Origin of the sequence: Methylobacterium mesophilicum SR1.6/6 (assembly GCF_000364445.2) — a bacterium.
In the GTDB taxonomy this organism is placed as follows: domain Bacteria; phylum Pseudomonadota; class Alphaproteobacteria; order Rhizobiales; family Beijerinckiaceae; genus Methylobacterium; species Methylobacterium mesophilicum_A.
This window is the reverse complement of sequence record NZ_CP043538.1, coordinates 6,005,628-6,221,305: the sequence shown is the minus strand read 5'-3', so window position 1 is coordinate 6,221,305 and position 215,678 is coordinate 6,005,628. Positions and strand designations below refer to the sequence as shown.

Here is a 215,678-nt window from a genome sequence, read left to right as displayed (position 1 = left end):
ATGTTAGAATTTCGACCTTGCCGGTCGTTGGCGGCCGTTGAGAAGGGTCGCAGGGAAGGCGGCAGAGAACGTTGCCGGATCGGTTCGAACAAAGCCGCATTGACGCTGAGATCGGCCGTCGCGAAGCCAGCCATGATCCGTTCGCCGCCGCTGTGCGGGCGACACGGATGCCGATGCTGATCACAGACCCTCACAAGCCCGACAATCCCATCGTCTTCGTCAACGATGCCTTCTTCAAGCTGACCGGATACGCCCGCGCAGAAGTGATCGGGCGGAACTGCCGTTTCCTGCAGGGGCCCGAGACGCAACGCGCGGATGTCGACAAGCTGCGGGATGCCATCGAACGTCGGACGACGATCGAGCTCGAACTTCTGAATTACAAGAAGTGTGGTGAAACCTTCTGGAACCGGCTGCTGATCTCGCCGGTGTTCGATCAGGACGGACAGCTCACCTTCTTCTTTGCCTCCCAGTACGATGTGACCCTTGAACGCGAGAAGCTGGCCCGCGTCCAGCGCGACCGGGATGCCCTGGAGCAGGAGGTCGAGCGCCGCACCCTCGCTCTGACGCGCAGCCAGGATCGCATGCGTTTCATCATGAAGGCGGGCCGATTCGGCTCGTGGACGCTGGATCTGGCCGATATGCGCTTGGTCGCCTCCGACGTCTGCAAGGAGAATTTCGGTCGGGATGTCCACGACCCGTTCGGCTACGAGGATCTGATCGCGAGCATTGTGCCGGAGGACCAGGGGCGCATGCGGGCGGCCGTGCAGGACTCGATCAGCCAGCACACCGACTACGACATCGAGTACCGTATCCAGACCCCCAAGGGCGAAGTCCGGTGGCTGCAGATCCGCGGGCAGACGTTCTACGACGTGGACGGCCAACCGTTGAGCATGGCGGGCGTGTCGATCGACATCACGGAACGCAAGCGCGGCGAGGAGCATCGGGCCCTGTTGGCGGCCGAGCTGAATCACCGGGTCAAGAACTCGATGGCGACGATGCAATCCATCGCCCACCAGACCCTCAGCAATGCCGCATCGCTGGCCGATGCGCGGACGACACTGGACGCCCGGCTGCTCTCCCTGGCGACCGCCCACGACGTGCTGACGCGCGAGAGCTGGGAAGGGGCGACACTGGCGGAGATCGCCGAGGGCGCTCTGCAACCGTTCCGCCAGAGAAATGGCAAGCGCTTCAAGATCGGCGGCCCGCACGTGAGGCTGTCGCCCCGGCAGGCCCTGGCCTTCGTGATGGCGCTGCACGAACTGGCGACCAACGCGGTCAAGTACGGCGCCCTGTCCAGCCGCGCGGGCCGGATCGATCTCAGCTGGGACGTCGTCGGCGATGCGCAACCGGAGCGGCTGCTGGTGCGCTGGGAGGAACTCGGCGGCCCACCGGTCGCGCTGCCGCAGCGCAAGGGGTTCGGCTCTCGGATGATCGAGCGGGCACTCGCCGCCGAACTCGGCGGAACGGCGGACATCGACTACCGGCCGCGCGGCTTGGTCTGCACGGTCGAAGCCCCCCTGCCGGACATGACCGGATCCATTCCGGCCTGAACGACGCCGGGTCCCGGTGGCGCAACCCGCGATCGGAACATCGCAAGCACAAAGCGGAACCCTGCGCGTCATATGTTAAGGTGGCGCTCGCCAACACGAGAACATCGCGGCGGGACAGTCCGGTTCGCGTCGCTCCCGCGCCTCGACGAGATCACCGGCCTGCAAGGGCCGGAACATGACCACGCTCGCCGCCATCGTCAGGATCAGCACCAGCAGGACGATGCACAAGCCGGCGCACTGGTCCGGGCTGTGCCAAGTTCGCAGGACCCCAAGGGCGCCCGCGGCGAAGACCAACGTGACGGCGAGCGTCAAGGCTGAGCCTTGAACGGCGAGGTCGTCGAGCATCGAGGCCACTTCCTCACCGAGCCCGTCGGGGCTTGTCGGCAAGCGTCGCCGCTCATCCATGTTCCTGCGCGACGGAGGTTCGTCCGAACCGAGACAGATGGCCGGCGGCGCGTCGGCGCTGGGTATCGATCGGCTGGGCAACCTCCGCTTCGATGGGGCGCCATCCCGGAGGCGGTCCGGCTCAAGATCCGTCACGCCAGCCGAAGGCCGCCGGCTTGACTGAGGATCGCAGGCGGACGTTGTGCGCCTCTGCAACCGGTCGAGCCCAAACGGTTCCGGATCCCGGATCGCCACCGCGATCGTCGGCCTCGCACCGTCCACGGAGGCGAAGCCGGCGGACGCGCCGCCGTCACCCCCGCCACAGGCGCAGGCGCCCGCTATCCGGCCCGGTCGCCTCACGCTCCAGGCCGTAATGCTCGGCCAGCCGTCCCAGGGCGATGCGCGCCACGACCTTCGCCGAACGGGCCGGCCAGCGCCGTTCGGTCTCGATCCGCTCCAGTCCCTTGAGGAAGCCGCAGAGGTCGATCAGCAGGCCCGACAGGTCGCTCCCGACCGCGTCGAGCGCACCGCGCACCCGCTGCCGGGCCGCGATCACGTGGTCCGCCGCCGAGGCCGGGTCGCGCGGTCCGCCGCCATCGACCCGGACGGCGCCGAACTCAGACCCCATCCGCGGCAGCAGCGCGGCGGCGTTCATGTCCCGGCGCAGCCGCTCCCCCGCCTCGAAGGAGGCCGTGTCGATCAGCGGCGCGCCGTCCCGGTCGCGCCGCCGCACCATCCAGGCCAGCGGATTCTCCGCCGCGTTGCGCAGGACCGGTCCCGCCTCCCCCCTCCCCTCCACGATGGTCAGATCGCGGTGCTGCCCTGCGAAGGCCATGTCGCCCCCGACCGCGTCCCGGCGCAGTCGCGCCCGCCCGGCGGCGGTGATCGTCAGCCGCGTTCCCGCGCAGTCCCAGGTTGCCAGGTCGGCCGCCGCGAGGTTGCGGCCGGAGGCCATGGCGAAGCGGCCGCCGCCCACCGAGATCCCGTCTCCGCCGCGCCGGATCACCAGGGCCTCCTCCACCAGGGGATCGGGCCGCGCATACGCCTCCACCTCCCCCAGCCGCGCCAGCAGGCGTCGCGCCTCCGCCGGAAGGGCGTCCGGCCGCGCCCGCTCCCGCTTCGGCCGCCCAGCCTTCGCGGACTTGTTCCTGACCAATTTGTTCATGTTTTGTTCCGGACCCAGCGCGCGAGATGCGCACGCGCTCCATAGTCTCAGGAAATCTTATCGGGTAAAGGCTTATTTACCTACAACCCACAGCTAGGTCGCGCTCCGGCGAAGGAATGCCGGCCCGGCGTCGGAGCGCGCATCACGCCGAAGGCTTGGAGCCGGATGCGCCGCGCGTTCCGCGGGTCGGCGGGTGGTGCAGGACGTCGGCGATCTCCTCCTCCGACTTGCCGCGGACCTCGTAGCCCATCGCCTCGAACCGGTCGATGAGCGCGGCGCTCGTCACCGCGGAGCGGGCTGCCCAGGCCGCGAGCCTGTGGTTCACCTGTTCCAGATCCGCTTCGGAATGCGTGTCCTGCGGATCCGGCTGCGGATCGTGGATCGCAACCATGTCGGCACCTCGGAGTCGAGCCGGCGACCGCCGCGCGGTCGCGCCGCGGCCCGCGGTTCAACGTCCGACTCCCGTTCGGGCTCCCGGGCGGGCGGCACGCGCGTTCCGGGCCGCCGCCAAGGACACTTCGCCGCTGCCGCGGACCGGCAGGAACAGCGGTGCCGGTCCGCGGATTCGCCGTCCATGCCCGTCGCCACCAGAGCCCCTGCCACGCCGCGCAAGCGCAAGACGGCGCTCCTGCCCACCGACCCCGCCCTCACCGAGAAGGCGCTCGCGATCCATGCCCGGCTCTGCCCGGTCTACGGCTGCCCGATCCCGTACTTCCACAGCCTCGATCCGGTCAGCGAACTCGTCTCCTCGCTCCTGTCGCACCGGACCCGCAACGCCGAGTCCGGCCGCGCCTTCAAGGCGCTGCGGGCGCGCTTCCCGGACTGGGAGGCGGTGATCGCGGCCGAGGTGCCGGAGATCGAGGCCGCCATCGCGGGGGTGACGTGGCCGGAGTTGAAGGCGCCGCGCATCCGCGACGTGCTCCGCGCGCTCCGAGACCGGTGCGGCAGCCTCGACCTCGCCTTCCTGGCCGACATGGAGGTTGAGGCCGCGCGGGCATGGCTGCAGGCGATTCCGGGCGTCGGGCCGAAGACGAGCGCCGCGGTGCTGTCGTTCTCGACCCTGCGGATGCCGGCCCTGCCGGTGGACAGCCACCATCACCGGGTCGCCCAGCGCCTCGGGCTGATCGGCGCGCGGGTCGATGTCGGGCCGGCGCACGCGATCCTGCGGGCGCAGCTCCCGGCCGACTGGAGCGCGCAGGACATCTACGACAATCACGAGATCCTGATGCTGCACGGCCAGCAGGTCTGCCACCATCGGAAACCCGCCTGCGGGCGCTGCGTCCTGGTCGACCTCTGCCCCAGCGCGCGACGGCCGATGCGGGAGCCGTGAGGCGTCCTTGACCGGTCCGGCCTACGGGTGCGAGTAACCCCGCGCCCGGACGGCGCGGAGCCCCGGCTTTTACGTATCAGGATCGGCGCCGATGGCCGCGTTCACCGAATTGGTCTTCTCGGGCGTCCAGCCCACCGGCAACCTGCATCTCGGAAACTATCTCGGGGCGGTGAAGCGCTTCGTCGAGATGCAGGACCGCGACGCGCAGTGCCTGTACTGCGTGGTCGACCTGCACGCGATCACCGTCTGGCAGGATCCGGAGGCCCTGCGCGGCCAGATCCGCGAGGTCACGGCCGCCTTCCTCGCCGCCGGCATCGATCCCAAGCGCGCGATCGTGTTCAACCAGAGCCAAGTGCCGCAGCACGCCGAGCTCGCCTGGGTGTTCAACTGCGTCGCCCGCCTCGGCTGGCTGAACCGCATGACCCAGTTCAAGGAGAAGGCCGGCAAGGACCGGGAGAACGCCTCGATCGGCCTCTACGACTACCCGGTGCTGATGGCCGCCGACATTCTGGCCTACCGGGCGACGCACGTGCCCGTCGGCGAGGACCAGAAGCAGCACCTGGAGCTGACCCGGGACATCGCCCAGAAGTTCAACACCGATTTCTCGGGATCGATCACCGCGCACGGCCACGGCGACGCGTTCTTCCCGATCACCGAGCCGCTGATCGGCGGCCCGGCCGCCCGGGTCATGTCGCTGCGCGACGGCACCAAGAAGATGTCGAAGTCGGACCCGTCCGACAACGCCCGCATCAACCTCACGGACGACGCGGACGCCATCGCGCAGAAGATCCGCCGGGCGAAGACCGATCCGGAGCCCCTCCCCTCCGAGGTGGCGGGCCTGAAGGAGCGGCCGGAGGCCGACAACCTCGTGGGGATCTACGCGGCGCTCGCCGGCATCAGCCGCGAGGACGTGCTGCGCGATTTCGGGGGGGCGCAGTTCTCGACCTTCAAGCCGGCTTTGGCCGACCTCGCGGTGACGAGCCTCGCGCCGATCGCCGAGGAGATGCGCCGCCTCACCGCCGATCCGGGCCACATCGACGCCGTGCTGGCCGACGGCTCTGCCCGGGCCGAGGCCATCGCGGCGCAGACCCTGGACGCCGTCAAGGACATCGTCGGCTTCGTCCGGCGGGGTCCCAGCCTGCAGGCGGTGCGGTGACCGTCCGGGCGCTGGTCTTCGACGTCTTCGGGACGCTGGTCGACTGGCGATCCGGAATCGCCCGCGAGGCCGGGCGTCTGCTGGCGCCCGTCGCGCCGAACCTCGATGCCGGCGCCTTCGCGGATGCGTGGCGCGCCCGCTACCAGCCCTCCATGGAGCCGGTGCGCTCCGGCGCCCGTCCCTTCGTCGACCTCGACACGCTCCAGGCCGAGTCCCTGCCGGACGTCCTGGCGCAGTTCGGCATCGCGGGCGTGGCGCAGGACGTGCGGCGGGAGCTGGTCCAGGCCTGGCACACGCTCGATGCGTGGTCCGAGGTGCCGGAGGCGCTGCGGCGCTTACGGGAAAAGCACCTCCTGGCGCCGAACTCGAACGGGCATGTCCGGCTGATGGCCGACCTCGCCCGCCGCAACGGCCTGATCTTCGACGCGGTGCTCGGCGCCGGCTATTCCCGCGACTACAAGCCGAAGGCGGCGCTCTACCGCGACGCCGTGGCGGCGTTCGGCTTCGCCGCCGGCGAGACCATGATGGTCGCCGCCCATTCCAGCGATCTCGCGGCGGCTGCGAGCCACGGGCTCGCCACCGCCCACATCGCCCGGCCCCACGAGCACGGCCCCGCCGGCGGCGAGGCGGCGCCGACGGTGCCGGTCACCCACGCGGCGCGGGACCTGGCGGATCTCGCCGACCAGCTCGGTTGCTGAACGGGATCAACGGAGGGGTGCGATGGCCGATTGGAACCCCGCCCTCTACAGCCGCTTCGAGGATGAGCGGACGCGCCCGGCCGCCGAGCTCCTCGCGCGCGTGCCCCTCGACGCGCCGCTCCTGGCCTACGACCTCGGCTGCGGGCCCGGCAACTCCACCGCGCTGATCGCGGCGCGCTTTCCCGGCACGGAGGTGATCGGCCTCGACACTTCCCCGGCGATGCTGGAAAGCGCCCGCGTGCGCCTCCCGGGCCTCGCCTTCGCGCAGGCCGATGCCGGGACGTGGACCCCTGATCGGGCGCCGGACCTGATCTATGCCAACGCGGTTCTCCAGTGGCTGCCGGACCACGCGACCCTGCTGCCGCGGCTCTTCGGGCTCCTCGCCCCGGGCGGCGTGCTCGCCGTGCAGATGCCCGACAATCTCGCCGAGCCGACACACCGCCTGATGCGCGAGGTGGCCGGCGCGGGGCCCTGGTCGGCGGCGATCGGGGATCCGGCCGTGGCCGGCCGCCTCGGGCGCATGCTGGAGCCGGCCGCCTATCACGACCTGCTGGCGCCGCACGCCGCCGCCGTCGATGTCTGGCGCACCGCCTATCACCACCGGATGGCGGATGCCGCCGCCATCGTGGAGTGGGTGAGCGCCACCGGGCTCCGGCCGTTCCTCGATCCGCTCGATCCCGAGGAACGGGCCGGCTTCCTGGCGGCCTACACGCGCGCGATTGACGCCGCCTACCCGCCGCGCAGCGACGGGCGGCGCCTGCTCGCGTTTCCGCGGGTGTTCGTCGTGGCGCGGGCGCGGTAGCGGCTCAGGCTTCGCCGCGGGCCATCAGCGCCTCGTACTCGGAGACCTCGAGCCTGCCCTCCTGGGCGACACGCGCCTTGTCGGCGTCGCTGATCACGTCGCCCGCGAGATCGAGGCGCTTCCAGGCGGCGAGCGGCGTCTCGCGGCCGGGCTGCGGCACGTACTTGTTCTGCTCGAGCTTCTTGTACTTGTGGATGTAGCGCGGGCAGTTGACCCAGATCTTCGTCACCGCGACCTTCACGAGGTACTTGGCCTCGGTGTATTCGGCCATCAGCGCGTCGTCGCGCAGCAGCGTCGCGTGGCCCTGAACGCGGATGCGGTGCGGCGTCTCGAAATCGATGAACAGCAGGCCGACCTTGGCCTGCCCCTCGATGTTGCCCATCGAGTAGAACATGCCGTTGCCGTCGAAGCCCGGGAACACGAGCGTGCCGGGGTCGGGCACCTTCACGAAGCCCGTGGGGCCGCCCTTGTAGGAGACGGTCGGCATGCCGTCAGGGTCGACGGTCGAGAGGAAGAACATGTCGCGGGAGCCGATGAAGGCGGCCTCGTCCGGCTGAACAGTCTCGTGGACCCAGTCCTCGTCGAGGCGCACGGCGAGTCTGGTCGTGCCGAACTCCTCCTGCAGCGCCCGGTGCGCGTCGGAATAGAGCGATGCCATGGGTGTCCTCTCCGCTTGCCGGTCCTCGTACGCGCGGGACCGCTGCCGGGCTTATGGCCGGGATGTCCGGTGCCGGACAACCCGGAACGCGAAGGGCCGGCCACGCCTTCGCGCGACCGGCCCCAGCGCGGCCGGGCAGAGCCCGGCCGCGTCGTTCGAGAAAGGATCAGTTGCGGGTCTTGTCGACCAGCGCCTTCTCGGAGATCCACGGCATCATGCCGCGGAGCTTGGCGCCGACCTCCTCGATCGGGTGAGCGGCGAGCTTGGCGCGGGTCGCCTTGAACGAGGTCTGGTTGACCTTGTTCTCCAGCATCCAGTTGCGGGTGAAGGTGCCCGACTGGATGTCGTTCAGCACGCGCTTCATCTCGGCCTTGGTCTCGGGCGTCACGATGCGCGGGCCGGTGACGTACTCGCCGTACTCGGCCGTGTTGGAGATCGAGTAGTTCATGTTGGCGATGCCGCCCTCGTAGATGAGGTCGACGATCAGCTTCACCTCGTGGAGGCACTCGAAATAGGCCATCTCGGGGGCGTAGCCCGCCTCGACCAGGGTCTCGAAGCCGGCCTTGATCAGCTCGACGAGGCCGCCGCAGAGCACGGCCTGCTCGCCGAACAGATCGGTCTCGCACTCCTCCTTGAAGGTGGTCTCGATGATGCCGGCGCGGCCGCCGCCATTGGCCGAGGCGTACGACAGGCCGAGGTCGTGGGCGTTGCCGGAGGCGTCCTGCGCGATGGCGATCAGGGTCGGCACGCCGCCGCCGCGGAGGTACTCGGAACGCACGGTGTGGCCGGGGCCCTTCGGGGCGACCATCAGGACGTCGAGGTCCTTGCGCGGCTCGATCAGGTTGAAGTGGACGTTGAGGCCGTGGGCGAACAGGAGCGCGGCGCCCTGCTTCATGTTGCCCTCGAGGGACTCGCGGTAGATGTCGCCCTGCAGCTCGTCGGGGGTGAGCATCATGACCACGTCGGCTTGACGGGCGGCCTCGGCGACCGACAGGACCTTGAAGCCCTCGTGCTCGGCCTTCTTGGCGGTGGCGGAGCCCTCGCGCAGCGCGATGACGATGTCCTTCACGCCGGAATCGCGCAGGTTGAGCGCGTGGGCGTGGCCCTGGCTGCCGTAGCCGACGATGGCGACCTTCTTGCCCTTGATCAGGTTCAGGTCGGCGTCGCGATCGTAATACACCCGCATGTCTGTCTCCTCTTAGACTTGGTGTTTCGGGTCGGGTTTGGCCCGGCCGTAGAGGGCCAGGAACTGCTCGACGGCGCGGCCCGCGTCGCGCCGGATCTCGGCCCCGTCGAGGTCGAGTGTCTCGCCGAGCAGAAGGCGAATCTGGATATCCCGGCCGACGAGGCCGAAGAAGGTGCGGAAGGCGGCCTCGCTGTCGGCGAAGGTCAGCAGGCCGGCGGCGCGCCCCGCCTCCAGCACGGGCTTCACCCGCTCGCCGATGGCGAAGCGCCCGTTCGCCAGGACGATGCCGCCGAGGTTGCTCTTGCGCGAGCCCGCATGCGCGATGGCGATGCGGTTCAGCGCCACCGAGGTCGGGCCGGTGATGACCTCCAGCCACGTCGCGGCGAAATCCTGCAGGCGCTCCCGCAGGGTCGCGCCGTCGAGCACCTGAGCGCTGTCAGTCCCGGCATGGACCCGGGAGGCCTGCCAGCGCACCGTCGCGGTCAGCAACCCGTCCCGGTCGCCGAACCACTTGTAGAGCGTCTCCTTCGAGCAGCTCGCCCGGCGCGCGACGGCGTCCATGGTGACCTGCTCGCCGTCCTCGACCATCAGGCCGAGCACGGCGTCCAGCACCGCCTGCTGGCGGGCCGACGGGGCTTCCTGCTCTGCTGTGGCGCTGGCCTGCATCATCTCGAGTGGCGTACCGTACCGTACGGTACGCGCTGTAGGCCGATTCGACCGCCGCGGCAAGAGGGTCTGGGGTCCTCGAATCCCGCCAACCCCATTCGATCCCACCCTCGACCTCATCCTGAGGTGCTGCGCAGCAGCTTCGAAGGAGGGTTCCAGAAGGCGCCACCTGCCCTGGAAGGCTCCTTCGAGGCCTCCGCTGCGCTCCGGCGCCTCAGGATGAGGTCGAGCGTGGGATCACTGTCGTAAGGCGGAACGCCGGATTACAGCTTTGTGGCCGATCCGGCGATCACGGGCTTCAGCGCGGGAGCGGCAGCCCCTCGCGGGCGAAGACGGCATGCACGGCCGGTCGCTCGGCGACGCGGCGGGCATGGGCGGTCCAGGCCGGGAAGCGGCCGGCCATGTCGAACCGGAGCGTCGGTCCGTTGGCCCAGAACCAAAAGACCATCAGGTAGGCGTCCACCACGCTGAACCGGTCGCCCACGGCCCAGCCGCCGTGCGAGAGGCGCACCTCGGTCATGGTGGCGAGATCCGCGTAGGTGTTGGCGGCCTTGGCCTTGATGCCCTCGAAGGCACTCTCGTCCTCGGTGTAGCGCTCAGGGCGGCGGACATGGGCGTAGGTGATGTGATGGTTGCAGGCGAGCCAGCCGAGCCATTCGTCGGCGGCCGCCTGCTCGCGGAGATCCGTGGGCCACAGCCCCTTCTCCGGCACCTGACGGGCGACGTGGCGCAGGATGGCCGCGCATTCGGTGAGCACCCAGCCATCCTCGGTCAGGGCCGGCACGCGGCCCCGATCGTTGATCGCAAGGTATTCCGGCCGGCGCTGGTCGCCCGCCGCGAGGTCGAGCTTGACGCCCTCGTATGGAAGCCCGGATTCCTCCAGGACGATGTGGGCGGCGAGCGAGCAGGCGCCGGGGGCGTAGTAGAGGGTGCGGGCGGTCATGCGGGGTCCTTGATCGACGAACGCGGGCGCGGCGTTTTCGGCAACAACGGCCAACCGACTGCCGCCAGGAGATCCGATGATAGGCTTCGGCTCCCCCGAGCACCGACTGGCCGCGCGTCGAGACCTCAGAGCGGCTCCGCCCCGCGCCCCATCGCGGAGATGCCGGTCCGGCAGATCTCCACGAGCCCGATCACGCTCATCAGGCGCACGAACCGGTCGATCTCCTCGGTGGCGCCGGTCAGCTCGAACACGAAGGAGTTGAGTGTGGCATCCAGCGTCTTGGCGCCGAAGGCGGCGGCCAGCCGCAGGGCCTCGCTGCGGTGCTCGCCCTCGCCCTTCACCTTCACGAGGCAGATCTCGCGCTCGATGGCGTTGCCCTGGAGCGTCAGGTCCACGACCCGGTGCACCGGCACCAGCCGGTCGAGCTGCGCCTTGATCTGCTCGATCACGGCGTTGGTGCCCGCGGTCACGATGGTGATGCGCGAGATGTGGCGCGCCTCCTCGGTCTCGGAGACGGTCAGGCTCTCGATGTTGTAGCCGCGGCCGGAGAACATCCCCGAGATGCGGGCGAGCACGCCGGGCTCGTTGTCGACGATCACCGCGAGCGTGTGCCGATTGATCGGCTCGACGCGGACGGGCTCGGGGTAGTGGGTGTTCATCGCGTTCATCGCGGGGCAAGTCCTCGTCGTTCGACCCAACGCCGCCGCAGCGGCGGATCGCGGCCCGGCGACGAGCCGGGCCGCCCTCCCTCACACCAGCATCTTGCCTTCCTCGGAGATCACGTCGCCGAGCTCGACGCCGGTCTCGCCGAGGTAATCGGACAGGAGCATCTCGTTGTGCGCCTTGCCCGACGGGATCATCGGGAAGCAGTTCTCGGTTTTGTCGACGATGCAGTCGAAGATCACCGGGCCGTCATGGCTGAGCATCTCCGCGATGGCGCCGTCGAGGTCGCCCGGCTTCTCGCAGCGCATACCCTTCGCGCCGTAGGCCTCCGCGAGCTTCACGAAATCCGGCAGGCTCTCCGAGTAGCTCTGGGAGTAGCGCGAGCCGTGCAGCAGCTCCTGCCACTGGCGGACCATGCCCATGTACTCGTTGTTCAGGATGAACACCTTGATCGGCAGGCGGTACTGCACCGCCGTCGACATCTCCTGCATGTTCATCAGGATCGAGGCCTCGCCGGCGATGTCGATCACGAGCCCCTCCGGGTGCGCGAGCTGCGTGCCGATCGCCGCCGGCAGGCCGTAGCCCATCGTGCCGAGGCCGCCCGACGTCATCCAGCGGTTCGGCTCGTCGTACTTGAAGTACTGGGCGGCCCACATCTGGTGCTGGCCGACTTCCGTCGTGATGTAGGTCTCGCGGCTCTTGCAGGCCTCGTAGAGGCGCTGGACCGCGTATTGCGGCTTGATGATCGTGCCCGACGGCCAGTAGGCGAGGCAGTCCCGCGCCTTCCAGGCGTTGATCTTCTGGAACCACGGATCGAGGTTCGATTTGTCGGGCCGCGACGGCAGGGCGCGCCACGCCTCCAGCATGTCGCCGAGCACCGAGGCGCAGTCGCCGACGATCCCGACATCGACCTTGACGACCTTGTTGATCGAGGAGGCGTCGACGTCGATGTGGATCTTCTTGGAGAAGGGCGAGAACGCGTCGAGCCGGCCGGTGATCCGGTCGTCGAACCGGGCGCCGACGCAGATCATCACGTCGCACTCGTGCATCGCGAGGTTGGCCTCGTAGGTCCCGTGCATGCCGAGCATGCCCAGGAACTTCTCGTCCGTGCCCGGATAGGCGCCGAGTCCCATCAGCGTCGAGGTGATCGGGAAGCCGGTCTCGCGGACGAGCTCGCGCAGCAGGCGCGACGCCTCCGGGCCCGAGTTGATCACGCCGCCGCCGGTGTAGAAGACCGGCCGGCGGGCGGTCGCCATCAGGTCGACGGCCGCGCGGATCCGGTCGGCATCGCCCTTGACGGCCGGGCGGTAGGTCTTGTGGCTCGCGATCTCCGGGCGCTCGTAGAGGCCGGAGGCGAACTGGATGTCCTTGGGCAGATCGACCACGACCGGGCCCGGCCGGCCGTTCGCCGCGACGTAGAACGCCTCGTGCAGGATGCGCGGCAGGTCGTCGATCGATTTGACCAGGTAATTGTGCTTCGTGCAGTGGCGCGTGATGCCGACCGTGTCGCATTCCTGGAACGCGTCGGTGCCGATCAGGTGCGTCGGAACCTGGCCAGTGATGCAGACCAGCGGGATCGAATCCAGCATCGCGTCGGTGAGCCCGGTGACGATGTTGGTGGCGCCGGGGCCCGAGGTGACGAGGACGCAGCCGACCTTCCCGGATGAGCGGGCATAGCCCTCCGCAGCGTGGACGGCGCCCTGCTCGTGGCGGACGAGGATGTGCTTGACGGCGTTCTGGTGGAAGAGCGCGTCGTAGATCGGCAGTACGGCGCCGCCCGGATACCCGAACAGCGTGTCGACACCCTGATCCTGGAAGGCCCGGATGACCATCTCGGCCCCGGTCATGACCTCGCCGCCCATGCTCGTCTCCTCGCGCTCTCCGGGGCCACCGCGATCCTCGAATCGCCGCCCTACCCCGTCCTCTCTCCCGGCACCCCCGTCTGGTGAAGCGGTGTCCGCCTCGCCCGAAGGTGTCTCTCGCCTCGGATAACCGTCCGTCTCAGACCCATCCGCCCGGACGCGGGCAACAAAAAAGGGCCCCGAGGGACCCTGCATGCGCCACCGCCCGGATCGCGGCCCTAGCTCAGGGCCGCCCCGTCGGTGACGCTACCGCTACAATAAGGACCGTGGTCATCGGATATCCGAACCTGCCCCGCGGCGGCCTCATGATCCGGAACTCGGTCATGGTGGGCGCGCGAAGTGTCGGGCCTCTTAGCGGAGTGTGCGGGGCTGGTCAACGCGTCCGCGCGTGCAATCGCGCCGGTTCCGCGCCGGTTCGGTGCCGGAGCCCAAGTCTCACTGGAGCGGCGGCGGGTAGCGGCGAACCCAGCTGCTCGCCGCGTCGTAAGCCGCGCCGAGCTGCAGGCAAGCGAGCTCGCCGTGATTCGGGCCGACGATCTGGATGCCGGTGGGCAGCCCGGCCTCGCCGAAGCCGGCCGGCACGGCCAGCGCCGGCAGGCCCGACATCGTCGCGGGGATCGTGATCTGCATCCAGCGGTGATAGGTGTCCATCGCCCGTCCGCCCACCGTCTCGGGCCAGCGCAGGTTCTTGTCGAACGGGAAGACCTGGGCGCTCGGCATGATCACGTAGTCGTAGCTCTCCATGAAGCGGCGCAGGGTCTCGTACCAGCGGGTGCGCCCCTCCAGCGCTGCGATGATCCGGTCGGCGCCGAGCGCCAGCCCCCGCTCGACCTCCCAGGCCGCCTCCGGTTTGAGCAGGGCCCGGTGGCGGGGCTCGTCGTAGAACGGGCGGAGGTTCGCCGCGACGGTCAGTGCCCGCAGCACCAGCCAGTCCTGCCAAAGCCGCTCCATGTCGTAGCGCGGCATCGCCTCCTCGACGGTGCAGCCGATCTCCGCGAAGGTCGCCAGGGCGGCGCGCCCGACGTCGAGCACGCCAGGATCGAACGGGATCTGGCCGCCGCAATCGCCGAGCCACGCGATCCGGGTCCCGCGGAAGTCGCGAGCGAGCGGGCTCGCGAAGGCGGACGGGTCCTGCCGGATGGCGTTCGGGCAGCGCGGGTCGTAGCCCGCCAGCACCGAGAGCATCAGGCCGATATCGCCGGGCGTGCGCCCGATCGCCCCGAGCACGCCGAGGCTCGGGCTGAACACGTCCTTGGCCTCGGCGGGGATCCGGCCCCAGCTCGGGCGCAGGCCGTAGCAGTTGTTGAAGGCCGGCGGGTTGCGCAGGGAGCCGGCATGGTCGCTGCCGTCGGCCACCGGCTGCATCCGCAGGGCCACCGCCACGGCGGCGCCGCCGCTCGACCCGCCCCCGGTCTTGTCCGGATCGTAGGCGTTGCCGGTGGCGCCGTAGACCGGGTTGAAGCTGTGCGAGCCGAGGCCGAACTCCGGGATGTTGGTCTTGCCGATGAAGATCGCCCCGGCGGCGCGCAGGCGGGTGACCATGATCGAGTCGGTGTCGGCGACCCGGTCGGCGAAGATCGGCGATCCTTGCGTGAACCGCAGCCCGCGGACCGGGTCGAGATCCTTCACGGCCAGCGGGAAGCCGTGCAGCGGCCCGACGGCCTCGCCGCGCGCCAGGACGGCATCGGCGGCCTCGGCCTCCCGCAGGAGCGCGGCGTCGTCCGCCAAGCCCACGAGGGCGTTCACCTGCGGGTTGATCCGGTGGATCCGCTCCAGATAGGCACGCATCACCTCGGCGCAGGAGACGACCCGACCGCGAATGGCGGCGGCGAGATCCACGGCGCCCATGGCGGTGATGCCGTCCTGTCGCGCGTCCTGCATCGTACCCTCCTCCGGATCAACCGAAGATCGGTAACCGGAGGTTGGATCCAGGCAAAGATGGCTCTGGCTGATTGGATGGATCGCCGATCATCGTCTTTGCGCGCGCAGCGAAGCGATCCAGTGTCGCGCGACGATCACCGATGTCGCGCTGCCCCGCGTCGCTTCGCTGCGCTCGCGATGCCGGAGCGCAGCCATCGCCCTGGTCCGTCACGCCACCGACCAGGGCAGCGCCTCCTCGCCCCGGAACACCACCACCGCCGTGTCGTCCACCGCGACCGCCTCGGCGATGCGGCTCTCCCGACGCTCCAGGGTCACGGTCCCGGCATTCGGCTCCAGCCCGTGGAAGCGGGCGCCGTTGAGCGACGCGAAGGCCTCGAACTTGTCCAGCGCCCCCTCCTCGTCGAAGACCTGCACGTAGGTCTGGAGCGCGGAAGGCCCGCAGAACACGCCGGCGCAGCCGCAGGACGCCTCCTTGGCGCCGCGGACATGCGGGGCGGTGTCGGTGCCGAGGTAGAAGCAGGCCTCGCCCGATGTCGCGGCCTTGCGCAGGGCGAGCCGGTGCCGCTCGCGCTTGGCCACCGGCAGGCAGTAGAGGTGCGGCCGCAGGCCCCCCTGGAAGATGTGCGTCCGGTTGATGACGAGGTGGTGCGGCGTGATCGTCGCCGCGCACCGGCTCCGGTGTTCCCGGACCATGTCGAGGATCTCCGCCGTGGTGGCGTGCTCCACGGTGACCTTCAGCCCCTGATGGCGGCCGAGCAGCGGAATCAGGCTGCCCTCCATGAAGGCGGCCTCCCGGTCGAAGATGTCGATCTCCGAGTCGGTCGCCTCGCCGTGGATCAGGAGCGGCATGCCGATCCGCTCCATGCGCTCCAGCACCGGCGCGACCCCGAGAAGGTCGGTGACGCCCGCGTGCGAGTTCGTGGTCGCGCCGGCCGGATACAACTTGGCGGCGACCCAGACCTTGTCCCGGAAGCCGCGCTCGATCTCGTCCGGATCGGTGTCGTCCCGCAGGTAGCAGGTCATCAGCGGCGTGAAATCCTGGCCTTCCGGCAGCGCGGCGAGGATGCGCTCGCGGTAGGCGCTGGCGGCCGCCACCGTGGTCACCGGCGGCACGAGGTTCGGCATGATGATGCCCCGGGCGAACTGCGCCGCCGTGTAGGGCAGCACCGCCTTCAGCATGGCCCCGTCGCGCAGGTGGATGTGCCAGTCGTCCGGCCGGCGGATCGTGATCCGCTCGACCGGCTTCGCCTCCTGGCGCTCGGCGGAAAACAGTTCGGCGACGCCCATCGCGATCCTCCCCTCAGGCCTGGCCGAAGGCGGAGATGCCGCCGTGGGCGGCCGACCATTCGGCCGGCGCGTCGAGGAAGCTCTCGACCTCGGCCAGCGTCTTCGGGTCGAAGGTGCCCATCTCCTTCGCCACCGCCAGCACGTCCCGCCACGTGGTGAGGTAGTGGAGCTTGATGCCGATCTCCTGCATCAGCGCGGCGCTGTCGGGGAAGATGTCGTAGTAGAACAGCACGAAGCAGTGCTCGACCTGGGCGCCCGAATCGCGCAGGGCTTTGCAGAAATTGACCTTGCTGCGCCCGTCGGTGGCGAGGTCCTCGACCAGCAGGGTCCGGGCGCCCTCGACGATCTCGCCCTCGATCTGGGCGTTGCGGCCGAAGCCCTTGGGCTTCTTCCGGATGTACTGCATCGGCAGCATCATCCGGTCGGCGATCCAGGCCGCGAAGGGGATGCCGGCGGTCTCGCCGCCCGCGATGTGGGTCAGCTGCTCGTAGCCGATCTCGCGCACGATCGTGGCGGTGGCGAAGTCCATCAGCGTCGCGCGCAGGCGGGGGAACGAGATGATCTTCCGGCTGTCGGTGTAGACCGGGCTCGCCCAGCCGGAGGTGAACTTGAACGGCTCGTCCTTGTAGAACAGGACGGCCCCGATCTCGAGGAACATCTTGGCCGCCTCGCGGGCGATCACCGCTCGGTCGAGGGGCAGGAAGGGGCTGGTCATGCGGCGTGCGCGCTCCGCTTGAGGCGCTCTCCGGGACGGTGGGGACCGGTCGGGCCGGGGAGCGTGCGTGGAAATGAGGCCTGATCGCCCTCCTCCGCCCTGTCTCCGCCAGCGTCAACCCTGATCGCGGCGCTATCCGCGGTTCACGCAGTCCTGCCCGACCGCAGATGCGCGAGGTGCCGGATCGCCAGGGCGTAGCCGTGCGTCCCGAAGCCCGCCAGCACGGCCGTGGCGGCGAGGGAGATGTAAGAGTGGTGGCGGAAGGCCTCGCGCCGGTGGACGTTCGAGATGTGGCACTCGATCACCGGCACCTCGCAGGTGTTCAGCGCATCGAGGAGCGCCACCGAGGTGTGGGTGTAGGCGCCCGCGTTGATGACGATGCCGGCCGAGCCCACGCGGAATTCGTGGATCGCGTCGATCAGCACGTGCTCGGCGTTGCTCTGGCGGCACACGACCGCGAGGCCGAAGCCTGCCGCGGTCTCGCGGCACAGGGCCTCGACGTCGGCCAGCGTCTCGCGGCCGTAGATCTCCGGCTGGCGCTTGCCGAGCAGGTTCAGGTTGGGCCCGTTCAGGACCAGGACGGTGTCATGCATCGTGCGCCTCGCGGCCCGAGAGGTGCGGCAAGCGCCGCCAAGACACAAGTCCGGACTGTCATCCGGCCGGAGATGTCCCGCGTACGGGCCTACCGCCCGCGCCGGGCGGTTCAGATCCTGGATCCGCGACGCTATCCCGGTCGCCGAGACCCGTTGAGGCACGGAGGACAGGCGGATGGCAGAATCCCGGAGCGCGGCGCCCGTGGTGATCGCGGTGGCGATCACCGGCTCCGTGCCGCGCAAGGCCGACAACCCGGCGGTGCCGGTGACCGTGCCCGAGCAGATCGAGTCGACGCATCAGGCCTTCGAGGCCGGCGCCACGCTCTGCCACATCCACGTGCGCAACGACGACGAGTCGCCCTCCTCCGACCCAGAGAGATTCGCCGCCGTGCAGGAGGGGCTGCGCAAGCACTGCCCCGGGATGATCGTGCAGTTCTCCACCGGCGGGCGCGGGCGCGACCCGGCCGCCCGGGGCCTGTCGCTGAAGCACCGGCCCGACATGGCCTCGCTGTCCACCGGTTCGGTGAACTTCCCGACGATCGTCTACGAGAACGCCGCGAGCCTCGTGACCGACCTCGCCGGCCAGATGAAGCAGCACGGCATCCGGCCCGAGATCGAGATCTTCGACCTCTCGCACCTGCACGGCGCCAAGCGGCTGGTGGAGGCGGGCCTGATCGACGCGCGCCCGCATGTGCAGTTCGTGATGGGCGTCCAGAACGCGATGCCGGCCGAGGAGCACCTCCTCGACATCCTGCTCGCCGAGACCCGGCGGATCCTGCCCGAGGCGACCTGGACGGCGGCCGGCATCGGCCGCAACCAGGCGGTGGTCATGGAGTGGGCGCTGAGCCGCGGCGCGGATGCGGTGCGCACCGGCCTGGAGGACAACATCCGGGTGACGAAGGATCGCTTGGCCGCCAGCAACGCCGAGCTGGTCGGCCTCGCGGCCGAGGCGGTCCGCCGCCACGATCGCCGCGTAGCCTCGCCTGCCGAGGCCCGCGTCGCGCTGGGCATCGGCTGAGGCCACCTTCTCATGGGCCGTACGGCGTGCTAACGATCCGCCCGCGCGGGTGTAGCTCAATGGTAGAGCAGCAGCCTTCCAAGCTGAATACCCGGGTTCGATTCCCGGTACCCGCTCCATTCAAAATTCTTCGATCGTCACGGCACCGTGAGCGCTCTCGAAGTGGCGGCATCGCGGTGTGCTGCCACGCCGCGTCCTACAGCGCCACTCCATGACCGCCGCCCGGATGCCGCTCTGCGCCGGCCCACAGCCTCTGAGGCGACAGGATTGGGCAGGCGCCAGGTCGCCGGCCGTCAATGACTGAGGCGGGAGGGAACCTGCACGGCCCGGTGAGTCTCGACCAACAGCGCGAGGGGCAGCCACGGCTTCGGGAGCGCGGTGACTGCAGGAGGCAGGCGGGATGGTGGACCGCCCGCGGTCGCCAGGATGACCGGGATCCCGGGCCATGATCGGTGCAGCACCTGAACGAGGCCGAACCCGTCGAGGGTGCCGGTGAGCTGCTGATCGGCGACCACGAGCGCGACCTCGCCACTCCGCCGCTGCAGGGCCTGCAAAGCCTCCTCGCCTGTGTCACAGCACTCGACGTTCAGCTCACTTGCGCGCAGCAGCGTGGCAGCCTGTTCCGCCATACTCGGGCACCGTCCGACCACCACGACGAGCGGGGTGGGGGTCGGCTCCTCGATATCCGGCAGTTCCAGGCGCGCCAGCAGTTCCAGCAACGGCTGGGGCCAGTCCTCGCACTCCTCGATCGGCAGCAATTGGGCGAGGCCGTAGGCGACGGCATTCAGAAGTGGGTTGTCGACGCCGTCACAGCCGCCTTCGTAGACGTAATCGATCTGCTCCATCCAACTCCCGTACCGGACGACGCCCTTCCTGCACCGGTCCGGCCCAACTGATTTGCATCAAGATCTGCAGGGTGAATGGCGCGAGACGTCCAGAGTTGCACGACGGGCGCGGAAAAATCATCCCTCGGGTGTGCAAGGTCGTTCGCGGTCGTTCATGCGGCGCCGAGCGTTCCAGCCCCGCTCGCAGCGACGTGGACACACGTCGAACCTCGGCCGGGCAGAACGATGCGTTCGCGGGCTCTAAGGTCTGGATGCCTTGATCTCGGAGACCGTCAATTCAAGCCAGACGTTGATCTGGCCGATGCCGTGTTCTTCGGCCGACCGCTCATCCTCACTTCCGACACCGTCGCCGGTGAACAAGCATGCTTTCGGGAACCGGGAGCAAGGCGACCGCTTGGTTTAAGGCTTCGAAGTGTTTCGAGGAGGAGAGGTCATGCTCGTCTTCGCTCTTCTGTTCGCCGCCCTGGCCGTGGTCGGGGCGCTCGTCGGCCTCGGTCAGCTCGGTCACCCGATCTACGCTCAATCGCTGCACAGTTACGGCTGGGGCCTGACCGTGAACGCCGTCGCGCTCGCTGTTTTCTTTGTGCTGATCGGTCGAGGCCGGCTGCGCCACTGAAGGGGCGTCGAGACCCCACACGATGGGCCGGCCGCATCGCCCGACATGCCTTCCCCGTCGGACCGCGCTCGCTCAGTGACGGACATCGGGTGCGGCGGCGATCGATGATGCCGTTCGCCTCGAACACCGCGAGGAAGGCCGCAGATGCGGCCTGCGCGGCCGCGACGCGCTCGTGCCAGGCGGTGCAGCCTCCGTTCTGGTCGACCGCCTCCAGCCGCCAAGGTTCGGTCGTGCCCAGGGCCCGGTCGATCTCGACTTCAACGGTGATGCAACGGTGAATCCGTCACGGGTGAACCGGCCGGACAGCGGCGAATGCTCAAAGTCGTGATCCGCGTCCATCACCGGAGCCGGTCCGTTCTCACCCTCCTCCGGAGCCTGATGGCCACGGTCGTAGCCAGGTCGAAGGGCGATCAGGAGGTCAGGTGCTCGCGCGCCCGTCGCAGCGCCCGAAGACGTTTCGTCCGCTCATCCTGTGCCTGTCGCTCGGCTTCGATCTCCGCCCAGACCTCGCTCGAAGATGACTCGCGGATCTCGGCTTTGAGCTGAAGGCTCGTGCGGTCGGCGTAGCGGGACGTCGGAAAGTGAGACATGCACCCTCTTCGTTGGCCAGCGTCGGGTCGAGATAGGGCGCTAATCCGCGGCGTCGCATCGCTACGACCACAGAGGCCACGATACCGGGGCCGGTTGAAGACGAGCACGATGAGTCATCCGCGGCGTCAGGATGGATGACAGGTCCGTCGTAGCACCCCGCCGGTCGCGTCAGGCTCGACGTCGTGCGGCGGCCTGCCTCGGCGCCTGTGCCGCCCTGCCCCGCCGATTGCCGCGTCCACCGGGCACCTTGGCCTGCGCTGCGCCAGGGGCCGACGGTTCCGCTCCACGCTGCGGCCGCGCGGCGTGCGCGTCGAGGAAGCGCCGACAGGCGTCAAAGTCCGTCTCGCACTCCGATGGGCATGGAATGCCTCGCTGCTCGGCCAGACTGCGTGCGTAACCGCGCATCGCCGCGCTCGGGGTCCGGCGGTCGCCGGATTGGCCGGTATTCCCCTCCCGAGGCGTGCGCGGCCCGGCATGAGTGTCGAGAAAAGCCCGGCAGACGCTGATGCTGCTCTTGCAGCCGCGCGGCAGCGTCACGCCCCTCCGCTCGGCCAAGCTCACCGCGAACGACACCATGGCCGGCGTCGGCGGCCGATCGTCCGCCCGACTTGGCGGGATCAGGCTCGGATCGAGGCTGACGACGGGCGAGCTTGAGATCGCGGCGATCAGCTCGTCGAGGCGCGCGCGCGTGCGCTGCCGGAAGGCGTCGGCGCGCTCGATGGCCTCGGCCCGCGTGGTCGCGCGACCGATCTCGGCCAGCTCCGCCTCGAACAGGGCGCGCCCGACCGGGTCGCCATAGGCCGGGAACACGCGTCGCACCGCCGCCATGAAGGCCAGCCCGACCTCGGTCACTTCGATGGCCGGATCCTTGCCGTTGGCCAGCGTGATGTAACGGCTCTTCAGGAGCTTGGGTAGGATCGTGTCGCGGGTGGCGGCCGTGCCGAGGCCCTTGGGTTCGTTCGGGTTGACCGGGTTCTCCAGGGCGCGCTTGACCGCCGGATCATCGATCTGGTCGATCAGCCGGCCCATCACCACCGGCAACTCGCCGCGGGTGATCCGCCGCGGCGGCTCGGTCATCGCGGTGGCGACATCCGCGCCCGCGGCCGATGCACCCTCCCCGTCGTTCACAAGTGGCAGGCGTGCGGACGTGGCCTCGGCCTCGCGCTTGGCCTTGCCGGGCACGACGTCCGCTTCGAGTTCGGCCTCGCTGCCGTAGATCGCACGCCAGCCCGGGGCGCGGATGACGCTGCCTGAAACGGCAAACCGCTTCGCGCCCAGCGGCGTCCCGACCTCGGCCGTGACGGTCGTTCGGGCGTCGATGCCGTCGGGCAGGTGGGCGGCGAGAAAGGCCTTCGCGACGAGTTCCCACAACCGGAACTGGTCGGCCGAAAGCCGGCTGCGCTCCGGCACCTTGCGCAGGGGCACGATGGCATGGTGCTCGCCCGGGTCCTTGACGTAGTGCCCCTTCGCCCCGCGTCGGATCAGGGGCACCTCGCCTCCCGGACTGACGTCGCGCATGTCGGTCAGCACGGTCGCGATGGCGGCGACGATCGCGGCGGCATCACCCGCCTGCCCGTCCGGCAGGTACTCGGACTCCGTGCGCGGGTAGCTGAGGTAACCCTGGTCGTACAGCTCCTGAGCGAGCCCTGCCGTGTGCTGCGGGTCCCAGCCGAACCGCTTGGCGCAGCGCCGCGCCAGGGTGTCCTTGGAGAACAGACGAGGGGGCGCGCGGCGCACGTCCTTGTGCGCGACCGCCAGGGGGCCCGACCAGGTCGTGGCCGCCTGCCGGATCGTCTCGGCGATGGCCGCGTCGAAGATCCGATCCTTGGGGGCGTGCCACAGCGTCAGTTCGGCACCGGATTGCGTGCTCAGGTGCAGGGCGACCTTGAAGAAGTCCTGCGGCACGAAGGAGCGGATGCGCGCCTCCAGGTCGGCCAGAATGGCGAGGGTGGGCGTCTGCACGCCACCGAAGCGCCAGGGTTCCCGGAACTCGGGCGGGCGCAGGCGCAGCGAGATGGCCCGGGTGCCGTTCAGCCCGAGGTGGTAGTCCTCGTACTGCCTGCACAGCGCTTCGAGGTAGGCGGCGTAGTCGCGCTCGCCCGAGCCGACTTCCTTGGCCAGGGCCGCGAAGGCGCGCCGGATCGAGACATCGTCGAGCGCGCCGAGCTTGATCCGGTCGACGCGGCCACGCCAGCCGAGGTGCTCCAGCACCTCCCAGGCGATCATGGAACCCTCGCGCCCGGGATCGGTCGCGATGATCACGCGCTCGACGCCGCTCAGCGCCTGCCGGATGGCGGCGATCTTCGGCTCGTGCGATTGCCCGGACCGGTTCGTGCCGCAACTGACCGGGATCGTGGCGAGCGTGATGGGCAGCGCATCGAAGCGCCAGGGCTTCCACTCGGGTCGGATACTGCCCGGCTCTTCGGCGGACAGCAGGTGCCCCTCGGCGGCCACGCAGACGGTGTTCGGTGAGCGGAAGAAGCGCTGCAGCTGCCGCATCGCCGAGGGTTTCTCGAAGAAGAACAGCGTGCGGCCGGAACGTGAAGGTGACATGTCGCTGCCCACGGTAGCGCCCGCCGCGCCCGACCACGAGTTCACATTTTGTTCCATAGCGGCCTCGCATGCAACCGGCTCGGCTCAAGAACGTCGCGGCGCGATCTCGGTCAGCGCACCGCGTGCAAGGAAAGACAGGTGGCTGTCCGGTTTGCGGCCGCAAGCGGCCCGTCCGTTTCCAGACTCAGCTGGTGGAGAAGCGGACGGTCGCCACTCTCAATCTCATCGCCCGGGGTGGCGGCGACAGAGCCTTCGTGCGGTCTTGAGCGCTCACACTGCTCAAGAGCATGGGTTCCGCGGCTGGCTGCGCGGTTGCCGCCCGCTCGAACCGGCCGGGCGGCAATGACCGAAGACGACGACGGTGATCGCCCTAGCGCGTCCGGGCCCGCGCATGTCGACGACCTGTCTGGCAGGGAAGCCGCGCAGGCCGCGCGCCGCGTTCGGCCATTCGTCGCACCGGGCGACCTCACCGAACTGTGGCGGCTGTGGGCCGTTGCCGCGTGACCAGCACAGATGAGGTCACGATGTCGAATCCCGCGAAGGGTCAGTCCGGTGACGGCCAGCACCATGCGACGCGGAGCGCACAGGAGCAGAAGACGGCCGAGGTCCAAGCGGCCGGAAGCGCCAAGGCCGATGCCGGCCATCCTGTGGTGATGGAGGGTGGGAAAGCCGAGACGCCGACGGAGGGCAGAGGCCATCCGAAATCGGCCGCGTCCAACGCACCGTCCGGCGCAACCAGCGACGCCGCCACGAGCACGGCGACGGCGGGCAAGGCCGAGAAGGAAGCCGCGGCGGCGGCAGGTGCCGACAAGGATCAGCACGGTCGCGGGCATCGCAAGGCTGAATAGCGGGACTGCACGCAGCGGGAGCGGCCGGCCACTCCCACAAGGCGCGCTCCCGAACGCAGCCAAAAGGGCACACGTCACAGGAACGCGCTTCGTCGCGTTGACGAAGCTTTGGCCGATCACCTAGCCTGACTGTGACGGTTCCCCTCGGGGATCAAAAGGGAACGCGGTGAGGAGCCTGCTCCAAGGCCGCGGCTGCCCCCGCAACTGTAAGCGGCGAGCCCAGCACCACCGCGTCACTGGATGAGACCCATCCGGGAAGACGGTGCGAGGGCGGCGACCCGCGAGCCAGGAGACCTGCCGTCAGCCGTGGTCACACGCGAAACGCGCCGGGCGGGGTGTCCTGGTGGGTGTCGAGACAGCCGCGCTGACGCGGTTGTCTCGGACTTGTTCGCGGTGACGTGCCACTGCCGTTGCCGAGGCTCCCGTGTTCCACCGTCAAACCGGCCGACGGCTCTCGACCTTGTCGGGCCTCGGCCTCGCCGCACTCGCATCAGCGGCTGTAGCCCAGGACCGATCCACGTCGCGTGCGGCGACCACCGAGGCGACGCTGGAGGAGATCTCGGTCACGGCGGAGACCGCCGCGGCCATGGCTCCGCAAGCCGGTCCGTCCGCGAGCGCAGGCTATGTCGGAGGCACGACCGGCATCGGCGGGATCAGCACACCGGTGGACTCCGCCAGTTCCGGCGTCATCACGGGTGCGCAGGTCAACAGCCGCCCCGTGACCCGCCCCGGCGAGGTGCTGGAGGCGGTGCCGGGGCTGATCGTCACACAGCACTCGGGCGAGGGCAAAGCCAATCAGTTTTTCCTGCGCGGCTTCAACCTCGACCACGGCACCGACATCGCGCTGTTCCTCGACGGCATGCCGCTCAACATGCGCACCCACGCCCACGGCCAGGGCTACGCCGACATCAACTTCCTCATCCCCGAGCTTGTCGGTGCCGTGGAATTCCACAAGGGGCCGTATTTCGTGCGCGACGGCGATTTCGCCTCCGCGGGCTCGGTGCGGATCGACTACCTCGACGCGACACCCAGGAACGTCGCCCTCACATCGATCGGCAGCTTCGGCTACAAGCGCGCCCTGTCGATCACCACCGTGCCGCTGGGCGAGGGCAACCTGCTCCTGGCTGGCGAGGCGCAGGTCTATGACGGCCCGTGGGTCGTCCCGGACGCGCTGCGCAAGATCAACGGGGTGGCCCGCTACAGCCAGGGCACACCGCTCGACGGCTTCTCGATCACCGGCATGGCCTACGCAGCCCGGTGGACGGCGACCAACCAGATCCCCGAGCGCGCCGTCGTCTCTGGCCTCATCAGCCGCTACGGCACGATCAATCCCGCGGATGGCGGAGACACCTCGCGCTTCTCGCTCTCGGGCAAGTTCAGTGCGACGGACGATACGGGCGTGACGCGGGCCTCGGCCTACATCATCCGGTCCCAGCTGAACCTGTTCAACGATTTCACCTACTTCCTCAACGACCCGGTCAATGGCGACCAGTTCCACCAGCTCGATCAACGCATTATCGGCGGCGGCGAGGCCCTGCACATCTTCCAGGGCGACCTGTTCGGGCGCCCGATGGAGAACGAGATCGGCGTGCAGACGCGGACCGACTCGATCCGTGTCGGTCTGTTCAACACCACGAACCGGCAGTACCGTTCCGGGGTGCTCGACGATCGCGTGCTGGAGACGAGCGGGGCCTTCTACTTCGACAACCGGGTCCGCTGGACCGACTGGCTGCGCACCTCGATCGGCTTCCGCGCGGACGGCTACTCCGCCAGCGTCGTCTCGGACACGCCGGCCAATTCCGGCCAAGCGCGGGACGGCATCGTCAACCCGAAGCTCGGCCTGACGCTCGGGCCGTGGTTCGACACCGAACTCTACGTGAATTACGGCGGCGGCTTCCACTCGAACGACGTGCGCGGCGTGACCGCCACCGTCGACCCGACGTCGTCGCTGTTCAACACCACCCGCTCGCCGTTCCTGGTGCCGTCCACGGGCTACGAGGTCGGGCTGCGCAACCGCTCCATCGCCGGTCTGGAGACGAGCCTCGCCCTGTTCCGGCTCGACTTCGCCTCGGAGAACCTGTTCCAGGGCGACACCGGCACGACGGAGCCGAGTCGCCCGACCCGGCGCTTCGGTGTCGAGTGGACGAACCGCTACGCCGTAACGCCCTGGCTGTCGCTGGAGGGGGACCTGACGATCACCAACGCCCGGTTCTCGGACTACGATCCGGTCGGCAACCGCGTGCCCGAGGCGCCCACCACCATCGCCTCGGCGGGCGTCACCTTCGGCGAGCCGCTCGGCTGGTTCGGCTCCCTGAGATTCCGCTACTTCGGCCCGCGACCCCTGATTGAGGACAACTCGATCCGCTCGCGACCGACCGCGCTGTTCAACGGCCGGGTTGGCTACAATTTCGAGACCGGCATCAGCGTCTCGCTGGACGTGCTGAACCTGACCAACAGCAAGTCCGACCAGATCACTTACGCGTACGTGTCCCGCCTGCCCGGCGAGGCGGCGGAGGGGCTGATCGACCGGGTCTTCCATCCGGTGGAGCCCACGGCCGTGCGCCTGACCATCGCGGGTCGCTTCTGAGCCCACCCGCGTGCGTCCGGACGCTCGGCGGGCCTTTTCTGGGCCAGAGGCGGGCGCGGAGACGACGGTCCGCGTCCATGCTTTGCTGCTCGAAGGCGGGCCGGCGCAGATCCACACCGAGCGGCCCGTCCGCTTGCGACCCAACCCAGCCGCCCCGACCGCTGCCGACTCTTCTCAGAAGCGGCCGCTCGTCAGCCGTCCGGCAACTTCGGCTCGGGGTGGATGTCAGTCTGTTGGCTTTTGGTCGAGAAGTCGTCAGAGCGCACGAAATCCTAGGGCTTCCGCAGGGGCATTCGTTCCTCGGAGGGCGATACAAGCCCAGCCCCGATCGCGATCCAGACGAGATGGGCATCGGTGCGCGCCCCGAGAGTGGCGCGGATCACCGAGAGGTTGTTGTGCACCGTCTTGAGGCTCAGACACAGCGCCTCGGCTACGCTCTGGGCGGTCATCCCGCCCGCGGTCAGGCTCAGGATTTCGAGTTCCCGCGGGCTGAGGTCGTCGAGCGCCGTGCGCCCCCCGGCCACCTCGTCCTGGGCGATCGCGCGCGCGATGTCGGCGCTCATCGCTCGCTCGCCGCGGAGCACGGCGGCCACCGCCGCCAGCAGCTCACGGGGTGAGCTCGCCTTGCTGACATACCCGCTCGCCCCTGCGGCGAAGGCTTGGCGCGCGATCAACGCTCCGGTGCGCATGCTGAACACGACGATGCGGGCGGCCCCGTCCCATTGGCGGATGTGACGGATGGCCTCGATGCCGCTCGGGCCGGGCAGCGACAGGTCGAGGATCACGAGATCGGGCTCGTGAGCCTTGTATTGGCAATAGGCCGCTGCCGCGCTCTCGGCTTCCGCGACCACGACCAAGCCTGGCTGTCGCTCGATCAGGCGGCGATAGCCCTCCCGCACGACGGGATGGTCATCGACGAGGAGGATGGACGTGGCCATGCGGCGACCTCAGCCGACGGTTGGCACGGATGCGCAGGCCCGGATCCCGGTGCCGGTGCCGGTGAGCGAGAACGCTCCGCCGAGGGCGGCGAGCCGTGCGCGGATGCCGACGAGCCCCCGGCCGGTATGGGACGCGGCTCGGGACGCATCGCCGCCGCCGTCGTCGTCCAGCGTCAGCGTCACCGTCCGTGGCCCGGCCTCCGACCGGTCGAGCCGCAGGAAGACCCGGCTCGGCCTGCCGTGGCGCAAGGCGTTCGTCAGGAGTTCCTGCGCGATCCGGTAGAGGCTCGCCGCGACGTTCTCGGGCATGTCGGTGAGATCGCCCGTCACATCGAGATGCAGGGCCGGGCCGGACCTGAGTTGTCCTCGCCAGTCCGCGACGAGGCTACGCAGCGCCTCCTCCAGACCGGCTTCGGCGAGATCCGGCAGTTCGAGGCGGGCCAGCGCTCCACGCAGGCTCTCCCGCATGGTGGCGATGATGGCCTCGATGCCCTGGGCGTCATCGCGAAGATCCGCGCGCTCCGGGGGCGCCGCCAGTTCGATCGCTGCGGCACGGGCACCCACGGCGGCAAGGCACTGGCCGAAGGCATCGTGCAGGTCGCGCGCGAGGGCCTGCCGCTCGTCTTCCTGAACCGTGACGAGCCGCTGCATCAGGCCCGCGCGCTCGGCTTCGGTGTGGGCGAGCCGGTCAGCGAGTGCGTTGCAGGCGCGGGCAACGCGGTCGAACTCGGTGGCGGCGAAGCGTGGCAGCGACGGTCGGGGGCCGGCCGTGTCGAGGTTCTCCAGCCCCTGCACGATCCGCCCGGCCGGAGCGACGAGGCGCATCACGGCGAGCCAGTTCAGCAGCACCGTCGCCGCAGCCAGACCGAGGGCGAGGCCCGCTGCAAGGCACGTCCGCCGCCAGAGACGCGCCGCCGATGCCATCGGATCGGGCCATGTCGTGACGCTGCCGATCGTGCGCTCGCGAAACACGACCGCCCGGATCGTTGGCGCGGTATCGGTTCCCCGGACGAGCGCCGTGCGGAACCACGCGGGGGCGGCATCGAGGCCGTCCCAGTCACCGCAGAAGCGGCGGGGCAATTCCACGCCGAGATGGATGTCGGCGCAGATGCCCGGCAGGAGCGTGAGGACCGCCGGTGCGGCCTGCGGCGCGCTGACCGGCATCGCGGCCGGCCCGGCGCTTCCGAGGCCCGGCTGCCGCGCCAGCTGCGCGGCGATCCGATCCGCCGACATGGCGGCTTCCGCACGGAGGCTCGCATGGGCGTCCCAGGCGGCCCATGCGATCGCCCCCGCCAAGCAGAGCACGGCGACCACGAGAAGGCGAAGACCGAGATGCGTGGGCAGGCTCATGGATCAAACGGCCGCGCTCGGAGCGAGGGCGTGATTTGGCACCGGGATCGTCGGGGTGCGCAAGCCATCGCTCAAGCAGACGGGAAGAATGCCCGGATCTCCGCGGGCGGACTTCCCTGGTCTGATCCCGGCACGATCCGGAGGATGGCGCTGTCCCCTCTCCGAGGAGCCGGCCATGTCGCCTCAACTCTCCCGCCGCACCCTGCTGGCCGCGTCCGCCCTGGTCCCGCTCGGGCTGCACCGCCCTGCGGCAGCCGCGCCCGTGAGGGGTCCGTACCGGGTCGGCGCGTTCACGGTGACACCGTTGCGCGACGGGCTCTTTCCGCTGGAGCCGAGCATGATCCCGGCCGCCGAGAGCCAAGCCGGACAGGCCTTGTTGAAGGATGCCGGCCTTCCCGCGACGGGCCCGTCGCCGGAGCCGGTCAACGCGTTCCTGATCCGACGCGGGGAACGGCACTGGCTGCTCGATGCGGGCTGCGGCACCGTGCTCGGGCCGGGATTCAACCGTGTGACCGCGGCACTGGCGGCGGAGGGCGTGCGGCCGGATCAGGTCGAGACCATCTGGCTGAGCCATCTGCATGCCGACCACGCGGGTGGTCTCCTGACGCCGAACCGCCTCGCGCGGTTCGCGAACGCGGAACTCGTGTTGCAGGAGCGTGAGGTGACCTACTGGTCGGATGCGGCGGCCAGAGCCTCTGCTCCGGCCGCGTTGAGCCCGATGTTCGATACGGCGCAGGCGGTGCTGGCGGCCTATCCCGACCGGATCCGGCGTGTCTCCGGCGAAGCGGAACTCGCGCCGGGCATCCATGCGCTGCCGCTGCCCGGCCATACACCGGGGCATATGGGCGTGTTGATCGCGGACGGATCCGATCGGCTGCTGATCTGGGGCGATATCGTCCACTCGCGGGTGCTGCAGATGCCGCACCCGGATTGGACGGTGATCTGGGATGCCGATCCGGCGGAGGCGATCACGACGCGACGGCGCATTCTCGACCGCGCGGCGGCGGAGGGCTTGAGGGTGACCGGGATGCACCTCGCCACGAGCGGACGGATCGAGCGCGCCGATGCGGGATACGCGTTGATCTAGGCATATGCTCCCGGGATTGGATGTGCCGGGTCGATCCTGAAGCGGTGGGACTTCGTCGTAAGGGCGCCGAGGCTGACCCGCCGGGTATCAGGCTGCGCAGGGTCTTGAGCCTACGAGCGTGATGCATGCGCGCCGCCCGGCACGGTCACGTCCGCGACCGCGACCGCCCCCGGCTGGCTGCCCGGGTGGCTCGCCGCCACCCCCAGGAACCGCCGGTTCAAGGTCGGGTCGGGGTGCCCGGTGAGTTCGAGCCGGTGCCCCGGCACGGGCCGCGCGCCGGCCCGTGCCCTTGCCATGGCGCGCCTCATGATGCCGGAGGCGTACCTCCCCCGAGCGCGTCCCGGCACCGTGTCCCCGTCAGGCCGCTCCGAGATAGGACGCTTCCAGCCCCTTGTCCGCCGACAGCTCCGCGGCCGTCCCGCGCGCGACGACCCGGCCCTGCTCCAGCACGTAGCCGCGATCGGCGACCGTGAGGGCCAAAGCCGCCATCTGGTCCACGATCAGGATGGTGACACCCTCGTCGCGCAGCTCGGCCACGGTGGCGTAGAGAGCGTTGATCATCGCCGGGGCGAGGCCGAGGGACGGCTCGTCGAGCAGCAGGATGCGCGGATGCGCCATCAACCCGCGGGCGATCGCCAGCATCTGCTGCTCGCCGCCGGAGAGCAGGCCCGCCCGGCTTGCCGCCCGCTCGCGCAGCCGCGGGAACCGGTCGAGCAGGCGCTCCACCTCGGCCGGGTCGATCGGCGTCCCGCGCCCGAAGGCGCCGAGGCGGATGTTCTCGACGACGCTCAGCTCCGGGAAGACCTGCCGGCCCTCCGGCACCAGGACGAGGCCGCTCCGGGCGATCCGGTGGGCGGGCAGCGCGTCGATGCGCCGATCGCCGAACACGACCGATCCCGCGACCGGGCGGAGAAGCCCCGCGAGCGCCCGCATGGCCGTGGACTTGCCGGCGCCGTTCGCGCCCAGCAGGGCGACGGTCTCGCCCGGCCGCACGTCGAGATGGACGCCGTCGAGGACCGGCGCGGCGCCGTAGCCGGCGGTCAGGTCGAGGACGGCGAGGACGGCATCCGCCGGCCCCTGCCACGGCGCGCTCCGCGGCCGGGCCGGCGTGTCGGCGCCGCCGAGATAGGCGCGCAGCACCGCCGGGTCGCGCCGGATCTCGGCGGGCGTGCCCCGCGCGATCGGGCGTCCGGCATCAATGACGAGGATGTGGTCGGAGATGCCCATCACCAGGGGCATGTCGTGCTCGACCAGGACCACCGCGACGCCGCTGTCGGCGATCCGGCGGATCAGCCGGGCCAGCCGGTCGGTGTCGGCCCGTGACAGGCCGGCGGCGGGCTCGTCGAGGAGCAGGACCGCAGGGCTGCCGGCGAGGGCCCGGGCGATCTCCACGAGCCGCCTGTCGACATGGGGCAGCTCGGCGGCCGGGCGGTCGAGGGCGCCGCGGTAGCCCACGAAGGCGAGGAGCGCGGCGGCCGTCTCGCGATCCCGCACCCGCGCGCGGCGCCAGAGCCGGCCCGGCGCGAGGCCGAGGGCCACGTTGTCGACCACCGGGAGCGAGCCGAACAGGCGCGTGGTCTGGTAGGTGCGCGCGATGCCGGCGCGGGCGACGACGTAAGCCGGCCGCCCGGCGAGGTCGCGTCCACCCAGCCGGATCGCCCCGGCGCTCGGGCGGTAGAAGCCCGAGACCATGTTGAGCAATGTGGTCTTGCCGGCGCCGTTCGGCCCGATCACGCTGGTGACGGCCGCTGCCTGAGCGGTGAGATCGACCCCCTCCGCCGCCGTGATGCCGCCGAAGCGGATGCCGATGCCGTCGAGGACGAGGGCCTCGCGCGCCGCCGTGCCGGGCAGCGGCGCCGCCCCGCCATCCCCGGCGGCCGGCGCCTCGCGGCCGCGGGGCAGCAGCCGGGCGAGGCTGCCGACCAGCCCCGAGGGCACCAGCCACAGCACCGCCAGGGTCGCGACGCCGAAGAACAGCAGGCGGTACTCGGCGAGGCCGGACAGCGCCTCCGGCAGCAGCACGGTGACGAGGGCCCCGAAGAGCGGACCGAGCACCGTGCCGGCGCCGCCGACGATCACCGACAGGACGAACAGGATCGACTGCGAGAACGGGAACGAGCTCGGCGCGATGAACAGCATCAGCGGCGGCAGGACCGCCCCCGCGAGGCCGGTCAGGGCGGCGGAGATCGCGAAGGCCAGGGTCTTCACCCGGACCGGGTCGAAGCCCAGAGCCGCCGCGGCGACGTCGGCGTCGCGCACGGCGCGCATCGCCCGGCCGAGGCGGCTGCGGGCGAGGACATCGAACCCGGCGAGGCTCGCGCCGGCCGCGAGCACCGCCAGCACCGCGAGCCCGGCCGCGGTCACGGGTTCGCCGAACAGCGTCGGCGCGTCCGTGACGACGAGGCCGTTCTGGCCGCCGGTCAGCTCGCCGCCCTCGATCAGGCCGTGCTCGACGATGAAGCCGAAGGCGATCGTCAGCATGGCGAGGTAGGGGCCCTTCACCCGCATCGCCGGCACCGCCACGAGGCCGCCGACGAGCGCGGCGATCAGCGCCGCGGCCGGGAGCGCCAGCCAGAAGCTGACGCCGTGAAGCGTCAGGATCGCGCTCGCGTAGGCGCCGATCGCGTAGAAGCCGGCCTGGCCGAAGGAGATCAGCCCGGTCAGGCCCAGGAGCACGTTGAGGCCGACGCCGGCCACCGTGGTCAGCGCCACGAGGGCGATCACGAAGTGGCTGTAGCCGGTGGTCAGCGCGACGAGGCCGAGCGCGGCGGCGGTGAGGCCGGCGATGCCGAGCCGCATCGCCGGGCCTGAGCGCAGACGGTGCATCGCGTCAGACCTTGTTGACCGCGGCGCGGCCGAGCAGGCCGTCGGGGCGCAGGGTGAGGGCCAGGATGATCACCGAGAACACCACGAGCTGCGTGTAGGTCGAGCCCAGGGTCGCGGTGACGCCGGCCTCGACGAGGCCGTAGAGGAGCCCCGCCAGGATCACCCCGGTGGCGGAGCCGATGCCGCCGAGGATCGCCACCGCGAAGGCCTTGATGCCGAACAGCGTGCCGAGCTCGGCCGAGACCGAGAAGAGCGGTGCGATCAGCAGCCCCGCGATGCCGGCCAGCACCGCCGAGAGCGCGAAGGCGCAGGCCACGGTGCGGCGCACGTCGATCCCCATCAGCCGGGCGGCGTCGGCGTTCTGCGCCACGGCGAGCAGGACGCGGCCGAGATCGGTCTTCCGGAACACCGTGCGGATCGCGAAGGCGAGCGCGATCCCGACGACCGGGATCACGAGCTGCAGCGGGTAGATGCCGGTCCCGAGGATCTCCACCGGCTTCGTGGCCAGCGGCGAGGGCAGGCTGCGCGGCTCCTTGCCGAAGGTGAACAGCACGGTGTTGTCGAGGACGATGCCGCCCGCCACGGTCGCCAGGAGCCACGCGTCCGAGCCGCGCGCCACGAACGGGCGGACCAGCGCCCGCTCGACCACGAGGCCGAACAGGGCGCAGCCCACGAGCGCCAGGACGATCGCGGCCGGCATCGGCCAGCCGAGGGTGACGCCGAGCGCGTAGGCCAGGACCGCGCCCAGGGTGACGACGCTCCCCTGCGCGAAGTTCACGGTCCCCGACACCGCGTAGGTCACGTGGAAGCCGAGCGCCACGAGGCCGTACATGCTGCCGAGGCCGAGGCCGCTGACGAGGATGGAGGTCAGCATCGCCGGGCTCAGTTGGTCACCGCGACGATCTCACCGTCCTTGAAGCGGGTGAACACGTAGTCCTCCGGGCCCAGCGCGTCGTGCCGGCCGGGGGCGAAGGGCTTGTCGTAGGTTTTGATCAGGCCCGGATAGGTGCCGATCTTGTAGAAGCCGTCACGGACCTTCGGGCCCTCGGTGGAGCCGGCGGCCTGGATGGCCAGAGCCAGCAGGTGTGTCGCGTCGTAGGCGTTGGCGATGCCGACCGCGGGGGTGACGTCGGCCATCGACTTGATCGCCGGGTACTTGGCCTTGAGCGCGTCGAGCACCGCGGTCGCCTTCGGCGATGCGTTGCCCGCGAAGGTGAAAGTCTGGATGAAGTGCACCTTGCCGGCGCTCGGGCCGGCGAGCTCGTCGAAGCGGCCGCCCGCCGGACCCCAGTGTGAGACGACCGGCACCGACCAGCCCATCCGGTCCAGCGACTTCACCACCTGGGCCGAGGGGCCGACATTGCCGACGAGGAACAGCGCGTCGGCGCCGGCCTCCTTCAGCCGCGACAGCTGGGGCACCATGTCGACGTCGTTGGCCTCGTACTTCTCGATGCCGGCCGCCGGGAGGTTGGCGGCCTGCAGGGCGTCCTTGAGGCCCTTCTGGTTCGACTCGCCCCAGGCATTGTTGATGAGGATCATGCCGGGCTTCTTCGCCCCGTAGGTCTTCACCGCGTAGGCGACCAGCGCCTCGTCGACGAGGGCGTCGACCGCCGAGACGCGGAAAGCGTAGTTGTCGGCCGCACCGTTGCGGGTGATGCCGGTGCCGGCCGCCCAGGGGCCGATGAACGGCACCTTCATCTGGTTGGCGATCGGCACGATCGCCATCGAGACCGGCGTGTCGAGGCCGCCGACCACCGCGACGACGCCGACCCGCTGGATCAGCTCGCGGGTCGCCAGCACGCCCTTGGACGGGTTGGCCTCGTCGTCGCGGGCCACGAGCTCGAGGGGTCGCCCGAGGACGCCGCCCTTGGCGTTGATCTCGTCGATGGCGAGCCCGATCCCGCGGGAGATCGCCTCGCCGGATTTCGCGGACTGGCCGCTCAGGGCCGTCACGAGGCCGATCTTGACGGTGTCGGCACCGTGCGCGGTCGTGACCGCGAGGCCGAGCAGCGCGCTCGTCGTCACCGCGATGCGGCGCAGGGTCGGGGGCAGGAAGGAGGCCATGGCGTGTCTCCGAGGGCGGGGCGCCCCAACCGTCCGCAACCTCCATGCCACCCGGAATTGGCAGATTCGGCCGCTGCACGGACAACTGACTGTAGGCCCGTAGGCATCCTGTGCTCAATCCAGCGTCAAAGTGCATACACTTCCTGCATGCACTGTCGCGGATTTTGCGGCACTCTGGACCGACAGGAGGCCTGCCATGACCGACGTGACCCACGATGCGGCAACCGCCCGCGACGCCGCCAACGTCACCGCCTACCTCGAGGCCTCGATGGTCCCGGATCCCGAGACGGCCGCCCGCTACATGGCGCCGGGCACCCGGATCGTGTTCACCGGCGCCCGGGTCTTCAACCATCCGTCCGAGGTCACGGCCTTCAATGCCGGCCGCTACGCCTGGGTGAAGAAGCGGATGGAACGGCTCGACGTGGTCCCGGGCGACGGCGTCACCACGGTCTACAGCCTCGGGACGCTGTACGGCGCGTGGCCGGACGGCACGCCTTTCGAGGGCAACCGCTACGTCGACCGCTTCACCGTGCGGGACGGGCTGATCGTCGGCATGGAGGTCTGGAACGACAGCGCCGAGCGCCTGCTGTCAAAGCACGGGCTCACGGCCTGACGGCTCAGGCTCCGCCGCCCGCCACGTAGGGGGCCAGCAGGCGGCCGAGATCGCGCTCCCGCGGGGCCGGGGGCACGATGCGCGCCCGCTCCGCCACCGCGTCGAGGTGGTGGTCCATGAGCGCGGCGGCGCGGTCGGCATCGCCCGCGACCAGGGCGGCGACGATATCGCGGTGCTCGCTCACGGCGCAGTCCGAGGAATGCGGCCGGCTGTAGAGGGACAGGATAAGGGCGCAGCGGTAGCCGAGCTCCGCGACGTAGCGGGTCAGCACGGCGCTGCCGGTCATCTCGGCGAGCATCAGGTGGAATTCCGTCGCGAGCCGGATCAACAGCGCCTCGGGCCCGCCCCGGGCGGCCTCCTCGCGGGCGATCTGGTCCAGCAGCGCCTGACGCTGCGCCGGGCTGAGCTGCCCGGCGAGGCGGCGCACCACCAGCCGCTCCAGTCCGAGGCGCACGTCGAAGGTGTCGCGCGCCTCCTCCCAGCTCGGCGTCGCCACGACGGCGATGCGATTGCGGCGCAGGTCGACCAGACCTTCCCCGGCCAGCCGCAGCAGGGCCTGCCGGGCGATGGTGCGGCTCACCCCGAACCGCTCGCCGAGGGCGTCCTCCGGCAGGCGGTCGCCGGGGGTGAGCGCCCGTTCCACGATGGCCCGGCGCAGGGTCTGGCAGATCGCGCCCACGCGATCCCCCTCGTCCGCCGCCTTCATCGACGTCGCGGCCTTCGCGCCGTCGCCCCTGCGGACTGGTCGATCATGATCCTCTCCGGGGCCGCACTCCGCTCCGGCGACCCGGGCGGACGTCCGGTGCGCTGTCTGCCGAAACGGACCTCCCGGTGCAACGGTCACGCCACGGGTTTCAGGCCCGCGCGAGGCCCGACGGCCTCTCCGGCGGACCGGTCCGAAGCAAGGCATCAGAGTTCAGGTCTCGCTGGCCTCCGTCATCGCTCGATGATGGATCACTATTTCAAAGCGTGTTTTTCAGCGCGGACAGGGGTCGCCAAGTCCGTTGGGACACAACAGGTCCGTTGGCATACAATTTGCCGAAAATACTGCTTCACGAGGTTTGCCATGCCGCGCTCATCGCATGCCCGCTCCAACCGCCGCGCCTTCGCGACCCTGCCGGTGCGTCCACGTCTCGGCGGAGCTGCGCGGCCGGGTGAGCCGGCGAAATCCGATGCGGCCAGGCATGGCGCGCGCGAACCCTCCTATCTCGGCGGCGACCGGACCGATGCGGGTTCACCCCTGATGCCCTCGAAGGTGCACGCATGAACTTCGATCTCGTCCTTCGGAATGGGCGCTTGCCGGAGGCGGACGCCGAGCCGATTGACATTGCGATCCGGGACGGCCGCATCGCCGCGCTCGGCCGCGCCCTCGTCTGCGACGCGCCGGAGGAGGATCTCGGCGGCAGGCTCGTCGTGCCGGGCTTCGTCGAGACCCACGTGCACCTCGACAAGTCCTGCCTGCTCGGCCGCTGCGCGTGCCGCGAGGGCACGCTGGCGGAGGCGGTGGCCGCGGTCGCGCAGGCCAAGCGCGCATTCACCGAAGACGACGTCTACGCGCGGGCGGAGCGGACGCTGCGCAGGGCCGTCACGCAGGGCACGATGCGCGTGCGGACCCACGTCGAGGCCGATCCGCGCGTCGGGCTGACGAGCGTGCGTGCGCTGACGCGCCTGAAGCGGGATTATGCCTGGGCTGTCGCGCTGCAGCTCTGCATCTTCCCGCAGGAAGGCCTGCTCGACGATCCGGGCTGCGAGGAGGTTTTGGTCGAAGGTCTGGAGAGCGGCGCCGATGTCATCGGCGGCGCCCCCTACATGGATCGGGATTCGCATGGGCAGATCGCCCGCATCTTCGCGCTCGCGCGGCGCTACGACGTCGACATCGACCTCCACCTCGACTTCGGCCTCGATCCCGCGCATCTCGACGCCGTCGAGGTGTGCCGGCTGACCGACCAGTACGGGTGGGGCGGGCGCGTCGCCGTGGGCCACGTGACGAAGTTCTCTTCCGTCCCGCCCGACCAGCTCGAGCGGATCGGGCGGATGCTCGCCGCCTCTGGGGTCGCGGCCACCGTCCTGCCCGCCACGGACCTCTTCCTGACCGGTCGCGACCACGACAGGGACGTGCCCCGCGGCGTCACGCCGGCCCACCGCCTACGCGAATTCGGCGTCACCTGCTCGCTGTCGACCAACAACGTGCTGAACCCGTTCACGCCCTTCGGCGACTGCTCGCTCGTCCGGATGGCCAACCTCTACGCCAACATCTGCCAGATCGGCACGCCCGCCGGCCTCGCCGGGTGCCTGGAGATGGTGACATCGCAATCGGCGCGCCTCCTGAACCTCGCCGACTACGGGATCGCGGAAGGGAACCCCGCCGACCTCGTCGTGCTCGACACGGACACGCCCGCGAACGCAGTCTCCGAACTGGCGCAGCCGCTCTTCGGACTGAAGGCCGGTGCGCGTACCTTCACCCGTCCCGCTCCCACCCTCCACGAGCCGCGATGAGCATCACCGACACGATCGGCGCCTTCTGCGCCCACGGCCTCGTCGAGCGGCAGGACCGGACGGACGGGCCTCTGGCCGGCCTCACCTTCGCGGTGAAAGACTTCTTCGATCTGGCCGGCGTGCCGACCGGGGCGGGCTCGCCCGAATGGCTCGCGACCCATCCGGTGCCGACGCGGACGGCCCCCGCCGTCGAGCGCCTGTTCGAGGCCGGCGCACGACTCGTCGGCAAGACGCACACCGACGAGCTCGCCTGGAGCCTCAACGGCGAGAACGCCCATTACGGGACGCCGATCAACGTCGCCGCACCGGGCCGCATCCCCGGCGGCTCGTCCTCGGGGTCCGCGGCGGCCACGGCGGCGGGCCTCGTCGATTTCGCGATCGGGTCCGACACGGGCGGCTCCGTCCGGCTTCCCGCGTCCTATTGCGGGCTCTACGGTATCCGCACGACCCACGGCCGGATCACGCTCGAAGGCGCCGTGCCGCTCGCCCCGAGCTACGACACGCTCGGCTGGTTCACCCGCGATCCCGAGCTGCTCCGCCGCGTCGGCCACGTCCTGCTCGCGCCGGTCGCGGAGCGGCCCCGTCCGCGCCGTCTGATCGTCGCGCGCGACCTGTTCCACAGGGCGGGTCCCGACGTCGAGGCCGCCCTCGCCCCGGCGCTGGAGCGCCTCGCCGGGCTGTTCGCCGTGGTGGACGAGGCGACTGTCGCGGGCGAGGACCTGGACGCCTGGCGCAACGCATTCCGCCTCATCCAGTCGGCCGAAGCCTGGGCCTGCCACGGCGCCTGGATCACGGCGACGCGGCCAAGTCTCGGACCCGGCGTACGCGAACGGTTTGCGGCTGCCGCGGTGCTGGATCGCGGCGCGGTCGCGGCGGCGGAGCGGCTTCGCGCGACGATCCGCGAACGGATCCTCGGCCTGGTTTCCGATGCCGTTCTGGTCCTGCCGAGCGCGCCGGGTATCGCGCCGCTGCTGAACACGCCCGAGCCCGTGCTCGACGTCTTCCGGGCCCGGGCGCTCGATCTCCTGTGCTCCGCCGGCCACGCCGGCTTGCCGCAGATCTCCATCCCGGCCGCGCAGATCTCGGGTTGTCCGATCGGCCTCTCGATCGCGGCCGAGCCGGGCCACGATGAAGCTCTCCTCGCACTCGCGTCGGAACTCGGGTCGCTCACAACCGCCTCGCAGCGGCAATAACCCGCCGGCCGTCCCCTTCGTCTGATGCCTTCGACGGACGCCCGTCGCAGGGCCGCAGGATCTGGCATACAGTTTCCGTGAGGATGCTTCGGTCGGCGGGGCTCGGCCGTCATCACGAGCGAAGCGAAGTGACCCAGGGCAGCGGGCCGTCTGCCGGCGTGGCGCAACTGGGTTGCTTCGCTTCGCTCGCAAAGACGGCAGAGCCGAAGCGATCTACCGGAAACGGTATCGGGCGAGATCTGTCCGTTCGGCCGGCGCCGACATCCCGACCGAACACGGCCGGCCGAGCCCGCCGCATTCCCGGATCTGGTTTTCCGGCTACCCATGGCTGCGGCCATGCCGTGGCCTGCGACTCGGCCCAAATACCACTCAGATCACATCCCGGTCCGCGGATGGGCTGCAGCCGAAATGCGCGCGGTAGCGGCGCGAAAAATGCGCCGCGCTCGAGAACCCGCAGGCGGACGCGATCTCCCCCACTGTCAGGGGGCTCTGGCGCAACAGGCGCCGCGCGTGGGCCAGGCGGATGGCCCGGTACTGCGCCGAGAAACGCAGGCCCCGCTTGTCGAGGAAGAGCCGGTCGAGGTGACGGGCGCTGACGGCGGCGAGGCGGGCCATGGCCTGACGGCTCAGCGGCGCCTCGACCGTCTTCTCCATCGTTTCGAGAACCGTGAGCAGGCCCGGATGGTGAACACCGTACCGCTCCGCCGCGGACGCGCGCTGCGGGTCGTCCGCGGCCCCCACCGCCGTGTGCAGGAACCAGTCCGAGACGCGGCGCGCGAAGGCCGCGCCCATGCGTTCGGCGATCAGCCGGTGGGCCATGTCGAGGGGGGCGACCCCGCCGCCGCAGGTCAGGCGGTCGGCATCGGCGACGTAGCGCGCCCGCGTGAGCCGTGCCTCCGGAAACGCCTCGACCGTGGCGCCGGCATATTCCCAGTGCAGGGTGAAGGCGCGCTCCTCCAGCAGCCCCGCCGCGGCCATCAGGTAGGGGCCGCCCGATATGCCGCCGACGCGGACGCCGAACCGGGCCATGCGCCGCAAGGCCGCGTGGATCGCCGGCCTGTCCCACCCGGTCGGCTCGCCGCCCGCGCAGATGAAGAGGGTGTGGAGATGCCCGCGCTCCCGCGGCAGCCCCTCGGTCGGGACCTCCACGCCGGAGGAGGACGCGACCCGTCCCGCGGCCTCGCCGAAGTAGCGCAGGCGATAGAGGGCGCGCCCCGCCAGGTCGTTGGCCGCCCGGAACGGCTCGCAGGCCGAGGCGAACGACAACAGCGCGAAACCCGGGACGAGGAGGAAGCCGATCTCCTGCGGCCGGTCCCCCGATTCCGGGGGGCTTGCGTCCGCCGTCTGCGTTCCGGGTTGGCTCATCCGTGCAAGAAACCGTCTGCTGCGGACAAGCGCAACCGGCACGGGACGCCATTCTGGCTGCTCCCCCTTCGATCCGGGACGCCATCCGCATGCCCAACGCCCTGTGCCCACCCGCGTTCGTCGCCAGCGCCCGCGGGCAGGCCCGATGAAACGCCGGGTCGACGTCGCGGTCCTCGGGCTCGGCGCCATGGGCAGCGCCGTCCTGTATCAGCTGGCCAGGCGCGGGGCCGCGGTCGTCGGGATCGACCGCTTCGCCCCGCCGCACGCGTTCGGATCGAGCCACGGCGAGACGCGGATCACCCGTCAGGCCGTCGGCGAGGGGCGCGACTACGTCCCGTTCGTCACCGCCTCGCACCGGATCTGGCGCGCGCTGGAAGCGGAGACAGGCGAGACCCTGCTGAACGCCTGCGGCGCCCTCGTCATGGCGCTCGGTCACGGGATCTCGTCCCATCACGGCAAACCGGATTTCGTCGGCCGCTCGATCAGCGCCGCGCAGGGGGCCGGGATCGCCCACGAGGTGCTCGACGGCGCCGAGGTCGCCCGCCGCTTCCCGCAATTCCTCAACCTCAAGGGCGACGAGAAGGCCTATTACGAGCCGGGCGGCGGCTACGTGTTCCCGGAGCGCTGCCTCGCGGCGCAGCTTACCTGCGCGGCCGCGTCGGGCGCCGAGATCCGGACCGGCTGCACGGTGCGGGCGCTCGGCCAGGACGGGGCCGGGATCCGCATCGAGACCGAGGACGGCGCGATCCTGGCCGACCGCGCCGTGGTCGCCGCCGGCGCCTGGACGGCGCCGCTGCTCGGACGCCCGTTCGACCGGCTGCTCACGGTCCGGCGCCAGCTGCTGCACTGGTACAAACTGGCGGACGACTCGGCCTATGGCCCGCAGGCTCCGGTCTTCATCTGGATGTACGGTACCACCGACACCGAGTACCTCTACGGCTTCCCGCCGCTGCCGGGAGAGGGCGCAATCAAGGTCGCCACCGAGCAGTACGACACCGCCACCACCGCCGACGGGGTGGAGCGCCGCGTCGATCCGTCGGAATCCGACGCGATGTACCGGCTGCGCGTCGCGGACCGACTGGCCGGCACCACACCGGAGGTCGTCCGGGCGGCGGCCTGCGTCTACACGGTGACCCCCGACCGCGGCTTCATCATCGACCGGCATCCCGGCATGGACCGGGTCCTCGTGGTCTCCGCCTGCTCGGGGCACGGCTTCAAGCACTCGGCCGGCATCGGCGAGGCCGTCGCCGCGGAACTGGCCGGCGGGCCGGGCCAAGTCGATCTCGCCCCTTTCACCCTCGCTCGCTTCGGTTGATACGCTGGCCGATGGCTCGTGGATTGCTTGAAACCATGCCAAGATCGGCACCGCGATCAGTACAGGCCCGCAGGACAGCTCCGATGCGACACACGATCCGCACCCTCCTGACGACCGGAGCGCTGGCGCTCGCCGCGCTCTCGGCCGTCGCGCTGCCCGGCCGGGCCGGGGCCGCCGACGGCGTCGAGGCGATCAAGAAGCGCGGGACGCTGATCGTCGGCGTGAAGGCGGATTACAGGCCGTTCGGCTTCCGCGATCCGAGCGGCACGATCATCGGGCTCGAGCCCGACCTCGCCGCCGACCTCGCCAAGCGGCTCGGCGTGAAGCTCGAGCTGGTGCCGGTGGTCTCGGCCAACCGGATCGAGTTCCTGCAGCAGGGCAAGGTCGATCTGCTGATCGCCACGCTCTCCGACAAGCCGGAGCGCCGCCGCGTCGTGCAGGCGATCGACCCGCAATACTATTCCGACTTCGTGAACGTGCTGCTGCCCAAGGCGTCCGGCATCACCGACTGGGCGCAGCTGAAGGGCAAGCCGCTCTGCGCGACCTCGGGCGCGTGGTACAACAAGGACGTGGCGCGCACCTACGGGGCGGAGATCATCGCGTTCGACGGCTCGGAGAAGCCGCTCTTCGCGCTCAAGCAGGGCAACTGCCTCGGCTACGTCTACGACCAGAGCATGCTGCAGGGTAAGCTGCTCGACGACGACTGGAAGGCCAACTACGCCCTGCCGCTCAAGGGCATCCTCGACGCGCCGTGGATGATGGCGGTGGCGCAGGGCAACACCACGCTCCAGGCCGCCGTCGAGGACGCCACCAAGGACTGGATGAAGACCGGCTTCATCGTCGACGAGGAGAAGAAGTGGGGCATCGAGCCGACCGCTTACTCGAAGGCGATGCACGAGAAGTACAAGAACGCGACCAACTGATGCGGTCCTGCACGACGGCTCGCGCGCGCTCCGCCGAAATGGACACCGGTTCGGCGCACGAGCGCGCGTCGGGACAGGGCCGGGGAGCCGCGCGCGATTGCGACGCGATCGGGCGCGGCTCCAAGAGCGTTCGCCCGCGATGATCGCCACGATCCAGGCGTGGTTCCAGCAGCTCTACGAGACCACGGGCTTCAACTTCACGGTCTTCTACGACCCCTACGACTGGGACCGCTACGTCGCCGGCCTGCGGATGACGCTGCTGCTCGGGATCAGCACGATCCTGTTGAGCCTCGTCATCGGCGCCGTCGGGGCGCTCCTGCAGAGCGGGCCGTCGCGCGTGCTGCGGGCGCTGGTCAACGGCTTCGTCGTGGTGTTCCGCAACACGCCGCCGCTCGTGCAGATCTTCTTCTTCTACTTCGGCCTCGGGACGCTGCTCCCGGACATCCGCTCGGCGGACGGCCTGCGCGCGCCGATCCTCAACAACGTCCAATGGGCGATCATCTCGCTGTCGCTGTTCGCGGGCGCGTTCAACGTCGAGATCTTCCGCTCCGGGATCGAGGCCGTGCCGCGGACCACGGTCGAGGCCGCCGAGGCCCTGGGCTACACCCGCTTCAAGGCCTACCGCCACGTCGTCCTGCCGCTGGCCCTGCGCGTCTGCCTGCCGGCCCTGAACAACAACCTGATCAACCTCCTGAAGACCACGACGCTCGCCTACGCCATCGCGGTCCCCGAGACGCTCTACGCGGTCAAGCAGATCTGGTCCGAGTCGCAGAACGTCCTTGAGATGATGCTCGTCCTGCTCGCGACCTACGCGATCTTCGTCGGCGTGCTCGTCTGGATCATGCATCGCTGGGAGCGGGCCCTGCGCATCCCGGGCTACGGCCGATGAGCGCCCCGGACCCGGACCGCCCGGGCGACCTGCCGGTCCTCCTGCCGTTCGCACTCGCCGATCACCGCCCGGCGGCGCGCCTGCGGCCGGCCCATCTCTGGCTGCTCGCCGGCCTCGCCCTCGTGGCGGTGCCGGCCTGGGCGCAGGGCGGGGCCGCCGCGCTGTCGCCGCTGGAGGTCGTGATCAAGTGGGCGCCCCTGCTGCTCACGGGCTTCGCCTTCAACGTCGCGATCTCGCTGATGGCGATGGCGATCGGCACCGTCGCGGGGATCGGGCTCGGGCTGGCCATGATGGCCGAGGGCCGCGTGCTGCCCCGCCTCGCGTGGTGTGCCACGCAGGTCTTCCGCAACGTGCCCTGGCTGGTGCTGCTGTTCTTCGTGATGTTTCTGGTGCCGTTCCAGGTCACGGTGTTCGGCATCCGGGTGCCGCTCCCCGACTGGGTCAAGGCAACCTTCGGATTCAGCCTGCCGGTCATGGCCAACGTCGCCGAGATCGTCCGCGGCGCGGTGCGCTCGGTGCCCAACACCCAGTGGGAGGCGGCCGAATCCCTGGCCTTCACCCGGCGGCAGACGCTGTGGCGCATCATCCTGCCCCAGTGCGTGAAGCGGATGCTGCCGCCCTGGATGAACGTCTATTCGCTGATCGCCATGGCGACCGTGCAGGCCTCGATCGTCGGGGTCACCGAGATGCTGACGCTGACCGCGCAGGTCCACGCGGCCGAGGGCGGCCGCCCCGAGCTGTTCGCCCCGCTCTACGGCTTCGCGCTGCTCTGCTTCTTCGTCTACTGCTACCCGATCGACCGGCTGACCGCCCGCCTGGAACGCCGCTTCGAGACCCGTTGAGCCCGATGCCCGCACCTGCCGCCAGCAGCCCGTCCCCGGGCTGGACGCCCGATCAGCCGATCGTCCGCCTCGCCGACGTGCACAAATCCTTCGGGACCTTCGAGGTCCTGAAAGGCATCAGCTTCGACGTGCGCAAGGGCGAGGTCGTCTGCATCATCGGTCCCTCGGGCTCGGGCAAGTCGACGCTGATCCGCTGCGTCAACGCGCTGGTGCCGGTCACGGCGGGCTCGATCGAGGTCGAGGGGATCGACGTCACCGATCCGCGGCTCGACAAGCTGGCGCTGCGCCGCAAGGTCGGCATGGTGTTCCAGCAGTACAACCTGTTCCCGCACAAGACCGCGCTGCAGAACGTGATGATGGCCCCCATCCACGTCCTCGGTCAGGACCGGCGCGAGGTCGAGGCCCGCGCCCGGGCGCTCCTCGCCAAGGTCCGGCTGGCCGGCAAGGAGGACGCCTACCCGGGTGAATTGTCCGGCGGCCAGCAGCAGCGCGTGGCCATCGCCCGCTCGCTGGCGATGCGGCCGGACGTGATGCTGTTCGACGAGGTCACCGCCGCCCTGGACCCGGAGACGGTCAAGGAGGTGCTGGTCACGATCCGCGAACTCGCCGAGGAGGGCATGACCTGCATGCTCGTCACCCACGAGATGAACTTCGCCCGCGACGTCGCCGACCACATCTATTTCACCGACCGCGGCGTGATCGTCGAGCACGGGCCGCCCGCGACCTTCTTCGCCTCGGCCCAGGACCCGCGCACCCGCCGCTTCCTCTCGCAGGTGCTCTGACCTTCGGCCGACGCGCCGGACGCCCGATCAGACGTCGAGCGTGGTCTCGCGCTCCCAGGCGGTGAAATGGGCGCAGTAGCTGTCCCACTCGCCCTGCTTGAGCTTGAGGTAGGCGGACGAGAAGGCACCGCCCAGATTCACCCGCAGGGCCTCGTCGGCCTCGAAGGCCCGCAGGGCGTCGAGCAGGTTGAGCGGCAGGCGCGGGGCGCCGGAAACCGTGTGGCCGTCCCGGTACATGTCGACGTCGCTGTGCGGCCCGGGATCGGCCGCGTGCGCCAGACCGTCGAGGCCGGCGGCCAGGATCGCCGCCTGGAGCAGGTAGGGGTTGGCGGCGCCGTCGGGCAGGCGCAGCTCGAACCGGCCCGGCCCGGGCACCCGGACCATGTGGGTGCGGTTGTTGCCGGTCCAGGTCACGGCGTTCGGCGCCCAGGTCGCCCCCGAGATCGTGCGCGGCGCGTTGATGCGCTTGTAGGAATTGACCGTCGGGTTGGTGATCGCGGCAAGCGCGGGCGCGTGCCGCATGATCCCGCCCAGGAAGTGCCGGCCCCGGGCCGACAGGCCGAACGGCATCTCGGGATCCGCGAAGGCGTTCACGGTGCCGGCGCTGTTCCACACCGAGACGTGGCAGTGGCAGCCGTTGCCGGTGAGGCCGGGGAACGGCTTCGGCATGAAGGTCGCCCGCAGGCCGTGCCGCTCGGCCACTGACCGGACCATGAACTTGAAGAAGGCGTGCTTGTCGGCGGTGGCCAGCGCGTCGTCGTATTCCCAGTTCATCTCGAACTGCCCGTTCGCGTCCTCATGGTCGTTCTGGTAGGGCCCCCAGCCCAGAGCCAGCATGTGGTCGCAGATCTCGGCGATCACGTCGTAGCGGCGCATCAGCGCCTGCTGGTCGTAGCAGGATTTTTCTGCCCGATCCTGGTGGTCGGAGATCGCCGCCCCGTCCGCGGTCAGCAGGAAGAACTCGGCCTCGACGCCGGTCTTGACCCGCAGTCCCTCGGCGGCGGCCCGCGCCACGAGCTGCTTCAGCACCACCCGCGGCGCCTGGTCGACGGGCGCGTCCGCCATGGTGCAGTCGGCCGCCACCCAGGCGACGTCCGGCTTCCAGGGCAGGCGGATCACCGAGGCGGCATCCGGCATCGCGAACAGGTCGGGATGGGCCGGGGTGAGGTCGAGCCAGGTGGCGAAGCCCGCGAAGCCCGCGCCGTCGCGCTGCATGGCGCCGATCGCCTGCGCGGGCACCAGCTTGGCGCGCTGGCAGCCGAACAGGTCCGTGTAGGAGATCATGAAGTACTTCACGCCGTGCTCGGCGGCGTAAGTCGAAAGGTCGGTCTTCACGGCAGCCCCCTGAGCGGATCGGGTGGGGGCCGGCCGCGCCCCGTTCCGGCGCGACCGGCGGGGTTGAAGGGCCCTAGAAGCCCGCTTTGCCCGGGTACCAGTCGGTGCCGGCCAGCGGCACGCGGGCCATGGCGGCGGCCTCGAGCGTCAGCGCGACGAGGTCCTCGGGCTCCAGATTGTGCAGGTGGTTGTGGCCGCAGGCGCGGGCGATGGTCTGCGCCTCCAGGGTCATGACCTTCAGGTAATTGGCGAGCTTCCGGCCGGCGCGGACCGGGTCGAGGCGGGCCGCCAGCTCGGGGTCCTGCGTGGTGATGCCCGCGGGGTCGCGGCCCTCGTGCCAGTCGTCGTAGGCGCCCGCGGTGGTGCCGAGCTTGCGGTACTCCTCCTCGTAGGCCGGGTCGTTGTCGCCGATGGCGACGAGCGCCGCGGTGCCGATCGAGACCGCGTCCGCCCCCAGCGCGATGGCCTTGGCGACGTCGGCGCCCGAGCGGATGCCGCCGGAGATCACGAGCTGCACCTCCCGGTGCAGGCCGAGATCCTGCAGCGCCTGCACGGCGGGCCGGATGCAGGCGAGCGTCGGCTGGCCGACATGCTCGATGAACACGTCCTGGGTCGCCGCCGTGCCGCCCTGCATGCCGTCGAGGACGACGACGTCGGCCCCGGCCTTCGCGGCGAGCGCGGTGTCGTAATAGGGCCGCGCGCCGCCGACCTTCACGTAGATCGGCTTCTCCCAGTCGGTGATCTCGCGCAATTCGCCGATCTTGATCTCGAGATCGTCGGGGCCGGTCCAGTCCGGGTGCCGGCAGGCGGAGCGCTGGTCGATGCCCTTGGGCAGGTCGCGCATCGCGGCGACCCGGTCGGAGATCTTCTGGCCGAGCAGCATGCCGCCGCCGCCGGGCTTCGCGCCCTGGCCGACCACCACCTCGATGGCGTCGGCGCGCCGGAGGTCGCGCGGGCTCATGCCGTAGCGGGAGGGCAGGTACTGGTAGACGAGGATGTCGGAATGGCCGCGCTCCTCGTCGGTCATGCCGCCGTCACCGGTGGTGGTGGACGTGCCGGCGAGGCTCGCGCCGCGGCCCAGCGCCTCCTTGGCGTTGGCGGACAGGGATCCGAAGCTCATACCGGCGATGGTGATCGGGATCTTCAGCGTGATCGGCTGCTTTGCAAACCGCGTGCCGAGGGTGACGCCGGTCCCGCAGGTCTCCCGGTAACCCTCCAGGGGGTAGCGCGACATTGAGGCACCGAGGAACAGCAGGTCGTCGAGATGCGGGAGCTTGCGCTTCGTGCCGCCGCCGCGGATGTCGTAGAGGCCGGTGGCCGCGGCCCGGCGGATCTCCGCCATCGTGTGGTCGTCGAAGGTCGCCGACTTGCGCGGCGGCATCGGCGGGTTCTGGTAAGTCATGACCGGTCTCCCGCTCAGTAGGCGTTGTCGAAGTTGAAGCTGTAGAGTTTGCGGGCCGAGCCGTAGCGCCGGAATTCTTCCGGCCGGACGTCCGTGACCCCCGCCCGGTCCAGCAGGGCGGCGAGATGCTCCACGTGCTCGGGGCGCATCGGCTTCTCGATGCAGTCGGCCCCGAGGCTCTTCACGCTGCCGCGCACGAACAGCTTCGCCTCGTAGAGCGAGTCGCCCAGCGCCTCGCCGGCATCGCCCAGCACCACCAGCGAGCCGGACTGGCCCATGAAGGCCGACATGTGCCCGATCGAGCCGTGCACGACGATGTCGATCCCCTTCATGGAGATGCCGCAGCGCGAGGCCGCGTTGCCCTTGATGACGAGGAGGCCGCCGCGCCCGGTGGCGCCGGCATATTGCGAGGCGTCGCCCTCGATCACGACGGTGCCGGACATCATGTTCTCGGCGACGCCGGGACCCGCCGAGCCCTGCACCGTGACGGTGCCGCCGTCGTTCATGCCGGCGCAGTAATAGCCGACCGAGCCCCGCACCGTGACGGTGACGGGCCCGTCGATCCCGACCGCCACCGCGTGCTGGCCGCGCGGGTTCAGCACCTCGAAGGCGGTGTCGTTGGCGCCCGGGGCGACGCCGTGGAGGGCCTGATTCAGGGCGCGCAGGGGCGTCGCCGCCAGATCGAAGACGGGCATGGGCGAGATCCGTGACGTAAAAGGCTGCGGGGCGGCTCAGGCGGCCTGCCGCTGATCCCAGAAGTAGACGGTCGCCGGCTCGGGCTCCCAGACCCGGGCGGTCTCGATCCCCGGCAGGCCGACGAGCGCCCGGTATTCCGAGCCGAAGGCGACGTAGCGGTCGGTCTCGGCCATGATCGCGGGCTTGCAGGCGATCGGGTCGCGCAGCACCCCGAAGCCGGACTTGGTGCCGACCACGAAGGTGAAGAACCCGTCGAGATCCGTGAGCGCCCCCGCGAGCGCCGCGCCGAGATCCCGGCCCCGCGCCATCGCGGTGGTGAGGTAGGCCGCCGCGACCTCGGAATCGTTCTGGGTCTCGAATTCCATGCCGTCGCGGGCGAGGCTCCGGCGCAGGTTGTTGTGGTTCGACAGCGAGCCGTTATGGACGAGGCACTGGTCGGCGCCCGTGGAGAACGGGTGCGCGCCCATCGTGGTCACGGCCGATTCCGTCGCCATCCGGGTGTGGCCGATGCCGTGGGTGCCCGACATCCCGGCGATCCCGAAGCGTGCGACCACGTCCTTCGGCAGGCCGACCTCCTTGTAGATCTCGACGCTCTCGCCGGCGCCCATCACGCGCAGGTCCGGCGAGAGGCCCTTCAGGGCGCTCCGCGTCGCGTCGAGGCGGTCGGTCGCCACGGTGATCACCGCGTGCGAGCTCTTCACCGCCACCTGCGCCGAGCCGCCGGAGGCCTCCGCGAGGCGCTGCTCCAGGGCGGGGAAATCCGCCTCCGGGCGTGCCGATTGCACGGTGATCTTCGACAGCCCAGGCGTCGGTGGCCCGTAGATCGCGAGGCCGGCAGAGTCCGGTCCCCGATCCGTCATGGTGACGAGCATGTCGGCCAGCAGGGCGCCGAGCTGCGGCTCCAGGGCGGGGTCCTTCAGGAACAATCCGACGATGCCACACATGGCACCACCTCCGTCGCGGGTTCGCCCAGAGCATAGGCGGCCTCACACGCGGAAATCAACTGGCAGGAAATAAAATTTCTTCCTGAGAACTTTGAGCCGATCAGTCCGCCCCGCCGGGTTGCGGATAGGCGATCACCGAGAGGTAGCGGGCCGGCAGCACCAGGAGTTCCGCCGGCCCGTGCGGGGCGTCGGCGTCGAAGAACAGGCTGTCGCCCGGCTGCATGTGGAAGTGCCGGTCCCCGTGCCGGTACAGCACCTCGCCCTCCAGCATGTAGAGGAACTCCAGGCCGGCGTGCTGGAAGGTCGGGAACACGTCCGAATCGGTCGTGAGCGTGATCAGGTACGGCTCGACCGTGACCCCGCTGGTGTTCTCGTGGATGTGCCCGAGCAGGTTGTACTGGTGCCCGGCGCGCGTGCCGCGCCGCTCCAGCTCGACGCCCTCGCCGGCCTTGACGAAGACCGCGTTGCGGACCTCCTCGTAGCGCCGGAAGAAGCCGGTGATTGGCATGCCGAGCGCCTGGGCGAGCAGCTGCAGCGTCGTCAGGGACGGCGAGATGTTGCCGTTCTCGATCTTCGAGAGCATGCCGGGCGACAGGCCGGTGGCCGCGGCGAGGTCCGCGGAGGTGAGGCCCAGACGCTTCCGGCGCTCGCGCACTTCGTGGCCGATCGCCCGTTCGAGGTTGTTCTCGCGCGGCTCGCGGACGGCGTGCGGATCCTGCGACAGGACCGGCTCGCGCGCCGGCTCCGGCCCATCCCCCACCGCCCGGTTCGACGCGCCTGACGGCATGGCGGCTCCTCCTCCTCGGCGGTCGCGGGCTGCGGCCGCACGGATCCTCGGCCGCCCTGCCGCGGCGCCGGACGCCTGTCAACGGATCGGCACCCGCCGGCCCGCAAACGTCAGCCGGTCCGCTTCTTGCTCGCTCCTCCGCCACGGATTGGACTCAAGGCTGGCGGACCGGGAGATCCTGCATGCGTCGATCCCTGCACACGGATGAGGAGATCGCCTTCCTGCTCGACGAGGCCGCGCGCGGCATCCCCATCGCCGAGATCTGCGCGAGTGCTGGGATCTCGCTCGGCACCTTCTATCGCTGGCGGCGACGGCTCGGCGGCCTGAAGCCCGGGGGTGTGGCCCGGCTCGATCGGGTCGAGCGGGAGAATGCCGATCTCCGGGCGGAGGTGCTGCGGCTGCGGGCCGCCCTGCTCGTCCAGCCGCCGCGCGGGGCACCGGCCACGACGGAGCGCGCGAGCCTGCGCCAGCCGCCGCAGCATCGCGGCGCCTATGCCTGCGTCGGCCGATTCGCCTTCGGGCGCAGCGCGAACTGAGGCGGTCTCCGGCTGGATGCGTCGGGTGCGGCGTCCCGCTCCGTCATCGCGAGCACAGCGAAGCGACCCAGGGCCGCGGGACATCGGTAAGCGTGGCGCTGCTGGATTGCTTCGGTGCGCTCGCAATGACGGGATCGGCCTCGGCCGAGACTGCGCTCAGGCGGCCCCGGACGACGCGAGGGCTGTCTTGGGCATCAGCATGTGCACGCCCTTGTTGCCGTCGACCGTCTGGGTGATCCGCAGGTTCCCGGCGAGCGAGCACAGCATGTAGGCCTGGTTGCGGGTCAGCCGGGTCCGTGCGCAGACGAGGCGCACCATCTCGCGCACGGCCTGGCGCATCGCCTCGTCGAGGCTCTCGTGCAGGCCGATCGACATCAGGTCGGTGGGCGTCTCGGCAAAGGGCCACGCGCCCGGGATGTCCTTGCGCACGGTGAGCCGGAAGGTGCCGGTCAGCCCGGTCTCCAGGGCGGTGATGCAGACCTCGCCGTCGCCCTGCACGCCGTGTCCGTCGCCCGCGTAGAAGCCGCCGCCCGGGTTGAACACCGGCAGGTAGAGGGTGGTGCCGACGCGCAGCTCCTTGTTGTCCATGTTGCCGCCGAAGGCGCGGGGCACCGGGCTGCCGACCCGGCCCCAGGCGGCGGGCGGGGCAGTGCCCATGATGCCGAAGAACGGGTCGAGGGGCAGCTCCGTGTCCCAGGGCAGGCGGCAGAGGCCGCGGGCGGTGTCGATGTCGGCGTGGACGGTCTCGTACTCGGTGAACTCGTCCGGCAGGGTGCCCAGCAGCGGCAGGATCGCCACGAAGCCCCAGTCGAGGCGGAATTTCAGGTCGAGGATGTCGACCTGCAGCATGTCGCCGGGCTCGGCGCCCGCCACGTGGACCGGGCCGGTGACGAAGTGCGGGCCGGGACCGCGCTCCAGGGTGTCGAGGGCGTGGAGCAGGTCGGCGGGAACGCGGGCCGGATCGGGGTGGAGCGACTCGCGCCCGCCCGCCGGGTGCGAGTGCAGGGTGACGGTGTCGCCGGACGCGACGGTGAGGACGGGCGGCAGCGCGGCGTCGAAATAGCCGAGCACCATGGTCTCGGGCGTCGCGGGGATCTCGTGATGGGTCGGCACGGCGGCTCCTGGTTTGTCCGTCAGACGGCGATGTGACGGGTGAGGGCTTCGGGGTTCAACGCCTTCGGATCGCCGCGCTCGACGACGCTGCCGCGGGACAGAACCACCACGGAATCGGCGACCCGGAGGGCGAAATCGAGGTACTGCTCCACGAGCAGAACGGTGATCCGGCCCTTGAGCCCGGCGATCACCGCTTCGATCGCGGCGACGATCGAGGGCTGGATGCCCTCGGTCGGCTCGTCGAGCAGGAGCGCGCGGGGCCGCGTGGCGAGCGCCCGGGCGATGGCGAGCTGCTGCTGCTGGCCGCCCGAGAGGTTGCCGCCCGGGCGGTGCCAGAGGCCGCGCAGCGCCGGGAACAGGGTGACCGCCTCGTCCACCGCGTCGGTCCGCTCCAGCCCGTGGGCCCGGGCCGCCACCCTCAAATTCTCCGCGACGGTCAGATCCGAAAAGATCTCGCGTCCCTGTGGCACGTAGGCGAGGCCCGCGCGGGCGCGCCGGTCGGGCGACAGGCGCGTCAGCTCGGTCCGGTCGAGGGCGATCCGGCCGCGGCTTTCCGGGATCAGGCCGGTGAGGCAGCGCAGCAGCGTGGTCTTGCCGGCGCCGTTGCGGCCGAGCACGGCGAGGCAGGTCCCCGGCTCGACCGCGAGGCCGATCCCGCGCAGCACCTGGGCGCTGCCGTAATGCTGGTCGAGCCCTTCGACGGCGAGGCGTGCGGGCACGTCGGTCATCGGCCGAGGAACACCTCGATCACTTGGGGCTCGACCCGCGCGCCCGCCATGCTGCCCTCGTAGAGGGTGCGGCCCTCGTGCAGCACCGTCACCCGGTCGGCGATGGCCTCGACGAAGGCCATGTCGTGCTCGATCACCAGGATCGCCCGGTCCGGCCGGCGCAAGCTCCGGATCAGCGCGGCGGTCTGCGCGGTCTCGGCATCGGAGAGCCCGGCCACCGGCTCGTCGAGGAGGAGCAGCGCCGGCTCGGCGGCGAGCACCATGCCGATCTCCAGCCACTGCTTCTCGCCGTGGGCGAGGCTGCCGGCCGGCACCGCGGCGCGGGAGCCGAGGCCGATCTCGCCGAGGAGTGCGGCGATACGGGCCGGGCGGTCGCGTGCGGGGAGGTCGGGCCCGCAGCCGATCTCCAGGTTCTCGCGCACGGTGAGCGCCGGGAAGACGCTGGGCTTCTGGAACTTCCGCCGCACGCCGGCCTTCGCGATCTCGGCCTCGGAGCGCTTGGTCAGGTCGATATGATCGCCGAGCATCACCCGGCCGGAGACCGGCTTAGTGATTCCTGAGATCACGTCGAGGAGCGTGGTCTTGCCGGCGCCGTTCGGGCCGATCACGGCCCGCACCTCGCCGGGATCGACGGCGAGCGAGACGGCATCCAGCGCCGTGAACCGGCCGAAGGCAACGGTGAGGGCGTCGACCACGAGGGCGGTCATCGCATGCTCCGCAGCCAGGTCGGGCGCGGGCGCCAGCCCACGAGGTCGAGGAGCCCGTTCGGCAGGACCAGCACCACGAGCAGCACGAGCCCGGACAGGACGAACGGCCACGCCTCCGGCATCGCGGCGCTGAGCCAGAACTTCAAGCCGTTGACGAGGATCGCGCCGATCACCGCCCCGCCGAGCCGCCCCAGACCGCCGATGGCCACCCAGACGGCGATCTCGATGGACAGGTCGGGCGCCAGCACCCGCGGGTTGATGATGCCGACCTGCGGCACGTACAGGATGCCGGCCAGCGCCGCGATCATGGCCGAGAGGCACCAGATCCCGAGCTTCAGCCGGGTGGTGCTGTAGCCGAGCGTGCGCAGGCGGGTCTCGTCGTCGCGGCAGGCGAGCATCCGCCGCCCGACGGCGCTGCCGACGAGGAGCCGCGCGCCGGCGAGCACCCCCGCCAGCGTCAGGAGGGCGGCGACGGCGAGCCCGGTGACCACGCCGGGGGAGCCCATCGGCCAGCCGAACAGCAGGGGGAAGCCGGTCATGCCGTTGTTGCCGCCGAGCCCGGTATCGTTGCGGTACATCAGCAGCATCGCGACGTAGACGAGCGCCTGGCTGATGATCGAGAAGTAGACGCCGTTGACCCGCGAGCGGAACGAGGCGAGCCCGAACACGAAGGCGACCAGGCCGGCCAGCGCCAGGGCCAGGACGAACGCGTACGGCGCGTGGTCGAGGCCCGCCCAGTAGGCCGGCAGGCTCTTCCAGCCCATGAACTGCACGAAGTCCGGCAGCACCCCGGTCACCGCGGCGCCGTGGGCCAGCAGGTGCATCGCGCAGACATAGCCGCCGATGGCGAAGAACAGCCCGTGCCCGAGGCTGAGAATCCCGAGATAGCCCCAGACCAGATCGAGCGACACGGCGAGGATCGCGAAGGCGGCGAGCTGGCCGAGCGCGTTGACGAGATACGGGGCGGGCGGTGCCGCGAGGAGGGCCGCCGCGGCGGCGAGGCAGAGCCCGACGAGCCCGGCGACCAGGGGATCGCGCGCGGCGCGCCGCGCCGGTCCGGTTGCCGGAGCGAGGGCGGCCTGCACGGCGCCGCTCATCGCCGCCGCCGCACGGCGAACAACCCCTCGGGCCGGCGCTGCAGGAACAGGATGATGCCGACCAGCACGATCACCTTGGCGGCGACCGCGCCGGAGACCGGCTCGATCAGCACGTTGGCGCCCCCGACCCCGAGGGCCGCCACCAGGGTCCCGACGAGGCTGCCGACGCCGCCCAGCACCACCACCATGAAGCTGTCGACGATGAAGCCCGACCCCATGCCGGGATTGACGCTGTAGATCGGGCAGAGCGCCACCCCGGCGAGCCCGGCCAGGCCCGATCCCAAGCCGAAGGCCAGGCGGTCGACCCGCCGGGTCGGCAGCCCGAGGCAGGCGGCCATGTCGCGGTTCTGGGTCACGGCGCGGATGTCGAGCCCGAGCGGGGTGCGGCGCAGGATCAGGAGCGTCAGGACGAGGGTCGCCGCCGCGAAGCCGATGGCGAACAACCGGTTCCAGGTCATGACGAAATCGGCATAGAGGGGCACGCCGCCGCTGACATAGGCCGGCATGACGAATTGCAGGTTCTGGGTGCCGACCGTCACGCGGACGAGGTTCACCAGGAACAGGCTCACCGCCCAGGTGGCGAGCAGGCTCATCAACGGCCGCCGGTAGAGGTGGCGCAGGATCAGCGCCTCGACCACGATCCCCACCAGGGCGACCGCCCCGAACGCCACCGGGATGGCGGCGAGCAGGTACAGGTCGATCAGACCGGGGGCGAGGCGGCGGAAGGCCTCCTGCACGCCGTAGGTGGCGTAGGCGCCGAGCATGATGAACTCGCCCTGGGCGAGGTTGATCACGCCCATCAGCCCGAAGATGATTGCGAGCCCGGCCGCCGCCATGAACAGGATGCTGGCGAAGCTCAGGCCGTTGTAGACGACCGCGAGGCCATTCCCGATCGCGACCGCCCGGGAGACCTGCGCGAGCCCCGCATCGAGGGCTGTTCGGAAGGCCGGATCGGTCGCGTAGGCGGGATCGGTCTTGAGGGCCGCCAGCCGCGCCTGCGCGGTCCCCGACGGACTGGCCGCCACGGCCGCGATGGCCGCCCGGCGCCGGGCCGGATCGGGCGACGACAGGGCGGCCGCCTGGGCGAGGCCGGCGATCGTCCCCTTCAGCGCGGGATCCGCCTCCGCGTCGCGAGCCCGGTCGAGCACGGCCGCCGGGACGGTGGCGATGCGCCGCTCCAGAACCGCGAGGCCGGCGGCGCGGGCGGCCGGATCCGGGCCGGCCAGCAGCGCGACGGCGCCCCGCGCGGTCTCGACGGCCGCGCGCTGGCGCAGGCCGAGGACCGGCGCGCGCGCCTCGGCAGCCGGCCGCGTCGCGCCGGTGAGCGCGTCACGGCCCTCCGGCGCGCCCGGTCGGTCGAGCAGGAGCGCGCCGTCCGCCGGGCAGGACAGGCGGCGCTCGGCCAGCGCGCCGAGGAGCCGGCCGGCGAAGGTGAGATCCTCCGCCGGCAGATCGCCGCCGGCCTGGACGAGGCCCTCGGCCCCGCGAACCTGCGCGGTGCCGTCCCCGCACAGATCCGCCGCGAAAGCCGCACGATCGAGCGGCGCCGCGCAGGCCGGAACCGCCAGCAGCGCCAGGCAGCAGAGGGCCAAGAGCGCGCGGAACGGATCAGCCATAGGGGCTGAACGGGACCGGCTTCGGGGCGTCCGGGGATTGCCAGAGGACGTCGAAGCCGCGCTTCTCGTTGACCGAGCCGATGAACACGCCGCGGGAGACGTAGTTGTTCTCGCCCGTCATGGTCAGCGTGTAGCCCGACGGGTCGTCGAAGCTGAGGCCCGCGAAGGCCTTGCGCACCTCCGGAACCGCGAAGGACCCGGCCTTGGCGGCGGCGAGCGCCCAGAGATGGACGCTGTCATAGGCCGAGACCATCGGGTCGATCACCGTGTCGGCGCTGAACGGGACGTTCTTCGCCTTCACGTAGGCGGCCCAATCGGCGAGGAATTTCTGGTTGCGCTCGCCCTTGGCGGCCTGGAGATAGGCCCAGCAGTTCAGGTGGCCGACGAGCTTGGCCGTATCGAGCCCCTCGAGATCGGCTTCCACCATGTCGAGGCCGAGGATCGGCACGTCGGTGGCGCTGATGCCCTGGTTGGCGAACTCGCGCAGGAAGTCGGGGATCGAGGAGCCGACGACGGTGAGCACCACGATCGCCTGGCCGCCCGGTTGGCTGGCGAAGCTGCGGACCTGGTTCACCAGCGTCTGGAAGTTCGAGAAGCCGAACGGCACGTATTCCTCGCGCCACGCGCTCTCGGGGATGCCCTTGCTCGTCCAGTAGCCCTTGAGCTGCTTGTTGATCGTGCGCGGCCAGACGTAGTCCGAGCCGATCATGAAGAAGCGCTTCGCCCCGACCCCGTCCGAGCCCATCAGGTAATCGACCGCCGGCAGCACGGAACTCGCGGGCGGCGAGTTCACGTAGACGACGTTCTTCGAGTTCTCGTCGCCCTCGAAGTGCAGCGGGTAGAACAGGAGGCCGTCATTCTGCTCGACGACCGGCAGCACCGACTTGCGCGACACGGAGGTCCAGCAGCTGAACAGGGCGGCGACCTTGTCCTGCTGGAGCATCTGCCGGCCGACCTGGGCGTAGAGCGGCCAGTCCGAGGCGGGATCGGAGGTCAGCACCTCGATCTGGCGGCCGTTGACGCCGCCGCGCCCGTTGATCGCGTCGGCGGCCATGCGGACCACGTGGTTCAGCCGGCCCTCGAGATTGGCCATCGTGCCCGACGACGAGAACAGGCAGCCGAGCTTGACGGTGTCGGCGGCGAAGGCCGGCCGGATGAGGGCTGGGGCCGCGAGCAGCGCCGCCGTGCCCGAGAGGCCTGTGCCCAAGACGCCGCGTCGCGTGAGATGCGTCATCGACCCCGAAGCTCCCCTGGATGGACCGCCCGATTGTCGGCCGGGGGCGGGGAGACGGGAAGGTCAAAGAGGCTGCAGGTCGGCGCGGGGCTTGCGCATATTGGCGGCACTTGTGCGCGCGGCGGGCGGTCTTCCGCCGGGAACGTCAAAATTGTCGTCTCGGGTCTCGAACCGGTGTCGCCCGGCGCCCCAGGACGGGAGGCCCGCCTGTCACCCCGTCCGGCCGGTATCAGGCCGCCATCGTCGCCGCGGCCTCGGCCTCCGCGCGCATCCACACGGCCGTGTCGTGGAAGACCGCGCCCCCGGACGGGAGTGCGGCCTCGTCCGAGGTCAGCGCATTGATGCCGTGCCCCGGGCCGCCGAATTCGGCGGCCGGCCAGATGCTCTCCACCACCACGGTGCCCGGCCGCTGGCCCGGCACGTACCGCGCATGCAGAACCACCTCGCCCTGCGCGCTGCCCAGGCGGGCGAGCGCGCCGTCCACGACGCCGAAGCGGAGGCCGTCCTCCGGGGCGATCAGCACCTGCGGGCGGCCCTCGCGCTTGCGGGCGTTCGGCGTCTCCGTGAAGGTGGAGTTCAGGAACTGTCGGGCCGGAGCGGTGACGAGACGCAGCGGTCGCTCGTCGGTGGCGCCGTCGATCAGCGGCAGCCAGTCGGGCAGCGGGGACAGCCGGCCCTCCGTATCCCCCAGGGCCCGCCAATCGGCCCGGAAGCGGAACCGGCCGTCCGGATGCGCGAACCCGTCGAGGAAGTGGGCGGATCGGAACGGCAGCTGGACATCCAGCCAGCGCCGCTCCGCCAGCGCCGCGGCGGACGGGTAGCCGGAGGCGCGCAGCGTCGCGTCCGCCAGCTCCAGCGCGGTCATCCGGAAGGTCGGGTGGTCGAGGCCGAAGCGACGGGCCAGGGCGCAGACGAGTTCGTGGTTGGAGATCGCCTCGCCGGGCGGGTCGATCGCCGCGAGCCCGATCTGGATGTGGCTGTGGCCCATCGCCTGGTAGATGTCGTCGTGCTCCAGGAACATCGTCGCCGGCAGCACGATGTCGGCGTAGCGCGCCGTCTCGGTCATGAACTGCTCGTGCACGACCGTGAACAGGTCGTCGCGCATCAATCCCTGCCGTACGCGGTTGCTGTCCGGGCAGACCGAGGCGGGGTTGCCGCTCTGCACGAGCAGGGCGTGGACGCCGGGGCCGCCGTGCAGCGCCGCCGCGTCGCCGGTCAGCACGCTGGCGATGCGGCTCATGTCGAGCTCCCGGATCGCCGGGTCGCGCAGGGCCGTGCCCTCGATCAGCGATTTGTCCCAGCCGAAGATGCCCTTGTTGGTGAACAGGGCGCCGCCGCCCTCGTGCCGCCACTTGCCGGTGACGGTGGGCAGACAGGTCACGGCGTGCATCGCCGCGGCGCCGCCGCGCCCGCGGGTGAAGCCGTAGCCGCAGCGGATGTAGGCCCGCGGCGTGGCGTTGTAGAGCGCCGCGAAATCCTCGATCTCCGCGATGGTCAGGCCGGTGATCTCGGACGCCCAGGCCGGTCCGCGCGGCGCCAGATGCGCCTCGAGCGCCTCCGGCGCGTCGGCGTAGGCCGCCATGTAAGCCCGGTCGGCATGGCCGTCGCGGAAGGCGCAGTGCATCACCGCGCAGGCGAGCGCCGCATCCGTGCCGGGCCGGACGGCGAGGTGCAGGTCGGCCGCCGCCGCGGTGCCGGTGCGGTACGGGTCGATGACCACGAGCTTCGCCCCGCGCTCCTTCCGGGCGCGCGTGACATGGGACATGACGTTGACCTGGGTGGAGACCGGGTTGGTGCCCCACAGCACGTTCAGGTCGGCGACCGCCATCTCCCGGCTGTCCGAGCCCGAGATCCGGCCGCAGCCGGCGGTCCAGCCGGCCCCCGCGATCGTGGAGCAGATCGTGCCCTTGCGGCCGGACCAGCGCAGGGCATGGCGCAGCCGGAAGATGCCGTCGCGCTGCACGAGGCCCATCGTGCCGCCGGAGCTGTAGGCCCAGGCGGCTTCGCTGCCGTGGCGCCCGGTCGCCGCGTCGAAGCCGGCGACGACGCGGTCGAGCGCCTCGTCCCAGCCGATCCGGCGGAACGCGCCGCTGCCCTTCTCACCCGTGCGCAGGAGCGGGTGGAGCACACGGTCCGGATGGTGGATCCGCTCGGCGTAGCGGGTCACCTTGTTGCAGATCACGCCGCCCGTGTACGGGTTGTCCGCGCCGCGCACGGTTCCGATCCTCGCCCCGTCCAGCACCTCGACGTCTAGCGCGCAGGTGCTGGGGCAATCGTGCGGGCAGACGGAAGATCGGATCTCGGGCATCGGCGCGCCTCTGGCTCAGTCAGCGCGGGCGACCGTAGCCGCGCCGCACCGGGATGGCGAGTGAGAGCAGCGTCCATGCCGGCCCGTCGTCAGGCGTCTGGCGACGGATTCCGTGTCCGCTGTCCGAGCTGGCCTTCTTCGAGACGGGCCAGGCGCTTTCGGCCAGACGTCGTCACGCCTGATCGCCCTCGCGCGCAAGACCGGACGGTCTGCAGAGCGCCCATCGCGGCCGTCCATCCGCCCTCGGCTGAAGCCCAAAAGCACGCGTCGGTGCGGTGTGGGGATTCGGTCTGCGGCGCACCGCAGGTCGACGTCGAGCCCGCAACGCGCGAAGCCAGACTGCGACCGACGGTAGAGGTCGCCAGATCGGATCTGTTGGTAACAGGTGACCTCGGTCGACTCACCCGATCAGCGCAGTCGGACGTCGGCCATCCAGGCCGCGTCACCCCTCCGTGATGATCCGCTCCAGCGGAATGTCGTGCGATTGCGGGCAGATCGTCTTCAGGCGTCCGAGTTCGAAGCCGACACCAATGGAGCGCGGCCGCTGCGGCATTGCGGCGATCGTCCGATCATAGAAGCCGCCGCCATAGCCGAGCCGGTAGCCCTGACTGTCAAACCCGACCAGCGGCACCACGAGGAGGTCGGGGAAGACCGTCTCGCCCGACTCAGGCATCGGGATCTTCCAAGTTCCCTGCACCATCAGGCTGCCAGGGGACCACTCACGGAAGACGAGCGGCTGCCCGCGCTCGATGATCACCGGCAGGGCAAGGCGTGAGCCGCGCTCCTGCATCGCGGTAAGAACGGCTCGTGGATCATACTCGCCGCGGAAGGGCCAGTAGAAGCCGATCAATCGGCCGGCATACGGCGCGAGCGCCGCTTCCAGGGCCCGGCTGATCCTCTCGCTCCAGGCGGACCGATCCTCAGCCGAAATGCTGCGACGCTGCGCGATCAGTCTGTCCCGGGTTTCCTTTCGCCAGTCACGGATCGTCGGCCAATCCGCATTGGCGGCTGGCCATTCCGGACCGGAGCCGGTGACCTCACACACCTCATTCACGGAACTCATGGTCTCGCTCCCGCCGCTCCCGCCTTGCTGTCTCTAAAAACGCCACTGGTCAGTACAGGCGCATCCCGTGTCGCGTCGGCTATTGCCCGCCGAAGGCGCGCAAGGGGCGTCCGGCTTCCGACCGGTGCATCATCACGGCGGTTCCCGCGGCATCATCGATCGCGGCAAGCCGAGGCCCCACGGCTGCATGAAGGGACATCTCGCTGCGATCCAGGACGAGGTTGACGCGCTCGCACCATTCGCTGTCCGGGCTGTCAGCTGCTTCCGCTTCCCGAAGCGCCTCGGCGATCACTTGATGAACCTCGCTCACGAGCTGGCGTGTCAGGGGTGGCCGTGTTCTCGCAGCATATGCCTCACTGATGATGCCGGCCCACTCGTCCGCCGTTCGACCAGAGTGCGTGCCCATATGCCCTCCCCTGCGCCCCGAAATGTACTCAATATTCAGTTCAAGCCCGAGTGATTACACTTACATTGAGCATCAGATACATTCATCAAGCACTGAACCCAACGCTTGGCGACAACGGCGTTTCCACGACGGGAACAGGCCGATTGAACAACCGCGCAACGCCGCGCAGTCCTCGGGAGGGGACATACACAAGGTGGCTGCCGAACCGGGCCGGTCCTCGGTTCGGTTACGGCGAGCGACAGGATCGCGCGCCGGGGCCACTGCAGGTGACGGCCGCCGTCATGAGCACGTCGGGCGGTGGATCATTCGCTTCGGATCGCATGCAGCCGGCCGCTTCACGCCTATCCCGGCCATCCAGCGAGCTTTGAAGACGTCGCGCAAGCGGTTGCCATCGGCTGTTCGCGGACCGGGGTTCGACGATGACAGGATGGAGGATGAACCGAACAGCCGATCTGTGTCGGCAATTGATGCCCCGGCCGCCCGTCGCTTCGATCTCGCCTCGCGTTCACGGGAAAGGATCGAGCCTGGACGAGGCTCCGCCTTCAGGTGTTCTCGACCTTCGAGAAGATGGTCGTCTCGAGCGCGATGTGGCCCTCCGCGGCCTTCGGCTGCGAACACCGTTCGACGGCGTGAAACACCGCGTGGATCGCCGCGGCCGTTTTCTCGTCGGCGCGGACGAGGCGCCCGGTCCAGGCCGTGATTTCCTGTGGCGACGACGTGCTGGTCACGAAGCCGATGATGTCACCCTCGGCCGTGCCGACCAGGATGCGGCTTCGATGCGTCTGCGCGAGGCCGGGATCGGCGGCGGTGTAGGTCCCGGACACGGCCTCGCCCATCTGGAGGAGGCGAAGTTCCGCGCCTGCTTGGCTCCGCCAGACACCATCGAACATCGTTGCCCAAGCCCGCCGATCGAGCGGCCGTTCGCACGGCCAATCACAAGCGATATAGCAGGTTTGATATAACGGATGCGTGGGCCCGGCAATGCTGGCGCGGTCCGCGTCTGGTGGGGTTCCGGGTGCGGCCTCGCTACCAGAGGGCTCCATGCGGATGGAACCGAACGACGTCGCCCGGCACGACCTCGGTCCGGCCATCCTCCAGCTCCACGAGGCCGTCGGTTTCGGTGAGCGATGACAGCATGCCTGCGCCGTCGCGCTGGAACTTCCAGGCTTCCCAGGTGCCGTCGGCGTCCCGGGCGAGGCTGACCCTGACGAACTCCCTGCGGCCCGCGCGCTTCCGATAGGAGAAGGCCGCCCTGACGGTGAATCCGGGCGGCGGCGCGTAGGCCTCGCCGGCGAGCCGGGCGAGGAGCGGCCGCACGACGAACAACAGGGTGACGTAGACGGCGACCGGGTTGCCCGGCAGGCCCAGGAACGGCTTGCCGTCGATCATGCCCATCGCGACCGGCCGTCCCGGCTTGATCCCCAGCCTCCAGAACACGAGGCGCCCGATGGTCTCGACGGCGGTCTTCACGTGGTCCTCGTCGCCGGTCGAGACGCCGCCCGAGGTGAGGATCACGTCATGCTCGGCAGCCGCCGCCGAGAGCCTCGCGGCGACCGCCGCCGGGTCGTCACGGATGACGCCGAGGTCACGCACCGCGACGCCCATCCGCCGGAGAAGAGCGAGCAGCAGGATGCGGTTCGAGTCGTAGATCGCGCCCGGTCTCAGGGGCGTCCCCGGCTCGACGAGCTCGTTGCCCGTCGAGAACACGCCGACCCGCAGGGGGCGGCGGACCTTCACCGTGCGCAGGCCGACCGCGGTCGCCAGAGCCAGGTCCTGCGGCCGGAGACGCCGGCCGGCCGGGACGATCGACGAGCCCTTCGCCACGTCCTCGCCGGCGTCACGGCTGTTGGCGCCCCGCTTCAGCCCGAGCGGCAGGGACACCCGGCCGTCGGGCAGGACCTGGACGTCCTCCTGCATGAAGACGGTGTCGGCCTCCGACGGCATCGGGGCCCCGGTGAAGATCCGGGCGGCCGAGCCCGCCACCGACACCCCTTCGGACGAGCCGCCGGCCGTGACGACCGCCCCGACCGTCAGCACCGTGGCGTCGGAGGCGCGCAGGTCCGCGAAACGGACCGCGTATCCGTCGACGGCCGAGTTGGGGAATGGCGGGACGTCGATGGGCGCGACGCAATCCTCGGCCAGGATGCGTCCGTCGGCGTCCGAGACGGGAACGTCCTCGGTACCGACGACCGCTACCAGCCGCTCGCCGAACAGGGCGTGCGCGTCCTCGATGGTCATCAGAGGACCGCCGAACGCGAAGCAGTCGTCGCTGAGCTGGGCCATCCGGCTAGAGCCTCCCGAGGACGTCTTCGAAGGAAACGGCCACGTCGAGCATCAGCCCCGTCACCGCCTCCGCGTCGTTCAGATCTACGACGGGAATGCCCGAGGCCGGAAATGCGACGTCGCTCGCGATGCCCACGACGGTGGCGTCCAGAGGATGGATGGGCGGGCGGCCGTTGTCGGCGCGGTGGACCTCGATCTTGGGGATCGGCTCCCGCTTGTACCCTTCCACGACGACGAGGTCGCAGGGGCTGATCCGCCGCAGGAGCTGACTGAGGGTCGCCTCCCGCTCGTCGCGCAGCTCGTGGACCTGGGCCCAACGCCGGCCCGACGAGACCAGGACCTCGCTCGCCCCCGCCCTGCGGTGCTCGTAGGAGTCCTTCCCGGGCCAGTCCGTGTCGAAGTCGTGGTGGGCGTGCTTGAGGGTCGCCACCTTCACCCCGCGGGCGACGAGCAGGGGGATGGCCCGGACCAGCAGGCTGGTCTTGCCGGCCCCGCTCCACCCGGCAAGTCCGATTACGCGCATGCCGGACACCGCTGACAGCCTCCCTCGTGCCGTTTCCACTGCCCCGCGGAATGGCTCAGGGCAAGCGTCGGCCACGCCGCCGGGACGCGCGGCCGCGACCCCGCGCAAATTGAAACGCCTTCAAAAACGATATAACACCTCCGCTATAACGGCTGCCATTTGGTATGCCACGAGCGAGCGCCACGCCAACGGACCCGAACGGGCACGCCATGCACGACTTCAACCGTCCCTCGATCGCGCAGGCCTGAGCATGGGCGACGCATCCCCCACGGCGGACTGGGCCGACATCGTGACGGACGCCTACTGCGCCGACGCGAAACCGCCGCTCACGCAGGAGCTCGCCGACCGAGTCCGCGAGGCGCTCGCGAAAGCGGTCGCTGCCCCGGCCGGAGACGCGCTGGGCTCCCTGATGGACCGCCTGAACGAAGGCCTGGACGCGTTCGAGACCGAGCTGCGCTCCGTCGTCGGCCCCAGGGTCACGTCCCTGGACGAGGCGACGGGAGCCGTCGCGATGAAACACCGGTCCGAAGCCGGCCAGCCGCTCCGGGCCTTCGGCGGCCAGTAGCCCCGACCGGACCGCAGGACGCCGCGACCACCCGCCCCAGCAGTTGAGAACCAGATACCGCAATGAGTGAGGCACCGGGGACAGTCAGGACCTTCTCGCATCCCGGCCGGGGGCGGAACAAGGCGCGCAGCGTCCCCAAGGGGCGCCAGGTCGAGCCGCGGGCGAAGGTCGAGATCGAGGAGCTTCTCGGCTCGCGCCCGCGCCAGCGCGACCTGCTCATCGAGCACCTCCACCTGATCCAGGACACCTACGGCCAGATCAGCGCCGAGCACCTGGCGGCGCTGGCCGACGAGATGGCGCTGGCCTTCGCCGAGGTGTTCGAGACCGCGACCTTCTACGCGCATTTCGACGTCGTGAAGGAGGGCGACGCCTCCATCCCGCGGCTGACCGTCCGGGTCTGCGACAGCATCACCTGCGCGATGTTCGGCGCCGACGAGCTGCTGGAGACGCTCCAGCGGGAGCTCGCCTCCGACGCCGTCCGCGTCGTGCGCGCGCCCTGCGTCGGCCTGTGCGACCACGCGCCCGCCGTCGAGGTCGGGCACAACTTCCTGCACAAGGCCGACCTCGCCTCCGTGCGGGCCGCGGTCGAGGCCGGCGACACGCACGCCCACATCCCGGACTACGTCGACTACGAGGCGTATCGGGCCGCCGGCGGGTACGCGACCCTCGACCGGCTCCGCAGCGGCGACCTCCCGGTCGACGACGTCCTGACGGTGCTCGACGACGGCGGCCTGCGCGGCCTCGGCGGCGCGGGCTTCCCGACGGGGCGCAAGTGGCGCTCGGTGCGCGGCGAGCCCGGGCCCCGGCTGATGGCGGTCAACGGGGACGAGGGCGAGCCCGGCACCTTCAAGGACCAGCTCTACCTCAACACCGACCCGCACCGCTTCCTCGAAGGCATGCTGATCGGCGCCCACGTCGTCGAGGCGCCCGAGGTCTACATCTACCTGCGCGACGAGTATCCCATCTCCCGCGAGATCCTGACGCGCGAGATCGCGAAGCTCCCCGCGGGCGGCCCGCGCATCCATCTGCGCCGCGGCGCCGGCGCCTATATCTGCGGCGAGGAATCCTCGCTGATCGAGTCCCTTGAGGGCAAGCGCGGGCTGCCGCGGCACAAGCCGCCGTTCCCGTTCCAGGTCGGCCTGTTCAACCGTCCGACGCTGATCAACAACATTGAGACGCTGTTCTGGGTCCGCGACCTGATCGAGCGGGGCGGCGCGTGGTGGAAGAGCCACGGCCGCAACGACCGCGTCGGCCTGCGCTCGTACTCGGTCTCGGGACGCGTGAAGGAGCCGGGCGTGAAGCTCGCCCCGTCCGGCCTCACCATCCAGGAACTGATCGACGAGTATTGCGGCGGCATGGCGGAGGGCCACACCTTCGCGGCCTACCTGCCGGGCGGCGCGTCGGGCGGCATCCTGCCGGCGTCGATGAACGACATCCCGCTCGATTTCGGGACGCTGGAGAAGTACGGCTGCTTCATCGGCTCCGCCGCCGTGGTGGTCCTGTCGCACCGGGACGATGTGCGCGGCGCCGCGTTGAACCTGATGAAGTTCTTCGAGGACGAGAGCTGCGGGCAGTGCACCCCCTGCCGTTCGGGGACCCAGAAGGCCCGTATCCTGATGGAGCAGGGCGTCTGGGACACCGAGCTCCTTGGCGAGTTGTCCCAGTGCATGCGGGACGCCTCGATCTGCGGCCTCGGCCAGGCCGCCTCGAACCCCCTCAGCAGCGTCATCAAGTACTTCCCGGACCTGTTCCCCGCGCCACACGCCGCGGCGGCCGAGTGAGGGAACCGATGGCGCCCGCGAACCCTATCCCGATGTCCGAGCCAGGAGCGGCCGCATGAGCAACGCCCCCGAACAGCGCGGCGACAAGACCGAGAAGCCCGAGATCCGGGCCAACGGGCTGCAGGATGCCGGCGGCCCCGCGCAGGGCCCGAAGCCGGGGGCCGGCGGCTCCTACTCGGAAGGCGCGAAGGCGGGCGGCCAGGCGGCCCCGGAGCCGTCGGGCCTGCACGACCTGAAGGAGCGGCCGACCGCCCCCCGACCATCGCGTTCGAGCTCGACGGACAGCAGGTCGAGGCCGCCCCCGGCGAGACGATCTGGGCCGTCGCCAAGCGCCTCGGCACCCACATCCCGCACCTCTGCCACAAGCCCGAGCCCGGCTACCGCCCGGACGGCAATTGCCGCGCCTGCATGGTCGAGATTGAGGGCGAGCGCGTGCTGGCCGCCTCGTGCAAGCGCACGCCGGCCGTGGGCATGAAGGTCAAGTCCGCGACCGAGCGCGCCACCAAGGCCCGCGCCATGGTGCTCGAACTGCTCGTGGCCGACCAGCCCGAGCGCGAGACCTCGCACGACCCGACCTCGCATTTCTGGGTGCAGGCCGACTTCCTCGACGTGTCCGAGAGCCGCTTCCCAGCGGCCGAGCGCTGGACCGGCGACTTCAGCCACCCGGCCATGAGCGTCAATCTCGACGCCTGCATCCAGTGCAACCTCTGCGTCCGCGCCTGCCGCGAGGTCCAGGTCAACGACGTGATCGGCATGGCCTACCGCTCGGCCGACGCCAAGATCGTGTTCGACTTCGACGATCCGATGGGCGGCTCGACCTGCGTGGCCTGCGGCGAGTGCGTCCAGGCCTGTCCGACCGGCGCGCTGATGCCGTCCGCTTATCTCGACGCCGAGCACAACACCCGGACGGTCTATCCCGACCGCGAGGTGACCTCGCTGTGCCCCTATTGCGGCGTTGGCTGCCAAGTCTCCTACAAGGTGAAGGACGAGAAGATCGTCTACGCCGAGGGCGTGGACGGCCCGGCCAACCACAACCGGCTCTGCGTGAAGGGCCGCTTCGGCTTCGACTACGTCCATCACCCCCACCGCCTGACCGCGCCGCTGATCCGCCTGGACAACGTCCCGAAGGACGCCAACGACCAGGTCGATCCGGCCAACCCGTGGACGCACTTCCGCGAGGCGACCTGGGAGGAGGCGCTCGACCGCGCCGCCGGCGGCCTCAAGACGGTCCGCGACACGCACGGCCGCAAGGCGCTGGCCGGCTTCGGCTCCGCGAAGGGCTCGAACGAGGAGGCCTACCTCTTCCAGAAGCTCGTCCGGCTCGGGTTCGGCTCGAACAACGTCGACCACTGCACCCGGCTGTGCCACGCCTCGTCGGTCGCCGCCCTCATGGAGGGGCTGAACTCGGGCGCCGTGTCGGCGCCGTTCTCGGCGGCGCTCGATGCCGAGGTCATCATCGTGATCGGCGCCAACCCGACCGTGAACCACCCGGTGGCGGCGACGTTCCTCAAGAATGCCGTGAAGCAGCGCGGCGCCAAGCTGATCGTCATGGATCCGCGCCGGCAGGTGCTGTCGCGGCACGCCTACAAGCACCTCGCGTTCAAGCCCGGCTCGGACGTGGCGATGCTCAACGCGATGCTCAACGTGATCATCGAGGAGCGGCTCTACGACGAGCAGTACATCGCCGGCTACACCGAGAATTTCGAGGCGCTCAAGGAGAAGATCGTCGAGTTCACGCCGGAGAAGATGGCTTCGGTCTGCGGCATCGACGCGGAGACCCTGCGCGAGGTCGCCCGGCTCTACGCCCGCGCCAAGTCGTCGATCATCTTCTGGGGCATGGGCATCAGCCAGCACGTCCACGGCACGGACAACTCGCGCTGCCTGATCGCCCTCGCCCTCGTCACGGGGCAGATCGGGCGGCCGGGCACCGGCCTGCACCCGCTGCGCGGCCAGAACAACGTCCAGGGCGCGTCCGACGCCGGCCTGATCCCGATGGTCTATCCGGACTACCAGTCGGTCGAGAAGGCCGTGGTGCGGGAGATGTTCGAGGAGTTCTGGGGTCAGAAGCTCGACCCGCAAAGGGGCCTCACCGTCGTCGAGATCATGCGGGCGATCCACGCCGGCGAGATCAGGGGCATGTTCGTCGAGGGCGAGAACCCCGCGATGTCCGACCCGGACCTCAACCACGCCCGGCACGCCCTGGCGATGCTCGACCACCTCGTCGTGCAGGACCTGTTCCTGACGGAGACCGCCTTCCACGCCGACGTGGTGCTGCCGGCCTCGGCCTTCGCCGAGAAGGCCGGCACCTTCACCAACACCGACCGTCGCGTGCAGATCTCGCAGCCGGTGGTGTCCCCGCCGGGCGACGCGCGGCAGGATTGGTGGATCATCCAGGAACTGGGAAAGCGCCTCGGCCTGCCCTGGAACTACGGCGGCCCGGCCGACATCTTCCGCGAGATGGCCATGGTGATGCCGTCGTTCAACAACATCACCTGGGAGCGCCTGGAGCGCGAGGGCGCCGTGACCTACCCGGTCGACGCGCCGGACAAGCCCGGCAACGAGATCATCTTCTACGCCGGCTTCCCCACGGAGAGCGGGCGCGCGAAGATCGTCCCGGCCGCGGTGGTGCCCCCGGACGAGTTGCCGGACGACGACTACCCGATGGTCCTGTCGACCGGCCGCGTGCTGGAACACTGGCACACCGGATCGATGACCCGGCGCGCCGGCGTCCTCGACGCGCTGGAACCCGAGGCGGTCGCCTTCATGGCCCCGAAGGAGCTCTACCGGCTCGGACTGGAGCCCGGCGATACGATGAAGCTGGAGACGCGCCGCGGCGCGGTCCACCTGAAGGTGCGCTCCGACCGCGACGTGCCGGTCGGCATGATCTTCATGCCGTTCTGCTACGCCGAGGCCGCGGCCAACCTGCTGACGAACCCGGCGCTCGACCCGATGGGCAAGATCCCGGAGTTCAAGTTCTGCGCGGCCCGGGTCTCCACCGTCCACGCGACGCCCATGGCCGCCGAGTAGGCGGCGTGACCTCCGGCGGCGCGCCCGGGCGTGCCGCCGGACTGTGACGACGGACATCGGGTGGATGCGGCTGGCCTACCGGCACCGAGCCGCGGGCAGAGACCGTTTCCGGTCGATCGAGTCGGTGCCGTCTTTGCGAGCGCAGCGAAGCATTCCAGTCGGCGCCCCGCTGACAGATGTCGCGCAGCCCTGGGTCGCTTCGCTGCGCTCGCGATGACGGAGCGGGCTGCGCAGACCGAAGCCGACGCCCCACCTCGAGAGACCGCTCCCGACGGATGCGCGCCTCCGCGCGGCGATCCTTAGGAATCGGGCTTCATCAGGGAGGCGAGGAGGTCGAGCTCGCCCGCCACGGCCTCCGAGGCGAGCCGCTCCATGCGCAGGTAACTGTCGAGGATGGCGTCGCCCGTGCTCGTCAGGACCGCCCCGCCACCCCGGCGTCCCCCCTTGCTGGCGGAGACGAGCGGCTCCTGGAACGCCTTGTTCAACGTATCGATGAGGTACCAGGCTCGCTTGTAGCTCATGCCCATCCGGCGCCCCGCGGCGGCGATGGAGCCGGTGTCGCGGATGCCGCTCAGGAGGGCGGCCTTGCCCGGTCCCAGCAGGGTGTCCGAGCCGAGCTCGATCCGCAAACTGATGCTCGTGTCCTCGCCCAACGCACACCGCCGCTTCGATGAAGGCCCCAGCGCCTCGCAGGCGTCCCTACGCGAAACGGCCGCGCCGATCATCCCGGCGGGCGACAGGATCGTCCGTCCCGTTCCGTCGTTGCGGGTCCACCGCATCGCGGCTCCGGGGCACGCCGCCCGCGACGAGGCCGGCCAACCGCGCGCGTCACGCGGATTCTGCAGCCGGCGAGAAGCCCAGAGCGCGCAGTGCCGCGGCCGTCTCGGGCTCGCCCAGCAGTCCCAGGAAGGCTGCGAGCGCGGGCATCCCCTTGGCCTGCTCGCAATACGCGAGGTCGTAAGCCTCCTCCGTCAGCGGACGGAAGCCCAGCCCGTAGGCATCCGCGACGCTCGCAATGGCCACGCCCCAGTCCGCCCTGCCCTGGGACACCGCCGCGGCGACGGCGTTGTGCGAGCGCGGCTGGTTCCAGAACCCCGCCGGCCGGGCACCGTTCAGCAGCCCGTCCACGAGCAGCCGCGTGCCCGATCCGGCATTGCGGTTGACCATCACGGCGTCGGAGTCGGCGAGCGCGGCGGCGACCGCGTCCGCGGCGTCGCGACCTTCGAACCGGGCGTCGCCGCGGCGAAACACGACGCCCTGGAGGCGGCGCCAACCGGGCGCGAGGGACATCCCCTCAGCGAGGAGCGGGGTGTTGTACCGGCCCGTCTCGGGATCGAAGAGGTGCATGGCGGCGACATCGCATTCGCCGCGCCGCAGGGCGGCGAGGCCTCCGGCCGACCCGACCCAGATGGTGCGGGCCCGGTAGCCGCGCTCGGCGAACAGGCCGACCACCCGGTCCAGGCCGATGCAATGGCTGCCGACGATCGTCAGGTCGGGCGCCCGGACGCCGGCGCCCAGGCGGACCACGGCGACGCCCTCTCCGGCCTCGACGCCCGCGCGCGCGGCCGGAACCGCGAAGAACCCGTCCGCCTGCGAAAAGGCGGTGACCGAACCCGAGCCCTTCGGCAGCGGCAGGGCGATCGTCCCCTCGGTGCCGTGGGCGAGGGAGGTCATCACGAACTCGGTGCGGCCGAGCTCGGAGGGCACCCGTTGCGACACGCGCGCCGCGATCGTCTCGTCCTCCCGCGGCGGCAGCCCGGCAAGCGCCCGCACGAGGGGAACGACGAAGTCGTGGAAGGTGAACATCGCGGAGGTGGGGAAGCCCGGCAGGACGATGACCGGCTTTCCCTGCGCCACCGCCACGCAGAGCGGCTTCCCGGGCTTCAGCGCCACGCCGTGGAACAGGATTCCCGGCTCGCCGAGGCGGGACAGCACCCGGTGCGAGACGTCGCCGGCGCCTTTCGACGTGCCCCCCGAGAGCACGACGAGGTCGCTGTCCTCCAGGGCGGACCGGAGGGCTGCCTCGAGGACGGCAGCCTCGTCGCGCACGATCCCGAGCCGGACCGGTTCCCCGCCGTTCTCGGTCACCGCGGCCGCGATGATCGCGCCGTTGGAATCGTAGATCGCGCCTTCGGGCAGAGGCTCGCCCGGTGCGACCAGCTCGTCCCCGGTGGACAGGATTGCGACGCGCGGGCGTCCGGTGACGTCGACGGCCGCCAGGCCGCACGCCGCCAGCATGCCGATCTCGCGGGCGGTGATCCGCGTTCCCGTGCGCAGCACCGTCTCGCCGCGGGCCATGTCGGCCCCGGCATAGCCCACGAACTGCGCGGGCCGCACCGCGGTCAGGACATCGACGGCGAGACTCCGGGCGTCGAATTCCGAGTGCTCGATCATCACCACGGCGTCGGCCCCGCGGGGGATCATGCCGCCGGTGGCGATCGGCGTCGCCGTTCCCGGCCGGACGACGACGGTCGGCGCGACCCCGCAGGCGAGGATCTCGCGGTTCAGCGTGAAACGCCGCGGGCTCGCCGGCCCGGCGCCTTCCGTGTCGGTCGCGCGCAGGGCGAAACCGTCGACCAGGGACCGGTCGAAGGGCGGGACGTCCATCGGCGAGGCGACGTCGCGGGCCAGAACGCGCCCGAGCGCGTCGTCCAACGACACCGTCTCGGACGGCAGGCGCGCGTGCGGGACCGCCGCCCGGAACCGCGCGAGCGCCTCGTCCCGGCTCATCACCTTGAGAAACTGCTCCTGGCTCGAGGCCGCGGCGAGGCGCGCGGCGAAATCCGCCGCCTCGTCACGATCCGCGTCGGCGCTCACAGGGCCCAAACCTCTGCCTCCTCGCCCGCCTGGAAACCTTCGCTCTCCGGCTCGACCACGACGATGCCGTCCGCCTGCACCAACCGACCGAGCGGAAGGCCGGCTCCGCCGAGCGGCTCGACGCCATCCGGCCCGCTTCGGACGAAGACGACCTCGGACAGACCGATCGACGAGACGATCTTCCGGAGGAGGACGTGCCGCCGAGGCGAGCTTTCCCGCGCGCCGGCGAGCCGCGCGATGAGGGGACGGCCGAGGGCCAGGAACGCGGCGAGCGCCGCCTCGGGACGCCCGGGCACCACAAGAACCGGCCTGCCGGCCGCGGAGCCGACCGCGGTGGTTTCCCCGGGCCGCATCGCGATGCCGTGCGCGCGGATTTCCCCGGCGAGGGCGAGGGCCGCCGCGCTGTGGTCCGAGCGGCCGAAACCGCTGCCCCCGACCACCAGCACCGCGTCCGCCGTACCGCCGCGGAGGGCCTCGGCGATCTCCTCGACTCCCCGGGCGCGAACCGCCTCGGTCGCCCCGCCCGCCCGCGCGATCAGACGCCGGAGCAGGGGCGACACGGTATCGAGGCTGGACGTCCCCGCGGCGACGACGCGCAGGAGCGGCTGACGGACCTCCACCGCCGTCAGGCCGACCGCCTCCAGGACGAGCAGGTGAAGCGGCTGGATCCGGATGCCCGCCTCGATCAGCCGCGCGTTGCCGGCAACGTCGTCGCCCACCCCAAACACGCCTTCCCGCGGGGCGATGTCCGCGACGACCATGCCGTCCGCGAATCCCTCCGGGGGCAGGACGGCATCGGTGCCGGAGGGCAGCGGCTGTCCCGCCTCGACCCAGGGCGGTGGCCGCGCCAGGAAGATCGGCGCGTAGGCCGACGCGCCGCCCACCGCAGCGGCCTCGACCGCGAAGCCGTCGCGCATCGCCGTCAGGCCCGCGGGCACGGCGGCGTGCGCGACGACCGCCGCCGCGGCGACGCGTCCGAGCGCCTCTGCGAGCGGGACCGTTGCGGGGGCGACGGGAGCAGCCGCGCCGCCGAGCAGGTTCGCCGCCTCCCGGAGCGGGATCAGCGCCGAGGACGCATTCCGGATCATCGTGGCGGCGATGCGCCATCCGGGACCGATGTTCAAGGGCCGGCGTGGCGGTCGACCCGGCGTGCACCGCGCTCACGTCCCGACGGACGCCGCGTCGGCGCGTCCGCGTGCGGCCCTGCCTGGAACTGCGCCGCCGACGAGCCCCCGCGGCGAGCAAGGTCATCCGCGAACGGGGCCGTGCGCACATCCCCGGCGGGGACGATGGCCGCGTCGGGCGTCCCGACGACACGACAACGGTCGCCCCGGGCGGTATGCTCGCCGACGATCCGCGCGCGCTTTTCTGGTCGCCATGACAGGTCCCTTCCGCCGAACCCGCATCCTGAGGTCGGCCTCATCGGCCGGTCTCGTCACCTGCCTCGTCCCAGTCCCGAGGACCGCCCCGGGCGCATGATGCAGACGCTCCAGGACGTCCTGTCCCGCCTGTTCAGCCTGGATCGCGACGTGCTGGCGATCGCGTGGCTGTCGCTGCGGGTCAGCCTCACCGCCGTCGGTATCGGTCTCGTGCTCGGCATACCGCTGGGCGCGTTCCTGGCTGTCGCCCGCTTCCCCGGACGCGCCGCCGCGGTCGGCCTGCTGAACGCCTTCATGGGGCTGCCGCCGGTGCTCGTCGGCCTCACGCTCTACCTCGTCCTCTCCCGCTCCGGACCGCTCGGACCGCTCGGCCTGCTGTTCACCCCCGGCGCGATGATCGCCGCGCAGGCGACGCTCGCGACCCCGCTCGTCGCCGCCCTGACGCAGCAGGTCGTCGCCGACGCCCGGGTGCATCTCGGGGAGCAGCTGCGCTCCCTCGGGCTCTCGGCGCCGCGTCAGGCCGGGGCGATGATCTACGACGTGCGCTTCTCCCTGGTGACCGCGGCGCTCGCCGCGTTCGGCCGGGCGATCTCGGAGATCGGAGCGGTCCTCGTCGTCGGCGGGAACATCGACGGGTATACCCGCACGATGACGACGGCGATCTCGCTGGAGACCCAGAAGGGCGATCTCAGCCTCGCCCTGGCGCTCGGCCTCGTGCTGATCGGCCTCGTTCTGGTGGTCAATCTCGCCGTGGCCCTGCTCCGCCGGCATGCCGCGCAGGTGTATGGATGAGCGCGACGCCGGCCGTCCGCCTCGAAGACGTGACGCTGTCCCTCGACGGGCGAACGGTGCTCGACCGCCTCTGCCTGGAGGTCGCGCGGGGCAGCGTCACGGCCGTCATCGGCCCGAACGGCGCGGGCAAGAGCGTCACCCTCAGGGTCGTCGACGGGCTCCTGCGACCTGACGGCGGAACGGTACGGGTCGGCCCGCAGCGCCGGGCCTTCGTGTTCCAGCGGCCGGGGCTGATCCGCGCGACCGCGGCCGCGAACGTCGCGCTGGCTCTCGGAGGCCTGCCCCGTCCTGCGCGCACCGCGCGGGTGGAGGAAGCGCTCGCCCGCGTCCGCCTCTCGGAGCGCGCCCGCGATGCCGCGACGCGGTTCTCCGGCGGCGAGCAGCAGCGGCTGGCGCTGGCCCGCGCCTGGGCGGTCGGACCGGACCTGCTGCTCCTCGACGAGCCGACCGCAAACCTCGACCCCGCCTCGACCGAGATCGTCGAGGACCTGGTGTCCGCGATGGCGCGGGCGGGCACCACGGTGGTGCTCGTCTCGCACAATCTCGGGCAGGTGGCGCGCCTCGCCGACACGGCGATCGTGCTGGCCTCCGGCCGCGCCATCGAGCATGGTCCCGCCCGCCAGATCCTGTTCTCGCCCCGCACGTCCGAGGCGCGGGCCTACCTCGCTGGGGAATTGCCGTGGACCCCTTCCGTCGTCGCCTCCTGACCTTCGCGTTGGCCGCGCTCCTGAGCGCGGCCGGCCTGCTGCCGTCGGCCGACGCCGAACCGACCTCGATCGTCGTCGCCTCGACGACCTCGACCGAGCAGTCCGGCCTGTTCAAGCACATCCTCCCGCTCTTCCGGGAGACGTCCGGGATCGACGTGAAGGTGGTCGCCCTGGGCACGGGCCAGGCGCTCGACGCCGCGCGCCGCGGCGATGCCGACGTGGTGCTGGTCCACGACCGTCCGGCCGAGGACAAGTTCCTCGCCGAGGGCTTCGCGAAGCGGCGGTACGACGTGATGTACAACGATTTCGTGCTGATCGGCCCGGCCTCCGATCCTGCCGGCGTGCGCGGCCTGAGCGTGAATGCGGCCTTCGCCAAGCTCGCGGCCAGCCAGGCGGCGTTCGTCTCGCGCGGCGACCGCTCGGGCACCCACAGCGCCGAATTGCGCAGCTGGAAGGAGGCGGGCGTCGATCTCGCATCCGTGCGCGGCCCCTGGTACCGGGATGTCGGCCAGGGCATGGGCCCCGCGCTCAACACGGCCTCGGCCCTCGGCGCCTACATCCTCGCCGACCGGGGGACATGGCTCGCGTTCAAGAATCGCGCCGATCTGGTCATCCTGGTTCAGGGGGACCCGAACCTCTTCAATCCCTACGGCGTGATGCTGGTGAACCCCGATCGGCATCCTGGCGTGAAGGCGAAGGAGGGACAGGCCTTCATCGACTGGCTCGTCTCACCGGAGGGGCAGCAGGCGATTGCGGGCTACAAGGTCGGCGGCGAACAGCTGTTCTTCCCGAGCGTCGGCGCGCGCGTGACGCGCTGACCCGGTATCCGCGAGCCGGGGGCCGGACTGGCGTCGACGCGCTGAGGCCGCGTGCGACATCGGACGAAGCTCATCGTGGCGCCTTTGCGGAAGACCTCGGCCGTGAACAGCCCGCCGCACCAAACTCCGGTCGGCTGCGCTGATGTTCGAGTGTCGCGTCGGCGAGCCTGATCAAGCCAGGATACGGAGCGCTCGTACGGACCGACCCCGACGAAGCCATCGCATGAACGGCCGCCTTCGCGGCGCTCCCGTGTGGGTATCGCGGGCAATCCCGGGTCTTTAGGAGGCCGTCCGCTTTCCCTGCGCGCTCGCTCCGAAGCGGATCAGCGGCTTGCGGCCATTCCGAGAAGCGCAACCATCGGTTCTGAACGGCCGGGTCGGGTGGATTTCTGCCCGTCCCCTTCCGGGCGATTATATGGAAAAGCAGACACCGCGGCCGCGCCGTTCACGGCACGGGGCGATCTTCCGCAACGCCTGATGTGCTCGATAATGGACCCAGCTCCGAAGCCTCGGCCTGACCATCGGCAGACACGAAGGGGGCGCGGAGCGTGCTGGGTGCCTGCTCCCAGAACATTTCCCGGTTGCCGATCAACACGCCCGCCATGTCGTCTATGCGCCGCATGAGGGCCGTGGCGGCCTCGTACTCCGGGCCGCCGATCTTGGCCTGGCCGCTCAACGCAGTGGCGGCCGTGCGGCATGTGCATACTATGTCGATCATGCGGGCACTGGTTTCGTGAGAAATGATGCGTGCTGATCGTCCAGGCATGCAAGTATATTAGAACGTAATAGGAGCATTTGCCAGCTATCAGCGTGAGTCTCGTACCGCTATAGCTCGGTGCTGCTGAGCGGGAGGTGCGCGGTCATGCCAACACTCGCGGGAATAACCGTCTTCATGGCGGGCCGACATTCGATCGGTCTAACGACCCTGGCCGATGACGATGACGAAACTCGCATCGTCGCGCTGCGGGTCCGTGTGGATGAAGAGCTGGTCGGCACCGTCGATGGCGACTGGCGGGACGACGATCACGATGGGATCGAGGCGGCTGCCCTCGCCTACATCAAGGCGCAGGGCATCCCGTTACAGGACGCCTAGCGGTTCAAAAGGGAAGGTTTTTTTCACTCTGACCGGCATCGCGACTCGGGTAACTCAGTAAATGCCTATGGCCTTGCGCCCGGCTAAGTCGCCCGGCCGCCTATGGGCATACGAAGGGGCGAAGGTAGAGCTTTCGCCCCAACATAAGAGGCGGTGATGCAGACCTACACGGCGTCGATCGACCTTGACCCGGAACAGGCGGCGGCGGTGCGGGCGGCGGCACGGTTCTTCGGCCTGTCGATGCCCGCGTTTCTGGACCTGTGCCTGCAACACGGGGTCGAGTGGGCGCAGGGTATGGCCGGGACGGCCGAGATGGACGACGATCCAAAAGACTAGGCCGCTTCGCGCTCAGTCAATTCGACGGTGAAGGTGCGGCGCACGGCTCGTCCTCGGTGAGCATGTCGGCGTAGCGAAGCAGCTTGGCATGCTGCTTCGCAGGATCGGTGCGCCACACTCCGGTTTCACCGTCGAGCCAGTCCCATTCGCCGGTCGCCAGCCGGACAGCGGCGGCGAAGATGGCTTCATGGCGCGGCGTCCGGCTGGCGGCGCGGCATACCTGCCGGATAGAGCGCCCGGTGAGCCGGGCGAGCTGCCGGACGGTTTCGGCCTCGTCGGCCGTCATGCGCTCGCGCGTCATCGGGTGGGCTTGGCCTCCGCTGCGGGCCGATCGACTATAGACAAGTCGAGAGCGGGAAGAATCCCCTGTGCCAGGCGGAGAGATGCGGACCTGTAGAACGGCCCATGAACGTCCGCTTTTGAAAAGTGCCGATGGCCCTCGGAACGGCGGACACGGGTCGTCCGAGGTCCGTCCGCTTTTCAGGCCGAACTTCGCCGAAGCGGACCGACGACGTCCGGCCAGCATCTGGCGGTGCCGATCGCTCGCCGCAGGGTCTCAGATCGGCGGAACGACGACCGTCGGCCACGGGGCGGAAGCGGGCGAAGCGGCGCGCGCGCATTGGCTATGGGATCTGAGGATCTCGGTGGTCGCTCATCAACGACGGTGCGTCGGTGATATCGTCCATGACGAGTTGGTTCAAAGCACAGATGAACGACGACAGCCGGTAGCCGTCGTGGCGCGAGAGCGCATTGTCGAAAGCTCGGACGTTCCAGAACGGGTCGTTCGGGCGGGTGATCGGAGCAAGGCCCGTCAACTGGAGGCCGTGGAGGAAGCGTGCGGCCGGCCCGTTCTCGCCCGATCCACCGGGCGCCAAGTCGGCGCTGTCCCAGAAGGTGCCGCGCCGGGCCGCGCGCGCGGTCCGGGCTCGCGTCAGCCAGTGATCTGAGCGCGGGCAGTCGATGTCGGCATCGGCGAGGGTGGCATAGGGGTGGTGCCGCTCGAGGCCCGGCGCGTCGAGGCCGAGCAACTCGTGGGTTGTGCCGAAGGGCGCAGCCGAAGGCTGAGCATCGGCGAGCACGCCCGCCGCGGGCCGGGGCGGATCGAGGTTGCCGATGGTGTGCGAATCCTCGCGCGTGGTGTTCTGGAACGGGAACGTGGCCGCCAGCAGCGACAGGGTGCGCAGCGGCAGCGTCAGCAACGCGGCTCCGAGATCGATGGGCGGCGGCGGGCTGCAGCTTTCGCCGCGGGGCTGACGGCCTTCGAACCGAGCCGCCACACGGTCGAGATAGCCTGCGGCCGGGCGGAAATCGAACTTGAAGGTGGGGAACAGGTCGTGCGTGGCCCAGTCGTAATCGACGCCCGCATCGAACATGCTGTCGGTCGCCGCGAGCCGGCCCCGGATCTTGCGGCGTTCGGCGGCGAAGGCATCGTCGACATCGAGGCCGATCCACGCGCAGTCTCCAGGCCGAAGGCCGCCCGCCGGGAAGGCGAGAGCCGCGGTCACCGACATCAGGACTGGCCGCTGGTCGGACGGAAAGTACCCGTCATCGCGCTCAACCTCTGAAGCCGGCGTGTGTGCGTCGGCATGGTCGGCCAATTTCATCCAGACCTCGCGCTGGATTGCCGTCCACTTGCTCGCCTCGGACGCGGGGTTGATCAGGACGACGAGGTTGCCGAGGACCGGCGGCAGCGTTTCGCCGAATCGGTGCCGGCGCACCGCCTTGACCATGTCATCCTTGAGTCCGCTCGCCAGCATGTTGCCGCCGAGGCTGTGCCCGGCGACGATCAGCTTGTTGTGCGTGCCCGGCGCGCTGAGCGTCGTCTCCAGCGTGCGGAGGGCTGAGATCGCCGCGGGCGCGATGGCCTCGCTCACCGGCTTTCGATCGAACAGGGTGGCGCCAGCCGACAGGTTTCCGAAGAAGCCACCGATCGTGTCGCCTAACCAGAGCCGCAGGCCGCGCTCGTCGACCCGCGCTCCGCGCCAGCCGACATAGATCGCCGTGACATCCATGTCGCAGACGCCGGGGTCGCTCCGACAGCGCTGTGCAAGGAAACGGGCGGCGTGGGCCGCATAGAGGCGCAGGTCTGCCACGTTGCCGTCGCCGATCCGCGCATCGTGCCGCCAGCCGTGGACGAATGCGATCACGTAGTGGGACCCGGTCGAGAGATGTTTCTTCAGGGCGTCCAGCTGCGTGATGACGGGCTTGATCGTCGTGGCCGACACGCCCTTGGCGCGCATCTCGGTGTCCATGGCGTGGCGAAGCATCGCGCTGTCGATGGCCGTGTCGCTCGCCCCCTCGCGAGAGACCAGCGCGTAGGGTTCGCCATCCTCCTGGAACTCGATGAAGCCGAGGTGGTATGAGAGGTCCTGTCGGCCGGCCTCGCGGGCCGGGACAACATGGCGCTGAAGCACGCAGCGCAGCCGCGTCGCCCAACGCGCATCCGTCGCGATGACCGCGTCTTCATCGTTGCTAGCGTCGACCCAGCCGTCGCCGTCGGACACCATCGCGGCCCGCAACGTGTCGCGACCCGTATCGGCCAGGATCGTCCAACCCGTCGCGAGCCCATCGCGGCATTCGGCAAGGCTCGGGTCGAGGTTGCGATAGGCTTGCGCCTGATCGGTCGAGAGCACGACGTAGTTCAGGAACAGGATGCCAAACGCACCGAGGACGAGCGCGCCAGCAATCTTGGCGGCGGCCCGCAACGCGTACAGGACGCCACGATTGAGGCCGAGGGCTCCCCGGTAGACGGCGTGCCGCCGCTTGCCCTGCCACGTCCTGCGGCGGACGGTCATCACGCCCGCCTCCGGATCGGGGGCACCGACGCGTGCCGCATCAGTCGGGTCGCATACGCCGTCATCGCACGTCCTTCCCGCCCTACCGCCCTTCGGTCGCTGTCGCTTCATTGTTACGGGACGGACGATGATGATCCAGTCCCGGTAACTGCATCGCCGAGGCCGGCGAAATCCCGTCGATCGAACCGGGAGGGATTCATCATGATGCGTGCGATTCTGCCGGCCGTCGCTCTCCTCGCCGGCACGGGCGTGGCCGCGTCCTCCTTGTCGAGTCTCATCGGCGCCTGGGGGCACGATTTCGTCGTCACGCCGTTCGAGCCGATGCAGCTCATGGTCGCGATGGCGACTGACAAGACCACCGGCAAGCACGTCAACGTCATCAAGATGCCGGCCGGTCAGGTGATGGCGCTGGTGCCCCTCGATCAGATGGCGAAAATGCCGGAGATCGACCGTGAGAGCCTGATGTCCGTAAAGGGGGGCGAGTGAGCGATCGGCCGCACGCTCGAGTCTCGGCTGCGGTGACGCCCTCAGCTCCGGCGGTCGGCTGCACACGTGCCTCCGCAACCCCGTCGGCCCCGGATGCCGCGCATCCGCGAACAGCCGCACGCAATCTGCGGCGCTATGGGGCCAGGCCGCGCCCGGGATGGCCAGTCGCGGTGGGAGGCGTAGGGTTCCGGAGGGGGCGTGACGAGGCCGCTGTGACCGAGCGGTCGCGTCGGTAGTGGACGGCGACCGCGCCGCAGCGGAGCGGCGTGGCCGAGATCAGTTCGAGCCGTCGCGTGCTCAGCAGCCCATCCTGGTAGAGGGTCGGTCCATGACCGGCGATCCTCGGGTGGACGAGGAATCTGTACTCGTCGATGAGATCCAGTTGGTCCAGCGCGGTCGCGAGCTTGCCGCTACCGAGGAGCAGGCCCCCTGGGGTCGCGTCCTTGAGCGTCTGCACGCTCGTGCGCAGGTTGCCGGCGACACGGTGGCTGTTGGTCCACGGGAAGGCCGTTCGCGTCGCGGACACGACGTATTTCGTCTTGGTCTCCAGCTTGACCGCCCACGCGCGTATCGACGGCGGCGCCTCCACGTCGCCGCGGGCGACCCCGGGCCAGTAGCGCTCCATCATCTCGTAGGTGACGCGACCCCAAAGCATTGCCCCGCTCGCGTCCATCAGGCGGGTGAAGAAGGCGAGCGTCTCGTCGTCGGATGTCCCCTCTCGGTGATCGACGCAGCCGTCCAGGGTGACGTTGATGCTGAAGGTCAATCGTCCCATGCGGGGATGCTAACCCACGCGCGGGACAACGCGTAGGCCCATCGGATGCGGTTGATGGGAGACGTCCGCCCCGGGGCGGCTTCCTGCGTATACACGTCCGGGCGAAAGACGCATCAAGGCCGCCATCGCCGGTCAGGCTGCTCTCGGCCGAGCGCGGATCCGAGAATCCTCCGGTCCGGAGACCATCGAGAATCAGCAAGCCTCCGCTGTATCCTGGCCGAGCGCGGAAGCGGCGACCTGCGCCGAGGAACGCCGTCTCAGACGACGTGACGCGGAAGTGTGTCCAGGGCTTGCCGGAGCAGGCCATACTTCGCCTGGGTCACGCGCAACTCGCGGAACCAGTCGACCAGTCGCTTCCAAGGGTCGTTCAGCTGCTTCAGGCCCGCGGCGAAGGCCACGACTGTACCGAGCTCGGTCCGGCCGTTCACGACGAGATAGCCGCCCACGCCCAAGGACAGCGCCACCCCGGAATGGTGCAACAGGTTCATCAGGAAGTTCATCGAGAACTTCAGCTTGAAGATGCCCATGTTAAGCCGGAACACGTGGTCGATACGCGCCTTTTGCAAGTTCGATGGTTTGTGTCGTCCCTGGCCGATGATGCCGCCGCTGATACGGCGCAACGTACCCGTCCGCTTGACGACACGCCGATTGATGGCCCGCTGCATCAACGGCACGAACACCATTTGCGGCGAGAAGATCGCCAGCGCCAGGGCCGCCATCAGCTGGTCGAGGTACAGCATGTACCCGAACGTCCCGGCCACGATCCCGCCCTGAAGGATCGGTTCCGATACGCTCACCCCGACGAAGGCGCCGACCGGCTCTGCCTCCGCCAGGACGAGCGAGACCTCCACGCCCTCGACCTCGGCAGTGTCTGCCGGAGCAAAGGTGCCGAGGTCCTGCAGCAGCGTCTCGCGGAGGCTGCGAACGGCGCTCTCGCCGACGTAGCTGCGGTACACGTTAAGCCCGAGCTTCAGCACGCCCATCACGGTGGCCGCCGCGATGTACAGCAGTGCGAGCAGGACGATGGTCCGGGCGTTCCCGCCGGGAAGAGCCGCGTTGATGATGCGTCGCTGAAGCTCGAGGGGCGCCAGATCCGCGACGAACAGAACGATCGCCATCAGCACCAGGCCAAGCTGATGGACACCGCTCGCCTTCTTGATGAACGCCGGGAGCGTCCGCGGCGTCCCGAGCCGGCAGTCCTCCGGCCCGACGCGGGGCGCACTCGAAGCCAGGATCGCGATCGCGGGCGGCATAGGACCTCCGTGCCGAACCTCATGTCCTCCTTCGGCAAGGGTGGGCATTGCGCTCGATCAACCGTGTCGGACACGGCCCCGATCGCGTTGCAGGAAGGCCGCCCCGTTCGCCTGCCGGGGATCCTGTCTCGTTGAGTTGGATCAAGGTCCCAGCCGGACGCGTGATCGAGTGTGCCACCCCTGAACCGGCCAGCCCGGATCCCGGAGGTGGTCATGCGCATCGCCAACATCATGGTCTCGATCGACCTCGGCGCCGCGTCCGCGCACCGCGTACGCTCAGCGGCCAGCCTCGCGGAGCGGTTCGGGGCCAAGCTGACCGGCGTCGCGGCACGGCCCGTCTTCGGTCCCATGCCGGTCGGCAACATGCGTGACGTCGAGCGCGTCTGGGCGATCGAGGAACGTCTGACGGAGGAGCAACTCGCGGAGGCCAAGGCGCTCTTCGAGCGCATGGCCGGGCAGGCGCTCAGGACGGACTGGCACTTCGCGCCCACCGATCCGTTGACGTACCTCAGTGCCCGGGCGCGCACCGCCGACCTTGTCGTCGTCGGCCGGCAGGGTCCTGCGGACGGTGACCCTGGTCCGATGAGGGTGCCCGCCGGGGCACTCCTGATGGAGGTCGGACGACCCGTACTCGTTGTCCCGCCGGGCATCGAGCACCTCGCCGCCGAGCGGGTCGTGGTGGCCTGGAAGGATGCGCCCGAAGCACGCCGCGCCCTTCATGACGCCTTGCCGTTCTTGGGACAGGCCGATCAGGTCTGCGTGGTGGCCGTGGGACCGGACGCGGACAACGTCGGTGCCGAGGGCGCAGCCGAGTACCTGTCCGGGCACGGGATCAGAGCCACGACCCACCTGATCCGCAAGCCAGGGATCGACACCGCGGACGAGATCCTCCGGTTCGCACGGCGGGAGGACGCGGACCTCATTGTCATGGGCGCCTACGGCCACTCCAGGCTGCGTGAGTGGGTCTTCGGCGATGTCACGCGCGACGTCCTGCAAACGACCCCCGTCTGCTGCCTGATGAGCCACTGATGTAGCCGCGCCCCCTCCTCGCCGTCGTCCTGGCAGCCACGCCGTTCCGTCCCGCCGCACCCGCGACGGCGGGGGACCGGCAGGTGCGCCAGGGCGAGAGCCTCACTCGGACGGACTGCGCTGGGGCCGCGCGGTCGGGCGCAACGGGATCGCCCGCTTCATGCCGCGCCGCCCGTCCGCGAGTTGCAGGCGCGCGCGCCGTCGAGCCGCTCGGCGAGGCGCTCACCGGGGGCATCCGCGCCGGCCAGCCTGACGCAGCCGAAGCGACGATCATCCAAGCGAATGGGCGCCGTCCCTTAAGCGGACGCTGCCGTGTGCGATCGGGCCTACACAAAACGTCGGCTTACGGAGCGTAGCGCCGTCGCGAGCGGCTGTTCTCGCCGCGATCCGGTCACGCAGCCGGATGTGACGCCAACCCACGAACGGACGCGACCAGCCGATCGCGGTGCGCCGGCGATATGGACACCTCGTTTGAAGATTGTATACGATTGCTAGACATTTCGACTGAGGTGTCGTCGCCGCGACACGGCGACCGCGACGTCGCTCAAGGTCATGCGCTTCCGCGGGCGGCGGGCACGAGACCCACTATGCATCTTCTGTACTCGACAGACACGCTGCCGTCCGCGAACAGGTTCAAGGTCTGGCGCGATCTGCTCTCAGAGCGGTACGGAGAGTTCGAGTTTACCCGCATCGATGACCGGGCGTTCACGAGCAAGATCGAGGCGACGAAGATCGGGTCCCTGCCGCTCGCGCGCATCACGCAAAGTGCAGCGGAGCAGACAAGCAGGAGGCGGCCGCGCAGCTATGATCCCGACACGGCGCTGGCGATCTTCAAGCTGGCTGGCGCGACGTCGGGAACCATCCAAGACGACCGCGCGGCCGTTCAGCGGCCCGGAGAACTGGTCGTTCTCACGCGGCGGCCCAGCGTGTTGGGAACACCTGACGATGGTCAGTCGCTGTTGATCGAGTTGCCGCGCGCCCGACTGGAGAGCGTGCTCGGCCCCTCCAACCTCTACACGTCGTTGACCATCGGGGCGGAACTGGCCTCTACGACGCTGGCCCTGACGTATTTCCGAGAGCTGATCCAGGTCGAGGGACAGCTCAGCGCCGACGCGGCGGAGCGCATGTCGTCGATCGGGACCGACCTGATCGTGGCCAGCATTGCCGAGCGCATGGCCAAGGACGTGCCCCGGCCGCTGCACAGCAGCCTTGTGGTCCAGCGTGCCAAGGCTCACGTCGAGGCCAATCTGCACGATCGGACGCTTGATCCGCCCCGGCTCGCGGCCGCCATGGGCGTCTCGCTGCGCCGGCTCCAAGAGTTGTTCCACGAGCGTGGCCAGCACATCTCCGACTGGATCTGGGAGCGCCGGCTGACGATGGCAGCCAAGCGCCTGGCCGATCCAGCCTGCCTGCACCTGCCGATCGGCACGCTGGCCTATGAGTGCGGGTTCACCAGCCAAGCGCACTTCTCCCGGCGCTTCAAGCACAGGTACGGCTACTCGCCCGGTGAACATCGCCGCATGGCCCAGCGGCCAATGTGATGATCTGTCCGAGGTGCGGACAGCGGCTCGACAGTGCTGGCCGCTGCCGTGTGTTGCGCCCTCCAAGCCGGGCGCACAATTCTGGGCCACCTTCAACCCGATCTTCCGACAGAGCCTTCGCGCGCCTGCTGCTGTCGTCCGGACAACGTTGGTGTTCCCGACGGTCGCTCACCGTGCAGGTCAGGACAGCCAAAAGGGCTGCAAACCTGTCGGGAAATCGTGGACGTTATTCAAATGTCGGCACAATGAAGGGTGCCGACATGGCGCGAGACTGCTGCGGCGTCCGGTCTGCCGCATTGCGCATCCCGAAACAGATCATCCGCTGAGAGCGAGCTTCAGTCGCGTCCGTGTTCGCCGATGCACGGCCGCGTTGAGCGGATTTGAGACCGTCTGCCTTCAGGCGTCGAGATAGACGAGCGGACGGCTTGCCTCCGTCCCGGCCGCCTGGATATCTGGGCCTCGTCGCGTCCTGAGATCAACCATCCGTCAGCCGCCAGGGAACCGCGGTTCCGAGTCGAAACAAATCTTGGCCTCTCGGAAGCGGGCACGCGCAGCATATGCAAGTGCGAGCCCCGCCCTTGGATAGCTTACGCCAAGTCGCCGGCCGTTCTTGATGAGCATTCGACGCCGGTGACTTTATTTAATCTGGCGGGCGCGCCAAATCCGATGCGCCCAGGGCAAGTCGCCGCTCGGATGCGTGTGTTGCCGTTTCGCAACAGGAAACTCAATAGATTTCTGGATTATAACTCGTCTAAATTAAATTGCAGTCCGGACAACCAGATCTCTCTGTGAGATGCGTGACAGACCGGAATCGCTCTTAGATCAATTATAGATTTATTGTGTCCGTCGCGCCGGAATAAATCTTGATGCGCATCGTGCCGCGAAAGTATCTCCGCATCCGAAGGCAAACAGCTTTTCGATACGTATCGGCTTCCGTGCGGAGCCGCGGAGTGAGTGATGCGCAGGACCTTCCCGTTTCAGCTTGTCGGGCTTCTCTTGACGACCACCTTCACTGCGACGACAGCGCCGGCGCAACAGGGCGCTGCTCCCGCCGAACTGGGTGAAGTCGTTACGCTGGACCAGCTCACGGTCGAAGGTGCAGGCGAGCGCCTGGAACCGCAGGGGGGCGTCACCATCGGCTATCTGACCAAGCAGACGCGGAGCGCCACGAAGACGAGCACGCCGGTCATCGACATCCCGCAATCCATCACCGTCGTTCCGCGTGAGCAGTTTCTCGATCAGAACTACCAAAACCTGACCGAGCAGCTGCGCTTCGTGCCGGGCCTGATCCCCGCGCAGGGCGAGAGCAATCGCGATCAAGTTCTGATCCGCGGCCAGAACACCAGCGCGGACTTTTACATCGACGGTATCCGCGATGACGTCCAATATTTCCGCGATCTGTACAATATACAGCGGATCGAGGTTCTGAAGGGGCCGGACTCGCTCATCTTCGGCCGCGGCGGCGGCGGCGGCGTCATCAACCGCGTTCTCAAGGAGGCGGACGGCTACCGAGTCCGGGAGGTCGTGGCCGGCGGCGGCCAGTTCGGCGACAAGCGCGTCGCCGTCGATGTCGGCGACCGGATCAGCGACAGCGTCTTCTTCCGCCTGAACGGCGTGTTCGAGGATTCGGGGACCTACCGCCAGTTCGGCGACCTGACCCGCTACGGCGTCAATCCGACCGCCACCGTCCTCATCGGCCCGCAGACGACGCTGAAGCTCTCGTACGAATACTTCCACGACCAGCGCTTCCCCGACCGGGGTATCCCCTCGCAGTTCGGTCGCCCCTACCGGTACCGCGACAATATCCGGACCTTCTTCGGCAACCCGAACGTGAATGCCACGAAGGTCGATGCCAATATCGCGACCGTGCAGCTCGATCATCAGTTCGACTCGGGAGTCGAGATGCACAGCCAGCTGCGCTTCGCCGATTATGACCGGTACTACGTCAACACGCTTCCGGGCGGCGCCGTGAACGCGGCCGGGACCGCCGTGACCATCACCGGGTACCGCAACGACACGCCGCGGACCAACTACTTCAGCCAGAACGATTTCACGTACAGATTCCTGACCGGGGACATCAAGCACACGCTCCTCGGGGGCTTCGAACTGGGCTACCAGGAGGGGTTGGCCTACCGGCAATCCCTGTTCTTCGGAAATGGCCTCGCGAGCAGCGTCGTGGTCAACCCGCTCCGCCCGCTGACCTTCTCGCCGACCTTCCTGCGCAACAACGGCACGACGGATTCCAACGCGCGCTACAGCCTCGGCCTCGCCGCCGTCTACGCGCAGGACCAGATCGACGTCACGGACTGGCTGCAGCTCGTCGGCGGCCTGCGGTACGACCATTTCGACTTCGCATCCACGGACCGGCGCACGCTGCTGACCAACACCCGCGTGGACGATCCGATCTCGCCGCGCGCCGGTCTCGTGCTGAAGCCGCTGCCGAACCTCGCCCTCTACACGAGCTACAGCGTCTCCTATCTCCCTTCGTCGGGAGACCAGATCGGCAACTTCACCCCAGGCTTGGTCATCGCGAAGCCGGAGCAGTTCGAGAACACCGAAGTCGGCATCAAATACGACGTCAACCCGCGCTTCCAACTCACCGCGGCGGCCTACAACCTGGATCGTTACAACCAGCGCCTGGCCGATCCCAACAACCCCGGCTTCTTCATCCTGTCGGGAAAGACCAATACCCGAGGCTTCGAGATCGGCGCCAACGGGTACGTCACCGACTGGTGGCAGATCGCGGGCGGCTATGCCTTCACCGATGCACGCATCGCCAGCGCGACCTCGGCCATCATCGTGGCCGGGAACACGGTGGGCCTCGTACCTTTCAACGCCTTCACGCTGTGGAACAAATTCGATGTGAGCCAGGCCTTTTCCATCGGCGTCGGCCTCCTGAACTACGCACATACCTTCGCAGCCTCGGACAACACCGTTCGCCTGCCGGGCTACACCCGGATCGATCTCGGATTGTTCTACAACATCAGCGAGTCCGTCCGCGCTCAGGTCAATATCGAGAACTTGTTCGACCGACGCTACATCGCTACGGCTGACAACAACAACAACATCACGCCGGGCGCTCCCCGGACGATCAGGGCGCAGATCATTGCCCGGTTCTGATCGCGGCCGTTCTCGAGTCGCGACGGCGGCAGGCGTGTCCGCGCTTGCGAAAAGCGGACGCACAAGCGTCCGCCCGCCCGCCCGCCGGGGCGGCTGAGTCGGTATTGATCTACCGCAACCCTCGCTTTGGCTCTTCGGCCCAGAATTGCCACGCTGTCGCTAGGGGTGACAGCCGCTACCGCTGGCGTCTCGGTCGACTTTTCCTCCCCCGAGATGCCGGCGGTGGCGTCACCCGCCGAGGCCGGCGCCATGTCAGACGACGAGGGCGACGCATCCGGGCCACCGCCGTCGTTCGTCCGGACGCGGTACACGTTCGTCTTGCTCAACGAACGCGCCGAGTGGTGCGATCTTCGCTCACTCTACGCCGTCGACGATGCCGAGGCCTTGGCGGTATCCAAGGCTCTGGCGAAGGGTCGACCCTTTGAGATGTGGCATGGCTTCCGCTGTGTCGGCGTCTTCTCGGGCACGGAGCATTGAACGCGCGCCCACCCGAGCCGATCATGCGCGGAGGGCCCTTGCCACGCCTCAACCTGCCCGCCGGACGGTGATCGTCCCGCTCGGCTCCCTCGGGCTCGGGCTCGTCGGGGCGGGCGCTGCGCGACCTCCGCAGGTGCCGCACGGTCTCGGCATTCCGCGTTGCGATCCCCAAACAAGGACCGTACGATTGCCGTCTCGAACTCCGGTCAGTCCGGGAAGGTGCGCGTCCGGAACCGTCGCAATGTCGCGGCGCCCTCGGCGCGGCATCGCATGTTGAACCGCGCGATGGAGCGTCGGATGCTCCCGCCTTCCAAGCTGACGACGTGGGCTCTATTCCCGTCACCTGCTCCATCCCGCACCGGGGTGAGCCTTTTCCGGATCAGGCCAGCATCATGAAGGTTTCGGCGGACCTGTGTATCGTCCCGATGGGCGTCGGCCCGTCGGTCTCGCCGTACGTGCGCGCGATCAAAGGGATCATCGAGGCGAGCGGCCTGACCGCCACGATGCACCCCAACGGCACCAACATTGAGGGCGAACTCTCGGAGATCTGCGCCCTCGCCGAGCGATGTGAGGCCAAGCTCGCGGAAATGGGGGTGCAGCGCACCTTCTTCACGCTGATCTTCTCGACGCGACGGGACAAGGACCAATCCATGGCCGACAAGCTGACCGCCGTCTCCTGAGGCGGCGCGCGGCGCGATTGCCGCGCGGATCTGGTTCCGAGGCTGCCTCAGCCGTGGCAGGTGCAGCCGGCATTCTCGCAGCCGGCGTGATCCTTGTGCCCGTCGGCGCATTCGTCACAGCAATACGCCTTGCCGTCCCGGGACACCGCCTTGCTCACCGGAATCACGCAGACGCAGTCCTGGCAGGCACATTTCACCATGTCGACATCGACGCTGGCCATGGTCTCCTCCTCGCTTCTTGTGTCTAGCGGTCGACGTTAGATCCGCCGCCTCGGGAAAGGAAGCCGGGCGGGGCCGCAGTGACGCGCCCGTGATCCCATTCCGCGCCTCGCGCGTTCCCCCGGTCCGGTCGCTGGCGTGCCGGATGGGAGGACGGCATGGCCGAGCAAGAGACCGGTGCAGTGCGGATCGAGCCCTATGACGGCCCGGCAGGCGGCTGGGGCTCCGCGCGCTCCCTGGTCGAGATCCTGACGCGTGAGGGCGTGCCGGTCACCGGCTCGGCGATGCTGCTGAAGCAGAACAAGCCGGACGGGTACATGTGTGTGTCCTGCGCCTGGGCGAAGCCCGCCAAGCCGCTCGCCTTCGAGTATTGCGAGAACGGCGCCAAGGCGACCGCCTGGGAGCAGACGCGACGGCGCGCGACCCCGGATTTCTTCGCCGAGCACACCGTGACCGAGCTGCTCGGCTGGAGCGACTATGCCCTGGAGGAGCAGGGCCGCCTCACGCATCCCATGCGGTACGATCCGGCGACCGACCGCTACCGGCCCGTCTCCTGGGGCGAGGCGATGGGCGAGATCGGCCGGGAGCTGGCGGCGCTCCGCGCGGAGGATCCGCGCGCGGTGGTGTTCTACGCCTCGGGCCGCGCCTCCCTCGAGACCAGCTACATGTGGGCGCTCCTGGCCCGGCTCTACGGCAACAACAACCTGCCGGACTCCTCCAACATGTGCCACGAGCCGACCTCCGTGGCGCTGCCGCAATCGATCGGCGCGCCGGTGGGCACGGTGCTGCTGGAGGATTTCGAGACCACCGATCTGATCTTCTTCTTCGGCCAGAACGTCGGCTCGAACGCGCCGCGGATGCTGCACCCGCTCCAGGAGGCGCGGCGCCGGGGGGCGCAGATCATTACCTTCAACCCGCTGCGCGAGCGCGGCCTGGAGCGCTTCACCGATCCGCAATCGCCGGTGGAGATGCTGACCCGCTCTTCCACCCGAATCTCGACCCAGTATCATCCGGTGAAGGCGGGCGGCGACCTCGCGGCGATCACCGGCCTGTGCAAGGCCCTCCTCGCCATGGACCGCGAGGCCGTGGCCGCCGGCCGGCCCGGCGTGCTCGACCACGCCTTCATCGCCGAGCACACCCACGGCTTCGATGACTTCGTCCGGTTCTGCGAGGGTCAGGACTGGGCGGCGCTGGAGCGGCGCTCCGGCCTGTCGCGCGCGGCCCTGGAAGCCGCCGCCGCCGCCTATGCCCGCGCCAAGGCGGTGATCGGGGTCTACGGCATGGGCCTGACGCAGCACCGCAAGGGCACCGAAACCGTCCGGATGCTGGTCAACCTGCTGCTGCTGCGCGGCAATATCGGCAAGCCCGGGGCCGGAATCTGCCCGGTGCGGGGCCACTCGAACGTCCAGGGCCAGCGCACGGTCGGGATCACCGAGAAGCCGGAACTGGCGCCCCTGGACAAGCTCAAGGAGCTGTACGGCTTCGAGCCTCCGCGGGAGAAGGGGCTGAACACGGTCGAGGCCTGCGAGGGGATCCTCGACGGGCGGGTGAGAGGCTTCGTGAGCCTCGGCGGTAATTTTGTCCGCGCGATCCCCGATACCGGGCGGATGGAGCCGGCGTGGCGCCGACAGCGCCTGACCGTTCAGATCTCCACCAAGCTCAACCGATCCCACCTCTTGACCGGGGCGGTCGCCTACATCCTGCCCTGCCTGGGCCGGATCGAGATCGATCGGCAGGCGAGCGGGCCGCAGGCCGTGTCGATGGAGAGCTCCACCGCGCAGTTCCACGGCTCACGGGGCACGGCCGACCCGGTGGGGCCGCAGGTGCGCTCCGAACCCTGGATCGTGGCGGAGATCGCCAAGGCGACCCTGCCCCCGAACCCGCGCGTCCCGTGGGATTCCTGGGTCGCCGACTACGCCCGCGTGCGCGACGCCATCGAGGCGACCTACCCGACGGTGTTCCACGACCTGAACGGCCGGATGTTCCAGCCGGGGGGGCTGATCAAGCCCCTCGGGGCGCGGGACCGGAAGTGGGAAACCGAGACCGGCAAGGCGAACTTCGCGGTGCCGGAGGGTCTGGAGGCCGACCCCGACCTGCCGCCCCGCAGCCCGGACGTGCTCGACCTCATCACGCTCCGGTCGAACGACCAGTTCAACACGACGGTCTACGGCTACGACGACCGCTTCCGCGGCGTGAAGGGCACCCGCGACGTGCTGTTCATGAACCGGCGCGACATCGCCCGGCTCGGGCTCGCGGACGGCGGCGGTGTCGACGTGGAAACGGAGGCCGGCGATCGGGTGAAGCGGCGCGTCGGCGGCCTTCGCGTAGTCGCCTACGACATCCCGGAGGGCAATTGCGGCGGCTACTATCCGGAGCTGAACGTCCTTCTGCCCCTGTGGCACCATGACGAGCAGTCCAAGACACCGGCCGCAAAGGCCATCACCGTGCGGGTGACGCCGGTGGCCCGTCCCGGCTGAGGGAACCGTCTGGCGCATCGGCGCGCGCTCCGGCAAGGATCCGCGATGGATCAGGCGACCCCACCCGACGCGCGGCCGGACACGCGCCTCTCCGATCTCCTCGACCGGATCGCCGCCGGGGCGCCGCTGCGGGAGCCGGGAGCCGACCTCTCGCACCTGAGCGCCTCCCGCGACGCTCTGGCCACGCTGCCCGGCCTCGGGGTGGCTCCGGCCGCGGATCCCGAATCCGGCGGCCTGCCGCTCGCGGGGGCCGACCTGTCTCGCGCCCGGATGGAGGAGGCCGATCTCACCGGCGCGAACCTGCGCCGGGCCAACCTCGCCGGCGCTGTCGGGCGCTCCACCCGCTTCGCCGGCGCGATCCTGGAGGCGGCCGACCTCTCCGACGCCGATCTTTCCGGCGCGGACTTCACCGACATCGTCGCCGGACAGGTGAAGTTCACCGGCGCCATGCTGGAGGACGCGCGGTTCGGCCAAGCCGCGATGCGCTTCGCCGACCTGTCCGGTGCTCTCCTGGACGGGACAGACTTCGCGGGCGCCGACCTCTGGGGGGCGGATTTCTCCGGGGCGGACGCGGACGACACCGTGTTCCGCGCCGCGCGTCTCGACGAGGCCAAGCTCGCCGATACCAACCTCACCCACGCCGATTTCGCCGGCGCGAGCCTGACGAAGGCGACACTGGCGGGCTCGCGGCTGCGTGGGGCCAACTTCGCCGGTGCGAAGCTCGACGGCGCCGACCTCTCCGGCGCCGACCTGTCGGACACCGACCTCGTGCGGCTGAACCTTGCCACCTGCCGGTTGAAGCACGCCCGCTTCGCCGGCGCGTGGCTCAACGGCACGCGGATGAGCGTCGAGCAGCTCGGGGGCGCCGTGGGCGAGGAGGTGGCCGGCGCCTACGAGGCCGCGCAGGCGAGCTATCTCGCCCTGGAGCAGAACTGGAAGAGCATCGGCAGCCACGATGCGGCGAGCTGGGCCTACAAGCGCGGCCGCCGGATGGGACGCTTCCACGCCGGGCGGCAGGCCCGCGATGCCTGGACCGACCGGGACTGGACCGGATTGGTGCGTCACGGCTACCGCTGGACGGCCGACCGCTTCGTCGAGTGGCTGTGCGACTACGGCGAAAGCCTGTCGCGCATCGCCCGGGCCTTCGCGCTGCTGATCGTCGTGTTCGCGGGCCTGTTCGGGCTGACCGGCGGCCTGTTCATCGTGGAGGGGCCGGAGGCGGGCCCGACCTACAATCCCCTCGATCTCCTGAGCTACAGCGCCCTCAACATGATGACGGCGAACCCGCCGGAGATCGGCCTCAAGCCCACCGGCCGCGTCACCAACCTGCTGGTCGGTATCGAGGGCGGCGTCGGCATCATCCTGATGGGGCTCTACGGCTTCGTCCTGGGCAACCGGTTGCGGCGATGATCGTCTGCGGAGCCGCGTCAGCGGCGCCCTCCAGGAACGCGCCGCCCTATTCCCCCTCGCTGAGCCGCTCGATGACGAGGCTCAGATCCTTGCGCAGGGCGCGGATCTCCGGCTCGCTGAGTTCGAGCTGGCACATCACGCTCTCCCGGACCGAGACCGCCTCGGAGCGCAGAGCGGCGCCCTGCGGGGTCAGCGCGATCTCCACCTCACGCTCGTCGGACTGGCGGCGGGTGCGGCGCAGGAAGCCGGCGGTCTCCAGGCGCTTGAGAACCGGCGTCAGCGTGCCGGAATCGAGGCGCAGGCGTCGGCCGATCTCGGAGACCGTCACGCCGTCCTGCTCCCAGAGGACCAGAAGAACGAGGTACTGCGGGTAGGTCAGACCGAGCCGTTCGAGGAACGGCCGGTACGACTTGGTCATCCGGTGCGCGGCCGCGTAGAGCGCGTAGCACAGCTGATTGTCCAAGAGGAGCGGATCCACCTCGCGCTCCACCTCCATCGTCTCGACAGTGGGCACCATATCGTTCGCCTATCGCGGTCCGGGCACCGCTACTCTCGACCGCGACCGCGGATGGATCCGTATAGCACAACACGCGAGGCCAGCGCACAAGGTCCGGCCCGGCAACAGGATTTCGCACAGCGGGGTGCGGTTCACGATTCGTTAGCCCGGCCGTGGGAGCGCCGCCAACGTGTCGAGGAAGCCGGCCTCGTCCTCCAGGGTCCGGAGATCCAGGAGGATCGCGTCGCCGCTGATGCGGCCGATGACCGGCACTGGCAGGGCGCGCAGGCGCTCGGTCAAGCGCTTGCAGCGCCCGCCGGCGCCGCGGCGCGGGTCCGCGCCGCCGACGGCCGGGGTGAGGACGAGGGCGGCGCTCGGCAGCGTCTCCACCGGCAGGGCCCCGGAGCCGATCTGGCTGATGCACGCCGCCACCGAGACCGTCGCCCATCCCGAGACCCGCTCCGCCACGGCGGGGGCGAGATCCTTCGCCCGCGCGGCGATGTCCGCACGGTCGCGCGTCAGCAGGCGGAGCGTCGGCAGTTCCTCGGCCAGCCGCTCCGGGTGGAGGTACAGCCGCAGCACCGCCTCGAGCGCCGCGTAGGTCATCTTGTCGACGCGCAGCGCCCGCTTCAGCGGGTTCTTACGGATGCGGGCGACGAGATCCTTCCGGCCGGCAACGATGCCGCACTGGACCGCCCCCAGCAGCTTGTCGCCGCTGAACGTCACCAGATCCGCCCGCTCCAGGGCCGCGCGGATGGTGGGCTCGGGCGGCAGCCCGTAGGCCGCGAGATCCGCGAGGCTGCCGCTGCCAAGGTCGTCCGCCAACGGCACACCGCGTTCCCGGCAGAGGGCGTACAGGGCCTCCGGATCCGCGGCGGCCGTGAAACCCGCGATGGCGTAGTTGCTCGGATGCACCTTCATGACGAGGCCGGTGCGCGGCCCGATCGCCTCCGCGTAGTCGCGCAGATGCGTGCGGTTGGTGGTGCCGACCTCGCGCAGGCGGCAGCCGGCCCGCACCATCACGTCCGGGATCCGGAAGGAGCCGCCAATCTCCACCAGCTCGCCCCGCGAGACGATGACCTCGCGGCGCATGGCCAGCGCGTTGAGCACCAGCAGGACTGCGGCCGCGTTGTTGTTGACCACCACCGCCGCCTCGGCGCCCGTGAGCCGGCGGATCAGGCCCTCCACGTGGTCGTCCCGCTCGCCGCGGGCACCGGTGGCGAGGTCGAATTCGAGGTTGCTCGCCTGCGTCATGACGGCGGCCACCGCCTCGGCGGCCGACCGGGGCAGCAGGGCGCGACCGAGATTGGTGTGCAGCACCGTGCCGGTGAGGTTGAAGACCGGGCGCAGGCACGGGCGGCGCTCGGCGGCGAGGCGCGCGGCCGCGGCGTCGCGGAGGGCCGCCGCATCCGGCACGCGGCCGCCCGCGGCCCGCAGATCGGCGAGCACGGCCCGGACCGCGCCCGTGAAGGCGCTCCGCCCGTAGGCGGCGAGAACCTCAGCGTCGGCACCGCCCACGAGATGCTCGACCGAGGGAGGCCGGAGCGAACCGGGCGCCACGCTGTCTGGCATCGGCCTTGTCTCTGCGGACGAACTCATACGGGATCAGACATAACAATACTCCTGTACAGGGCCAGCCTAATCCAGCGCGCGTAATCCGCGCAGGTTGTTCTGTCCCCAGCACGCCGTTAAGGCCAGATCCGGAAAACAGTGGTCGGCGGCATCCCGCCCCTTGCGGGAATGCTCCGGCCGCGCGACCACGAAGACCCGCCGAGCCCTCTCGGGAGACGCCGCCATGTCCCGATCGACCACCCTGATCCACCCGATGATCCTGTGCGGCGGGACGGGGACGCGCCTGTGGCCCGCTTCGCGGGAGAGCATGCCCAAGCAATTCGCCCGGCTGGTGGATGCGGACCGCTCGACCTTCCAGGCGACGCTGGCGCGGGTGTCGGACGCCACGGTCTTCGCCACGCCCACGGTGATCGCCTCGGCCGAGGCCCGCTTCATCGTCGCCGAGCAGCGCGACCAGCTCGGGCTCTCCGCCGCCATCCTGCTCGAGCCGCAGGGCCGGGACTCCGCCGCCGCCGTGGCGGTGGCGGCGCTCCACGCCGCGGCCATCGACCCGCAGGCCGTGGTGCTGATCATGGCCGCCGACCACGTCGTGCCCGACACAGCGGCCTACGTCGACGCCGTGCAGCGGGCCGCCGCCGGTGCGCGGGCCGGCTACACCATGACGCTCGGCATCGAGCCGCACCGGCCGGCCACCGATTACGGCTACATCCGCCGCGGCGAGCCGATCGCCGAGGCGCCGGGCGCGGCGCGCGTCGCCCGCTTCGTCGAGAAGCCCGACCGTGAAGGCGCCGAGGCACTGATCGCCGAGGGCGCGGTGTGGAATTCGGGCTACTTCCTGTTCCGCGCCGACCTGATGCTGGCCGAGCTCGAGACCTTCGTGCCCGAGGTGCTGGCGGCCGCGCGCGCGGCGCTGGAGGCGGCGGTGACCGACCTCGACTTCGTGCGCCTGGACGCAGCCGCCTTCGCCAAGGCGCCCAAAATCTCGATCGACTACGCGGTGATGGAGCGGACCGAGCGGGCCGGCGTGCTGCCGGTGTCGTTCGCGTGGTCGGATGTCGGCACCTGGGACGCGGTCTGGCAGGTGCTGGACCACGACGCGGCCGGCAATGCCGTGCGGGGCCGGGTATCACTGATCGGCACCAAGAACAGCCTCGTCCACAGCCAGGGCGAGGGCCTGACCGCCGTGGTCGGCCTGGAGGACGTGGTGGTGGTCTCCACGCCCGACGCCGTGCTGGTCGCCTCCAAGGCCCATTCGGGGCAGGTGAAGGAGTTGGTCAACGCCCTGCGGGCGGACGGCGTGCCGGAGGCGGACTCGCACCTGCGGATGTACCGCCCCTGGGGCTGGTACCAGCGGATCGACATCGGCGAGCGCTTCCAGGTGAAGCGCATCCAGGTGGTGCCGGGCGGTCGGCTGTCGCTGCAGAAGCACTACCACCGGGCCGAGCACTGGGTGGTGGTGCGCGGCACCGCCGAGGTGACGGTGGACGAGCGGGTGGTGCTGGTCCACGAGAACGAGGCCATCTACCTGCCGATCGGCTCGATGCACCGCCTCTCGAACCCCGGCAAGATCCCGCTGGAGCTGATCGAGGTTCAGGTCGGCTCCTATACCGGCGAGGACGACATCATCCGCGTCGAGGATATCTACGGGCGCTGAGGCCGAAACCGGCCGGCACGGTCCGGTGTGGGTTCGACTGTTGTGACCGGTGCGGCGGCCGGAACGCCCCTTGCGATGGGCGGGCCCTGTGGCTTCGGGATGAGCCTCAGGGCCCGCGATCGTCACGGCACGTTGGTTACGGCTTGTTGGCGGGAGCCGGATTAGTCGTCGTCGGCGGAGGCGCAGGGTTTGCCGGCGCCGTGCTGGCCGGGGGCGGAGGCGGCGCGGGAGCGTCGGCCTTCTTCTCGTCCTTGCAGGCCGTGAGGGCGAGCAGGCCGACGAGCGGCAGCAGATAGCGAATGCGCATGAGCGTTCCTCTTTGGCCAATGTGGGTGAGAGGAACGTAACGCGGCCGCTGTTTGATCCAGTCCGGATCGATCCGGGCCACGCGCCCGACGCCAGCCCGGTAGATCATGCCGCCAAGGATGCGTGCCGCCGGTTCGTCGCGGATGCACCGCCCGCAGACTGTCATTCGCGGCCGCTCGCGACCCGGCGAGGTCATGCCCGGCATCCTGCATCGCGCGGGAAGGCGGACGCTGCCTCAGATCACCGCCAGGGCTGGACTTCATACCCACCGAAGATGCGCTCGCGCGGCAAGTCGAAGATGAAGTAGGGGTTGAGCGGCGGCGGCGCGCCCACCGCGTCCAGCCTCTTGCGCTGTTCGGCGGAGAGCACGATGTCGAGCGCGGCGACGTTCTGTTGGAGCTGTTTCGGGCGGCTCGCCCCGACCAGCACCGAGGACACGCCGGTTCGCCCTGCCACCCAAGCCAGCGCCACCTCCGCCATGGACCGGCCGATCTCGCCGGCCACCGCGCGCAGCGCGTCGACGACCCGGAAGTTCTGTTCGGTGAACAGCATTCCGCCGAAGGGGTTGTCGCCGTTAAGCCGGCCGTCGCTGCCGCCCTCGATGGTCTGGCCCGAGCGGTTCGGCAGGCTGCCAGCTGGACCGGCCTCCGCGATCTTCTCGCGACCGTACTTGCCCGTGAGAAGGCCGGCGGCGAGCGGGCTCCAGGCCACCAGACCCATGCCCATCGCCGCGCCTGCCGGCAGGATGTCGAGTTCGACCCCGCGATCTGCGAGCGAGTAGCAATATTGCAGCCCGATCGGCTCCGGCAGGCCGTGCGCGCGGGCGAGCGTCACGATCTGCGCAGCATACCAGCCAGGCGCGTTCGAGAAGCCGTAGTGAAGGATATCGCCGCGTCGGACCGCATCCGTGAGAGCGCGCAAGACCTCCTCGGGTGGCGTGGTGCGGTCCCAGACGTGGGTCCAGTAGAGATCGATGAAGTCCGTGCCGAGCCGTCGCAGAGAGCCTTCCAACCCGTCGCGGATGTTGCGCGCCGAGTTGCCACCGGCCAGCGGCGTGTCGGTACGGCGGGGAAAGCCGGACTTGGTGGCGATCACCATCCGGTCGCGCAGCTTCCGCTCAGCCAGGAAGCGGCCGAGCATCCGCTCGCTCTCACCCCCTGAATAGACGTCCGCGGTATCGACGAAGTTGCCGCCCGCCTCGACATAGCCATCGAAGATCTCGCGAGAGCTTGCCTCGTCCGCACCCCAACGGCCTGCGCCGAAGGTCATGGTGCCGAGCGCCAGCGGGCTGACGAGCACACCGGAGCGGCCGAGTGTACGATAAGTCGAAAGCGTCATTGATGCCCCTCCTTCAGGATTGCAGCGGAGATAGCACCGGCATCGCTGTCGAATTACCGTTCTCATCCGGCAATGGCTTTTGAGTTCGGTGCAGCAATGGCTCGAGGCGACCTGGACGATCTGGCAGCGTTCGCGGCAATCGCGCAGGCGCGTAGCTTCACGCGGGCCGCCGCCCGGCTCGGTCTGTCGCCCTCCGCCCTCAGCCACACGTTGCGGGATCTGGAACGGCGGCTCGGCGTGCGTCTCCTCGCTCGCACGACGCGCAGCGTCGCGCCGACGGCGGCGGGCCGGCACCTTCTCAAGTCGCTCCAGCCCGCGCTGGACGAGATCGGCCAGGGGCTCGCAGCGTTAGCGGACTGGCGCGACGCACCGTCCGGCACGTTGCGCCTGACCACCTACAGTCACGGTGCCCGCACGGTGCTGGAACCACGGCTGCCACGCTTCCTGCTCGACCATCCCGACATCGCAGTGGAGGTCGTCGTGGACGACCGTTTGGTGGATATCGTCGCCGACGGGTTCGATGCCGGCATCCGGCTCGGCGACACCGTCGAGCGCGACATGGTGACCGCGCGCGTTGGCCCCGACCTCAAGACCGTCGTGGTCGGGACGCCGGACTACTTCGCCGTCCATCCTCGACCCGAGAGCCCGGCCGACCTGCGAGAGCACCGCTGCATCAACTACCGCTTGATCGGCGCTGGTGGACTTCTTCCCTGGGAGTTTGAGCGGGACGGTCGGGAGGTGAAGGTGCAGGTTGGCGGGCAACTCATTGTCAACAACGAGACGTTGGCTGCGGCTGCCGTACGGGCAGGGGCAGGGCTCGGCTACATGATGGCGCACGACGTCGCTGGAGAGATCGCCGACGGCCGGCTCCTCCAAGTGCTGAGCGATTGGTGCGCGCCCTTTCCCGGATGCCGTCTCTACTACCCGAGCCGTCAAGTCTCCCCTGCATTGCGAGCGCTAATCGACGCGCTCCGCTGGGCGGACAATGAGGTGGTTCCCTGAGTCCGAGATGTCGGCATTGCGCTCTCACGGCTCCAAAGCTGACCGTCCGGAATCCACCTTTGCCGACACTGCCGCGATGAATCCGCAGGGTTCCGCCCCTTGTGCGGAGACCGGCCAGCCTTCCGCGACGCAGAGACCGGGCCCCATCCAGGAACAATGACCCGGCCCGGTAGATAGCCAGACGTGTGACCGCCGCGCCGGCGCACGATGCTGGCGCACGATGGGATCCAGGGTTTACCGCATGAAGCACAAGCCGCTCCGCGAGCAGGTCATCGTGATCACCGGCGCCTCGTCGGGCATCGGCCTCGCCACTGCCAAGATGGCGGCGGAGCGCGGCGCCCGCGTCGTCTTGGCGGCTCGCAGCGGCGATGCCCTGGCGCGGATCCGCGCCGAGATCGAGGGCGTCGGCGGCAAGGCCATCGACGTGGTCGCGGATGTCGGCCGCCGCGCCGACGTGCAGGCCGTCGCCGACCGGGCCGAGGCGACTTTCGGCGGTTTCGACACCTGGGTGAACGTGGCCGGCGGCTCCATCTATGGCCGGCTGCGCGAGATCAGCGACGCGGACCACGAGCGCCTGATCCAGACCAACTTCTGGGGCACGGTGTACGGCTCCCTGGTGGCGACCGAGCACCTGCGCCGGCACGGCGGCGCCCTCATCAACGTCGGCAGCATCGCCTCTGATCTGGCCTTCCCGTTCCAGGGCATGTACGCGGCCTCGAAGCACGCGGTGAAGGGCTTCACCGACGCCCTGCGGATGGAGTTGCTCGCCGAGAAGGCGCCGGTCTCGGTGACGCTGATCAAGCCGGCTTCGATCGACACGCCCCTACCCCAGCGGGCGCGCAACTACATGGACCGCGAGCCCAGCCTGCCTCCGCCGATCTACCCGCCCGAGGAGGTGGCGAACGCCATCCTGCACGCGGCCGTGCATCCGCAGCGCGACATCTTCGTCGGCGGTGCCGGCAAGGCCTTCACGGCCAGCAAGGAATTCGCGCCCGGCGCCTACGATTACCTCGCCCCGGCGATCATCGCCCTGCAGAAGCGCGCGAGCGCTCCCCGCAACCCGGAGGGCGCCCTGCACGCGCCGGTGCCGGCCGGCGAGATGCGGGGCGACCCGCCGCTGCCGGTCATGCGGACCAGCGCGTACACGCGGGCGAGCCTGCACCCGGCCGCGGCCGCGGCCGGCCTGCTCGGCATCGGCGCGGCCACGGCGCTGGCGGTTATCGGGACCGGCTCCCGACGCGGGCAGCGTCGATAGGTGAACGCCGTGGCGAGAATCCTGCCCGGCCCGGACCGACCGGTGCGGGACGCGCAGCGCGACCCGCGCATCGTCCCGCGCCGGATGGTCCAGCTGTCAGGTGACCGGACGATCGCCTGGGCGGAGGCCGGGAGCGGTCCCGACCTCGTGGCGATCCACGGGACACTGATGTGCCTGGAGGATCTCTGGCTCGGGCCCGTGCCGGCGCTCGCCGAGCATTTCCGCGTGGTGGCGGTCGACCGTCCGGGCCACGGCTTCAGCCTCCGGCCCCGCGGGCGCGCCGCTGATCTCTGGGATCAGGCCGCGCGGATCCGGGAAGCGGTGCAGGGTCTCGGCCTGCGGCGGCCCGTCATCCTCGGACACTCGTTCGGCGCGGCCGTGGCCCTCGCCTACGGGATGCTGCACCCGGACGAGATCGCGGGCGTCGTCGCAGTCGCGCCGATCTGCTTTCCGGAGCCGCGCCTGGAGCAGGTGCTGTTCGGTCCCCGGGCCCTGCCGCTCGGCGGCGATCTCCTGTCCGGGATGCTGAGCGCGGGGAGTGACAAGGCGCTCCTCCCGCTGCTCTGGAACGCCATGTTCTTCCCCCGCACCATGCCGGACCGCTTCGCCCGGACCTTCCCGTTCGATCTGGCCGCCCGCCCCGCCCAGATCACCGCCGAGGGAGAGGATGCCGGCTGGCTCTGGCCCGGTCTCGCGCGCAGCGTCCTCGGCTACGGCTCCCTGCGGGCGCCCGTGCGCCTCCTCGGCGGCGGCGCCGACCTCGTGGTGAACACGTTCGTGCACGGCCAGCGCGCTGCCCGCATGATCCCGGGGGCGGAGATCGAGATCCTGCCCGAGGCCGGGCACATGCTGCATCATTCCCATGCCGGCGCGGTTGTGCGGGCGGCCCTGTCCCTGCGGCAGATCCCGTAGCAGCGGCCTCCGCCGCGCAGCAGCGGCCGAGTCCCATGAACCTCGCGATGCCGGGCTCCCGATGCCGGGCCCACGGCGCCGCCGAACGTCTGAGGCGACGGCAGCGCCCCGCGGGACGTGTACGCGCGCACGCCGTCAGGTCACAGGCCGCCATACCTCCGGTCACGACCCGATCGCGCGAGGAGGCTTCGTCATGACCGCACCGCAAGTCATCGCGACGGTGTTCTTTCTCGTCTCCCTCGGTTCCGTGCTGATGTTGGCCCTCCTGACGGTCCTGTCGGCGGCGCTCGAAGCCGTGGGGACGGCTTGCCGGGCCGGACACGCTATCCGATCACATCCACTCAAAGCGGCGGCCTGTCGCGCGCACCGGACTGCCCGCGCCCGGTTCGATCTGCACTCGGCAAGGCGGCAGCACAGCATCACCGTTCCGGAGGTGTTCCAGGACACGTCGACCCTGAAAGCTTGAGCATACATCGAGCCTACAGCGCGAACACAGTCGCGAACGTGATGGAGACCATGATGACCTGGACCAACCGCATCACCCTTGCCGCCACCCTGATCGGCGGCGCGATCGCCCTGATGGCGTACGCGCAGGCACTGAGCCTGCCCACGCACTTCGTCTGAGCCGGACGCAGACAGTATCTGGCCGGGCGGCGGCCGAGAGGTGGCGCTGCGCGGCTCTCCCGGCCGCCGCCAGGGTTCCGGCCCGGCCGCCCTGGATCGTCCGTCAGGTCATCCGGGCGATCACGTCGTCCTTCCAGATCACGCGGTGGAGCACCGCCATCGCCACGTGACCGATCAGCACCGCCAGCAGGAGGAAGGCCAGCCATAGGTGAAGCAGGTCGCCCGGGATCACCATCCATTCGATCTTGCTGTCCCGTCCCGGCATCAGCGGGATGCCGTAGGGCGTGAATGGCTTTCCCGAGCCGTACTGGCGCAGGAGCGCGAGGGCCGGCACCACGATCATCAGGCCGTAGATCAGCCCGTGCCCGATGACCGCGGCACGGCCCAGGCGGCCCGTATGGGCCGGCCGCCGCGGGAGGTTCGCGAGCCCCCAGGCGCCGCGGAGCAGGACGAGGGCAAACAGGGTGGCACCCAGGGTGAAGTGGCTGCCGCCGACGAAGCGCGTGAGCGCCGTGTCGCCGATGGCGACGTAGAGCAGCGCCCCGGTGAACTGCCACGCGAAGAGCGCCGCCATCAGCCAGTGAAAGCCGCGGCTGACGCGGCCATAGCGCTGCGGCGAGTCCCGCCAAGTTGCGGTCCGGTCGCCCGCGGCATTTCGGGACGCGCGCACCTCGGAAGGCCGGATCACGCCGCGACTCCGTCTCTCTGATCGCCCGTCCACAGGTCGCCCGCAATGTCCCGCGTCGTCAGGATCTCCGCCGCCGCGCCCGTGAGTGCCCGGTCGGGCCCCGGCTGCCGCAGGTAGGTGGCGAGGTCGCGCGAGAGTCGTTCCAGCGGGTGCGTCCGAAGGAAGCCCTGAAGGCCAACGGAGCGCTGGGCGAGTTGGAGCAGGTCGAGGCCGGCCTTCTCCACCGCGAGGCGGCTCAGATTGACGAAGGCCACGACCCGATCGGTCGACAGCGTCCGGTCGGCGACCAGGGCGGCCGCCCGGGTCACCCATTGGCGTGCGCCCTCGACCGCAATCAGCCCCTCGCCGAGGCGCGACAGCTGGTGCGGATCCGTTCCGCGACCGAGCTGGACGAGGTGCGTCCGCCAGGCATCCAGCACAGCCTCGATCCCACCGAGCTGCACCGCTGCGAAGCGCCACGCCCCGCCCGAGAAATCCGGCTGGCGGAAATAGTCGTCGCGGTCTCCCAGGACGGTGTCGGCCGAGACCTCGAGGCCGTCGAAGTCGAGGGTCCCGGTGGCCGAGGCGCGCATGCCCTGCGCCTGCCACGGCGAGAGGTCGGCCCGGTCTCCGGGGACCAGCGGGACGACCAGCATGACGACCCCGCCGCTTGGGGACCGACCCGTGACAAGGGCGCGGGTGACGAAGCCGGCCCCCGACGCGAAGGTCTTCACGCCCTCCAGGCGGTAACCGGCTCCGGCCTCCGCGAGGACGAGGCCGCCTCCGGACGGCTCGGTGTTCCAGACGCCGAACAGGTGGCCGGCCCGGGCGTCGGCGAACCAGCGCGCGTGCTGCTCCGGGTCGCCGTAGCGGGCGATGAGTTGCAGGGCGTTGACGTGGCCCTCGTAGAGCCGCCCCAGGGCGAGGCTCCCATAGCCGACGAGGCGGAGCACATCGACCAGCGTTCGAGCCGCCGGCTCCTCACCCAGCCCGGCCCCGCCCAGCGCGGACGGGACGGGCGCGGCGAGCAGGCCGAGTCGGGCGAGGTCGGCGACATCGTCCGCCGGAAAGCCGTCGTCGCGATCCTGGGCCCGCGCGCGCCGCGCCGCCGACAGGGACACCGCGCGTGCGGCTGTGAGGAGGTCGCAGGTCAGGTCGGCCGGCGTCCGCTGGTCCATGATATCTCCGTCAGGCCGCCGCCGCAGTCCCGTCGACCGCGCGTCCGGTTGCCATCGCCTTTGATTTCAACCGAGGATAGCCGGAACGGGGGGCAAAGGGTCGCGACAGCGTGCGACCAAATCGGCACGGGCCGGCCCGATGCGCTCTTTTGCGGGTGCGGCGGCGAGCCCGCGGGATGTCACCGGGCGAAATCTTATCCTAGGTTGTGTCCCGGACGCGCAGGTTCGCAACCGAGGCGAGAAGCTCCGCACGACGCATCGTCGCGTTCGACGGCGGGCCGCCGCTCCAAGCGGGCCTGTGGCCGGCGCGGGTCACGGCTCCATCATCGGCTCGACCGCATCGACGAGGCGGGCGCAGAAGCGTGCCATCTCGTCGTTGCGGGCGGCCAAGTCCTGCGCCCGGTGTTCCGCCAGGGCCGCGCGATGCTCGGCCGCCGCGAGATCCCGGCACGTCTGACGCAGCAGGGCCCGCGTCTCACTCAGATCGTCGCGCAGGTGCGAGATCTCATCGAGCAGGCGTGCCCGCTCGGCCTTCACGGATGCCAGGAGGTTCTGGGCGTGCGCGAAGATCCGCTCGCCCTCGTCCTCGATCACGTGCTGCCGTTGGATCGCAGCCTCGATCATCTGCAGCGTCAGGGCCGGCTCCGGCAGGCGCTGCGGCAGTCCGTGATCGCCCTCCGGCCCGCGCGGATCCGGGAAGCGTTCGCCGACCGGACCAGCCCGGCTCAGGATCGGCGCGTCCATGATCGGCTGACGGTCAACGCATCAGCCCTCCGCGACCTGCGCCTCGATGAGGTCCTGGCTCTCGACCGCCGCGGGCGAGAACACCGACGCGGTCTTGCGACGGAAGCCGTTCAGCACCGCGTCGTGGATGCGGACAAGCCATGTCTCGGCCTCATTGGCCCGCGCCTCGGCCGCGCGTGCGCGCTCCTCGGCCTTCTGCGCGCGGCGCTCGGCGGCCGCGATCTTGACGTTGAGTTCCCGCATCTCCTCGCTGGCGTTCGTCGTCACCTGCAGCAGTTGCGTCTCCAAGTCGGCGACCCGCTCCTCGCTGATGCTGATCGCCTCGGTCGCCTCGCGGATCAGATCGAGCGCCGAGGACCAGTCGCGCGATACGCCCGGCATCTTGTGGACCTCGGACGTCTCGCGGGGCAGCGGTTCCGGCCGGCCGTTGGCCATATGCTCCTGCGGCACGGATACCGGCCCGTCGGGCTTGATGCCGCGCATCAGCCATGTCGCCGTCATGGAGGAGTTCGAGTCCTTGAACGCCTGATCTGCCAATGCCGCCTCCACACGTAGCATGATGAGAATCTCCGGCTCTGAAGCTAGCTGACGCGATCGGAGGGCACGAACGGTCGGACATTGCTCTTCGACTCCGCGCCCGCCGCCCGTCCGGCCGCGGACTCGGTGTTCGCCTGTGAGTCACCCTCGTCGAAGCTGCGGAAACGCCGCGCCTCGCGCTTGAGCATCTCGTACTGCTTCTGGAGGGCGATGCGGCTCTCCCGGGCGATGTCGAGGGCGCCCTGCGTCATCGCCCGCTCGGAGCGCTCGGATTGCAGATCCTCGACGAGGCGCCGGTTGGCCACCTCGAGTTCCTGGATCTCGGAATCGTGGCGACGGCTTAGCTGGTCGATGCGTTCCGACAGCAGGGTGGCTCGGGAGGTTGCCTGTTCGACCGCGACGTCCTTCGCGGCCAAGGCCTTGGCCAGCATGTCGCAGCGGCCGTCCAGCTCCGAGCGGAGCCGCTGTGCGTCGAGCAGGCGCTCGGTCTGGCGGGCGAGATCCGCCTGCATCGCCTCGACCCGGCGATCGGCCGTCGTCCGCTCGATGACAGCTTCCTTCACCGTGCGCTCCGCCGTGCGGAGCGCCTCGTCGTTCTCCCGAAGCTGGGCGCGGAGCTGGACGAGCAGCTGCTCCGTGGCGGCACCGCGGTTGGTGGCGGCCTCGAGCTTCATGGTCAGGCTGGCCCGCTCCGTCCGCAGTCCGCCGATCTCGGTTTCGTGCTGGTTATCGGCCTTCTGCCGGGCGGCGGCCTCGGCGGCCAGATCGGCCTCCAGCGCGAGCAGGCGCTGCCGCTCGGCCTCGGCCTCCTCACGCAGGGCCTCGTACCGCGCCGCCGTATCGGCCAGCCGCGCCTCCTGCTCCTCGCACAGCAGTTGCAGGCGGCGATTGTCCTGATCGAGGATGGCGAAGCGCTCGCGCGTCTCGGCGAGGTCGCGCTCCGACCGCGACAGGGCTTGGTCGGCCGCCTGGGCTTCGAGGCGCAGGGCCTTGTTCTCGCCAGAAAGGGCCTTGGTCTGCTCCACCTCGGCTGCGAGCTGCCGCTCGTAGTTCTCACTCGCGAGACTCCTGTCGCGCACGCTGACGCGCAGCTGCTCCAGCTCGATCTCGCGGCCGTGAAGCCCGCTCTCCAGGCGCGTGACCTCGGCGGTCATCGCCGCGCACTCGTTGGTCAGGGTGGCGGTCTTCACGGCGAGCGCACTCACCTCTCGCCGGGCGGATGCGGCGGCGTGCTGCTCCTTGGCGAACAGCGCCTCGACCTCGGCCAGGCGCATGGTGGCGCGCGGCAGCTCTTCCGAGATGGCGATGAGAGGTGTCAAGACGGAGGAGAAGTCTTCCTGCAGCGACTTCAGGTCTTCGAGCCGTCCGCTCATCTCGCTGACGCGCATGCGGATCACTTCGTCGCGCTGCCCGATGGCATCCAGCGGATCTCGCGGGGGCGGCTGGGGAGCGGCCGCCTGGAGGCTGGCCGGGCGGGCGGATTGCAATTCTTCCTGTGGCCGGACCTGAATCGCCGATTGCGCGCTGCTAACGCCCGAAGTCTCGACCGCCCGATCCGCCGAGAACAAGCCACTCCGAAACGGCGACCAAGCCATCAGACGTCTCCGAGCCGCCAAATTCCGCAAGGGTTAATTTCATGCTACTGCTATCCGACAGGGATTTGTCAATCTCCAGAGTTTGTCACCCCGCCGAGGATTAGCTTGGCGTGGCAGAGGAGCCACGTGGCGATGCGCCCGGACGGACCTGCCTGCGGCGGATTGCAACGTACCCGTCAGTGGCCGCGCCTGCCGAGACCGACCAATCTAGCCGCTACGCAAGTGGGCTTATAGTAGTATCCGACCGGCGATTTTTGCGCCGCGACAGGCCGAGAACGCCACATGCCTGAGCTTACAGCGTCGCAGCTGGAGAGACTGCGCAAGACCAAGATTTCGTTCAGCTGGTATGATGATGCGCCGTTGTGGATCGAGGAGGGGATCAACGCCCTGCCGAGGCCCGGCGTCTTCGCGGAAGACTATGCGTGCTATTTCCTGCGCACTGATTTTCACACGATCGGCGCGTTCAGTTATTCCTGGAGCCCGTTTCCGGATTTTGTTTCGATCGGCCGGTATTGCTCGATCGCCGACGGAATCGAGCTCATACCGTTCACGCATCCGACGGATCTGTTCACCACGTCGTCGATGACCTACGACCCCAATCTGGCGCCCCGCCGGAAGTATTACGCGGATCGGTCATTTGACAATAACGACGCCGTTTCACGATCGCATCCGAGCAACGACAAGGATCTGTTAATCGGGCACGATGTCTACATTTCGCGGGGCGCGAAGCTCAGACGCGGCATCAGGATCGGCACCGGGGCGATCGTCGGCGCGTTCAGCGTCGTCACGAAGGATGTCGCCCCCTATTCGGTCGTCGCCGGAAACCCCGCGCGCGTCGTACGGATGCGCTATTCAGACAAGCAGATCGAGGCTCTTCAGACGATCGAATGGTGGAACTACGATTTTCACTCGGTTCTCAACAAGACGCATATCGCCGATATCGACCTGTTCGTCGATCGTCTGCAGCATCTGATCTCAACCGAGACGATCGAACCGTTTCGTCCGCAGCGGAACTATCTCCATGAGCTCCTGACGCGATCGGACGACTTGTGACCCCTCGATTCAGCGGTGCTCTGGTGGGCGGTGAGGGACTCGAACCCCCGACCCTCTCCGTGTAAATCAGATGTCGGGTCGAAATTGCCCCGTGCTGCGCGCTTACCGGCCACCTCTCCCCCTTGGAACCGCTCGGAATTTCGCTGATACCTTCTCCGTGACGCGCGCGGAGCCCGGCGAGGCGCGCCCCTGCTGCTTACTATGTGCTTACCAGATCATGCGCCTCACGAACCAGTCGGCCGCGGCACTGAAGGTCCCCGACGGCAAGGCATACATCCTGGTCTTCGACGACGATCTGGCAGGCTTCGGCTTGCGCGCGAGTGCCGGCGGCTCGCGGGTTTGGGTCGTGCAGTATCGCAATGCGCTCGGCCAGACGAAGCGGGAGACACTCGGTAGAGTTGGTGTGCTTTCGGCCACAGAGGCGCGACGTGCGGCAAATGAGCGCCTGGCTCGCGTTCGCCTCGGTGGGGACCCAGCCTCAGAGCGTGAGGCCGAGAAGAAGCGGGCCGCCATCACCGTGGCCTCCCAGATCGAACCTTATCTGGACGGGCTCGCGGCACGCGTGCGGGAGACCGGCGTGCGCGAGTCGACGCGCTACCTGCAGAAGGCTTGGGCGCCCTTGCACCGTACTCCGGTCTCCCGGGTGACCAGGGCGCAGGTCGCGGAGCAGCTGGGCGCGATCGCGCGGATCTCGGGCCTCTATGCGGCGAACCGAGCCCGCAACACGCTGTCGGCCTTCTACACCTGGCTGATCGAGGAAGGGATCGCGGAGGCGAACCCTGTCGTCGGCACCCGCAAGCCCACGCCGGACGAGAAGCGCCAGCGGGTGCTCAAGCCCGCGGAGATCCAGGCCGTCCTGCGCGCGCTGCCGGAAGGCGACTTCGGCCGCATCGTGCGCCTGCTCCTGCTCACCGCACAGCGCCGCGATGAGGTGGCGGCGATGCCGTGGGAAGAGGTCGACCTCGCGGCGGGCCTCTGGAGCATGCCGGGCGCGCGAACCAAGAACGGCCTGCCGCACGACGTACCCCTCTCCCGGCCGTCGCTGGCAATCCTCGCCGATACGCCCCGCATCGAGGGCCGAGATCTCGTATTCGGCAGCGGCGTCGGGGGCTTTCAGGGCTTCACCCGGGCGAAGGCCGCGCTCGACAAGGCCTCGGGTGTGACGGGGTGGCGGCTGCACGATCTGCGCCGGACGGTGGCCACCGGCATGGGCGACCTCGGCGTGTTCCCCCACGTGGTCGAGGCGGTGCTCAACCACGTCTCAGGGTCGAAGGCGGGCGTCGCCGGCGTCTACAACTACGCCCTCTACAATCCGGAGAAGCGGGCGGCGCTCGACCTATGGGCACGCCACCTTGCGACTCTCGATCCACGCATCGAGCTCGCCGCGCCGGACGCCGTAGCAGCGCTCGCTCAGGCGTAGCAGCGGCGGCCCCTCCCCCTGGCGGCAGATCTGGCGGAGCGTCGTCGGCGACACGCCGAGCTCGCGCGCCACGTCCGGAAACCGGACCACGAAGCGCGTCGGGTCAGCCTGCGGCATTGCTCGTCTCCCTCTCCCCTCCCCTGCCGCGTGCCCGGGCCACTCGCGCCCGCACGTCCGGCCAGTTTCGTCGATCGGCCCACTTCGCCCAGCGCGTACCGGCATCCCGGTGCAGCTGGCGGATGGCGGTGAGCAGGTCCCCCGCCGGCGTTGACAGCAGTCGCGCAGCTCGCTCGGCCGTCCAGGCGCCGGCGTCGCGCACACCGTCGGCGTAGCCGGCCGCGTAGTCGTCGCTCTCAGGGCGGGCCGTCACGATCCCGACCTCCCGAAGCGATAGCTCTCCACACGCGCCAGGTCGGCCCGCCCGAACTCCAGGTAGGCGACTTGCTTCTGCCGGGCGAAGTTCTCGGCCGCCCACTTCGTGCGATGCCAGTTCGTGCCCTCGCCCGCGAGGTAGCGGTGAGCCTCCCGATCGCGGATGCAGACGCAGTCGCCGTCGACCACGGCCCAGGCGGCCTCGATCTCGCCGGTCTGCAGCGCGCTCGTGGTGATGTAGACGCGGACGAGGGGTGGACTCTCCTCAGCCATGACCACCCTCCGCCGGCTTCGGGAAGGTGCGCATCGTGCCGTCGCCGGCGGCCGCGCGCAGGCCATCCGAGAGCGACCGGGCGCCCGGGCGATCCATGGCGAACCGCGCGGTGACGGGCTGGCCCTGGAGCGTGAAGGCGATCGCGAGCTCGACGCCATCGGGCGTGGGGATCGCGTCGATCGTCCAGTCGGTGCCGTCGGGCGGGATGAGACGGAAGGGGCTCATGCGCCGACCCGCGAATGCCGTGTAGGATAGTAGACGACAGGACCCTGGGAGATGACGAGCGGCATGACGCGCGCTGCCGCTACATCAGTCCGGAGGATCTGCCGCCGCGCCCGGACCCGCCGATTGCCGCCGACGTCGAACGCGTCGAACAGGATCACCTCGACACGCTCCGGATCGTCCTGCGGGTCGCCCCGGCGCCGGTGATCGCTCGGCTCGACCATCCAGCCTTCGGAGAAGAACACCCAGCGGCGGAAGCCTTCGCGCTCGAACTTGAGCGCCATGGCCTTGCGCATATGGTCGAGGTCGGCGCCGCCCATGTCGAGGACGGCAACCGTGAGGCTGCCGTCGGCCGCCTCAGCGACGAAGTGGGATCGGATCACGTCGTCCGGGTCGAACAACGCTTCGGCGTAGCTGGACGCCTGGTCCAGGAGAGAGCGGAGCGAACCCATCACGCCATTCCCATCGCTTGCAGGTAGAGTTCGAGGATCGCCTCCTGCTCCTGGCGCTCGCTGTGATCCTGTTTGCGGATCCGCAGGATCGTGCGCACTGCCTTGGCGTCGAAGCCGCGGCCTTTGAGTTCGGCGAACACCTCCTTGATGTCGCCCATGATGCCGGCCTTCTCCTCTTCCAGCCGCTCCAGGCGCTCGATGAACTGCTTCAGCTCGTCGGCGGCGACACCTTCGGCCGAGGAGACATCGGATGACGTAGCTAGGCCCGCGGTCATGCCGCCACCTGGCCGTGCGAGCCGCCGGCGTCGCCATCGGCTTCCGTGAACGCGTACGCCGTCCCGCAGAACGGGCAGTAGCTCGGGAGTGGGACAGACGCCTTCGGACCCCGCGGCTTGATCTTCTCTGTGACGATCGTCACGCAGGTGAAGCCCGGGCGCTCGGCCGTGCCGAAGATGATGGTCGGCTGGATCTCGGTGTTCCGCTCCGCCAGGGCGGCGTTCATCTCACTGATGCAGTCACAGGCCATTGCGCGTCAGCTCCACACGGTACGGCCGAAGACGACGGCGGGGCCGGCGATCCAGGGCAGGGTTTCGGGAGGGTCGGCCGGGTGTCGCTCCAGCCACGAGGCGCGGTAGATCGCTGTGGCCGCCTCGTTGCGGGGCAGACCTTCGCCATGGCCGTCCTCGTGGACGAACATGTCGGCGCGCCGCCCCTCGTGGAGCACGGCCACGTGCTCCAGGCGGCCGCCGAGGATCGGCTCCAAGACGTCGCGCAGCTCGGCGAGGCCCGGATCGCCGGTCATGTCTACGACGCGGTCATCGCGCGAGCCGTCGCACCTCAGGATGAGGAGGCCGGTCTTCACGACGCCGCCTCGGTTGGCTCGCTTTCCCGGATGACCGGCGTCGTCCAGGCCGGCCGATCAGCCACCTGGCGCTCGGCGATCGCTGCGCGGATCTCCGGCACGCGCCGCAGGGCGAGCTTCGCGGCCAGGCGCCCGGGCGGGTTGTGCCGCAGTCCGGTCGGCAGCCCCTGCATCATCGCACGGGCCGGATCGCGGTAGGCGTGAACCTGGACCTCGGTGAAGCCCGCCTGAAAGAGGTGGACGACGGTGCAGGCCTCCTCGGGCCCGGTCGCCCGCTCCTGCATCACCCGCACCATGCGGATGACGTGATCGAGCGCGTCGGGCGCGCGGCGGGCGGCGTGAACGAGAGACGGCGACGGCATGACTGGGCCTCCTCAGACACTACAGGGGATGGTCGGCGGGTGATGCGGGGAAGCCGTTGTGCTCCACGCCATCCAAGAGGCGGCCGGAGGCCTTCTTGCCCACGCGGGTGGCGCAGGCGTCGATACCGAACCGATCGAACATCCGCGGCGCGTAATCGAAGTAGGCCCACCTGCCCGGATCGTGGGGCCAGTGCAGCGCGAACTGGCCGGCCTCGCTGCGGACCGCCGTGATCCCGCCCTGCCATTCCCCGTTTTGCTTGTGGTGGTAGGGCACGCCGGCGGCCGCGCAGGCGTCACGGATCTGCCGGAGCCAGGTCGTGGCCGTCGGGCGCGCCCGGTGCTTGCCCTGGTCGGTCTCTCCGCCCGTGATGACCCAGCCGATCCGCTCGATGTCGGAGGCCTTCAGGGCGTCGCGCACCACCAGGTAATCGCCGGCCGTCCCATAGATGATCTTGGTGAAGTCGATCGGGCCGAGTAGGGGCTCGGCCGAGACGAAGGTGAAGACTGGGTAGAGGTCGCGTGCCGCATCGAGCAGGTGCCGGACGTTCCGGTTGGCGATCTCTTGGTTCTCGCACGTCGCGCCGAGCGCCGCATTCTCCGGTAAGCCGCCGGCGGCCTCGCACATGGCGACGATGTTCTGCGGGCGCTTGGTCAGCAGCAGCCACACGAGGTGCGGCGTCTCTCGCATCAGCGCGAACCACTCCGCGCGGATCGCCGGATCGGCGCGGTTGTCGAACGGATCGCAGAGCGACGGAAAGACGGTGAACCGCCGGCCCGCCGCGGCCGCCTCGCGGTCCCACTTGCGCGGGTTGCGCCAGTAGGCGGCGCTGGAGCGGACGCGCTCGCCGTGCGGGCCCCACGTGACCTTGCCGTAGCGCAGGTCCATGAGGTTCTCGGCGTAGCAGCCGTCGCACGCGATGCTGACCTTGGTGCAGCCGAACCACGGGCTCCACGTCCGGTCGCACCAGGAGATGCCGGTGGTCTCAGCCATCTCAGTCCACCATCCTCAGGTCGAACGACGCGAGCTGGCGCCGATAGGGCATCTCGCGGAGCGCCTGCTCAAAAGCGGCGAGCTCGTCCGGATCGTGGGTCTGCGGCTGGACGGTCGGGATCCAGGCCAGGACCGGGGTCCCGACATCCGTCGTCCCGGACCACACCCGGCAGGGCGTGCCTTGGACGGCCTCGATGCGGTCGGTGGGTTCGAGGGTGAGCTTCATGCGAGCGCCTTCCTCTCGTCGATCCAGGCCTCGGCCTCTTCGGGTGTGTCGAAGGCGATCAGCCGACCGTCTTTGTCGGCCATGCCGCACCAGCCGATGGTCTCGACGTAGCCCTGCGGGCCGTGGCGGTAGGGAAAGGCGCCATCGACGGTGCGGCTGGTGTCGATCAGGGCGGCGATCCTCCACTTTGTGGGGCGAGGCACGCGCGCGTTCATCGACCGACCTCCGGCGCCAGGGCCGCCTTCAGTGCAGCCTCGGCATCCTCCAGGACCTCGTCATGGAGCTGAGGCATGAGCCGCTTCAGCGTCTCCAGGACGTTGCTGATCGGCGGCGAGCCCCGCCGTCCGGCCCGGGCGTTCGCGATCGCCGCGGCGGCCGCCTCGATCATCGCGTGGGTGATAGTGGGTTCGGCCATGCTCACCGCTCCTTCCGCTCGACGCGGAACGTGAAGGTCCGCGCTACGTCGTCGGCGCCCATGAGCAGGTTGAAAACGGCCGTGCCGTCGACCTCGTCGACGGGCATGGTGAGCGAGCCGCCCAGGCGGTTCACGAGGGCGATGAGCAGCTGGCTCTCGATCGTCTCGCTGAGCAGCCGGTCCTCTCGGGATGGGTCGACAACGCTTAAGCGGCGCGTTTCCTCAACCACGGCGCGCCTCCGCCATAATGCACACATATATGTTATGACTGTCTAGCGGCGGCTTTAACTGCCCTTTAATTGCTAGGGTCAATATCTTCGCTGAGTGGAGGCGCGTTCCATGATCAGCGTTTCGACAGATAATTACTTTACGATGCTCCGTGCGGCGCAGCTGCAAGCGGTGCGAGACGGCATACCAGGCGACAGCCAGCAATCTGTGCCGGTCGCTATCGAGGAGCGGGCTCCCCCACCGGCTCCGCAGACCGCAATCGCGACGATCAAACAAGTCGTCGACGTGCTGGTCTGACGTAACAGCGTCATTTGAGGAAACTGCAGTGTCCCAGGATCGCCGCGAAAGTCTGCGTGCCGCAACGAGCTTCCCGGCGCATATTCTCACCGACAATGGTAGGCGCGTCTCGTGCACGCTCGCCGATCGTTCAGCTTCTGGCGCGTTGTTGACGGTCGCGGGCGCGCTCGGCTTGCCCGACACGTTCACCCTCATCGTCGGCCACAGCGGTGAGATCCGAGATGTCCGCGTGGCTTGGCGGCAGACCGATAGGCTCGGGGTGATGTTCGCGTAACATCTCACGACCGCAACACCCCGCCGAGTAGTTCTCCCTTCGCACCGTTGGCATGAGCCTCGGCGCGAACGCTGGGCACGATCGCCCGTAGGACTGAGATCTGGCGGTGCGAGCACGCGGTGCGAAACAGGGCGACCGACGCAACAATCCACGAAATCAGCGCGATATCGAGCTTGGCCATAAGGCCATCCCAACGGAGCCGATCGCCGGCGGCCGAAGCGAGAGAGCCTCCGATGACCAAGCCAGCCACCGTGCGTAGCCGCCTCGTCGACGCGGTCGTGACGGCCGCTCTCGCGTTCAGCCTCGTGGTGCAAGCGCAGGTCATGATCCTGCCGCCGCATTTCGTCTGAGGGCAGCACATCACGCGACCGCCCGGCCTTGCGCTGCCCAACGAACGCGATCCTCGCCCACCAGCGCGTCGAACCGCGCACAGCTCTCCGGCGACAGCCGCCAGCCGCGGCCCCAGATCGTCTCGATCCGGATCTGCGCCTGCGCCTCCATGAGCTTGCGCCGGATCTTGCAGACCAGGACATCGAGGATCTTCTGTTGAGGCGCCTCGTCCAGCATGCCGTACAGGGCGAGCATCGCCCGCTCGTGATGCAGGACGTTCGGGCCGACAGCCCGCAAGGCACACAGGAGCCGCTCTTCCGTCGAGGTGAGACGCCAGCTGCGCGGGAGGATGGCCGCCGGCGCGAGCGCCTCCTCCAACTGCCGCACCTGCTCCAGCAGCGTGTCCCGCTCTTCGAGGAGAGCCATGACCTGCTGGCGGCTGAGGTTGTGGGGCGACGCGTTCATCCAACCTGCCTTTCTGGCTGAGGAGCGCCCTTCCGGGCGTTGTCGCTGGCCGCAGCTTCAGCCACGATCTTCTTCGCCGTCGCCCGCCGCAGCTCCGCCTCCAGCACCGGGATCAGCAGGATCCCCAGGACGAGGAATAGGACGAGGACGCCCATGACGAGGGCGCGCGCGGTGGTGGGGCCGTTCATTCGGCAGCCTCCCGCATGGGTGGCTGAGGCACGCCCACGCGCTCCATCTTCCGGATCGCGTGGAGCATCGTGGTGTGGTCGCGACCGCCGAACGCGCGGCCGAGCCGCGGCAGGGACCAATCCGGGTGCGCCTCGCGGACCGCGGCGATCGCCGCCCACCGAGCGCGCATGATCGCGGCCGTGCGGCGGTCCCCGACCACATCCGCGTACGTGAAGCCGAAGGCCTCCGCGACGCGCGTGATGATGCGCTTGAGCTCGCGGGCGAGCTGCTCCGGATCGAGGACCTGGAACACGAGCGCGTCCATTTCGGCGATGGCTTCCAACTCCGCCTGCCGGCGCACCTCGGCCTCACGCTCTTCGCGCTCCCGCTGGGCTTCGGCGAGGGCGCGCGTGCGGAGGGCCTCGGGGCGCGGCACGACCTTTCGCGGCGCCCAGAGGCGGGCCTGCAGGGCGCGGTAGTGCGCGCGCATGGCCTGTTCGTCGGCAAACTCGCGCGGCGGAGTGCCCTGGCGCAGCATCAGGGCCTCCCGTCGGCTGACCGGGCTGGCGCCGCGGGCAGGCTTCGGACGTAGGCCTCGACGCTGTCGGCGAAGGCCTTCCGTGCCTGGGCTGACAGGTACGGGAAAGCCGCGGCGAACCGGCGACCGTCCGGATCGAACAGCAGGGTCGCTACGAGTGCGCCCGGCGCGGGGCCGGCGGCTGGCTGAGCGACCGGATCGGTGAACGCCTCGACGGGCACGTTCAGCGCCGCGGCGATCCGGTTCAGCAGCTCGGCGGAGCGGGCGGGTGCGGCGCTCATTGCGCGCGCCCCGTCGGCTGGATCTCGGACGATGAGACCACGTACGCGTCGAGATCGGGGATATCGAAAGACGCCTCCAGGATCGCAGACACGCGCAGCATCAGCTCGGCCGCCTCGCGGGCCGCGCCGTCCCGATCGCCGCCGAAGCGCGACATCGCATGGGACAGGACGGCGTTGCTGAGCGAGTTAGCGATGACGTGGCAGACGTCGGGCGCCGCCACGCGGTGATCGAGCATGTCGGCGACCGGCAGCAGCATCGCTCGCTGGAGGTCGAGGGTCATGTGCCGGGTCATGACCTCAAGGTTTGCCGGGTCGTAGGGCGGCAGGTCCCGGTGGGCGGCATCGAGCGCACCTTCGAGCGCCTGGCGGTGAGGCGTGAGCGTCGTCATCGGTCACTCCGGAGCTCGACGGGGGAAGGCGGTGCGGTGCAGTCGAGGCGGCGGCGGATCCGGCCGGCGGTCGCCGCCTGGAGCGCGCCGAGCTCGTCCAGCAGCTCGTGGCTGAGGCGCGGGGGACCTGCCGCCAGCAGCCGGTTGACCGTCCGCAGCGCGGCGAGCAGCACCGCGTCATCGTCGCTGCGCGGATGGTCCGGGCGCAGGCACGGCAGCAGCGCGACGTGCGGCCCGAGCTCCGGATCCGGGGCGCCGAGCGCCTTTACGACGGCATCGCACTCGCCGCGCGGGAGGGCGACGGTGACCAGCATGGTTTCGCCCGGCGCCCGGGGATCGAGGTGGGCGAGGACGCCCAGGAAAGCGCGGTCGCTCACGAGGCGTCTCCCAGGCTGTTGCGATCGGCGTAGGCGCGGCCGGCCTCGCCCAGGCTCGCGCGCTCCTCCGGCGTCAGCGGCGTCGGCACGCCATCGCGGCCCCAGCCGAAGACGGTGCGGAACGGGACGACGCTGATCGCGTGGCGCCATAGGCCTTCGGCCCACTCGGCGATGGCCTTGGCCGGCGTCCCGGGCTGCTCGGCATAGGTGCTGACGGTCACGGTGCCGTCGCGGGCGATGTCGAGGAGCACGGCCGCCTGAGCATCGAGATCAAGGACGGACGCCGCCGCGAGGATCACGCGGCGCTCGGCTGGATCCGCCGACGGCTTGCCCGGCTGAGGTGTGAAGATCGCAGCCGCGTCGAGCGCAGCCATCGCATCCTCGACAACCTCGCTGAAGAGGCCGGGCGGCAGGAGGTCCAGGATGTCGGCGCGCGCAGGCGCGCCATTCGGTAGACCGCGAGCATTGCGGTTCCTGGCGATCGCGGCGGCGGCCTCGCGCAGACGAGCGGGGAGCAGGTTGGCGCCGTTGCTCACGAGATCACCCCAACCGGCACAGGATCATAGGATGGCAGCTCGGCGTGATGGACGAGCGTGAGGCCTGCGGTGGAGCGGGCGAGGACGGCGCCGGAGGCGTGAAGGTCGAGGACAGCGACACGAAGCCGGAAGGCGCGGGCCTCCGGATGGTCCGGGTGCAGCAGGGCGAGGCCGCCCCGTAGACGATCAAGCCAGTCGATGATCTTCAGCTCTTCGCCCGTCTCCGCGTCGGGAACGACGCGGCGGCCGGCGAGCGGATGCTCTTTGGGGTGGGGCATGTCAGGCGGCCTCCGCTCGCGCTTCACGGCGGGCGAGCGTCATCAGCCGCCCGCGGATGGAGACGGCGGGCCGGCCCAGGACCTTGCCGATCGCGCTGTTGCTCAGACCCTCGCCAGCCAGCGCCAGCAGGCGGGTGTCCTCGTCGGGCAAGAACCGGCGGACGACGTGGTCGCCTCGCTGGATGACCGCGGGGCCTCGTGCCGTCGCCGGCGTCAGGCGCGCCTTCGGATGGTCGGCGCCGAGCGCGAGGCAGATCCAGCGGACGTTCGAGGCGGAGCACCCGAACCTGCGGCCGATCTTGGGGCAGCTTTCGCCGGCCTCGCGGCGTTCGGCCATCTGCTCGCGCTGGGCGTCGGTGAAGCGGCGGGCGGGCATCTCAGGCCCTCCCCGCGCGGCGCAGGACCTGGCCGCCCGGGCGCCAGTCGACGAAGACGATGTCCCGATGCTTGACGCACCAGACCGCCGGCCGGTCCGGATGGTGGCGGACCGCCGGGCGGCCGCAGAAGCGATGCTCCGTCCCGCGCGATGAGCACGGGTAGCGGCACTGGCAGGCATCGAGCTGCTCCAGCCGATAGGTACCGAAATCCGGTACCTGCTCGGCGACCGGAGGCGGCTCGGGCGCGGGCTGCGGGCGGGCACTGACGGCCATCAGGCGACCTCCCTCGCGGGAGAGCGCACAGTGATCGCGGCGATCGCGTCCGCATCCCAGATGCAGCCCGAGGCGCAGTCCCAGCCGTAGTACCAGAGGCCGCCGTCGAACCGGCGGTCGTAGCGGTAGGCCTCGGCGACGGCCTTCCAGTCGATGTACATGAGGTAGTCGGAGGGCACGAAGCGCTCGGTGCGCCCGTACTGGCCGGCGAAGGCGTCGAAGTCGTCGACGGTCGCGATGAGCAGGATCCGCGCGCCCGCCGCGGGCTGGACGTCGTGGACGACCCGCAGCCGGTAGAGGTGATCCCCAGCCTCCGCCTCAACGTAGTCCGGCCAGCTGAAGCTGCCCGCGTCGGCCGACACCCACAACCCGTACGGCTTGAAGTGGGGCTCCGGACGCTGGGCCACGGAGTAGACGCGACGGACAGGGTCGGCGCCGTAGTGCGTCAGCGCCGGGATCGAGGCGATCGGCGCGTGGGCGAGCGGCAGGCCGCCGAACATCGAAGCGGCCGCCATTACAGGTCCCTCACGTCGATGACGCCGGGACGGCGCGGCAGGATCGCGCCCGTGGCGCGGTCGCGCCTGACACCGCCGAAACCGTTCGAGGTCCGGAAGAAGCTCGACCCCACCATCGGGCGGCAGGGTGCCTTCGTGCCAGCGTGGCGCTCGGCCTGCCGGCGCGTCTTGTCGATCGCCCGGCGATCGGCCGAGTACTTCGCGCGATCGCAGGGCAGGCAGAGCACCTGGCAATTGTCGAGCGTCGGGCGGCCGCCGTTGGCGTCCGGGATGACGTGATCGAAGATCCGGCCGCCGGGCGGGATGGCACAGGGGCAGCGCTCGCCCGGGCGAAGCTCACCCTCGCAGCGGCCGGCGGCACGCTCCAGCGCCTTTGCGCGGACGGCCTTCGGGAAGTTCTGGCGCTGGCGAGCGGCCATCAGAACGCGCCCACGACGCGGCGTGGCCGGATGGCGGGCGCAGCGCGCTCGTCCAGATCCCGCAGGGCCACCGCCGCCGTGCGCAGATCCGCGAACACGGGATCGACCAGGACCTCACCGACGTGGAGGCAGACGATCTCCGGACCGGCCTCGCCCCTCAGCTCGGCGCAGTAGAAGCCCTCACCGAAGGCGGGACTGAGGATGGTGCCGAGGATGAGGGAGCCGTCGGCACGGGGGCGGCCGATGCGGGTGCCGCGGGGGAGATGCGGCGGCTTAGGGCGAGCGAAGTTGGTGGTGAGCACGGCGGTGGCTCCATCGCGATGAGCGAGAGCCAGATCATATACACAGATTGGGTATACGCAAGCGATAAATACACAGAATGTGTATCTAGGACGATGGATCTATCCACAGTGCGTGGAAATTCCCTTGCCTGCATGTTCGCTCTTTGTTCTGATGATTGTCCAAGGAGGCGCCCTTGGCAACCGACGACGAACCCGATGTCAGCCTCAGCGAGCGCGATTTGCGAGCGCTCGCGATGGAGCTGGCTCTGCAATTACCTAGAAATGAGAAAGATGCCCAGCATGTCCTGGATCTGATGCGAGTTGGCTACGATTATTTTCTCTGTGAAATGGATAAACCAAAGCAGATCGGGAAAATCGTTAAAGGGCGATTTCGGAGATAGTCAGAGATACTCGGCGATCAAAATTTGGAGGGATAAGCCTAATGGCCCTAAAGCCCATTGTCGCCCACAGCGTCCAGTTGTTCGTCCTGGTAAAGGGCAAGCTCGCCCTCGGCAACCGTATCGACTGCAATGCGCCTGAGGAGGCCTGCCGGGTCGCCGAGGAGCGCGTCAACAGAGGCCGAGCGATTGGCGCAGCCGCCTTCACCCGCACGGTCGTGGATCCGGACTACGACGATGGCGGAGAGCCGGTGACGCTGGCGATTTTCGGGAAGGTGCCGGCAGGGCTGGCGGATCAGCTGCCGTTCTGAAAGAGGCGCCCCGCACGCCGGCGGGCGGCAGGGCGCAGTCAGTCTCAGAATACGCGAGCGTCAGGGCGTTACTTTGAAGCCCGCGAAACACCGAGCCGGTACGGGAAGAACTGCGCCGGCCCGACCGCGCGAGCTTAGGCCGATCACAGTCACGCACATTCACCTGGATGGACAAGCTATACGTCGGTCGCACACGTGAAGTTTGGGCCGTGCCGTTCTCCAGCGCATCACACCAGGCGCAGCTCTCCTGGCTTGAGGCCCATGCGACGAGCCATGTCACGCGACAGGCCGCCCACGATCTCAAGCCTCGCCCGCGGCGGCGCGGAGAGCGCGATCGCCTCCAATGCCTCGTCTGCCGTCGTCGCCAGCACCGCGTAGACGCGCACGGCCTCGCGGCGCTGCGTGACGGACACAAGGTAGGCTTTCCGCTTCGACTTGGTCACATGAGCCGGCTAACGGATCTGCGGCTCGCCGTCATCCTATCGACGGCTCGGAGCCGGTGACGCCGGCGATCTTCGGAGAAGGGCCACCAAAGCTGGCAGAACAGCTGCCGTTCTAGTGGCGGCGGAACACGACGCCGCCGCCAGACAGCGCAGCTCTTAACATGCTTTAGGATGCGACATTCTGTCAGGTGCTAGGCGATCCTCGTTCGCCGACAAACGTTGGGCCCGGGTGCAGGCGGACGCTGATCTACCACTTACTCCAGTCTGGAGAGTCCATGCCCCGCTTCTTTTTCAGCGTCCACAACGGCCGCAGCGAACTCGACACCGAGGGGACTGAGTTGACCAGCCATCACGCCGCGCGCCTTGCAGCCGTACACATGGCCGGCGAGCTCCTTCGAGACGAGGCTTATCAGCCCATGCATGGTGACGCCTGGCGCCTGGAAGTTCTGGACGAAACGAGTCGGCTCGTTTGCTGCGTCGAAGTGAACGTCAGCGAGCCAGGCACAGATAGATAGCGGAAGCTCGCAGCCGGTGACGCTGGCGATCTTCAGGAAGGTGCCGACAGGATTTGCGGATCAACTGCCCTTCTGACTGTGACCCCATCGCTCTAGCGACGAGCGGTTGCGCATGCCACGCCGCGCTTATGACGAAAACTGCCCGCCAGACCTGCGAAGTTAGGATCGGGAACGCCTGGCATGCCGTGAGCCTCGAGGAGGCGGCCACCGAACACGTCATGGCCGTCAAACGCTGCCCAGCCTGCCACGGGAAGGTGATGATCCTCGGGGCCTACAGCGGTGGAGGCGTTCGCCGCTCGCTGTCGCACCGGAAGTCGCATCCGGGCTGCCCGCTGAAGCCCGACACATACACTGGTACGCCATCTCCGCATCCGCAGGCGCTGGCTTAGGCTCGGAGCCGATCACGATGGCGATCGTCGGAAGGGTGTCGCCGGGGCCGGTTGATCAGCTGTCGTTCTGACTTGGCTATGCCCAAGCTCGCGTGGCAGTCTCCGCCCATGCCCGCACCCATCGCCGACACCTGCGAAGTGAAGAGCCACGGCGTCTGGGTCGCCGTCAGCTTGGAGGTGGCGGCCATCGTCTATGGAAGGGATGTCCAACGGTGCCCGGCCTGCCACGGGCGGGTTATGATTCTGGGCGGCGCCAGCGGGTCCAACACGACGCGCGCGATGCACCACCAGCAGCCGCACCGTGGTTGCCCGCTGATGCCGGACACGTTCTCTGGCAGGCGATCCCAGCATCCGCAGCCGCTGACGTAGGGGCGGATCCGTTGACGCTGGCGATCTTCGGGACGGTGCCGTCGTGACTGGCGGATCAGCTGCCGTTCTGAGCCGCGCGGATCATCACTTCTGATTGCTGTCGCTGTTCCGCTGCTTGCACCGCCACCCGACGAAGCAGGCCGGCACGTCGACTGTCGGCTCGTAGGCGGGCGCGCTCGTTTCGTCCTGCTCACAGGTACCACCGTCCCGATGGACGGTCTCGTAAATCAGATCGCTCGACGCGAGCACCGCATTCCCGGACCGGGCGACGAAGGCCTTCAAATCAGCGCAGGTGAAGGTGCGGGTGTAGGTGCGGCCCTGCGCGATGGCGCCAGTGGAGGCAATCAGGAGGACGGCCACAACTGCATTCGATATGAAGCGCATGACGTCCTGCGGGGCTGCGGGCGATGCCAACCATGGTGCGCCTTAGCGCATCCGGTGACTACGCCCGACGGCGCGGCATAGGTACGCTGGCGATCTTCGGGAAGGTGCCGCCGGGGCTGGCGGATCAGCTGCCGTTCTAGTCTCGAACTGCATGAAATCAATCTCCGCCTACGGATGTGGCTTACGGGGCGCTATGATTATCCGCATGGTCTCATTAGGCAAAGTATCGTCAGTCGTCACCGCAATAGACCCTAAGGCAGAGATCAGCGCTCTAAATAAGTTTGTTAGAGCTGTGCTTGGCGTATCCTTCAACCGATAATTCCGTACGCTCATAGCGGCCGCTAAGGGCGCAGCAATCGTCACCCCGCCAGGCTGCCCACCAGCCAGCGCCGCTAAAGGCATGTAATCGGTGTCGACCTTTGGCCAACCCGCGTAAAGCTTAGACGTTTCAGCCGACAAAGGTGAGGGACGCTGAACTGGCCAATCTGCAGCCTTAAGACCGCCATAAATCTGCTCTGCTAAGAAACCGCACTCGGGATCATCTCTCAGGTAACTAATGTATACGAGTTGTTTTGGTCCAGTTATGAGAAAATTAGCAAAACTAAGCTGGTCGATCTGCCTGGGTCCCAATTTCGAGCGTAGCTCCTCCAATTTTAATTGAGCTTCCGCTGCTTTGGCATCAGCCTCTGAAGCTCTCGCCAGAGCATCAGTCGCACTTCTACCTGCTTCAATGCCTTCTTTGTGTGCATCCGCAACTTTACCTTCAACAATTATCTTGTAACGCTCTAGGTCCTTTTGTGCAGCCTCAGCTTCTCTTTTATGTGTTATGATGGATCCAGCCGTTGTAAACCCAACGGCAATGGCGGCAACAGCCGCGAACATGACCGCTAAGATCAGCCAGCGATCCCAATCTTCCCCTCCATAACCGAGCAACAACGTGGATGCTCTATTTTCAGGATTGGCGATGATTTCCGGGTTTTCAGCCTGTGCTTTAGCCATTATACTTATCTGGGCGCTGATTGAATATAAGAAGTAGATAGATCCGTGGGCAACAATCCCTCGAAATCTCTTAAGTCCCCCTATTAAATCGATCTTTTGCACTGACGGTATAGCCGTGTCGCCGTCAATCATTCGCTTGTCTTATTGCCGATCTGTACCATCCGCAGCCCCGCCTCCACGATCCCCCTTAGGTGCTCCAGCGCATTCACCCCGATCGGCACCCCCACCCGCTGTCCTTCCACGGTGGTCACCACCAGGACGGCCAATGCGTCCCCGACCATTAGCTCGGGATCCGGGAGGCAGATCGGCAGGATGAAGTCGGTGTGGAGGTCGCCGAACTTGACATGGGCGGCTTTGTCGGGGCGGAAGGGTTTGGGATCGGTCATGGCAAGCTCCGCTACGCGCGCTGCTTGTTGGTTCTAGTCGGGACCGGAGCTGCCGCTTCGAGCTTCTGCACTAGGTCGACCGGCATGCCTGCCAAGCTGCCATCCATGAACCAATCACGGGTCACGCCGTGCAGCCGCTTCAGCTTGGCGCACACCAGCTCACTGGGCGGACTGCGACCCTTCTCGTAGTGGCTCCAGGCGTTCGTCGAGATCCCAATTCGGTGGCATAGCTCGACCTGTGTCGATGCCACGACCGACCGAAATAGGCGAACGCGGGCAGCGACCTCATCAAGATAGCCAGACGGATACGAGACCTGGGGCATGTCCCCATTCTCGCCATTCACAGTCTGTGTATCCATGAACATCATCTGCATCTTGCCGCATACCCAAACTGTGTATATTCAAGGGGTATGGAGCCGCTTGCGAGCACGTCCGAGGTGATCGATGCCCTAGGGGGCACGGCCGCGGTCGCGCGCCTTACGGGCAGGACGATGCAGGCTGTTTCGAACTGGAGAGAACGCGGCCTCTTCACCGCCGCAGCGTACGAGCCGATAAGTAGAGCGCTGAACGAAGTCGGCTTGCGCGCCAATCCGTGCATTTGGAAGTCGCTGCCGCCGTCGGCTCTTAATTCCCAGCCCGAAAGGGCCGCCTGATGTCGGACAAGCTCCCGGGCCTTCTCGATGAAGAGGCCGTGGTCGTTCAGCTGGCCGAGGTGACGGCAGACGGCTTCCGCCGGATCAACCGCCGCGTTCAGACCGAGGACACGGAAACCCGCGTCTCCGTCACGCTCGACGTAGCCTCCGGCCGCATCGTTCTGCGGAAGGACAAATACGTTGGGACCTCGCGCCTCAGCGGTGAGGCGATGCACGTTCGCTCGACCAGTATTCCGATGACGCGCGAGGAGGCGCACGCCATCGGGGTTCGCCTGATCCACCTCGCGTCTCAAGGCGGGCCCAGCGTCCCGCCACCGCCTCAGGTCCCGGGCGATGAGCCGAACACCTCCGACATCACGTCCTCCGCTCCGTTGCGCGCAGATTTTGAGGCGCCCTCTGCGTCGAACGAGAGTGTTTCGAAGGCTGATTTCTCCGCAGCGCGGCGTACCGCGAGTTTTGTCTTCTCTCTCAAGTCTTCGTCGGCAGTTCTGTTGAGATGCATGTCGAGCAGCGTTCGCAAGATCGCTTCGACTGCACGTTGCTGGCCAAGCGCCCGCAATGCGGGATCGAGTTCGTCCATTCTCAGCTCCATGGTGGCTCGACACTTCCATGGTAGCCGGCCCGGCGAGGCTGTCGAGCGTCATGCTCCCAGCCTCGCTGGCGCTTGGCCTGTCGCCGCCCCTACCGAGGGAGTTGCCGCCTGATGCGCTCCGCCTCGCCTCAGGCCTGCTTGTTCGGGTCGAACTCTCGTTTCTCGGTGTGGCCGCACTCGGCGTTGGTGCAGGTCAGCGTCCGCTGCTGCACGCCGAAGGTCCCCCAGAGCGGATCCGCCCCCGAAGCCGTGACCTTCATCGGCTCCCCGCAGAGCGGACAGGCATCTGCCGCAGGAGCCTTCGGTCGGCCTTCCAGGGCGGCGACCCGCTCCTCCAACTCCTTCACCCGCTTCGGAAGGCCCATGACGGCCTTCCAGCCGGGCACCTGATCGAGGACCTTCAGGATGTCCGATACCGATACTCCGATCACGGCACCGCCTCACACGTTGGTCAGGGATGACCGGGGAATCGCCTCGTGGCGGCCCGTCCTGACGACCTTGAGCGTGCACGGAGTGGCTTCGGACCACAACGCCCGCCACTTGGTCGTGCGCGAGGACGGGGTGGAGCGCTTCCGGTTCAAGCTCGATGCGGATCACGCGGCGCACCTCGCGCGGCTGCTGGCTCCCGCTTCAGGAGCCGCCGCATGACGCCCGGTACCACCCCCCTCGCCGAGGCCACCGCAGACCTCGTGGCGATCGTCGCCTTCAGCGCCGCCGGCATCAGTGCCGCGATCCTGGTGGTCGGCGTCCTGATCGTCGCCATCCTGGCGGACGCGTCGCACCAGCTTCGGCGGATCGGCGATCAGCTCGGCACGCTGAACGACCACGTCCGGGCCGTTCGCGTCGAGGGCATCGACATCCACGCTGAGGCCGGCGCGATCGGCCGCCCGGCGCTCGACGCCGAGCAGCTCGTGCGCGGCGCCGGCTTCCTGATCACGCTGTGGCGGAAGGTTCTGCGGAAGGACGGCGAGGCGATCCCATCGGCCGAGCGCCTGACGCTCGACCTCGGCGAGGCCATGGGAGTCTCGTTGCCTACCCGTGAGGGCGTGGTCGCTATCACGCCCCGCGGCCAGACTGTGAGGTCCGGCCTGCTGCCCTACGGCGCCAAGCCGATCCCTGCAGTCCACGATCCGGAGGCCGCGTAGATGGCCGACCATCAGGGCACATCGCGAGTGATCGCTCGCAGCTGGTCCGTCGAGAAGACACGAGATGCAGCTGGACGAGGGGTCGTCCTGCTGCGCCTGCTCGGCGACGGTTTCAGCCTGCCGTCGATTCAACTGACGCCAGCACTCGCCGCGAGCCTGTCTGGGCGGCTCGGCCTGGCGGTCGCCGAGCTGCTCACTGAGATCGAGCGGGAGCGCTGACATGGCGCCCCGCTTTCCCATCCGGCCGTCCTCGGCCGCACCAGCTCCGGCCGGCGGTTTGGCGTCCGTCGACCGGGGACAGCCCTTCCTGGGCGTTTCCTCCCGTGACTTGGCCGGGGCCTTCGGGCTCCGGCCCCTTCCGGGAGATGTCACACGAGTTACGCGCGATGGCGCGGACAAAGCGGCCCGAGGCGACCAGGGCGACGGTGGGATGGTGGCGACGGCCCCATCGAGCCAGTCCGTTGAGAAGGTCGTGCCGGAAGCGACGGGTGCGGGCGACGGCCCAATCTCGGCCTCCGGTCCCGGCATCGTGCCGGGCAGTAATTCGCCCGATGGGGCGTCCGAGAGTGGGAGCAGGTCCCACTGCTGGCAACCGCAGCCGAAGCAACCTGCAGGCGGTGACAGCCGGAGAGACGGCACCCCATCGCTGAGCGCGTGGGCGCGGGCTGGTCTCCAAAACCAAGCCCCGGGGGTTCGACTCCTCCCAGCGGTGCCACACAGCAGAAGGGCGGCCGCATGATGCGCACCGCCCTCTTCGCCCTCCTTCACGCGCCCATCTGCCTGCAAGCGCTGGCGCGTGATCTTGCCCATCGTCTGCTCGACCTCCCGGCGAGGTCCGATCGATGACCGCCTCGCTCTTTCCGACCGGACCGATCGCCCGATCCACCTCGATGCCCACAGCATCGAGGAAATCCGTGCGAAGATCTGAGGGAGTCTTCCGAAACCTTGGGGTACTCGAACCCCAGATTTTCGGCGCGCGTATCGCCGAGTTTCTGCGGACAATCCACCCGCAGAAGACGGCCGCTTGCATCGAGGTGGACACGCAGATCTCGGCCAAGACGGTCGAGAAATGGCTGTCCGGGACCTCATCGCCGTCCGGCAACACGTACCACCGGCTGATCGAGGTCTACGGGCCCGAGCTGTTCGTGTTCGTGAACCCGGACGCGTCGCCGGCCTCCCTGCAGGAGGCGGCCCGCATCTGCCGACAGGCGCGGCTGGAGCGACAGGCGGCCAAGATCCGGCAGCAGCTCGCCGATGTCTGGAGCGGGCGATGATCGCAGTCGCCTATCTCCTGCGCGGGCTGGCCGCGCTCCTCCAGGCTTTGGCCGTGCCGTTCCTTGCGATCGGCTGGGTGGCGACGCCGATCCTGTCGACGTCCGGCTACCTGCAGGAAGTCGCCCGCCAGTGGGACCGCCGGCTGTGGTCCCGTGGAGGCCGCACCGACCTTAACCCGCCGCCGGAGGACTCGTGATGCCCGGCGCCGTCATCGCGCTCCGCGCCTATCTCGCTGAAGGCATCCGCGCGTGCAGCCTCGGCGCCCTTTGGCTCGTGGCCCTAACTGCGGTCGCGGCCGATGTCGCAGACCCCTCCCGCCCGGAATCGATCCGCCGCCCACGCGCGTGGGCCTGGCGCATCTTGCCTGTCTCCGCCCCCGTCACCCCGGACGCCGCGTCCGGCCATCCTGAGCCCTGAGGCCCTTCGTGCGCACCGCTCTCCTCGCCCTCTCCGCCTGTCTCCTGTCCAGCACGGCCGCCCTTGCCGCCGAGCCCCCGGCCTTTCGCCTCTGCACCGGCTCCGAATCCGGCAACTACTTCCGCGCCGGCCACATCCTGAAGAGCAAGGCCGGCAGCCTGAAGGTGGAGGTCGTGCCGACGCAAGGCTCGCTCGACAACCTGGACAAGCTCACCGGCGGCCAGTGCGACGGCGCCTTCGTCCAGTCCGACGCGCTGCTGGTCTACAGCTCAAAAAACGCGGCCGCGCTCTCGACCATCGAGCGCGCCGGCGTGCTCTACCAGGAGCAGGTCCACCTGCTGTGCAACCGGCAGGCGGGGGTCTCCCGGATCACGGACCTGGGCAAGGCCAACACGGTGGCGGTGGGCCCGGACGGCTCGGGCGGCCGCACCACCTGGGACGCCTTCGTGCTCGCCGACAAGAAGCGCTTCGGCCCGGTGAACGTCGACACCCGCTCCGGCGTCCGCGCGCTTTCGGCCGCCGCCGACGGCAGCCAGGTGCAGTGCGCGCTCTGGGTTGGCGCGCTCAACGCGTCCTTCATCAAGAACGACGCGCAGGGCCAGGGCGACCGCGTGGTGCTGGTGCGCTCGGACGACGGCGAGATGGTGGGCTCCGCGAAGGACGCCCGCGGCCAGCCGGTCTACGGCTACGGCGAGATCCCGGCCGGCACGTACCCCCGAATCCAGCCGTCCGGCGCGCTCTACGGGACCAAGGCGCTCGACACGATCGCGGTCGACGCCCTGTTCGTCACCGCGATCCCGTGGGTGAACGCTAACGAGCGCGCCTACGACGGTCTGCTGCGGGCTTTCACGGCCGCCAAGCCGCAGATCCAGGCCATCGCGCAGCCGCAGGACTAGGGCGATGGAGGTCCTACACACCCTCTGCGCCGCCGCGGCCGCCGTCAGCATCGTCGCCCTGATCGCCTGGGGTGCGACGTCCTGCTCGCAACAGGACCGGGATCTACGCGAGGCCTGCATCAAGGCCGGCGGCTCCGTCATCACCCCAGGGATGAATGGCGACTTCCACTGCTTGCGGATCGGCAACGCGGCGGGGGAGCACTGACATGGCCGCCCGATCCCCCTCGTTCTGGATCCTGATCGCCGCGGTCGTGGTCACCGCGATCATGGTGCATCCGAGCTTCGCCGCGCTGTTCACCGCGCCGATCGAGCTCGGCCTGCTCGTCGCCCTGCGCTGGCAGGCACGGCGCGAGGGGCGTCAGGAGGAGCGGGCGATCCGCGTGCCGCTGCGCCGGGGGTTCGTCTGATGGCCGCGATCCTCTCCATGCCCGGTCTCGCGTCGGCATGATTCCCGGGCGCGCCATGCCGCGCGCCATCCCCACTCGTAATCCCAATCCGGACCAGGGCTCGTTCATGCGTGAGCTGTCGCGGTGGAAGCCGAGCGACATTGCAGTGTCGGCGCGCCCCCTACTGGAGCGCGAGCAGGAAGCCGCCCGCGCGCGTATTTCTTTGGGCGGTAAGGGCGTGAAAATTTCACGGCCTTCGCTCGCGATGGATCGGGCCGCGGATCGCTACGGGATCACCGGCCGGACCCTGCGCAAGATTTTCGATGTCGCCGAGGCCGCGGAGGCTGACCCCGAGCGTTTCGGCCACCTCGTGGCGATGATGGACAAGGCCGGCGGCCCGGATTCGGCCCGCAAGGAACTGAACCGGATCCTGGACGAGCAGCGCGTACTGTCACTAGAGCGGTTTCGGTTTAATCGGGGTCGTATCCTGCCGCGACGAAGAAGTTTGCGGCCTCGTCGGGCGTGACGGCATCGACGAGCCGCCCGATTGTGGTCCAGAGCCCTTCGCGCGTGCGCTCGGCGGCCTTACGCAGCCGCGCCTTCAACTTCGAGAATGCCATCTCGATCGGATTGAAATCCGGCGAGTAGGGCGGGAGGAACAGGAGCCGCGCGCCCGCCGCCTCGATCGCCGCGCGCACGGCCAGGCCTTTGTGGCTGCCGAGATTGTCCATGATCACGATGTCCCCGGGTGCGAGTTCGGGCACCAGGACCTGATCGACGTAGACTTGGAAGGCGTCGCGGTTGATCGGCCCGTCGAGCACGAACGGCGCGGCGATCCCGGACAGGCGCAGGCCCGCCACCAGGGTGGTGGTCTTCCAATGACCGTGCGGGACGGGGGAGCGCAGCCGCTGGCCGCGGGGACAGCGCCCGCGGGTGCGGGCCATGTTGGTGGCGGTCCACGTCTCGTCGAGGAACACCAGCCGGTCCGGGTCGAGATCGGGCTGGCTCTCGAACCACGCTTCCCGGGCGGCCTTCACGTCCGGCCGATCCTGCTCTGCGGCGTGGGCCGTCTTTTTTTGTACGTCAGGTCGCGCGCGTCGAGGAAGGCCCACAGCGTGCCGAGCCCGACGGTGAGGCCATGCTCGTCCTGCAACCGGGCGCGCATCTCCTCCAGGGTGATGTCAACCTTCTCGTCGATCAGCGTACGCAGGAACGTCTCGTACGGGTCGAGCTTGGAGCGGCGGGCACGCCCCTGCGGCCGGGCGGCCACCGTCCCAGTCGCGGCGAGCGCCGCCATCCAGCGGATCGCGGTTGCTTGGCCGACCCCGAAGCGGGCGGCCGCCTGACGGCGCGAGGTCGCCGCAGCCGCGGTCACCACCCGCTCGCGCAGGTCCAAGCTGTAGGGGCGGCCCATGCATCACTCCGGCTGTCGACCGGCCGAGTGAATCAGCCTCCCAGCGCCGCGTGAACCCCACCAAGCCGACTCAGCCCAAACCGAAAACGCTCTAGTGCCGGTGGACGGCCGATTCCGCACACTCGTGGTCGATCCGCCTTGGGCGGAGGACAACATCTCCCGCGCGGCCGGGCACGACTACGCGACGATGCCGCTCGACGAGATTCGCGGGATGCCGATCGCGGATTGGGCCGAGGAGAACTGCCACCTCTACCTGTGGGCGACGAACAACACTCTCGGGCTCGCCTTCGAGCTGATCGCGGGATGGGGCTTCGCCTACAAGACCGTCCACACTTGGACGAAATCGACGATTGGGCTGGGCCGCTACTTCCGCAACAGCACGGAGCACGTGCTCTTCGCCGTGCGCGGCGAGCTGCGGACGCTGCGGCCTGCTCGCTCCGTTCGGACCGATCACGACTGGCCGGTGGGCGCCAACTCGGTGAAGCCCGAGGGCTTCTACGACCTGGTGCGCGCCTGCAGCTACCCCCCCTACGGTGAGGCCTTCCAGCGGCTGGCCCGGCCGGACTTCTGCAACCTCTATCAGGCGCCGGCGGCCGCGCGCGAGGCGGCCGAATGAGTGCCGCGCAGCTACCCTTCGGCCTTGTCGGCCTGCCCCTGCTTGGCCCCACCTTTCGGGTCGGTGGCGTCCTCGCCGGCGGCTTCCGGCGCCGTCCGCCCCTGCGGGGTCAGCCGCGGCCGGTCGATCGAGAGATCGTCCAAGTCCTCGCCCGGCCGTTCGCTCGCGCTCTTCTTATCGTCCGTCATGACGCTTCCTCCTACGGTACGAATCGCGCGCAGGCTCGGAAGGTTCATCGCGCCGCGCTCCCACCGCCCCCGACGCCACCGGCGTCACCCGGACCGGACGCCTAGCGTGGCGCCCGGGAGCAGGCCGCAGAGCGGCCCCGACTCCCGAAAGACTCGGACTCCATCCGGATTCCCGGCCCTCCCAAGCTGCCACTCCGCCTACACGCAGCAAACCTCCCGAGGTCATCGATGAGCACACCCACCACTCCGGTGCTGATGTCGGCTGACAATCCGGACGGCTGGAAGTTCGAGGAGCTGCTCGCGCAGCTGCGCCTGGAGCTCCACGCCAAGAACGACCGGATCGCCGGCGACGCCTCGCCGACCGCCAGGATGGTCCAGGCCAACAACCTCGGCATCATCGACCTGCTCAGCGTGATCGAGGGCCGGCAGCGGGACACGCTCGCGCGCCTCGACGCGCTGCGCCCCGATCCAGGCCCGGGCGGGCCGCCGCGAATCGGCGCCGGTGCTGTCGTCACGCCTGCCCCGGTCGATCCCGCGTCGGCGATCGCCGCTCCGGCTGCGCCGCAGGCCTCCGTGCCCGCCGGCGACGCCCTGTCGACCACCTCAGCCTGAGGCCCGCACCATCATGATCATCATGCTCTGGCCCTTGCCCCGCGGTCCCCCGCGCCCGGCCCATCAGATCCTCGCGCGCCCTGCTGACGGACCCCGCCTCGTGCCCGGCTGATGCCGCCCGGCCCGGACGAGATACCGGCCTTCCGCAGGTCCTGAGCCCCCGCCTCCAGACGCCTCTCATTGGCGGAGGCCTGAGGCTCGGCCCGCGCTGCGAGCTTCCACCCGTCACACCGGCCCGATTGGCTTCGCGACCAGCGATTCAGCCGACGGGTCTTCGCGTGCCCGGAGCCGGACAGGTTTCGCGGCCGGACGCTCCAGCTTTGCCTGCACGAAGGCCAACCGCCATGAGTATCGAGGCCATCCATTTCATCATGAAGACGGAGATCCCGGACGGGATCGCCAAGCTCGTCGCCTTCGTGATCGCCGACTACGCCCACGCCGAGACCGGGCAGGCCTGGCCGAAGATCGAGACGCTGGCGCGCAAGTGCTCGCAGTCGGTCCGCACCGTCCAGCGCAAGATCCGCGTCCTGGAGGAGCTTGGCATCCTGCGGGTCGAGCAGCGCCACGCGGAGACCGGCCGACAGCGGGAGAACCTGTTCGTCCTCTACCTGCCGGGGGTCCCGCGCCCGGCGGCGAACGACCCGACATCCCCGCGTCCGGAGGCCCGGCCGAAGCGTGGGGAGGGTGACACACAGTCACCCATACCGCCGCCCGATCCAGTCACCCTCGGGGGTGTCAGCCCAGTCACCCCCGAGGGTGACACCGCTGTCACCCCTAGAGGAATCCCCCAGAAGGAATCCACCAGAAGGGAATCCCCCAGGAGAGAGACTCGGGACTCGGCGCTCCCCCCGCGTCCGCTGACGCGGCCACGGCCCCCAAGGGGGCTCCCTCTCCCCGGGCTGTTTTGTGTCCCGATGGATTCGCGCCGGAGGGGCACCACTACGCGGCGGCCGAGGCGGCTGGCTTCGACGCCGCCTTCGTCCGGCAGACCGCGGCCAGCATGCACCGCTGGTCCCACGCCAACGCGCACCGCCCGATCGCCCGGAAGGCCGACTGGGCGCTTGCCTTCGACGGGATCCTCGACACCGCGCTCCGCGAAGCCGCCGACCGCGCCGCCCGCGAGGCCCGCCGCTCCCCCGCATCCGCCCCGCCCCGCCGCTCCACGAACGGCGGCCTCGCCCTCGTCGCTGAGATGATTGGATTGCCCCATGACCCTGCCGACCTCCTCAACGTCCTCGGCCTTGAGCCGGGCCGTGACGCCGCCGCTCGCCACGCGGGAGACGGATCTGTTCATCGCGCAGTTCACGAACCGGCTGGAGGATGCGCCGGGCTCCTTCCGCCGCAAGCGGCTGCCCGTCGCTTCGGCGCCTAACCCGGCGCAGCAGGACTGGCTGGAGCGGCGCCGTGACGAGCTGCGGCGCGCGCTCACCGCCTCACCGGGCCCGGACGCGAACCGGGAGATCATGCTGCTCGTGTCCAGCAAGGCGGGCTACGGCGCCGACCCGCGGGAGCTCGCGACCAAGGTCGGCTTCTACGCCCAGGCGCTCGCCGGCGAGCCGACCTGGGCGATCGAGCGGGCCCGCATCCGGTTTCGCCAGCCGGGCTGGCGCTGTCTCTGGGACGGCAAGGGCTGCCCCTCGGACGCCGACGTCGTGGCCGAATGTCGGTACGAGACCCTTCCGATCGAGACCGAGCTCGCGAAGGTCGAGGCCATCCTCGGCGCCGAGCTCTACGACACCGGCGCCACCGACGACGACCGCGCCATCGCCGTCGCCCACTGGGAGACGGTGAAGGCCGACATGCGCGGCGAGTCCGCGATCACCGAGCAGACGGAAGGTGAGATCTCCGCCGAGCGCGCATCCATGGCCCGGGCGAACGATCGCTTCCGCGAACGCGCCCGGCGCGAAGCCGAGGCGCAGGGCCGCGGCCAGGCCATGTGGGGCCGGATCCCGATCAGCGACGAGCTCGCCCGCAAGATCGGCCTGCGGGTCCCGGTCCCCGCCGAACACGAGGAGGACGTGCACTGAGCCAACGCGCCTCGCCGGCGCGCGCAGCCGCCGGCCTCATCACCCCAGGAGAGCATCCATGCCTGAGACCCTCGACCCGATCCTCGACCTCACCGCCGGCATCGTGGCGGCCTATGTCGGCCGCCAGGCCGTGGCACCCGAAACGCTACCTGGGCTGATGCGCACGGTCCGCGACGGGCTGCTGGCGCTGCAGGGGCCGGCTGAGAAGGTCGCGCTGCCGACCCCACCCGAGTCGGCGATCGAGCGCCCGACGCCCGCCCAGATCCGCAAGTCGGTCCAGCAGGACGGCATCGTCAGCTTCATCGACGGCCGGTCGTACAAGACGATCCGCCGCCACCTCACGGCCCACGGGCTCACGCCGGCGACGTACTGCGAGCGCTACGGCCTGCCGGCCGACTACCCGATGATCGCGCCGAGCTACGCCGCGCAGCGGTCGAAGATCGCGAAGGCGATCGGGCTGGGCGTGCCGGGTGCGCACGCGAAGCGGCAGGCGACGGAGTAGCGCGGTGCCGATCTTCACGCTCACCGCCGTGACCTACGGCGGTGAGATCTGCGGCGTTGGGATCACGCCCCAGCAACGCGGTCCACGCTCCATCAGTGAGCGGCCCGCTCCGCAAAGACACGTATTGCAGACAAATGAAAGTAAGTCAGCAACGGAGAGATGATGGTTACGTACCGAGCTGACGTGACCGGGATGCTAATCTCGACCGCCTTCTGAAGTCCCGTCAAGAATTCATCGGATGTATCTATAGGTATAAAATTTTTGTCAAAGGCGTCGTTGTTTTCTGGCATTAACATCAAGAATAGTAATTTTGCTCGATCGAAGCACATATCTCGCCGATTTTCAATTTCTATAAGAGATATCGATCTATCGCATTGGAGATCTATGGTTATCGATTGCGCAACGCCATAATCCGTATGGAAAAAGAACCTTTGACCACCTTCCGGGACAGTGCCCTCAATACTGCCTTCATCGTAAGCCGAACTTAACCTGTATGACTTGCCAACAGCAATCTCTTCTAGACCTGCTGGGGCACTAAAGTTGCGCTTCCGACTGGAGAGGGCAATGAACTTCAACGCGCGCTCAATCCCATCAAGTCGACCAAGAACTTCATTCTCCATGCGATCGGATACATACTCGATTTTATCCGACAGCATCTTATGGCGCGCCTCCAACGGGCGCGGTTGCTCAAGCCAGTTTTCGTCAAGGAATAGCGGCGGCTGTCTACGAACATTTCGCCCAATATCCAGCGGATGGGGGATTATGGGTTGGAGTTTGGCGGCGCCCTCGCGACAATAATCGTTTCTGATTAAGGTGAGTTCAAGGAATACCGGCACACGGACGCCAAGCTCGGGAAGCAGAAAATCAGGGCAGCAGTTATTCGGATGGGCATGAACGCAGGTAAAGTAGCGGCTGATCTTTTCGAAAAACGGTTGGAGAATATTGATAAAGATAGATTTATCGGCAATTTTGTCCAAATCATGTAATTCTATAACTATTATCCTGAAACGTTGCAAGCTATCATCGTCTAGAGCGATAATATTTCGGTATTCGGCACCCTCAATGTCCATCTGCAACATCAGATCATTCTTGGACCGATCGTATTTTTGGATAAGATCGCGCAAAGAGATTGCATGCTCGCCAGCCTCGGGCTCAAGCCAAAGCTTATCGAATGTCTGCATTCCCTCAATCAAGGGTGTTTTGAATTTATTTAAATCGCTCGAGAAATCACACATATGAGTTCTAATTTCATATGTTTTACTTAAATGATCTTCAAAATTTTTGAAATTGTCAACGCCAGGAGAGAAGCAAGCTGCGATCCCGCCTATTGCATCCGGCACTAGATAAGATCCATCATCTCCGTTGCCAATTCTGATTAGCGGATACGGCGAAGGTTTAGGCCGGATGAATTTCAACACTTCATTTAGCTTTAATATATAGTCATGACTTGAAATGTCATTTGATTTAGCATCGTAGTCGATGCCGCAGAAGGTTTTTACGGTCACAGGGACATCCTTAGGATTGTCTACTCATGCCAAGCGTTGGAGGACTTGCAGGATAGCAGCGCATAGCGGTCGACCGCTGTCATACTAAGGGACTCCCGTACCGTCCAGATTGGAGACATCCGCCTAAATTGAGCGGGAGGTGGAAGAGCATCGATGCAATAACCGACGAGATCGCCGCTTCAGCATCGGGATCCAGTAGCTTGGTTGAGAAAGCATAGCCGAGATATGGCTTAGCAAACGCGGTGGTCGACCCAAGAATATGCTAGGAACGTCGAGCGACGCATTCGGCCGCGCCACCGCGTTCGATGCCGCTCCGCCAGGAAGGTCCTGATCCCCCTCGTGAGCCCTGGACCTGCGCTGACGTCGAGCACCCGACCGGTCGTACAAGATCCTGGGCGGCTTTGGTGGGGCACCGCCTGACGCCGGACACATATCGCACACGCTATGGCATGCCCGCCAGCGATCCCGTGGCGGCTCCTGGCTAAGCCGCACCCGCTCGGCGTTCGCGAACGCGATCGGACTGGGCGTGCCGGGGGCGCAAGCGAAGCGGCAGGCGGCGGTGGGGGCGGGCTGACGTCTTGGCCTCAGAGTTCCAAAGAACGTCAGGCCGTATGCCGCCCGCATTGCAGGAACCCAGATAAGCTGACAGCAGACCGACATTTAGCTTTCATTAACCATACCAAAACTGGGAAGCGCACCTAACGCTTAAATATGATCGTCTAAATAACGGCAAAAACCTGGAATTAATATTGTAACGCCAACGTGATCTCGCACCGTCTGCGCTCTCTGGTGAATGGTGGGACGCGCGTTGGGAGATCTCACATGCGTGGAAGCCTGTCGCGCCGGCTTCGTCCCTTCGCTGATGATCAGAGCGGCAACGTCGTGATGATCTTCGGGCTCAGCCTGCCGCTGCTCCTGGGCGCGGGCGGCCTCGTTATCGACTACGGCAATGCCGTGCGCATCCGGGCGGTCGAGTCCAGCATCGCCGATGCAACCGCGCTGCTCGTCGCCAACGCGGACACAGTCGCAGCAGCCACCGAGGGGCTACGTCTCGCAAGTGCTCAGCTCACCTCTCGCTTGGGCACCGCTGGCACGACCGGCGGGTATCAGGTGAATGGAAGCTGGATTGATGGCGCGAACTACCGGGTGACGATCTCGACGACGCTCAAGACGAACTTGCTCCATCTCCTGCCGGGTATGCCCCGACAACTCGTCGTCGGCACCGCGACCACCGTCAACCGAGTCGCGCCGGTCTACCAGACCAGTCCGCCGACTTTCAGCCAGCTGTCGCCCGAAGCAGCGGATTACAACCGCATCTACATGTACTGCTATTCGTCCGATCCCAAGCGTCAGGCAGAAGCCGATAAGGGCCGACGCGGCTTGGTCGCGATCGCCGACAACGGCACGCCTCCGACCGACTACTCGAAGGCCGCTCTGCCCACCTGCGGCGCCAACGAGGCTCCGAGCTACATGCTGCACAACGTGCGCAACGCCCGAAGCAACAAATCAATCTGGAACGATCCAAGCCAGGAAACTTATGAATACTACACTGACACGACTATCGATACCGGACTGCGGGTTCAGTCAATGAGCATGAAGGGCTATCGCGTTAACACGAACGGCAGCCTGACGACTGTGAACATGGTCTCGAACCCGATCTTGGAGACGATCGTCTGCGATAGCCTCAGCGCCTGTAAGAGCAAATCCGACGGTGGGATCCTGCCGAACAGCCACACGACCCACGATCCAGCGACGTCGACCGCAAGCTGCAGCGATGGCAAGTACATGTATTACGGTTGGGAGGACCGCCCACCCAACGCTGGCAGTGATCGGGATTACGACGACATCCGCGTTATCGTCTCATGCCCGACCTTGATCAAGGTAGCTGATAAGAAGCTCAGGATTGTTGAGTAATCCGAGTTCGATCGTTTATCTCATCAACAGTATCATTCTGGGGCTGTAAATGCCGTCCCGCTGCAGAAATCAGCTTCACTCGATCCGAGCGCGATTGCGTTTGGCAGCAAACCACCTCATCCGGAAGGAAGATGGTGCGGCCGCCGTCGAGTTTGCCCTGATCGCAACACCGTTCCTGAGTCTGCTTGCCGTGATCCTGCAAACCGCCCTGCTGGTCTGGACGGCGCGGAACCTCGACGATGCACTCCAGCGCGCCGGCCGAAAGATCTACACGGGTCAATTCCAGAAGGCGAATACAGGCCAGACGGACAGCAGCAAACTGCTCTCCGCAATGAAAGCGTCCATGTGCGGTACCAACACTGCACAGGTCGCGACGGCATTCGATTGCAGTTCACTCAAGCTCAACATCGCGTTGAGCACTTCCTTCGCGGCTGGCAGCGTGCCGACACCGCTCGATACGATGACGAAAGATTGGTCCTCCGGTTTCGGGAACAGCTACGCTTGCGCGCAGCCGGGAGCGATCGTTGTCTTCACCGCCGCAGTCAAATACCGCGTCGCTTTTAGCTTCCTCTATGCCGGCCTGCCCGGCTTCGGTGATGGGGCGCGTCTACTTCAATCGACGGCCGTTTTTCGTACCGAACCCTATGACACCTCTTCGGGACAGGGCTGCTGACCCATGAAATGGTCAATGCACGACGGGATCCGTCGCATCCGCAGCTTGTCCGACCTGTGTGACGACACCCGCGGTGTCTCAGCCATCGAGTTCGCGCTAATCTTGCCCATAATGCTGATGCTGTTGTTTGGCATCACAGAATTTGGCCGCGCGTTCGATCACTACCGTAAGGTAACACTTCTGGCGCGTACTTTAGCGGATATCGCATCCCAGGGAGACACGCAGACACCGATGGCAGCGGCGACGTTGAGCGACATCTTCGCGTCAGCCAAACTTGTTCTGACGCCCTATCCGAACAACACAGCTCAGATCGTGATCAGCGCGCTCGGCGTTGCAGCGGACGGTGTAGGACAGCTACCGCGGGTGTGCTCCAGTTACGCGACGGGCAATGGCACAGCACGAGCTGTCGGCACGGCAGCCGATTTGAAGGTGCCGGAAGGCTTTCAACTTGCCGGAATGCGCTACGTCTTGGCCGAAGTGAGCGTGCCGTATCCAGCTTTATTCGGAAGCAATATTATGCGGCTTGTGGGTGGCGCCAATAACCAGTTCACATTCAAAGCCAGCGTCCCATGGCCGACCCGCGGCGGTCAAGCGGTAAAATCCACCTACAATGAAATCGTTTTACCCAATGGCAAGGCGTGCTCCTGATCCAACTTGCGATGCCCAAAATGATGCAGATCGAGCTTCAAGTATCCATCTTCTTGTCTCAATCGACGCGTGCTGCAGCGATTATTCTGGCATTGTGTTCGAGCTTCGATTGAGCCGTGCGGCAACACTGAACGCGCATGAGCGGTATCCTGGCAACCGCGCTTGATCCAAGAACATGCGAGGAACGACAGGCGGCGCTTTCGGCTGCTCCACCGCGATTGATGCTCGTCCGCCCAGAAGGTCTCGAGCCCTTTCGTGAGCCCGCGTCCTGCGCCGACGTCGGGCGCCGGCTGATAACGGCGTTCCGGGCGATGCCGTGCATCGCAATCTAGGCGCCGCGCGGTTGGGCCCTCAAACGACATCGAATGCCGCCAGTCGCGCTATACAGTAGACGCGGACGACAGCGTCGTGCGGATGCGATGAGGGGCGATGGCCAAGGGCACACAACTGGAACGACAGATGGGTGATCGCGGTCCTGCGCAGAAGGGAGCAAAGAAGGTGAACTACGTCAGGCTGGGCCTCATCGGCATCGCAGGCCTCGTCGCCCTCTCCGTCGTCGGAGGCTCGTTCTACACGGTCGACCAGCGCAAGCGCGTGGTGCTGCTCACCAACGGCGCAGTAGTTGGTGAGGCCGACCCAGGCCTGCACTGGAAACTGCCGTTCGTGCAGTCGGCCGTGTCGATCAGCGTCGAGTCCCATCGGGTCGAGTTCGACAAGATGGAGGCCTACTCCCGCGACCAGCAGCCAGCGGTGATGAAGCTGTCCGTGCTCTACCACGTCCCGACCGATCGGGTGTCCGAGGTCTACAGTCGGTTCACATCGACCGCGAACCTTGAGGACCGCGTGGTCGAGCCCAAGGTGCTGGAGCAGTCCAAGAACGTGTTCGGCCAGTTCGATGCGGTCACAGCCGTCCAGGAGCGCGTGCGCCTCAACGCCCAGATGGCCGGCGCCATCCACGAGGCGATCGGCGGTATGAACGCGCCGATCGTGATCGAGGCCGTGCAGATCGAGGACATCCAGTTCTCGCCGGAGTACATGCGTTCGATCGAGCAGCGGATGCAAGCCTCCGTCGAGGTCGACCGGCTCAAGCAGAACGCGCTGCGCGAGAAGGTCCAGGCCGAGATCGTCGGCACCAAGGCCGGTGCGGAAGCGAACGCGATCCGCCAGCGTGCGCAGGCCGAGGCTGACGCGACCAAACTCCGGGGCGACGCGGAGGCCAGTGCAATCCGGGCCCGAGCCGAGGCGCTCGGTTCGAACCCGGGCCTGGTCGCGCTCACGCAGGCCGAGCGCTGGGACGGCAAGTTGCCGACCACGATGGTGCCGGGCGCCACGATGCCGATGATGAACGTGGGGAAGTGATCATCGCGACGTACCTGAACATTTACCTCGCCACAGCGTCGACCTCGACGTGCAGGGCGCTGACCACCGCCGGGCACGTATCGTCAGTTGCCTATGACGCAGCGTATAGCTGCCGCTAATTGCGATCTGCAAACACCTCTAAATAAACGACGTTGCGTGGCTGATCGCGGAAGATCCTATATGAAGCCTTTGGGAAAGCGGCATCAGCAAGTGTTTGCAGGTCTTGCTCGTTGCGATAGATCAAGCACCAATCCATGAAACCGGCCATAAACCCGCGACCATGACTGTCTCGAGTGAAATTCGCAACCGAAAGCACACCCCCCGGCTTGAGCCGACTGAACATCGCTTTCATGAGCGCGACTGCCGTCGTATCTTGGAGATAATCAAATAGCCCAGCAGAATACACGAGGTCGTAATTTTTGTGAATTGATCGACCTTTCAGAAGGGAGGTAAAATTCTTGTTTTCTCCGAAGATATTATATTCCTTGTATGTCGCTCGAGCTTCTGAAATTGAAGATAAATCTTGGTCGAGCGCTGTAAATATGATGTTTGTATCAGAAGTTATCTCTCTCAATCGGTCGAGTTCCCGCATGTGGCCTGAGGCTACCGACAGAACCTCTGCGATTTCGCGAGAACGCATAAGGCTTCCTAAAAGAGTGGCCAGATAGTCCCTGCGCCATAAGATGCTTTTTGCATTAGGCAACGTTGTCGTCGCCTCATGTATCAACCCTGCTAAGCCGTCCAGCGACGATCGAGCCGGCCTATAGATATAATCCAACATTACGGCGTCGCCGGCATAACCACGCGGCTTCTCGAATGCGCGCCGCGAATATGGATCCGTCAACAGAAGTTCTGACAGCGGATGGTCGAGGCAGGATGATTGGAAAGTCTTGAGACATCCATCAGCGATCGCCTCATCGAACGATGTCCCGAGTTCTGTCGCGAGCCAATCTATGGCTGCGAGCCTCGGCTCGGTCGACAGGCTTGTATGAGCCTCATTCAGAATGCTCTTCAAGCGATCCATATCCCGCTCCGAAGGTTAACGCTTGTTAACCTCGGATAGTGGGTATCATAAAGGTTTTGTTAACCACAATGGTTGCTGTCGGGATACCAACCCATATTCGAAAGCATGGTTAATTTGCCTGCGGAGGATTAGCCGAATTGGCCTTTTTGACGGGCAAAAGTGCCATTTGCTGTAAGATTGACTGTGGCTTATTGCGAAGCCCTGCCGGTCTTCCGCACCAGAACTCAATTGATGGCGAAAGATCAGGTCTCGATCGCAGCGTCAAAATCCGCCCCGGCCAATAATAGGCTCTGAGCAGGTCAGCCTCTCGGCCGTCAACGAACCGTCAGCCTACAATCAAATCTGAGTGAAAGCAGTCTGCGAGGCTTGCATATTCTCCAGTCAGCCGCGCTTTGTCGCCGTGAGATAGACCACCGTATCTAGCGGATCGATCCAGACGTCGATGCTCGCTATGCTTTCCTGAGGAAGCTTAGATGTAAGTGCTAACATATCATTCTTTGTCCGATATATTAGCCTCCAATCCATGACGATATCCATGTAGCCCCTTTCCCTGATGCTCGGAAGGAAATTCGCGAATGATATCGATCCCCCGGGATTAAGAGCTTCAAAAGCTACGGAGATGACCTTTCTGGCAACGCGATCATCGAGATAATCGAAAAGACCTGCCGCATATATGAAATCATAAGTCTCACGCCATGATCTATTGCGTATGAAATCTATAATTGATCTGTGCCGGATTTCCACATTTCTGCCAATCAGTGACCTTGTTGCCTCATTAACAGCTAACACGTCACTGTCCGCGCCAACAATTCTGATTGTATCCTCGGTAACCGCACGAGAGAACAACGCTTCTCGCAAATGCCCGCAGGCAAGCGCCAGAGCCTGCGCACGCCCACTCCGCTCAGAAGCGATCCGATCTAGGAATGCTCCGTAGTACCCTCTTCGGAAGCGGATAGCATCACAACTGGGCGATCGCATAAATGTTTCGAAAATGAAGCGGCCTTGTTCAGTGATTGTCTGGCGGCCAGCTCCGTGGCCATAGAACAAGTCGATTAGCGATGCATCGCCGGGAAAACCACGCGGCTTGTTGAAGGCGTGATATGAATACGGGTCTTGCATTAGCAGCGCAAATGATTTGTGCGCTCTGACAATATCTTGTATGTCGGAGATATCTTTATTGCTTTCAAGGCTTGGTCTAAAATCATTCATCTTATCAAGTAGTAAATAAAGTCGATTGCCATCTAATCCATTTATTGCATCGTACACTTCGTCAAGAAGTGTAATTAATTCGAAATTATTGGTTTTGCCCAAACTATGATGCGCTAATTCGTCCATGAACCATGCTCGACTCACCACAGCTTTAGCCGTAAGTCACATGAAGAGCGTCATTCGGCAAGCCGTTTGTAATTCAGAATTCAGTCACATGCAGCGACAATGGGACGGCTGCAGACGTTTATGACTAAGCAACCTGCATCGGCGTCAATTCAGGATTGATGCGCAATAACCGCAATGATCCCGAGACGTCTTATCCGCTTCAGGAGCAAGAACCAAGATTTTCTTGTTCCTATCGAACGCAGATACGTTCACACATGCCGCTCCGCGGCCAGTGCAGCCGAGGCAGCCTTGAACCCAACCTCCGGAAGCTCACCTGCAAGGGTCACGTCGTCCAGAACTTGCTAGGAACGACAAATGGCGCTTTGGGCCGCGCCACTTTCGATATCGTGGCCCTCACCGGCATTGTGTCGAGTGCTTGATCCAAACTTCGATGCAGTGAGCTATTCTGAGAGCGCTTCAGGCTGCCTGCTTCATCTCGTTCAAGAACAGCTGGAATGCCGCGGCGGGTAGCGGCCGGCTAACGTGATAGCCTTGAACTTGGCCGCAGTGTTCCGCAGCGACAAATGCGTACTGCTCGGCCGTCTCCACGCCCTCCACCGTCGTCGACATGCCTAGGCCCGCGCCCATGGTGATGATAGCCCGGACGATTGCTGCACTTTCGGCATCGCCTGGCAGCATGCGAACGAAAGAACGGTCGATCTTGATTTTGGAGAAGGGAAAGCGGCGCAGATAGCTGAGTGATGAGTATCCCGTTCCAAAATCGTCCATCGCGAGACCGACGCCGATCGACCTGAGCCGTGTCAGCATCCCGAGGGTACGTTCCTCGTCGTCGAGGAGGACACCCTCCGTAATCTCGAGTTCGAGCCTTTCGGCCTCCAAACCTGTCGCCTTCAGGACGGCAAGGACGGTCTCCGGAAGCTTGTCGTCGCGAAATTGCACCGGCGAGAGGTTGACGGCGATTTTGATCGCTTGGGGCCATGAAACAGCTTGCGAGCATGCTGCGTGCAGCACCCAAGCCCCCATCTGCATGATGAGCCCGGTTTCCTCGGCGAGCGGGATGAAGTCCGCCGGGGGGATTAGTCCATTCTTAGGATGACGCCAGCGGATCAGCGCTTCCGCCGCAGTCACAAACCCGGTCTGCACGTCGACGAGGGGCTGGAAGTGCAGTTCGAACTCACCGTCGCTGAGAGCGCGGCGCATATCGACTTCCATCCGGCTGCGAACCTGGATCCGCTCGGCCATCGCCGGCTCGAACACCCGGAAGGTCGCCCTTCCCGCCGCCTTGGCCTTGTACAAGGCGAGGTCGGCGTTCCGCAGCAGATCCTCCAACCTGCTTTCACTGGTCAATGCGAGCGCGATGCCAACGCTCACGCCCACATGGACGAGGTGGGTATCGAGCAGAAAGACACGGTTGATCGTCTCCACGATGCGCGCTGCGACGCTTTGCGGCTCCTGGTCATCCGCGACACGCATGAGCAGGACGCCAAATTCATCGCCGCCTAGGCGCGCGAGAACGTTTCCTTCGCCGATGATGCCCTGCAGACGCGCGGAGACCTTGCGCAGTAGCTCATCCCCCATGGCATGGCCAAGCGTATCGTTGACGGTCTTGAAGCGATCGAGATCCAGCATCAACACCGCGAGACCACCGTCCTGCTCACGCAGAGCCGCGATATGATGGACCAGAAGATCGTCGAACCGAGCGCGGTTCGACAGGCCTGTCACGGCGTCGGTGAACGCGAGGGTGCGCAGGCGAGCTTCGGATTGGAGGCGCTCCCGTTGATCGCGGAAGGCGATGACCGTCTGACGCTTGTGGCCGAGGGAGATTTCCTTGCGTAGGACTCGGACTGGCACGCCCTCGCCGTCTGCACCGACGAGTTCAGCGTCGCGTTCAACTTGCTCCGGGAGGTCGTCAAGAACGAGGCCTGGCAAAAGGCGCGCGATGCTGCAACCGATCAGGTCCGCCTGTGTCATACCCGAGAGCTGCTCAAGGCTCCGGTTGGCGGTCGTGATCACGGCCGCGTCGCAAACCGCGAGCCCTTCCAGGGCGAGGCTGGCCAGTTCGCGCAATCTCTCGCGATCCCGGCGGAGTTGGGCCTTCGCATTGAGGGTCATGCGTAGGCCGACGAACGCCAAGACCAGGAGGCCCAACGAGACAGCCGCGATGATCGGCGCGATGGTCGATGGCGATATAGCGGAGTTCGGCAGCGTAACCTGTGGATCGTAGGTCAGGACCAGCGCGGTCATGCCGCCGAGGTGCAGGATCACGATCGAGCCGAGCAGAAGTGCCACAGCGCAGTGGCGCAACATGCGGCTGCGTTCGCCGGCGACGATCATCGCTAGAGATGACAGGGCGAGGCTGATGACGATGGATCCAATCACGAGGTCCATGTTCCATGTGGCGTACCCGGTTACGCGGTAGGACACCTGTCCGACATAGTGGAGCCCCGTGACTCCGAGACCCAGGATCGCGCCGGCAGCGGCGCGACGTGTCCGGCTGCGTCGGCCGATGACAAGGCCGACCCCTGCACCGATGCCAGCGACTACGATCAGGAGGGAGAGCGCCGTGAGGGTGGGTTCGAAACCGGCGTCCATGCCAGGTCTGAAGGCGAGGAGGGCAATCATATGTGTCGCCCAGGCCGTACATCCGGAAGCGACGATGCTGGCGACCGCCCATTTGCGCCGTACCGAGCCCTCAGAACGAGCTGCATGTGCCGCTATGGCGGAGGCCGCGTAGATGCCGATGGCGCAGACGGAAGCCGCAAGGAACAATAATGCTTCATCGTGACGCTCTGTAATGCATGTTAATATCGTATGCATATCGGCCTCGCTTCCGTCCCAATAGAAGCAACGGGCGTTAATATAAGCCAAAGAAGCGTTTTAATGTCTGCCAATGGACAAACGAAGGCCCAGTGATCGGGGTAAAGCAGCATATGTTAGTCTATAAAATGCCAGTTCACCGCTGACGAGCGGCGCTAAGCAGGTGGAGAAGATCACACAGCATAAGCGTCATGACATTTGCTTCGCAGTCGGTCGGGCCCCACGACTCGCCCGATCGGAGGTGACTGCCTCGATCAACGTGGCCGCGGAGCGACGGCAGACCTCCTTGGAACTTGCTGGGAACAACAAGTGGCGCATTGGGCCGCGCCACCGCGTCCGATGCTCGTCCGAGCAGAAGGACTCGATCCTATTCGTGAGCCCTGTGCTGGAGTTCGCAGTGAGCAATTTCAGTCGGTCCGCTCCAGAGCAGCTGAGGCTTCTGAACGAACATCCGTAGCTCCAGTCCAAGCCGCGGTACGGATCTTCTCGGCGCGCCGTCAGCTCGGCAACGTCGCTGGGGGCAGCGATGGATCGTAGGCCGTCGCCACCGGCTGGAACGCCCGCACGAGGTCGCCGTCGAGACGATCTGTCATGCCGCTTAGGATACTGAAGGCCTTCGCGCCGGCCAGCGGAGCGCGGTAGGGACGGCGCTCGATCAGCGCACCGTAGACGTCGCAGACCGTGACCAACCGTACGAGGTCGGGGATCTCGCAGCCTTTGAGACGATCCGGGTAGCCGGTGCCGTCGAGCATCTCATGGTGAGAGCGCACCACCGTCAGCATCGTTTCCTCGAAGCCCCGGCCGACGAGCATCGCGTGGCTGTAGCCGGGATGCGTCCGCATGATCCGCATCTCGGCCGCATTCAAAGGACCGGGCTTGTTCAGGATCGCGGGCGGGACGGCGATCTTGCCGACGTCGTGGAGCAGCGCGGCTTTCGCCAAGCTGTGGCGGTCCGGCGCGCCCAGGCCCAGTGACCCGGCGAACGCGACGGCGAGGCCAGCGACGAGCAGGCAGTGCTGGTGCGTGGCGTCGTCGAAGCGCCGGACCGCACGGATCCAATTCCGGATCCCGCTCTCGCGCACCGCTCCCGACACGATCTCTGTGCCGGTGTCGATGATCGCCGAGGACAGATCCCGGCCGGGCACGAACGTCTCGCGCAGGAACTGCCGCGCTTGATCGGCCTGCCGCCTCGTCTTCGACGGCGTAGCCTCGGTTTGCTCCTGCAGGCAGGCCAGCGCCTCATCGAGCAGACGCATGGCGGCCGCGGCGCTCAAGGTCCCTGACGCGCCGAGCAGATCGGCTTGGATGTGCGTGCGGGCCGAGTTGTCGTGCAACAGGAAGAGAAAGGGCGTGCCGGAGCCGCGGACGTGGGGGAGCACGCCGCGCAGGCGCAGGATCGCCTCGGACGTGAGATCCTTCACGTCGCTGACGATCAGTTCGGCTCTCGGCGGCGGCGCGTCGTCGTAGAGGTCGTGGATGCGGCAGGCCCGGAAGGCGCCGAGATGACGGGCGAGCCGCTCCGTTCGGCTCAGGTCGTCGCTGATCAGCAGTAACTCACTCATGGCGCGAACGTGATCGTCTCCCCGCGAGCCCCCTTGCGATAGTCCCAGTCCGATAGTGTCGGCGTGTGCTCAACCGACCGCGCGGGCCGCTTCGCGAACTTGGCGCGTCGCGACATCGACCTGCTCGCTCGCCCTGGCGATCGCCTCCATACCGCCGGCGATCGTCGCCACCCCGTGCGCGGCCGTGTGCATGCTGCCCGACATCTCGCGCGTGACGGCCGACTGCTCCTCGACCGCCGCCGCGATCGCGGCCGAGACCTCGTCCAGCGCTCGGATCGTGCCCTGGATCGAGCCGATCGCGCCGACAGCCTCGCGCGTGGCCCCCTGCGTCGCCGTGATTTGCACCCGGATCTGGTCCGTCGCTTTGGCCGTCTGCTCGGCCAGGGCCTTCACCTCGGAAGCCACCACCGCGAAACCCTTGCCGGCGGCGCCCGCGCGGGCCGCCTCGATGGTGGCATTGAGCGCCAGCAGATTGGTTTGAGAGGCGATCCCCTGGATCATCGTCACCACTTCGCCGATCTGCGCCGCCTGCCCGCTCAGGCCTTCGACGATGCTGCTCGTGTGCCGGGCCTGTTCCACGGCCTCGCCGGCCATGCGCGCGGCGTGACTGACCTGCTGACTGATCTCGCCGACCGAGGCCGACAGCTCCTCCGCGCCCGAGGCCACAGACTGGATGTCGTTCGAGACTTGGCCCACCGTGCCGACGGCCTCGGCCGTCTGCCGTGTGACATCCTCGACCGCGGTACCGATCGCGTCGAGATCGGCGCCGATCGATCGTTGCGCATCGACCCGGCGCTGGCGCTCGTGCACTTGCGCGGTGATGTCGGCGGCGAACTTCACCACCTTGAACACCCTTCCGTCCGCGTCGGTGATGGGGTTGTAGGTGGCCTGGATCCAGACCTCGCGGCCGCCCCGGGCGATGCGCCGGAACTCGCCGGCCGCGAACTGACCCCGCGCGAGATCGGCCCAGAACCCACGATACTCCGCACCAGCCTGTTCAGCGCCGTCCACGAACAGGCTGTGATGCCGGCCGCGGATCTCGTCGAGGCGGTAGCCGACGGCGCCGAGGAAGTTCTGGTTGGCGTCGAGGATCGTGCCGGTCGGATCGAAGGCGATCACCGCCTGCGAGCGGTGCAGGGCTGCGATCTGGCCGTCGCTGTCCAGCGCCCGCAGTTTCTGCGCGGTGACGTCAGTGGCGAACATGACCAGTTTCACGACATGGCCGGCACGATCGCGCACCGGGTTGTAGCTCGCCTGAAGCCACACGGTCCGCCCGCCTTTGGCGACGCGCTTGAACTCGGCGGTTTGAAACGTGCCTTGCCGCAGAGCGTCCCAGAAGGCGCGGTACTCGGCGCTGGCGCGCTGCTCCGCCTCGACGAGCATTGCGTGGTTCTGCCCCCGCACCTCGGGCAGGGTGTAGCCCATCGCGGTCAGGAAGTTGGCGTTGGCGGTAAGGATGGTGCCGTCGGTCAGGAACTCGACAATGGCCTGCGATCGCTCCAGCGCCTCGAACTTGGCCGCGGTGTCGGCATGCTTTCCCGTCCCACCCAACATGGCTTTTCTCTCTCGGACGCGCTGAGATCGCTGGACGACGGATCGAGCTTACACGACCGAAAGGCATTACGCCTGCGGGCCGCGTTGCCACAGAAGCTCTTGATCTCACGCTGCGCGATAAGCGTTACTTGCTGCTTAATCACAGCACGAAGCCGCATCTAAAATCACGAATGTAACGCAGGTTACATTTCAGACACTGCTATTACCAAGTTCTCAGCGGCTATCGATAGGGCTCATGCGTGCTCGAATACGGCGAGCGCGCGGAACGACCCTGTTAATAGAGTCTTGCTTACAATGGCGGGCTCGTAGCGGCCAGCGCCGTTGACGGCGGGACGACCGATCCGGCGGAGCACCTCGCGCTCGAACGAGACGAAGTTCTCGATGCGCCCGTCGGCCGCGCGCAGGGGCCGGCAATCGATCTCGGCGCGATACTTGGCACCGTCGGCGCGGTAATTGGTCAGATAGCCATGGAAGCGCTCACCCGACGCCAGGGCGCGGTGAAAGGCATCGAGCGTCGCGCGACGTGTGTCTCTGCCCTGCATGAAGCGCGGGCTGCGGCCGATGACGTCGGGCAGATCGCGACCAACTAGGCGCCCGAAGGCGGAATTGGCGTAGAGGATGGTCGGACCGGGAGCGTCGACCACCGCGTCAGTGACGAGGACGCCGATATCGGCATCTTGTGCCAGGGCGCGGATGAGTTCGAGGGCTGTCATGACGCCATAACGCTACAGCCGTGCTAGCCGTATTACATCCATCGCACGCATAGCCGTTGAGCAGAATGCGCGCTGATCTCAACGCAGGCGCGACGCTTCGCAAATCGCCCGGGTGGTATCGCGACTTTCATAGCCAATCAGAGCTCAGGTCAGAGCTCAGGCGCCCACGCCAACGGCCGGCGTGTGACCGCCTTCGGGAAGCCCTGACGATCATCAGCATGTCCGCCTCAGGTCGCAAGCGGCCCCGGCGTGCCATTAATCTGTGGGGCGAGGTTAGTTACGGATCTCTCGCGGCGCTGAAGCCACCTCGCTGGAGGCTTGCTTCAAACCCTCTACCCGGCGGCATCCCGGCAACGGTCAGCCCGCCTGGAACATGGTAGGAACTGAGTGCGGCAGTTTGGGCCGCGTCTCCGCGATCGATGCCGCTTCGCCAGGAAGGCCCGCCGCTCCACCCCGCCCTCGGCCACACACCCAGCTGGACGAGCGGAGACGTGTTGCTCTGGATGAAGCGGTCGATGCACACGGATCCGCGCGTGCGCGGTCCAGCGGAGATCCGGCCCGTCATGTGGCCGAACGACTACCTCGACATCCTCGACCCGCTCTGGGCGCGCAAACGGGACATTCTGCTGGCCTGGGCCAGATGCCGGGCCGCGAAGGAAAGCTTTCAGGAGTTCATCCGCGGACGCGGCTGGGGTTCGGCGGCGACGATCTACCGGCTTCGTGACGAAGCCGCCGAACAGATCGCTGATGGGATCAACGCGGCGATCGTGCGCAGCCTAACTGAGAAGAATTGAGCTTGACACTGAGAAAACTGGCACCGGATCAACCATGCGTTGCTGCTTCGTTTTTGAACCGGCACAACATTGGGGACCACCGTGCCGGCATCGACGCAGAGCACCACCCAGAGCGCACCGAAGCGCCGTAAGATGACGATTGAGGACGCCCTGCGCTGGGCGATCCGCGACGAACTGCCGAAGCGCCGCCAGGACGCCCCGATCCGCGGGCCGCAGTGCGCGTCGGACCCGGTCTGGCGCATGGTCGCGATGGGCGGCCCGGTCGACAACTGGTCCCGTGAGCCGGGCATGCCGCCGGCCATGGGCGATCCTCACCCGGACGCCATAACGATCGAGGCGCACCTCCAGGTGCTCAGCGAGACGCTGAAGCGGGCGGCCGTCGGATCCGCGGTCTGCCCGCTCGATCTCTCGCCCTATCCCATCCAGGTCGCGCTGCGCGGCAAGGCCAGCCTTGAGGTGATGAGCTCCGCCGCGATGGACGCCACGCCCTCCTGGCTCGTGACCGGCGCGATCCGCAGGCCTCCTGAGATCGCCGGCGGCATCGAGGTCGAGCCGGTGATGGCCAAGAACAACAAGGTCGCCATCTGGCGGACCGTGCACACGACCTGCGGCGAAGGCCCGGACGGCAAACAGTGGTTCACCGGCCACGACGAAGTCGCGACCGTGAAGGGCGACAGCCGTGACACCGGCCTGTTCTGCAAACTGAACTACACCCGTACTGGCGTCGAGGTCCTCGAGGAGCAGCTGCGCTACGCCTACTGGCACGCGGCACTCGTCTACCTCGTGCCGGCGCTGCAGTTCCTGACTAGCATCGAGGTTCTGCCGCCCAAGGCGCCGATCGCGCCGTGGCTGGAGCCGGAGGAAGAAGAGCGAGCACCGCTGCCGAACCTGCGCCCGCGCCGTCACGTCGAGAGGGATCGCCGAGTGGCTGGTCGTCGTGCGGCACCGCTGCGGGCCTCGCCGGTCCGGAAGATCGACCTGCGAGATTGGACGCCGCCGACCCAAAGGACAGCTTGACCGGGTCTGAGGCTTGCGGTAGTTCGGATGCGCAGAAATTTAGGAAGGCTCTGGCGGAGACCCGCCGGGGCCTTCGTCGTTTCGGGCCGCGCGGCCCGTGCGAGATGGTGCGGCGTGCATCGCACGTGAAAAAGGCATCGCAGTAAGCCGGCCAGCCAGGACGCCCGAAAGACCCACAGCTGCCGTGAGGCAGGGGTTGAAGCTGTAGCCCCGGCCCGCACCTTCCCCATCCGCTCCCAAAGCGGATCAATCCTTGGTAGGCTCGCTCCCATGACGGATCCGCGGCCGTGACCGAACGCGACATCGTCGAGCGCCTGCACGGCCTCTGCCTTCTGGCGGATCGCCTGCGCGCTCCGAGTCACCGTCACACCCAGGAAGACTACGTCGCCGACCGCGACGAGATCCGCGATCACGCCCGTCGCTTCTATCGGGACCTGACGGGCAACTGGCCGGGCCACGAGGCCGATGCCGCTGGACCCGAGCGCCGCGCACGCCCGGCGGTCCCGACCGCTGTCCTGCGCCACCGTGAGCGCACCAAGGCCGCCCGCGCCGCCCGCGCCTGACGGTCTGCCCACACACCGATCCCGACCCCGCCCTCGCGCGGGGTTTTTCCATTTGGACTGCCCATGCCGCTCCGCCAGCGCCAAGCCACCGTCGCGATGTGCGACGCGGTGCTTGCCTGCCAGGCGTGCACGCCGGATCTCCGGCGCCGCGCCGAGCGCCTGCGCGCCCGCGTCTCCGGAGACTGCTCCCGGGTGAGCTTCGGCACCCTCGTCATCGTGGTGATCTGAGTGCAGTTGCAGGATACCCCACTGCGCGTCGGCGTCTCCGCGGATGTGCGGGGTTACTCCGCCTCCGAGCGCCTGGACGCAGGCAAGCCGACCCCGGCCGAGAAGCGCCGGTCCGGCCGCACGCGTCGCATGATCATGGACCTGCCGAAGAGCGGCGCGGTGGTGATCGTCCACTCGCCTTCCGTGATCGGCCTCTTCCGCGACCTCATCCGCGCGGTGCGCGGCGACGACGTCGCGAACGTCACGCGCGTCGTGGCGGCTCCCACCGTCCTCGACGAACTCGCCGTGGTGCGCGGTCTCAGCCTGCCGGTGTTCCGCGACCACTTCGTCGAGGAGCAGCGCGAGCACGCCCGCGGCGTCCTGCACGCCTGGAGGCAGTGATGCCCCGGCTCGTCGCGCGCTTGGCTCTGATGATCGGCTTGCGCCGCGCCGCGCCGATCCGCTCCTGGCGCGATCCGGCCCCGGCGCTGTGCATCGGGCGTCCAGTGCACGCCGGCCGCGCCCTGTCCGTCGGCGAAGCCCCCTGACATGGACGGCCCCTTCTTCGACTACGTGCCCGCGGCTGATGTCGTCACGCGCACCGCCGAGTGGCCGATCGCATCCAGCGCGGTCGCGCCGATGATCGCCTGGGCCATCGTCGCGCTGATCCTGATCAGCCTGACTGTCGTGCTTCTGCCGACCAAGAGCTCACGCCGATGACCATTCGCGGCCTGCTGGCGCTCCTCATCCTGGAGATGGCGCTGGCGACCGCGATCCTGCTCGGCGCCATGGGCCCGGGCCACGCCGCCGTCCTCGGCTGGCGCATCGAAGTCCAGGCCTGCACCAAGGCCTGCCGGGTGATGCTCGGCCGCGAGCGGACCGAGAGCAAGTACGTCTGCATGACGCGCGCCGGCCGCATCGCCGAGTTCGCCGACCTCACCAAGCTGCTGCCGGCCGGAGCGCGGATCACCGCCCGCTGCCTGCCCGTCGAAGGGATGCCCGGCGCATGAACACGGTCTTCGCCCTAATCCTGGTGTGCGCTGCCTCGACCGCGCAGCCCGAGTGCACGCGCGAGACCGCGCTCAACGTCGCCACCATCAAGGTGCCGTCCGTCTTCGCCTGCCTGATGACCGGCCAGACGACGGTCGCCCGTGAAGAGCTGCTCGGCGATGGCCGCTACACCAAGGTGGAGTGCGGCGGACGGCCATGAGCTCGCGTCGCCGCCTCGCATGGTCGAACGAACTCAGCCGGATCCGGTCCGATCGCTCGACCCGCCCCGAGGTCCGTGAGGAGCGCCTTCGCGCGACCCGCTCGTCGGCTGTCGCCCTGTCCGCGTGGCGTGGTGTCTCCGGACGCCGCTACGTCGTCGCCGTCTTCACGCTCGACCAGGCCGTCTCATCCGACGCGCCCGGCGCCGTGTTCCTGGCGGTCCGCCGCGGTGATGACGGCCTCGCCCGCATCGTCGGCGCCGGACATCGCGGCGCGATGTGGGAGGCCCTGGACTGGGCCCGGTCAGATCGCGCCAACGAACTGCACCTCTACCAGCTCGCCGAGTCGGACGAGGAGCGCGATCGCATCGTCGAGGACCTGGTAAGTGACGATGCGCTCTGAGCTGCGCCACCGCCTCGACCTCTGGTCGCTCCTCGACGTCTACCGCTGCACGGCGGAGATCTGGATCGAAGCCAACACCCAGCTGCCGTTCGCAATCGCGGACGCGTGGCTGACGCTGATGCGGGCCTGACCATGTTTCGGGCTTGGTACCGCCGGTTCGCGCTGGGGTGCGTGAAGGCCTTCGCGGCCTCGTAACGACCGCCGAAAACACGCCACGTCTGAGTATTCTTGAATAATCAGACAGCGGCCCGCGCCGCGTCCAAAACATTAACAATCACAGAGGTTTGCGGGTGGCTACAAGTAGCGCCCGCGCCCGCCGCGCGATCCGTAGGAATGCGGTCCAGGCGGCCGAGCGCGAGACCGTCCGCACTAAGGCTGTCGGCTACCTGCGGGTGTCGACCGAGGAGCAGGCGCAGTCGGGCTTCGGCCTCGACGCCCAGGAAGACGCGGTCCGCAAGTTCGCCGACGCGACCGGCCTTGAGCTGATCGACGTCATCGCCGACCCCGGGATCTCCGGCACGACCAAGCCGGCTGAACGCCCTGGGTTCAGCCGTGTGGTCGAGCTGGCAACGGAGCGCCGCTTCAGCGTGCTTTTGGTGAAGCGGTTTGATCGGCTGGCGCGCAACATCGCACTCGCGGTCACCACGTCCGCCGAGCTCGACACAGCGCACGGCGTGACGATCCGCTCGGTCACGGAGGCGATCGACACGGGCTCGCCTTCGGGCAAGCTCATCTTCTCGGTGTTCTCGGCCATGGCGGAGAACGAGCGCGACGCGATCGTCGAGCGCACCAAGGGCGGCCGGGTCCAGAAGGCCGGCCAGGGCGGCTTCAGCTGCGGCCGCATTCCGTTCGGCTATCTGTCCGACGGCAAGGGCGGCCTCGTCGTCGATCCGGACCGAGCCCCCGTGGTGCTCCGGATCTTCGAACAGAACGGCGCCGGCCGCACGGTCCGGGCGATTGCCGATGATCTGAACCGCGACGGTATCGTCTCGCCGAAGGGCGGGAGGTGGTGGCCGGGCACGGTCAGCTACGTCCTCAACAACCAGGTCTACGCGGGCCGCACCGAAGTGGTCTTCGTGACTGGCGGCGCGGTCACACACGTCAATCGAAAGGGCGCGCACGCCCGCATCGTCCGGTGAGCACCTTGGCCCAAGAGATCGACCGCCAGCTGGACCGCCTCGAAGTCCGGCACGGCGACATCCTGGTGCTGCGCACCCGCCAGAAGCTGCAGCTGGAGACGGCCGCGAAGTGGCAGGACGACCTGATCCGCATGTGCCGCGACGCCGGCGTCCGCGACGTCACCGTCCTCGTCCTCGACAACGCGACTGAGCTCTCGGTCGAGCGGCCCGCGACGCGCCTGGTGCAGCAGCACCGGGACGTGCCTCAGCTGATGCAGGGATGCTGATCATGGTAGACCAGGTCACGAACGAGCAGATCGCCGACCTCGGCCGCGACCTGCAGGCCGCCCGCAAGGCGCATCGCGCCGCCATCGAGCAGCTGAGCGACGCCCATCGCGCCGTCCGCGCCCGAGAGCTTGACGTCTGGGCCGCCGAGCGCCTCGCCATCCGGTTGCACACGCGTTTTCTGGCGCTCGTCGACCGCACTGCCGCATGAGGCCTCAGATGCATCAGCGCCAATCACCTGCCGATCGCCCGCAGGCCCTCTGCATCCAAGAGCTACGTCACGGCGGGTACGTCGTCACCGCCTTCCCGCATTTCCACCACGAGGTGGAGTTGCTGGCGGCCTTCACCCGCCTTTCGGACGCGGTGAGCTGGATGGAAGATGCCATGCGGGGTGCGCTCGCGGAGGCCAAGCCGGAGGCCGCGGCAGGTGGAGTGCTCGGATGAAATTCATCCGCATCCTCGACCCGCGCACCGGCAAGGTGGTCGCGATCCCGGTGCCAGCGAAGGGCACGCGCTGAATACGGCGGCCCCATGCTGAAGCTCGACGCCAGCGAGTTCGGCTTGAAGGCCGAGGCCGTCGGGCGCGCCGCCAAGCAGGTCCCGTTCGTCGCCGCCTTCGCGCTGACCAGCGCGATGAAGGATGCCCGCGAGGCCGAGCGCGAGACCATGCGGTCCGTGTTCGACCAGCCGTCGAACTTCACGCTCAACAGCCTGATGGTGCGGCCGGCCACGAAGCAGCGGCTCTCGGCCGAGCTCGGGTTCAAGGAAGGCAACGGCTCGATCCCGGCTTGGAAGTATCTCGGCCCTCAGGTCGCCGGCGGCACGCGCCGCCACAAGCGGTTCGAGGTCTTGCTGATCCGCAAGGGCCTGATGCTCGCGGGCGAGTTCGCGGTGCCGAGCACGCGCTGCCCGAAGGACGGCAACGGCAACGTGTCGGGCGCCTTCATCACCCGCATGCTCTCTGCGCTCGGCGCCCAGTCCGACCGCTACCAGAACAGCACGCCGCGTTCGAAGCGCCGGAACGCAGGGCGCAACGTCGAGTACATCGTCTTCCGCAACCACGGGAAGGCGCCGGACGGGATCTACCTGCAGAAGGACAAGTTCGCGGTCCCGATCTTCCTGTTCGTGAAGGGCGTTAGCTACAAGAAGCGCTTCCCCTACTACGAGAAGGCGGGCGCCGTGGTGCCGGCCGCGTACCGGAAGCACTTCCGGGCGGCCTGGGAGCGCTTCGTCGTCAACGACGTGCGGCGGAAGGGCTGATCGCGTAGAGGCTGATGACGCTCAATTGCAGGTCTCTCTGCGGACCGCGGTGCGGTCGCCCGTGGCATCCTCTCTGTTCTCGGCCACAGTGGTGCAGCCATCGCCGTAATCGTGCCTCGTGAGTGTCTTGTCTTCATCTGTCGGATGTTGGACCACGATGGGAGCAGGGTCGTCCCTTTGAACGGTAATCGATTGCGCTTGAGCGACTGCCACTCCAAAGAGCAACAGCCAGCCGGCAGTTGAAATCAGCGTTTGACGCATTTCAGCACCCTGTAGACATGAGTATCTATCCGAACGGAGCTCAGAGTTGGCCGTTCCGGCTCTCGATCTCTGCTTGCAGGGATGGTTACCGGGAACGGCGCGGGAAAGCCCTTCGGAGGGCGCCCCCGTCCAATCCCAGGGTCCTTCCCGGGAGGGGGGGCCGGTGAGGGAAATTCGGACCCCAGTGGTTCACCGTCTCTGAAATTTTGAGAACCGGGGTTGTTGTTGATGTCCGGCGCGATCGACGGTCGGCTGCTCAACCGCATCGAGCTCGCCAAGATCTTCGCCGTCAGCACCAACACCATCTCGACATGGGTCGAGAAGGGCTGCCCGTACGTCGAGCGCGGCAGCAACGGCGTCGAGTACCAGTTCGACTCGGCGGCCGTGATCGACTGGAAGATCCAGCGCGCCGTCGAGAACGTGGCGATGAGCGCCGGCGACGACAGCAGCAAATCTCGGCGGGAGGACGCCGACTGCCGTCGCGCGGTGGCCAACGCGGTCGTGGCCGAGATCGGCGCGGACGAGGCGCTGAAGTCCGTCGTCTCACGGCACGATGCGATCGCCGACCTGGCGACGTTCTGCCAGGTCCTCCGGACCGGCCTGTCGAACATGGCGGCCAAGATCGCTGCCCGCGCCACGACGATGGACAGCGCTCCCGAGATCGAGGCGCTGGCCCGCAAAGAGACCAATCGAGCCTTCGCGGCCGCCAGGCTGGAGCTCGGCCGCCGCTGGCTCCCGGAGAGCGACGCTGACGATGAGCCTCACGGAGCGGATCAACACCCACCGGAGGGGTGAGTACCCGGCCGGGCGCGAAGCCCTGCGCGGGTCGATCGACGCGCTGTTCGATGAGGCGCTGGCCTTCAAGGTGGAGATGAGCGGCTCGGCCTGGGCCGAAAAGTTCGGGCGCATCCCGAAGAGCACGGGGGCGGAGAGCGGCGAGGTGACCCTCTACGGGTACCAGCGCGGGCTCGTTGACGCCTTCTGCGACCCGACGATCCCGCTGGTGTCGGTGCTGAAGGCGGCGCGCGTCGGCTACACCCGCTGCGCGCTGCTGGCGCTGGGCTACCACCTCCACCAGGAACCGACGCTGTGCGCGTTCGCGCAGCCGGTGGCGAAGGATGCAGAGGAGTTCGGCGCCACCGAGATCGCGCCGATGCTGCGCGAGACCCCGGTGCTGGCCGAGATGCTGCGGCCGGTCCGAAAGGGCCATAAACAGGACAGCAACACCTTCTTCCAGCTGTCGAACGGCGCGATCGTGCGGGTGCCCGGCGCCGCCTCGGACGACGCCTTCCGGCGCTACTCGGCCCGTTTCCAGGTCGGCGACGAGTACGACGCGGACGGCTGGACCCCGGGCGCCGGCAGCCAAGGCGACAAGGCCAAGCTGTTCTGGACGCGCGGGGAGACCTTCTACAACCGCAAGCAGATCTTCGGCTCGACGCCGCTCCTGGAGAGCACGAGCCGGATCTGGAAGCGCTGGCTGGCCTCGGACCAGCGCCGGTACTTCGTGCCCTGCCCGCGCTGCGGCGTGTTCCAGTACCTCGACTGGGGCGGAAAGGATCTGCCGCACGGGATGAAGTGGGACCTCGGCCCGGACGGATCGCTCAAGGACGTCTGGTACCAGGGCACCTGCGGCCACACGGTCGACGAGGGCCGCAAGGCCTGGATGGACGAGAACGGTATCTGGCGGCCGACCGCGGTCCCGAAGACGCCCCACGCCGGCTTCCATCTCTGGACCGGCATGTCGCTGAACGCGAACGCGGCCTGGCCCGTGATCGTACAGGAGTGGCTGGAAGCCTGCGACGACCCCGCCGGCAAGGTCCAGACGTTCAACAACAACGTGCTCGGCCGGGTGCATCGGCAGAGCTACGGCCAGGAGATCCGGCCGGACACCTTCCTGGAGCGCCGGGAGGCCTACGGTGCCGAGATCCCGGATTGGGTCCGCACGCTCACGCTCGGCGGCGACGTCCAATCCGGCGCCAACGCCCGCGTCGAGGGCGCGGTCTGGGGCTGGGGCGCGGGTCTCGAATGCGCGCTCATCGGCCACTTCGTCCTACCAGGCGACCCGGCGAAGCCCGAGGTCTGGCAGAACCTCGACCGGCTGCTGCTGCGCGGGTTCGCGCCGATCCTGATGCGGCCGGCCAGGGCTCATTGACTGGGGCGGCCTCGCTCCCGGCGTCGCCGGCGTACGCCGGGGCCGCGCAGCTCGCCGCGGTCGGGTCGGCCGGCCTCGCCCAGCTCCCGGGCGCGGCGGCCGCTTCCTCGGCGATCCTCGCCAGCGCCGCGGCGCTCCTCGATGCGGTGGGCGCGCAGGCCTCCACGGGCGGCGCGCAGGCCTACAGCGCGGCGGTGAGCCTCGCGGCGCAGGCGCTGGCGCAGGCCTCGGGTTCCGGTTCGGTCGCGGTCTCCGCTTCGCTGCCGGCGTCCCTCGGCCTCTCCGGGGCCGCGGCCGGGCTCTACGCGGGCGCGGTGGCGCTGGCGCAGGCGGAGGGCCAGGGCGCGCAGGCGCAGGCCGTGGCGGTCGCCGCGGCGGCGCTCGCCGCGGTGCTGGGCACCGACCTGCGCACCGACGGGGCGCAGGCCTACACGGCGACCGTGGCGCTCGCGGCATCCGTCCTCCAGGCCGCCACCGCCCGGACCGGGACGGCCGCCCTCGCCGCGCTCGCCGCCGCGGCCGGCGCGGGTGTGGCGGGCTCCGCTACGGCGAGCGCATCCGCCGGGCTCGCCGCGGTCGCGGGCTCGACCCACGCCGGCACCCTCGGCGCCAACGCCGCCGCCGCCCTGGCGGCGGGCGCGAGCGTCTCGGCGCAGGCGGCGCTCACCATCGCGGCCTCGACGACGTTCCAGGCCGCGACCCGGGCGCTGGCGACCGGCGGCCTCGTCGTCACCGGCACGCTCACCCTGCCGGCGGCCCCCGGGCTCGCCGGACAGTCCACCACCGCGGTCGGACCGAGCCTCGCCTTCACGGCCCGGCTCGACCAGACCGCGGCCTCGACCATCAGCGGCGCGGCCGCGGCGCAGCTCGCCGCCCAGGCCGCGCTGCAGGCCCTCCTCCAGGTGGGCGACCCCTACGCGGATCTCCCGCGGCTGCAGGGGCTGCGCACCGTCACCCTCACCCTCGAAGGCCGGCGGCAGGGCACGCGCACCCTCGCCGGCACCATGCAGGTCACGCTGACCCTGCAGGGGCTCACGCGCCACTAAGGACTCACGACATGCAGGGACGTTTGGGCGCCGGCCTCGCGGCCGTGGGCGGGGCGATCGCGCGCGCGCTGCTCGGCGGTGCCGTCATGCCGCGCACCTTCCACACCCTCCAGTGCATCGGCCCCGACGGGCAGGTGAAGTGGGAGGAGACCATCGAGAACCTGACGGTCAACACTGGTCTGGCCGACATGCTCTCCAAGTACTGGAAGGGCTCGAACTACACGGGCGCGTTCTACGCCGGCCTCAAGGGCACCGGCACGATCGCGGCCACCGACACCATGGCGAGTCACGCCGGCTGGACCGAGGTGCAGGGCTACTCGCAGGCCGCACGCCCGGCGCTGGTGCTGGGCTCGGTCACCGGCACGACCACCGCCTCGCTCGACAACTCGGCCTCGGTGGCGAGCTACAGCATCAACGCCACCGTCACCGTGGCCGGCGCCTTCATCACCACCGATAGCACCAAGGGCGGCACCGCCGGCATCCTAATCGGCGCGTCCGACTTCGCCACCCCGCGCTCGATGGGGGCCGGCGACACGCTCAACCTCACCACTTCCTTCACCAACACCAGCGGCTGAGCGCAACCGCTCCGCCGTCTGCCCTGCCGCTCGCTCAGATCGGAGATCCGCGCCCATGAAGGCCGTCCGCTTCCTCACCACCGTCGAGCACCGCTTCGTCCATGAGAAGGACGAGGTGGTCTCCGCCCTCAACGACGTCGCCGCCCTCGGCGCACGGATGATCGCGCAGGCCGACGTCCCCGATCTCGACATGCTCGCCTCCGTCTGGAAGGTGCTTGAGGGCGCCGAGATGAGCGTGCCGGAGAAGTGTGCGGCCAAGCTGATCCTGCTGGGCTACGCCGAGCTGGCGGCCGACCCGGTCGCGGCTCCGGTTGTGGAGCCGGCTCCGGTCGCTGAGGCCGTCCCCGTCGCCGCGCCGACTGCCTGACCATGGCCGCCCCCCGAAACGGCCCGGCCCGCGATCAGACCATCAGCGTCTTCCAGGGCGCCGGGGTCCAGTACACGGTGCCGATGAGCGATCCGGACGGCACCCGCCCGGATCTGACCGGCGCAACGGCCGCCTGGTATCTCGGCGCGATGCCGGTCGGGCGGTCGCAGGGCCCGCAGTTCTACGTCGCGGACGCGCCTGAGTCCTTCACGAAGCCTCTGCCGATCGTGGCCGACCCGGCCGTGCCCGGCGCGTTCATGGTGGTCCTCGCCATCGCGCCGACCGACTACGCCGGCTTCTCGCCGCTCGGCTCCTACCAGCACGAGATCTGGATCACCGAGGTCGGCAAGGATCCCTATCCGGCGACCATCGGCCCGTTCGTGATCCACGGCACCGTCAAGGGCGCGGCCACCTCAGTCTGAAATGGAGCCGTGCACGGCCGTCGGCGAGCTCCCGACTGCGCGCTGTACAGTCTCAAGATCGACGCCGATCTTGCCACCGTTTTCGCCGTGCACGCGCGGCCAGTGATGACGCCGCGTCAGCGCCTCGATGTGCTCGACGCTGCAGCCGCAGTGCAGGGCGAGCTCCTGCGGACTGTACCACTCCTTGGCCAGTGCGGGTGCGGTCACGGTCTTCTCCTTCGAGGCGAGCGGCAGGTCTGAGCACCTAACGCGCCGCGCCCGATCCTGACACCTTCGGAGATCCATCATGCTCCTGCAGCGCCTCGCGCTGCGGGCAGTGGTCGCTTGCGCGCTGCTGCTCGCCCCCGTGTCCGCTCGCGCCTGGGAGGGCCGCGTCTCCTGGTATGGCTCCGAGCACGGACAGGCGAAGAACGACGTCGCCTGCAGCCGCCGGACCGTCGGTCACCTCGCCGGCCGCTACAACCCGCAGGGCATGACGGCGGCGCACTGGACGCTGCCGTGCGGGACCCGGGTGCAGGTGACCGACCTCGCGACCGGCCGCAGCGTCGAGGTCACCGTCAACGATCGGGGGCCGCATCCGCGCCTGCACCGCACCCTCGATCTCGCGCAGGGCGCGGCCGAGCGGCTGGGGATCGTCCACCGCGGCGTGATCCACGCGCGACTCGCCATCATCGGCACGCCCGGCGCTGGCCGTCTGCGTCTGGCGGCCTCGCGCTGATGCCGATCCGGATCCTGGTGGCACTGGCAGCCACGTTGGCGATCGCCGCGCCGGCCACCGCATCTTCGCGCCCCCATCTGCCGCCCCGGCCCAGCACCGCGAGCCTCCTGGCGGCCGCGCCGATCGCGCCGAACGGCACGCTCATCCGCGACGGGGAACGCCTGCGCACGCTGGAGCTCGACGAGCTCGCGCCGCTGCGCCTGCGCTTCACCATCCCCTTCTGAACCCTGGTGCCCGTCATGACCGACTTAAAGCGGATCCTGCCCGCAGTCGCGCCGCACGCGCGCGCCGACATCGTGGCGGCGTTCGTGGCGGCCGACGACCGGATCGCGGCCGCCGAGATCACCACGCCGCTGCGCATCGCCCACTTCGTCGCCCAGGTCGCCACGGAGACCGGCGGCCTGACCAAGCTCGAGGAGAGCCTGTTCTACACGGCCGAGCGGCTGTGCGCGGTCTGGCCGAAGCGGTTCCCGAGCCTGGCCGCGGCCAGGCCCTACGCCGGCAACCCGAAGGCGCTGGCCGAGAAGGTCTACGGCGGTCGCCTCGGCAACGTGCAGCCCGGCGACGGGTGGCGATACCGCGGCGGCGGCGCGCTCCAGACCACGGGCCGCGCGAACTACCGCGCCGCCGGGTTCGAGGCCAATCCGGACAAGCTCCGAGCCCCCGCCGGCGCGATCGCGGCCGCGCTCACCTACTGGACCGACAACGACTGCAACGCGCTCGCCGATGCCGACGACGTCGAGGCCCTGCGCCGGCGGGTGAACGGCGGGACGATCGGGCTCTCCGAGTGCCGCGCCTACCTCGCCAAGGCGAAGGCGGCGCTGCGGGTGATCCCGGCCCAGGCGAGGCTCAAGGCGCTGCGCTACCCCGTCGGCAAGGTCGACGGCGATCACGGCGACCGCACCACGGCCTCCGTGCAGCTCCTGCAGAAGAAGGCCGGCTTGCCCGTCACAGGCGAGCTCGACGATGACACGCTCGCCGCGCTCGACACCGCTGAGGCCCTGCCCGTCGCGGCCAAGGACGCGAACCTCGCCCGCAGCCGCACGGTCCAGGGCGCGGGTGTGGCCGGGTCCTTCGGCTTCGCCGAGGTCGCCCAGAGCGTCAGCGAACTGAAGGACCAGGCCGAGAGCGCGCAGGCCCAGATCTCGGCCGGCACCGTCTTCGGCTTCATCATGGGCGCGCTGATCGTCGCCGGCGCGCTCTACGCCCTCTACGCGCGCTGGGACGATGCCGGCCGGCCCGTGCCGGGCTTCCTCGCGCGCCGCTTCCCCAAGCTCACCGGAGCGCGCCGCTGATGTTCGACTTCTCCTGGACCGCCATCCTCTTGGCGGTCGCGCCCCTCCTATGGGCCGCGATCTCGCCGGTGGCGCTCAAGATCCTGGCCGCGGCCCTCGCCGTCCTGGTGATCGGGCGGATCGTGCTGCCCGCGCGCCTGCGCATTGTCGCCGTCACGGCCGCCGCCGGCGTCGCGGCCTTCGCCTTCTGCTGGCAGGTCGCGGTGACCGATGGGGCGCAGCGCATGCTCGCCCACGATCACGCCGTGGCGCTGCAGGCGGAGCAGCTGCGCGCCGAGAAGGCGGAGGCGATCACCCACGAGGCGCTGGAACTGCGCGCCCGCGACCAGGCCGCTCACGACGCCGACCTCTCCAAGATCAAGGAACTGACCGATGCGCTCGCCCGTGATCCGCGCCGCGACGGCGTGTGCGTTCCTCGGCCTCTCAGTCGGCGGCTGCGCCAGCTTTAGGAACGAGCCGCCCGCGATCGATCCGCTCGCGCCAGCCGATATCCGGGTCACCCTGCCCGAGCCGCCCCAGGGCGTGGCCGCGTGCCTGCGTGAGACCTTCCCGGATATCCCGGATCGATCGCTGACCCGGGCCGACGTCGTGCGCATCATCGGCCGGGCCAAGGTGCTGGACCGGTCGAAGGCGGCCTGCGGGGAACGGGCTGTGGCCTGGATCACGGCCGTGCGGCGCGATTTCGCCAAGCCCTGACCGACACCAAGGCCTGCGAAAGTTTCGCGAGCCTTCTACCCCTCTCCCACGCGGTGGAGGGGCACCCGCGCGCGACCGGAATACCGGCGCGACGCCTCTCCGGCCGTGGGGGCCGCGACCATGACCCAGAACCTCCAGCAGACGCAGCAGATGCAGTCGCCGCCGCTGATCGGCAACCTGGAGGCTCGGCTGGAACGCCAAGAGACCCGCCTCGACGGCTTCGGCTCGATCCTCGACAATGTCGTGAAGAGCCTCGGTGCGCTGAGCGATAAGCTCGATCGGCGCAGCGCCACGCCCTGGGCGGTGATTTGGGGCGCGATGGGCACGTGCGTGACCGTCGCCGCCCTGATCGGTGGCCTCGCGTTCTATCCACTGAAGGACGGGCAGGCCGACCTCAAGAGCTCGTTGCTGCTGATCCAAGACAAGGCCGACAAGCGCATCGAGGCGCTGGCGGCCAACCAGGTCACGCGCGCTGAGCACGAGGTCCACTGGCGCTCTCAGGACCGGGACTACGACTTCATGCGCGACCGGATCGGCCGGGTAGAGAACCGGGCCGTGAAGGGGATCGACGAGATGAAAGCGCGCATGGACCGACTTGAGGATCGCGTCGTCTCCCGCAGCGAGGTACTCGCCCGCAACGAGGCGCAGGACCGAGTGACTAGCATGCTGCGCGGCGAAGTCGACGAGCACATCCGCGCGTTCAACGAGCGGCAGCAGCGAAGGATTGATGCGCTGGAGAACACTCCGCGTCGGTAGCGCTGCTTCACAGCCTACGTCACACCGCTTCGGGCGCCCTGGCTTCGGCCAGGGCGCCTTTTGTCGTTCTAAAGCACTATAAAGAAATCATCTGTCGATGCCCGAGGGCTCGATCTGTTGTTTTTTGTATTCCTGCATCTGTAACTCAAAGGCTTCGAAAAATGTCTCGCACAGTTCATCGAAATCTTTTGCATCTTGGTTGCTGAGAGCCTTTTCATCGGCATGGACAGCCATAAAACTCAGGTCGCGTATTTTTGAATATACATCATAGAGCGGATAAGATCCTTGATAGGGCCTCAGGTCGACAAATATGAAATCTGCAGGTATCTTCCTTTTGCTAAGCGGTAATTTGCTGATTGAAACTGACATTTTATTTTCAAGGTCTACATATCGACTGCGGATTTTGTCCCGAGGCAAAACTCCTCTCGATTTCGACTCATTAGAGATCGTAATTACTTCATCATTTTCGACAATAACTTCTAATTTATTCTGAGCCTCACGGACTTCGTCGCGAAACTTAGCGCCGCCGCCACCAGGGAGTGAAATCTCCTGAAGTCGCTTTGCTAGTGCGCTTAGTTGGTGTCTCAATAAATACAAAAGATACGCGATCACGGCCGGCCATGCGAGCGAGCCTACGATGCTTGAGATGAACTGAAACAGATCCACCGTATAATTTCTCCTGATCGGAAAGCATCTGAAGCTGACTCATCTGCTCGTCGGTCACAGCTAGTCCGCCCGCACCTCGCTCCGGCCCAGCTGAGAAAGCACATAGCGCCCAGCCGCTGTCAGGTACCACGCCGACCGCGTGCGCCCTGGGCCGCGAGTGACGCGCGACTCGACCAGTCCCATCTCGACCAGCATCGGCATGACGGACGGGTGCACCTGCATCCGGAGGCCGCCGGGGTTGGCCGCGACGGCGCGCAGGGCCTTCAGCGCGAGGCCGCGGACCGGGGCGTGCGGTTCGGTAGGCATGCCGGCGGGCTATTGCAGCGTCCCGGGCGAGTCCATGACGCCCAGACGGATAGCCAAAGCCAAAAGGTCGCTGTCGGTCAGCGTCTCGCCGTCGACCAGCCAGAGCGCGAAGTCGTCGCTCCAGGGCTCGACCGTTTTGCCGAGCAGCCGCAGCGCTTCAACGGCCTCTAGGATCGGATCGATGTCGCCCATCTTTACGTCAGTGCGATCAGCATCCAGGCGCGCGCCTTCGCCTCGATGTCGTGCTCGTCGGCCGATGGGTCGTCGGCGATGGCGCGGTTCACGATCTCCCGGGCGTCCACGCCGCTCATCCCGATACCTTGGATGAACCCACTGAGCCGCCCCATCAGACGGCTGGCCACAAGTTCGCGTCTTGCGTTGTCGCTCATCCTCTCCGCCGCCTGCGCCTAGGCTTCGCCGGAAGCGCCTTGGCCAGTACGTTCCGGATTTCGCGCAGGATCAAGTCGGAGGCGCCAGGGTTATCGACCTCTCCTGCGACGTTGACGAACAGCTCGATGAGCCTGAGGGCTTCGTATGGATCCATCAGCGGAGCGGGTTCGTCGGCCATCGCTCACCCCTTCACCGGGTGCGCCAGAAGCACCGCAGTCCGGATCATGTTGCGCTTCCACGCCGCCTTGTCGGTCTTCAGCGCCTCGGCCGCGCGCTCGTTCGTCCGCAGCATTTCGACGAGGTCGAGGGTCCAGCCCTTCGCGAGTGGGTAGGCCTCGGCGGCGAGGTCGGCCAGCACGGCGTCGACCGCGGCATCGACCTCCTGATCGGAGATCTCGGCGGCCTTGCGCAACTCGGAGACGGTGGGGTTGTTGGCCATGATGCTTACTATACGCTTACCCAACGAATGCTCTGGTAAGCGTGATGAGTGAAAACGAGAGCTAAGTCACTGAAGTATCTGGTGGGCGGTGAGGGACTCGAACCCCCGACCCTCTCCGTGTAAAGGAGACGCTCTACCAACTGAGCTAACCGCCCCGCGGCCCACCGTTACGGCATGGCACCGGTTTGGTGCAAGGCTCCGCGCGTTCGGTTGCGCCTAAGGGCGGCGCTGCATAGCCTCCACCGCCGAGCCGGGACACGTGCCCCGTAAATAGGATGCCCATAACGATCCGTTGGGCCGATCCGCAAGCTCGGGGCCGCGCTTGCATCATGGGGCAAGCAGTAGGCGTCCGGGCGTCAGGGCATCAAAAAGCCCCCGGCGCCGGGCACCGGGGGCTCGTCTCACACGCTCAAGTGGCTCAGTGCGCCACGAAGGCGGCACCGTCCTCCTCGGTCCGGGCGGGCTTGGCCACGGGCAGCGGCTCTTCCCACTCGATCGCCTCGGGCTGGCGGACCAGCGCCTTCTCCAGCACCTGATCCATCCGCGAGACCGGGATGATCTCCAAACCGTTCTTCACGCTGTCGGGCACCTCAGCGATGTCCTTGGCGTTCTCCTCGGGGATCAGCACCGTCTTGATGCCGCCGCGGAGCGCGGCGAGCAGCTTCTCCTTCAGGCCACCGATCGGCAGGACCCGGCCGCGGAGCGTCACCTCGCCGGTCATCGCGACGTCGCGACGGACCGGGATCCCGGTGAGCGTCGAGATGATCGCAGTCGCCATGGCGATGCCGGCCGACGGGCCGTCCTTCGGGGTCGCCCCCTCCGGAACGTGGACGTGGATGTCGCGGCGCTCGAAGAGCGGCGGCTCGATGCCGAAATCCAGGGCTCGGGAGCGGACGTAGCTCGCCGCCGCCGAGATCGATTCCTTCATCACGTCCTTCAGGTTGCCGGTGACCGTCATCTTGCCCTTACCAGGCATCATGACGCCCTCGATCGTCAGCAGCTCGCCGCCGACCTCGGTCCAGGCCAGACCCGTTACCACGCCGACCTGATCGTCCGCGTCGATCTCGCCGTAACGGAACTTCGGCGGGCCGAGGAAGACGGGCAGGTTCTCCGGCGTCACCGCGACGGACTTGGTCTTGGTGATCAGGATCTCCTTCACCGCCTTGCGGATCAGGTTGGACAGCTCGCGCTCCAGGTTGCGGACGCCGGCCTCCCGCGTGTAGCGGCGGACCAGCATCATCAGCCCATCATCGTCGATCGACCACTCATGCGTCCCGAGGCCGTGCTTCTTCAGGGCGTTCGGGATCAGGTGCTTGCGCGCGATCTCGACCTTCTCCTCCTCGGTGTAGCCGGCGATGCGGATCACCTCCATCCGGTCCATGAGCGGGCCCGGAATGTTGAGGGTGTTGGCCGTGGTCACGAACATCACGTTCGAGAGGTCGTAATCCACCTCCAGGTAGTGGTCGTTGAAGGTGCTGTTCTGCTCAGGGTCGAGCACCTCGAGGAGGGCCGCCGACGGATCGCCGCGGAAATCCATGCCCATCTTGTCGATCTCGTCGAGCAGGATGAGCGGGTTCGAGGTCTTGGCCTTGCGCATCGACTGCACGATCTTGCCGGGCATCGAGCCGATATAGGTCCGGCGGTGACCGCGGATCTCGGCCTCGTCGCGGACGCCGCCGAGCGACATCCGGACGAACTCGCGACCCGTCGCCTTGGCGATGGACTTACCGAGCGAGGTCTTGCCGACGCCCGGGGGACCGACGAGGCACAGGATCGGACCGGTGAGCTTGTTCGCCCGCTGCTGCACGGCGAGGTACTCGACGATCCGCTCCTTGACCTTGTCGAGGCCGAAATGGTCCTCGTCGAGCAGCGCCTGGGCACCGAGCAGGTCCTTCTTGATCTTCGAGCGCTTGCCCCACGGGATGCCGAGCATCCAGTCGAGATAGTTGCGCACGACGGTCGCCTCGGCCGACATCGGCGACATCTGCCGGAGCTTCTTCAGCTCGGCGGTGGCCTTGTCGCGGGCCTCCTTGGAGAGCTTGGTCTTCTCGATCTTCTCTTCCAGCTCGGCCAACTCGTCGCGGCCATCCTCGGAGTCGCCCAGCTCCTTCTGGATCGCCTTCATTTGCTCGTTCAGGTAGTACTCGCGCTGGGTCTTCTCCATCTGCCGCTTGACGCGGGTCCGGATGCGCTTCTCCACCTGGAGCACGGAGATCTCGCTCTCCATCAGCGACAGCACGCGCTCGAGGCGCTGCGCCACCGTAGGTGTCTCCAGGATGCCCTGCTTGTCGGAGATCTTGACGAGCAGGTGCGAGCCAATCGTGTCGGCGAGCTTGGACGGCTCGTCGATCTGGGTCACGGCGGAGACGACCTCGGGGGAGATCTTCTTGTTCAGCTTGACGTAGTTCTCGAACTCCGAGAGCACGGAGCGCGCGAGCGCCTCGGCCTCGACGCGGTCGCCGAGTTCGTCGTGCAACGCCTCGGCAGTGGCCTCGTAGAACTCGTCTGAGCGGGTGAAGTCCACGACCTTCGCGCGACCGACGCCCTCGACCAGCACCTTCACGGTGCCGTCAGGCAGCTTCAGCAGCTGGAGCACGGAGGCGAGGGTTCCGATCTTGTAGATGGCGTCGGTCGCCGGATCGTCGTCGCCCGCGTTGATCTGCGTGGCGAGCAGGATATGGCGGTCCGTGCGCACGGCCTCCTCAAGGGCGCGGATCGACTTCTCGCGGCCCACGAACAGGGGCACGATCATGTGCGGGAAGACGACGATGTCGCGCAGGGGGAGGACGGCGTAGGTGCCCGTCGAACCCGGGACCACCGGCTGGCGCGATTTCGACTGTGACATGCTGACTTCCTCTCAGGACGCCCGGGTTCGGCGCCCCCATGCACGGAGCGCGCCTACAGCCAGGGGCCGACCGGGCCGCGAGGGTCGGATTTCGCTAACTTTGCGGCTGGCGACGCGGACCGGACCTCGAAGGAGCGTGCGGCCACCGCGCTGAGCCTGAGGTGGCTGCGGGGAGCAACATTTTCAAGCCGATCCCCGCAGCGCGCCCGGCCGGAGCCGGGCGCTCAATGCAACCCTACCGGGCGCCTACGCGCTGACGCTGGCGGGCGCGTCCTTGTTGCGATCGCCGTGGATGTAGAGGGGGCGCGACTTGCCCTCCACCACCTCCGGACCGATGACCACCTGCTCCACGGACTCGAGACCCGGCAGGTCGTACATCGTGTCGAGCAGGATCGTCTCCAGGATGGAGCGCAGGCCGCGGGCGCCGGTCTTGCGCTCGATCGCCTTACGGGCCACGAGCGAGAGCGCCTCGTCCTGGAAGGTCAGATCGACGTTCTCCATCTCGAACAGCCGCTGGTACTGCTTGACCAGGGCGTTCTTCGGCTCCTGAAGAATCTTCTTCAGCGCGGCCTCGTCGAGGTCCTCCAGCGTCGCCAGGACCGGCAGGCGGCCAACGAACTCGGGGATGAGGCCGAACTTCAGCAGGTCCTCCGGCTCGACCGAGCGGAAGATCTCGCCGGTGCGGCGGTCATCCGGGGCCTGCACGGTCGCGCCGAAGCCGATCGAGGTGCCCTTGCCGCGCTGGGAGATGATCCGCTCCAGCCCCGCGAAGGCGCCGCCGCAGATGAACAGGATGTTGGTGGTGTCGACCTGCAGGAATTCCTGCTGCGGGTGCTTCCGGCCGCCCTGGGGCGGTACGGAGGCGACCGTGCCCTCCATGATCTTCAGGAGCGCCTGCTGCACGCCCTCGCCCGACACGTCGCGGGTGATCGACGGGTTGTCGGACTTGCGGGAGATCTTGTCGATCTCGTCGATGTAGACGATGCCGCGCTGCGCCCGCTCGACGTTGTAGTCCGAGGCCTGGAGCAGCTTCAGGATGATGTTCTCGACGTCCTCACCGACGTAGCCGGCCTCGGTGAGCGTCGTGGCGTCCGCCATGGTGAACGGCACGTCGAGGATCCGGGCCAGCGTCTGCGCGAGCAGTGTCTTGCCCGAGCCGGTCGGCCCGATCAGCATGATGTTGGACTTGGCCAGCTCGACGTCGTTGTGCTTCGTCGCGTGGGCGAGCCGCTTGTAGTGGTTGTGCACCGCGACCGAGAGGACCTTCTTGGCGAAGTCCTGGCCGATGACGTAATCGTCGAGGACCCGGCGGATCTCCTTCGGCGTCGGCACCCCGTCGCGGCTCTTCACCAGCGAGGATTTCGACTCCTCGCGGATGATGTCCATGCACAGCTCGACGCACTCGTCGCAGATGAACACGGTCGGGCCGGCGATCAGCTTGCGGACCTCGTGCTGGCTCTTGCCGCAGAACGAGCAATACAGCGTGCTCTTCGAGTCGTTGCCGCCAGTCTTGCTCATATCGGTCTCCGATTCCCCGCGTCCGCAGCCGGCTACGGGCGGACGCGCATCGCATGAATGTAGGGGGCCCGTTTAAAGAAACAGTGTGCTGTGCGCCTTTGACCGAAGGGCCCGAACCTCGATGCAAACACGCTGCCGCGGCGGGATCAAGGCCGCGCCGCGGCGGTCGGACGACGCATTCCGCTTAGGTTGCGGCCGGCTCCGGACGCTTCTCGATCACCTCGTCGATGAGACCGAACTCCTTGGCCGCGTCGGCGGTCATGAAGTTGTCGCGCTCCAGCGCCGTATGGATCGTGTCGTAGTCGCGACCCGTGTGCTTCACGTAGATCTCGTTCAGGCGCCGCTTCAGCGCCTCGATCTCGCGGGCGTGGATCAGGATGTCGGTCGCCTGGCCCTGGAAGCCGCCGGAGGGCTGATGGACCATGATCCGGGCGTTCGGGAGGGCGAAGCGATGGCCGGGCTCGCCGGCGGTCAGCAGCAGCGAGCCCATCGAGGCGGCCTGGCCGACGCAGAGGGTCGTCACCGGGCAGCGGATGAACTGCATCGTGTCGTAGATCGACAGGCCCGAGGTGACGACGCCGCCGGGGGAGTTGATGTAGAAGGAGATTTCCTTCTTCGGGTTCTCCGCCTCGAGGAACAGCAGCTGCGCCACGATCAGGGACGCGCCGTAATCCTCCACGGGACCGGTGAGGAAGATGATGCGCTCACGCAGCAGGCGGGAATAGATGTCGAAGGCGCGCTCGCCGCGGCTCGACTGCTCGACGACCATCGGCACGAGCGCGTTGTTGTAGACGTCGATCGGATCTCTCATCTCGTCCTGCCCCAGAGTGAGGCCCAGGGTTGCCGCGAATCAGGGCAACCCCGGACATGTCAGCGAACACCGGCGATGCTTAACCATCGCCTAACCCTTGCCCGCCGTCCTGGGACAGGGCGGGACTCAGTCGGCCTTGGCCTCGGGCTTGGACTCGTCCTCGGCCTCGGCCTTGTCTGCCGGCTTGCCGCCGGTCGTGTCGTCGTCATCATCGTCCGCGAAAAGCGCCTCTTTCGAGACGGGCTCCTCGACGAGTTTGACCTGCCCGAGAACGTGGTCAACCACCTTTTCCTCGAACAGGGGCGCGCGGAGTTCCGCGAGCGCCTGCGCATTCTTCCGGTAGAAGTCCCAGACCTGCTGCTCCTGGCCCGGGAACTGCCGGACCCGGGCGATGAGGGCCTGGTTCACCTCGTCATCCGAGACCTTGATATCGGCGCTCTCGCCGACCTGCGCAAGCACGAGACCGAGGCGGACGCGGCGTTCGGCGATCTTCCGGTACTCGGCCTGGGCCTTCTCCTCGGTGGTGTCCTCGTCCTCGAAGGTCTTACCGCGGGTCTTGAGGTCCTGCTCGACCTGCGCCCACACGGCGGCGAATTCCTGCGCCACCAGGGAGGGGGGCAGCTCGAAGGCGTACTTGCCGTCCAGCGCGTCGAGCAGGTCCTTCTTCAGGAGGCGGCGCGAGGCGGCCTCGAAGTCCCGGCCGATCGCCTCGGACACGGCCTCGCGGAGCTTCTCCAGCGACTCCATGCCCATGGACTTCGCGAGTTCGTCGTCGACCTTGGCCTCGCCCGCCGCCTGGATCTTCGTGACCGTCACGTCGAACTCGGCATCCTTGCCGGCGAGGTTCTCGGCCCCGTAGGCCTCCGGGAAGGTGACCTTCACGAGGCGCTTGTCGCCAACCTTGGCGCCGACGAGCTGCTCCTCGAAGCCCGGGATGAACGAGCCGGAGCCGAGCTCCAGATCGATGCCCTCGCCCTTGCCGCCCTGGAACTCCTCGCCGCCAATGCGGCCGACGAAGTCGATGGTGACGCGGTCGCCGCTCTGGGCCTCGGCGCCCTCCTCGCGCTCGGCGAACGGGCGGCTCTGGCCGGCCATGCGCTCCAGGGCCTCGTTCACCTCCGCGTCGGAGGGCTTGGCGACGCGCTTGGTCAGGCTGACGTCGGAGAGGTCGGCGAGTTCGAAGCTCGGCATCACCTCGAGGGCGACCTTGAAGGCGAGGTCACCCTTGGCGTCCAGCGCCTTCTCGACCTCGGCCTGATCGCTCGGGAACTCGACCTGCGGCTCCAGGGCGAGCTTGAGGCCGTTGTCGGTCACGATCTGGCGGTTGGCCTCGTTGACGGCGTTCTGAACCACCTCGGCCATCACGGAGCGGCCGTAGACCTTGCGCAGGTGCGCGACCGGCACCTTGCCGGGGCGGAAGCCCTTGAGCTGCACCTTGTCCTTCATGCCGGACAGCTCGTTGGTCAGGCGCTCCTCGAGTTCCTGGGCGGCCAGCAGCACCTGAAACTCGCGCTTCAGCCCCTGGGCGTTGATCTCGGTCACCTGCATCGTCGTCGTCGCTCTTCAAAGAAACCTGGGGTCGCCGGCCGGGCCGGCGTCGTGCTCGCGCGGACCGGGATGCCGAGATGTCGGGTACGGGGCGGAGGGTCCCGAGGGGACCGCAACCTCAGCAGAGGTCCTGGTGCGGGCGGAGGGGCTCGAACCCCCACGTCTTGCGACACTGGAACCTAAATCCAGCGCGTCTACCAGTTCCGCCACGCCCGCGCGCGCCGACATCCGGCGCATCGCCGGCCGCCGGAAGCGCGCCCTATAGCATGGGCCGGCGGGCCCGCAGCAAAAAACTTGCCCCTGTGGCGCGGGAGCCCGCGCGCCGCTAAGGAGCGGACCCGTCGCGACCCGCAGCCGAGATCCCATGCCGCCATCCCGCACCGTGCCGCCGACCGATTCGCGTGCCGGCACGCCGTCGCGCCGGACCCTGCTCGCCGCCGCGGCGGCCTTCGGGCTCGGGCCGGAGGTCGCGCGGGCCCAGGCGCCGGGGGCGCCCTCCCCCGCCCAGCCGGAGCCCGCGGCCGCGCCGGCGACCCTACCGGCGGCGCCCGGCACGACGCGGTTCAGGCCGGAACCCGCGCCGGAGACGACGGTCTGGTGCTTCGACGGCAAGGCCCTGCCGCCGGTCGTCCGGGTGAAGCTCGGCCAGCCGGTGCGGCTGAAGGTCGAGAATAAGACCGACAAGCCCCTGTCGCTGCACTGGCACGGGGTGAGGAACGTCAACGCCATGGACGGCGTCGGCGGGGTGACCCAGGCGCCGATCCCGCCGGGCGGCGACTTCCTCTACGCCTTCACGCCGCCGGATGCCGGCTCCTACCTGATCCGGCCCCTGGTCGTCGGTGGGGCGAGCGAGCCGTCGGGCCGCGGCCTCGCGGGCATGCTGGTCGTCGAGGAGACCAACCCACCCGCGGTCGACGCCGATGTCAGCGTCGTCCTGCAGGACTGGCGGATCCAGGACGACGGCACCCTCATGCCGTTCGGGCAGACGGCGCTCGCCGCCGCGAACGGGCGCCTCGGCAATCTCGTGACCGTCAACGGCAAGCCGGTGCCGGGCGCCTTCGAGGCCCGCCCGGGCTCCCGGGTCCGCCTGCGGCTGGGCAATGCCTGCAACGCCCGGGCGACGCGGATCAAGTTCGAGGGCGTGAAGGTCTACGTGGCGGCCGTCGACGGGCAGCCGACCGACACGTTCGAGCCCCTGCGGGCCACCCTGCCCTTCCCGCCCGGCACCCGCTACGACCTGCTGGTCGACCTACCCGAGCAGGAGGGCGCCACCTGCGAGATCCACGCGCTGATCGGCAAGGGACTCGTCCTGGCCAGCGTCACCACGAAGGGCCCCAGGATCACCGAGAAGCGGCCGCCGATCGGGCCGATCGGCGAGAACAAGCGCCTCCCGGCCGAGATCAAGCTCCAGAACGCCCTGCGCCGCGACGTGGTCATCACCGGCGGCGCCTTCGTGCCGAAAGACGCCAAGGAGAAGGTCAAGGACGGGGCGGCGCCCGAGCCCGTCTACACGGGCGACCCGCAGAAGGTCTGGTCGGTGAACGGCACCAGCGGCGTTGCCGGCCTGCAGCCGATCTTCTCGGTCAAGCGCGGCCAGGTCGTGGTCCTGGCGCTGCGGAACGAGACGGCCTTCCCGCAGGCCCTGCACCTGCACGGCCACTGCTTCCGCCTGCTCCACCCCCTGGACGACGGCTGGGAACCCTACTGGCTCGACACGTTCCAGCTGCTGGAGGGCCGGACTGCCCGGATCGGCTTCCTGGCCGACAATCCCGGCCGCTGGCTGATCAGCGCCACGGTGCTGGAGCGGTTCGATACTGGACTCTGGACGGCGTTCGAGGTCACCTGATCGCGGCTTACGCGAAGCCCCGCAGCACCGCGGGCATCAGCTCGGGGATGTCCTCGGCGATCAGGCCGGGGCCGTGGCGCAGGCCGGCGTCGCCGTGGAGCCAGACGCCGGCGGACGCCGCTTCGAAGGGCTCCATGCCCTGCGCGAGCAACCCGGCGATCAGGCCGCCCAGCACATCGCCCGAGCCGGCGGTGCCGAGATAGGGGCTGCCGTGATCGTTGATGGCGGCGCGTCCGTCCGGGGCTGCGATGACGGTATCGGAACCCTTCAGGACGACGACCGCGCCGGTCAGGCGCGCAGCCGCCCGGGTCCGGGCGACCTTGTCGGCGCCCTCCGCCGTCGCCTCCGTGCCGTCGAACAGCCGCGCGAACTCGCCCGCATGCGGCGTCAGCACCGCCTGCGCGCCGCCGTCGGCGAGATGCGCGGCCAGCAGCGGCGCCTGCCCGGCGAAGCTCGTGAGCGCGTCGGCGTCGAGGACGAGCCCCCGCCCGGCCGCCGCCGCCACCGCGACGCGCTCCCGAGTGGGCTCGCCGGTGCCGAGGCCCGGTCCGGCTAGGACCACATTCAGACGCTCGTCGGTGAGCATGTCGTCGAGGTCGTCGGCGCTCTCGCACGGACGCAGCATGATCGCCGTGAGGTGCGCGGCGTTCTCGGGCAGCGCGGCGACCGGCGAGACGACCGTCACTAGTCCGGCGCCGACCCGAAGAGCGCCGCGGGCCGCGAGCCGGGCGGCACCGGTCTTGGTGGCCGGTCCCGACAGCACGAGAGCGTGGCCGCGGGTGTATTTGTGGCTCGTGCCGGTCAGGCGGGGGAATTCCCGCGCCCAGAGATCCGGACCGTTCCGGTAGGTTGGCACACAGGCAGCGAGACCGGCCTCAAAGGCGGCTGGCCCGGTGCCGATATCGGCCACGCTCAGCTGACCGCAGAGGCTGCGGCCGGGTTCGAGCAGGTGGCCGGGCTTGAGGGTCACGAAGGTCACGGTCTCGACGGCGCGGATCCCGGCGCCGCGCACCGCCCCGGTGTCGCCGTCGACGCCGCTCGGCACGTCCACAGCGAGGACCGGCGTCCCGCTGGTATTCACCGCCTCCACAAGCGCGCGGGCGACACCGTCGAGGTCGCGGGCGAGACCGGCGCCGAACAGGGCGTCGACCACAAGATCACAGGGAGGAAGCGCCTCCGGATTCGCCCTTCCGACCGGGCCACGCCAGGCCTCGGCGGCGCGGGCGGCGTCGCCCTTCAGCGTCGCGCGGTCGCCCAGGAGGAGAAGCTCGACGGTGGCACCGCCCTCCGCCAGCAGACGCGCGGCGACAAAGCCGTCGCCGCCGTTGTTCCCGGGTCCGCACAGGATCACGATCCGTCCGCCCGCGGGCAACCGGGCTCGGGCGCGGGCCGCCACCGCGGCGCCGGCCGCCTCCATCAGCGTGAGGCCCGAGGTCTCGCCATCGATCGCCGCGGCATCGACCCGCCTCATTGCCGCGACCGTCAGCAACCGCATGTCCGCCTCCAACCCTGCCCGTGCGCCGATCAAGCCTTGGCTAAAGACGCGCCACAAAAACTCGAAATGCCCTAAGGATGTGCTGGAATCGCACATTGATTAGGCACCATGCTCCGGCGCGCCGAGAAATCGGCATGGCGGACACGTCACGAGGATGTTAGAAATGCCAGCCACCGCAGAGCAGGCCCGAGCGGCATGAAGAAGATCGAAGCGATCATCAAGCCTTTCAAGCTCGACGAAGTGAAGGAGGCGCTCCAGGAGGTCGGCCTCCAGGGCATCACCGTCATCGAGGCGAAGGGTTTCGGCCGGCAGAAGGGCCATACCGAGCTCTATCGCGGGGCCGAATACGTCGTGGACTTCCTGCCGAAGGTGAAGCTGGAGATCGTGCTCTCCGACGCGCTGGTCGAGGGCGCGGTGGACGCGATCCGCAAGGCGGCCCAGACCGGCCGCATCGGCGACGGCAAGATCTTCGTGTCGACCATCGAGGAGGCGATCCGCATCCGCACCGGCGAGACCGGCACGGACGCGATCTGACCGGCGATTGCGCTTGGGCCAGCCGGCACGGTTCGGTGACTGCCTAAGTTTTCGCTCTGCACGAATGTCCGGCATCGGCGCTTTTCGCCATGGAGCGCCGCGTTCCGCACCCCACATCATCGAGAACGGCCGACGCGATCGGTCGCCGAGACCTGATGCAGGAGGATGTGCGATGGCCGGTACGGACCCGCGCGAGACGGCCAAGATCTACGATCTGTCCGCGTTCCGGCGCGCCCGCGCGACGCCCAGGACCATTACGGAGGCGAAGCCCGCCCCGACGCCGAGTTTCGGCGGCGGTGCGTGGTATCACGACGCTGCGATCCGCGAAGACGAGCGCCCGCGCCGGTCCTGAAGTGCAAGCCCTTTTCCCCGGGCGCATGCAGCGCCAGCGGAGTGCGATCCGGGATCCATCGTAAAACGTCGCAAAGCGGCTGCGCGTAACAAGCTGCGCCGCTCGCGCGGCGCGTCCTGTACCGGATCCCGGACCACCGTCCACTGCGTCCGGGAAAGGCGTGCGGCTCGTCAGGCGATTGGCAACGTCGTACGGCGCTCGCAGCCAAACGTCCGGGCCGTACTGCCGGCAGCCACCTTTTGGAAGGCGTTCTCGAAACGGCGAAGCCGGACCCGAGGGCCCGGCTTCGTATCGTCTGTCGAAGCTTCGCGTCTTACGCGGCGGCAGCAGCCTCGGTCGGCACGGACGCGATCGTCTTCAGCACCTGCGAGGCGATCTGGTAGGGGTCGCCCTGCGAGTTCGGACGGCGGTCCTCCAGGTAGCCCTTGTAGCCGTTGTTGACGAAGGAGTGCGGCACGCGGATCGAGGCGCCGCGGTCGGCCACACCGTACGAGAACTCGTGGATCGAGGCGGTCTCGTGCTTGCCGGTCAGGCGCATGTGGTTGTCCGGACCGTAGACCGCGATGTGCTCCTCGCGGGCGTTCTTGAACGCCTCCATGAGCTTCTCGAAATAGGCCTTGCCGCCGTGCTCGCGCATGAACGCGGTCGAGAAGTTGCAATGCATGCCCGACCCGTTCCAGTCGGTGTCGCCGAGCGGCTTGCAGTGGTACTCGACGTCGATGCCGTACTTCTCGCAGAGGCGCTGCAGGAGGTAGCGGGCCATCCACATCTCGTCGGCGGCCTTCTTGGAGCCCTTGCCGAAGATCTGGAATTCCCACTGACCCTTGGCCACCTCGGCGTTGATGCCCTCGTGGTTGATACCGGCATCGAGGCAGAAGTCGAGGTGCTCCTCGACGATCTTGCGGGCGACGTCGCCGACGTTCGAGTAGCCGACGCCGGTGTAGTACGGGCCCTGCGGCGCCGGGTAGCCGGAGGCCGGGAAGCCGAGCGGGCGGCCATCCTTGTACAGGAAGTACTCCTGCTCGAACCCGAACCATGCGCCGGCATCGTCCAGGATGGTGGCGCGCTTGTTGGACTCGTGCGGGGTCACGCCGTCCGGCATCATCACTTCGCACATCACCAGCACGCCGTTCTTACGGGCCGGGTCGGGGAAGTGGCGCACGGGCTTCAGCATGCAGTCGGAGCTGCCGCCCTCGGCCTGCTTCGTGGACGAGCCGTCGAAGCCCCACATGGGGAGCTGGTCGAGGGTCGGGAAGCTGTCGAAATCCTTGATCTGCGTCTTGCCGCGGAGATTCGGGGTCGGCGTGTACCCGTCGAGCCATATGTACTCGAGCTTGTATTTGGTCATTCCGGTTCTCTCGTCCGTATCGATGCGCGACCGGGGCACCCCTGGACAACGCGAACGGCTTGCCGCCTCGGCGACGGCCGATGCCGCCTTTGCACGGAGCATGCCAGACGGCTCTTGCCGCGGGTCTGCCCCGCGCTACACACGTGATTTCTCGATCACGGATCCGAGAGCGCGCGGCAAGGCGGCGCGATCAGCCCACCCGAAAGGCCGATTCCGCCGCTCGCCGGGTGGCAAGGGGCGCCCGCGCCAGATATCAAGCGCCGCTTGCCGGCGCGGCGAACCGGTTCGGACGCGCGACGAGAGAGTGTTCAGAAATCCCTGGAGGATGCCCACGATGACCACTGCGGCCGAGGTGCTGAAGACGATCCGGGACAACGACGTGCGCTACGTGGACTTCCGGTTCACCGACCCGCGCGGCAAGTGGCAGCATGTCACGTTCGACGTGTCGCTCATCGACGAGGAGATCTTCGACGAGGGCACCATGTTCGACGGCTCCTCGATCGCCGGCTGGAAGGCGATCAACGAGTCCGACATGCTCCTGATGCCGGATCCGGTGACCGCCACCCTGGATCCGTTCTTCTCGGCCGCGACGATGTCGATCGTCTGCGACGTGCTGGAGCCGGCCACCGGCGAGCCCTACGGGCGCGACCCCCGCGGCACCGCCAAGCGCGCTGAGGCCTACCTGCAGCAGACCGGCATCGGCGACACGATCTATGTCGGCCCCGAGGCCGAGTTCTTCGTGTTCGACGACGTGAAGTTCGGCGCCGACCCGTACCGCACCGGCTTCGAGCTCGATTCCACCGAGCTGCCGACCAACGGCTTCACCGATTACGAGGGCGGCAACCTCGGCCACCGGGTGCAGACCAAGGGCGGCTACTTCCCGGTCCCGCCGCAGGATTCGGCCCAGGACATGCGCGGCGAGATGCTGGCCGCCATGCAGTCCATGGGCGTGAAGGTCGAGAAGCACCACCACGAGGTGGCCTCGGCCCAGCACGAGCTCGGCATGAAGTTCGACACGCTGACCCTGCTCGCCGACCACATGCAGATCTACAAGTACTGCATCCACAACGTCGCGCAGAGCTACGGCAAGTCGGCGACGTTCATGCCCAAGCCCGTCTACGGCGACAACGGCTCCGGCATGCATGTCCACCAGTCGATCTGGAAGGACGGCAAGCCGGTCTTCGCGGGCGACAAGTATGCCGGCCTGTCCCAAGAGTGCCTCTGGTACATCGGCGGCATCATCAAGCACGCCAAGGCGCTGAACGCCTTCACCAACCCGTCGACCAACTCGTACAAGCGTCTGGTGCCGGGCTACGAGGCGCCGGTGCTGCTGGCCTACTCGGCGCGCAACCGCTCGGCTTCCTGCCGCATACCGTGGACCAAGAGCCCGAAGGCCAAGCGCGTGGAGGTCCGCTTCCCCGACCCGATGGCGAATCCCTACCTCGCCTTCTCGGCGCTGCTGATGGCCGGCCTCGACGGCATCCGCAACAAGATCGACCCGGGCCCGGCCATGGACAAGGACCTCTACGAGCTGCCCCCGCGGGAGCTGAAGAAGATCCCGACCGTGTGCGGTTCGCTCCGCGAGGCCCTCACCAGCCTCGACAGGGACCGAGCCTTCCTCAAGGAGGGCGGCGTGTTCTCGGACGACCAGATCGACTCGTTCATCGAGCTAAAGATGACCGAGGTGCTGCGCTACGAGATGACCCCGCACCCGATCGAGTTCGTGCAGTACTACTCGTTGTGAGGTGAGAGCGGGGCCGGGCGTGATGCCCGGCCCCGCTCGTGACCGGTGATGGCCGTGTCACTCACCCGCACCCTCCCCAGTCCGAGAACAAAACAAAAACATTTTTGACCTACAAGACAATTATCCTATCATAGGCCCTGCGCTTTTGGCGAGGGTGATTCATGTGCTTGAAAGAGACCTTCGTCGCCCGGACGCAATGGCAGCTTGTAGCCCTTCGCGTATGGGTAAAGCTACTTCGGCTCGGACTAGTACTACACGCCTACAATCCCAGCCAACCACGCGTGCCGGCCGGTCAGCCAGACGGTGGCCAGTGGACACATGAGGGCGGTATTGGAGAAGTTGCAACCGGCAATGATGCGCATTTCATCCTCGTGGGCAATGACGATTAGAAGTATAGAGTCGATCTGAAAGCTGAAGAAGGTCGAGGCGGACACACTCTCGGGAAGCACGTTGGCAAATCCGACGACGAATTGTTCGAACGCGTGCGGAAATCTCAGTGGCGCTCTTGGATTGCCCATGGAGGAATGCGGCGAAATGGGAGCTTTGATTCTATCGAATCAGCCAATGATCTGGTGAATCAGACACTTGCGTCCAACCAAGAGGCCGTTGATCGCGTCGCATCCGGCTTAGATGATCGCAAATTTATTACTAGGTCGTTCGACCATAAAACTGGAAGGGAGGCTTACAGCACAGACGAAGGCGTCGTCTACATGCGCAACACACGCAATGCCGGCGTCGAATTAAGACATGACCCCACCTCTCCGCGAGGATTCCGCATACGAACCGCCTATCCTTTAACGGAGGGAGACTGAGATGAAATTGTCGACTGAATTTCTTGAGTTTAGTTTGCAGTTCTATCAAGATATTTTGGACGATGTATCCAGCGAAGACGAGATGATTGATACGGTGCTGTCTCCCCTGAAAGACGAGGGAAAGCGAATAAATTTGCGGAAATATTTGGATACGATCACCAGCGATCAGATTTCTGACGAAGAATTGAAAAAGCTGTGGTGGTCGTCATCTGCCGATGTCGTGTTCCACGATGGCGCCGCGCTCAGAACCTTCCTCAGAAAGGTGCGGGACAGGTTATGACGCGAGAGCATTCGTGAGCCGGCGGAGCAAGCTGATCAACCGGGCGCGGCGGAAGTCGGGGCGTTTGCCCGCGACACCCGAATTCATCCGCTTCGGTGAGCGGTTCAATCAGAGCATCGACCATCTGTACGGGTCGTTGGAGGAAGCCACTGCCGCGATTCTCACCAGCTTCAAGGGTGAGGATCGGCGTCGCCTGCGCGATTTCGTCGCCTCGATCCTGGCGAGCGACCTGACGCCGGACGAACAGATGAAACTCTGGGCCAGAGCCTGCACGGATTGGCGTTTCCGCGGCCCGGACGATCTCAGGCGCTTCCTGACCCAGGTCCATCTCGACCTGCGGAAGGGCCTGTGACACGGCAGCGTCTCAATCATCCAAGACAGCGTATGCGCGCATGCTCACCCTCGACCACCTCGCCGTCGTCGCCCCGAACCTCGCCGAGGGCGTCGCGCATGTCCGCGACTGCCTCGGCCTCTCCATGCCGGAGGGCGGCCGCCATCGGGAGATGGGCACCCGCAACCACCTGCTGCGCCTCGGAGCGGCCACGTTCCTGGAGGTGATCGCCGTCGATCCGGAGACACCCGTCCCGGCACGCGCCCGCTGGTTCGGCCTGGGCGACGCCGCGCAGGTGCGGGCGGACTGGGATTTGGGCCGGCGGCTGCGCGGGTTCGTCGCCCGCACGGACGACCTCGACGGCGTGCTCGCCGCCCATGGCGACCTGCTCGGGCAGGCCGCCACCATGACCCGCGGCGCCCTGGCGTGGCGCTTCGGCGTGCGCCCGGACGGAGCTTGGCCGGCGGACGGCGCCGCGCCGTATGTGATGGATTGGGGTCCTCGTGGTAGCCCCGCCGCGTCGATGCCGGACCTCGGCGCCCGCCTTGAGGCCGTCGTCCTGACGCATCCGGATCCGGACGCGGTGGCGCAGCTTCACGCCGCGCTCGGCCTCGCCGATCCCCCGACCATCGTGGATGGCCCCGGCCCGCGCTGGAGCGCACGGATCACGACGCCCTCCGGCACCCGGACGCTGACTTGACGACGGACCCTCCTCGCCGGCCTGATCGGGATGGTGACCGGCGAGGAGGGCCTGGCCGGGACTCGGAGGCCGCGGCATGGGCAACCTAGCAGCGGCGTTTCGCGGCGCGGTGACAGGAAAGGCTCACCCGGTACGGGAATCGCGCAGGATCCCGCCGAAACGGTCATGTGTGCGCGAAGATGTCGGTCTCGGGCCAGCCGTCGAGGTCGAGGCGGGCGCGGGTCGGCAGGAAGGCGAAGCAGGCGGCGGCGAGGTCGGTGCGGCCCTCGCGGGCCAGCATGGCGTCGAGCCGCTCGCGGGCGGCGTGGAGGTGGAGCACGTCGGACGCGGCGTAATCGAGCTGCGCCTGCGACAGGCTCTCGGCGCCCCAGTCGGAGGATTGCTGCTGCTTGGACAAATCGACGCCGACGAGTTCGCGGACCACGTCCTTGAGCCCGTGCCGGTCGGTATAGGTGCGGGCGAGCTTCGAGGCGATCTTGGTGCAGTAGACCGGCTGCGGCATCACCCCGAACGCCTTGAACAGCACCGCCACGTCGAAGCGGGCGAAGTGGAAGATCTTCAGGATTCCGGGATCGGCCAGGACGCGCTTGAGCACGGCCGGCTCGGGGCCGGCCTGCGGGATCTGCACCACGTCGGCGGTCCCATCGCCGGTGGAGATCTGCACCACGCAGAGCCGGTCGCGGTGCGGGTTCAGCCCCAGGGTCTCGGTGTCGATGGCCACCGCCCGGCCGGCGTCGTAGTCGGCGGGCAGGTCGCCGCGGTGGAGGCGTACAATCGGGCTCGGCATGATGTGAGGACCTTGAGGGTTTTCGGCCGGTAGCATCGGTGCCAAGTGGCGGCAAGCCGCGGACGGTCCGCGGCAGGGAGGCGTACATGACTGCGGCCGAGGTGATCGCAACCCTGGGACTGAAGCCGCACCCGGAGGGGGGCCACTACCGCGAGACGTTCCGCGATCCGCGCACCGTCGAAGGCCGCTCGGTCGGCACGGCGATCTACTTCCTGCTGGATCTCGGCGAGGTCTCCGCCTGGCACCGGGTCGACGCCACCGAGATCTGGCACTGGCATGCGGGCGCGCCGCTGGTGATCACCACGAGCCCGAACGGGCACGACGCCGAAGCGCGGCATCTCGGTCCTGACCTCACCGCCGGCCAGCGCCCGCAATGCGTGGTTCCGGCCGGCCATTGGCAGACCGCCACCAGCCTCGGGGCCTGGACGCTCGTCGGCTGCACGGTCTCGCCGGGCTTCGACTTCTCAGGTTTCGAGATGGCGCCGCCGGACTGGCGGCCGACGCCGCGGGGTTAAGGTCTGATTGGGTCCGTCTCACGACGGGCTCACGCTCTCTCAAGCCGCATCCGCGATCTCCAAGGCTTCCAGATAGGCCCGCAATAGGGAGGCCCGTCCCGGCCGGAAGCTGCCGCTCTGGCGACGCGCTTCGACGATGCGATCAATCCGAAACATCCGGGACGCCGCGCACAGGCGGCACCACGCCAGGACGACCAAGCGCCCCTCCGTGTAGACGATCGCCAGCGGCGGGATCGACCGCTGCGTGACTGACCCGTGTTCGTCCGTATAGTCGATGGTGAAGGCTTCCTCCCGCCAGCACGCCCGCCGGATCGCTCCGAGGCTCGGCGGGGGCGTGTAGCGCGCGTCGGGGCGGTACACCTTCGATACAGCGTGGAACAGGTGGTCTTCGCGGTCGCCCGGCAGGGTCGCCGCTCTACGAAATGCTCACGGATCGGTTCGGCGTGACGTGGGTCCTGGACGTGATGGCTCCGTGAACGGATCTGCCTGCCGGCAGACGAGCGGACGACTGTTCGCGCTCCGGCCGCGCAGCTGAAACGCTGGGCGATCGAGCGGGCGTTCGGAAGTAGCCGTCCTTCGGTCGAGGCGGCGGGCCACTTCTCCTACGCACCCCGCACCGCCCGCGAGGCCTGCACCGCCGTGAGCGCGCCGGCCACGATAAGAAGGCAGGCGAGCGCCAGCACGGGACTCGGGCTGGCATAGCCCGTCGCCACCAGGATCAGCGTCGAGAGGACCGGCGCCGCATAGGCGGTGACCCCGAGCAACCGGACGTCCCCGCGCTTGCAGCCGATGTCCCAGAGATAGAACGCGGCACCCACCGGCCCGAGGCCGAGGAGCAGCACCGCGCCCCACTGGACGGCGTCGGCCGGCCAGACCGTCGTCTCGAAGGCCAGGTGGCAGACGAGGCTCAGCGCGGCCGTGACGAGGCAGAAGCCCGCCACTGCGTCGGTCGGCACCTGCCCGACCCGGGCGGAGAGCACCGAGTAACCCGCCCAGACGAAGGCCGCCGCCAGGGAGGCGACGTAGCCCGGCAACGCGCCCGCGGCGAAGTCCAGGTCGCCCCGGCCGGCGAACAGGGCGGCGACGCCGGCAAGACCCAGAACCGCGCCGGCGAGATGGCCCCGGCGCAAGCCCCCCGAGCCCGGCAGGCGGGCGGAGAACAGCACGATGAGCAGCGGCCAGAGATAGTTGATCAGCCCGGCCTCGGCCGGCGGCGCGAGCCGGAGCGCGCTGAAGTAGAGCGCGTGGTAGCCGAACAGGCCGCCGACGCCGAGCAGCCAGACCGGCCAGGGCTGGACCAGAACCCGCGCGCGGCTCGGACGGGCGATCCAGGTGGCGCAGCCGCACAGGCCGCCGACCAGGAAAGTCATGGCGGCGAGTTGGAACGGCGGCACCGTGCCGGAGGCGGCGGTGAACAGGGCGAGGAGCGACCACAGCAGGATCGCGCCGAACCCCGCGATCGTGGCGGACGCGTTCGGCGTGCGGGCGGCGGAGATTGATGCGGACCGGCTCATGCCCCGCGGCTATCATGCGGCATCCGAGTCGGCGAGGCCGGGGTCACCCGGCTGTCACCGCCGCTCTTTACCGGCGGCTCGGAACGGGGGAGATCTGCGATGCGTGCGATCCTGGCAGCGGTGGCGCTGATCCTGGCGGTCGGGCCGGCACGAGCCGGCGAAGCCGCGCAACTGGGCCCCCGGCCGTTCTACCTCGTCGACCAGCTCAAGCCCGGCCCCCTCAAGGACAAGCTCGCCGCTTGCGGGGTCGACCGGACCTACACGCCCAGGACCTTCTCGATCTCGCACCGGGGCGCACCGCTCATGTTCCCCGAGCACACCCGCGAGGGGCTGATCGCTGCCGACCGGATGGGGGCCGGGATCATCGAGTGCGACGTGGCCTTCACCAAAGACCGCCAGCTCGTCTGCCGCCACAGCCAGTGCGATCTGCACACCACCACCGACATCCTGGCCCGGCCCCAGTTCGCGGCGAAATGCAGCCAAGGCTTCACGCCGGCCGATCCGGCCACGGGCCGCAAGGCCTCGGCCAAGTGCTGCACCAGCGACCTGACCCTCGACGAGTTCAAGTCGCTCAACGGCAAGATGGACGCGGCCGACCCCGAGGCCACGACGGTGGCCGCCTACCTGAACGCGACGCCGCGCTGGCGCACGGATCTGTACGCCACCACCGGCACGCTCATGTCCCACAAGGAGTACATCGCCCTGGTGAAGGGCATGGGCCGGAAGTTCACCCCCGAGCTGAAGGCGCCGCAGGTCCCGATGCCCTTCGACGGCACCTACACCCAGGACATGTACGCGCAGCAGCTGATCGACGAGTACAGGCAGGCCGGCATCCCGGCCGCGGACGTCTACCCGCAGAGCTTCCAGCTCCAGGACATCCTGTACTGGCTGGACAAGGACCCGGATTTCGGCCGTCAGGCGATCTTCCTCGACAACCGCGACGAGACCACCCAGGGCTTCGACCCGGAGAAGGCCGCCACGTGGCAGCCCGGCATGGCCGAGCTGGCGCAGAAGGGCGTCCGGATCCTGTCCCCGCCCCTGTGGATGCTGGTCCGCCCGGGACCGGGCGATACGATCGAGCCCTCCACCTATGCGCGGGCAGCGAAGCAGGCGGGCCTCGACCTGATCGCTTGGTCGCTGGAGCGGTCGGGGCCGCTGAAGGATGGCGGGGGCTACTATTATCAGTCGATCAAGCCGGTGGTGACCGGGGACGGCGACATCCTTCGACTCCTCGACGTGCTGCACGGGCAGGTCGGCGTCCGGGGCGTCTTCTCCGACTGGCCGGCGACCACGACCTTCTACGCCAACTGCGTCGGCGCGCCGTAGCGGGCTCAGTCGGCCCAGAGGGCCACCAGGGCGAAGAAGCCGGCCATCGCGACGTTGACGATGAAGCAGCCGGCGATGATCAAGGCGAGCGTCATGGTGGCCTCGAAGGTGGGGCACTAGAGCGGGAACGGGATCGGAGCCTGGCCGAGCCGCGGGCACGGCTGTCCGGCGAGCCCCGCGGATCGTCGGCGCGGGCCGTGCCGGATGTCGCCTCAGGACGGACCGAGCACCCGCATGAGGTCCAACAGGTAGTCGGCGCTCAGCGGTTTCCACCCGAGCCGTCGCCGGGTCAGGCCGTAGCCCACACAGAGCACCGCGGCGCAGCCGATCACGGCCAGCGTGAACCATACGAGATCGCCGCTGGCGAAACCCACCGCGGCTCCGAACAAGGACGTCGCCACGAAGATGATCCGGCTCGGATGGCCCGGGCCGCGCGTCGTCACGTCAGACATGGGAACCTCCTTCGATCCGGGTCAGCGGGCGCGGCAGTCGGGGCCGAACCACGTCAGGGTCCGGCGATGCATGCCGCTCGGCCAGCTGGGCTTGCCGGTGGAGGGTGCTGTCGGCCTGGGCGACGGCGCGCTGCCGGTGCAGGCCCGGGGTGCAGGCCGCGGCCATCGCGATCTTCGCGGCCGTCGGAAGGCGGTGAGGACGGCGTTGCCCACGACGCGCCGGCGGCCAGCGTAGACAAAGGACGGTGGTCGCGAACAGATTGAACGTCGTCTTTACCGTAACACTGCTGGGTCATGATACGTGTGGCCCGGTCTCCTGTCGGCGCGGCCATCCGCGACCCGACGGAACGAGACCTAGACCGACCTGCACGGGTTGTTCGTGCCCCAGAGCACGTGAACAATCCCGTCCAGCGGGCAAAACCGTGCACACGGAACCGACGCATTGGAAAAACCCGCGCCGTCCCATGACAGGCGCGATCAGATTACCGTCATCTGACGCTGAGCTACCGCGGTTCCGGAATGAGTACCGGCGCACATTCGAACAGATTTCTTCTGCGAAGCCTGTCCGACCTGAATTTTCCAATCCTCAGCCTCATCCTGAGGTGCCCGCGCCAGCGGGCCTCGACGGAGGGCTCCAGGGATCGCTGCGGGTTCTGGAGGCCTCCTTCGAGGCCTCCGCTGCGCTCCGGCGCCTCAGGATGAGGGCGCGGACTGGAGACCGGCCACCGCCGAACGCACCGGGCTTTCGACATCAGACAGGCTGTCAGATCTCGAGGGGCTCGGCCGGAGCACGCCGCACGCAGGGTCGCCCGAACAACAACGGGCGCGCCGGCCTCGGCCGCACGCGCCCGCAGGACGATCCGGTCGCGACGATCAGACGAAGTGCTGGCCGCCGTTGATGGTCAGCGTCGAGCCGTTCACGAACCCGGCCTCGTCGCTCGCCAGATACTCGACCGCGTGGGCGATCTCGTCGGCCTCGCCGAGGCGGCCGGTCGGGATCGTGGAGATGATCTTGTTCCGGATTTCCTCCGGCACCGCCATCACCATCTCGGTGGCGATGTAGCCCGGGGCCACCACGTTCACCGTGATGCCCTTGGAGGCGCTCTCCTGCGCCAGGGCCTTGGCGAAGCCGATCACGCCGGCCTTGGCGGCCGAGTAGTTGGTCTGGCCGGCCTGGCCCTTCTGGCCGTTGATCGACGAGATGATGATGATGCGGCCGAAGTTGCGGCTGCGCATGCCCTCGATCAGCGGCCGCGTGCAGGTGAACATCGAGTCGAGGTTGGTCTTGATGACCGCCTGCCACTTGTCGAAGGTCATCTTGTGGAAGGCGCCGTCCCGGGTGATGCCGGCGTTGTTCACCAGGACGTCGATCGGGCCGACCTCGGACTCGATCGCCTTGATGCCGGCCTCGCAGCTCGCGAGATCGCCCACGTCGAACTTGAAGACCGGGATTCCGGTCTCGGCTTTGAAGGCGTTGGCGGCCTCGTCGTTGCCGCCGTAATTGGCGGCGACCTTGTAGCCCCTGTCCTTGAGCCGCTTCGAGATCGCCGCGCCGATACCGCGGGTGCCGCCCGTGACGAGGGCGACGCGTCCTTGAGCCATTGTTTCCTCCTGTTCGCATCCCGTGATGCCGCGTGCGGATGGCGTCCGCACGCGAATTTTTCTGATCTTGGCCTTAAGTCTAAATTGTCGATCGGGCCGACGTTACAGACCGATCACGTCCGCTCGACACACATCGCGACACCCATGCCGCCGCCGATACAGAGCGTGGCGAGGCCCTTCTTGGCATCGCGCCGCTTCATCTCGTGCAGCAGGGTGACGAGGACGCGGGCGCCCGAGGCGCCGATCGGGTGGCCGATGGCGATGGCGCCGCCGTTGACGTTCACCTTGGCGTCGTCCCAGCCCATGTCCTTGTTCACGGCGAGCGCCTGCGCCGCGAAGGCCTCGTTGGCCTCGATCAGGTCGAGGTCGGACGGCTTCCAGCCGGCCTTGTCCAGGGCCTTGCGGGAGGCGGGGATCGGCCCGGTGCCCATGATCTTCGGGTCGACGCCCGCGGTCGCCCAGGACTTGATCCTGGCGAGCGGGGTCAGGCCGCGGCGCTCGGCCTCGGAGGCCGACATCAGCACGATGGCCGCCGCGCCGTCGTTGAGGCCCGAGGCGTTGGCGGCCGTGACGGTGCCCTCCTTCGAGAAGGCCGGCTTCAGCTTGGCCATCGCCTCGAGGGTGGCACCGTCGCGGATGTACTCGTCGGTGTCGACGACCGTGTCGCCCTTCTTGCCCGGGACGGTGACGGGGACGATCTCGTCCTTGAAGCGCCCCTCCTTGCGGGCGGCCTCGGCCTTGTTCTGCGAGCGGGTCGCGAACTGGTCCTGCTGCTCGCGGGTGAGCTGGAAGGCCTGGGCGACGTTCTCGGCGGTCTGGCCCATGTGGTAGCCGTTGAAGGCGTCCCAGAGCCCGTCCTTGATCATGGTGTCGACGAGCTTGAGGTCGCCCATCTTCTGGCCGCCGCGCAGGTACTGCGCGTGGGGCGAGAGCGACATCGACTCCTGGCCGCCCGCCACGATGACCTTGGCGTCGCCGTTGGCGATCTGCTGCATGCCGATGGCGACCGTGCGCAGGCCCGAGCCGCAGACCTGGTTGAGGCCCCAGGCGGTGGCCTTCTCGGGGATGCCGGCCTTGATGGCGGCCTGCCGGGCGGGGTTCTGGCCGGCGCCGGCGGTCAGAACCTGGCCGAAGATCACCTCGTCGACGTCGTCGGGCGAGACCTTGGCGCGCTCCAGGGCGGCCTTGATCGCCGTTGCGCCGAGCTCGTGGGCCGGCACAGCGCCGAAGGCGCCGCCGAACGAGCCGACCGGCGTGCGCGCGGCGCCGACGATGACGATCTCTTCGTTGCCTGCCATGTGAACGTTCTCCTCTCGCGAGCCGGCGCGCCTTCCGATGTCCGGGCGCGCTCTGAAGCCGGACCTCGGATGAAGGGCGCCGGATCGGCGAAGTCAAGGTTGTCGAACAAGACGCGAAAAGGCGTGGATGACGCGATCGCGAGACTGAAATGGCGCAGAGCGGCCGGATCGCCTGCATTATTCTGCGCTGAACAGTTGCAGTTTGCTGTTTTCTGCGCCCTTGGAAGGCTTTAAGGATCGTGTTGCGGGCGCGAAGACGGCCCCGCCGGGCCGCATGGTCTGCCCGCCACGCCCCTTAGGTCCCGAGTCCAGAAAGGCCGTTCCCGATGGCGGATACCGTCAAGGCCACCCAGACCGTCATCAAGAAGTACGCCAACCGGCGCCTCTATCACACCGGCACCTCGACCTACGTGACGCTGGAGGACCTCGCCACGATGGTCCAGAACGGCGAGGATTTCGTCGTCTACGACGCGCGCACCGGCGACGACATCACCCGCTCGGTGCTCACGCAGATCATCTTCGAGCAGGAGAACAAGGCGGGCGCGGAGAATCTGCTTCCGGTGGCCTTCCTGCGCCAGCTGATCCGCTTCTACGGCGACAGCATGCGCACGATGGTGCCGAGCTTCCTGGAATTCTCGATGGCGAATTTTGCCAAGGACCAGGACGGGCTGCGCGAGAAATTCGCCCAGAGCTTCGGGCCGGCCGCGTTCCAGAACGCGATCGAGCAGCAGGTCCGCACCAACATGAACTTCTTCGGCGACGCCATGAAGATGTTTACCGGCTTCGCGCCGCCCGCTGCCGGGGCGCATCCGTCGGCTCCCGCGGCCCCTGCCTCCTATGCCGGTGGCGAGCTGGACGACCTGAAGCGCCAGATGCTGGAGATGCAGCAGCGGCTAGAGGCGCTCGCAAAGAAATAATGATCGCCGGCTCGGCGGTATCGATGGTTGACGATTAGTAAACGCCGGCCCCATCTTTGCGACATCGGCACGGAAACGTGCGGAGGGCGCGGCGATGGTGCGGATCGAAACAGGCAGCCGTCCCGGGCCGGCACAGGTCCGGCCCACGCGCCGCGTGCCCGACGCGACCGAGCCGGTGCCCCAGGCGGGCACGCGGCCACCACACGGAACCGCCGCATCGTCCGCAGAGCGGGCACTCGTCGTGATCGATGGGGGACGGTCCGAGGAGGCCGGCAGACCTGCGACAGCGGAGTGCGCGGCCGCGGGAAAGCCTCGCGCCGGCTTCGTCGCACAACTGCTCACGGCCGGTGACCCGACGCTGCTACCGTCGCGCCTGGAACGGACCCGGATGGCCGCCGCGTCCTACGCGGAGACCGCGCGGCGCCTCGCGTGAGACGGCGCGGCGACGGTCTTCGATCCGCTCCGAAAGCAGCGAAGTCTTAGAGACACGTCCACGTCATTCCGGGACTGCGCCGCAGGGCCCGGAACGACGGACCGGCGACCCGTCTCGCGTCTTCGAGGATGGCGGCTGCCTGAGGACGGCGGCCGCCGCGCCGCGGCTCAGGCCTCGGCGGACTTCACCTTGAGGACCTGACGGCCGCGATACATGCCGGTCTTCAGGTCGATGTGGTGCGGACGGCGCAGTTCGCCCGAATCCTTGTCCTCCACGTAGGTCGGCGCCTTCAGGGCGTCGGCCGAGCGGCGCATGCCGCGGCGGGAGGGGGAAGTCTTTCGCTTCGGAACGGCCATGGTGATGATCCTTCGTGACGCCGCGGACAAAGCGGCGCGCGGGCGGCTCCTCGATGGAGGATCGCCTCGCACACCGCAGGATACGGATGAGGGCGGGCTTATAGCCCTGGGGCAGGCCCGTGGCTAGAGGCGCCGGAGCACAACCGTTAAGCGCGGGTTCAACCGGGACAGCCCAAACCTGAGGTGACGGTGCCGCGCTGCGGACCGCGACTCTCGGGAGTACCACCATGGCTTCCCCCACCAAGACGCTCGCCCTCCTCGCCCTTCTCTCGAGTCTGGTCGCGGCGCCCGCGCTGGCTCAGGCCCCGGCGCCGCAGGCCCCCAGCGCGGCGTCCCCTGCCGCGCCCGCCAAGCCCGTGGCGCCGAGCGCCCCGGTCGCCGGCTCGCCGAACGCCGCCAAGGGCGCGCTCATCGACCTCAACAGCGCCAGCGCCGAGGAACTCGACGCGCTGCCCGGGGTCGGCTCCGCGCGCGCCGCGGCGATCATCAAGGGCCGCCCCTATCGCGGAAAGGACGATCTGGTCTCCAAGAAGATCATCCCGGCGAACGTCTACGACGGCATCAAGGACAAGGTCATCGCCAAGCAGAAGTAGCCGCCCTATTCGGCGATCGCCCCCTGCGGCATGGAGAAGCCGGGGGGCGTCTTCTCGGCCGCCTTCGGCGCCGCGCGCCGGGCGGGGGCCTTCTTGCGGGCCTCCGCCTTGGGCGCCTTCACGGCGGGTGGCTCGTCGCAGGCCTTGAAGGCGAGCTTCGCCAGAGGCGTACCCTCCTCGGTCACGATGACGATCGGATCGGGCAGCGCCGGCAGGGCCGCCTGCCAGTGGATCGGGCCGCCCAGCATGGCCTCGATGCCCGCCGGGGCGCCGCCGCGCCGCAGCGTGGTGAAATCCGGACCGTAGGCCGTCGCGACCTTCCCGGCGATCACGACCTGCAGGACCTCGTTGACCTCGGGCGTCAGGGGTCGGAGCGGGTTCGTCGTGCGGATCTCCCCGGCCCGGGTGATCACCATCTTGAACCCCTTGCCGTTCTCGAAGCGCGCCGCCCGGCTGCCGCAGGGCTGCTCGACGGCGGGCGCGGCCGCCGGCGTGGGGTTCGGAGCCTGCGGCGGAGGCGGCGTCGAAGCGGATGGCGTGACGGCGGGTGCCGGTGCGGCCTGGGCGGGTGCGGCCTGGACGGGGGCAGTCTGGGCGGGTGCAGTCTGGACGGGTGCGGCCCGGGCAGCTGCCGGCCGGGCCGCCCCGTCGGACGCGCCCAGCGCGGCCGACGGGCAGGCTGGTGCGGCGAGCACGAGGGCGGCCGCGAAGCGGGCGAACGGCCTCACTGTCCGGCCTCCGTCCGGTCGCGCCGCGACGCCTCCCCCCGGTCCGCCCGGCCGAGCTTTCTGATCGGTTCCAATTCGTTCGCTTCCAGGTCGAGCACGTGGGGATCGAGCACCTGCGCGCTGCGGTCGATGGGGCTCCTGCGCGTGCCGACCGAACCGAGGACGAGGTCCTCGTGCTCGACGTCGAGCTCGGTCTCCAGACGCAGCGGCGCGCGCCGGCTCCGGGTCACCATCGAGACGACGGACACCACGGCGACGGCGAAGATCAGTATCGCCAGGACGATCAGCAGGCGCTCCATGCTGCGCGCAGCTCTAACCCGCGCGGAGGGCCGCAGTCACCCCACCGTCACGCGCGGAACGCTCCTTGCGTGGTGCGCTGGACCGGGTAGATGCGGGCGGACCGGAGGCGGGATCGATCGATGCAGCACCAGCCGAGTCGCGAGCCCGAAGAGCTGGAGGGCCACCTCCTCGGGTTGATCGAGGGGGCACGGGATCAGGCCCGGGAAGATCCGTTCCGCAACCCCGTGCTGGCCGTGACGCTGGCCATCACGCGGCGGTTCGACCGGGACGAGATCTCGCTCGGCGACCTCGAAGGCCTGTTCGTCCGGCTGCGCGCCGCTGCCCTGTCCGCGCGGGCGGCGCGGCTGCGGGCCTATGTCGGGCTGGAAGCGGGGCCGGCGGCGTCGCAGGATCCGCAGGCCGCGATCCCGGCGCGCCTCGTGGCCGCCGTGCCCGAACGGCCCGACGCCGTCGCGGACTTCGCGCGCTTCATCCACCGCACCGCCTTCGCGGTGGTCTTCACGGCCCACCCGACCTTCGGCATGCCGCGGGCCGTGGCGGGCCTCCTCGCCGAGGCCGCGAGCCTCCCCGATGAGGCCGCCCGCGCCGAGCTGATCGCCCGCGCCGCCAAGCTCTCCACACGGCCGGACGTGCCGATCACCCTGGACGTGGAGTTCGAGCAGGCCTGCGCGGCGGCCAATAACGGGCGGCTCGCCCTCGACGCCTTCAACGGCGCCCTCCTGGACGCGGCCCGCGCCCGCTGGCCCGACCGGTGGACCGAGCTGACGCCCCGCCCCTTCGCCATCGCCAGCTGGGTCGGCTGCGACACCGACGGGCGCACCGACATCGGCTGGTGGGACACCCTGCGCTACCGGCTGATCTCGAAGCGCATGCAGTTCGACCGGGTGATGCGCGAGTTGCCCGAGATCGCCGCCTGCCGCGAGGTCCGCGGGCTCGCCGAGGGCGCGCTGGCCGCGGTGAACCGCCAGCTCGCCGTCGCGCCGCGCCTCGGCGACCAGCCCTCGCTCGAATCGGTCCACCGGTTCGCCCTGGCGCTGATCATCGAACGCGACCGCGCGCAGACCGACGCCAGCATCCTCGTGGCGGGGCTGACCCGGGCCCTGGAGGCGGCGGAGGATCCGGCCGACCAGCGGCGGATCGCCATCCTGCGGTCGGGCGTCGCCACGCACGGCCTGTCGAACGCCCTGCCGCATTTCCGGCTGAACGCCAGCCAGATCCACAACGCGGTCCGCCGGGTCATCGACCTCGAGGGTGAGCCCACCGACGCGGCGCGGCGCCGCTCGCACCTCGCCACGATCCACGCGCTCCTGAACGACGTCCGCCCGGTGGCGGTGGATTTCGGCGCGCTCGCCGCCGAGCGCGCCTCGGCTGCCCGGCTGATGATGACGATCGCCCAGATCCTCAAGCACGTGGACGGCACCCACCCGGTGCGCTTCCTCATCGCCGAGACCGAGACCGGCTACACGCTGCTCGCCGCCCTCTGGCTGGCGCGCCACTACGGGATCAGTGACAAGCTGGAGATCACACCGCTGTTCGAGACGGCGAGCGCCCTGGAGCAGGGCATCCGGGTGCTCGACGACGCTCTGCGCAACCCGCACTGGCGCCAATATCTGAAGCGCATCGGCCGGCTGACCGTGCAGTTCGGCTATTCCGATTCGGGCCGCTATGTCGGCCAGCTCGCCGCCACCTTCTGGATCGAGCGGCTGCGCCTGCGCATCACCGAGATGCTGGTCCAGAACGGCCTCGCCGACATCGAGCTCGCGATCTTCGACACGCACGGCGAATCGATCGGCCGCGGCGCCCATCCGACCAGCTTGCGCGACCGCCTCGCCTACCTCGCGCCCGAGGATGCGCGCGACCGCGCCCGCAAGGCCGGCATCAAGGTGCGGCTCGAATCGAGCTTCCAGGGCACCGACGGCTACCTGCTCTACGGCACCGAGGCGCTGGCCCGCGCCAGCGTCGACCGGATCGCCGAGCACGTCTACGCCCTGGACGTGGCCGAGGACGACAGCTTCTCGGACTACGCCCTCAACGACGGCCCGCGGGAGGCGGATCCCGCGGACGATCCGATCTACTCCGAGCCGGACTTCGCCCTCGAGTTCTTCACCGCGGCCCGCCAGGACATGGAGGCGCTGGTCGACGATTCGGGCTACGCCGCCCTGCTCGGCACCTTCGGCCCGAGCCTGATCGACCGCACGGGCTCCCGCCCCGTGGCGCGCCAGAGCGACAATGGCGGGCCGGCCCGCATCACCCATCCGCGCCAGATGCGGGCGATCCCCAACAACGCGATCCTGCACCAGCTCGGCTTCCTGGCGAATTCCCTCCACGGGATCGGCCGCGCCGCCCAGCGCGGCCCCGACCTGTTCCGCGACATGCGCCGCGACTCGGTGCGCTTCTCCCGGGCCTTCCGGCTGGTCCAGCACGCGGCCTCCGTGGGCGACCTCGACGTGCTGCGCGCCTACATCGACACCCTCGACCCGGCCGTGTGGCTGGAGCGGGCGCGGCGGACGCAGAAGGATTTCCGCCGGGACGAGCTGGTGGTGATCGCGGGCGCCCTGGAGCGGCTCGACCTCGCCTCCGCGCTCCGGAGCCTGTTCGGCCGGCTGACCCGCGACTGGCTCGCCCTGACGGCCGCCGCCCCCGACCTGCCGGGCATGTCGGCGCGGCTGACGCTGCTGCACGCGCTCCGCCTCGCCCTGATCCATCGGATCTGGTTCCTGGCGGTGCACATCCCGGGCTTCCGGCCGCAGGCGGGCATCTCCCGCGAGCAGCTGCTGGAGCGGTTCCTGCGCCTCGATATCGACGGCTGCCTGAAGCTCCTCGACGAGATCTTCCCGGTCACCCCCGACCCGACGCTGGGCCTCAACTTCGGCGAGCCGGCGGGCCCGCGGGATGTCGGCACCTACGCGGCCGAGCACGCCAACCTGTTCGAGCCGATCCGCCGGATGTTCGAGCAGGTGCGCGAGATCTCCGGGATGATCCAGCACGAGGTCGGCGCGTTCGGGTAGCGCGCCGGGGCGGCCAGCGTTTCGGGATCGCCCCCGCGAGACCGGCCGCACGCACACGCTCCGGTGGCATCCGCCGCGAACGGCCTCGACGCCGTTCGCGATTTGGTCCAGGGATGCGGGATGCAGAACCGCCCGCACGCGCTGCCCGCCGGGGACGGCGCCCCGTCCTCCTCCATCGCCGCCCGCGCCATGGGCGCGCTCCGCCGCGACGCCGCCGGCTACCTCGAAGGGCTCAACCCCGAGCAGCGCCGCGCGGTCGAGACCACGGAGGGCCCGGTTCTGGTGCTGGCGGGTGCCGGCACCGGCAAGACCCGGGTGCTGACCACCCGCATCGCCCACCTGATCGCCACCAACCGGGCGCGGCCCTTCGACATCCTGGCGGTGACCTTCACCAACAAGGCCGCCCGGGAGATGAAGCACCGGATCGGCAGCCTGATCGGCCCCGCCGGCGAGGGCATGCCCTGGCTCGGCACCTTCCACGCCATCGGCACCAAGATCCTGCGCCGCCACGCCGAACTCGTCGGGCTGAAATCCGATTTCACCATCCTCGGCACCGACGACCAGCTCCGGCTGATGAAGCAGGTCATCCTCGACCAGAACGTCGACGAGAAGCGCTGGCCGGCCCGCGCCCTGTCGCACGCCATCGACGGCTGGAAGAACCGCGGCCTCGGCCCCGAGCAGGTGCCGCCGGGCGAGGCCTCGTCCTTCGCCTTCGGCAAGGGCGGCGCCCTCTACACCGCCTACCAGGCCCGGCTCGCGACGCTCAACGCCGTCGATTTCGGCGATCTTTTGCTCCTTTGCCTCAAGCTCTGGCGCGAGAACCCCGACGTGCTGGCCAACTACCAGGACCGGTTCCGCTACATCCTGGTGGACGAGTACCAGGACACCAACGTCGCCCAGTACCTCTGGCTGAGACTGCTGGCGCAAAATCGCAAGAACATCGCCTGCGTGGGCGACGACGACCAGTCGATCTACGGCTGGCGCGGCGCCGAGGTCGACAACATCCTGCGCTTCGAGCACGACTTCCCCGGCGCCGTGGTGGTGCGGCTGGAGCGCAACTACCGCTCCACGGGCCATATCCTGGCGGCCGCCTCCGGACTCATCGCGAAGAACGAGAGCCGGCTCGGCAAGACCCTGCGCACCGACGACGAGCCGGGCGAGCGCGTCACCGTGACGGGCGCCTGGGATTCCGAGGAGGAGGCGCGGCTGCTCGCCGAGTCCATCGAATCCCTCCAGTCGAAGCAGCACCCCCTGTCGGAGATTGCCGTGCTGGTGCGGATCTCCGCGCAGATGCGCGAGATCGAGGATCGCTTCGTCCAGCTCGGCCTTCCCTACCGGGTGATCGGCGGCCCGCGCTTCTACGAGCGGGCCGAGATCCGCGACGCGCTGGCGTATCTGCGCGCCACCGTGAACGTCAGCGACGACCTCGCCTTCGAGCGGATCGTGAACACGCCGAAGCGCGGGCTGGGCGACGCCACCCTGCAGCAGCTTCACGGCTACGGCCGCGCCAACCGGGTGCCCCTGCGGATCGCCGCCCAGCGCCTGTGCGAGACCGACGAGCTGAAGCCCCGGGTCCGCTCCACCCTGCGGGCGCTGACCGAGAGCTTTTCCCGCTGGGCGCGGCTGGTGGAATCCCAGCCGCACAGCGAGGTCGCGCAGATCATCCTCGAGGAGTCCGGCTACACCGAGATGTGGCAGAAGGACCGCTCCGCCGACGCCGCAGGCCGGCTGGAGAACCTGAAGGAATTCGTCCGCTCCATGGAGGAATTCCCCGACATGGCGGCCTTCCTGGAGCACGTCTCCCTGGTGATGGAGGCCTCGGAGACCGAGGGGGCCGAGCGGGTCTCCCTGATGACCCTCCACGCCGCCAAGGGGCTCGAGTTCGACACCGTGTTCCTGCCCGGCTGGGAGGACGGCCTGTTCCCCAGCCAGCGGGCGCTCGACGAGAGCGGCCGGGCCGGCCTTGAGGAGGAGCGGCGCTTGGCCCATGTCGGGCTCACCCGGGCGCGCAAGCGGGCGAAGCTCTCCTTCGCGGTGAACCGGCGCATCCACGGCCTCTGGTCCTCGACCATCCCGTCCCGGTTCATCGACGAATTGCCGGAATCGGCCGTGGACGTGGTTGAGGCGCCCGCCCATTTCTCCGCCGGTGCCTCGCGGTTCGACCGCAACCCCACGCCGTTCGGGTCGAGCTACGGCACGCCGGGCTGGCAGCGGGCGCAGGCCAACACCGCGCAGGCGGGCACCCGTGGCGGCTTTGGGTCGGCGCCCGGCGGCCGGTCCGGCGGCCCCCGCCAGATCGAGGGCGAGCTGATCGCAAAATCCTCGGGCGCGCCGTCCGCGTTCCAGGGCGGTCAGCGGGTCTTCCACACCAAGTTCGGGCCCGGAACCGTCGCGGCCGTCGACGGCAACAAGCTGACCGTTGACTTCGACAAGGCCGGTCGGAAGATGGTCCTCGACAGCTTCGTCCAGGCCGGATGAGGCCCGTCCCGCCGACCAAGCCCGGACGTCTCAGGGCGGCAGGGTCGGCCGGCTTCGCCCCTGCGGGCGGGGAGGATGGTGACTGTGCCGGATGCCGCGTTACCGCGACCTCCCCGTCCCGAACCTGATGCATCCGCGCCAGCGACGCGGCTTTTTCGAAGCCTCTCCACCAACCGTCACCCCCTAGTCACACCCGGCGCGCAATCGTCGGGCGCGAATCGCGCTGGTGCGCCAGTTGCATCGCGTATTCGGCCGCGCACGGAACGTCGTGACGCTCTCCACAGGCGGACGAGCGCGGGACGGAACCTTCGGCCCGGGGCCGGTATTGAGTTCCGCAAACGAGTAGAGCCGGGAGCAAGCAGGTAAACGGCAGTTCAGCGACAGATCCAGGTTGGCTAGTCCCGTTGGAGTGTACATCCATGAAGAGACGCCGCGCACGACTTGAACTTGTTGAAGACCGCACGTCCCGCATTCACCGCACACGCTTCGACGAAGAACGCAATCTCGCTCCAATCCAGCCGCTCACCGAACGCCAAGCCGAGTATCTCGACGCCCTGGCCCGCTCGCCCCAGGTGATCGTCCTGGGCCCCGCCGGCACCGGCAAGACCTTCATCGCCGGGACCCGCGCCGCCGACCAGCTCCGCCAGCGCCGCATCGCCAAGGTCGTCATCACCCGCCCGAACGTTCCCTCGGGCCGCTCGCTCGGCTACTTCCCCGGCACCCTCGAGGAGAAGATCGCCCCGTGGGTCGCCCCGCTCACCGAGGCCATGAAGGAGCGCATGGGCGCCGCCGCCTTCGAGATCGCCCTCAAGACCGGCGACATCGAGATCGTCCCGTTCGAGGTGATGCGCGGCCGCACCTTCAAGAACTGCCTCGTGATCCTCGACGAGGCGCAAAACACCACCGTCAACGAGATCAAGATGTTCCTGACCCGCATCGGCGACGATTGCCAGGTCATCATCAACGGCGACGTCTCGCAGACCGACCTGCGCGAGACATCGGGGCTGCGTACCGTCATGCATCTGATCAAGAGCCGGATGATGCCGATCCCGGTGGTGGAGTTCACCCGCAACGACATCGTCCGCTCGGGCATCTGCGCCGAATGGGTGAAGGCGTTCGAGGAAACGAATCTCTGATCCGGCAGTTGTTGGCGGCGGGCCCTCGCCGGCCCGCCGTGCCGCCTCTTGGCACGAGACGACTCTCCGCACCTCCCATCCGGGAGGATGAACCGGGCTTCATACCCGGCCATCAGAGAATTGGAGTCTCCTCGTGAGGAAACTGACCTTCGCCTTCGCCGTCCTGGCCTCTCTCGGCGGTGCCGCCCTCGTCCAGCCGGCCTCCGCGGCTCCGGCCATGCCGGGTGCCGTCGCCGCTCCCGACGCGGTGACCCAGGTCCGGATGACCCCGATGGAGCACCGGATGATGCACCGTCGCATGGAGCGGCGCATGATGCACCGCCGGATGGAGCGCCGCATGATGCGGCACCGGATGCACCGCCGCATGCACCGCATGTGATCTTCGGCAGCGGACGGGGCCCGACCGGCCTCGTTCCGCCGCCTCGGGCGTTGCTCGCGCCCGGGAAGATTCCTATCTCGTCGCCTCGAATCGTGCAGTCAGGCGGCCGTCGCGGCAGCCGGCCGATCCGGGAGACCAGGATGCCCCCCTCCAACCGACTGTTCGACGATCTCGCCCGGCTGATGACGGACGCCGCCGGCGCCGCCCAGGGCGTCCGGCGCGAGGCCGAGACCGTGGTCAAGGCGCAGCTCGAGCGCGTCGTCCGCGATCTCGACATCGCCTCGCGGGAAGAACTCGACGTGCTGCGCGACCTCGTGACCAATCTGCAGGCCCAGAACGAGGCTCTGTCGGCGCGCGTGGCCGCGCTGGAGGCGAAGTCCGGCAGCGCCGGCGCGGGCGCCGCGGGCCTGAGCGAGGTGGTCTGAGTCCGCTCGGCAACGCCGACGGCTTTTACACAGGAAGCGGCGTCGACGATCCGGTTTCCTGTTCACTGAACGGGGCCAGCACTTTGTGTCGCGAGTCACGGCCGGTCTATAGTCAGGCATAGGGTGATTCGAGGGCTGCGGGGCGATGTCTTCGGAGCTTTGACAGTCGATCGCATCACCACCGGCGCCGATCTGCCGGCCGTTCAAGTTCTCGGAGTGTTCTCACGCTCCGGATTCGTGTCACCGTCACGTCAGGCTTGGCATCGCCCGGGCCGTCCTTTTGGATCGTCATGCCGCTTCTCAACGTCGACTTCCACGATCCGGACCGGAACGAGCATCCACTGGACGTCGTCGAACGTCTTGCGTCCCTGCGCGACTGGATTTTCGATCGGGCCGAGACCGACGAGATGTCGGTTACGAGCCCCGGCCGATGGACCGACTACAATGTGGCCTTCACCTGGATCGAAGACGTGGAGGCCCTCCACGTCGCCTGCGCGTTCGACCTCAAGGTGCCGGAGCGGCAGCGGATCGAGGTGATGCGTCTGGTCGCGCTGATCAATGAGCAGCTCTGGGTCGGTCATTTCGATCTCTGGTCGACCGACAGCGTGGTGATGTTCCGCCACGCGCTGCTGCTGACCGGCGGGGCGGTCCCGACTCACCCGCAATGCGCGACCATGATGAAGACCGCGGTCGACACCTGCGAGCGCTACTTCCAGGCGTTTCAATTCGTGCTCTGGGCGGGCAAGAGCGCCCGCGAGTCGCTCGACGCCGTGCTGTTCGAGACAGAAGGCGAGGCGTGACGGCGTCGCCGACCGGGACCGGCATGCCCGCCTCCCTGATGCTGGCCGGGGCCGGCAAGATGGGCGGCGCCATGCTGGCCGGCTGGCTGGACGCGGGGCTGAATCCGCGCCGCGCGACCATCATCGATCCCGTTCCCACCCGCGAAATCGCGGACCTGTGCGCGGGCCGGGGCGTCGCACTGAACCCGCCGGATCCCGAGCCCGCAGCCGTGCTGGTCCTGGGGATCAAGCCGCAGGGCCTCGACGGGGCCGCACCCGCCCTCGACCGGCTCATCGGCCGCGACACGCTCCTCGTCTCGATCCTGGCCGGCAAGACCGTCGCCGACCTGCGCGGGCGGCTCCCCCGGGCCCGGGCCGTCGTCCGGGCGATGCCGAACCTGCCGGCCAGCATCGGCCGGGGCGCCACCGGCGCCTACGCCAATCCCGAGGTTGCGCCCGGGCAGCGGACCGCTGCCGAGGCGCTGCTCGCCGCCAACGGGACCGTGGCTTGGCTCGCCGACGAGACGCAGATCGATGCTGTGACCGCGGTGTCCGGCTCCGGTCCAGCCTATGTGTTTCTCCTCGCGGAAGCGCTGGCCGAAGCGGGCGTCGCCGCGGGGCTCGCGCCGGACGTGGCGCGCGACCTCGCCCGGGCAACCGTGGTGGGTGCCGGCGCGCTGCTCGCGGCGAGCCCGGCCGAGGCCGCGGAGTTACGCCGCAACGTCACCTCGCCGGGCGGGACCACGGCGGCGGCCCTCGACGTCCTGATGCGCCCCGACGGCCTCGGGGCGCTGATGCGGGAGGCGGTGGCGGCGGCCCAGCGCCGGGCGGGCGAACTCTCCGGCTGAGCGGAGCTTGCGCCGTGCGGCAAGGTCGCGCGATGACCCTGCCCTTCGGCGGCGCCCTGCCTACATGAGGCCCGACGACCGACAGGAGCGGGCGACAGACCGATGACCGAGAGCAAAGCCCCGTCGAAGCGCACCCGGAAGGCTGCGACCGCCCAGGCGGCCGCCTCCCCCGAGGTCGTGAAGGACAGCGCGGCGCGGGACAGCGTCGGCCAGAGCGAGAGCCCACCGAAGCTTCCGCCCCGGGAGGCCGCCGTCGAGGCCCTGATGCGGCTCGCCGCCGAGCAGCCCTGGAACGACATCGAGGTCAGCGACATCGCCCGCGAGGCCGGACTGACCCTCGCCGAGCTGCGGGACCTGTTCCCGTCGAAGGGCGCCGTGCTCGGCGGACTGACCCGGATCATCGACCGCAAGGTCCTGGAGGGCGACCTCGCGGGTCTCGAAGAGGAGCCGACCCGCGAGCGCCTGTTCGACGTGCTGATGCGCCGCCTCGATGCCATGGAGCCCTACAAGCCGGCCCTGCGCCGGATCGCCTATGCGCTCCGCGGCGAGCCGCTCGCGATGCTGGCGCTGAACGGCGTGATGCTGAACTCGCATCGCTACATGCTGGCGGCGGCCGGGATCGACACCGAGGGTCCTCTCGGTCAGTTCAAGCTCCAGGGCGTGGTGATCGCCTTCGCCCGCGTCACACAGGTCTGGCTCGACGACGACGACCCGGCCCTGGCCCGGACCATGGCGCGGCTGGACAAGGAGATCCGCAGCGGCGAGCGCATCATGGAGCGGGCCGAGGATGTCCGGCGGCTCACGGCCCCGCTGCGGGCCCTCGGGCGCTCGTTCCTGGACCGTCGCCCGCGCGCGCGCCGCGACCGCGATGACGGCGACGAGACGGATCCCGCCGCGGCGATCTAGCGTCGCTGACGGGACGTCCGGCATCTGGCGGGCGAGGTCATCGCCCGCCTCAGGCAGGCTTCGCCTTGCCGTCAGCAGTGGCGTGCCATTGAGCTCCAGACGCTCGAGCGCGGACGTCATGGCCGTGGCGTTCTCGACAATCCCCGGTGGAGCGCGCGCCCGGAGAGGGCCTCGATCCTCTGACCCGCCTCTTCCCGGGCGGTGAGGTGCTCGGCGTTGACGTCCATCCGACGCCACATGATTCGTGAGCGGCGGCTCGGGTGCAGCCCGAATGCGCAGCGCCGCGAACCGCCCGGTTCAGGCGGCGCGATTGGCCAGGGCTTCGCGCATCAGGCTCGCCATCGTCCCATTCTGGAACTGGTCGTGCGGGACGAGGAGCGCGTCCGGGATCCGGGCCGACACCTTTGGCTCCGGCGCGTCGGCCGGGTCGCCGGCGACGACGATGCGCAGGCCCGGTCGCAGAGTGCGCGCCTCGACCGCCAGTTGCGCGCAGCACAGGCCGCCCTGCAGGGCCGCGTCCACCACCATCACGTCCACGGGCAGGCCGAGGGCCAGGACGCCCATGGCGTCGACGCCGCGGTCGCAGGCGGTGACCTGATAGCCCAGCATCCGCACCTGCGCCGACACCGCGTCGCGCCAGCGCTTGTGCCGGCCGACCACCAGAACCTGGATCCGATAGCAGCTGCCCTGGGGCAAGCTGCCGGGGTCAGTCTCGACGTCGGCTGGGGGCATTCCGCACTCGACTTCGGGCTGGCGTTGCGATGCAGCATGCTAGTCTGGGATACAATCCGCACGCAAGCCCGTACCAAGCCCGCACGAGGTTTAACCGGTGCGCCGGACCGGCCCGCGCGGCTGCACGGCGCGGATGCCGCACGGACCGGGATCGTCGGCTTGGCTCGCGGTTGACGCCGCGGGGGGTGCGCGGGCAACACCGGCCCGCCGCGGGGATTCAAGGACCGCGGCGACTCAGAGCCGCGCAGTGCCGGAGCCCGAGCCGATGTCGTCCGCGAAATCCCCGCCCGTCTCTCCCCTGGCGCCGGCCACGACGCCAGACCTGCCGCCCGTGCCGGGGGTGCGCCTCGCCACCGCCCAGGCCGGGATCCGCTACAGCGGCCGCACCGACGTGCTCTACGTCGCCCTGGAGGAGGGCACGCAGGCGGCGGGCGTGTTCACGCGCTCGAAATGTCCGTCCGCCCCGGTGGACTGGTGCCGGGAGGCGCTCGGCCACGGGAGCGCGCGGGCGCTCGTGGTCAATTCCGGCAACGCCAATGCCTTCACGGGCCGGGTCGGCCGCGAGGCGGTGGCGCGCACCGTCGCGATCGCCGCGGACGCCGCGTCCTGCGATCCGCGCGCGGTCTACGTCGCCTCCACCGGCGTGATCGGCGAGCCGCTCCCGGCGGAGCGGTTCGAGGGCGTGCTGGCGGAGTGTGCGGCCCGCGCCGAGGCCGGACCGGCGGCCTGGGCCGCGGCGGCCCGCGCCATCATGACCACCGACACCTTCCCCAAGCTCGCGACCCGGACCGCCGAGATCGACGGCGCGCGCGTGACCCTCAACGGCATCGCCAAGGGCGCCGGCATGATCGCCCCCGACATGGCGACGATGCTGTCCTTCGTCTTCACCGACGCCGCCCTGCCCCAGGGGGTTCTGCAGGCCCTGCTGTCGGCCGGCACCAAGACCAGCTTCAACTGCGTGACGGTGGACGGCGACACATCCACCTCCGACACCCTGATGCTGTTCGCCACCGCCAAGGCGGGCAACGCGGCGGTGACCGATCCCGGCGATCCGCGCCTCTCCGGCTTCCGCGCGGCGCTCGACAGCCTGCTGATCGAGCTGGCGCAGCTCGTCGCCAAGGACGGCGAGGGCGCGCGCAAGTTCGTCACCGTGCGGGTCACGGGTGCCGAGAGCGACGCCTCCGCGCATCGCATCGCGATGTCGATCGCCAACTCGCCGCTGGTGAAGACCGCGGTGGCGGGCGAGGATGCCAACTGGGGCCGCGTGGTGATGGCGGTCGGCAAGGCCGGCGAGCCCGCCGACCGGGACCGGCTGGCGATCTGGTTCGGCGACGTGCGGGTGGCCGTCCAGGGGGCCCGCGACCCGGACTACAGCGAGGCGGCGGCGAGCGCCGTGATGCGCGAGCCCGAGATCGAAGTCCGGGTCGATCTCGGACTCGGCGACGGCAAGGCCCGCGTCTGGACTTGCGATCTGACCAAGGCCTACGTCGAGATCAACGGGGACTACCGCTCGTGAGGGCGGCCCTCGCCTGCGCCATCCTGGCGGCCCTGGCCGCGCGGGCGCAGGCCGACGATTCGGCCTGCAAGCGGCAGATCAGCGTCGTCGGGCGGGCGGCGGAAACCCGGGCGCCGGACTTCGCCGAGGTGACGGTCGGGATCGAGGCGCGCGGCGCGACCGCGGCGGCCGCCCTCGACGCGGCCTCGAAGGCGGTGGCCGGCCTCTCGGCGCAGGCGCGCGCCCTCGGCGTGCCGCCGGCCGATATCGGCACGGCCGCCGTGTCGCTGCAGGCGGCGACCCGCTCGGTGACGCGGCCCGGCGGAGCGGTGACCGAGGAGCCCGACGGCTACCGGGCGGGCAACATGGTGAGCGTCCGCCTCGGCGACATGGATCGCCTCGGCGACCTGCTCCGGCAGGCCCTCGAATCGGGCGCGAACCGGATCGACGGCGTGAGCTTCGGTCTGCGCGACCCGGACAAGGCCGAATCGGCCCTGCAGCTCGCGGCGGCACGGGACGCGCGGGTGCGGGCCGAGGCCCTCGCCGACGCGGTCGGCGCCAAGCTCGGTCCGCTCTGCACGCTGAGCACCGGGGGCGCGGCGCCGATGCCGGTGATGTCCCGCGCGCTCGCGGCGCCCATGCCGAAGGGCCGGCGCGTCCCGATCGAGGCCGGGACGCTCCAGCTGTCCTCCGAGGTCTCGGCCAGCTTCGCGGTGATGCCGTGAGCGCGCCCGGACAGCCGGCCCTCCGCCTGCTCCTGGTGGTCGCGGTGGCCCTCGTCGATGCTGACGGCCGCGTGCTCGTCAGCGAGCGCCCGGCGGGGAAGCAGCTCGCCGGGCTGTGGGAGTTTCCCGGCGGCAAGGTCGAGCCCGGCGAGCGTCCGGAGGGGACCCTGATCCGGGAACTGGCGGAGGAGCTCGGGATCCGCGTCGAGGAGCCCTGTCTCGCGCCGCTGACCTTCGCGAGCCACGCCTACCCGGATTTCCACCTGCTGATGCCCCTCTACGTCTGCCGGCGCTGGACGGGGACGCCGCGGTCCATGGAGGGTCAGGCGCTGAAATGGGTCCGGCCGAGGGCCCTGCGCGACTTGGCGATGCCCCCCGCCGACGCGCCGCTGATCCCGTTCCTGATCGACCTCCTAGAGGTCTGATCCGATTTCCGTTTGGACGCTTCGGTTGACGCGTCTCCTCCGTCATCACGCGCGCAGCGAAGTGACCCAGGGCAGCGCGACCTCGCGTGTGCGAAGCGCCGCTGGATTGCTTCCTTCCGCTCGCAAGGACGGCGGAGTCCGAGGCTTCAACCGGTTACGGCATTCCGCGCCGTCCGTTCGGGGGTCTGGCGTCGATGCAGGTCCGTCGCGGCCCGCGCTCACAGCGCGAGGATGCCCTCGACCGCGTCCTGGACATCGAGTGCCTCGGCGAAGGTGGCGAGGTGGTGGGGCTCGCCGCGCGCCATCCGGACGACGCCGTCGAGCTGCCGCCGCAGAGTGATCGGCCGCAGCCGCGCGTTGGGGATCGCATCGGGCTCCGGCTCGAAGGAACCGTCCGGCTTCCGGCGCTCGGCGAGGGCCCAGTCGCGCAGCCGCACGGCGCCCGCGTCGCCCTCCAGCGTCCAGGTGTTGTGGTCGTCGGCCTCGGTGCCGCCAACCTGGCCCTTCAGGGTCACGGGGATCCCGCCGGCCGCGAGCGTCACCGCGATGGCGCGTTCGGACCGGCCGGCTTCCGGAAAGGCGACGCGTCCCTCAAGGCCCTGCAGGGGCCCGAGGAGGCGGCGGGCCAGGAACAGGAAGTGCGAGACCACCTCGCGGGTGAAGCCGCCCTCGGCGCGCCCGTCGAGCCAGCGGGCCGCGTCGACCTGCCAGGGTCGCGGCCAGCGCGCGAAGGCCACCGTGATGGCGAGGTGCCGGGGCTGCCCGACGACGCCTTCCGCGATCCAGCGCTCGAGCGCCGCCACCCCGGGCGAGGAGGCGAAGGGGAAGTTCACCGCGCCGGCAGACCCGGCCGCCGCCACGAAGGCGCGGGCCTCGGATCGATCGATGGCGAGGGGCTTCTCGCAGAAGATGCTGCGTCCGGCCTCAAGGGCGGCGCGGGCATGGGCGAGGTGCGAGGCTGGCGGCGAGGCGACGTACACGCAGGCGCTTGCCGCCACGACGGCGGCGGCATCGGCGACGCGCGGCACGCCGGGGAAGGCCGCGCCGACGCGGGCCAGGGCCTCCGGGGCCGGATCCCAGATCGCCGCGACCCGGACGGGCGAGTCCGGCGCCTCGTGGATCGCGTTGAGCAGGCGCTCGCTCATGATCCCCGCGCCGATGATCCCGAGGGCGAGGCGTTCGTCGGTGGTCGGCATGCTGGGTCCCGCGGCTGACGGGCCGCGATCCGCGGTCCGCCGCAGGCTTTAGGGAGCCCGCGGCGGACAGGAAAGGGCGCGACCGCCCAGGGCGCGCGTCAGGGCGCACTGCGGCAGCGAACGGCCGGGCCTTTTCGTCACGCCGGCCCGCGCCGACGGGTCAAAGCCCTGGTCAGATCCGGCCCTGTCGGGAATCCAGGCTGAAGGGCCCGGCGCCGAAGGCGGCGACCTGGAGGAGGCCGCCGGCCATGGCGAGGTTCTTCAGGAAGTGGAACATCTGGTTCTGGTCCCCCAATGCGGTGTGGAAGGTCACCGCGGTGGCGACGGCGAAGGCGGCCAGGATCAGCGCGACCAGCCGGGTCCGGTAGCCGGCGATGAGCAGCAGGCCGCCGACGACCTCCACCAGCGTCGCCGCCGCGTAGGCGAACGACGGCAGCGGCAGCCCGGCCGCCTCGATCGTGGCCAGCGTCGCGGCGGGCGCGGCGAGCTTGCCGGCCCCGCTCACCAGGAAGATCGCGCTCATCAGGATCCGGCCGGTCACCGCCGGCAGGCCGGAGAGCGACGGGCCGGCGGCGGTCGAGGTGCGGGAGATCGCGGAGGTCATGGGGTGATCCGTCCTGTCAGCGACTGGGTGGTGGATTTCACGCCGCGCGGGACAGCGCGGCGTTCCGGAGCCATGCCGACGCGAGGCTGACATCGGCCTGCGACAGGCCGTGTCCGGTGGGCAGGATCCTGTGTTCGACCGCCGCGCCGGCGGCGGTGAGCTGCGCCGCGAGCCGGCGGGCGTTCTCGGCCGGCACGATCGGGTCCATGGCCCCGGAGAGGATCAGGACCGGCCGGCCGCCGAGATCGGCCGCCGGCGGCTCGGCGAACGGCACCATCGGGCGGATCAGCACGGCGCCCGCCAGCACCCCCGGCCGCAGCATCAGCAGCGACGCGGCGATGTTGGCGCCGTTGGAGAAGCCGAGCGCCAGAGGCGCCCCGAGGCCGTAGCGGTCCCGGGCCTCGGCCACGAAGGCGGCGAGATCCCCGGTGCGGCGACGCAGGTCGGCCTCGTCGAAGACCCCCTCGGCCAGGCGCCGGAAGAAGCGGGGCATGCCGTTCTCGGTCACGGCCCCACGCGGCGCGAGGAGCGCGGCGTCCGGCGCGACCATCCGGCCGAGCGGCACGAGATCGTGCTCGCCGCCGCCGGTCCCGTGCAGGAGCAGCAGCGGCCGCGCGGCATCCGCGCCGGGCTCGAAGTGGTGGACGAAGCCGAGGGATTCCTGGGTCATGGCAACCTCCTGCGTGGGATCTTCACGCCCGCCCCGCTGCGCGCGGGGCGGGCTCAGGGGTCAGGCGACCTTCGGCAGCACGGCCTCGATCTCGGCCCGGTGCGGCTCGAGGCCGGCGGGCAGCTTCAACGCGCTGCCGAGGGCCTCCACCGGCTCGTCGACCGCGAAGCCGGGCGCGTCGGTGGCGATCTCGAACAGCACGCCGCCGGGCTCGCGGAAGTAGATCGACCGGAAGTACTGCCGGTCGCGCTGCTCGGTAGCGTGGAGGCCGCGGGCGGCGAGGGCCTCGCCCATCGCGGCCTGCGCGGCGTCGTCCGCCGCCCGGAACGCGATGTGGTGGACCGAGCCGGCCCCCGGCCGGCCGCGGAGAAAGCCGCCGACCGCCCGAACGGTGACGAGGCCCCCGATCGCGGCGCTGCCTGCGAAGCGGATCAGGTTGCCCTCGCGGGCGACCTCGCCGAGACCGAGCACCTCCGTGAGGATCGCGGCCGTGGGCTCGGCCTTGTCCAGGAGGAGCGTCACCCCGTGTAGGCCGCGGATGGCGTGCTCGGCCGGGACTTCGCTGGAGGCCCAGCCCTCCGTCCCGGCGTCGTCCGCGCCTGGATCCACCCCGACCAGGGCCAGCATCATGCCGTCCGGATCGCGGAAGCGCAGGGTCGGCTCGCCGAAGACCTGGACCAGCGGCTCGTGGGCGACGCCCTTCTCGATCAGGCGGTGGGTCCACCAGCCGATGGAGGCACGGGGCACCCGGAAGGCCGTCTCCTGCGTCTCGCCGATCCCGACGCGGCCGGGGGCCGCGTGCTCGATCGGGAAGAAGGTCAGGATCGTCCCGGGCCGTCCGGCGGCGTCGCCGTAATACAGGTGGTAGGTGCCCGGATCGTCGAAGTTGACGGTCTTCTTGACCAGCCGCAGCCCGAGGATCCGGGTGTGGAAGTCGAGGTTGCGCAGGGCCGGGCCGGAGAAGGCCGTGACGTGATGGAGACCGGTCTGAACCATGGCGATGTCTCTCAGGGTGCCGCCACGGGGGACCGCGGCGCGTTTGCGATGACCGCAATGTGCCCCTTGTCATCAGTCCCGAAAATAGAAACAAAGGAAATCCATCGTTTCCGGATTTGACCGATGCGATTACCTGATTTCGAGGCCTGGGCGGTGTTCGCCAAGGTGGTGGAGACCGGGTCGTTCGGACGGGCGGCCGCGGATCTCGGGCTGTCGAAGGGCACCGTCTCGAAGGCGGTGGGCCGGCTCGAGGTCCGGATCGGCGCCCGGCTGTTCAACCGCACGTCGCGCAAGCTCGCTCTCACCGAGGCGGGACAGGCCGCGAAGGCCGGCGCCGCGCGGATCCTCGCGGAGGGCGAGGCGGCCGAGGCGCTGGCGATGGCGGGCGCCGCCGAGCCGCGCGGGCTCGTACGGCTCGCCGCGCCGATGACCTTCGGCGTGATGCACGTGGCGCCGCTGCTGCCGGATTTCCTCGCACAGTACCCCTTTGTCTCGGTGGATCTGCACCTCTCCGACGCGGTGGTCGACCTCGTGGGCGGCGGCTTCGATATCGGGCTGCGCATCGCGGCGCTGCCCGACTCGTCCCTTCGGGCGCGGCGGCTCTGCGCGGTCCGCCGGTCCCTGGTAGCCACCCCGGCCTATCTCGACCGAGCCGGCCGCCCGAAGCATCCGGACGACCTCGCCCGCCATACCTGCCTCGGCTACGCCTACCTGCCGACCCCGGACCGCTGGCGCTTCATCGACGAGGCCGGAACCGAGGTCGTGGTCCAGCCCGCGGGCCAGCTTCGGGCGAACAACGCCGAGGCCCTGGCGCCCGCGCTCCGGGCGGGCCTCGGCTTGGCGCTGCAACCCGACTTCATGATCTGGGACGATCTGGAGGCCGGCCGGCTGGAGCGGGTCCTGCCCGGCTGGTCGCCGCCCCCGATCGCGCTGCACCTGGTGACCCCGCCCGGCGATCCCCGCCCCGCGCGCGTGACGGCCCTCATCGCGTATCTCGGCCAGACGCTCGCCCATGCGCCGTGGGCCGGCCCGCAATCGCCTTCGGAGCGGCCGGCGATGCGTCCCGGGGGTCAAAGCTGATTCAGGTCAAGGCGCCGCGGCGGATTCCAGCAGAAGCTGCACGGTGGACCGTCGGGGATGCGCGGGCCGGGACTTTTTCAGCGTCGCACACGTCTTGCAAAGAAGGCAGTCGATGGCGGCGACGGGATGCGTGCCGGCCTGCAACCTGCCCGGGTTTGTCCGGCGATGAATCCGCCTATCGCAACCTGACGTTATAGAAAATGTATCCAGACATGGATAATAAGACTTCCGCGCAGCTTCACGTTATGTATAGATGCATACGGCGAAGTTGAGGCCCCGATGTCCATAGCGGTCACCGCCCGACCGGAAACAGGTCGGCTGCGGCACAAGACGGTTTCTGCCGCCGTGGCGGAGTCGCTGCGCCAGAGGATCCTGAACGGGGAACTGCCACCCGGCGTGCAGCTCCGTCAGGACGCGCTGGCCGACGAATTCGGGATCAGCCGGATCCCGGTCCGGGAAGCGCTGCTGCAACTCGAGGCCAGCAACCTCGTGCGGATCATGCCGCATCGCGGCGCGGTGGTCACGGGCGTGTCGCTGGAGGAGCTGGAGGACATCTTCCAGCTCCGGGCGCAGCTCGAACCGCAGCTGCTGCTTCTCTCGGCGCCGCGTCATACCCGCGATGACCTCATCGCGCTCCGCGCCATCGCGACCACGTACGGCGACGCGCTCAAGACGAACGAGACCTCCCGGTGGGGCGAGCTGAACCAGCGCTTCCACCTCGATCTGCTGCGTCACGCGCAGCGGCCGCGCTCATTGAGCATCCTCTCCGGACTTCTGCAGGACTGCGACCGTCCGACCCGCCTTCAGCTGTCGACCCTCGGCGACATGGCGCGAGCCGAGCGGGAGCACGGACGGATCCTGGATCTCTGCGAGGCGCGGAAGTTCGACGCGGCGGCGGAGGCCCTGCGCGCCCATGTCGAGCATGTCGGGAAGTCCCTCATCACGATCTACCGGGACGCGATCGCCGCGGCGTGACGGCCGGTCCGGCCCGACCTGCTGAGAACGGCGGGGCCGGACACGCACCGGCGCTGGACGCGCGCGGGCGAACGCGTCAGGGTCGGGCGATCACCCAGACGCCGGGATCCTGCGGGTACGCAGCCCGCCATCGGCACGCCGCGACCTGCGATCGCCGCACGCGACGCGATCCGGCGCACGGAGAGCAACCACACACCATGGCCGATACCGTCGTTCCCGCCGTCCCCGTCGACCTCGCGACCGCCCTGTCGGCGCGGATCCGGGGCATCGGCACGAGCCAGATCGGCCTCGTGGCGGATCGCGGGCGGGATGATCCGGAGGTGGTGAAGCTCTGGATCGGCGAGGGCGATCTGCCGACCCCGCCCTTCATCGTCGAGGCGGCCCATCGGGCGATGCTCGCCGGACACACGCGCTACACCACCTCCCTCGGCCTCCCGGCCCTGCGCGAGGCGCTCGGCGCCTATCACGGGCGGCACTGGGGCGTGGAGATCCCGCCCGACCGGTTCGCCGTGACGGCGGGCGGGATGAACGCCATCATGCAGGCGGCCCAGGTGCTCCTCGAGCCGGGCGACGAGATCATCATCCCCTCCCCCGCCTGGCCGAACCTGCGCGAGGCGGTGCGCATCGCCGGCGGCGTGCCCGTCACGGTGCCGTACCGGACCCTGCCGGACGGGCGCTTCGCGCTCCCGCTGGCCGACATCGCGGCGGCGATCACGCCGCGCACCCGCGTGATCATGGTGAACTCGCCCTCGAACCCCACCGGCTGGACGATGCCGCCGGCCGAGATGACGGCCCTGCGCGACCTCGCCCGCGACCGCGGCCTCTGGATCCTGTCGGACGAGGTCTACGCGCACTTCACCTACGGCAACCGGATCGCCCCCTCCTTCCTGCAGATCTGCACGGAGGACGACCGGCTGATCGTCACCAACACCTTCTCGAAGAACTGGGCGATGACCGGCTGGCGCGCCGGCTGGGTGATCTATCCCCGCGGCCTCGCGCCGACCTTCGCGAAGCTCGGGCAGTACAGCACCACCTCGATCTCGACCTTCGTGCAGCATGCCTGCATCGCGGCCCTCGAGGAGGGCGACGGCTTCATCCGCACCATGGTCGACCGCTGCGCCGAGGCCCGCGGGATCCTGGTGGACGGGCTGTCACGCCTGCCCGGCGTCACGGTCGCGCCGCCGGACGGGGCGTTCTACCTCATGGCCCGGATGGGCGGCGACGAGCCGAGCCTCGACTTCGCGCTCCGCCTCCTGCGGGAGGCGAAGGTCGGGGTGGCACCGGGCACCGCCTTCGGGCCGGAGGGCGAGGGTCTGGTGCGGATCTGCTTCGCGATCAGCCCGGCGCTGGCGCGGGAGGCGGTGGAACGCCTGTCCGGCGTGCTGGGGAACCGGGGCTGAGACGCGGCTACCGCCCCCAGCGCAGCACCTGGGCGTCGTTCCGGCGGGCGAGTTCGATCAGCCCCTTGCGGGTCGCCGGGTGCAGGGGCTGGATCGGCAGGCGCGCGGTCTCGTGGGCGATCACGCCGCCCTCCTTCATCAGCGCCTTGCAGGCCAGCAGCCCGCATTGCCGGTTCTCGTAGTTGATCAGCGGCAGCCAGCGCGCGTAGGCGTCCATCGCCGCGTCCCGGCGGCCGGCCGCGTAGGCGTCGGTGATCTGCCGGATCCCGTCCGGGTAGCCGCCGCCGGTCATCGCCCCGGTGGCGCCGGCGTCGAGGTCGGCCATCAGGGTGATCGCCTCCTCGCCGTCCCACGGTCCCACCACGGCATCGCCGCCGAGCGCGATCAGCTCGCGCAGCTTGGCCGCCGCCCCGGCGGTCTCGATCTTGAAGTAGCTGACGTTCGCGATCTCGCGGGCCATGCGGGCGAGGAGCGCCGCCGAGAGCGGCGTCCCCGCCACCGGCGCGTCCTGGATCATGATCGGGATGGAGATCGCGTCCGAGACGGCGCGGAAGAAGTCGTGGATCCCGAGTTCGGGCACCCGGATGGTAGCCCCGTGATAGGGCGGCATCACCATCACCATCGCCGCCCCGGCCTCCTGCGCGCGGCGCGACCGCTCGGCGCAGACCTGCGTGGCGAAGTGGGTCGTGGTGACGATCACCGGCACGCGGCCCGCCACGTGCTCCAGCACGGCGTGCATGACGGTCTCGCGCTCCGCGTCGGTGAGGACGAACTGCTCCGAGAAGTTGGCGAGGATGCACAGGCCCTGGCTGCCGGCGTCGATCATGAAATCGATCGCCCGGCGCTGCCCGTCGAGGTCGAGGGCACCGGCGGCGTCGAAGACCGTGGGGGCGACCGGGAAGACGCCCCGGTAGGCTTGGGCGGGCGAGGTCATGGGCGCTCCTTCACCGAAATCGCGGCGTCCGCTGGACGAATCGTGCCCGCGTCGGACAGCGTCGGCCTCTTACCACGCGACGTGACCGTGCCGAACGGTCCGGCACGGTTCATCCGCCCTGAGGCATCACCAGCGTACGGGATCGACCCGGTCCGGAATGCCCAAGCTAGTCGACAAGATCTCCGCCGTTTCTATACTGCCGAGCCCGCTCTCACTTTGCATCTCGACAGCCGAGATCGCGCGCGGAGGCCGCACGAGAACGGCGTTATCGTTTCGGAGTCTTTTGAAATGCGTTTCTTCTCCATCCGCCGCGCCGCGACGGTCGCCCTCGCGGCGCTCCTCCTCGG

At 68.8% G+C, this 215,678-nt stretch carries 251 protein-coding genes, 4 tRNA genes, 1 pseudogene and 1 riboswitch (1 of these 257 only partly in view); of the genes and pseudogenes, 124 read left to right on the top strand and 132 right to left on the bottom strand.

Annotated features, from left to right (window positions below):
* Positions 1-71 precede the first annotated feature (71 nt).
* Positions 72-1,550 (top strand): HWE histidine kinase domain-containing protein, encoded by a 1,479-nt coding sequence (locus MMSR116_RS29675; RefSeq protein WP_039893432.1) that lies wholly within the window; start codon positions 72-74, stop codon positions 1,548-1,550.
* Between the two features lie 75 nt (positions 1,551-1,625).
* Here the strand turns inward: MMSR116_RS29675 and MMSR116_RS29670 are convergent, their stop codons facing one another.
* The 3 genes from MMSR116_RS29670 to MMSR116_RS29660 all read right to left on the bottom strand — a co-directional run bounded on the left by MMSR116_RS29670 (position 1,626) and on the right by MMSR116_RS29660 (position 3,490).
* Positions 1,626-1,895, bottom strand: a complete 270-nt coding sequence (locus MMSR116_RS29670) for a hypothetical protein (RefSeq protein ID WP_010684527.1) — start codon at positions 1,893-1,895, stop codon at positions 1,626-1,628.
* Positions 1,896-2,244: 349 nt separating this feature from the next.
* Positions 2,245-3,099 carry a DUF6456 domain-containing protein gene (locus MMSR116_RS29665; protein WP_039893427.1) on the bottom strand — a complete coding sequence of 285 codons (855 nt, stop codon included), beginning with the start codon at positions 3,097-3,099 and terminating at the stop codon, positions 2,245-2,247.
* Between the two features lie 142 nt (positions 3,100-3,241).
* Positions 3,242-3,490 (bottom strand): hypothetical protein, encoded by a 249-nt coding sequence (locus MMSR116_RS29660; RefSeq protein ID WP_010684525.1) that lies wholly within the window; start codon positions 3,488-3,490, stop codon positions 3,242-3,244.
* A gap of 183 nt (positions 3,491-3,673) precedes the next feature.
* Between MMSR116_RS29660 and MMSR116_RS29655 the strand changes: the two genes are divergently transcribed.
* The 4 genes from MMSR116_RS29655 to tam all read left to right on the top strand — a co-directional run bounded on the left by MMSR116_RS29655 (position 3,674) and on the right by tam (position 7,085).
* On the top strand, positions 3,674-4,429 hold the full coding sequence (locus tag MMSR116_RS29655) for an endonuclease III domain-containing protein (RefSeq protein ID WP_010684524.1): 756 nt from the start codon (positions 3,674-3,676) through the stop codon (positions 4,427-4,429).
* Positions 4,430-4,520: 91 nt separating this feature from the next.
* A complete protein-coding gene (trpS, locus tag MMSR116_RS29650) occupies positions 4,521-5,585 on the top strand; it encodes a tryptophan--tRNA ligase (protein WP_010684523.1) in 1,065 nt (354 codons plus the stop codon).
* The gene (locus tag MMSR116_RS29645; RefSeq protein ID WP_010684522.1) at positions 5,582-6,283 is read left to right on the top strand and encodes a haloacid dehalogenase type II; all 702 of its coding nucleotides are present in this window, start codon (positions 5,582-5,584) and stop codon (positions 6,281-6,283) included. Before trpS ends, MMSR116_RS29645 begins: the two co-directional genes overlap by 4 nt.
* Before the next feature lie 22 nt (positions 6,284-6,305).
* Positions 6,306-7,085 (top strand): trans-aconitate 2-methyltransferase, encoded by a 780-nt coding sequence (tam, locus tag MMSR116_RS29640; RefSeq protein WP_010684521.1) that lies wholly within the window; start codon positions 6,306-6,308, stop codon positions 7,083-7,085.
* 4 nt (positions 7,086-7,089) lie between these two features.
* On the opposite strand, the gene MMSR116_RS29635 is transcribed toward tam, so the two are convergent.
* The 10 genes from MMSR116_RS29635 to aroQ all read right to left on the bottom strand — a co-directional run bounded on the left by MMSR116_RS29635 (position 7,090) and on the right by aroQ (position 17,539).
* Complete coding sequence (locus MMSR116_RS29635) at positions 7,090-7,743, bottom strand: pyridoxamine 5'-phosphate oxidase family protein (protein ID WP_010684520.1); 654 nt, start codon at positions 7,741-7,743, stop codon at positions 7,090-7,092.
* Positions 7,744-7,909: 166 nt separating this feature from the next.
* Positions 7,910-8,929, bottom strand: coding sequence for a ketol-acid reductoisomerase (gene ilvC, locus MMSR116_RS29630; RefSeq protein WP_010684519.1), 1,020 nt, complete (start codon positions 8,927-8,929; stop codon positions 7,910-7,912).
* 12 nt (positions 8,930-8,941) lie between these two features.
* Positions 8,942-9,598 (bottom strand): TetR/AcrR family transcriptional regulator C-terminal domain-containing protein, encoded by a 657-nt coding sequence (locus MMSR116_RS29625; RefSeq protein ID WP_010684518.1) that lies wholly within the window; start codon positions 9,596-9,598, stop codon positions 8,942-8,944.
* Positions 9,599-9,893: 295 nt separating this feature from the next.
* On the bottom strand, positions 9,894-10,538 hold the full coding sequence (locus MMSR116_RS29620; protein WP_010684517.1) for a glutathione S-transferase family protein: 645 nt from the start codon (positions 10,536-10,538) through the stop codon (positions 9,894-9,896).
* Between the two features lie 125 nt (positions 10,539-10,663).
* Positions 10,664-11,206 (bottom strand): acetolactate synthase small subunit, encoded by a 543-nt coding sequence (gene ilvN / locus MMSR116_RS29615; protein WP_010684516.1) that lies wholly within the window; start codon positions 11,204-11,206, stop codon positions 10,664-10,666.
* An 81-nt stretch (positions 11,207-11,287) separates the two neighbouring features.
* Positions 11,288-13,063, bottom strand: a complete 1,776-nt coding sequence (locus MMSR116_RS29610; protein ID WP_010684515.1) for an acetolactate synthase 3 large subunit — start codon at positions 13,061-13,063, stop codon at positions 11,288-11,290.
* A 435-nt stretch (positions 13,064-13,498) separates the two neighbouring features.
* Complete coding sequence (locus MMSR116_RS29605; protein WP_010684514.1) at positions 13,499-14,944, bottom strand: amidase; 1,446 nt, start codon at positions 14,942-14,944, stop codon at positions 13,499-13,501.
* A 207-nt stretch (positions 14,945-15,151) separates the two neighbouring features.
* On the bottom strand, positions 15,152-16,231 hold the full coding sequence (pyrC, locus tag MMSR116_RS29600) for a dihydroorotase (RefSeq protein WP_010684513.1): 1,080 nt from the start codon (positions 16,229-16,231) through the stop codon (positions 15,152-15,154).
* Positions 16,232-16,244: 13 nt separating this feature from the next.
* Positions 16,245-16,946: an orotate phosphoribosyltransferase gene (locus MMSR116_RS29595; protein WP_010684512.1), complete on the bottom strand. Its 702-nt coding sequence runs from the start codon at positions 16,944-16,946 to the stop codon at positions 16,245-16,247.
* A gap of 143 nt (positions 16,947-17,089) precedes the next feature.
* The gene (gene aroQ, locus MMSR116_RS29590; RefSeq protein WP_010684511.1) at positions 17,090-17,539 is read right to left on the bottom strand and encodes a type II 3-dehydroquinate dehydratase; all 450 of its coding nucleotides are present in this window, start codon (positions 17,537-17,539) and stop codon (positions 17,090-17,092) included.
* 175 nt (positions 17,540-17,714) lie between these two features.
* Here aroQ and MMSR116_RS29585 point away from each other — a divergent pair, with 175 nt between their 5' ends.
* A complete protein-coding gene (locus MMSR116_RS29585; protein ID WP_010684510.1) occupies positions 17,715-18,557 on the top strand; it encodes a 3-keto-5-aminohexanoate cleavage protein in 843 nt (280 codons plus the stop codon).
* 45 nt (positions 18,558-18,602) lie between these two features.
* Positions 18,603-18,676, top strand: a tRNA-Gly gene (locus tag MMSR116_RS29580).
* A gap of 174 nt (positions 18,677-18,850) precedes the next feature.
* Here MMSR116_RS29580 and MMSR116_RS29575 read toward each other — a convergent pair.
* Positions 18,851-19,402, bottom strand: coding sequence for a response regulator (locus MMSR116_RS29575; protein WP_010684509.1), 552 nt, complete (start codon positions 19,400-19,402; stop codon positions 18,851-18,853).
* 433 nt (positions 19,403-19,835) lie between these two features.
* On the opposite strand from MMSR116_RS29575, the gene MMSR116_RS29570 reads away from it, so the two are divergent.
* Positions 19,836-20,018, top strand: a complete 183-nt coding sequence (locus MMSR116_RS29570) for a hypothetical protein (protein WP_010684508.1) — start codon at positions 19,836-19,838, stop codon at positions 20,016-20,018.
* A gap of 410 nt (positions 20,019-20,428) precedes the next feature.
* On the opposite strand, the gene MMSR116_RS29565 is transcribed toward MMSR116_RS29570, so the two are convergent.
* On the bottom strand, positions 20,429-20,608 hold the full coding sequence (locus tag MMSR116_RS29565; protein WP_010684507.1) for a hypothetical protein: 180 nt from the start codon (positions 20,606-20,608) through the stop codon (positions 20,429-20,431).
* A 169-nt stretch (positions 20,609-20,777) separates the two neighbouring features.
* On the bottom strand, positions 20,778-23,162 hold the full coding sequence (locus MMSR116_RS29560) for a type IA DNA topoisomerase (protein WP_191991850.1): 2,385 nt from the start codon (positions 23,160-23,162) through the stop codon (positions 20,778-20,780).
* A gap of 524 nt (positions 23,163-23,686) precedes the next feature.
* On the opposite strand from MMSR116_RS29560, the gene MMSR116_RS29555 reads away from it, so the two are divergent.
* Both MMSR116_RS29555 and MMSR116_RS29550 read left to right on the top strand, forming a co-directional pair.
* A complete protein-coding gene (locus MMSR116_RS29555; RefSeq protein WP_010684505.1) occupies positions 23,687-24,010 on the top strand; it encodes a hypothetical protein in 324 nt (107 codons plus the stop codon).
* 118 nt (positions 24,011-24,128) lie between these two features.
* Positions 24,129-24,326: riboswitch (cobalamin riboswitch) on the top strand.
* A gap of 270 nt (positions 24,327-24,596) precedes the next feature.
* The gene (locus MMSR116_RS29550) at positions 24,597-26,597 is read left to right on the top strand and encodes a TonB-dependent receptor (protein ID WP_039893599.1); all 2,001 of its coding nucleotides are present in this window, start codon (positions 24,597-24,599) and stop codon (positions 26,595-26,597) included.
* Positions 26,598-26,869: 272 nt separating this feature from the next.
* Here the strand turns inward: MMSR116_RS29550 and MMSR116_RS29545 are convergent, their stop codons facing one another.
* On the bottom strand, positions 26,870-27,535 hold the full coding sequence (locus tag MMSR116_RS29545; protein WP_010684503.1) for a response regulator: 666 nt from the start codon (positions 27,533-27,535) through the stop codon (positions 26,870-26,872).
* Between the two features lie 9 nt (positions 27,536-27,544).
* Complete coding sequence (locus MMSR116_RS29540) at positions 27,545-28,885, bottom strand: sensor histidine kinase (protein ID WP_010684502.1); 1,341 nt, start codon at positions 28,883-28,885, stop codon at positions 27,545-27,547.
* A gap of 175 nt (positions 28,886-29,060) precedes the next feature.
* Here MMSR116_RS29540 and MMSR116_RS29535 point away from each other — a divergent pair, with 175 nt between their 5' ends.
* Complete coding sequence (locus MMSR116_RS29535; protein ID WP_010684501.1) at positions 29,061-29,972, top strand: MBL fold metallo-hydrolase; 912 nt, start codon at positions 29,061-29,063, stop codon at positions 29,970-29,972.
* Positions 29,973-30,082: 110 nt separating this feature from the next.
* On the opposite strand, the gene MMSR116_RS29530 is transcribed toward MMSR116_RS29535, so the two are convergent.
* From MMSR116_RS29530 to MMSR116_RS29515, 4 genes are all read right to left on the bottom strand, one after another.
* Positions 30,083-30,268, bottom strand: a complete 186-nt coding sequence (locus MMSR116_RS29530) for a hypothetical protein (RefSeq protein ID WP_010684500.1) — start codon at positions 30,266-30,268, stop codon at positions 30,083-30,085.
* 61 nt (positions 30,269-30,329) lie between these two features.
* On the bottom strand, positions 30,330-32,798 hold the full coding sequence (locus tag MMSR116_RS29525) for a branched-chain amino acid ABC transporter ATP-binding protein/permease (RefSeq protein ID WP_010684499.1): 2,469 nt from the start codon (positions 32,796-32,798) through the stop codon (positions 30,330-30,332).
* A 4-nt stretch (positions 32,799-32,802) separates the two neighbouring features.
* Positions 32,803-33,672 carry a branched-chain amino acid ABC transporter permease gene (locus MMSR116_RS29520; RefSeq protein ID WP_010684498.1) on the bottom strand — a complete coding sequence of 290 codons (870 nt, stop codon included), beginning with the start codon at positions 33,670-33,672 and terminating at the stop codon, positions 32,803-32,805.
* Between the two features lie 8 nt (positions 33,673-33,680).
* Positions 33,681-34,862 carry an ABC transporter substrate-binding protein gene (locus MMSR116_RS29515; protein WP_010684497.1) on the bottom strand — a complete coding sequence of 394 codons (1,182 nt, stop codon included), beginning with the start codon at positions 34,860-34,862 and terminating at the stop codon, positions 33,681-33,683.
* A gap of 196 nt (positions 34,863-35,058) precedes the next feature.
* On the opposite strand from MMSR116_RS29515, the gene MMSR116_RS29510 reads away from it, so the two are divergent.
* Positions 35,059-35,475: a nuclear transport factor 2 family protein gene (locus tag MMSR116_RS29510; RefSeq protein ID WP_010684496.1), complete on the top strand. Its 417-nt coding sequence runs from the start codon at positions 35,059-35,061 to the stop codon at positions 35,473-35,475.
* A 4-nt stretch (positions 35,476-35,479) separates the two neighbouring features.
* Here MMSR116_RS29510 and MMSR116_RS29505 read toward each other — a convergent pair whose 3' ends face one another.
* Complete coding sequence (locus tag MMSR116_RS29505) at positions 35,480-36,181, bottom strand: GntR family transcriptional regulator (RefSeq protein WP_010684495.1); 702 nt, start codon at positions 36,179-36,181, stop codon at positions 35,480-35,482.
* A 360-nt stretch (positions 36,182-36,541) separates the two neighbouring features.
* On the opposite strand from MMSR116_RS29505, the gene MMSR116_RS29500 reads away from it, so the two are divergent.
* From MMSR116_RS29500 to MMSR116_RS29490, 3 genes are read left to right on the top strand one after another with little or no spacing between them, the layout of a single operon-like run.
* Positions 36,542-36,742, top strand: coding sequence for a hypothetical protein (locus MMSR116_RS29500; protein ID WP_158169240.1), 201 nt, complete (start codon positions 36,542-36,544; stop codon positions 36,740-36,742).
* Positions 36,739-37,971 (top strand): amidohydrolase family protein, encoded by a 1,233-nt coding sequence (locus MMSR116_RS29495; RefSeq protein ID WP_010684494.1) that lies wholly within the window; start codon positions 36,739-36,741, stop codon positions 37,969-37,971. The genes MMSR116_RS29500 and MMSR116_RS29495 overlap by 4 nt, the downstream gene beginning before the upstream one ends.
* A complete protein-coding gene (locus MMSR116_RS29490) occupies positions 37,968-39,164 on the top strand; it encodes an amidase (protein ID WP_010684493.1) in 1,197 nt (398 codons plus the stop codon). The genes MMSR116_RS29495 and MMSR116_RS29490 overlap by 4 nt, the downstream gene beginning before the upstream one ends.
* Positions 39,165-39,533: 369 nt before the next feature.
* On the opposite strand, the gene MMSR116_RS29485 is transcribed toward MMSR116_RS29490, so the two are convergent.
* A complete protein-coding gene (locus tag MMSR116_RS29485; RefSeq protein WP_010684492.1) occupies positions 39,534-40,529 on the bottom strand; it encodes a GlxA family transcriptional regulator in 996 nt (331 codons plus the stop codon).
* A gap of 145 nt (positions 40,530-40,674) precedes the next feature.
* Here MMSR116_RS29485 and solA point away from each other — a divergent pair, with 145 nt between their 5' ends.
* The 5 genes from solA (at position 40,675) to MMSR116_RS29460 (ending at position 45,280) form a co-directional block, all read left to right on the top strand.
* Positions 40,675-41,844: an N-methyl-L-tryptophan oxidase gene (solA, locus tag MMSR116_RS29480; RefSeq protein WP_010684491.1), complete on the top strand. Its 1,170-nt coding sequence runs from the start codon at positions 40,675-40,677 to the stop codon at positions 41,842-41,844.
* Positions 41,845-41,927: 83 nt separating this feature from the next.
* Positions 41,928-42,767, top strand: a complete 840-nt coding sequence (locus MMSR116_RS29475; RefSeq protein WP_010684490.1) for a transporter substrate-binding domain-containing protein — start codon at positions 41,928-41,930, stop codon at positions 42,765-42,767.
* Between the two features lie 139 nt (positions 42,768-42,906).
* Positions 42,907-43,656, top strand: a complete 750-nt coding sequence (locus tag MMSR116_RS29470) for an amino acid ABC transporter permease (RefSeq protein WP_010684489.1) — start codon at positions 42,907-42,909, stop codon at positions 43,654-43,656.
* On the top strand, positions 43,653-44,498 hold the full coding sequence (locus tag MMSR116_RS29465) for an amino acid ABC transporter permease (RefSeq protein ID WP_010684488.1): 846 nt from the start codon (positions 43,653-43,655) through the stop codon (positions 44,496-44,498). The genes MMSR116_RS29470 and MMSR116_RS29465 overlap by 4 nt, the downstream gene beginning before the upstream one ends.
* A gap of 5 nt (positions 44,499-44,503) precedes the next feature.
* Positions 44,504-45,280 (top strand): amino acid ABC transporter ATP-binding protein, encoded by a 777-nt coding sequence (locus MMSR116_RS29460; RefSeq protein WP_010684487.1) that lies wholly within the window; start codon positions 44,504-44,506, stop codon positions 45,278-45,280.
* A gap of 27 nt (positions 45,281-45,307) precedes the next feature.
* Here the strand turns inward: MMSR116_RS29460 and glnT are convergent, their stop codons facing one another.
* The 5 genes from glnT to MMSR116_RS29435 form a co-directional block, all read right to left on the bottom strand.
* Positions 45,308-46,615, bottom strand: coding sequence for a type III glutamate--ammonia ligase (glnT, locus tag MMSR116_RS29455; protein WP_039893420.1), 1,308 nt, complete (start codon positions 46,613-46,615; stop codon positions 45,308-45,310).
* Between the two features lie 73 nt (positions 46,616-46,688).
* Positions 46,689-48,017 (bottom strand): FMN-binding glutamate synthase family protein, encoded by a 1,329-nt coding sequence (locus MMSR116_RS29450; protein ID WP_010684485.1) that lies wholly within the window; start codon positions 48,015-48,017, stop codon positions 46,689-46,691.
* A gap of 14 nt (positions 48,018-48,031) precedes the next feature.
* A complete protein-coding gene (locus MMSR116_RS29445) occupies positions 48,032-48,712 on the bottom strand; it encodes a GXGXG domain-containing protein (RefSeq protein WP_010684484.1) in 681 nt (226 codons plus the stop codon).
* A gap of 36 nt (positions 48,713-48,748) precedes the next feature.
* Positions 48,749-49,657, bottom strand: a complete 909-nt coding sequence (locus MMSR116_RS29440) for a class II glutamine amidotransferase (RefSeq protein ID WP_010684483.1) — start codon at positions 49,655-49,657, stop codon at positions 48,749-48,751.
* Between the two features lie 100 nt (positions 49,658-49,757).
* On the bottom strand, positions 49,758-50,444 hold the full coding sequence (locus MMSR116_RS29435; protein ID WP_010684482.1) for a helix-turn-helix domain-containing protein: 687 nt from the start codon (positions 50,442-50,444) through the stop codon (positions 49,758-49,760).
* A gap of 182 nt (positions 50,445-50,626) precedes the next feature.
* On the opposite strand from MMSR116_RS29435, the gene MMSR116_RS29430 reads away from it, so the two are divergent.
* Positions 50,627-50,980: a transposase gene (locus MMSR116_RS29430; RefSeq protein ID WP_010684481.1), complete on the top strand. Its 354-nt coding sequence runs from the start codon at positions 50,627-50,629 to the stop codon at positions 50,978-50,980.
* 156 nt (positions 50,981-51,136) lie between these two features.
* Here MMSR116_RS29430 and MMSR116_RS29425 read toward each other — a convergent pair whose 3' ends face one another.
* The 12 genes from MMSR116_RS29425 to mobB form a co-directional block, all read right to left on the bottom strand.
* Positions 51,137-52,093: an acetamidase/formamidase family protein gene (locus MMSR116_RS29425; RefSeq protein WP_010684480.1), complete on the bottom strand. Its 957-nt coding sequence runs from the start codon at positions 52,091-52,093 to the stop codon at positions 51,137-51,139.
* Positions 52,094-52,113: 20 nt separating this feature from the next.
* Positions 52,114-52,821 (bottom strand): urea ABC transporter ATP-binding subunit UrtE, encoded by a 708-nt coding sequence (gene urtE, locus MMSR116_RS29420; protein WP_010684479.1) that lies wholly within the window; start codon positions 52,819-52,821, stop codon positions 52,114-52,116.
* Positions 52,818-53,528, bottom strand: a complete 711-nt coding sequence (locus tag MMSR116_RS29415; RefSeq protein ID WP_010684478.1) for an ATP-binding cassette domain-containing protein — start codon at positions 53,526-53,528, stop codon at positions 52,818-52,820. The genes urtE and MMSR116_RS29415 overlap by 4 nt, the downstream gene beginning before the upstream one ends.
* A complete protein-coding gene (gene urtC / locus MMSR116_RS29410; protein WP_010684477.1) occupies positions 53,525-54,625 on the bottom strand; it encodes an urea ABC transporter permease subunit UrtC in 1,101 nt (366 codons plus the stop codon). The genes MMSR116_RS29415 and urtC overlap by 4 nt, the downstream gene beginning before the upstream one ends.
* Positions 54,622-56,241, bottom strand: coding sequence for an urea ABC transporter permease subunit UrtB (urtB, locus tag MMSR116_RS29405; protein ID WP_010684476.1), 1,620 nt, complete (start codon positions 56,239-56,241; stop codon positions 54,622-54,624). The genes urtC and urtB overlap by 4 nt, the downstream gene beginning before the upstream one ends.
* Positions 56,234-57,475 (bottom strand): transporter substrate-binding protein, encoded by a 1,242-nt coding sequence (locus tag MMSR116_RS29400; RefSeq protein WP_010684475.1) that lies wholly within the window; start codon positions 57,473-57,475, stop codon positions 56,234-56,236. The genes urtB and MMSR116_RS29400 overlap by 8 nt, the downstream gene beginning before the upstream one ends.
* 229 nt (positions 57,476-57,704) lie before the next feature.
* The gene (locus MMSR116_RS29395) at positions 57,705-59,783 is read right to left on the bottom strand and encodes a molybdopterin-containing oxidoreductase family protein (protein ID WP_039893416.1); all 2,079 of its coding nucleotides are present in this window, start codon (positions 59,781-59,783) and stop codon (positions 57,705-57,707) included.
* A 442-nt stretch (positions 59,784-60,225) separates the two neighbouring features.
* Entirely contained in the window at positions 60,226-60,846 is a 621-nt protein-coding gene (locus tag MMSR116_RS29390; RefSeq protein WP_010684473.1) for a 5-formyltetrahydrofolate cyclo-ligase, read from the bottom strand.
* A 79-nt stretch (positions 60,847-60,925) separates the two neighbouring features.
* Entirely contained in the window at positions 60,926-61,156 is a 231-nt protein-coding gene (locus tag MMSR116_RS29385; RefSeq protein WP_244625561.1) for a hypothetical protein, read from the bottom strand.
* 638 nt (positions 61,157-61,794) lie between these two features.
* Complete coding sequence (locus tag MMSR116_RS29380; RefSeq protein ID WP_010684471.1) at positions 61,795-62,088, bottom strand: avidin/streptavidin family protein; 294 nt, start codon at positions 62,086-62,088, stop codon at positions 61,795-61,797.
* Positions 62,089-62,278: 190 nt separating this feature from the next.
* Positions 62,279-63,535, bottom strand: coding sequence for a molybdopterin molybdotransferase MoeA (locus tag MMSR116_RS29375; protein WP_010684470.1), 1,257 nt, complete (start codon positions 63,533-63,535; stop codon positions 62,279-62,281).
* Positions 63,536-63,539: 4 nt separating this feature from the next.
* Positions 63,540-64,058 carry a molybdopterin-guanine dinucleotide biosynthesis protein B gene (gene mobB / locus MMSR116_RS29370; RefSeq protein WP_083920242.1) on the bottom strand — a complete coding sequence of 173 codons (519 nt, stop codon included), beginning with the start codon at positions 64,056-64,058 and terminating at the stop codon, positions 63,540-63,542.
* Between the two features lie 250 nt (positions 64,059-64,308).
* On the opposite strand from mobB, the gene MMSR116_RS29365 reads away from it, so the two are divergent.
* From MMSR116_RS29365 to fdhF, 3 genes and pseudogenes are all read left to right on the top strand, one after another.
* Positions 64,309-64,623: a hypothetical protein gene (locus tag MMSR116_RS29365; protein WP_010684468.1), complete on the top strand. Its 315-nt coding sequence runs from the start codon at positions 64,309-64,311 to the stop codon at positions 64,621-64,623.
* A 62-nt stretch (positions 64,624-64,685) separates the two neighbouring features.
* Positions 64,686-66,404, top strand: a complete 1,719-nt coding sequence (locus MMSR116_RS29360; protein WP_010684467.1) for an NAD(P)H-dependent oxidoreductase subunit E — start codon at positions 64,686-64,688, stop codon at positions 66,402-66,404.
* Positions 66,405-66,459: 55 nt separating this feature from the next.
* Positions 66,460-69,431: pseudogene (fdhF, locus tag MMSR116_RS29355) on the top strand (formate dehydrogenase subunit alpha).
* 299 nt (positions 69,432-69,730) lie between these two features.
* Here the strand turns inward: fdhF and MMSR116_RS29350 are convergent.
* From MMSR116_RS29350 to MMSR116_RS29340, 3 genes are all read right to left on the bottom strand, one after another.
* Positions 69,731-70,060: a winged helix-turn-helix domain-containing protein gene (locus tag MMSR116_RS29350; protein ID WP_010684465.1), complete on the bottom strand. Its 330-nt coding sequence runs from the start codon at positions 70,058-70,060 to the stop codon at positions 69,731-69,733.
* A 199-nt stretch (positions 70,061-70,259) separates the two neighbouring features.
* Complete coding sequence (locus MMSR116_RS29345) at positions 70,260-72,248, bottom strand: molybdopterin biosynthesis protein (RefSeq protein WP_010684464.1); 1,989 nt, start codon at positions 72,246-72,248, stop codon at positions 70,260-70,262.
* Positions 72,245-73,336 (bottom strand): molybdopterin-binding protein, encoded by a 1,092-nt coding sequence (locus tag MMSR116_RS29340; RefSeq protein ID WP_010684463.1) that lies wholly within the window; start codon positions 73,334-73,336, stop codon positions 72,245-72,247. The genes MMSR116_RS29345 and MMSR116_RS29340 overlap by 4 nt, the downstream gene beginning before the upstream one ends.
* Before the next feature lie 387 nt (positions 73,337-73,723).
* Here MMSR116_RS29340 and MMSR116_RS29335 point away from each other — a divergent pair, with 387 nt between their 5' ends.
* The 3 genes from MMSR116_RS29335 to MMSR116_RS29325 are packed head-to-tail and all read left to right on the top strand — an operon-like array spanning position 73,724 to position 75,944.
* A complete protein-coding gene (locus tag MMSR116_RS29335) occupies positions 73,724-74,419 on the top strand; it encodes an ABC transporter permease (RefSeq protein ID WP_010684462.1) in 696 nt (231 codons plus the stop codon).
* Complete coding sequence (locus MMSR116_RS29330; RefSeq protein WP_010684461.1) at positions 74,416-75,126, top strand: ATP-binding cassette domain-containing protein; 711 nt, start codon at positions 74,416-74,418, stop codon at positions 75,124-75,126. The genes MMSR116_RS29335 and MMSR116_RS29330 overlap by 4 nt, the downstream gene beginning before the upstream one ends.
* Positions 75,099-75,944: a substrate-binding domain-containing protein gene (locus MMSR116_RS29325; RefSeq protein ID WP_010684460.1), complete on the top strand. Its 846-nt coding sequence runs from the start codon at positions 75,099-75,101 to the stop codon at positions 75,942-75,944. Before MMSR116_RS29330 ends, MMSR116_RS29325 begins: the two co-directional genes overlap by 28 nt.
* A gap of 445 nt (positions 75,945-76,389) precedes the next feature.
* Here the strand turns inward: MMSR116_RS29325 and MMSR116_RS29320 are convergent, their stop codons facing one another.
* Positions 76,390-76,662: a hypothetical protein gene (locus MMSR116_RS29320; protein ID WP_010684459.1), complete on the bottom strand. Its 273-nt coding sequence runs from the start codon at positions 76,660-76,662 to the stop codon at positions 76,390-76,392.
* Positions 76,663-76,806: 144 nt separating this feature from the next.
* On the opposite strand from MMSR116_RS29320, the gene MMSR116_RS29315 reads away from it, so the two are divergent.
* On the top strand, positions 76,807-77,037 hold the full coding sequence (locus tag MMSR116_RS29315) for a hypothetical protein (RefSeq protein WP_010684458.1): 231 nt from the start codon (positions 76,807-76,809) through the stop codon (positions 77,035-77,037).
* 156 nt (positions 77,038-77,193) lie between these two features.
* Positions 77,194-77,373, top strand: coding sequence for a hypothetical protein (locus MMSR116_RS29310; protein WP_010684457.1), 180 nt, complete (start codon positions 77,194-77,196; stop codon positions 77,371-77,373).
* A 16-nt stretch (positions 77,374-77,389) separates the two neighbouring features.
* Here MMSR116_RS29310 and MMSR116_RS29305 read toward each other — a convergent pair whose 3' ends face one another.
* The 4 genes from MMSR116_RS29305 to MMSR116_RS29290 form a co-directional block, all read right to left on the bottom strand.
* On the bottom strand, positions 77,390-77,674 hold the full coding sequence (locus MMSR116_RS29305; protein WP_010684456.1) for a hypothetical protein: 285 nt from the start codon (positions 77,672-77,674) through the stop codon (positions 77,390-77,392).
* Between the two features lie 322 nt (positions 77,675-77,996).
* A complete protein-coding gene (locus MMSR116_RS29300; RefSeq protein WP_244625560.1) occupies positions 77,997-80,774 on the bottom strand; it encodes a hypothetical protein in 2,778 nt (925 codons plus the stop codon).
* Positions 80,775-80,787: 13 nt separating this feature from the next.
* Positions 80,788-81,429 (bottom strand): dihydrofolate reductase family protein, encoded by a 642-nt coding sequence (locus MMSR116_RS29295; protein ID WP_010684453.1) that lies wholly within the window; start codon positions 81,427-81,429, stop codon positions 80,788-80,790.
* A 257-nt stretch (positions 81,430-81,686) separates the two neighbouring features.
* Entirely contained in the window at positions 81,687-82,682 is a 996-nt protein-coding gene (locus tag MMSR116_RS29290) for an ABC transporter ATP-binding protein (protein WP_010684452.1), read from the bottom strand.
* A gap of 213 nt (positions 82,683-82,895) precedes the next feature.
* On the opposite strand from MMSR116_RS29290, the gene MMSR116_RS29285 reads away from it, so the two are divergent.
* From MMSR116_RS29285 to MMSR116_RS29265, 5 genes are all read left to right on the top strand, one after another.
* Entirely contained in the window at positions 82,896-83,711 is an 816-nt protein-coding gene (locus tag MMSR116_RS29285) for a universal stress protein (RefSeq protein ID WP_010684451.1), read from the top strand.
* Positions 83,712-84,298: 587 nt separating this feature from the next.
* Positions 84,299-85,252 carry a helix-turn-helix domain-containing protein gene (locus MMSR116_RS29280; protein ID WP_010684450.1) on the top strand — a complete coding sequence of 318 codons (954 nt, stop codon included), beginning with the start codon at positions 84,299-84,301 and terminating at the stop codon, positions 85,250-85,252.
* 957 nt (positions 85,253-86,209) lie between these two features.
* Positions 86,210-88,372: a TonB-dependent receptor gene (locus MMSR116_RS29275; protein WP_010684449.1), complete on the top strand. Its 2,163-nt coding sequence runs from the start codon at positions 86,210-86,212 to the stop codon at positions 88,370-88,372.
* 249 nt (positions 88,373-88,621) lie between these two features.
* Positions 88,622-88,849, top strand: a complete 228-nt coding sequence (locus MMSR116_RS29270) for a hypothetical protein (RefSeq protein ID WP_158169238.1) — start codon at positions 88,622-88,624, stop codon at positions 88,847-88,849.
* A 392-nt stretch (positions 88,850-89,241) separates the two neighbouring features.
* Positions 89,242-89,529, top strand: a complete 288-nt coding sequence (locus tag MMSR116_RS29265; protein WP_010684448.1) for an MTH1187 family thiamine-binding protein — start codon at positions 89,242-89,244, stop codon at positions 89,527-89,529.
* Between the two features lie 47 nt (positions 89,530-89,576).
* On the opposite strand, the gene MMSR116_RS29260 is transcribed toward MMSR116_RS29265, so the two are convergent.
* On the bottom strand, positions 89,577-89,750 hold the full coding sequence (locus MMSR116_RS29260; protein WP_010684447.1) for a metallothionein: 174 nt from the start codon (positions 89,748-89,750) through the stop codon (positions 89,577-89,579).
* A gap of 156 nt (positions 89,751-89,906) precedes the next feature.
* Between MMSR116_RS29260 and MMSR116_RS29255 the strand changes: the two genes are divergently transcribed.
* Complete coding sequence (locus MMSR116_RS29255; protein WP_010684446.1) at positions 89,907-92,225, top strand: FdhF/YdeP family oxidoreductase; 2,319 nt, start codon at positions 89,907-89,909, stop codon at positions 92,223-92,225.
* A gap of 45 nt (positions 92,226-92,270) precedes the next feature.
* On the top strand, positions 92,271-93,635 hold the full coding sequence (locus tag MMSR116_RS29250; protein WP_010684445.1) for a pentapeptide repeat-containing protein: 1,365 nt from the start codon (positions 92,271-92,273) through the stop codon (positions 93,633-93,635).
* A gap of 46 nt (positions 93,636-93,681) precedes the next feature.
* On the opposite strand, the gene MMSR116_RS29245 is transcribed toward MMSR116_RS29250, so the two are convergent.
* A complete protein-coding gene (locus MMSR116_RS29245) occupies positions 93,682-94,152 on the bottom strand; it encodes a MarR family winged helix-turn-helix transcriptional regulator (RefSeq protein WP_010684444.1) in 471 nt (156 codons plus the stop codon).
* A 141-nt stretch (positions 94,153-94,293) separates the two neighbouring features.
* Positions 94,294-95,703: an L-seryl-tRNA(Sec) selenium transferase gene (gene selA / locus MMSR116_RS29240; protein ID WP_010684443.1), complete on the bottom strand. Its 1,410-nt coding sequence runs from the start codon at positions 95,701-95,703 to the stop codon at positions 94,294-94,296.
* A gap of 223 nt (positions 95,704-95,926) precedes the next feature.
* Here selA and MMSR116_RS29235 point away from each other — a divergent pair, with 223 nt between their 5' ends.
* Positions 95,927-97,357: a mannose-1-phosphate guanylyltransferase/mannose-6-phosphate isomerase gene (locus MMSR116_RS29235; RefSeq protein ID WP_010684442.1), complete on the top strand. Its 1,431-nt coding sequence runs from the start codon at positions 95,927-95,929 to the stop codon at positions 97,355-97,357.
* Between the two features lie 136 nt (positions 97,358-97,493).
* On the opposite strand, the gene MMSR116_RS29230 is transcribed toward MMSR116_RS29235, so the two are convergent.
* Positions 97,494-97,859: a hypothetical protein gene (locus MMSR116_RS29230; RefSeq protein WP_010684441.1), complete on the bottom strand. Its 366-nt coding sequence runs from the start codon at positions 97,857-97,859 to the stop codon at positions 97,494-97,496.
* 44 nt (positions 97,860-97,903) lie between these two features.
* Positions 97,904-99,001 (bottom strand): aldo/keto reductase, encoded by a 1,098-nt coding sequence (locus tag MMSR116_RS29225; RefSeq protein WP_010684440.1) that lies wholly within the window; start codon positions 98,999-99,001, stop codon positions 97,904-97,906.
* Positions 99,002-99,097: 96 nt separating this feature from the next.
* On the opposite strand from MMSR116_RS29225, the gene MMSR116_RS29220 reads away from it, so the two are divergent.
* From MMSR116_RS29220 to MMSR116_RS29200, 5 genes are all read left to right on the top strand, one after another.
* Positions 99,098-100,003, top strand: coding sequence for a LysR family transcriptional regulator (locus MMSR116_RS29220; RefSeq protein WP_039893409.1), 906 nt, complete (start codon positions 99,098-99,100; stop codon positions 100,001-100,003).
* A 241-nt stretch (positions 100,004-100,244) separates the two neighbouring features.
* Complete coding sequence (locus MMSR116_RS29215; protein WP_010684438.1) at positions 100,245-101,258, top strand: SDR family oxidoreductase; 1,014 nt, start codon at positions 100,245-100,247, stop codon at positions 101,256-101,258.
* Between the two features lie 9 nt (positions 101,259-101,267).
* Positions 101,268-102,170, top strand: a complete 903-nt coding sequence (locus MMSR116_RS29210; protein ID WP_010684437.1) for an alpha/beta fold hydrolase — start codon at positions 101,268-101,270, stop codon at positions 102,168-102,170.
* 193 nt (positions 102,171-102,363) lie between these two features.
* On the top strand, positions 102,364-102,636 hold the full coding sequence (locus tag MMSR116_RS29205) for a hypothetical protein (RefSeq protein WP_010684436.1): 273 nt from the start codon (positions 102,364-102,366) through the stop codon (positions 102,634-102,636).
* Complete coding sequence (locus MMSR116_RS29200; RefSeq protein ID WP_158169236.1) at positions 102,633-102,794, top strand: hypothetical protein; 162 nt, start codon at positions 102,633-102,635, stop codon at positions 102,792-102,794. The genes MMSR116_RS29205 and MMSR116_RS29200 overlap by 4 nt, the downstream gene beginning before the upstream one ends.
* Positions 102,795-102,897: 103 nt before the next feature.
* Here the strand turns inward: MMSR116_RS29200 and MMSR116_RS29195 are convergent, their stop codons facing one another.
* The 5 genes from MMSR116_RS29195 to MMSR116_RS29175 all read right to left on the bottom strand — a co-directional run bounded on the left by MMSR116_RS29195 (position 102,898) and on the right by MMSR116_RS29175 (position 107,515).
* Positions 102,898-103,482 carry a cytochrome b/b6 domain-containing protein gene (locus MMSR116_RS29195; protein WP_010684434.1) on the bottom strand — a complete coding sequence of 195 codons (585 nt, stop codon included), beginning with the start codon at positions 103,480-103,482 and terminating at the stop codon, positions 102,898-102,900.
* Entirely contained in the window at positions 103,479-104,639 is a 1,161-nt protein-coding gene (locus MMSR116_RS29190; protein WP_010684433.1) for an acyl-CoA dehydrogenase family protein, read from the bottom strand. Before MMSR116_RS29190 ends, MMSR116_RS29195 begins: the two co-directional genes overlap by 4 nt.
* A gap of 312 nt (positions 104,640-104,951) precedes the next feature.
* A complete protein-coding gene (locus MMSR116_RS29185) occupies positions 104,952-105,383 on the bottom strand; it encodes a hypothetical protein (protein WP_010684432.1) in 432 nt (143 codons plus the stop codon).
* A 21-nt stretch (positions 105,384-105,404) separates the two neighbouring features.
* A complete protein-coding gene (locus tag MMSR116_RS29180; protein ID WP_010684431.1) occupies positions 105,405-105,941 on the bottom strand; it encodes a hypothetical protein in 537 nt (178 codons plus the stop codon).
* A 23-nt stretch (positions 105,942-105,964) separates the two neighbouring features.
* Complete coding sequence (locus MMSR116_RS29175) at positions 105,965-107,515, bottom strand: hypothetical protein (RefSeq protein ID WP_010684430.1); 1,551 nt, start codon at positions 107,513-107,515, stop codon at positions 105,965-105,967.
* 282 nt (positions 107,516-107,797) lie between these two features.
* Between MMSR116_RS29175 and MMSR116_RS32315 the strand changes: the two genes are divergently transcribed.
* Together MMSR116_RS32315 and MMSR116_RS29165 are read left to right on the top strand one after the other, a co-directional pair.
* A complete protein-coding gene (locus MMSR116_RS32315; protein ID WP_010684429.1) occupies positions 107,798-108,568 on the top strand; it encodes a CatB-related O-acetyltransferase in 771 nt (256 codons plus the stop codon).
* A gap of 157 nt (positions 108,569-108,725) precedes the next feature.
* Entirely contained in the window at positions 108,726-109,988 is a 1,263-nt protein-coding gene (locus tag MMSR116_RS29165) for a tyrosine-type recombinase/integrase (protein ID WP_244625558.1), read from the top strand.
* Here the strand turns inward: MMSR116_RS29165 and MMSR116_RS32635 are convergent.
* The 13 genes from MMSR116_RS32635 to MMSR116_RS29100 form a co-directional block, all read right to left on the bottom strand.
* On the bottom strand, positions 109,905-110,105 hold the full coding sequence (locus MMSR116_RS32635; protein WP_158169230.1) for a helix-turn-helix domain-containing protein: 201 nt from the start codon (positions 110,103-110,105) through the stop codon (positions 109,905-109,907). The two genes, MMSR116_RS29165 and MMSR116_RS32635, sit on opposite strands and share 84 nt — an antisense overlap.
* 249 nt (positions 110,106-110,354) lie before the next feature.
* Complete coding sequence (locus MMSR116_RS29155) at positions 110,355-110,633, bottom strand: hypothetical protein (RefSeq protein WP_010684426.1); 279 nt, start codon at positions 110,631-110,633, stop codon at positions 110,355-110,357.
* The gene (locus tag MMSR116_RS29150; RefSeq protein ID WP_010684425.1) at positions 110,626-110,859 is read right to left on the bottom strand and encodes a hypothetical protein; all 234 of its coding nucleotides are present in this window, start codon (positions 110,857-110,859) and stop codon (positions 110,626-110,628) included. Before MMSR116_RS29150 ends, MMSR116_RS29155 begins: the two co-directional genes overlap by 8 nt.
* Entirely contained in the window at positions 110,856-111,308 is a 453-nt protein-coding gene (locus MMSR116_RS29145; protein ID WP_010684424.1) for a hypothetical protein, read from the bottom strand. The genes MMSR116_RS29150 and MMSR116_RS29145 overlap by 4 nt, the downstream gene beginning before the upstream one ends.
* The gene (locus MMSR116_RS29140; protein ID WP_010684423.1) at positions 111,308-111,583 is read right to left on the bottom strand and encodes a DUF2312 domain-containing protein; all 276 of its coding nucleotides are present in this window, start codon (positions 111,581-111,583) and stop codon (positions 111,308-111,310) included. Before MMSR116_RS29140 ends, MMSR116_RS29145 begins: the two co-directional genes overlap by 1 nt.
* Positions 111,580-111,810 carry a hypothetical protein gene (locus MMSR116_RS29135; protein ID WP_039893405.1) on the bottom strand — a complete coding sequence of 77 codons (231 nt, stop codon included), beginning with the start codon at positions 111,808-111,810 and terminating at the stop codon, positions 111,580-111,582. Before MMSR116_RS29135 ends, MMSR116_RS29140 begins: the two co-directional genes overlap by 4 nt.
* Positions 111,811-111,840: 30 nt before the next feature.
* The gene (locus MMSR116_RS29130) at positions 111,841-112,170 is read right to left on the bottom strand and encodes a hypothetical protein (RefSeq protein ID WP_010684421.1); all 330 of its coding nucleotides are present in this window, start codon (positions 112,168-112,170) and stop codon (positions 111,841-111,843) included.
* Complete coding sequence (locus MMSR116_RS29125; RefSeq protein ID WP_010684420.1) at positions 112,167-112,532, bottom strand: hypothetical protein; 366 nt, start codon at positions 112,530-112,532, stop codon at positions 112,167-112,169. The genes MMSR116_RS29130 and MMSR116_RS29125 overlap by 4 nt, the downstream gene beginning before the upstream one ends.
* Positions 112,533-112,551: 19 nt before the next feature.
* Positions 112,552-113,523, bottom strand: a complete 972-nt coding sequence (locus tag MMSR116_RS29120; RefSeq protein WP_010684419.1) for a DUF5131 family protein — start codon at positions 113,521-113,523, stop codon at positions 112,552-112,554.
* Between the two features lies 1 nt (position 113,524).
* Positions 113,525-113,749 (bottom strand): hypothetical protein, encoded by a 225-nt coding sequence (locus MMSR116_RS29115; RefSeq protein WP_010684418.1) that lies wholly within the window; start codon positions 113,747-113,749, stop codon positions 113,525-113,527.
* Complete coding sequence (locus MMSR116_RS29110; protein WP_010684417.1) at positions 113,746-113,964, bottom strand: hypothetical protein; 219 nt, start codon at positions 113,962-113,964, stop codon at positions 113,746-113,748. The genes MMSR116_RS29115 and MMSR116_RS29110 overlap by 4 nt, the downstream gene beginning before the upstream one ends.
* Entirely contained in the window at positions 113,961-114,164 is a 204-nt protein-coding gene (locus MMSR116_RS29105) for a hypothetical protein (protein WP_010684416.1), read from the bottom strand. The genes MMSR116_RS29110 and MMSR116_RS29105 overlap by 4 nt, the downstream gene beginning before the upstream one ends.
* 2 nt (positions 114,165-114,166) lie before the next feature.
* A complete protein-coding gene (locus MMSR116_RS29100) occupies positions 114,167-114,394 on the bottom strand; it encodes a hypothetical protein (RefSeq protein ID WP_039893402.1) in 228 nt (75 codons plus the stop codon).
* Positions 114,395-114,503: 109 nt separating this feature from the next.
* Here MMSR116_RS29100 and MMSR116_RS29095 point away from each other — a divergent pair, with 109 nt between their 5' ends.
* On the top strand, positions 114,504-114,689 hold the full coding sequence (locus tag MMSR116_RS29095) for a hypothetical protein (RefSeq protein WP_010684414.1): 186 nt from the start codon (positions 114,504-114,506) through the stop codon (positions 114,687-114,689).
* Between the two features lie 28 nt (positions 114,690-114,717).
* Positions 114,718-114,963, top strand: coding sequence for a PilZ domain-containing protein (locus MMSR116_RS29090; protein WP_010684413.1), 246 nt, complete (start codon positions 114,718-114,720; stop codon positions 114,961-114,963).
* Positions 114,964-114,967: 4 nt separating this feature from the next.
* Here MMSR116_RS29090 and MMSR116_RS29085 read toward each other — a convergent pair whose 3' ends face one another.
* The 14 genes from MMSR116_RS29085 to MMSR116_RS29020 all read right to left on the bottom strand — a co-directional run bounded on the left by MMSR116_RS29085 (position 114,968) and on the right by MMSR116_RS29020 (position 120,211).
* On the bottom strand, positions 114,968-115,144 hold the full coding sequence (locus tag MMSR116_RS29085) for a hypothetical protein (RefSeq protein ID WP_158169228.1): 177 nt from the start codon (positions 115,142-115,144) through the stop codon (positions 114,968-114,970).
* 179 nt (positions 115,145-115,323) lie between these two features.
* Complete coding sequence (locus MMSR116_RS29080; protein WP_010684410.1) at positions 115,324-115,758, bottom strand: helix-turn-helix domain-containing protein; 435 nt, start codon at positions 115,756-115,758, stop codon at positions 115,324-115,326.
* Entirely contained in the window at positions 115,755-115,946 is a 192-nt protein-coding gene (locus MMSR116_RS29075) for a hypothetical protein (RefSeq protein WP_010684409.1), read from the bottom strand. Before MMSR116_RS29075 ends, MMSR116_RS29080 begins: the two co-directional genes overlap by 4 nt.
* A complete protein-coding gene (locus MMSR116_RS29070; protein ID WP_010684408.1) occupies positions 115,943-116,464 on the bottom strand; it encodes a helix-turn-helix domain-containing protein in 522 nt (173 codons plus the stop codon). The genes MMSR116_RS29075 and MMSR116_RS29070 overlap by 4 nt, the downstream gene beginning before the upstream one ends.
* On the bottom strand, positions 116,464-116,745 hold the full coding sequence (locus tag MMSR116_RS29065; RefSeq protein ID WP_010684407.1) for a hypothetical protein: 282 nt from the start codon (positions 116,743-116,745) through the stop codon (positions 116,464-116,466). Before MMSR116_RS29065 ends, MMSR116_RS29070 begins: the two co-directional genes overlap by 1 nt.
* Positions 116,742-117,134, bottom strand: coding sequence for a hypothetical protein (locus tag MMSR116_RS29060; protein WP_010684406.1), 393 nt, complete (start codon positions 117,132-117,134; stop codon positions 116,742-116,744). Before MMSR116_RS29060 ends, MMSR116_RS29065 begins: the two co-directional genes overlap by 4 nt.
* Positions 117,131-117,511 carry a hypothetical protein gene (locus tag MMSR116_RS29055; protein ID WP_010684405.1) on the bottom strand — a complete coding sequence of 127 codons (381 nt, stop codon included), beginning with the start codon at positions 117,509-117,511 and terminating at the stop codon, positions 117,131-117,133. Before MMSR116_RS29055 ends, MMSR116_RS29060 begins: the two co-directional genes overlap by 4 nt.
* Entirely contained in the window at positions 117,508-118,047 is a 540-nt protein-coding gene (locus tag MMSR116_RS29050) for a hypothetical protein (protein ID WP_010684404.1), read from the bottom strand. Before MMSR116_RS29050 ends, MMSR116_RS29055 begins: the two co-directional genes overlap by 4 nt.
* Positions 118,044-118,325 carry a hypothetical protein gene (locus MMSR116_RS29045; protein ID WP_010684403.1) on the bottom strand — a complete coding sequence of 94 codons (282 nt, stop codon included), beginning with the start codon at positions 118,323-118,325 and terminating at the stop codon, positions 118,044-118,046. Before MMSR116_RS29045 ends, MMSR116_RS29050 begins: the two co-directional genes overlap by 4 nt.
* Position 118,326: 1 nt before the next feature.
* Positions 118,327-118,701 carry a hypothetical protein gene (locus MMSR116_RS29040; RefSeq protein WP_010684402.1) on the bottom strand — a complete coding sequence of 125 codons (375 nt, stop codon included), beginning with the start codon at positions 118,699-118,701 and terminating at the stop codon, positions 118,327-118,329.
* A 1-nt stretch (position 118,702) separates the two neighbouring features.
* Positions 118,703-118,975, bottom strand: a complete 273-nt coding sequence (locus MMSR116_RS29035; RefSeq protein ID WP_010684401.1) for a hypothetical protein — start codon at positions 118,973-118,975, stop codon at positions 118,703-118,705.
* Positions 118,975-119,490: a hypothetical protein gene (locus MMSR116_RS29030; RefSeq protein ID WP_010684400.1), complete on the bottom strand. Its 516-nt coding sequence runs from the start codon at positions 119,488-119,490 to the stop codon at positions 118,975-118,977. Before MMSR116_RS29030 ends, MMSR116_RS29035 begins: the two co-directional genes overlap by 1 nt.
* Complete coding sequence (locus MMSR116_RS29025; protein WP_039893399.1) at positions 119,490-119,909, bottom strand: HNH endonuclease; 420 nt, start codon at positions 119,907-119,909, stop codon at positions 119,490-119,492. The genes MMSR116_RS29030 and MMSR116_RS29025 overlap by 1 nt, the downstream gene beginning before the upstream one ends.
* Entirely contained in the window at positions 119,909-120,211 is a 303-nt protein-coding gene (locus tag MMSR116_RS29020; protein WP_010684399.1) for a hypothetical protein, read from the bottom strand. Before MMSR116_RS29020 ends, MMSR116_RS29025 begins: the two co-directional genes overlap by 1 nt.
* Before the next feature lie 173 nt (positions 120,212-120,384).
* On the opposite strand from MMSR116_RS29020, the gene MMSR116_RS29015 reads away from it, so the two are divergent.
* Both MMSR116_RS29015 and MMSR116_RS29010 read left to right on the top strand, forming a co-directional pair.
* Positions 120,385-120,591 (top strand): hypothetical protein, encoded by a 207-nt coding sequence (locus tag MMSR116_RS29015; protein ID WP_010684398.1) that lies wholly within the window; start codon positions 120,385-120,387, stop codon positions 120,589-120,591.
* A 41-nt stretch (positions 120,592-120,632) separates the two neighbouring features.
* A complete protein-coding gene (locus MMSR116_RS29010) occupies positions 120,633-120,899 on the top strand; it encodes a hypothetical protein (protein WP_010684397.1) in 267 nt (88 codons plus the stop codon).
* 227 nt (positions 120,900-121,126) lie between these two features.
* Here the strand turns inward: MMSR116_RS29010 and MMSR116_RS29005 are convergent, their stop codons facing one another.
* The gene (locus MMSR116_RS29005; protein WP_010684396.1) at positions 121,127-121,312 is read right to left on the bottom strand and encodes a hypothetical protein; all 186 of its coding nucleotides are present in this window, start codon (positions 121,310-121,312) and stop codon (positions 121,127-121,129) included.
* A gap of 305 nt (positions 121,313-121,617) precedes the next feature.
* On the opposite strand from MMSR116_RS29005, the gene MMSR116_RS29000 reads away from it, so the two are divergent.
* Positions 121,618-121,857, top strand: coding sequence for a DUF6894 family protein (locus MMSR116_RS29000; protein ID WP_010684395.1), 240 nt, complete (start codon positions 121,618-121,620; stop codon positions 121,855-121,857).
* An 842-nt stretch (positions 121,858-122,699) separates the two neighbouring features.
* Here MMSR116_RS29000 and MMSR116_RS28995 read toward each other — a convergent pair.
* The 7 genes from MMSR116_RS28995 to MMSR116_RS28965 all read right to left on the bottom strand — a co-directional run bounded on the left by MMSR116_RS28995 (position 122,700) and on the right by MMSR116_RS28965 (position 126,060).
* Complete coding sequence (locus MMSR116_RS28995; protein WP_244625557.1) at positions 122,700-122,975, bottom strand: hypothetical protein; 276 nt, start codon at positions 122,973-122,975, stop codon at positions 122,700-122,702.
* Between the two features lie 192 nt (positions 122,976-123,167).
* Positions 123,168-124,100 carry a hypothetical protein gene (locus tag MMSR116_RS28990; RefSeq protein WP_158169226.1) on the bottom strand — a complete coding sequence of 311 codons (933 nt, stop codon included), beginning with the start codon at positions 124,098-124,100 and terminating at the stop codon, positions 123,168-123,170.
* A gap of 26 nt (positions 124,101-124,126) precedes the next feature.
* Positions 124,127-124,384, bottom strand: a complete 258-nt coding sequence (locus MMSR116_RS28985) for a hypothetical protein (protein WP_010684392.1) — start codon at positions 124,382-124,384, stop codon at positions 124,127-124,129.
* Between the two features lie 11 nt (positions 124,385-124,395).
* Complete coding sequence (locus MMSR116_RS28980) at positions 124,396-124,707, bottom strand: helix-turn-helix domain-containing protein (protein ID WP_158169224.1); 312 nt, start codon at positions 124,705-124,707, stop codon at positions 124,396-124,398.
* 41 nt (positions 124,708-124,748) lie between these two features.
* Entirely contained in the window at positions 124,749-125,318 is a 570-nt protein-coding gene (locus MMSR116_RS28975) for a hypothetical protein (protein ID WP_158169222.1), read from the bottom strand.
* Positions 125,319-125,356: 38 nt separating this feature from the next.
* Entirely contained in the window at positions 125,357-125,617 is a 261-nt protein-coding gene (locus tag MMSR116_RS28970; RefSeq protein WP_010684390.1) for a hypothetical protein, read from the bottom strand.
* A 140-nt stretch (positions 125,618-125,757) separates the two neighbouring features.
* Complete coding sequence (locus MMSR116_RS28965) at positions 125,758-126,060, bottom strand: ogr/Delta-like zinc finger family protein (protein WP_010684389.1); 303 nt, start codon at positions 126,058-126,060, stop codon at positions 125,758-125,760.
* Positions 126,061-126,133: 73 nt separating this feature from the next.
* Here MMSR116_RS28965 and MMSR116_RS32110 point away from each other — a divergent pair, with 73 nt between their 5' ends.
* The 10 genes from MMSR116_RS32110 (at position 126,134) to MMSR116_RS28915 (ending at position 130,274) form a co-directional block, all read left to right on the top strand.
* A complete protein-coding gene (locus MMSR116_RS32110) occupies positions 126,134-126,277 on the top strand; it encodes a hypothetical protein (protein WP_244625556.1) in 144 nt (47 codons plus the stop codon).
* On the top strand, positions 126,274-126,774 hold the full coding sequence (locus MMSR116_RS28955) for a hypothetical protein (protein WP_010684387.1): 501 nt from the start codon (positions 126,274-126,276) through the stop codon (positions 126,772-126,774). Before MMSR116_RS32110 ends, MMSR116_RS28955 begins: the two co-directional genes overlap by 4 nt.
* Complete coding sequence (locus tag MMSR116_RS28950) at positions 126,775-126,993, top strand: hypothetical protein (RefSeq protein ID WP_010684386.1); 219 nt, start codon at positions 126,775-126,777, stop codon at positions 126,991-126,993.
* Positions 126,994-127,416: 423 nt separating this feature from the next.
* Positions 127,417-127,489: transfer RNA gene (locus MMSR116_RS28945), tRNA-Trp, on the top strand.
* A gap of 127 nt (positions 127,490-127,616) precedes the next feature.
* Positions 127,617-128,048, top strand: a complete 432-nt coding sequence (locus MMSR116_RS28940; RefSeq protein WP_158169220.1) for a hypothetical protein — start codon at positions 127,617-127,619, stop codon at positions 128,046-128,048.
* Positions 128,045-128,245, top strand: coding sequence for a hypothetical protein (locus tag MMSR116_RS28935; RefSeq protein ID WP_010684383.1), 201 nt, complete (start codon positions 128,045-128,047; stop codon positions 128,243-128,245). Before MMSR116_RS28940 ends, MMSR116_RS28935 begins: the two co-directional genes overlap by 4 nt.
* A gap of 229 nt (positions 128,246-128,474) precedes the next feature.
* Entirely contained in the window at positions 128,475-129,362 is an 888-nt protein-coding gene (locus tag MMSR116_RS28930; protein WP_010684381.1) for a TAXI family TRAP transporter solute-binding subunit, read from the top strand.
* Between the two features lie 4 nt (positions 129,363-129,366).
* Entirely contained in the window at positions 129,367-129,567 is a 201-nt protein-coding gene (locus MMSR116_RS28925) for a hypothetical protein (RefSeq protein WP_010684380.1), read from the top strand.
* Position 129,568: 1 nt separating this feature from the next.
* A complete protein-coding gene (locus tag MMSR116_RS28920) occupies positions 129,569-129,769 on the top strand; it encodes a hypothetical protein (protein ID WP_010684379.1) in 201 nt (66 codons plus the stop codon).
* A gap of 55 nt (positions 129,770-129,824) precedes the next feature.
* Positions 129,825-130,274 carry a hypothetical protein gene (locus MMSR116_RS28915; RefSeq protein ID WP_010684378.1) on the top strand — a complete coding sequence of 150 codons (450 nt, stop codon included), beginning with the start codon at positions 129,825-129,827 and terminating at the stop codon, positions 130,272-130,274.
* Here the strand turns inward: MMSR116_RS28915 and MMSR116_RS28910 are convergent.
* Positions 130,219-131,162 (bottom strand): IS630 family transposase gene (locus tag MMSR116_RS28910; RefSeq protein ID WP_085988030.1). Its coding sequence is split into 2 segments (ribosomal slippage): positions 130,219-130,826 and positions 130,826-131,162, totalling 945 coding nucleotides; the frame shifts between segments, so codons are not numbered across the junction. The genes MMSR116_RS28915 and MMSR116_RS28910 overlap by 56 nt on opposite strands.
* A gap of 124 nt (positions 131,163-131,286) precedes the next feature.
* Here MMSR116_RS28910 and MMSR116_RS28905 point away from each other — a divergent pair.
* Positions 131,287-131,778: an MT-A70 family methyltransferase gene (locus MMSR116_RS28905; protein ID WP_106428272.1), complete on the top strand. Its 492-nt coding sequence runs from the start codon at positions 131,287-131,289 to the stop codon at positions 131,776-131,778.
* An 11-nt stretch (positions 131,779-131,789) separates the two neighbouring features.
* On the opposite strand, the gene MMSR116_RS31520 is transcribed toward MMSR116_RS28905, so the two are convergent.
* Positions 131,790-131,966, bottom strand: coding sequence for a hypothetical protein (locus MMSR116_RS31520; protein WP_010684374.1), 177 nt, complete (start codon positions 131,964-131,966; stop codon positions 131,790-131,792).
* A 228-nt stretch (positions 131,967-132,194) separates the two neighbouring features.
* On the opposite strand from MMSR116_RS31520, the gene MMSR116_RS28900 reads away from it, so the two are divergent.
* The 4 genes from MMSR116_RS28900 to MMSR116_RS28885 all read left to right on the top strand — a co-directional run bounded on the left by MMSR116_RS28900 (position 132,195) and on the right by MMSR116_RS28885 (position 135,107).
* Positions 132,195-132,578 (top strand): hypothetical protein, encoded by a 384-nt coding sequence (locus MMSR116_RS28900; protein WP_010684373.1) that lies wholly within the window; start codon positions 132,195-132,197, stop codon positions 132,576-132,578.
* A 344-nt stretch (positions 132,579-132,922) separates the two neighbouring features.
* Entirely contained in the window at positions 132,923-133,774 is an 852-nt protein-coding gene (locus MMSR116_RS32630; RefSeq protein ID WP_158169218.1) for a helix-turn-helix domain-containing protein, read from the top strand.
* A 12-nt stretch (positions 133,775-133,786) separates the two neighbouring features.
* Positions 133,787-134,605 carry a hypothetical protein gene (locus MMSR116_RS28890; RefSeq protein WP_158169216.1) on the top strand — a complete coding sequence of 273 codons (819 nt, stop codon included), beginning with the start codon at positions 133,787-133,789 and terminating at the stop codon, positions 134,603-134,605.
* 58 nt (positions 134,606-134,663) lie between these two features.
* On the top strand, positions 134,664-135,107 hold the full coding sequence (locus MMSR116_RS28885; RefSeq protein ID WP_010684370.1) for a MucR family transcriptional regulator: 444 nt from the start codon (positions 134,664-134,666) through the stop codon (positions 135,105-135,107).
* 92 nt (positions 135,108-135,199) lie between these two features.
* Here MMSR116_RS28885 and MMSR116_RS28880 read toward each other — a convergent pair whose 3' ends face one another.
* Positions 135,200-136,612, bottom strand: coding sequence for an FkbM family methyltransferase (locus MMSR116_RS28880; RefSeq protein WP_010684369.1), 1,413 nt, complete (start codon positions 136,610-136,612; stop codon positions 135,200-135,202).
* A gap of 822 nt (positions 136,613-137,434) precedes the next feature.
* On the opposite strand from MMSR116_RS28880, the gene MMSR116_RS28875 reads away from it, so the two are divergent.
* The 4 genes from MMSR116_RS28875 (at position 137,435) to MMSR116_RS28860 (ending at position 141,206) form a co-directional block, all read left to right on the top strand.
* Entirely contained in the window at positions 137,435-138,526 is a 1,092-nt protein-coding gene (locus tag MMSR116_RS28875) for a pilus assembly protein TadG-related protein (protein WP_010684367.1), read from the top strand.
* Between the two features lie 100 nt (positions 138,527-138,626).
* Positions 138,627-139,199 (top strand): TadE/TadG family type IV pilus assembly protein, encoded by a 573-nt coding sequence (locus tag MMSR116_RS28870; protein ID WP_244625555.1) that lies wholly within the window; start codon positions 138,627-138,629, stop codon positions 139,197-139,199.
* A gap of 15 nt (positions 139,200-139,214) precedes the next feature.
* Positions 139,215-139,847: a TadE/TadG family type IV pilus assembly protein gene (locus MMSR116_RS28865; protein WP_106428257.1), complete on the top strand. Its 633-nt coding sequence runs from the start codon at positions 139,215-139,217 to the stop codon at positions 139,845-139,847.
* 498 nt (positions 139,848-140,345) lie between these two features.
* Positions 140,346-141,206 carry an SPFH domain-containing protein gene (locus MMSR116_RS28860; protein ID WP_010684364.1) on the top strand — a complete coding sequence of 287 codons (861 nt, stop codon included), beginning with the start codon at positions 140,346-140,348 and terminating at the stop codon, positions 141,204-141,206.
* 115 nt (positions 141,207-141,321) lie between these two features.
* Here the strand turns inward: MMSR116_RS28860 and MMSR116_RS28855 are convergent, their stop codons facing one another.
* The 6 genes from MMSR116_RS28855 to MMSR116_RS28830 all read right to left on the bottom strand — a co-directional run bounded on the left by MMSR116_RS28855 (position 141,322) and on the right by MMSR116_RS28830 (position 150,211).
* Positions 141,322-142,230, bottom strand: coding sequence for a class I SAM-dependent methyltransferase (locus MMSR116_RS28855; RefSeq protein WP_158169214.1), 909 nt, complete (start codon positions 142,228-142,230; stop codon positions 141,322-141,324).
* 381 nt (positions 142,231-142,611) lie between these two features.
* A complete protein-coding gene (locus MMSR116_RS28850) occupies positions 142,612-143,565 on the bottom strand; it encodes a class I SAM-dependent methyltransferase (RefSeq protein WP_010684362.1) in 954 nt (317 codons plus the stop codon).
* Positions 143,566-144,021: 456 nt separating this feature from the next.
* Positions 144,022-146,382: an EAL domain-containing protein gene (locus MMSR116_RS28845; RefSeq protein WP_010684361.1), complete on the bottom strand. Its 2,361-nt coding sequence runs from the start codon at positions 146,380-146,382 to the stop codon at positions 144,022-144,024.
* 497 nt (positions 146,383-146,879) lie between these two features.
* The gene (locus tag MMSR116_RS28840; protein WP_010684360.1) at positions 146,880-147,944 is read right to left on the bottom strand and encodes an HD-GYP domain-containing protein; all 1,065 of its coding nucleotides are present in this window, start codon (positions 147,942-147,944) and stop codon (positions 146,880-146,882) included.
* Between the two features lie 69 nt (positions 147,945-148,013).
* On the bottom strand, positions 148,014-149,498 hold the full coding sequence (locus MMSR116_RS28835; RefSeq protein WP_010684359.1) for a methyl-accepting chemotaxis protein: 1,485 nt from the start codon (positions 149,496-149,498) through the stop codon (positions 148,014-148,016).
* A 233-nt stretch (positions 149,499-149,731) separates the two neighbouring features.
* Positions 149,732-150,211, bottom strand: a complete 480-nt coding sequence (locus MMSR116_RS28830; protein WP_010684358.1) for a PAS domain-containing protein — start codon at positions 150,209-150,211, stop codon at positions 149,732-149,734.
* Between the two features lie 491 nt (positions 150,212-150,702).
* Here MMSR116_RS28830 and MMSR116_RS28825 point away from each other — a divergent pair, with 491 nt between their 5' ends.
* From MMSR116_RS28825 to MMSR116_RS28720, 22 genes are all read left to right on the top strand, one after another.
* Positions 150,703-151,005, top strand: a complete 303-nt coding sequence (locus tag MMSR116_RS28825) for a hypothetical protein (protein WP_158169212.1) — start codon at positions 150,703-150,705, stop codon at positions 151,003-151,005.
* A gap of 132 nt (positions 151,006-151,137) precedes the next feature.
* A complete protein-coding gene (locus MMSR116_RS28820; protein ID WP_010684356.1) occupies positions 151,138-152,022 on the top strand; it encodes a hypothetical protein in 885 nt (294 codons plus the stop codon).
* 287 nt (positions 152,023-152,309) lie between these two features.
* Positions 152,310-152,585, top strand: a complete 276-nt coding sequence (locus MMSR116_RS28815) for a hypothetical protein (protein WP_010684355.1) — start codon at positions 152,310-152,312, stop codon at positions 152,583-152,585.
* A gap of 63 nt (positions 152,586-152,648) precedes the next feature.
* Positions 152,649-152,813, top strand: a complete 165-nt coding sequence (locus MMSR116_RS28810) for a hypothetical protein (protein WP_010684354.1) — start codon at positions 152,649-152,651, stop codon at positions 152,811-152,813.
* A gap of 6 nt (positions 152,814-152,819) precedes the next feature.
* Positions 152,820-153,194: a hypothetical protein gene (locus MMSR116_RS28805; protein ID WP_158169210.1), complete on the top strand. Its 375-nt coding sequence runs from the start codon at positions 152,820-152,822 to the stop codon at positions 153,192-153,194.
* Positions 153,194-153,340: a hypothetical protein gene (locus tag MMSR116_RS28800; protein ID WP_158169208.1), complete on the top strand. Its 147-nt coding sequence runs from the start codon at positions 153,194-153,196 to the stop codon at positions 153,338-153,340. Before MMSR116_RS28805 ends, MMSR116_RS28800 begins: the two co-directional genes overlap by 1 nt.
* 1 nt (position 153,341) lies before the next feature.
* On the top strand, positions 153,342-153,512 hold the full coding sequence (locus tag MMSR116_RS28795; RefSeq protein WP_010684352.1) for a hypothetical protein: 171 nt from the start codon (positions 153,342-153,344) through the stop codon (positions 153,510-153,512).
* A complete protein-coding gene (locus MMSR116_RS28790) occupies positions 153,509-153,802 on the top strand; it encodes a hypothetical protein (RefSeq protein WP_010684351.1) in 294 nt (97 codons plus the stop codon). The genes MMSR116_RS28795 and MMSR116_RS28790 overlap by 4 nt, the downstream gene beginning before the upstream one ends.
* Complete coding sequence (locus MMSR116_RS28785; RefSeq protein ID WP_010684350.1) at positions 153,799-154,002, top strand: hypothetical protein; 204 nt, start codon at positions 153,799-153,801, stop codon at positions 154,000-154,002. The genes MMSR116_RS28790 and MMSR116_RS28785 overlap by 4 nt, the downstream gene beginning before the upstream one ends.
* Positions 153,999-154,403: a hypothetical protein gene (locus tag MMSR116_RS28780; RefSeq protein ID WP_010684349.1), complete on the top strand. Its 405-nt coding sequence runs from the start codon at positions 153,999-154,001 to the stop codon at positions 154,401-154,403. Before MMSR116_RS28785 ends, MMSR116_RS28780 begins: the two co-directional genes overlap by 4 nt.
* Positions 154,387-154,533, top strand: a complete 147-nt coding sequence (locus MMSR116_RS28775) for a hypothetical protein (RefSeq protein WP_158169206.1) — start codon at positions 154,387-154,389, stop codon at positions 154,531-154,533. Before MMSR116_RS28780 ends, MMSR116_RS28775 begins: the two co-directional genes overlap by 17 nt.
* Positions 154,534-154,693: 160 nt before the next feature.
* A complete protein-coding gene (locus tag MMSR116_RS28770) occupies positions 154,694-155,542 on the top strand; it encodes a recombinase family protein (protein WP_010684347.1) in 849 nt (282 codons plus the stop codon).
* A 5-nt stretch (positions 155,543-155,547) separates the two neighbouring features.
* Positions 155,548-155,808 (top strand): hypothetical protein, encoded by a 261-nt coding sequence (locus MMSR116_RS28765; RefSeq protein WP_010684346.1) that lies wholly within the window; start codon positions 155,548-155,550, stop codon positions 155,806-155,808.
* A 2-nt stretch (positions 155,809-155,810) separates the two neighbouring features.
* Positions 155,811-156,017 carry a hypothetical protein gene (locus MMSR116_RS28760; RefSeq protein WP_010684345.1) on the top strand — a complete coding sequence of 69 codons (207 nt, stop codon included), beginning with the start codon at positions 155,811-155,813 and terminating at the stop codon, positions 156,015-156,017.
* Between the two features lie 8 nt (positions 156,018-156,025).
* A complete protein-coding gene (locus MMSR116_RS28755) occupies positions 156,026-156,250 on the top strand; it encodes a hypothetical protein (protein WP_010684344.1) in 225 nt (74 codons plus the stop codon).
* A gap of 87 nt (positions 156,251-156,337) precedes the next feature.
* Positions 156,338-157,066 carry a hypothetical protein gene (locus MMSR116_RS28750; protein WP_010684343.1) on the top strand — a complete coding sequence of 243 codons (729 nt, stop codon included), beginning with the start codon at positions 156,338-156,340 and terminating at the stop codon, positions 157,064-157,066.
* Positions 157,067-157,555: 489 nt separating this feature from the next.
* On the top strand, positions 157,556-158,122 hold the full coding sequence (locus tag MMSR116_RS28745) for a terminase small subunit (RefSeq protein WP_010684341.1): 567 nt from the start codon (positions 157,556-157,558) through the stop codon (positions 158,120-158,122).
* Positions 158,082-159,479 (top strand): terminase gpA endonuclease subunit, encoded by a 1,398-nt coding sequence (locus tag MMSR116_RS28740; RefSeq protein WP_051072197.1) that lies wholly within the window; start codon positions 158,082-158,084, stop codon positions 159,477-159,479. The genes MMSR116_RS28745 and MMSR116_RS28740 overlap by 41 nt, the downstream gene beginning before the upstream one ends.
* Complete coding sequence (locus MMSR116_RS28735; protein ID WP_010684339.1) at positions 159,476-160,525, top strand: hypothetical protein; 1,050 nt, start codon at positions 159,476-159,478, stop codon at positions 160,523-160,525. The genes MMSR116_RS28740 and MMSR116_RS28735 overlap by 4 nt, the downstream gene beginning before the upstream one ends.
* Before the next feature lie 11 nt (positions 160,526-160,536).
* Positions 160,537-161,100, top strand: coding sequence for a hypothetical protein (locus MMSR116_RS28730; protein WP_010684338.1), 564 nt, complete (start codon positions 160,537-160,539; stop codon positions 161,098-161,100).
* 55 nt (positions 161,101-161,155) lie between these two features.
* Complete coding sequence (locus MMSR116_RS28725) at positions 161,156-161,467, top strand: hypothetical protein (protein WP_010684337.1); 312 nt, start codon at positions 161,156-161,158, stop codon at positions 161,465-161,467.
* Between the two features lie 2 nt (positions 161,468-161,469).
* Positions 161,470-161,889: a hypothetical protein gene (locus MMSR116_RS28720; protein ID WP_039893374.1), complete on the top strand. Its 420-nt coding sequence runs from the start codon at positions 161,470-161,472 to the stop codon at positions 161,887-161,889.
* Here MMSR116_RS28720 and MMSR116_RS28715 read toward each other — a convergent pair.
* Entirely contained in the window at positions 161,881-162,096 is a 216-nt protein-coding gene (locus MMSR116_RS28715; RefSeq protein WP_010684335.1) for a hypothetical protein, read from the bottom strand. The genes MMSR116_RS28720 and MMSR116_RS28715 overlap by 9 nt on opposite strands.
* 79 nt (positions 162,097-162,175) lie before the next feature.
* Here MMSR116_RS28715 and MMSR116_RS28710 point away from each other — a divergent pair, with 79 nt between their 5' ends.
* The 6 genes from MMSR116_RS28710 (at position 162,176) to MMSR116_RS28685 (ending at position 165,354) form a co-directional block, all read left to right on the top strand.
* On the top strand, positions 162,176-162,607 hold the full coding sequence (locus MMSR116_RS28710; protein ID WP_010684334.1) for a septal ring lytic transglycosylase RlpA family protein: 432 nt from the start codon (positions 162,176-162,178) through the stop codon (positions 162,605-162,607).
* The gene (locus MMSR116_RS28705; protein ID WP_010684333.1) at positions 162,607-162,831 is read left to right on the top strand and encodes a hypothetical protein; all 225 of its coding nucleotides are present in this window, start codon (positions 162,607-162,609) and stop codon (positions 162,829-162,831) included. Before MMSR116_RS28710 ends, MMSR116_RS28705 begins: the two co-directional genes overlap by 1 nt.
* 15 nt (positions 162,832-162,846) lie before the next feature.
* Positions 162,847-163,902: a peptidoglycan-binding protein gene (locus MMSR116_RS28700; RefSeq protein WP_010684332.1), complete on the top strand. Its 1,056-nt coding sequence runs from the start codon at positions 162,847-162,849 to the stop codon at positions 163,900-163,902.
* Positions 163,902-164,351, top strand: coding sequence for a hypothetical protein (locus MMSR116_RS28695; protein ID WP_010684331.1), 450 nt, complete (start codon positions 163,902-163,904; stop codon positions 164,349-164,351). Before MMSR116_RS28700 ends, MMSR116_RS28695 begins: the two co-directional genes overlap by 1 nt.
* Positions 164,275-164,598 carry a hypothetical protein gene (locus tag MMSR116_RS28690; RefSeq protein ID WP_039893368.1) on the top strand — a complete coding sequence of 108 codons (324 nt, stop codon included), beginning with the start codon at positions 164,275-164,277 and terminating at the stop codon, positions 164,596-164,598. The genes MMSR116_RS28695 and MMSR116_RS28690 overlap by 77 nt, the downstream gene beginning before the upstream one ends.
* 120 nt (positions 164,599-164,718) lie before the next feature.
* Positions 164,719-165,354: a hypothetical protein gene (locus MMSR116_RS28685; protein WP_010684329.1), complete on the top strand. Its 636-nt coding sequence runs from the start codon at positions 164,719-164,721 to the stop codon at positions 165,352-165,354.
* An 87-nt stretch (positions 165,355-165,441) separates the two neighbouring features.
* Here MMSR116_RS28685 and MMSR116_RS28680 read toward each other — a convergent pair whose 3' ends face one another.
* The 11 genes from MMSR116_RS28680 to MMSR116_RS28630 form a co-directional block, all read right to left on the bottom strand.
* On the bottom strand, positions 165,442-166,020 hold the full coding sequence (locus MMSR116_RS28680) for a hypothetical protein (RefSeq protein WP_010684328.1): 579 nt from the start codon (positions 166,018-166,020) through the stop codon (positions 165,442-165,444).
* 60 nt (positions 166,021-166,080) lie between these two features.
* Positions 166,081-166,326, bottom strand: coding sequence for a hypothetical protein (locus tag MMSR116_RS28675; RefSeq protein ID WP_010684327.1), 246 nt, complete (start codon positions 166,324-166,326; stop codon positions 166,081-166,083).
* A 9-nt stretch (positions 166,327-166,335) separates the two neighbouring features.
* Positions 166,336-166,518: a hypothetical protein gene (locus tag MMSR116_RS28670; RefSeq protein WP_010684326.1), complete on the bottom strand. Its 183-nt coding sequence runs from the start codon at positions 166,516-166,518 to the stop codon at positions 166,336-166,338.
* 2 nt (positions 166,519-166,520) lie between these two features.
* Positions 166,521-166,715: a hypothetical protein gene (locus MMSR116_RS28665; RefSeq protein WP_010684325.1), complete on the bottom strand. Its 195-nt coding sequence runs from the start codon at positions 166,713-166,715 to the stop codon at positions 166,521-166,523.
* A 182-nt stretch (positions 166,716-166,897) separates the two neighbouring features.
* Positions 166,898-167,155, bottom strand: a complete 258-nt coding sequence (locus tag MMSR116_RS28660) for a hypothetical protein (RefSeq protein ID WP_010684323.1) — start codon at positions 167,153-167,155, stop codon at positions 166,898-166,900.
* Positions 167,156-167,234: 79 nt separating this feature from the next.
* A tRNA-Val gene (locus MMSR116_RS28655) sits at positions 167,235-167,310 on the bottom strand.
* A gap of 263 nt (positions 167,311-167,573) precedes the next feature.
* Positions 167,574-170,000, bottom strand: coding sequence for an endopeptidase La (lon, locus tag MMSR116_RS28650; protein ID WP_010684322.1), 2,427 nt, complete (start codon positions 169,998-170,000; stop codon positions 167,574-167,576).
* A 246-nt stretch (positions 170,001-170,246) separates the two neighbouring features.
* The gene (gene clpX, locus MMSR116_RS28645) at positions 170,247-171,518 is read right to left on the bottom strand and encodes an ATP-dependent Clp protease ATP-binding subunit ClpX (RefSeq protein WP_010684321.1); all 1,272 of its coding nucleotides are present in this window, start codon (positions 171,516-171,518) and stop codon (positions 170,247-170,249) included.
* Between the two features lie 184 nt (positions 171,519-171,702).
* On the bottom strand, positions 171,703-172,329 hold the full coding sequence (locus tag MMSR116_RS28640; RefSeq protein WP_010684320.1) for an ATP-dependent Clp protease proteolytic subunit: 627 nt from the start codon (positions 172,327-172,329) through the stop codon (positions 171,703-171,705).
* A 126-nt stretch (positions 172,330-172,455) separates the two neighbouring features.
* A complete protein-coding gene (gene tig / locus MMSR116_RS28635) occupies positions 172,456-173,877 on the bottom strand; it encodes a trigger factor (protein ID WP_010684319.1) in 1,422 nt (473 codons plus the stop codon).
* A 131-nt stretch (positions 173,878-174,008) separates the two neighbouring features.
* Positions 174,009-174,093 (bottom strand) — tRNA-Leu (locus MMSR116_RS28630).
* Between the two features lie 148 nt (positions 174,094-174,241).
* Between MMSR116_RS28630 and MMSR116_RS28625 the strand changes: the two genes are divergently transcribed.
* Positions 174,242-175,723 carry a multicopper oxidase family protein gene (locus MMSR116_RS28625; protein ID WP_039893364.1) on the top strand — a complete coding sequence of 494 codons (1,482 nt, stop codon included), beginning with the start codon at positions 174,242-174,244 and terminating at the stop codon, positions 175,721-175,723.
* A 7-nt stretch (positions 175,724-175,730) separates the two neighbouring features.
* Here MMSR116_RS28625 and MMSR116_RS28620 read toward each other — a convergent pair whose 3' ends face one another.
* Positions 175,731-177,218 carry a bifunctional ADP-dependent NAD(P)H-hydrate dehydratase/NAD(P)H-hydrate epimerase gene (locus tag MMSR116_RS28620; RefSeq protein WP_010684317.1) on the bottom strand — a complete coding sequence of 496 codons (1,488 nt, stop codon included), beginning with the start codon at positions 177,216-177,218 and terminating at the stop codon, positions 175,731-175,733.
* A gap of 195 nt (positions 177,219-177,413) precedes the next feature.
* Here MMSR116_RS28620 and MMSR116_RS28615 point away from each other — a divergent pair, with 195 nt between their 5' ends.
* Together MMSR116_RS28615 and MMSR116_RS28610 are read left to right on the top strand one after the other, a co-directional pair.
* The gene (locus tag MMSR116_RS28615; protein WP_010684316.1) at positions 177,414-177,752 is read left to right on the top strand and encodes a P-II family nitrogen regulator; all 339 of its coding nucleotides are present in this window, start codon (positions 177,414-177,416) and stop codon (positions 177,750-177,752) included.
* 172 nt (positions 177,753-177,924) lie between these two features.
* Complete coding sequence (locus MMSR116_RS28610) at positions 177,925-178,104, top strand: DUF2735 domain-containing protein (protein WP_010684315.1); 180 nt, start codon at positions 177,925-177,927, stop codon at positions 178,102-178,104.
* Positions 178,105-178,417: 313 nt separating this feature from the next.
* On the opposite strand, the gene MMSR116_RS28605 is transcribed toward MMSR116_RS28610, so the two are convergent.
* Positions 178,418-179,452 (bottom strand): glutamine synthetase beta-grasp domain-containing protein, encoded by a 1,035-nt coding sequence (locus MMSR116_RS28605; protein WP_010684314.1) that lies wholly within the window; start codon positions 179,450-179,452, stop codon positions 178,418-178,420.
* Positions 179,453-179,786: 334 nt separating this feature from the next.
* Here MMSR116_RS28605 and glnA point away from each other — a divergent pair, with 334 nt between their 5' ends.
* The 5 genes from glnA to MMSR116_RS28580 all read left to right on the top strand — a co-directional run bounded on the left by glnA (position 179,787) and on the right by MMSR116_RS28580 (position 183,319).
* A complete protein-coding gene (gene glnA / locus MMSR116_RS28600; protein WP_010684313.1) occupies positions 179,787-181,196 on the top strand; it encodes a type I glutamate--ammonia ligase in 1,410 nt (469 codons plus the stop codon).
* Positions 181,197-181,600: 404 nt separating this feature from the next.
* Entirely contained in the window at positions 181,601-182,008 is a 408-nt protein-coding gene (locus MMSR116_RS28595; protein WP_158169435.1) for an RNase A-like domain-containing protein, read from the top strand.
* Position 182,009: 1 nt separating this feature from the next.
* Positions 182,010-182,288, top strand: coding sequence for a hypothetical protein (locus tag MMSR116_RS28590; protein ID WP_010684310.1), 279 nt, complete (start codon positions 182,010-182,012; stop codon positions 182,286-182,288).
* 13 nt (positions 182,289-182,301) lie between these two features.
* Positions 182,302-182,640, top strand: a complete 339-nt coding sequence (locus MMSR116_RS28585) for a hypothetical protein (protein WP_039893359.1) — start codon at positions 182,302-182,304, stop codon at positions 182,638-182,640.
* A gap of 40 nt (positions 182,641-182,680) precedes the next feature.
* Complete coding sequence (locus MMSR116_RS28580) at positions 182,681-183,319, top strand: VOC family protein (RefSeq protein WP_010684308.1); 639 nt, start codon at positions 182,681-182,683, stop codon at positions 183,317-183,319.
* 163 nt (positions 183,320-183,482) lie between these two features.
* Here MMSR116_RS28580 and MMSR116_RS28575 read toward each other — a convergent pair whose 3' ends face one another.
* On the bottom strand, positions 183,483-184,106 hold the full coding sequence (locus tag MMSR116_RS28575) for a ribonuclease D (protein ID WP_010684307.1): 624 nt from the start codon (positions 184,104-184,106) through the stop codon (positions 183,483-183,485).
* 86 nt (positions 184,107-184,192) lie between these two features.
* On the opposite strand from MMSR116_RS28575, the gene MMSR116_RS28570 reads away from it, so the two are divergent.
* A complete protein-coding gene (locus MMSR116_RS28570; protein ID WP_010684306.1) occupies positions 184,193-184,621 on the top strand; it encodes a cupin domain-containing protein in 429 nt (142 codons plus the stop codon).
* Positions 184,622-184,660: 39 nt separating this feature from the next.
* Here the strand turns inward: MMSR116_RS28570 and MMSR116_RS28565 are convergent, their stop codons facing one another.
* Positions 184,661-184,981 (bottom strand): helix-turn-helix transcriptional regulator, encoded by a 321-nt coding sequence (locus tag MMSR116_RS28565; RefSeq protein ID WP_010684305.1) that lies wholly within the window; start codon positions 184,979-184,981, stop codon positions 184,661-184,663.
* A gap of 242 nt (positions 184,982-185,223) precedes the next feature.
* Complete coding sequence (gene yddG / locus MMSR116_RS28555; protein WP_010684304.1) at positions 185,224-186,135, bottom strand: aromatic amino acid exporter YddG; 912 nt, start codon at positions 186,133-186,135, stop codon at positions 185,224-185,226.
* Between the two features lie 99 nt (positions 186,136-186,234).
* Here yddG and MMSR116_RS28550 point away from each other — a divergent pair, with 99 nt between their 5' ends.
* Positions 186,235-187,461, top strand: coding sequence for a glycerophosphodiester phosphodiesterase family protein (locus tag MMSR116_RS28550; RefSeq protein WP_010684303.1), 1,227 nt, complete (start codon positions 186,235-186,237; stop codon positions 187,459-187,461).
* 212 nt (positions 187,462-187,673) lie between these two features.
* On the opposite strand, the gene MMSR116_RS28545 is transcribed toward MMSR116_RS28550, so the two are convergent.
* The 3 genes from MMSR116_RS28545 to MMSR116_RS28535 form a co-directional block, all read right to left on the bottom strand.
* Positions 187,674-187,913, bottom strand: a complete 240-nt coding sequence (locus MMSR116_RS28545) for a hypothetical protein (RefSeq protein WP_010684302.1) — start codon at positions 187,911-187,913, stop codon at positions 187,674-187,676.
* Between the two features lie 873 nt (positions 187,914-188,786).
* Positions 188,787-189,515 carry an acetoacetyl-CoA reductase gene (gene phbB, locus MMSR116_RS28540; protein ID WP_010684300.1) on the bottom strand — a complete coding sequence of 243 codons (729 nt, stop codon included), beginning with the start codon at positions 189,513-189,515 and terminating at the stop codon, positions 188,787-188,789.
* A gap of 113 nt (positions 189,516-189,628) precedes the next feature.
* Positions 189,629-190,813, bottom strand: a complete 1,185-nt coding sequence (locus MMSR116_RS28535; protein WP_010684299.1) for an acetyl-CoA C-acetyltransferase — start codon at positions 190,811-190,813, stop codon at positions 189,629-189,631.
* Positions 190,814-191,139: 326 nt separating this feature from the next.
* Between MMSR116_RS28535 and phaR the strand changes: the two genes are divergently transcribed.
* The gene (gene phaR, locus MMSR116_RS28530) at positions 191,140-191,730 is read left to right on the top strand and encodes a polyhydroxyalkanoate synthesis repressor PhaR (RefSeq protein ID WP_010684298.1); all 591 of its coding nucleotides are present in this window, start codon (positions 191,140-191,142) and stop codon (positions 191,728-191,730) included.
* Between the two features lie 94 nt (positions 191,731-191,824).
* A complete protein-coding gene (locus MMSR116_RS28525; RefSeq protein WP_010684297.1) occupies positions 191,825-192,163 on the top strand; it encodes a hypothetical protein in 339 nt (112 codons plus the stop codon).
* A gap of 167 nt (positions 192,164-192,330) precedes the next feature.
* Here the strand turns inward: MMSR116_RS28525 and rpmF are convergent, their stop codons facing one another.
* Entirely contained in the window at positions 192,331-192,519 is a 189-nt protein-coding gene (rpmF, locus tag MMSR116_RS28520; RefSeq protein ID WP_003601373.1) for a 50S ribosomal protein L32, read from the bottom strand.
* Between the two features lie 227 nt (positions 192,520-192,746).
* Between rpmF and MMSR116_RS28515 the strand changes: the two genes are divergently transcribed.
* Positions 192,747-193,112 carry a ComEA family DNA-binding protein gene (locus MMSR116_RS28515; RefSeq protein ID WP_010684296.1) on the top strand — a complete coding sequence of 122 codons (366 nt, stop codon included), beginning with the start codon at positions 192,747-192,749 and terminating at the stop codon, positions 193,110-193,112.
* Positions 193,113-193,117: 5 nt separating this feature from the next.
* Here the strand turns inward: MMSR116_RS28515 and MMSR116_RS28510 are convergent, their stop codons facing one another.
* Together MMSR116_RS28510 and MMSR116_RS28505 are read right to left on the bottom strand one after the other, a co-directional pair.
* Positions 193,118-193,840: a hypothetical protein gene (locus MMSR116_RS28510; protein ID WP_010684295.1), complete on the bottom strand. Its 723-nt coding sequence runs from the start codon at positions 193,838-193,840 to the stop codon at positions 193,118-193,120.
* The gene (locus MMSR116_RS28505) at positions 193,837-194,139 is read right to left on the bottom strand and encodes a hypothetical protein (protein WP_010684294.1); all 303 of its coding nucleotides are present in this window, start codon (positions 194,137-194,139) and stop codon (positions 193,837-193,839) included. Before MMSR116_RS28505 ends, MMSR116_RS28510 begins: the two co-directional genes overlap by 4 nt.
* Positions 194,140-194,259: 120 nt before the next feature.
* Between MMSR116_RS28505 and MMSR116_RS28500 the strand changes: the two genes are divergently transcribed.
* From MMSR116_RS28500 to MMSR116_RS28465, 8 genes are all read left to right on the top strand, one after another.
* Positions 194,260-197,148, top strand: a complete 2,889-nt coding sequence (locus tag MMSR116_RS28500; protein WP_010684293.1) for a phosphoenolpyruvate carboxylase — start codon at positions 194,260-194,262, stop codon at positions 197,146-197,148.
* A gap of 120 nt (positions 197,149-197,268) precedes the next feature.
* The gene (locus tag MMSR116_RS28495; RefSeq protein ID WP_010684292.1) at positions 197,269-199,626 is read left to right on the top strand and encodes an ATP-dependent helicase; all 2,358 of its coding nucleotides are present in this window, start codon (positions 197,269-197,271) and stop codon (positions 199,624-199,626) included.
* A gap of 419 nt (positions 199,627-200,045) precedes the next feature.
* Positions 200,046-200,762 (top strand): PhoH family protein, encoded by a 717-nt coding sequence (locus MMSR116_RS28490; protein WP_010684291.1) that lies wholly within the window; start codon positions 200,046-200,048, stop codon positions 200,760-200,762.
* Between the two features lie 133 nt (positions 200,763-200,895).
* The gene (locus MMSR116_RS28485; protein ID WP_010684290.1) at positions 200,896-201,141 is read left to right on the top strand and encodes a hypothetical protein; all 246 of its coding nucleotides are present in this window, start codon (positions 200,896-200,898) and stop codon (positions 201,139-201,141) included.
* A 140-nt stretch (positions 201,142-201,281) separates the two neighbouring features.
* A complete protein-coding gene (locus MMSR116_RS28480) occupies positions 201,282-201,566 on the top strand; it encodes an accessory factor UbiK family protein (RefSeq protein ID WP_010684289.1) in 285 nt (94 codons plus the stop codon).
* Positions 201,567-201,856: 290 nt separating this feature from the next.
* Positions 201,857-202,366, top strand: coding sequence for a YbjN domain-containing protein (locus tag MMSR116_RS28475; RefSeq protein WP_010684288.1), 510 nt, complete (start codon positions 201,857-201,859; stop codon positions 202,364-202,366).
* A 38-nt stretch (positions 202,367-202,404) separates the two neighbouring features.
* Positions 202,405-203,193, top strand: coding sequence for a pyrroline-5-carboxylate reductase (proC, locus tag MMSR116_RS28470; RefSeq protein WP_010684287.1), 789 nt, complete (start codon positions 202,405-202,407; stop codon positions 203,191-203,193).
* Positions 203,194-203,295: 102 nt separating this feature from the next.
* Entirely contained in the window at positions 203,296-204,099 is an 804-nt protein-coding gene (locus tag MMSR116_RS28465; RefSeq protein ID WP_010684286.1) for a hypothetical protein, read from the top strand.
* Between the two features lie 297 nt (positions 204,100-204,396).
* Here the strand turns inward: MMSR116_RS28465 and MMSR116_RS28460 are convergent, their stop codons facing one another.
* Positions 204,397-204,831: a hypothetical protein gene (locus MMSR116_RS28460; protein ID WP_010684285.1), complete on the bottom strand. Its 435-nt coding sequence runs from the start codon at positions 204,829-204,831 to the stop codon at positions 204,397-204,399.
* A 265-nt stretch (positions 204,832-205,096) separates the two neighbouring features.
* Here MMSR116_RS28460 and argJ point away from each other — a divergent pair, with 265 nt between their 5' ends.
* The 3 genes from argJ to MMSR116_RS28445 are packed head-to-tail and all read left to right on the top strand — an operon-like array spanning position 205,097 to position 207,476.
* Positions 205,097-206,347: a bifunctional glutamate N-acetyltransferase/amino-acid acetyltransferase ArgJ gene (gene argJ, locus MMSR116_RS28455; protein WP_010684283.1), complete on the top strand. Its 1,251-nt coding sequence runs from the start codon at positions 205,097-205,099 to the stop codon at positions 206,345-206,347.
* Positions 206,344-207,051, top strand: a complete 708-nt coding sequence (locus MMSR116_RS28450; RefSeq protein WP_010684282.1) for an SIMPL domain-containing protein — start codon at positions 206,344-206,346, stop codon at positions 207,049-207,051. The genes argJ and MMSR116_RS28450 overlap by 4 nt, the downstream gene beginning before the upstream one ends.
* Positions 207,048-207,476: a (deoxy)nucleoside triphosphate pyrophosphohydrolase gene (locus MMSR116_RS28445; protein WP_039893346.1), complete on the top strand. Its 429-nt coding sequence runs from the start codon at positions 207,048-207,050 to the stop codon at positions 207,474-207,476. Before MMSR116_RS28450 ends, MMSR116_RS28445 begins: the two co-directional genes overlap by 4 nt.
* 218 nt (positions 207,477-207,694) lie before the next feature.
* On the opposite strand, the gene MMSR116_RS28440 is transcribed toward MMSR116_RS28445, so the two are convergent.
* From MMSR116_RS28440 to MMSR116_RS28425, 4 genes are all read right to left on the bottom strand, one after another.
* Entirely contained in the window at positions 207,695-208,672 is a 978-nt protein-coding gene (locus MMSR116_RS28440) for a Gfo/Idh/MocA family protein (protein WP_010684280.1), read from the bottom strand.
* Between the two features lie 172 nt (positions 208,673-208,844).
* Positions 208,845-209,276 carry a DoxX family protein gene (locus tag MMSR116_RS28435; protein WP_010684279.1) on the bottom strand — a complete coding sequence of 144 codons (432 nt, stop codon included), beginning with the start codon at positions 209,274-209,276 and terminating at the stop codon, positions 208,845-208,847.
* Positions 209,277-209,313: 37 nt separating this feature from the next.
* The gene (locus MMSR116_RS28430; protein ID WP_010684278.1) at positions 209,314-209,946 is read right to left on the bottom strand and encodes an alpha/beta hydrolase; all 633 of its coding nucleotides are present in this window, start codon (positions 209,944-209,946) and stop codon (positions 209,314-209,316) included.
* A gap of 60 nt (positions 209,947-210,006) precedes the next feature.
* Positions 210,007-210,942, bottom strand: a complete 936-nt coding sequence (locus tag MMSR116_RS28425; protein ID WP_010684277.1) for a ring-cleaving dioxygenase — start codon at positions 210,940-210,942, stop codon at positions 210,007-210,009.
* Positions 210,943-211,065: 123 nt separating this feature from the next.
* On the opposite strand from MMSR116_RS28425, the gene MMSR116_RS28420 reads away from it, so the two are divergent.
* The 3 genes from MMSR116_RS28420 to MMSR116_RS28410 all read left to right on the top strand — a co-directional run bounded on the left by MMSR116_RS28420 (position 211,066) and on the right by MMSR116_RS28410 (position 214,397).
* Entirely contained in the window at positions 211,066-212,022 is a 957-nt protein-coding gene (locus tag MMSR116_RS28420) for a LysR family transcriptional regulator (RefSeq protein WP_010684276.1), read from the top strand.
* A 279-nt stretch (positions 212,023-212,301) separates the two neighbouring features.
* Positions 212,302-212,997: a GntR family transcriptional regulator gene (locus MMSR116_RS28415; RefSeq protein ID WP_010684275.1), complete on the top strand. Its 696-nt coding sequence runs from the start codon at positions 212,302-212,304 to the stop codon at positions 212,995-212,997.
* A 197-nt stretch (positions 212,998-213,194) separates the two neighbouring features.
* Positions 213,195-214,397 carry a pyridoxal phosphate-dependent aminotransferase gene (locus MMSR116_RS28410; protein ID WP_010684274.1) on the top strand — a complete coding sequence of 401 codons (1,203 nt, stop codon included), beginning with the start codon at positions 213,195-213,197 and terminating at the stop codon, positions 214,395-214,397.
* A gap of 7 nt (positions 214,398-214,404) precedes the next feature.
* Here MMSR116_RS28410 and MMSR116_RS28405 read toward each other — a convergent pair whose 3' ends face one another.
* Positions 214,405-215,331: a dihydrodipicolinate synthase family protein gene (locus MMSR116_RS28405; RefSeq protein ID WP_039893343.1), complete on the bottom strand. Its 927-nt coding sequence runs from the start codon at positions 215,329-215,331 to the stop codon at positions 214,405-214,407.
* A 288-nt stretch (positions 215,332-215,619) separates the two neighbouring features.
* On the opposite strand from MMSR116_RS28405, the gene MMSR116_RS28400 reads away from it, so the two are divergent.
* On the top strand, positions 215,620-215,678 hold the 5' portion of the coding sequence (locus MMSR116_RS28400) for an amino acid ABC transporter substrate-binding protein (protein ID WP_039893341.1). It continues 718 nt past the right edge of the window; only the first 59 of its 777 coding nucleotides appear in the window; the start codon lies at positions 215,620-215,622; its stop codon lies off the right edge, out of view.

What these genes read in the sequence shown, in the direction of transcription:
- MMSR116_RS29670 (WP_010684527.1), bottom strand. Translation starts at nt 1,895, where the DNA reads ATGCTCGACGACCTCGCCGTTCAAGGCTCAGCCTTGACGCTCGCCGTC.
- MMSR116_RS29665 (WP_039893427.1), bottom strand. Translation starts at nt 3,099, where the DNA reads ATGAACAAATTGGTCAGGAACAAGTCCGCGAAGGCTGGGCGGCCGAAG.
- MMSR116_RS29660 (WP_010684525.1), bottom strand. Translation starts at nt 3,490, where the DNA reads ATGGTTGCGATCCACGATCCGCAGCCGGATCCGCAGGACACGCATTCC.
- MMSR116_RS29655 (WP_010684524.1), top strand. Translation starts at nt 3,674, where the DNA reads ATGCCCGTCGCCACCAGAGCCCCTGCCACGCCGCGCAAGCGCAAGACG.
- trpS (WP_010684523.1), top strand. Translation starts at nt 4,521, where the DNA reads ATGGCCGCGTTCACCGAATTGGTCTTCTCGGGCGTCCAGCCCACCGGC.
- tam (WP_010684521.1), top strand. Translation starts at nt 6,306, where the DNA reads ATGGCCGATTGGAACCCCGCCCTCTACAGCCGCTTCGAGGATGAGCGG.
- MMSR116_RS29635 (WP_010684520.1), bottom strand. Translation starts at nt 7,743, where the DNA reads ATGGCATCGCTCTATTCCGACGCGCACCGGGCGCTGCAGGAGGAGTTC.
- ilvC (WP_010684519.1), bottom strand. Translation starts at nt 8,929, where the DNA reads ATGCGGGTGTATTACGATCGCGACGCCGACCTGAACCTGATCAAGGGC.
- MMSR116_RS29625 (WP_010684518.1), bottom strand. Translation starts at nt 9,598, where the DNA reads ATGATGCAGGCCAGCGCCACAGCAGAGCAGGAAGCCCCGTCGGCCCGC.
- MMSR116_RS29620 (WP_010684517.1), bottom strand. Translation starts at nt 10,538, where the DNA reads ATGACCGCCCGCACCCTCTACTACGCCCCCGGCGCCTGCTCGCTCGCC.
- ilvN (WP_010684516.1), bottom strand. Translation starts at nt 11,206, where the DNA reads ATGAACGCGATGAACACCCACTACCCCGAGCCCGTCCGCGTCGAGCCG.
- MMSR116_RS29610 (WP_010684515.1), bottom strand. Translation starts at nt 13,063, where the DNA reads ATGGGCGGCGAGGTCATGACCGGGGCCGAGATGGTCATCCGGGCCTTC.
- MMSR116_RS29605 (WP_010684514.1), bottom strand. Translation starts at nt 14,944, where the DNA reads ATGCAGGACGCGCGACAGGACGGCATCACCGCCATGGGCGCCGTGGAT.
- pyrC (WP_010684513.1), bottom strand. Translation starts at nt 16,231, where the DNA reads ATGGGCGTCGCCGAACTGTTTTCCGCCGAGCGCCAGGAGGCGAAGCCG.
- MMSR116_RS29595 (WP_010684512.1), bottom strand. Translation starts at nt 16,946, where the DNA reads ATGACCAGCCCCTTCCTGCCCCTCGACCGAGCGGTGATCGCCCGCGAG.
- aroQ (WP_010684511.1), bottom strand. Translation starts at nt 17,539, where the DNA reads ATGCATGACACCGTCCTGGTCCTGAACGGGCCCAACCTGAACCTGCTC.
- MMSR116_RS29585 (WP_010684510.1), top strand. Translation starts at nt 17,715, where the DNA reads ATGGCAGAATCCCGGAGCGCGGCGCCCGTGGTGATCGCGGTGGCGATC.
- MMSR116_RS29575 (WP_010684509.1), bottom strand. Translation starts at nt 19,402, where the DNA reads ATGGAGCAGATCGATTACGTCTACGAAGGCGGCTGTGACGGCGTCGAC.
- MMSR116_RS29570 (WP_010684508.1), top strand. Translation starts at nt 19,836, where the DNA reads ATGCTCGTCTTCGCTCTTCTGTTCGCCGCCCTGGCCGTGGTCGGGGCG.
- MMSR116_RS29565 (WP_010684507.1), bottom strand. Translation starts at nt 20,608, where the DNA reads ATGTCTCACTTTCCGACGTCCCGCTACGCCGACCGCACGAGCCTTCAG.
- MMSR116_RS29560 (WP_191991850.1), bottom strand. Translation starts at nt 23,162, where the DNA reads ATGTCACCTTCACGTTCCGGCCGCACGCTGTTCTTCTTCGAGAAACCC.
- MMSR116_RS29555 (WP_010684505.1), top strand. Translation starts at nt 23,687, where the DNA reads ATGTCGAATCCCGCGAAGGGTCAGTCCGGTGACGGCCAGCACCATGCG.
- MMSR116_RS29550 (WP_039893599.1), top strand. Translation starts at nt 24,597, where the DNA reads ATGGCTCCGCAAGCCGGTCCGTCCGCGAGCGCAGGCTATGTCGGAGGC.
- MMSR116_RS29545 (WP_010684503.1), bottom strand. Translation starts at nt 27,535, where the DNA reads ATGGCCACGTCCATCCTCCTCGTCGATGACCATCCCGTCGTGCGGGAG.
- MMSR116_RS29540 (WP_010684502.1), bottom strand. Translation starts at nt 28,885, where the DNA reads ATGAGCCTGCCCACGCATCTCGGTCTTCGCCTTCTCGTGGTCGCCGTG.
- MMSR116_RS29535 (WP_010684501.1), top strand. Translation starts at nt 29,061, where the DNA reads ATGTCGCCTCAACTCTCCCGCCGCACCCTGCTGGCCGCGTCCGCCCTG.
- MMSR116_RS29530 (WP_010684500.1), bottom strand. Translation starts at nt 30,268, where the DNA reads ATGGCAAGGGCACGGGCCGGCGCGCGGCCCGTGCCGGGGCACCGGCTC.
- MMSR116_RS29525 (WP_010684499.1), bottom strand. Translation starts at nt 32,798, where the DNA reads ATGCACCGTCTGCGCTCAGGCCCGGCGATGCGGCTCGGCATCGCCGGC.
- MMSR116_RS29520 (WP_010684498.1), bottom strand. Translation starts at nt 33,672, where the DNA reads ATGCTGACCTCCATCCTCGTCAGCGGCCTCGGCCTCGGCAGCATGTAC.
- MMSR116_RS29515 (WP_010684497.1), bottom strand. Translation starts at nt 34,862, where the DNA reads ATGGCCTCCTTCCTGCCCCCGACCCTGCGCCGCATCGCGGTGACGACG.
- MMSR116_RS29510 (WP_010684496.1), top strand. Translation starts at nt 35,059, where the DNA reads ATGACCGACGTGACCCACGATGCGGCAACCGCCCGCGACGCCGCCAAC.
- MMSR116_RS29505 (WP_010684495.1), bottom strand. Translation starts at nt 36,181, where the DNA reads ATGAAGGCGGCGGACGAGGGGGATCGCGTGGGCGCGATCTGCCAGACC.
- MMSR116_RS29500 (WP_158169240.1), top strand. Translation starts at nt 36,542, where the DNA reads ATGCCGCGCTCATCGCATGCCCGCTCCAACCGCCGCGCCTTCGCGACC.
- MMSR116_RS29495 (WP_010684494.1), top strand. Translation starts at nt 36,739, where the DNA reads ATGAACTTCGATCTCGTCCTTCGGAATGGGCGCTTGCCGGAGGCGGAC.
- MMSR116_RS29490 (WP_010684493.1), top strand. Translation starts at nt 37,968, where the DNA reads ATGAGCATCACCGACACGATCGGCGCCTTCTGCGCCCACGGCCTCGTC.
- MMSR116_RS29485 (WP_010684492.1), bottom strand. Translation starts at nt 40,529, where the DNA reads ATGAGCCAACCCGGAACGCAGACGGCGGACGCAAGCCCCCCGGAATCG.
- solA (WP_010684491.1), top strand. Translation starts at nt 40,675, where the DNA reads ATGAAACGCCGGGTCGACGTCGCGGTCCTCGGGCTCGGCGCCATGGGC.
- MMSR116_RS29475 (WP_010684490.1), top strand. Translation starts at nt 41,928, where the DNA reads ATGCGACACACGATCCGCACCCTCCTGACGACCGGAGCGCTGGCGCTC.
- MMSR116_RS29470 (WP_010684489.1), top strand. Translation starts at nt 42,907, where the DNA reads ATGATCGCCACGATCCAGGCGTGGTTCCAGCAGCTCTACGAGACCACG.
- MMSR116_RS29465 (WP_010684488.1), top strand. Translation starts at nt 43,653, where the DNA reads ATGAGCGCCCCGGACCCGGACCGCCCGGGCGACCTGCCGGTCCTCCTG.
- MMSR116_RS29460 (WP_010684487.1), top strand. Translation starts at nt 44,504, where the DNA reads ATGCCCGCACCTGCCGCCAGCAGCCCGTCCCCGGGCTGGACGCCCGAT.
- MMSR116_RS29450 (WP_010684485.1), bottom strand. Translation starts at nt 48,017, where the DNA reads ATGACTTACCAGAACCCGCCGATGCCGCCGCGCAAGTCGGCGACCTTC.
- MMSR116_RS29445 (WP_010684484.1), bottom strand. Translation starts at nt 48,712, where the DNA reads ATGCCCGTCTTCGATCTGGCGGCGACGCCCCTGCGCGCCCTGAATCAG.
- MMSR116_RS29440 (WP_010684483.1), bottom strand. Translation starts at nt 49,657, where the DNA reads ATGTGTGGCATCGTCGGATTGTTCCTGAAGGACCCCGCCCTGGAGCCG.
- MMSR116_RS29435 (WP_010684482.1), bottom strand. Translation starts at nt 50,444, where the DNA reads ATGCCGTCAGGCGCGTCGAACCGGGCGGTGGGGGATGGGCCGGAGCCG.
- MMSR116_RS29430 (WP_010684481.1), top strand. Translation starts at nt 50,627, where the DNA reads ATGCGTCGATCCCTGCACACGGATGAGGAGATCGCCTTCCTGCTCGAC.
- urtE (WP_010684479.1), bottom strand. Translation starts at nt 52,821, where the DNA reads ATGACCGACGTGCCCGCACGCCTCGCCGTCGAAGGGCTCGACCAGCAT.
- MMSR116_RS29415 (WP_010684478.1), bottom strand. Translation starts at nt 53,528, where the DNA reads ATGACCGCCCTCGTGGTCGACGCCCTCACCGTTGCCTTCGGCCGGTTC.
- urtC (WP_010684477.1), bottom strand. Translation starts at nt 54,625, where the DNA reads ATGAGCGGCGCCGTGCAGGCCGCCCTCGCTCCGGCAACCGGACCGGCG.
- urtB (WP_010684476.1), bottom strand. Translation starts at nt 56,241, where the DNA reads ATGGCTGATCCGTTCCGCGCGCTCTTGGCCCTCTGCTGCCTGGCGCTG.
- MMSR116_RS29400 (WP_010684475.1), bottom strand. Translation starts at nt 57,475, where the DNA reads ATGACGCATCTCACGCGACGCGGCGTCTTGGGCACAGGCCTCTCGGGC.
- MMSR116_RS29395 (WP_039893416.1), bottom strand. Translation starts at nt 59,783, where the DNA reads ATGCCCGAGATCCGATCTTCCGTCTGCCCGCACGATTGCCCCAGCACC.
- MMSR116_RS29390 (WP_010684473.1), bottom strand. Translation starts at nt 60,846, where the DNA reads ATGAGTTCCGTGAATGAGGTGTGTGAGGTCACCGGCTCCGGTCCGGAA.
- MMSR116_RS29380 (WP_010684471.1), bottom strand. Translation starts at nt 62,088, where the DNA reads ATGGGCGAGGCCGTGTCCGGGACCTACACCGCCGCCGATCCCGGCCTC.
- MMSR116_RS29375 (WP_010684470.1), bottom strand. Translation starts at nt 63,535, where the DNA reads ATGGCCCAGCTCAGCGACGACTGCTTCGCGTTCGGCGGTCCTCTGATG.
- mobB (WP_083920242.1), bottom strand. Translation starts at nt 64,058, where the DNA reads ATGCGCGTAATCGGACTTGCCGGGTGGAGCGGGGCCGGCAAGACCAGC.
- MMSR116_RS29365 (WP_010684468.1), top strand. Translation starts at nt 64,309, where the DNA reads ATGGGCGACGCATCCCCCACGGCGGACTGGGCCGACATCGTGACGGAC.
- MMSR116_RS29360 (WP_010684467.1), top strand. Translation starts at nt 64,686, where the DNA reads ATGAGTGAGGCACCGGGGACAGTCAGGACCTTCTCGCATCCCGGCCGG.
- MMSR116_RS29340 (WP_010684463.1), bottom strand. Translation starts at nt 73,336, where the DNA reads ATGATCCGGAATGCGTCCTCGGCGCTGATCCCGCTCCGGGAGGCGGCG.
- MMSR116_RS29335 (WP_010684462.1), top strand. Translation starts at nt 73,724, where the DNA reads ATGATGCAGACGCTCCAGGACGTCCTGTCCCGCCTGTTCAGCCTGGAT.
- MMSR116_RS29330 (WP_010684461.1), top strand. Translation starts at nt 74,416, where the DNA reads ATGAGCGCGACGCCGGCCGTCCGCCTCGAAGACGTGACGCTGTCCCTC.
- MMSR116_RS29320 (WP_010684459.1), bottom strand. Translation starts at nt 76,662, where the DNA reads ATGATCGACATAGTATGCACATGCCGCACGGCCGCCACTGCGTTGAGC.
- MMSR116_RS29315 (WP_010684458.1), top strand. Translation starts at nt 76,807, where the DNA reads ATGCCAACACTCGCGGGAATAACCGTCTTCATGGCGGGCCGACATTCG.
- MMSR116_RS29310 (WP_010684457.1), top strand. Translation starts at nt 77,194, where the DNA reads ATGCAGACCTACACGGCGTCGATCGACCTTGACCCGGAACAGGCGGCG.
- MMSR116_RS29305 (WP_010684456.1), bottom strand. Translation starts at nt 77,674, where the DNA reads ATGACGCGCGAGCGCATGACGGCCGACGAGGCCGAAACCGTCCGGCAG.
- MMSR116_RS29295 (WP_010684453.1), bottom strand. Translation starts at nt 81,429, where the DNA reads ATGGGACGATTGACCTTCAGCATCAACGTCACCCTGGACGGCTGCGTC.
- MMSR116_RS29290 (WP_010684452.1), bottom strand. Translation starts at nt 82,682, where the DNA reads ATGCCGCCCGCGATCGCGATCCTGGCTTCGAGTGCGCCCCGCGTCGGG.
- MMSR116_RS29285 (WP_010684451.1), top strand. Translation starts at nt 82,896, where the DNA reads ATGCGCATCGCCAACATCATGGTCTCGATCGACCTCGGCGCCGCGTCC.
- MMSR116_RS29280 (WP_010684450.1), top strand. Translation starts at nt 84,299, where the DNA reads ATGCATCTTCTGTACTCGACAGACACGCTGCCGTCCGCGAACAGGTTC.
- MMSR116_RS29275 (WP_010684449.1), top strand. Translation starts at nt 86,210, where the DNA reads ATGCGCAGGACCTTCCCGTTTCAGCTTGTCGGGCTTCTCTTGACGACC.
- MMSR116_RS29270 (WP_158169238.1), top strand. Translation starts at nt 88,622, where the DNA reads ATGTCAGACGACGAGGGCGACGCATCCGGGCCACCGCCGTCGTTCGTC.
- MMSR116_RS29265 (WP_010684448.1), top strand. Translation starts at nt 89,242, where the DNA reads ATGAAGGTTTCGGCGGACCTGTGTATCGTCCCGATGGGCGTCGGCCCG.
- MMSR116_RS29260 (WP_010684447.1), bottom strand. Translation starts at nt 89,750, where the DNA reads ATGGCCAGCGTCGATGTCGACATGGTGAAATGTGCCTGCCAGGACTGC.
- MMSR116_RS29255 (WP_010684446.1), top strand. Translation starts at nt 89,907, where the DNA reads ATGGCCGAGCAAGAGACCGGTGCAGTGCGGATCGAGCCCTATGACGGC.
- MMSR116_RS29250 (WP_010684445.1), top strand. Translation starts at nt 92,271, where the DNA reads ATGGATCAGGCGACCCCACCCGACGCGCGGCCGGACACGCGCCTCTCC.
- MMSR116_RS29245 (WP_010684444.1), bottom strand. Translation starts at nt 94,152, where the DNA reads ATGGTGCCCACTGTCGAGACGATGGAGGTGGAGCGCGAGGTGGATCCG.
- selA (WP_010684443.1), bottom strand. Translation starts at nt 95,703, where the DNA reads ATGCCAGACAGCGTGGCGCCCGGTTCGCTCCGGCCTCCCTCGGTCGAG.
- MMSR116_RS29235 (WP_010684442.1), top strand. Translation starts at nt 95,927, where the DNA reads ATGTCCCGATCGACCACCCTGATCCACCCGATGATCCTGTGCGGCGGG.
- MMSR116_RS29230 (WP_010684441.1), bottom strand. Translation starts at nt 97,859, where the DNA reads ATGACCTCGCCGGGTCGCGAGCGGCCGCGAATGACAGTCTGCGGGCGG.
- MMSR116_RS29225 (WP_010684440.1), bottom strand. Translation starts at nt 99,001, where the DNA reads ATGACGCTTTCGACTTATCGTACACTCGGCCGCTCCGGTGTGCTCGTC.
- MMSR116_RS29220 (WP_039893409.1), top strand. Translation starts at nt 99,098, where the DNA reads ATGGCTCGAGGCGACCTGGACGATCTGGCAGCGTTCGCGGCAATCGCG.
- MMSR116_RS29215 (WP_010684438.1), top strand. Translation starts at nt 100,245, where the DNA reads ATGAAGCACAAGCCGCTCCGCGAGCAGGTCATCGTGATCACCGGCGCC.
- MMSR116_RS29205 (WP_010684436.1), top strand. Translation starts at nt 102,364, where the DNA reads ATGACCGCACCGCAAGTCATCGCGACGGTGTTCTTTCTCGTCTCCCTC.
- MMSR116_RS29190 (WP_010684433.1), bottom strand. Translation starts at nt 104,639, where the DNA reads ATGGACCAGCGGACGCCGGCCGACCTGACCTGCGACCTCCTCACAGCC.
- MMSR116_RS29185 (WP_010684432.1), bottom strand. Translation starts at nt 105,383, where the DNA reads ATGGACGCGCCGATCCTGAGCCGGGCTGGTCCGGTCGGCGAACGCTTC.
- MMSR116_RS29180 (WP_010684431.1), bottom strand. Translation starts at nt 105,941, where the DNA reads ATGCTACGTGTGGAGGCGGCATTGGCAGATCAGGCGTTCAAGGACTCG.
- MMSR116_RS29175 (WP_010684430.1), bottom strand. Translation starts at nt 107,515, where the DNA reads ATGGCTTGGTCGCCGTTTCGGAGTGGCTTGTTCTCGGCGGATCGGGCG.
- MMSR116_RS32315 (WP_010684429.1), top strand. Translation starts at nt 107,798, where the DNA reads ATGCCTGAGCTTACAGCGTCGCAGCTGGAGAGACTGCGCAAGACCAAG.
- MMSR116_RS32635 (WP_158169230.1), bottom strand. Translation starts at nt 110,105, where the DNA reads ATGCCGCAGGCTGACCCGACGCGCTTCGTGGTCCGGTTTCCGGACGTG.
- MMSR116_RS29155 (WP_010684426.1), bottom strand. Translation starts at nt 110,633, where the DNA reads ATGGCTGAGGAGAGTCCACCCCTCGTCCGCGTCTACATCACCACGAGC.
- MMSR116_RS29150 (WP_010684425.1), bottom strand. Translation starts at nt 110,859, where the DNA reads ATGAGCCCCTTCCGTCTCATCCCGCCCGACGGCACCGACTGGACGATC.
- MMSR116_RS29145 (WP_010684424.1), bottom strand. Translation starts at nt 111,308, where the DNA reads ATGGGTTCGCTCCGCTCTCTCCTGGACCAGGCGTCCAGCTACGCCGAA.
- MMSR116_RS29140 (WP_010684423.1), bottom strand. Translation starts at nt 111,583, where the DNA reads ATGACCGCGGGCCTAGCTACGTCATCCGATGTCTCCTCGGCCGAAGGT.
- MMSR116_RS29135 (WP_039893405.1), bottom strand. Translation starts at nt 111,810, where the DNA reads ATGAACGCCGCCCTGGCGGAGCGGAACACCGAGATCCAGCCGACCATC.
- MMSR116_RS29125 (WP_010684420.1), bottom strand. Translation starts at nt 112,532, where the DNA reads ATGCCGTCGCCGTCTCTCGTTCACGCCGCCCGCCGCGCGCCCGACGCG.
- MMSR116_RS29120 (WP_010684419.1), bottom strand. Translation starts at nt 113,523, where the DNA reads ATGGCTGAGACCACCGGCATCTCCTGGTGCGACCGGACGTGGAGCCCG.
- MMSR116_RS29115 (WP_010684418.1), bottom strand. Translation starts at nt 113,749, where the DNA reads ATGAAGCTCACCCTCGAACCCACCGACCGCATCGAGGCCGTCCAAGGC.
- MMSR116_RS29110 (WP_010684417.1), bottom strand. Translation starts at nt 113,964, where the DNA reads ATGAACGCGCGCGTGCCTCGCCCCACAAAGTGGAGGATCGCCGCCCTG.
- MMSR116_RS29105 (WP_010684416.1), bottom strand. Translation starts at nt 114,164, where the DNA reads ATGGCCGAACCCACTATCACCCACGCGATGATCGAGGCGGCCGCCGCG.
- MMSR116_RS29095 (WP_010684414.1), top strand. Translation starts at nt 114,504, where the DNA reads ATGATCAGCGTTTCGACAGATAATTACTTTACGATGCTCCGTGCGGCG.
- MMSR116_RS29085 (WP_158169228.1), bottom strand. Translation starts at nt 115,144, where the DNA reads ATGGCCAAGCTCGATATCGCGCTGATTTCGTGGATTGTTGCGTCGGTC.
- MMSR116_RS29080 (WP_010684410.1), bottom strand. Translation starts at nt 115,758, where the DNA reads ATGAACGCGTCGCCCCACAACCTCAGCCGCCAGCAGGTCATGGCTCTC.
- MMSR116_RS29075 (WP_010684409.1), bottom strand. Translation starts at nt 115,946, where the DNA reads ATGAACGGCCCCACCACCGCGCGCGCCCTCGTCATGGGCGTCCTCGTC.
- MMSR116_RS29070 (WP_010684408.1), bottom strand. Translation starts at nt 116,464, where the DNA reads ATGCTGCGCCAGGGCACTCCGCCGCGCGAGTTTGCCGACGAACAGGCC.
- MMSR116_RS29065 (WP_010684407.1), bottom strand. Translation starts at nt 116,745, where the DNA reads ATGAGCGCCGCACCCGCCCGCTCCGCCGAGCTGCTGAACCGGATCGCC.
- MMSR116_RS29060 (WP_010684406.1), bottom strand. Translation starts at nt 117,134, where the DNA reads ATGACGACGCTCACGCCTCACCGCCAGGCGCTCGAAGGTGCGCTCGAT.
- MMSR116_RS29045 (WP_010684403.1), bottom strand. Translation starts at nt 118,325, where the DNA reads ATGCCCCACCCCAAAGAGCATCCGCTCGCCGGCCGCCGCGTCGTTCCC.
- MMSR116_RS29040 (WP_010684402.1), bottom strand. Translation starts at nt 118,701, where the DNA reads ATGCCCGCCCGCCGCTTCACCGACGCCCAGCGCGAGCAGATGGCCGAA.
- MMSR116_RS29035 (WP_010684401.1), bottom strand. Translation starts at nt 118,975, where the DNA reads ATGGCCGTCAGTGCCCGCCCGCAGCCCGCGCCCGAGCCGCCTCCGGTC.
- MMSR116_RS29030 (WP_010684400.1), bottom strand. Translation starts at nt 119,490, where the DNA reads ATGGCGGCCGCTTCGATGTTCGGCGGCCTGCCGCTCGCCCACGCGCCG.
- MMSR116_RS29025 (WP_039893399.1), bottom strand. Translation starts at nt 119,909, where the DNA reads ATGGCCGCTCGCCAGCGCCAGAACTTCCCGAAGGCCGTCCGCGCAAAG.
- MMSR116_RS29010 (WP_010684397.1), top strand. Translation starts at nt 120,633, where the DNA reads ATGGCCCTAAAGCCCATTGTCGCCCACAGCGTCCAGTTGTTCGTCCTG.
- MMSR116_RS29000 (WP_010684395.1), top strand. Translation starts at nt 121,618, where the DNA reads ATGCCCCGCTTCTTTTTCAGCGTCCACAACGGCCGCAGCGAACTCGAC.
- MMSR116_RS28985 (WP_010684392.1), bottom strand. Translation starts at nt 124,384, where the DNA reads ATGACCGATCCCAAACCCTTCCGCCCCGACAAAGCCGCCCATGTCAAG.
- MMSR116_RS28980 (WP_158169224.1), bottom strand. Translation starts at nt 124,707, where the DNA reads ATGCCCCAGGTCTCGTATCCGTCTGGCTATCTTGATGAGGTCGCTGCC.
- MMSR116_RS28970 (WP_010684390.1), bottom strand. Translation starts at nt 125,617, where the DNA reads ATGGACGAACTCGATCCCGCATTGCGGGCGCTTGGCCAGCAACGTGCA.
- MMSR116_RS28955 (WP_010684387.1), top strand. Translation starts at nt 126,274, where the DNA reads ATGACGCCCGGTACCACCCCCCTCGCCGAGGCCACCGCAGACCTCGTG.
- MMSR116_RS28950 (WP_010684386.1), top strand. Translation starts at nt 126,775, where the DNA reads ATGGCCGACCATCAGGGCACATCGCGAGTGATCGCTCGCAGCTGGTCC.
- MMSR116_RS28940 (WP_158169220.1), top strand. Translation starts at nt 127,617, where the DNA reads ATGACCGCCTCGCTCTTTCCGACCGGACCGATCGCCCGATCCACCTCG.
- MMSR116_RS28935 (WP_010684383.1), top strand. Translation starts at nt 128,045, where the DNA reads ATGATCGCAGTCGCCTATCTCCTGCGCGGGCTGGCCGCGCTCCTCCAG.
- MMSR116_RS28925 (WP_010684380.1), top strand. Translation starts at nt 129,367, where the DNA reads ATGGAGGTCCTACACACCCTCTGCGCCGCCGCGGCCGCCGTCAGCATC.
- MMSR116_RS28920 (WP_010684379.1), top strand. Translation starts at nt 129,569, where the DNA reads ATGGCCGCCCGATCCCCCTCGTTCTGGATCCTGATCGCCGCGGTCGTG.
- MMSR116_RS28915 (WP_010684378.1), top strand. Translation starts at nt 129,825, where the DNA reads ATGCCGCGCGCCATCCCCACTCGTAATCCCAATCCGGACCAGGGCTCG.
- MMSR116_RS31520 (WP_010684374.1), bottom strand. Translation starts at nt 131,966, where the DNA reads ATGACGGACGATAAGAAGAGCGCGAGCGAACGGCCGGGCGAGGACTTG.
- MMSR116_RS28900 (WP_010684373.1), top strand. Translation starts at nt 132,195, where the DNA reads ATGAGCACACCCACCACTCCGGTGCTGATGTCGGCTGACAATCCGGAC.
- MMSR116_RS32630 (WP_158169218.1), top strand. Translation starts at nt 132,923, where the DNA reads ATGAGTATCGAGGCCATCCATTTCATCATGAAGACGGAGATCCCGGAC.
- MMSR116_RS28890 (WP_158169216.1), top strand. Translation starts at nt 133,787, where the DNA reads ATGACCCTGCCGACCTCCTCAACGTCCTCGGCCTTGAGCCGGGCCGTG.
- MMSR116_RS28885 (WP_010684370.1), top strand. Translation starts at nt 134,664, where the DNA reads ATGCCTGAGACCCTCGACCCGATCCTCGACCTCACCGCCGGCATCGTG.
- MMSR116_RS28875 (WP_010684367.1), top strand. Translation starts at nt 137,435, where the DNA reads ATGCGTGGAAGCCTGTCGCGCCGGCTTCGTCCCTTCGCTGATGATCAG.
- MMSR116_RS28865 (WP_106428257.1), top strand. Translation starts at nt 139,215, where the DNA reads ATGCACGACGGGATCCGTCGCATCCGCAGCTTGTCCGACCTGTGTGAC.
- MMSR116_RS28855 (WP_158169214.1), bottom strand. Translation starts at nt 142,230, where the DNA reads ATGGATCGCTTGAAGAGCATTCTGAATGAGGCTCATACAAGCCTGTCG.
- MMSR116_RS28850 (WP_010684362.1), bottom strand. Translation starts at nt 143,565, where the DNA reads ATGGACGAATTAGCGCATCATAGTTTGGGCAAAACCAATAATTTCGAA.
- MMSR116_RS28845 (WP_010684361.1), bottom strand. Translation starts at nt 146,382, where the DNA reads ATGCATACGATATTAACATGCATTACAGAGCGTCACGATGAAGCATTA.
- MMSR116_RS28840 (WP_010684360.1), bottom strand. Translation starts at nt 147,944, where the DNA reads ATGAGTGAGTTACTGCTGATCAGCGACGACCTGAGCCGAACGGAGCGG.
- MMSR116_RS28835 (WP_010684359.1), bottom strand. Translation starts at nt 149,498, where the DNA reads ATGTTGGGTGGGACGGGAAAGCATGCCGACACCGCGGCCAAGTTCGAG.
- MMSR116_RS28830 (WP_010684358.1), bottom strand. Translation starts at nt 150,211, where the DNA reads ATGACAGCCCTCGAACTCATCCGCGCCCTGGCACAAGATGCCGATATC.
- MMSR116_RS28820 (WP_010684356.1), top strand. Translation starts at nt 151,138, where the DNA reads ATGACGATTGAGGACGCCCTGCGCTGGGCGATCCGCGACGAACTGCCG.
- MMSR116_RS28810 (WP_010684354.1), top strand. Translation starts at nt 152,649, where the DNA reads ATGCCGCTCCGCCAGCGCCAAGCCACCGTCGCGATGTGCGACGCGGTG.
- MMSR116_RS28800 (WP_158169208.1), top strand. Translation starts at nt 153,194, where the DNA reads ATGCCCCGGCTCGTCGCGCGCTTGGCTCTGATGATCGGCTTGCGCCGC.
- MMSR116_RS28795 (WP_010684352.1), top strand. Translation starts at nt 153,342, where the DNA reads ATGGACGGCCCCTTCTTCGACTACGTGCCCGCGGCTGATGTCGTCACG.
- MMSR116_RS28790 (WP_010684351.1), top strand. Translation starts at nt 153,509, where the DNA reads ATGACCATTCGCGGCCTGCTGGCGCTCCTCATCCTGGAGATGGCGCTG.
- MMSR116_RS28785 (WP_010684350.1), top strand. Translation starts at nt 153,799, where the DNA reads ATGAACACGGTCTTCGCCCTAATCCTGGTGTGCGCTGCCTCGACCGCG.
- MMSR116_RS28780 (WP_010684349.1), top strand. Translation starts at nt 153,999, where the DNA reads ATGAGCTCGCGTCGCCGCCTCGCATGGTCGAACGAACTCAGCCGGATC.
- MMSR116_RS28760 (WP_010684345.1), top strand. Translation starts at nt 155,811, where the DNA reads ATGGTAGACCAGGTCACGAACGAGCAGATCGCCGACCTCGGCCGCGAC.
- MMSR116_RS28755 (WP_010684344.1), top strand. Translation starts at nt 156,026, where the DNA reads ATGCATCAGCGCCAATCACCTGCCGATCGCCCGCAGGCCCTCTGCATC.
- MMSR116_RS28750 (WP_010684343.1), top strand. Translation starts at nt 156,338, where the DNA reads ATGCTGAAGCTCGACGCCAGCGAGTTCGGCTTGAAGGCCGAGGCCGTC.
- MMSR116_RS28745 (WP_010684341.1), top strand. Translation starts at nt 157,556, where the DNA reads ATGTCCGGCGCGATCGACGGTCGGCTGCTCAACCGCATCGAGCTCGCC.
- MMSR116_RS28740 (WP_051072197.1), top strand. Translation starts at nt 158,082, where the DNA reads ATGAGCCTCACGGAGCGGATCAACACCCACCGGAGGGGTGAGTACCCG.
- MMSR116_RS28730 (WP_010684338.1), top strand. Translation starts at nt 160,537, where the DNA reads ATGCAGGGACGTTTGGGCGCCGGCCTCGCGGCCGTGGGCGGGGCGATC.
- MMSR116_RS28725 (WP_010684337.1), top strand. Translation starts at nt 161,156, where the DNA reads ATGAAGGCCGTCCGCTTCCTCACCACCGTCGAGCACCGCTTCGTCCAT.
- MMSR116_RS28720 (WP_039893374.1), top strand. Translation starts at nt 161,470, where the DNA reads ATGGCCGCCCCCCGAAACGGCCCGGCCCGCGATCAGACCATCAGCGTC.
- MMSR116_RS28710 (WP_010684334.1), top strand. Translation starts at nt 162,176, where the DNA reads ATGCTCCTGCAGCGCCTCGCGCTGCGGGCAGTGGTCGCTTGCGCGCTG.
- MMSR116_RS28705 (WP_010684333.1), top strand. Translation starts at nt 162,607, where the DNA reads ATGCCGATCCGGATCCTGGTGGCACTGGCAGCCACGTTGGCGATCGCC.
- MMSR116_RS28700 (WP_010684332.1), top strand. Translation starts at nt 162,847, where the DNA reads ATGACCGACTTAAAGCGGATCCTGCCCGCAGTCGCGCCGCACGCGCGC.
- MMSR116_RS28695 (WP_010684331.1), top strand. Translation starts at nt 163,902, where the DNA reads ATGTTCGACTTCTCCTGGACCGCCATCCTCTTGGCGGTCGCGCCCCTC.
- MMSR116_RS28690 (WP_039893368.1), top strand. Translation starts at nt 164,275, where the DNA reads ATGCGCTCGCCCGTGATCCGCGCCGCGACGGCGTGTGCGTTCCTCGGC.
- MMSR116_RS28685 (WP_010684329.1), top strand. Translation starts at nt 164,719, where the DNA reads ATGACCCAGAACCTCCAGCAGACGCAGCAGATGCAGTCGCCGCCGCTG.
- MMSR116_RS28675 (WP_010684327.1), bottom strand. Translation starts at nt 166,326, where the DNA reads ATGCCTACCGAACCGCACGCCCCGGTCCGCGGCCTCGCGCTGAAGGCC.
- MMSR116_RS28670 (WP_010684326.1), bottom strand. Translation starts at nt 166,518, where the DNA reads ATGGGCGACATCGATCCGATCCTAGAGGCCGTTGAAGCGCTGCGGCTG.
- MMSR116_RS28665 (WP_010684325.1), bottom strand. Translation starts at nt 166,715, where the DNA reads ATGAGCGACAACGCAAGACGCGAACTTGTGGCCAGCCGTCTGATGGGG.
- MMSR116_RS28660 (WP_010684323.1), bottom strand. Translation starts at nt 167,155, where the DNA reads ATGGCCAACAACCCCACCGTCTCCGAGTTGCGCAAGGCCGCCGAGATC.
- lon (WP_010684322.1), bottom strand. Translation starts at nt 170,000, where the DNA reads ATGTCACAGTCGAAATCGCGCCAGCCGGTGGTCCCGGGTTCGACGGGC.
- clpX (WP_010684321.1), bottom strand. Translation starts at nt 171,518, where the DNA reads ATGAGCAAGACTGGCGGCAACGACTCGAAGAGCACGCTGTATTGCTCG.
- MMSR116_RS28640 (WP_010684320.1), bottom strand. Translation starts at nt 172,329, where the DNA reads ATGAGAGATCCGATCGACGTCTACAACAACGCGCTCGTGCCGATGGTC.
- tig (WP_010684319.1), bottom strand. Translation starts at nt 173,877, where the DNA reads ATGCAGGTGACCGAGATCAACGCCCAGGGGCTGAAGCGCGAGTTTCAG.
- MMSR116_RS28625 (WP_039893364.1), top strand. Translation starts at nt 174,242, where the DNA reads ATGCCGCCATCCCGCACCGTGCCGCCGACCGATTCGCGTGCCGGCACG.
- MMSR116_RS28620 (WP_010684317.1), bottom strand. Translation starts at nt 177,218, where the DNA reads ATGCGGTTGCTGACGGTCGCGGCAATGAGGCGGGTCGATGCCGCGGCG.
- MMSR116_RS28615 (WP_010684316.1), top strand. Translation starts at nt 177,414, where the DNA reads ATGAAGAAGATCGAAGCGATCATCAAGCCTTTCAAGCTCGACGAAGTG.
- MMSR116_RS28610 (WP_010684315.1), top strand. Translation starts at nt 177,925, where the DNA reads ATGGCCGGTACGGACCCGCGCGAGACGGCCAAGATCTACGATCTGTCC.
- MMSR116_RS28605 (WP_010684314.1), bottom strand. Translation starts at nt 179,452, where the DNA reads ATGACCAAATACAAGCTCGAGTACATATGGCTCGACGGGTACACGCCG.
- glnA (WP_010684313.1), top strand. Translation starts at nt 179,787, where the DNA reads ATGACCACTGCGGCCGAGGTGCTGAAGACGATCCGGGACAACGACGTG.
- MMSR116_RS28590 (WP_010684310.1), top strand. Translation starts at nt 182,010, where the DNA reads ATGAAATTGTCGACTGAATTTCTTGAGTTTAGTTTGCAGTTCTATCAA.
- MMSR116_RS28580 (WP_010684308.1), top strand. Translation starts at nt 182,681, where the DNA reads ATGCTCACCCTCGACCACCTCGCCGTCGTCGCCCCGAACCTCGCCGAG.
- MMSR116_RS28575 (WP_010684307.1), bottom strand. Translation starts at nt 184,106, where the DNA reads ATGCCGAGCCCGATTGTACGCCTCCACCGCGGCGACCTGCCCGCCGAC.
- MMSR116_RS28570 (WP_010684306.1), top strand. Translation starts at nt 184,193, where the DNA reads ATGACTGCGGCCGAGGTGATCGCAACCCTGGGACTGAAGCCGCACCCG.
- yddG (WP_010684304.1), bottom strand. Translation starts at nt 186,135, where the DNA reads ATGAGCCGGTCCGCATCAATCTCCGCCGCCCGCACGCCGAACGCGTCC.
- MMSR116_RS28550 (WP_010684303.1), top strand. Translation starts at nt 186,235, where the DNA reads ATGCGTGCGATCCTGGCAGCGGTGGCGCTGATCCTGGCGGTCGGGCCG.
- MMSR116_RS28545 (WP_010684302.1), bottom strand. Translation starts at nt 187,913, where the DNA reads ATGTCTGACGTGACGACGCGCGGCCCGGGCCATCCGAGCCGGATCATC.
- phbB (WP_010684300.1), bottom strand. Translation starts at nt 189,515, where the DNA reads ATGGCTCAAGGACGCGTCGCCCTCGTCACGGGCGGCACCCGCGGTATC.
- MMSR116_RS28535 (WP_010684299.1), bottom strand. Translation starts at nt 190,813, where the DNA reads ATGGCAGGCAACGAAGAGATCGTCATCGTCGGCGCCGCGCGCACGCCG.
- phaR (WP_010684298.1), top strand. Translation starts at nt 191,140, where the DNA reads ATGGCGGATACCGTCAAGGCCACCCAGACCGTCATCAAGAAGTACGCC.
- MMSR116_RS28525 (WP_010684297.1), top strand. Translation starts at nt 191,825, where the DNA reads ATGGTGCGGATCGAAACAGGCAGCCGTCCCGGGCCGGCACAGGTCCGG.
- rpmF (WP_003601373.1), bottom strand. Translation starts at nt 192,519, where the DNA reads ATGGCCGTTCCGAAGCGAAAGACTTCCCCCTCCCGCCGCGGCATGCGC.
- MMSR116_RS28515 (WP_010684296.1), top strand. Translation starts at nt 192,747, where the DNA reads ATGGCTTCCCCCACCAAGACGCTCGCCCTCCTCGCCCTTCTCTCGAGT.
- MMSR116_RS28505 (WP_010684294.1), bottom strand. Translation starts at nt 194,139, where the DNA reads ATGGAGCGCCTGCTGATCGTCCTGGCGATACTGATCTTCGCCGTCGCC.
- MMSR116_RS28500 (WP_010684293.1), top strand. Translation starts at nt 194,260, where the DNA reads ATGCAGCACCAGCCGAGTCGCGAGCCCGAAGAGCTGGAGGGCCACCTC.
- MMSR116_RS28495 (WP_010684292.1), top strand. Translation starts at nt 197,269, where the DNA reads ATGCAGAACCGCCCGCACGCGCTGCCCGCCGGGGACGGCGCCCCGTCC.
- MMSR116_RS28490 (WP_010684291.1), top strand. Translation starts at nt 200,046, where the DNA reads ATGAAGAGACGCCGCGCACGACTTGAACTTGTTGAAGACCGCACGTCC.
- MMSR116_RS28480 (WP_010684289.1), top strand. Translation starts at nt 201,282, where the DNA reads ATGCCCCCCTCCAACCGACTGTTCGACGATCTCGCCCGGCTGATGACG.
- MMSR116_RS28475 (WP_010684288.1), top strand. Translation starts at nt 201,857, where the DNA reads ATGCCGCTTCTCAACGTCGACTTCCACGATCCGGACCGGAACGAGCAT.
- proC (WP_010684287.1), top strand. Translation starts at nt 202,405, where the DNA reads ATGCTGGCCGGGGCCGGCAAGATGGGCGGCGCCATGCTGGCCGGCTGG.
- MMSR116_RS28465 (WP_010684286.1), top strand. Translation starts at nt 203,296, where the DNA reads ATGACCGAGAGCAAAGCCCCGTCGAAGCGCACCCGGAAGGCTGCGACC.
- MMSR116_RS28460 (WP_010684285.1), bottom strand. Translation starts at nt 204,831, where the DNA reads ATGCCCCCAGCCGACGTCGAGACTGACCCCGGCAGCTTGCCCCAGGGC.
- argJ (WP_010684283.1), top strand. Translation starts at nt 205,097, where the DNA reads ATGTCGTCCGCGAAATCCCCGCCCGTCTCTCCCCTGGCGCCGGCCACG.
- MMSR116_RS28440 (WP_010684280.1), bottom strand. Translation starts at nt 208,672, where the DNA reads ATGCCGACCACCGACGAACGCCTCGCCCTCGGGATCATCGGCGCGGGG.
- MMSR116_RS28435 (WP_010684279.1), bottom strand. Translation starts at nt 209,276, where the DNA reads ATGACCTCCGCGATCTCCCGCACCTCGACCGCCGCCGGCCCGTCGCTC.
- MMSR116_RS28430 (WP_010684278.1), bottom strand. Translation starts at nt 209,946, where the DNA reads ATGACCCAGGAATCCCTCGGCTTCGTCCACCACTTCGAGCCCGGCGCG.
- MMSR116_RS28425 (WP_010684277.1), bottom strand. Translation starts at nt 210,942, where the DNA reads ATGGTTCAGACCGGTCTCCATCACGTCACGGCCTTCTCCGGCCCGGCC.
- MMSR116_RS28420 (WP_010684276.1), top strand. Translation starts at nt 211,066, where the DNA reads ATGCGATTACCTGATTTCGAGGCCTGGGCGGTGTTCGCCAAGGTGGTG.
- MMSR116_RS28415 (WP_010684275.1), top strand. Translation starts at nt 212,302, where the DNA reads ATGTCCATAGCGGTCACCGCCCGACCGGAAACAGGTCGGCTGCGGCAC.
- MMSR116_RS28410 (WP_010684274.1), top strand. Translation starts at nt 213,195, where the DNA reads ATGGCCGATACCGTCGTTCCCGCCGTCCCCGTCGACCTCGCGACCGCC.
- MMSR116_RS28405 (WP_039893343.1), bottom strand. Translation starts at nt 215,331, where the DNA reads ATGACCTCGCCCGCCCAAGCCTACCGGGGCGTCTTCCCGGTCGCCCCC.